This is a genomic window from Ruegeria sp. CDSC042, from assembly GCF_059610745.1.
Map to the genome: position 1 here is coordinate 956,872 of NZ_JBXWOF010000001.1, position 170,800 is coordinate 1,127,671.

Annotated in this window: 172 protein-coding genes, 3 tRNA genes and 1 riboswitch (1 of these 176 cut by a window edge); of the genes, 81 read left to right on the top strand and 94 right to left on the bottom strand. The window is 57.0% G+C overall.

Annotated features, from left to right (window positions below; translation table 11 throughout):
• From AC2FHX_RS04795 to AC2FHX_RS04830, 8 genes are all read left to right on the top strand, one after another.
• On the top strand, nucleotides 1–294 hold the end of the coding sequence (locus tag AC2FHX_RS04795; RefSeq protein ID WP_281972244.1) for a TorD/DmsD family molecular chaperone. Its footprint begins 318 nt before the window's first position; 294 of the gene's 612 nt are visible here — the last part of the coding sequence; its start codon lies off the left edge, out of view; it ends in the stop codon at nucleotides 292–294.
• Nucleotides 295–353: 59 nt separating this feature from the next.
• Entirely contained in the window at nucleotides 354–542 is a 189-nt protein-coding gene (locus AC2FHX_RS04800) for a ubiquinol-cytochrome c reductase iron-sulfur subunit N-terminal domain-containing protein (RefSeq protein WP_142634359.1), read from the top strand.
• 107 nt (nucleotides 543–649) lie between these two features.
• Entirely contained in the window at nucleotides 650–3,544 is a 2,895-nt protein-coding gene (locus AC2FHX_RS04805; protein WP_281972245.1) for a formate dehydrogenase subunit alpha, read from the top strand.
• Nucleotides 3,545–3,555: 11 nt separating this feature from the next.
• Nucleotides 3,556–4,149 carry a formate dehydrogenase FDH3 subunit beta gene (fdh3B, locus tag AC2FHX_RS04810; RefSeq protein ID WP_085821701.1) on the top strand — a complete coding sequence of 198 codons (594 nt, stop codon included), beginning with the start codon at nucleotides 3,556–3,558 and terminating at the stop codon, nucleotides 4,147–4,149.
• A gap of 121 nt (nucleotides 4,150–4,270) precedes the next feature.
• Complete coding sequence (locus AC2FHX_RS04815; RefSeq protein ID WP_496700130.1) at nucleotides 4,271–5,452, top strand: formate dehydrogenase subunit gamma; 1,182 nt, start codon at nucleotides 4,271–4,273, stop codon at nucleotides 5,450–5,452.
• A complete protein-coding gene (locus AC2FHX_RS04820; protein WP_496700128.1) occupies nucleotides 5,453–6,715 on the top strand; it encodes a c-type cytochrome in 1,263 nt (420 codons plus the stop codon).
• A 13-nt stretch (nucleotides 6,716–6,728) separates the two neighbouring features.
• On the top strand, nucleotides 6,729–6,854 hold the full coding sequence (locus AC2FHX_RS04825; protein WP_281972248.1) for a hypothetical protein: 126 nt from the start codon (nucleotides 6,729–6,731) through the stop codon (nucleotides 6,852–6,854).
• The gene (locus AC2FHX_RS04830; protein WP_281972249.1) at nucleotides 6,855–7,727 is read left to right on the top strand and encodes a substrate-binding domain-containing protein; all 873 of its coding nucleotides are present in this window, start codon (nucleotides 6,855–6,857) and stop codon (nucleotides 7,725–7,727) included.
• A gap of 2 nt (nucleotides 7,728–7,729) precedes the next feature.
• On the opposite strand, the gene AC2FHX_RS04835 is transcribed toward AC2FHX_RS04830, so the two are convergent.
• From AC2FHX_RS04835 to AC2FHX_RS04875, 9 genes are all read right to left on the bottom strand, one after another.
• Nucleotides 7,730–8,545, bottom strand: a complete 816-nt coding sequence (locus AC2FHX_RS04835; RefSeq protein ID WP_281972250.1) for an ABC transporter substrate-binding protein — start codon at nucleotides 8,543–8,545, stop codon at nucleotides 7,730–7,732.
• Nucleotides 8,546–8,563: 18 nt separating this feature from the next.
• A complete protein-coding gene (locus tag AC2FHX_RS04840; RefSeq protein WP_496700126.1) occupies nucleotides 8,564–9,298 on the bottom strand; it encodes an ATP-binding cassette domain-containing protein in 735 nt (244 codons plus the stop codon).
• Nucleotides 9,291–10,004 (bottom strand): ABC transporter permease, encoded by a 714-nt coding sequence (locus AC2FHX_RS04845; RefSeq protein WP_281994749.1) that lies wholly within the window; start codon nucleotides 10,002–10,004, stop codon nucleotides 9,291–9,293. The genes AC2FHX_RS04840 and AC2FHX_RS04845 overlap by 8 nt, the downstream gene beginning before the upstream one ends.
• A gap of 153 nt (nucleotides 10,005–10,157) precedes the next feature.
• A complete protein-coding gene (locus AC2FHX_RS04850; RefSeq protein WP_271946556.1) occupies nucleotides 10,158–11,147 on the bottom strand; it encodes an ABC transporter substrate-binding protein in 990 nt (329 codons plus the stop codon).
• A gap of 60 nt (nucleotides 11,148–11,207) precedes the next feature.
• Nucleotides 11,208–12,053 (bottom strand): ABC transporter permease, encoded by an 846-nt coding sequence (locus AC2FHX_RS04855; protein WP_496700125.1) that lies wholly within the window; start codon nucleotides 12,051–12,053, stop codon nucleotides 11,208–11,210.
• Complete coding sequence (locus AC2FHX_RS04860; RefSeq protein ID WP_496700123.1) at nucleotides 12,050–12,982, bottom strand: ABC transporter permease; 933 nt, start codon at nucleotides 12,980–12,982, stop codon at nucleotides 12,050–12,052. Before AC2FHX_RS04860 ends, AC2FHX_RS04855 begins: the two co-directional genes overlap by 4 nt.
• Nucleotides 12,975–13,769 carry an ABC transporter ATP-binding protein gene (locus tag AC2FHX_RS04865; RefSeq protein WP_271946553.1) on the bottom strand — a complete coding sequence of 265 codons (795 nt, stop codon included), beginning with the start codon at nucleotides 13,767–13,769 and terminating at the stop codon, nucleotides 12,975–12,977. The genes AC2FHX_RS04860 and AC2FHX_RS04865 overlap by 8 nt, the downstream gene beginning before the upstream one ends.
• A 54-nt stretch (nucleotides 13,770–13,823) precedes the next feature.
• Nucleotides 13,824–15,278 carry a dihydropyrimidinase gene (gene hydA, locus AC2FHX_RS04870; RefSeq protein WP_281972255.1) on the bottom strand — a complete coding sequence of 485 codons (1,455 nt, stop codon included), beginning with the start codon at nucleotides 15,276–15,278 and terminating at the stop codon, nucleotides 13,824–13,826.
• A gap of 92 nt (nucleotides 15,279–15,370) precedes the next feature.
• Complete coding sequence (locus AC2FHX_RS04875) at nucleotides 15,371–16,621, bottom strand: Zn-dependent hydrolase (RefSeq protein WP_496700120.1); 1,251 nt, start codon at nucleotides 16,619–16,621, stop codon at nucleotides 15,371–15,373.
• 169 nt (nucleotides 16,622–16,790) lie between these two features.
• Here AC2FHX_RS04875 and AC2FHX_RS04880 point away from each other — a divergent pair, with 169 nt between their 5' ends.
• Entirely contained in the window at nucleotides 16,791–17,399 is a 609-nt protein-coding gene (locus AC2FHX_RS04880; RefSeq protein WP_142634388.1) for a TetR family transcriptional regulator C-terminal domain-containing protein, read from the top strand.
• Between the two features lie 253 nt (nucleotides 17,400–17,652).
• Here the strand turns inward: AC2FHX_RS04880 and preA are convergent, their stop codons facing one another.
• The 3 genes from preA to AC2FHX_RS04895 all read right to left on the bottom strand — a co-directional run bounded on the left by preA (nucleotide 17,653) and on the right by AC2FHX_RS04895 (nucleotide 21,127).
• Nucleotides 17,653–18,957, bottom strand: a complete 1,305-nt coding sequence (preA, locus tag AC2FHX_RS04885) for an NAD-dependent dihydropyrimidine dehydrogenase subunit PreA (RefSeq protein ID WP_142634390.1) — start codon at nucleotides 18,955–18,957, stop codon at nucleotides 17,653–17,655.
• A gap of 45 nt (nucleotides 18,958–19,002) precedes the next feature.
• Nucleotides 19,003–20,337: an NAD(P)-dependent oxidoreductase gene (locus tag AC2FHX_RS04890; RefSeq protein WP_496677798.1), complete on the bottom strand. Its 1,335-nt coding sequence runs from the start codon at nucleotides 20,335–20,337 to the stop codon at nucleotides 19,003–19,005.
• Between the two features lie 157 nt (nucleotides 20,338–20,494).
• A complete protein-coding gene (locus AC2FHX_RS04895; protein WP_496700118.1) occupies nucleotides 20,495–21,127 on the bottom strand; it encodes a cupin domain-containing protein in 633 nt (210 codons plus the stop codon).
• Between the two features lie 171 nt (nucleotides 21,128–21,298).
• Here AC2FHX_RS04895 and AC2FHX_RS04900 point away from each other — a divergent pair, with 171 nt between their 5' ends.
• From AC2FHX_RS04900 to AC2FHX_RS04910, 3 genes are all read left to right on the top strand, one after another.
• Nucleotides 21,299–22,294, top strand: a complete 996-nt coding sequence (locus tag AC2FHX_RS04900; RefSeq protein WP_496700116.1) for a GT-B fold glycosyltransferase domain-containing protein — start codon at nucleotides 21,299–21,301, stop codon at nucleotides 22,292–22,294.
• Between the two features lie 72 nt (nucleotides 22,295–22,366).
• Nucleotides 22,367–23,659 (top strand): O-acetylhomoserine aminocarboxypropyltransferase/cysteine synthase family protein, encoded by a 1,293-nt coding sequence (locus AC2FHX_RS04905; RefSeq protein WP_496700115.1) that lies wholly within the window; start codon nucleotides 22,367–22,369, stop codon nucleotides 23,657–23,659.
• Nucleotides 23,660–23,662: 3 nt separating this feature from the next.
• Nucleotides 23,663–24,379 (top strand): GNAT family N-acetyltransferase, encoded by a 717-nt coding sequence (locus tag AC2FHX_RS04910; protein WP_496700113.1) that lies wholly within the window; start codon nucleotides 23,663–23,665, stop codon nucleotides 24,377–24,379.
• On the opposite strand, the gene AC2FHX_RS04915 is transcribed toward AC2FHX_RS04910, so the two are convergent.
• Nucleotides 24,376–25,071: an SIMPL domain-containing protein gene (locus AC2FHX_RS04915; protein WP_282021349.1), complete on the bottom strand. Its 696-nt coding sequence runs from the start codon at nucleotides 25,069–25,071 to the stop codon at nucleotides 24,376–24,378. The genes AC2FHX_RS04910 and AC2FHX_RS04915 overlap by 4 nt on opposite strands.
• A 164-nt stretch (nucleotides 25,072–25,235) precedes the next feature.
• Between AC2FHX_RS04915 and AC2FHX_RS04920 the strand changes: the two genes are divergently transcribed.
• A complete protein-coding gene (locus AC2FHX_RS04920) occupies nucleotides 25,236–27,113 on the top strand; it encodes a hypothetical protein (protein WP_496700111.1) in 1,878 nt (625 codons plus the stop codon).
• 43 nt (nucleotides 27,114–27,156) lie between these two features.
• Here the strand turns inward: AC2FHX_RS04920 and hppD are convergent, their stop codons facing one another.
• Nucleotides 27,157–28,254 (bottom strand): 4-hydroxyphenylpyruvate dioxygenase, encoded by a 1,098-nt coding sequence (hppD, locus tag AC2FHX_RS04925; protein ID WP_281994757.1) that lies wholly within the window; start codon nucleotides 28,252–28,254, stop codon nucleotides 27,157–27,159.
• Nucleotides 28,255–28,400: 146 nt separating this feature from the next.
• Here hppD and AC2FHX_RS04930 point away from each other — a divergent pair, with 146 nt between their 5' ends.
• Entirely contained in the window at nucleotides 28,401–28,856 is a 456-nt protein-coding gene (locus AC2FHX_RS04930; RefSeq protein ID WP_142634408.1) for an Lrp/AsnC family transcriptional regulator, read from the top strand.
• 19 nt (nucleotides 28,857–28,875) lie between these two features.
• The gene (locus AC2FHX_RS04935) at nucleotides 28,876–30,756 is read left to right on the top strand and encodes a monovalent cation:proton antiporter-2 (CPA2) family protein (RefSeq protein ID WP_142634410.1); all 1,881 of its coding nucleotides are present in this window, start codon (nucleotides 28,876–28,878) and stop codon (nucleotides 30,754–30,756) included.
• A 28-nt stretch (nucleotides 30,757–30,784) separates the two neighbouring features.
• On the opposite strand, the gene cobT is transcribed toward AC2FHX_RS04935, so the two are convergent.
• Nucleotides 30,785–31,798, bottom strand: a complete 1,014-nt coding sequence (gene cobT, locus AC2FHX_RS04940; protein WP_496700109.1) for a nicotinate-nucleotide--dimethylbenzimidazole phosphoribosyltransferase — start codon at nucleotides 31,796–31,798, stop codon at nucleotides 30,785–30,787.
• Nucleotides 31,799–31,829: 31 nt separating this feature from the next.
• On the opposite strand from cobT, the gene cobS reads away from it, so the two are divergent.
• The gene (gene cobS / locus AC2FHX_RS04945; RefSeq protein ID WP_496700107.1) at nucleotides 31,830–32,642 is read left to right on the top strand and encodes an adenosylcobinamide-GDP ribazoletransferase; all 813 of its coding nucleotides are present in this window, start codon (nucleotides 31,830–31,832) and stop codon (nucleotides 32,640–32,642) included.
• An 83-nt stretch (nucleotides 32,643–32,725) separates the two neighbouring features.
• Here the strand turns inward: cobS and AC2FHX_RS04950 are convergent, their stop codons facing one another.
• The 5 genes from AC2FHX_RS04950 to AC2FHX_RS04970 form a co-directional block, all read right to left on the bottom strand.
• On the bottom strand, nucleotides 32,726–33,244 hold the full coding sequence (locus tag AC2FHX_RS04950) for a CarD family transcriptional regulator (RefSeq protein WP_142634416.1): 519 nt from the start codon (nucleotides 33,242–33,244) through the stop codon (nucleotides 32,726–32,728).
• 282 nt (nucleotides 33,245–33,526) lie between these two features.
• The gene (fdxA, locus tag AC2FHX_RS04955) at nucleotides 33,527–33,865 is read right to left on the bottom strand and encodes a ferredoxin FdxA (RefSeq protein WP_085821728.1); all 339 of its coding nucleotides are present in this window, start codon (nucleotides 33,863–33,865) and stop codon (nucleotides 33,527–33,529) included.
• 66 nt (nucleotides 33,866–33,931) lie between these two features.
• A complete protein-coding gene (locus AC2FHX_RS04960; RefSeq protein WP_271946509.1) occupies nucleotides 33,932–34,297 on the bottom strand; it encodes an RNA-binding S4 domain-containing protein in 366 nt (121 codons plus the stop codon).
• 6 nt (nucleotides 34,298–34,303) lie between these two features.
• On the bottom strand, nucleotides 34,304–37,123 hold the full coding sequence (locus AC2FHX_RS04965) for a helicase-related protein (RefSeq protein ID WP_496700105.1): 2,820 nt from the start codon (nucleotides 37,121–37,123) through the stop codon (nucleotides 34,304–34,306).
• Between the two features lie 22 nt (nucleotides 37,124–37,145).
• A complete protein-coding gene (locus AC2FHX_RS04970; RefSeq protein WP_496700103.1) occupies nucleotides 37,146–37,754 on the bottom strand; it encodes a tetratricopeptide repeat protein in 609 nt (202 codons plus the stop codon).
• A gap of 30 nt (nucleotides 37,755–37,784) precedes the next feature.
• Between AC2FHX_RS04970 and AC2FHX_RS04975 the strand changes: the two genes are divergently transcribed.
• The 3 genes from AC2FHX_RS04975 (at nucleotide 37,785) to AC2FHX_RS04985 (ending at nucleotide 40,938) form a co-directional block, all read left to right on the top strand.
• Nucleotides 37,785–38,075, top strand: coding sequence for an SCP2 sterol-binding domain-containing protein (locus AC2FHX_RS04975; RefSeq protein ID WP_496700101.1), 291 nt, complete (start codon nucleotides 37,785–37,787; stop codon nucleotides 38,073–38,075).
• Complete coding sequence (locus tag AC2FHX_RS04980) at nucleotides 38,075–39,016, top strand: alpha/beta fold hydrolase (RefSeq protein WP_496700100.1); 942 nt, start codon at nucleotides 38,075–38,077, stop codon at nucleotides 39,014–39,016. The genes AC2FHX_RS04975 and AC2FHX_RS04980 overlap by 1 nt, the downstream gene beginning before the upstream one ends.
• 101 nt (nucleotides 39,017–39,117) lie before the next feature.
• A complete protein-coding gene (locus tag AC2FHX_RS04985) occupies nucleotides 39,118–40,938 on the top strand; it encodes a M3 family oligoendopeptidase (RefSeq protein WP_496700099.1) in 1,821 nt (606 codons plus the stop codon).
• A 936-nt stretch (nucleotides 40,939–41,874) separates the two neighbouring features.
• On the opposite strand, the gene AC2FHX_RS04990 is transcribed toward AC2FHX_RS04985, so the two are convergent.
• The 4 genes from AC2FHX_RS04990 to AC2FHX_RS05005 all read right to left on the bottom strand — a co-directional run bounded on the left by AC2FHX_RS04990 (nucleotide 41,875) and on the right by AC2FHX_RS05005 (nucleotide 45,388).
• A complete protein-coding gene (locus tag AC2FHX_RS04990; RefSeq protein WP_142634430.1) occupies nucleotides 41,875–42,144 on the bottom strand; it encodes a DksA/TraR family C4-type zinc finger protein in 270 nt (89 codons plus the stop codon).
• A 59-nt stretch (nucleotides 42,145–42,203) separates the two neighbouring features.
• Entirely contained in the window at nucleotides 42,204–43,181 is a 978-nt protein-coding gene (locus AC2FHX_RS04995; RefSeq protein ID WP_496700432.1) for a Gfo/Idh/MocA family protein, read from the bottom strand.
• A 130-nt stretch (nucleotides 43,182–43,311) separates the two neighbouring features.
• The gene (rpoH, locus tag AC2FHX_RS05000; RefSeq protein ID WP_142634432.1) at nucleotides 43,312–44,208 is read right to left on the bottom strand and encodes an RNA polymerase sigma factor RpoH; all 897 of its coding nucleotides are present in this window, start codon (nucleotides 44,206–44,208) and stop codon (nucleotides 43,312–43,314) included.
• Between the two features lie 145 nt (nucleotides 44,209–44,353).
• On the bottom strand, nucleotides 44,354–45,388 hold the full coding sequence (locus AC2FHX_RS05005; protein WP_496700098.1) for an RluA family pseudouridine synthase: 1,035 nt from the start codon (nucleotides 45,386–45,388) through the stop codon (nucleotides 44,354–44,356).
• On the opposite strand from AC2FHX_RS05005, the gene AC2FHX_RS05010 reads away from it, so the two are divergent.
• Nucleotides 45,387–45,689 carry a DUF6476 family protein gene (locus AC2FHX_RS05010; protein ID WP_496700097.1) on the top strand — a complete coding sequence of 101 codons (303 nt, stop codon included), beginning with the start codon at nucleotides 45,387–45,389 and terminating at the stop codon, nucleotides 45,687–45,689. The genes AC2FHX_RS05005 and AC2FHX_RS05010 overlap by 2 nt on opposite strands.
• A gap of 4 nt (nucleotides 45,690–45,693) precedes the next feature.
• Here AC2FHX_RS05010 and AC2FHX_RS05015 read toward each other — a convergent pair whose 3' ends face one another.
• The 9 genes from AC2FHX_RS05015 to AC2FHX_RS05055 all read right to left on the bottom strand — a co-directional run bounded on the left by AC2FHX_RS05015 (nucleotide 45,694) and on the right by AC2FHX_RS05055 (nucleotide 56,241).
• Complete coding sequence (locus AC2FHX_RS05015; RefSeq protein ID WP_496700095.1) at nucleotides 45,694–46,656, bottom strand: hypothetical protein; 963 nt, start codon at nucleotides 46,654–46,656, stop codon at nucleotides 45,694–45,696.
• 47 nt (nucleotides 46,657–46,703) lie between these two features.
• Nucleotides 46,704–47,702, bottom strand: a complete 999-nt coding sequence (locus tag AC2FHX_RS05020) for a glycosyltransferase family 2 protein (RefSeq protein WP_496690732.1) — start codon at nucleotides 47,700–47,702, stop codon at nucleotides 46,704–46,706.
• 106 nt (nucleotides 47,703–47,808) lie between these two features.
• Nucleotides 47,809–49,827, bottom strand: coding sequence for a hypothetical protein (locus AC2FHX_RS05025; protein ID WP_496700093.1), 2,019 nt, complete (start codon nucleotides 49,825–49,827; stop codon nucleotides 47,809–47,811).
• Nucleotides 49,824–50,759, bottom strand: coding sequence for a hypothetical protein (locus AC2FHX_RS05030; protein WP_496700091.1), 936 nt, complete (start codon nucleotides 50,757–50,759; stop codon nucleotides 49,824–49,826). The genes AC2FHX_RS05025 and AC2FHX_RS05030 overlap by 4 nt, the downstream gene beginning before the upstream one ends.
• A 5-nt stretch (nucleotides 50,760–50,764) precedes the next feature.
• On the bottom strand, nucleotides 50,765–51,748 hold the full coding sequence (locus tag AC2FHX_RS05035; protein WP_496690735.1) for a glycosyltransferase family 2 protein: 984 nt from the start codon (nucleotides 51,746–51,748) through the stop codon (nucleotides 50,765–50,767).
• 265 nt (nucleotides 51,749–52,013) lie between these two features.
• Nucleotides 52,014–52,796 (bottom strand): dimethylarginine dimethylaminohydrolase family protein, encoded by a 783-nt coding sequence (locus tag AC2FHX_RS05040; RefSeq protein WP_271946472.1) that lies wholly within the window; start codon nucleotides 52,794–52,796, stop codon nucleotides 52,014–52,016.
• A gap of 18 nt (nucleotides 52,797–52,814) precedes the next feature.
• Entirely contained in the window at nucleotides 52,815–54,410 is a 1,596-nt protein-coding gene (locus AC2FHX_RS05045; protein ID WP_496700089.1) for a 5-guanidino-2-oxopentanoate decarboxylase, read from the bottom strand.
• A complete protein-coding gene (locus AC2FHX_RS05050; protein ID WP_496700087.1) occupies nucleotides 54,407–55,594 on the bottom strand; it encodes a pyridoxal phosphate-dependent aminotransferase in 1,188 nt (395 codons plus the stop codon). The genes AC2FHX_RS05045 and AC2FHX_RS05050 overlap by 4 nt, the downstream gene beginning before the upstream one ends.
• Nucleotides 55,591–56,241: a TetR/AcrR family transcriptional regulator gene (locus tag AC2FHX_RS05055; protein WP_271946462.1), complete on the bottom strand. Its 651-nt coding sequence runs from the start codon at nucleotides 56,239–56,241 to the stop codon at nucleotides 55,591–55,593. Before AC2FHX_RS05055 ends, AC2FHX_RS05050 begins: the two co-directional genes overlap by 4 nt.
• A gap of 96 nt (nucleotides 56,242–56,337) precedes the next feature.
• On the opposite strand from AC2FHX_RS05055, the gene AC2FHX_RS05060 reads away from it, so the two are divergent.
• The 4 genes from AC2FHX_RS05060 to AC2FHX_RS05075 are packed head-to-tail and all read left to right on the top strand — an operon-like array spanning nucleotide 56,338 to nucleotide 59,450.
• Entirely contained in the window at nucleotides 56,338–57,114 is a 777-nt protein-coding gene (locus AC2FHX_RS05060; protein ID WP_142634458.1) for an ABC transporter ATP-binding protein, read from the top strand.
• Nucleotides 57,115–57,145: 31 nt separating this feature from the next.
• Nucleotides 57,146–57,919, top strand: coding sequence for a transporter substrate-binding domain-containing protein (locus AC2FHX_RS05065; RefSeq protein WP_496700084.1), 774 nt, complete (start codon nucleotides 57,146–57,148; stop codon nucleotides 57,917–57,919).
• 47 nt (nucleotides 57,920–57,966) lie between these two features.
• Nucleotides 57,967–58,680, top strand: a complete 714-nt coding sequence (locus tag AC2FHX_RS05070; RefSeq protein WP_496700431.1) for an ABC transporter permease — start codon at nucleotides 57,967–57,969, stop codon at nucleotides 58,678–58,680.
• Nucleotides 58,680–59,450: an ABC transporter permease gene (locus AC2FHX_RS05075; RefSeq protein WP_425471946.1), complete on the top strand. Its 771-nt coding sequence runs from the start codon at nucleotides 58,680–58,682 to the stop codon at nucleotides 59,448–59,450. Before AC2FHX_RS05070 ends, AC2FHX_RS05075 begins: the two co-directional genes overlap by 1 nt.
• A gap of 164 nt (nucleotides 59,451–59,614) precedes the next feature.
• Here the strand turns inward: AC2FHX_RS05075 and AC2FHX_RS05080 are convergent.
• Nucleotides 59,615–59,701 (bottom strand) — tRNA-Leu (locus tag AC2FHX_RS05080).
• 142 nt (nucleotides 59,702–59,843) lie between these two features.
• On the opposite strand from AC2FHX_RS05080, the gene AC2FHX_RS05085 reads away from it, so the two are divergent.
• Together AC2FHX_RS05085 and lipB are read left to right on the top strand one after the other, a co-directional pair.
• On the top strand, nucleotides 59,844–60,503 hold the full coding sequence (locus AC2FHX_RS05085; protein ID WP_496700082.1) for a DsbA family oxidoreductase: 660 nt from the start codon (nucleotides 59,844–59,846) through the stop codon (nucleotides 60,501–60,503).
• A 39-nt stretch (nucleotides 60,504–60,542) separates the two neighbouring features.
• Nucleotides 60,543–61,202 carry a lipoyl(octanoyl) transferase LipB gene (lipB, locus tag AC2FHX_RS05090; protein WP_496700080.1) on the top strand — a complete coding sequence of 220 codons (660 nt, stop codon included), beginning with the start codon at nucleotides 60,543–60,545 and terminating at the stop codon, nucleotides 61,200–61,202.
• A gap of 292 nt (nucleotides 61,203–61,494) precedes the next feature.
• On the opposite strand, the gene AC2FHX_RS05095 is transcribed toward lipB, so the two are convergent.
• Complete coding sequence (locus AC2FHX_RS05095; protein ID WP_142634468.1) at nucleotides 61,495–62,421, bottom strand: cation diffusion facilitator family transporter; 927 nt, start codon at nucleotides 62,419–62,421, stop codon at nucleotides 61,495–61,497.
• An 81-nt stretch (nucleotides 62,422–62,502) separates the two neighbouring features.
• On the opposite strand from AC2FHX_RS05095, the gene AC2FHX_RS05100 reads away from it, so the two are divergent.
• A complete protein-coding gene (locus AC2FHX_RS05100) occupies nucleotides 62,503–62,916 on the top strand; it encodes a MerR family transcriptional regulator (protein WP_281972282.1) in 414 nt (137 codons plus the stop codon).
• A gap of 15 nt (nucleotides 62,917–62,931) precedes the next feature.
• On the opposite strand, the gene AC2FHX_RS05105 is transcribed toward AC2FHX_RS05100, so the two are convergent.
• Together AC2FHX_RS05105 and AC2FHX_RS05110 are read right to left on the bottom strand one after the other, a co-directional pair.
• On the bottom strand, nucleotides 62,932–63,351 hold the full coding sequence (locus AC2FHX_RS05105; RefSeq protein WP_496678134.1) for an HIT family protein: 420 nt from the start codon (nucleotides 63,349–63,351) through the stop codon (nucleotides 62,932–62,934).
• Between the two features lie 81 nt (nucleotides 63,352–63,432).
• The gene (locus AC2FHX_RS05110; protein ID WP_496700077.1) at nucleotides 63,433–64,188 is read right to left on the bottom strand and encodes a glutathione S-transferase family protein; all 756 of its coding nucleotides are present in this window, start codon (nucleotides 64,186–64,188) and stop codon (nucleotides 63,433–63,435) included.
• Nucleotides 64,189–64,376: 188 nt separating this feature from the next.
• Between AC2FHX_RS05110 and ctaD the strand changes: the two genes are divergently transcribed.
• The 3 genes from ctaD (at nucleotide 64,377) to AC2FHX_RS05125 (ending at nucleotide 67,325) form a co-directional block, all read left to right on the top strand.
• Nucleotides 64,377–66,050, top strand: a complete 1,674-nt coding sequence (gene ctaD / locus AC2FHX_RS05115; protein ID WP_142634476.1) for a cytochrome c oxidase subunit I — start codon at nucleotides 64,377–64,379, stop codon at nucleotides 66,048–66,050.
• Nucleotides 66,051–66,189: 139 nt separating this feature from the next.
• Entirely contained in the window at nucleotides 66,190–66,789 is a 600-nt protein-coding gene (locus tag AC2FHX_RS05120; RefSeq protein ID WP_496700076.1) for a 2-hydroxychromene-2-carboxylate isomerase, read from the top strand.
• Nucleotides 66,790–66,833: 44 nt separating this feature from the next.
• On the top strand, nucleotides 66,834–67,325 hold the full coding sequence (locus tag AC2FHX_RS05125) for a DUF2244 domain-containing protein (protein ID WP_496695061.1): 492 nt from the start codon (nucleotides 66,834–66,836) through the stop codon (nucleotides 67,323–67,325).
• Nucleotides 67,326–67,346: 21 nt separating this feature from the next.
• Here AC2FHX_RS05125 and AC2FHX_RS05130 read toward each other — a convergent pair whose 3' ends face one another.
• Entirely contained in the window at nucleotides 67,347–67,826 is a 480-nt protein-coding gene (locus tag AC2FHX_RS05130) for a GatB/YqeY domain-containing protein (RefSeq protein WP_142634482.1), read from the bottom strand.
• Between the two features lie 184 nt (nucleotides 67,827–68,010).
• Between AC2FHX_RS05130 and carA the strand changes: the two genes are divergently transcribed.
• Entirely contained in the window at nucleotides 68,011–69,177 is a 1,167-nt protein-coding gene (gene carA / locus AC2FHX_RS05135; protein ID WP_496700075.1) for a glutamine-hydrolyzing carbamoyl-phosphate synthase small subunit, read from the top strand.
• Between the two features lie 73 nt (nucleotides 69,178–69,250).
• Nucleotides 69,251–71,122 (top strand): glycosyltransferase, encoded by a 1,872-nt coding sequence (locus AC2FHX_RS05140; RefSeq protein WP_496700073.1) that lies wholly within the window; start codon nucleotides 69,251–69,253, stop codon nucleotides 71,120–71,122.
• Nucleotides 71,123–71,125: 3 nt separating this feature from the next.
• Here AC2FHX_RS05140 and AC2FHX_RS05145 read toward each other — a convergent pair whose 3' ends face one another.
• A complete protein-coding gene (locus AC2FHX_RS05145) occupies nucleotides 71,126–71,773 on the bottom strand; it encodes a GntR family transcriptional regulator (RefSeq protein WP_142634488.1) in 648 nt (215 codons plus the stop codon).
• A 99-nt stretch (nucleotides 71,774–71,872) separates the two neighbouring features.
• Here AC2FHX_RS05145 and AC2FHX_RS05150 point away from each other — a divergent pair, with 99 nt between their 5' ends.
• The 3 genes from AC2FHX_RS05150 (at nucleotide 71,873) to AC2FHX_RS05160 (ending at nucleotide 74,122) form a co-directional block, all read left to right on the top strand.
• A complete protein-coding gene (locus tag AC2FHX_RS05150; RefSeq protein WP_281972287.1) occupies nucleotides 71,873–72,517 on the top strand; it encodes a pyrimidine 5'-nucleotidase in 645 nt (214 codons plus the stop codon).
• Nucleotides 72,518–72,602: 85 nt separating this feature from the next.
• Nucleotides 72,603–72,851 (top strand): hypothetical protein, encoded by a 249-nt coding sequence (locus AC2FHX_RS05155; RefSeq protein ID WP_271946430.1) that lies wholly within the window; start codon nucleotides 72,603–72,605, stop codon nucleotides 72,849–72,851.
• A 74-nt stretch (nucleotides 72,852–72,925) separates the two neighbouring features.
• A complete protein-coding gene (locus AC2FHX_RS05160; protein ID WP_496700070.1) occupies nucleotides 72,926–74,122 on the top strand; it encodes a UbiH/UbiF family hydroxylase in 1,197 nt (398 codons plus the stop codon).
• 10 nt (nucleotides 74,123–74,132) lie between these two features.
• Here the strand turns inward: AC2FHX_RS05160 and AC2FHX_RS05165 are convergent, their stop codons facing one another.
• Nucleotides 74,133–75,260: an aminotransferase class V-fold PLP-dependent enzyme gene (locus AC2FHX_RS05165; protein ID WP_496700069.1), complete on the bottom strand. Its 1,128-nt coding sequence runs from the start codon at nucleotides 75,258–75,260 to the stop codon at nucleotides 74,133–74,135.
• 229 nt (nucleotides 75,261–75,489) lie between these two features.
• Between AC2FHX_RS05165 and hutC the strand changes: the two genes are divergently transcribed.
• The gene (gene hutC, locus AC2FHX_RS05170; RefSeq protein ID WP_142634498.1) at nucleotides 75,490–76,191 is read left to right on the top strand and encodes a histidine utilization transcriptional repressor HutC; all 702 of its coding nucleotides are present in this window, start codon (nucleotides 75,490–75,492) and stop codon (nucleotides 76,189–76,191) included.
• Between the two features lie 7 nt (nucleotides 76,192–76,198).
• Here the strand turns inward: hutC and AC2FHX_RS05175 are convergent, their stop codons facing one another.
• Both AC2FHX_RS05175 and AC2FHX_RS05180 read right to left on the bottom strand, forming a co-directional pair.
• On the bottom strand, nucleotides 76,199–76,657 hold the full coding sequence (locus tag AC2FHX_RS05175; protein WP_496700067.1) for an Lrp/AsnC family transcriptional regulator: 459 nt from the start codon (nucleotides 76,655–76,657) through the stop codon (nucleotides 76,199–76,201).
• The gene (locus tag AC2FHX_RS05180; protein ID WP_271946422.1) at nucleotides 76,654–77,109 is read right to left on the bottom strand and encodes an Lrp/AsnC family transcriptional regulator; all 456 of its coding nucleotides are present in this window, start codon (nucleotides 77,107–77,109) and stop codon (nucleotides 76,654–76,656) included. The genes AC2FHX_RS05175 and AC2FHX_RS05180 overlap by 4 nt, the downstream gene beginning before the upstream one ends.
• Nucleotides 77,110–77,241: 132 nt before the next feature.
• Here AC2FHX_RS05180 and ilvC point away from each other — a divergent pair, with 132 nt between their 5' ends.
• A complete protein-coding gene (gene ilvC / locus AC2FHX_RS05185; protein WP_142634504.1) occupies nucleotides 77,242–78,264 on the top strand; it encodes a ketol-acid reductoisomerase in 1,023 nt (340 codons plus the stop codon).
• Nucleotides 78,265–78,303: 39 nt separating this feature from the next.
• Here the strand turns inward: ilvC and AC2FHX_RS05190 are convergent, their stop codons facing one another.
• Nucleotides 78,304–78,648 (bottom strand): hypothetical protein, encoded by a 345-nt coding sequence (locus tag AC2FHX_RS05190; protein WP_496700066.1) that lies wholly within the window; start codon nucleotides 78,646–78,648, stop codon nucleotides 78,304–78,306.
• Nucleotides 78,649–78,725: 77 nt separating this feature from the next.
• Between AC2FHX_RS05190 and AC2FHX_RS05195 the strand changes: the two genes are divergently transcribed.
• The gene (locus AC2FHX_RS05195) at nucleotides 78,726–79,634 is read left to right on the top strand and encodes a DMT family transporter (protein ID WP_496700065.1); all 909 of its coding nucleotides are present in this window, start codon (nucleotides 78,726–78,728) and stop codon (nucleotides 79,632–79,634) included.
• On the opposite strand, the gene glmM is transcribed toward AC2FHX_RS05195, so the two are convergent.
• The 9 genes from glmM to AC2FHX_RS05240 form a co-directional block, all read right to left on the bottom strand.
• The gene (glmM, locus tag AC2FHX_RS05200; RefSeq protein ID WP_496700064.1) at nucleotides 79,631–80,974 is read right to left on the bottom strand and encodes a phosphoglucosamine mutase; all 1,344 of its coding nucleotides are present in this window, start codon (nucleotides 80,972–80,974) and stop codon (nucleotides 79,631–79,633) included. The two genes, AC2FHX_RS05195 and glmM, sit on opposite strands and share 4 nt — an antisense overlap.
• A 35-nt stretch (nucleotides 80,975–81,009) precedes the next feature.
• Nucleotides 81,010–82,008, bottom strand: a complete 999-nt coding sequence (gene folP, locus AC2FHX_RS05205; RefSeq protein ID WP_496700062.1) for a dihydropteroate synthase — start codon at nucleotides 82,006–82,008, stop codon at nucleotides 81,010–81,012.
• Nucleotides 82,005–82,925: a dihydroneopterin aldolase gene (locus AC2FHX_RS05210; protein WP_496690753.1), complete on the bottom strand. Its 921-nt coding sequence runs from the start codon at nucleotides 82,923–82,925 to the stop codon at nucleotides 82,005–82,007. The genes folP and AC2FHX_RS05210 overlap by 4 nt, the downstream gene beginning before the upstream one ends.
• Before the next feature lie 100 nt (nucleotides 82,926–83,025).
• A complete protein-coding gene (locus tag AC2FHX_RS05215; RefSeq protein WP_496700060.1) occupies nucleotides 83,026–84,354 on the bottom strand; it encodes a multicopper oxidase family protein in 1,329 nt (442 codons plus the stop codon).
• A 116-nt stretch (nucleotides 84,355–84,470) separates the two neighbouring features.
• Nucleotides 84,471–85,145: a cell wall hydrolase gene (locus AC2FHX_RS05220; RefSeq protein ID WP_271946407.1), complete on the bottom strand. Its 675-nt coding sequence runs from the start codon at nucleotides 85,143–85,145 to the stop codon at nucleotides 84,471–84,473.
• A gap of 153 nt (nucleotides 85,146–85,298) precedes the next feature.
• Nucleotides 85,299–87,860 carry a putative PEP-binding protein gene (locus AC2FHX_RS05225; RefSeq protein ID WP_281972295.1) on the bottom strand — a complete coding sequence of 854 codons (2,562 nt, stop codon included), beginning with the start codon at nucleotides 87,858–87,860 and terminating at the stop codon, nucleotides 85,299–85,301.
• Nucleotides 87,861–87,896: 36 nt separating this feature from the next.
• Complete coding sequence (gene glyS / locus AC2FHX_RS05230) at nucleotides 87,897–90,191, bottom strand: glycine--tRNA ligase subunit beta (protein ID WP_496700058.1); 2,295 nt, start codon at nucleotides 90,189–90,191, stop codon at nucleotides 87,897–87,899.
• 9 nt (nucleotides 90,192–90,200) lie between these two features.
• Nucleotides 90,201–91,403 (bottom strand): sodium/glutamate symporter, encoded by a 1,203-nt coding sequence (gene gltS, locus AC2FHX_RS05235; RefSeq protein WP_496700057.1) that lies wholly within the window; start codon nucleotides 91,401–91,403, stop codon nucleotides 90,201–90,203.
• Nucleotides 91,400–91,927 (bottom strand): DUF6446 family protein, encoded by a 528-nt coding sequence (locus AC2FHX_RS05240; protein WP_496700055.1) that lies wholly within the window; start codon nucleotides 91,925–91,927, stop codon nucleotides 91,400–91,402. Before AC2FHX_RS05240 ends, gltS begins: the two co-directional genes overlap by 4 nt.
• A gap of 92 nt (nucleotides 91,928–92,019) precedes the next feature.
• On the opposite strand from AC2FHX_RS05240, the gene AC2FHX_RS05245 reads away from it, so the two are divergent.
• Nucleotides 92,020–92,652 (top strand): MarC family protein, encoded by a 633-nt coding sequence (locus AC2FHX_RS05245; protein ID WP_496690758.1) that lies wholly within the window; start codon nucleotides 92,020–92,022, stop codon nucleotides 92,650–92,652.
• A gap of 8 nt (nucleotides 92,653–92,660) precedes the next feature.
• Here the strand turns inward: AC2FHX_RS05245 and AC2FHX_RS05250 are convergent, their stop codons facing one another.
• Nucleotides 92,661–93,590, bottom strand: coding sequence for a glycine--tRNA ligase subunit alpha (locus tag AC2FHX_RS05250; RefSeq protein WP_496690759.1), 930 nt, complete (start codon nucleotides 93,588–93,590; stop codon nucleotides 92,661–92,663).
• A 204-nt stretch (nucleotides 93,591–93,794) separates the two neighbouring features.
• On the opposite strand from AC2FHX_RS05250, the gene AC2FHX_RS05255 reads away from it, so the two are divergent.
• Nucleotides 93,795–95,531, top strand: a complete 1,737-nt coding sequence (locus AC2FHX_RS05255; RefSeq protein ID WP_496700053.1) for a serine protease — start codon at nucleotides 93,795–93,797, stop codon at nucleotides 95,529–95,531.
• Between the two features lie 45 nt (nucleotides 95,532–95,576).
• Here the strand turns inward: AC2FHX_RS05255 and AC2FHX_RS05260 are convergent, their stop codons facing one another.
• The 5 genes from AC2FHX_RS05260 to metZ form a co-directional block, all read right to left on the bottom strand.
• Complete coding sequence (locus AC2FHX_RS05260; protein ID WP_496700051.1) at nucleotides 95,577–97,160, bottom strand: thiamine pyrophosphate-binding protein; 1,584 nt, start codon at nucleotides 97,158–97,160, stop codon at nucleotides 95,577–95,579.
• Nucleotides 97,160–98,608, bottom strand: a complete 1,449-nt coding sequence (locus tag AC2FHX_RS05265) for a TrkH family potassium uptake protein (RefSeq protein ID WP_496678166.1) — start codon at nucleotides 98,606–98,608, stop codon at nucleotides 97,160–97,162. The genes AC2FHX_RS05260 and AC2FHX_RS05265 overlap by 1 nt, the downstream gene beginning before the upstream one ends.
• A gap of 50 nt (nucleotides 98,609–98,658) precedes the next feature.
• Entirely contained in the window at nucleotides 98,659–99,420 is a 762-nt protein-coding gene (locus AC2FHX_RS05270; RefSeq protein WP_496700049.1) for a hypothetical protein, read from the bottom strand.
• Nucleotides 99,421–99,695: 275 nt separating this feature from the next.
• The gene (gene folE2, locus AC2FHX_RS05275; RefSeq protein WP_496678170.1) at nucleotides 99,696–100,799 is read right to left on the bottom strand and encodes a GTP cyclohydrolase FolE2; all 1,104 of its coding nucleotides are present in this window, start codon (nucleotides 100,797–100,799) and stop codon (nucleotides 99,696–99,698) included.
• Nucleotides 100,800–100,970: 171 nt separating this feature from the next.
• Complete coding sequence (metZ, locus tag AC2FHX_RS05280) at nucleotides 100,971–102,161, bottom strand: O-succinylhomoserine sulfhydrylase (protein WP_496700047.1); 1,191 nt, start codon at nucleotides 102,159–102,161, stop codon at nucleotides 100,971–100,973.
• 62 nt (nucleotides 102,162–102,223) lie between these two features.
• A riboswitch (SAM riboswitch) is annotated at nucleotides 102,224–102,301 on the bottom strand.
• Nucleotides 102,302–102,433: 132 nt separating this feature from the next.
• Here metZ and AC2FHX_RS05285 point away from each other — a divergent pair.
• The 3 genes from AC2FHX_RS05285 to AC2FHX_RS05295 all read left to right on the top strand — a co-directional run bounded on the left by AC2FHX_RS05285 (nucleotide 102,434) and on the right by AC2FHX_RS05295 (nucleotide 104,678).
• Nucleotides 102,434–103,369 carry an alpha/beta hydrolase gene (locus AC2FHX_RS05285; RefSeq protein ID WP_496700045.1) on the top strand — a complete coding sequence of 312 codons (936 nt, stop codon included), beginning with the start codon at nucleotides 102,434–102,436 and terminating at the stop codon, nucleotides 103,367–103,369.
• A 230-nt stretch (nucleotides 103,370–103,599) separates the two neighbouring features.
• Nucleotides 103,600–103,923: a 2Fe-2S iron-sulfur cluster-binding protein gene (locus AC2FHX_RS05290; RefSeq protein WP_142634548.1), complete on the top strand. Its 324-nt coding sequence runs from the start codon at nucleotides 103,600–103,602 to the stop codon at nucleotides 103,921–103,923.
• The gene (locus AC2FHX_RS05295; RefSeq protein WP_496690765.1) at nucleotides 103,923–104,678 is read left to right on the top strand and encodes an FG-GAP repeat domain-containing protein; all 756 of its coding nucleotides are present in this window, start codon (nucleotides 103,923–103,925) and stop codon (nucleotides 104,676–104,678) included. The genes AC2FHX_RS05290 and AC2FHX_RS05295 overlap by 1 nt, the downstream gene beginning before the upstream one ends.
• Nucleotides 104,679–104,764: 86 nt before the next feature.
• Here AC2FHX_RS05295 and purD read toward each other — a convergent pair whose 3' ends face one another.
• Nucleotides 104,765–106,027, bottom strand: a complete 1,263-nt coding sequence (purD, locus tag AC2FHX_RS05300; protein WP_496700043.1) for a phosphoribosylamine--glycine ligase — start codon at nucleotides 106,025–106,027, stop codon at nucleotides 104,765–104,767.
• Nucleotides 106,028–106,102: 75 nt separating this feature from the next.
• Here purD and xseA point away from each other — a divergent pair, with 75 nt between their 5' ends.
• Nucleotides 106,103–107,596: an exodeoxyribonuclease VII large subunit gene (xseA, locus tag AC2FHX_RS05305; protein ID WP_496700041.1), complete on the top strand. Its 1,494-nt coding sequence runs from the start codon at nucleotides 106,103–106,105 to the stop codon at nucleotides 107,594–107,596.
• Between the two features lie 12 nt (nucleotides 107,597–107,608).
• Here xseA and AC2FHX_RS05310 read toward each other — a convergent pair whose 3' ends face one another.
• Entirely contained in the window at nucleotides 107,609–108,004 is a 396-nt protein-coding gene (locus tag AC2FHX_RS05310; RefSeq protein WP_185956619.1) for a hypothetical protein, read from the bottom strand.
• Nucleotides 108,005–108,137: 133 nt separating this feature from the next.
• On the opposite strand from AC2FHX_RS05310, the gene AC2FHX_RS05315 reads away from it, so the two are divergent.
• The 5 genes from AC2FHX_RS05315 to AC2FHX_RS05335 all read left to right on the top strand — a co-directional run bounded on the left by AC2FHX_RS05315 (nucleotide 108,138) and on the right by AC2FHX_RS05335 (nucleotide 112,376).
• Nucleotides 108,138–108,776, top strand: a complete 639-nt coding sequence (locus AC2FHX_RS05315; protein ID WP_142634556.1) for a lysoplasmalogenase family protein — start codon at nucleotides 108,138–108,140, stop codon at nucleotides 108,774–108,776.
• Between the two features lie 58 nt (nucleotides 108,777–108,834).
• On the top strand, nucleotides 108,835–109,953 hold the full coding sequence (gene ftsY / locus AC2FHX_RS05320; RefSeq protein WP_142634558.1) for a signal recognition particle-docking protein FtsY: 1,119 nt from the start codon (nucleotides 108,835–108,837) through the stop codon (nucleotides 109,951–109,953).
• A gap of 86 nt (nucleotides 109,954–110,039) precedes the next feature.
• Nucleotides 110,040–110,942 (top strand): EamA family transporter, encoded by a 903-nt coding sequence (locus AC2FHX_RS05325; RefSeq protein WP_142634560.1) that lies wholly within the window; start codon nucleotides 110,040–110,042, stop codon nucleotides 110,940–110,942.
• A gap of 17 nt (nucleotides 110,943–110,959) precedes the next feature.
• Nucleotides 110,960–111,565 carry an inner membrane-spanning protein YciB gene (locus AC2FHX_RS05330; protein WP_142634562.1) on the top strand — a complete coding sequence of 202 codons (606 nt, stop codon included), beginning with the start codon at nucleotides 110,960–110,962 and terminating at the stop codon, nucleotides 111,563–111,565.
• Nucleotides 111,566–111,707: 142 nt separating this feature from the next.
• Nucleotides 111,708–112,376, top strand: coding sequence for a Crp/Fnr family transcriptional regulator (locus tag AC2FHX_RS05335; RefSeq protein WP_142634564.1), 669 nt, complete (start codon nucleotides 111,708–111,710; stop codon nucleotides 112,374–112,376).
• Nucleotides 112,377–112,591: 215 nt separating this feature from the next.
• Here the strand turns inward: AC2FHX_RS05335 and AC2FHX_RS05340 are convergent, their stop codons facing one another.
• The 7 genes from AC2FHX_RS05340 to rpiA form a co-directional block, all read right to left on the bottom strand.
• A complete protein-coding gene (locus AC2FHX_RS05340) occupies nucleotides 112,592–114,082 on the bottom strand; it encodes a Do family serine endopeptidase (RefSeq protein WP_496690773.1) in 1,491 nt (496 codons plus the stop codon).
• Nucleotides 114,083–114,212: 130 nt separating this feature from the next.
• Nucleotides 114,213–114,407: a DUF2065 domain-containing protein gene (locus AC2FHX_RS05345; protein WP_496695008.1), complete on the bottom strand. Its 195-nt coding sequence runs from the start codon at nucleotides 114,405–114,407 to the stop codon at nucleotides 114,213–114,215.
• A complete protein-coding gene (gene hflC, locus AC2FHX_RS05350; RefSeq protein WP_496700039.1) occupies nucleotides 114,407–115,303 on the bottom strand; it encodes a protease modulator HflC in 897 nt (298 codons plus the stop codon). Before hflC ends, AC2FHX_RS05345 begins: the two co-directional genes overlap by 1 nt.
• Entirely contained in the window at nucleotides 115,303–116,445 is a 1,143-nt protein-coding gene (gene hflK, locus AC2FHX_RS05355) for an FtsH protease activity modulator HflK (RefSeq protein WP_271946353.1), read from the bottom strand. Before hflK ends, hflC begins: the two co-directional genes overlap by 1 nt.
• Before the next feature lie 72 nt (nucleotides 116,446–116,517).
• On the bottom strand, nucleotides 116,518–117,876 hold the full coding sequence (gene gor / locus AC2FHX_RS05360; protein WP_496690776.1) for a glutathione-disulfide reductase: 1,359 nt from the start codon (nucleotides 117,874–117,876) through the stop codon (nucleotides 116,518–116,520).
• 61 nt (nucleotides 117,877–117,937) lie between these two features.
• Nucleotides 117,938–118,474: a hypothetical protein gene (locus tag AC2FHX_RS05365; RefSeq protein WP_496700037.1), complete on the bottom strand. Its 537-nt coding sequence runs from the start codon at nucleotides 118,472–118,474 to the stop codon at nucleotides 117,938–117,940.
• Between the two features lie 3 nt (nucleotides 118,475–118,477).
• Entirely contained in the window at nucleotides 118,478–119,266 is a 789-nt protein-coding gene (gene rpiA / locus AC2FHX_RS05370) for a ribose-5-phosphate isomerase RpiA (RefSeq protein WP_271946345.1), read from the bottom strand.
• Between the two features lie 167 nt (nucleotides 119,267–119,433).
• Between rpiA and AC2FHX_RS05375 the strand changes: the two genes are divergently transcribed.
• The 4 genes from AC2FHX_RS05375 to AC2FHX_RS05390 are packed head-to-tail and all read left to right on the top strand — an operon-like array spanning nucleotide 119,434 to nucleotide 122,903.
• Nucleotides 119,434–120,135, top strand: a complete 702-nt coding sequence (locus AC2FHX_RS05375; RefSeq protein WP_142634580.1) for a glutathione S-transferase family protein — start codon at nucleotides 119,434–119,436, stop codon at nucleotides 120,133–120,135.
• Between the two features lies 1 nt (nucleotide 120,136).
• Complete coding sequence (locus AC2FHX_RS05380; protein WP_496678195.1) at nucleotides 120,137–121,510, top strand: L-serine ammonia-lyase; 1,374 nt, start codon at nucleotides 120,137–120,139, stop codon at nucleotides 121,508–121,510.
• 19 nt (nucleotides 121,511–121,529) lie between these two features.
• Nucleotides 121,530–121,946 carry a GFA family protein gene (locus tag AC2FHX_RS05385; RefSeq protein ID WP_496693317.1) on the top strand — a complete coding sequence of 139 codons (417 nt, stop codon included), beginning with the start codon at nucleotides 121,530–121,532 and terminating at the stop codon, nucleotides 121,944–121,946.
• Nucleotides 121,947–121,988: 42 nt separating this feature from the next.
• Entirely contained in the window at nucleotides 121,989–122,903 is a 915-nt protein-coding gene (locus AC2FHX_RS05390; RefSeq protein ID WP_496690780.1) for a DMT family transporter, read from the top strand.
• Here the strand turns inward: AC2FHX_RS05390 and AC2FHX_RS05395 are convergent.
• Nucleotides 122,848–123,543, bottom strand: a complete 696-nt coding sequence (locus AC2FHX_RS05395) for a thiamine diphosphokinase (RefSeq protein ID WP_496690781.1) — start codon at nucleotides 123,541–123,543, stop codon at nucleotides 122,848–122,850. The two genes, AC2FHX_RS05390 and AC2FHX_RS05395, sit on opposite strands and share 56 nt — an antisense overlap.
• 134 nt (nucleotides 123,544–123,677) lie before the next feature.
• Here AC2FHX_RS05395 and AC2FHX_RS05400 point away from each other — a divergent pair, with 134 nt between their 5' ends.
• Nucleotides 123,678–125,273, top strand: a complete 1,596-nt coding sequence (locus tag AC2FHX_RS05400) for a hypothetical protein (protein ID WP_496700034.1) — start codon at nucleotides 123,678–123,680, stop codon at nucleotides 125,271–125,273.
• A 113-nt stretch (nucleotides 125,274–125,386) separates the two neighbouring features.
• On the opposite strand, the gene AC2FHX_RS05405 is transcribed toward AC2FHX_RS05400, so the two are convergent.
• The 5 genes from AC2FHX_RS05405 to nthA form a co-directional block, all read right to left on the bottom strand.
• Nucleotides 125,387–125,629 (bottom strand): DUF2842 domain-containing protein, encoded by a 243-nt coding sequence (locus AC2FHX_RS05405; protein WP_142634590.1) that lies wholly within the window; start codon nucleotides 125,627–125,629, stop codon nucleotides 125,387–125,389.
• Complete coding sequence (locus tag AC2FHX_RS05410) at nucleotides 125,629–126,924, bottom strand: adenylosuccinate synthase (protein ID WP_496700032.1); 1,296 nt, start codon at nucleotides 126,922–126,924, stop codon at nucleotides 125,629–125,631. The genes AC2FHX_RS05405 and AC2FHX_RS05410 overlap by 1 nt, the downstream gene beginning before the upstream one ends.
• A gap of 216 nt (nucleotides 126,925–127,140) precedes the next feature.
• Nucleotides 127,141–127,476, bottom strand: coding sequence for a nitrile hydratase accessory protein (locus AC2FHX_RS05415; protein ID WP_496700031.1), 336 nt, complete (start codon nucleotides 127,474–127,476; stop codon nucleotides 127,141–127,143).
• Nucleotides 127,469–128,149 carry a nitrile hydratase subunit beta gene (gene nthB, locus AC2FHX_RS05420; RefSeq protein ID WP_496700029.1) on the bottom strand — a complete coding sequence of 227 codons (681 nt, stop codon included), beginning with the start codon at nucleotides 128,147–128,149 and terminating at the stop codon, nucleotides 127,469–127,471. The genes AC2FHX_RS05415 and nthB overlap by 8 nt, the downstream gene beginning before the upstream one ends.
• The gene (gene nthA, locus AC2FHX_RS05425) at nucleotides 128,146–128,760 is read right to left on the bottom strand and encodes a nitrile hydratase subunit alpha (RefSeq protein ID WP_496700027.1); all 615 of its coding nucleotides are present in this window, start codon (nucleotides 128,758–128,760) and stop codon (nucleotides 128,146–128,148) included. Before nthA ends, nthB begins: the two co-directional genes overlap by 4 nt.
• A 151-nt stretch (nucleotides 128,761–128,911) precedes the next feature.
• On the opposite strand from nthA, the gene secG reads away from it, so the two are divergent.
• The 10 genes from secG (at nucleotide 128,912) to AC2FHX_RS05475 (ending at nucleotide 137,121) form a co-directional block, all read left to right on the top strand.
• Nucleotides 128,912–129,277 (top strand): preprotein translocase subunit SecG, encoded by a 366-nt coding sequence (secG, locus tag AC2FHX_RS05430; protein ID WP_142634600.1) that lies wholly within the window; start codon nucleotides 128,912–128,914, stop codon nucleotides 129,275–129,277.
• A gap of 161 nt (nucleotides 129,278–129,438) precedes the next feature.
• Entirely contained in the window at nucleotides 129,439–131,082 is a 1,644-nt protein-coding gene (pyrG, locus tag AC2FHX_RS05435; protein WP_496700025.1) for a CTP synthase, read from the top strand.
• Between the two features lie 102 nt (nucleotides 131,083–131,184).
• Nucleotides 131,185–131,949 carry an isocitrate lyase/PEP mutase family protein gene (locus tag AC2FHX_RS05440; RefSeq protein WP_496700023.1) on the top strand — a complete coding sequence of 255 codons (765 nt, stop codon included), beginning with the start codon at nucleotides 131,185–131,187 and terminating at the stop codon, nucleotides 131,947–131,949.
• A 103-nt stretch (nucleotides 131,950–132,052) separates the two neighbouring features.
• A complete protein-coding gene (locus tag AC2FHX_RS05445; RefSeq protein WP_142634606.1) occupies nucleotides 132,053–132,502 on the top strand; it encodes a tellurite resistance TerB family protein in 450 nt (149 codons plus the stop codon).
• A gap of 20 nt (nucleotides 132,503–132,522) precedes the next feature.
• Nucleotides 132,523–132,960 (top strand): tellurite resistance TerB family protein, encoded by a 438-nt coding sequence (locus AC2FHX_RS05450; RefSeq protein WP_142634608.1) that lies wholly within the window; start codon nucleotides 132,523–132,525, stop codon nucleotides 132,958–132,960.
• Between the two features lie 5 nt (nucleotides 132,961–132,965).
• Entirely contained in the window at nucleotides 132,966–133,688 is a 723-nt protein-coding gene (locus AC2FHX_RS05455) for a phosphate/phosphite/phosphonate ABC transporter substrate-binding protein (RefSeq protein WP_496700021.1), read from the top strand.
• A 146-nt stretch (nucleotides 133,689–133,834) separates the two neighbouring features.
• Nucleotides 133,835–134,611: an ABC transporter ATP-binding protein gene (locus tag AC2FHX_RS05460; RefSeq protein ID WP_496700019.1), complete on the top strand. Its 777-nt coding sequence runs from the start codon at nucleotides 133,835–133,837 to the stop codon at nucleotides 134,609–134,611.
• A 33-nt stretch (nucleotides 134,612–134,644) separates the two neighbouring features.
• Nucleotides 134,645–135,358 (top strand): transporter substrate-binding domain-containing protein, encoded by a 714-nt coding sequence (locus tag AC2FHX_RS05465; protein WP_271946303.1) that lies wholly within the window; start codon nucleotides 134,645–134,647, stop codon nucleotides 135,356–135,358.
• A gap of 72 nt (nucleotides 135,359–135,430) precedes the next feature.
• Nucleotides 135,431–136,318: an ABC transporter permease gene (locus AC2FHX_RS05470; protein ID WP_142635158.1), complete on the top strand. Its 888-nt coding sequence runs from the start codon at nucleotides 135,431–135,433 to the stop codon at nucleotides 136,316–136,318.
• Nucleotides 136,315–137,121: an ABC transporter permease gene (locus tag AC2FHX_RS05475; RefSeq protein WP_142634616.1), complete on the top strand. Its 807-nt coding sequence runs from the start codon at nucleotides 136,315–136,317 to the stop codon at nucleotides 137,119–137,121. Before AC2FHX_RS05470 ends, AC2FHX_RS05475 begins: the two co-directional genes overlap by 4 nt.
• A 149-nt stretch (nucleotides 137,122–137,270) precedes the next feature.
• Here the strand turns inward: AC2FHX_RS05475 and AC2FHX_RS05480 are convergent.
• Both AC2FHX_RS05480 and AC2FHX_RS05485 read right to left on the bottom strand, forming a co-directional pair.
• Nucleotides 137,271–137,347, bottom strand: a tRNA-His gene (locus tag AC2FHX_RS05480).
• 47 nt (nucleotides 137,348–137,394) lie between these two features.
• On the bottom strand, nucleotides 137,395–137,877 hold the full coding sequence (locus AC2FHX_RS05485) for a GNAT family N-acetyltransferase (protein WP_496700017.1): 483 nt from the start codon (nucleotides 137,875–137,877) through the stop codon (nucleotides 137,395–137,397).
• A gap of 77 nt (nucleotides 137,878–137,954) precedes the next feature.
• Between AC2FHX_RS05485 and AC2FHX_RS05490 the strand changes: the two genes are divergently transcribed.
• Nucleotides 137,955–138,143 carry a DUF6324 family protein gene (locus AC2FHX_RS05490; protein ID WP_142634620.1) on the top strand — a complete coding sequence of 63 codons (189 nt, stop codon included), beginning with the start codon at nucleotides 137,955–137,957 and terminating at the stop codon, nucleotides 138,141–138,143.
• 4 nt (nucleotides 138,144–138,147) lie between these two features.
• Here AC2FHX_RS05490 and AC2FHX_RS05495 read toward each other — a convergent pair whose 3' ends face one another.
• Nucleotides 138,148–138,579: an MmcB family DNA repair protein gene (locus tag AC2FHX_RS05495; protein ID WP_496690788.1), complete on the bottom strand. Its 432-nt coding sequence runs from the start codon at nucleotides 138,577–138,579 to the stop codon at nucleotides 138,148–138,150.
• Nucleotides 138,580–138,692: 113 nt separating this feature from the next.
• On the opposite strand from AC2FHX_RS05495, the gene AC2FHX_RS05500 reads away from it, so the two are divergent.
• Both AC2FHX_RS05500 and AC2FHX_RS05505 read left to right on the top strand, forming a co-directional pair.
• On the top strand, nucleotides 138,693–139,013 hold the full coding sequence (locus AC2FHX_RS05500; protein WP_496700015.1) for an ArsR/SmtB family transcription factor: 321 nt from the start codon (nucleotides 138,693–138,695) through the stop codon (nucleotides 139,011–139,013).
• Nucleotides 139,010–139,435, top strand: a complete 426-nt coding sequence (locus tag AC2FHX_RS05505) for an SRPBCC family protein (protein WP_496678221.1) — start codon at nucleotides 139,010–139,012, stop codon at nucleotides 139,433–139,435. The genes AC2FHX_RS05500 and AC2FHX_RS05505 overlap by 4 nt, the downstream gene beginning before the upstream one ends.
• Nucleotides 139,436–139,710: 275 nt before the next feature.
• Here AC2FHX_RS05505 and AC2FHX_RS05510 read toward each other — a convergent pair whose 3' ends face one another.
• Nucleotides 139,711–140,607 carry a LysR family transcriptional regulator gene (locus tag AC2FHX_RS05510; protein ID WP_496700013.1) on the bottom strand — a complete coding sequence of 299 codons (897 nt, stop codon included), beginning with the start codon at nucleotides 140,605–140,607 and terminating at the stop codon, nucleotides 139,711–139,713.
• Between the two features lie 90 nt (nucleotides 140,608–140,697).
• Between AC2FHX_RS05510 and AC2FHX_RS05515 the strand changes: the two genes are divergently transcribed.
• Entirely contained in the window at nucleotides 140,698–141,525 is an 828-nt protein-coding gene (locus tag AC2FHX_RS05515) for a TauD/TfdA dioxygenase family protein (RefSeq protein ID WP_142634630.1), read from the top strand.
• A 112-nt stretch (nucleotides 141,526–141,637) separates the two neighbouring features.
• On the opposite strand, the gene AC2FHX_RS05520 is transcribed toward AC2FHX_RS05515, so the two are convergent.
• From AC2FHX_RS05520 to AC2FHX_RS05540, 5 genes are all read right to left on the bottom strand, one after another.
• Nucleotides 141,638–141,943 (bottom strand): hypothetical protein, encoded by a 306-nt coding sequence (locus AC2FHX_RS05520; protein WP_142634632.1) that lies wholly within the window; start codon nucleotides 141,941–141,943, stop codon nucleotides 141,638–141,640.
• 59 nt (nucleotides 141,944–142,002) lie between these two features.
• Nucleotides 142,003–142,485: a transcription antitermination factor NusB gene (gene nusB / locus AC2FHX_RS05525; protein ID WP_142634634.1), complete on the bottom strand. Its 483-nt coding sequence runs from the start codon at nucleotides 142,483–142,485 to the stop codon at nucleotides 142,003–142,005.
• A complete protein-coding gene (locus tag AC2FHX_RS05530; protein WP_496700011.1) occupies nucleotides 142,482–143,033 on the bottom strand; it encodes a 6,7-dimethyl-8-ribityllumazine synthase in 552 nt (183 codons plus the stop codon). Before AC2FHX_RS05530 ends, nusB begins: the two co-directional genes overlap by 4 nt.
• A gap of 2 nt (nucleotides 143,034–143,035) precedes the next feature.
• On the bottom strand, nucleotides 143,036–144,157 hold the full coding sequence (ribB, locus tag AC2FHX_RS05535) for a 3,4-dihydroxy-2-butanone-4-phosphate synthase (protein ID WP_281972327.1): 1,122 nt from the start codon (nucleotides 144,155–144,157) through the stop codon (nucleotides 143,036–143,038).
• A gap of 109 nt (nucleotides 144,158–144,266) precedes the next feature.
• The gene (locus AC2FHX_RS05540) at nucleotides 144,267–144,854 is read right to left on the bottom strand and encodes a riboflavin synthase (protein WP_142634640.1); all 588 of its coding nucleotides are present in this window, start codon (nucleotides 144,852–144,854) and stop codon (nucleotides 144,267–144,269) included.
• 138 nt (nucleotides 144,855–144,992) lie between these two features.
• Between AC2FHX_RS05540 and AC2FHX_RS05545 the strand changes: the two genes are divergently transcribed.
• From AC2FHX_RS05545 to AC2FHX_RS05555, 3 genes are all read left to right on the top strand, one after another.
• Nucleotides 144,993–146,291 (top strand): capsule polysaccharide biogenesis protein, encoded by a 1,299-nt coding sequence (locus tag AC2FHX_RS05545; protein WP_496700010.1) that lies wholly within the window; start codon nucleotides 144,993–144,995, stop codon nucleotides 146,289–146,291.
• Between the two features lie 92 nt (nucleotides 146,292–146,383).
• Nucleotides 146,384–147,517 carry a polysaccharide biosynthesis/export family protein gene (locus AC2FHX_RS05550; RefSeq protein WP_142634645.1) on the top strand — a complete coding sequence of 378 codons (1,134 nt, stop codon included), beginning with the start codon at nucleotides 146,384–146,386 and terminating at the stop codon, nucleotides 147,515–147,517.
• Nucleotides 147,517–149,523 carry a capsule polysaccharide biogenesis protein gene (locus AC2FHX_RS05555; protein ID WP_496700008.1) on the top strand — a complete coding sequence of 669 codons (2,007 nt, stop codon included), beginning with the start codon at nucleotides 147,517–147,519 and terminating at the stop codon, nucleotides 149,521–149,523. The genes AC2FHX_RS05550 and AC2FHX_RS05555 overlap by 1 nt, the downstream gene beginning before the upstream one ends.
• Here AC2FHX_RS05555 and ribD read toward each other — a convergent pair.
• The 6 genes from ribD to AC2FHX_RS05585 all read right to left on the bottom strand — a co-directional run bounded on the left by ribD (nucleotide 149,520) and on the right by AC2FHX_RS05585 (nucleotide 153,128).
• Nucleotides 149,520–150,620, bottom strand: a complete 1,101-nt coding sequence (gene ribD, locus AC2FHX_RS05560; protein WP_496700006.1) for a bifunctional diaminohydroxyphosphoribosylaminopyrimidine deaminase/5-amino-6-(5-phosphoribosylamino)uracil reductase RibD — start codon at nucleotides 150,618–150,620, stop codon at nucleotides 149,520–149,522. The genes AC2FHX_RS05555 and ribD overlap by 4 nt on opposite strands.
• A complete protein-coding gene (gene nrdR, locus AC2FHX_RS05565) occupies nucleotides 150,617–151,087 on the bottom strand; it encodes a transcriptional regulator NrdR (protein ID WP_142634651.1) in 471 nt (156 codons plus the stop codon). The genes ribD and nrdR overlap by 4 nt, the downstream gene beginning before the upstream one ends.
• Before the next feature lie 121 nt (nucleotides 151,088–151,208).
• The gene (locus tag AC2FHX_RS05570; RefSeq protein ID WP_142635160.1) at nucleotides 151,209–151,622 is read right to left on the bottom strand and encodes a secondary thiamine-phosphate synthase enzyme YjbQ; all 414 of its coding nucleotides are present in this window, start codon (nucleotides 151,620–151,622) and stop codon (nucleotides 151,209–151,211) included.
• Between the two features lie 19 nt (nucleotides 151,623–151,641).
• Nucleotides 151,642–152,040 (bottom strand): hypothetical protein, encoded by a 399-nt coding sequence (locus AC2FHX_RS05575; RefSeq protein WP_496700004.1) that lies wholly within the window; start codon nucleotides 152,038–152,040, stop codon nucleotides 151,642–151,644.
• Nucleotides 152,041–152,118: 78 nt separating this feature from the next.
• Nucleotides 152,119–152,721, bottom strand: a complete 603-nt coding sequence (locus AC2FHX_RS05580; RefSeq protein ID WP_496730517.1) for a DUF4166 domain-containing protein — start codon at nucleotides 152,719–152,721, stop codon at nucleotides 152,119–152,121.
• Nucleotides 152,664–153,128, bottom strand: coding sequence for a thiol-disulfide oxidoreductase DCC family protein (locus tag AC2FHX_RS05585; protein ID WP_496700002.1), 465 nt, complete (start codon nucleotides 153,126–153,128; stop codon nucleotides 152,664–152,666). The genes AC2FHX_RS05580 and AC2FHX_RS05585 overlap by 58 nt, the downstream gene beginning before the upstream one ends.
• Nucleotides 153,129–153,403: 275 nt before the next feature.
• Between AC2FHX_RS05585 and AC2FHX_RS05590 the strand changes: the two genes are divergently transcribed.
• Nucleotides 153,404–154,411 carry a helix-turn-helix domain-containing protein gene (locus AC2FHX_RS05590; RefSeq protein ID WP_496700000.1) on the top strand — a complete coding sequence of 336 codons (1,008 nt, stop codon included), beginning with the start codon at nucleotides 153,404–153,406 and terminating at the stop codon, nucleotides 154,409–154,411.
• Between the two features lie 194 nt (nucleotides 154,412–154,605).
• Here AC2FHX_RS05590 and rpoD read toward each other — a convergent pair whose 3' ends face one another.
• The 4 genes from rpoD to AC2FHX_RS05610 form a co-directional block, all read right to left on the bottom strand.
• Entirely contained in the window at nucleotides 154,606–156,594 is a 1,989-nt protein-coding gene (gene rpoD / locus AC2FHX_RS05595; protein WP_142634659.1) for an RNA polymerase sigma factor RpoD, read from the bottom strand.
• A 114-nt stretch (nucleotides 156,595–156,708) separates the two neighbouring features.
• The gene (dnaG, locus tag AC2FHX_RS05600) at nucleotides 156,709–158,658 is read right to left on the bottom strand and encodes a DNA primase (RefSeq protein WP_496699998.1); all 1,950 of its coding nucleotides are present in this window, start codon (nucleotides 158,656–158,658) and stop codon (nucleotides 156,709–156,711) included.
• A gap of 80 nt (nucleotides 158,659–158,738) precedes the next feature.
• Entirely contained in the window at nucleotides 158,739–159,035 is a 297-nt protein-coding gene (locus tag AC2FHX_RS05605) for a hypothetical protein (RefSeq protein WP_142634663.1), read from the bottom strand.
• A 145-nt stretch (nucleotides 159,036–159,180) separates the two neighbouring features.
• Nucleotides 159,181–160,611 (bottom strand): Glu/Leu/Phe/Val family dehydrogenase, encoded by a 1,431-nt coding sequence (locus AC2FHX_RS05610; RefSeq protein ID WP_496699996.1) that lies wholly within the window; start codon nucleotides 160,609–160,611, stop codon nucleotides 159,181–159,183.
• Nucleotides 160,612–160,943: 332 nt separating this feature from the next.
• Here AC2FHX_RS05610 and AC2FHX_RS05615 point away from each other — a divergent pair, with 332 nt between their 5' ends.
• The 3 genes from AC2FHX_RS05615 (at nucleotide 160,944) to AC2FHX_RS05625 (ending at nucleotide 163,772) form a co-directional block, all read left to right on the top strand.
• Nucleotides 160,944–162,557, top strand: coding sequence for a TadE/TadG family type IV pilus assembly protein (locus AC2FHX_RS05615; RefSeq protein ID WP_496699994.1), 1,614 nt, complete (start codon nucleotides 160,944–160,946; stop codon nucleotides 162,555–162,557).
• The gene (locus AC2FHX_RS05620; protein WP_142634669.1) at nucleotides 162,554–163,087 is read left to right on the top strand and encodes a TadE/TadG family type IV pilus assembly protein; all 534 of its coding nucleotides are present in this window, start codon (nucleotides 162,554–162,556) and stop codon (nucleotides 163,085–163,087) included. The genes AC2FHX_RS05615 and AC2FHX_RS05620 overlap by 4 nt, the downstream gene beginning before the upstream one ends.
• Before the next feature lie 97 nt (nucleotides 163,088–163,184).
• The gene (locus AC2FHX_RS05625; protein ID WP_496699992.1) at nucleotides 163,185–163,772 is read left to right on the top strand and encodes a TadE/TadG family type IV pilus assembly protein; all 588 of its coding nucleotides are present in this window, start codon (nucleotides 163,185–163,187) and stop codon (nucleotides 163,770–163,772) included.
• 71 nt (nucleotides 163,773–163,843) lie between these two features.
• Here the strand turns inward: AC2FHX_RS05625 and AC2FHX_RS05630 are convergent, their stop codons facing one another.
• Complete coding sequence (locus AC2FHX_RS05630) at nucleotides 163,844–164,314, bottom strand: hypothetical protein (protein ID WP_281972336.1); 471 nt, start codon at nucleotides 164,312–164,314, stop codon at nucleotides 163,844–163,846.
• A gap of 159 nt (nucleotides 164,315–164,473) precedes the next feature.
• Between AC2FHX_RS05630 and AC2FHX_RS05635 the strand changes: the two genes are divergently transcribed.
• Entirely contained in the window at nucleotides 164,474–165,385 is a 912-nt protein-coding gene (locus AC2FHX_RS05635) for a pirin family protein (protein ID WP_281994818.1), read from the top strand.
• A gap of 7 nt (nucleotides 165,386–165,392) precedes the next feature.
• On the opposite strand, the gene AC2FHX_RS05640 is transcribed toward AC2FHX_RS05635, so the two are convergent.
• Entirely contained in the window at nucleotides 165,393–165,980 is a 588-nt protein-coding gene (locus AC2FHX_RS05640; protein ID WP_496699990.1) for a TetR/AcrR family transcriptional regulator, read from the bottom strand.
• 100 nt (nucleotides 165,981–166,080) lie between these two features.
• On the opposite strand from AC2FHX_RS05640, the gene AC2FHX_RS05645 reads away from it, so the two are divergent.
• The 5 genes from AC2FHX_RS05645 (at nucleotide 166,081) to AC2FHX_RS05665 (ending at nucleotide 170,800) form a co-directional block, all read left to right on the top strand.
• Nucleotides 166,081–166,329 carry a hypothetical protein gene (locus tag AC2FHX_RS05645; protein ID WP_142634680.1) on the top strand — a complete coding sequence of 83 codons (249 nt, stop codon included), beginning with the start codon at nucleotides 166,081–166,083 and terminating at the stop codon, nucleotides 166,327–166,329.
• Nucleotides 166,330–166,453: 124 nt separating this feature from the next.
• Nucleotides 166,454–167,740 (top strand): homoserine dehydrogenase, encoded by a 1,287-nt coding sequence (locus AC2FHX_RS05650; protein ID WP_282027476.1) that lies wholly within the window; start codon nucleotides 166,454–166,456, stop codon nucleotides 167,738–167,740.
• Between the two features lie 69 nt (nucleotides 167,741–167,809).
• Nucleotides 167,810–168,793: a class II fructose-bisphosphatase gene (gene glpX, locus AC2FHX_RS05655; protein ID WP_271946243.1), complete on the top strand. Its 984-nt coding sequence runs from the start codon at nucleotides 167,810–167,812 to the stop codon at nucleotides 168,791–168,793.
• 91 nt (nucleotides 168,794–168,884) lie between these two features.
• On the top strand, nucleotides 168,885–170,627 hold the full coding sequence (recJ, locus tag AC2FHX_RS05660; RefSeq protein ID WP_496699988.1) for a single-stranded-DNA-specific exonuclease RecJ: 1,743 nt from the start codon (nucleotides 168,885–168,887) through the stop codon (nucleotides 170,625–170,627).
• A 98-nt stretch (nucleotides 170,628–170,725) separates the two neighbouring features.
• Nucleotides 170,726–170,800: transfer RNA gene (locus tag AC2FHX_RS05665), tRNA-Glu, on the top strand.

The window sequence follows — 170,800 nt, forward strand, 5'->3', positions numbered from 1 at the left end:
CGCAACGACATGGCGGTTCGTCAGATCACACGGGCGCAGAACGTGTTTGAACCCGAAGACAATATCGCCTCGTTGATGGAGATGATGGCGGGCATGATCGTCGGACGCTTTGGTTCACCCGCCTCGCTGGAAGATCAAAAAGCGTTCTGGAACAAGCATATCGGTCCCTGGGCCGCACATTTCTATTCAGATTTGGAAGCCGCGGAAAACTCGGTTTTCTATGCCTCGGTCGGCACCGCCGGTCGGGTTTTCATGGAAATCGAGCGTGAAGCCTTTCGAATGACGGCGGGATGATCCCGCCATTCGCCAGCGCCCCAATAGGCGCTAGATCGCAATTGGGAAAGGAGGATCCCATGAGCAAAACCAAGGAAGAAGGCGCCACGCGCCGTGATTTCTTGAAACTGGCCGGAACCGCAGCGCCCGCTGCAGTCGCCGCCGCCAGCCTGAGCGGACAAGCCGAGGCAGCCGAGCTGCCAACGGATGAGACCCGCATGCAGGACACCGCGCATACGCGCGCATATCTGGACAGCGCCCGGTTCTGAACCCCGGACGATGTCACCACCCGACTGACGGTTGCGATTGGCCCTGACGTCGGCACCAACAGTACCAAGCCAGCCATAGCTAACATGGCCAGCAAGGGAGGAAAGAAATGCTTAGGAAAAAGACCAACGGGGTTGCGAGACGCTCCCAGCGGACAAGTATCCTGTCCCAGGTCGGCGAGAAAACCGTCGATCGCCGCGCGTTCCTGCGCGGATCGGGCCTGACGATCGGCGGGTTGGCCGCGATCAGCGCCACGGGTGGAACCGTGACGCCAGCCAGTGCCCAGTCAGCGGCCAATCAAGCCGTCGAAAACATCAAATCCATATGCACGCATTGCTCGGTCGGCTGTACCGTTGTGGCCGAGGTGCAGAACGGCGTCTGGATCGGGCAAGAACCCGGCTGGGACAGCCCTTTCAACCTGGGTGCGCACTGCGCCAAGGGGGCCTCGGTCCGTGAGCACGCCCATGGTGAACGCCGCCTGAAATATCCGATGAAAAAGGAAGGCGGCGAGTGGAAGCGCATCAGCTGGGAAGAGGCGATCAACGAGATCGGCGACGGCATGATGAACATCCGCGAAGAATCCGGACCGGACAGTGTGTACTGGCTTGGTTCCGCGAAACATAACAACGAACAGGCCTATCTTTTCCGCAAGTTCGCCGCCTATTGGGGCACGAACAACGTGGACCATCAGGCCCGTATCTGCCACTCGACCACTGTTGCTGGTGTTGCGAATACATGGGGTTACGGCGCCATGACCAACAGCTATAACGACATCCACAACTCCAAGGCTATCTTCATCATCGGTGGCAACCCGGCCGAGGCGCACCCCGTCTCACTGCTTCATGTTCTGCGCGCAAAAGAGCAGAACAACGCGCCCCTGATCGTCTGCGACCCGCGCTTTACGCGCACTGCGGCGCATGCGGATGAATATGTCCGCTTCCGCCCCGGCTCTGACGTGGCGCTGATCTGGGGTATTCTCTGGCACATCTTCGACAACGGCTGGGAGGACAAAGAGTTCATCCGCACCCGTGTCTGGGGCATGGATCAGATCCGTGAAGAGGTCGCCAACTGGAACCCGGAAGAAACCGAGCGTGTGACCGGCGTACCCGGATCACAGCTTAAGCGCGTGGCGCGCACCATGGCCAATAACCGTCCTGGCACTGTGATCTGGTGCATGGGCGGCACCCAGCACACCAATGGTAACAACAACACACGCGCCTATTGCGTGCTGCAGTTGGCATTGGGCAACATGGGGACGTCGGGCGGTGGCACCAACATCTTCCGTGGCCATGACAACGTACAGGGCGCGACGGACCTTGGTGTTCTGTCCCATACCCTGCCCGGCTATTATGGCCTGTCCGCAGGGGCATGGGGCCATTGGGCGCGCGTTTGGGGTGAAGACCCTGAATGGCTGTCCGGCCAGTTCGCCTCGATCAAGGACAAGGAGGGCAAGGATAAACCGCTGCAGAACGAGCGCGGCATCCCGGTCTCTCGTTGGATCGACGGTGTTCTGGAAGACCCCGCCAACATGGATCAGGACAACAATGTCCGCGCCATGGTTCTGTGGGGGCACGCTCCGAACTCGCAAACCCGCGGGCCGGAAATGAAGACGGCGATGGAAAAGCTGGACATGCTGGTCGTGATCGACCCGTATCCCACCGTTTCCGCCGTTCTGCATGATCGGACCGATGGCGTTTACCTGTTGCCCGCCTGTACGCAGTTCGAAACCCGTGGCTCGGTCACGGCCTCGAACCGCTCGTTGCAGTGGCGCGACAAGGTGGTCGAACCGCTGTTCGAAAGCCTGCCGGACGAGGTCATCATGGCCAAGTTCGCCAACAAATTCGGCTGGGCGGATCGGTTCTTCCGCAATATCGAGATGGAGGATGCCGAAACCCCGAATGTTGAAAGCATCACGCGTGAGTTCAACTCGGGCCTCTGGACCATCGGCTATACCGGCCAGTCGCCAGAGCGTTTGAAAAGCCACATGGCCAATCAGCACACGTTCGACAGAACCACGCTGCAAGCTATAGGTGGACCAAACGACGGCGAATACTACGGTCTGCCCTGGCCGTGCTGGGGAACGCCAGAGATGGGTCATACGGGGACACCAAACCTCTATGACATGTCCAAACCGGTGGCCGAAGGTGGCCTGACCTTCCGCGCGCGCTTTGGCGTGGAACGTGATGGCGACAACCTGCTGGCGGAAGGGGTCTATAGCGTTGGGTCGGAAATTCAGGACGGATATCCCGAATTCACGATGCAGATGCTAATGGATCTTGGTTGGGACGGCGATCTGACGGCCGAAGAACGTGCGGCCATCGACGCCGTTGCGGGGCCAAAGACCAACTGGAAAACCGACCTGTCAGGCGGCATCCAGAGGGTTGCGATTGCACATGGCTGTGCGCCCTTTGGCAACGCCAAGGCCCGCACCGTGGTCTGGACTTTCCCGGACCCGATCCCGTTGCATCGCGAGCCGCTTTATACCAACCGGCGTGATCTGGTAGAGGATTATCCGACCTATGAGGATCGTCAGTCCTATCGCCTGCCAACCCTGTATGCTTCAATCCAGAAGAACGACTTTTCAAAGGATTACCCGATAATCCTGACGTCTGGTCGTCTGGTCGAATATGAGGGCGGAGGTGAGGAATCCCGGTCGAACCCGTGGCTGGCCGAACTGCAACAGGACATGTTCGTCGAGATCAACCCACGCGATGCCAACAACCTGGGCATTCGCGACGGGGCTCAGGTCTGGGTCGAAGGGCCTGAGGGTGGTAAGGTCAAGGTGATGGCGATGCTGACCAACAGGGTTGGTGCCGGCGTGGCCTTTATGCCATTCCACTTTGGCGGCCATTTCCAGGGTCAGGATCTGCGGGACAAATACCCCTCAGGCGCTGATCCCTATGTGCTGGGAGAAAGTTCGAACACTGCCCAGACCTATGGCTATGATTCAGTAACCCAGATGCAGGAGACCAAAGCGACTCTCTGCAAGATCTCAGCAGCGTAAGGAGGACGACAATGGCTAGAGCAAAGTTTCTCTGCGACGCTGAACGCTGCATCGAATGCAACGCCTGCGTAACCGCGTGTAAGAACGAGCACGAGGTGCCTTGGGGCATCAACCGCCGCAGAGTGGTGACGATCAATGACGGCGACCCGGGCGAACGCTCGATCTCGGTTGCCTGTATGCATTGTTCGGATGCGCCCTGTATGGCGGTGTGCCCGGTTGACTGCTTCTATCAGAACGAAGAAGGGGTCGTCCTGCACTCCAAGGACCTGTGCATTGGCTGCGGCTATTGCTTCTATGCGTGCCCGTTCGGCGCGCCGCAATACCCACAGGCAGGCAACTTCGGATCACGCGGCAAGATGGACAAATGTACCTTCTGCGCCGGTGGCCCCGAGGAAACGCACTCGACCGCAGAGTTCGCCAAATACGGTCGCAACCGGATCGCAGAAGGCAAACTGCCCATCTGCGCCGAGATGTGTTCCACCAAGGCCCTGCTTGCCGGTGACGGCGACGTGGTATCGGCCATCTATCGCGAACGCGTCGTGGCGCGCGGTTTCGGGTCTGGCGCCTGGGGGTGGGGCACAGCCTACGACCAAAAAGACGGCTGATCCTTGGCCAAACCTTCCCCGGCGCGCAAACCGTGTGCCGGGGACCACTAAGATTTTTCGACGAAAAATCTCTGCCCGCCCGGAAAAGGGCCTACGCCAATGACCGCGTCACGAGGTTCATATGACTTTCCTGCGACTTCTGTTCTGTCTCATTGTTTTGACTGTTCCTGCCCTTGCTCAGGATGCTCCGGATCGCAATTCGACGGGTGGTGCGACCACGCTCGAGGATATCTTGGCCCGGCAGCGAGGTGAAGACGTGGACACCACATATCGCTCGGATAACACCGGCCAGGGCAATGCCGAAGGCCTGTTGGGCCAGTTGGGCACACGCGGCGTAGCATCTGACAGCGACGTCTATCGCGCTTTGCGCTATGGCTCGGCAGATGTGACCGTTTCGTCGAATGGCCCCGCCGCCAGCGTCTTGATACAGGACGGAGGCATGTGGTGGTTGAATTTCCGAACAGGCCCGTTGCGCGATTACGGCACGTATATTCTGGCCGGGATGCTTGGCATCCTGCTGCTGTTCTTCTTGGTCCGGGGTAAAATCCGCATTGATGGTGAAAAGACGGGACGCACGGTTACGCGTTTCTCAGGCTTTGAGCGGTTCGGACATTGGCTGTTCGCGGGCTCTTTCCTTATCCTTGGCCTGACCGGTTTGCTGACCCTTTATGGTCGAGACTTTCTGATCCCGATCTTCGGGAAAGAAGGTTTTGCAGCCATAGCGCAGGGCTGCAAATGGCTGCATAACAACCTCGCCTGGGCCTTCATGCTGGGTTTGATCATGGTCACTGTGAACTGGATCGCCCACAACATCCCCAACCGCACCGACCTGAAATGGCTGGCCGCCGGCGGCGGGTTGTTCACGAAAGGCAGCCATCCTCCGGCCAAAAAATTCAACGCGGGTCAAAAGATCATCTTCTGGGCCTGTATCCTGCTGGGCATATCGATCAGCCTGTCTGGCCTGTCTCTGCTGTTCCCGTTTGAGATGCCGCTGTTTGCTAAGACCTTCTCAATCGCAAATGCCACCGGCATCCCGCAGATGTTGGGTATGAACCTTCCGGTGCAGATGTCCCCCCAAGAAGAGATGCAATATGCTCAGGTTTGGCACGTGATGGTCGCCTATGTCTTCATCGCCATCATCATCGCGCATATCTACCTGGGCTCGGTTGGCATGGAGGGCGCTTTCGACGCGATGGGCACCGGCGAGGTCGAGGAACAATGGGCGCGTGAGCACCACTCGCTTTGGCTGGAGGAGGTCCAGGAAAAAGAGGCCAATAAGGCAGTGGCCTCGCCTGCGGAATAGATGCGCGGTCTAATCCTTGCACTGGTGTTGACCCCCCTGCCCGCTTTGGCCGAGTTCTTCACGCTGAAAGGTCATGGCGGTCCGATCATGGGGATTGCCTCCGCGCCGGACGGCCGGATTGCGACGGCCAGCTTCGACAACTCCGTCGGCCTGTGGTCAGACCGCACGCCGCAATGGCTTGAAGGGCACGAGGCTGCCGTGAATAGCGTCGCCTTTGGCGACACAGCGATCTATTCCGCTGGTGACGACTTTACCCTGCGCCGGTGGCCGGATGGCCAAATCCTCGGGCGGCACAAGGGCAAGATCGTCGATATTGCTGTTTCAAACTCTTACATCGCCACTGCCAGTTGGGACGGCACGATAGGGGTTTGGCCGCTTGACGGGTCAGAGCCAAGGATATTGGGGCCCACAGGCAGCGGTGTGAATGCTGTTGTGTTCACACCAAACGGAGATGCGCTGTATACCGGCGGGGTTGATGGGGCGGTTCGTCTTTGGGATGTCGCAACCGGTCAGGAAAAACTGCGATTGGTTGATAACGGGTTCGGCATCAACGAACTGGTCCTGAATCCCCATGAAAACTGGATTGCCTATGGGGCCGTCGATGGCGTCACGCGCATTCGTGATCTGACTACAGGCGACGAGCATGATTTCACCCTGGACCGCCGTCCAATCCTTGCGCTGGCTCTCAGCCCGGACCGCCGCCTGCTGGCGGTGGGGGATGGTGAGGGTCATATCATGTTGGTCGATACCATCGACTGGCGCATCGCGCAGGATTTCCGGGCCACACTCCGCGGCCCGGTCTGGGCGCTGGCCTTCTCAACCGATGGTAAAAACATCTATGCAGGTGGTATAGATGAGGCGATGTATAGCTGGCCGGTATCTGACCTAAATGATCAACAACGGATGGCCGCGACTGAACCAAGTTTTCTGAAGAACCCTGACCAGATGAATAATGGCGAACGCCAATTCGTGCGCAAATGCTCGATCTGTCACAGCCTGACGGCGGACGGGCACAGACGTGCTGGACCTACGCTCTCTGGTGTGTTTGGTCGCCGGGCGGGCAGCTTACCGGGATATTTCTACTCGGACACGCTGCAAGACTCTGATATCATTTGGAATGACGAGACGATAAATGCCCTTTTCGACCAAGGACCAGACCATTACATTCCGGGATCGAAGATGCCCATGCAACGGATTACACAAGCGGATGACCGCAAAGATTTGATCGCCTTTCTGCGCCGCGTCACGGCACCGGAAAACTGAACCGGAGGTAAATATGAAAGCCTTTATAGCCGCAGTTGCCACGATGGCTGTAATTGCCGTCGCTGCGCCATTTGCCTTAGGTCAATTCGGATTCAGCGCGGCGAATGCCAGCGCGGGTTCGGCCGTGCGCCTCGACTGAATGTCAGAATACCTGACCACCAAAGAACTGGCGGACCTGCTGCGCATTGGCGAGCGTAAAGCCTATGACCTTGCCTCATCCGGCGAGGTCCCCTGTGTCCGTGCCATGGGCAAACTCTTGTTTCCAAGGGCTGAAGTCATTGCCTGGCTGAACGCATCACGTAGCGGACCGCAGGTCGCAGAACCGTCGCTGCCGCCGATCGTGGCGGGCAGTCATGATCCGCTGTTGGATTGGGCTCTGCGGGAAAGCGGGTCGGGCCTGGCAACTTATTATGACGGCTCATTTGACGGCTTGAATCGTCTGAAAGAACGATCAGCGCAGGCTGCGGCGCTGCATATCCACGAGACAGACGGATTCAACACGCAATCTCTGCAGGACCATCTGGGAGAGGCACCCGTCATTCTGTTCGAACTAGCAAAACGCCAGCGTGGGCTACTGATGGCCCCCGGTGTGACTGGGATATCGGACTTTTCTGACCTCAGGGGCCGTCGCATTCTTCTTCGTCAGGACAGTGCCGCCAGTCAACGGTTGTTCGACACGCAACTGCAGGCGCACGGCCTGAACCGAGACGATCTGGATACCCTGCCGACCTGCGCACGTACCGAAGAAGAGCTGGCCATAGCCCTGCATGACAGCAAAGCCGATGCCGGATTCGGCCTGGGTGCGCTTGCGGGGCTGTACAATCTGGGCTTTGCCCCGACCCATACCGAACGCCTGGACCTTGCCATCTGGAGGCGCGCCTATTTCGATGGCCCGATGCTTCGGTTGCTCGGCTTTGTGCAATCCGACCGCTTTGCCACCCGGGCAGAAGAATTCGGCGGGTATGACTTGTCGGATCTGGGAACCATCCATCACAATGGAGCCAGCGGCTGACCCTATTGGGCGTTGGGAAAGAACAGCTGCTGGCCGTCCAGCGTGTAAGATGCGATGGCCGCCTGCCCTTCGGGCCCGGTCAACCAGTCAATAAAGCGCTGCCCCGAGGCCGCCCGCACTTTGGGATGCTTGTCAGGGTTCACAAGAATAATCCCATATTGATTGAACAGGAGTGGATCGCCCTCAACCATGACCTCTAGGTTTCCCTTGTTGCCAAAGCTCTGCCAGGTCGCCCGATCCGTCAGCGCATAGGCACCCATCCCACTAGCCACGTTCAGTGTCGCCCCCATCCCGGATCCAGTTTCCCGGTACCAAGTGCCCGAAGCGTCGGTCGGGTCGATACCGGACGAGGCCCAATGGCCCAGCTCCGCCTTATGCGTCCCGCTGTCATCCCCGCGTGAGGCGAAGGGCGCCTTGGCCTTAGCCACGGCGGTCAGCGCCGCGATAATGTCAGTTCCCCCTTTCACTTTGGCGGGATCGGATTTTGGCCCCACAAGGACGAAATCATTGTACATCACGTCCGACCGCTCAACGCCCCAACCGTCAGCCACAAATTTCTCCTCGGCAGGTTTGGCGTGAACCAGCAAGACGTCCCCGTCACCGTTGATCGCATTGCGGATCGCCTGCCCTGTACCAACAGCCACCACGCGGACATCAATCCCGCTTTCGGCTTCAAAGCCTGGCAGGATATGGTCGAACAAGCCCGAATTCTGAGTCGACGTGGTTGATTGGACTACAATAAATGGCGTTTCGGCCAATGCGGCTGTAGTGTTCAGGCCAAGCGCTATTACTGCAGCCCCGACGAATTTGCGGATCATTTGAACTCCATATTCTGATTAGGTTACCAGACCACCGGCAACAAACCGGCGCGCGGCGTCACTTGTCGGGGCATCCAGAACTTGTTTGGCAGCACCGTGTTCGACCACGTGTCCGGCCTGCATCATGACGATATCCGCTGCCAGACGGCGTGCCTGACCGATATCGTGGGATACCATGACAATGCGAACCCCTCGGTTCGAAGCGCGCAAGATCATCCGTTCGATCATCTGCGTAGCACCGGGATCAAGCGAACTGGTTGGTTCGTCCAGGAACAAAGTTTCCGGGTCCAGCGCCAGCGCGCGCAGGATGGCCAGCCGTTGCGCTTCGCCCCCGGACAGCGATCTGGCGGACTGGCGCGCCTTACCCTCTAGCCCACCTTCGGCCAGCAATTCGTCGATCCGGGATTTGCGAGTTGCACGGGACATGCCCTGACGCTTTAGCACAAAATCAAGATTGGCTGACACCGACCGGCGCAACAGAACCGGTCTTTGAAACACCATCGCCTGTCGTGATTTGTGATACGCATTCAGGGCAGTCCCGTCCTGCTGAACCCTGCCGCTATCCGGGACAATAAGCCCGTGCAAACAGCGCAAAAGCAGGCTCTTGCCCGCTCCGTTCGGCCCAAGGATCAAAGTTGGTCCCAGCCCCATCAGGGATAGCTCTGGCACTTGAAGCAGTGTCTTTCCCTTGCGGGAAATCTGTAAACTGTGAACAGAAAGACATTTCACCATCTCGGGCACCAGATCACGCATGGCGCAACCCTTCCTTCTCGGCCCGCAGGCTAAGCGTGCTGACCATGGCGTTTACTGCGATGGCTATGGCAATCAGGATGGCCCCAAGCGCAAGCGCCAACGCCAAATTTCCCTTGGACGTTTCAAGGGCGATCGTCGTCGTCATCACCCGCGTGACGTGGTTGATATTGCCGCCAACGATAATAACCGCTCCAACTTCGGCAATCGCACGGCCAAACCCCGCCAGCAATGCCGTAACAAGAGACAGCCGCGCATCCCACAATAGCACCGGAATCGATGCCATCCGCGACAGGCCGAGTGAGCGGAGTTGCTCGGAATATTCCTCGGCCAGCATTTCGACCACTTGACGTGTCAGTGCGGCAACGATCGGGGTCACCAGAACGACCTGAGCAATAATCATAGCCGTCGGTGTGTAGAGCAATTCAAGGACCCCCAACGGGCCGGAACGCGACAGCATCAGATAGACCAGCAAACCTACCACAACCGGGGGCAAGCCCATCAAGGCATTCATCAAGACGATCAGAATCCGCCGCCCTGGAAAACGCGCAACGGCCAAAGCCGCGCCCATGGGCATCCCGATAACGGCAGAAATCAGAACGGCAAAAACAGAGACTTTCAGGGACAACAGAACAATCGCCCACAGCTCCGGATCCCAATGAAGGATCAAAGCAAGCGCAGACCTGAATTCTGTTGTAAAATCCTGCATTATCTACCTAATATCACCCATGTTGAACAGTTTGCTATAATTTACAGGTAATTACTATGACAAACGCCATACAAGTGCAGTCACATTTTCGACGCTTCCAACAAAAAACGCGGCCCCGTTTGGGACCGCGCCATATTCCATCGTGAACCTGACTCAGTTCAGTGCTGCATCCGAAATCTGATGCGTCCAGGCACCTTCGGGTTGTTTGGTGATAACGGGATCAGAACCACCGGCAAGCAGCGTCCCTACAGTGCGCTCAAAATCCGCCGGATCAAGCGATCCGTTTGAGCCCGCAGTCAGCTTGGCAATCTCACCCATCATACGTTTCTGATGCGCTTCGGTCTGGGCGCCAGTCGCGTCATTTTCAAGCACGATATCGGCCGCTTCATCTGGGTTCTCTTCGGCATATTTCCACCCCTTCATCGACGCCCGCACGAAACGTTCCATCTTGTCGACAAATGCCGCGTCGCTCAGGTTCTCTTCAAGAACGTACAGGCCGTCTTCCAGCGTCGCGACGCCCTGATCTTCGTATTTGAATGTGACCAGTTCGTCGGGGCTAACGCCGGAATCTATGACCTGCCAGTATTCGTTATAGGTCATGGTGCTGATGCAATCAGCCTGACGCTGCAGCAGCGGGTCGACATTAAAGCCCTGCTTCAAAACCTCGACGCCATTTTCGCTCTTGCCACCGGTATCAATGCCCAGCTGGCTCATCCAGCTCATGAAGGGGAATTCGTTGCCAAAGAACCAGACGCCCAGTGTCCGGTTCTTAAGGTCTTCTGGTGCGGAAATACCGGCATCTTTCCAGCAGGTCAGCATCATACCCGAGCTTTTGAAAGGCTGGGCAATATTCACCAGCGGCAGGCCCTTTTCGCGCGCGGCCAACGCAGCTGGCATCCACTCGACCGTCACGTCAGCGCCGCCACCGGCAATGACCTGTGTCGGCGCTATGTCCGGGCCGCCTGGCAGAATGGTGACATCAAGACCTTCTTCTTCGTAGAACCCTTTGTCTTTGGCCACGTAATAACCTGCGAACTGAGCTTGCGTGACCCATTTCAACTGCAATGTCACCTCATCCGCTGACCAGGCTGCACTGGCGGCCAGGCTAAAGGCGGCAACCGCCCCGCTGAGTATCTTTTTCATCTTCACATCTCCTAGTTTCAGTTGGCGCCCCATTTTTCATTTTTGGGGTCTGTTGAATTCTTATCCGCGTTGCGACGGGTGCCAGAAGGTCACCGCCTTTTCGATCATGGCCACCAGACCATAAAATGATGTCCCGGCCAAAGCCGCCACTACGATCTCGGCCCAGACCATATCCAATGAGAGCTGCCCCACGCTGGTTGATATCCGAAACCCCATGCCAAGCGTCGGTGAGCCAAAGAACTCGGCCACGATAGCGCCGATCAATGCAAGGGTGGTGGATATCTTGAGACCATTGAAAACAAATGGCATCGCGGCAGGCAAGCGCAGCTTCAGAAAGCTCTGCCAATACGTGGCGGCATAAGTCTCCATCAGGTCGCGCTGCATTGCTGTCGCCTCGCGCAGCCCGGCGACGGTGTTCACCAGCATTGGGAAAAAGACCATCACGACAACCACCGCCGCTTTGGAGTGCCAGTCGAACCCGAACCACATGACCAGAATCGGCGCGGTGCCAACAATCGGCAGAGCGGCCACGAAGTTGCCCACGGGCAAAAGCCCAAGGCGCAGAAAATCCCACCGGTCCACTGCAATCGCCATCAGGAAGGCGGCTCCACAGCCGATGATGTAACCGCTCAGCGCGCCCTTGATGATGGTTTGCACGAAATCCATCCAAAGCGTGGGCAAACTGTCCCAGAACCGAATCCAGATAACCGATGGAGCGGGCAGAATGACCAAAGACACCTCAAGGCCGCGCACCAAAAGCTCCCAGATGATGATGATAGTCAGACCAAAGATCAGCGGAGCCAGAAACCGGACCATCCGCGTATCAGCATAGGGCCCGCTGGCCAAGCGGCTGTTCATCCACCATCCCAACAGCCACACACCGAGTGCGCCCAGAATTGGTATCATTGCGCAATCCCCATCCGTTTCAGGACCGACTTTTCAATCAGCCCCAGAAGCCCCACAAGACAGGCCGCCAGAATCGCCGCCGCAAACAGGGCCGACCAGATTTGCACGGTCTGACCATAATAGCTGCCTGCCAGCAGGCGCGCGCCCAGCCCCGCGACTGCCCCGGTGGGCAATTCCCCCACGATGGCCCCTACCAATGAAGCCGCAATGCCTATCTTCAGCGATGTGAACAGATACGGCATCGAGGCCGGCAAACGCAGTTTCCAGAACCCCTGCGCGTGGCTCGCGCTATAGGTACGCAGCAAATCCAGTTGCATCGCATCAGGGCTGCGCAAACCTTTGACCATGCCGACCACGACAGGAAAAAAGCTGAGATAGACCGATATGACCGCCTTGGGGATAATCCCCTGCACGCCAACGGAATATAGGACCACAATGATCATCGGGGCCAGAGCGATGATCGGGATGGTCTGGCTGACTATCGCCCAGGGCATGACCGACAGGTCCATGACCCGGCTATGTACGATCCCAACAGCCAGCAGAATTCCCAGACCGGTGCCAATGGCAAAACCCAGTATCGTCGCACTCAGCGTCACCCAGCCGTGATAAACCAGCGAGCGCTTTGAGGTGATTTTCTTCTGAACTGTTGTCTTCCATATCTCAACGGCCACCTGATGCGGAGCGGGCAACCGTGGACGATCCTGTTCCCACGTGGCTGGAATGGCAAAGCTATTGTCCAGAACCAGGCTGAATTCGGACAGATCGCGACGATCTTTTGCCGAGGGTGGCTGAACTGTGGCGCCGGCCCGTTCCTGTTCGGTCAGAACACCTTTGATATTCATCGGAATACAAGCGGCGTACCAAAAGGCTACTATGACGGCCAGTACCGTCAATACAGCCCAGAATGCCTTGAACCCGCTGCTATTCATCCGAATGCCCCGCGCGCAACCCTTCTCGCACCCTATGGGCAACTTCGATGAATTCCGGCGTGTCGCGAATATCGAGCGGCCGCTCTTTCGGCAACGGACTGTCGATCACGTCAGTGATCCGTCCGGGCCGAGGGCTCATTACAACGATCTTGGTGCTCAGATAGACGGCCTCAGGGATGGAATGGGTGACAAACCCAATGGTCTTTTCAGTCCGCGCCCAAAGTGCCAGAAGCTGCTCGTTCAGGTGATCGCGGACAATCTCATCCAACGCGCCAAAAGGTTCGTCCATAAGCAGGATATCCGCATCAAAGGCCAACGCCCGTGCGATGCTGGCCCGTTGCTGCATTCCACCCGACAACTGCCAGGGAAACTTTCCACCAAACCCCTCAAGATCAACAAGTTCCAAAACCTTGTTTACGCGTTCTTCCTGCTCGGCAGCTGTAAACCCCATGATTTCAAGCGGGAGCTTGATGTTCTTGGAAATGGTGCGCCAAGGGTACAGACCCGCGGCCTGAAATACATAGCCATAGGCCCGTTTCCGCCGCGCCTCATCCGGAGTCATACCGTTGACGGTCAATGTCCCGCCAGTCGGTGTTTCCAACGCAGCGATGCACCGCAAAAAGGTGGTCTTACCACAGCCGGAGGGCCCGATGAAGCTGACGAATTCTCCCTTTTCGATGGTCAGGTTCACATCCTTCAGAGCGTGGACCGGCCCGTCATTGGTCTGAAAGGTCAGATCCAGTTGCCGCGCCTCGATTACAGGCGGTGCAGCGGTTTCAATATTCATTCCATCCCCTTGAACTTAAACCGTAATAAGACGTGATATCTGCCACATATTCTGTCATACACCGGTTGCTGGAATACCCGTGCGTACCACCGGTCGCGGAGCTGTCAGCTCTTTCCAAGTACTCAGCGCCTTGTTGACGGTTGTATTGGCCTCGCGTTCAACAAATTGGCCATGGCCTTCCTGAGTCCTGATCTCTCCGTCATGCACTGCAACCTGCCCACGGGTCAGAGTAAAGCGCGGCAAGCCTTTGACCTCTTTGCCCTCAAACACGTTGTAGTCGATCGAAGATTGCTGCGATTTCGCGCTGATCGTCTTGCCTTTCTCAGGATCCCACACCACCAAATCGGCATCGGCACCTACAAGAACTGCGCCCTTTTTTGGATAACAATTCAATATCTTGGCGATGTTTGTTGAAGTGACTGCCACAAATTCATTTGGCGTCAGCCGACCAGTGTTCACCCCATGAGTCCACAGCATCGGCATCCGGTCTTCCAACCCTCCGGTACCGTTCGGGATCTTGGTGAAATCCCCCACGCCAAAGCGTTTCTGATCCGTCGTAAAGGCGCAATGGTCGGTGGCCACGACACTCAACGAACCAGATTGTAATCCGTTCCACAGGCTATCCTGATGCTGCTTGTTTCGGAACGGAGGGCTCATGACCCGCCGCGCCGCGTGGTCCCAATCCTGGTTGAAATACTCGCTCTCATCCAAGGTCAGATGCTGGATCAAAGGTTCCCCCCACACCCGCTTGCCCTGCATCTTGGCACGCCGAATGGCCTCATGCGCCTCTTCGCACGAAGTGTGCACCACATACAGCGGCACTCCGGCCATATCCGCGATCATAATCGCGCGGTTGGTCGCTTCGCCCTCGACCTGCGGCGGACGGGAATAGGCATGTGCCTCGGGACCTGTATTGCCTTCGGCCAACAGCTTGGCGCTGAGCTCGGCAACAACATCGCCATTCTCGGCATGCACCATGGCCGTTCCACCCAGCTCGGCAAGACGCTTGAACGAAGCATACATTTCATCGTCATTGACCATCAACGCGCCCTTATAGGCCATGAAATGCTTGAACGTGTTGATGCCGCGTGTCTCGATCACCGTCTTGAGGTCATCAAACACCTGCTCGCCCCACCAGGTCACCGCCATGTGGAAAGAATAGTCGCAATTTGCACGTGTCGACTTGTTATCCCAGCGCTTGAGCGCATCCAGCAGGCTTTCACCTGGGTTGGGCAGAGCGAAATCAACCACCATCGTGGTTCCTCCAGCCAATGCCGCCCGGGTTCCGCTTTCAAAATCATCGCTGGAATAGGTGCCCATGAACGGCATTTCCAAATGCGTATGCGGGTCGATCCCGCCAGGCATCACATAGCAGCCTGTCGCATCCAGTTCCGTATCACCTTTTAGGTCCGGCCCAATCTCAGTGATCACCCCATGCTCGACCCTCACATCCGCCTGGTAAGACAAATCCGCGGTTACGACGGTCCCGTTCTTGATAACAGTGCTCATATCAATCTCCCTGATGCGGTCTGCGCCGCTTGCTTCATCTGGCTACAAATACCTCGGGGGAGTCGCCCGACGGGCGACGGGGGCAGAGCCCCCTATTCCACAATCCCAGCCGTCTCTACGACCGCATGAAACAGAACATCCGCCCCGGCGGCAGCCCAATCCTTGCTGATTTCTTCGGCTTCGTTATGGCTTAGCCCATCCACACAAGGGCACATCACCATCGCTGTTGGTGCAACCCGGTTGATCCAGCAGGCATCATGACCGGCGCCCGAAATGATATCTGTATGAGAATAACCCAACCGTTCAGCCGCATCGCGCACGGCTGCCACGCAGCCTTCATCAAATTGCACCGGATCAAATCCGCCGACCTTCTCGAATTCGATCTGTAGGCCCATCTCATCCACGATATCTTCGGCCGCTACGCGCAGACGATTTTCCATATCGGTGATCACGTCCAGATCGGGCGAACGGAGATCGACAGTAAACACAACTTTCCCCGGGATCACGTTACGCGAATTCGGAAACACATCAATATGCCCCGCCGCACCCACCGCGTGGGGCGCATGGGACCAAGAAATTTCGTCAACCTTTTCAAGGATACGCGCCATCGCCAATCCGGCATTCTTGCGCATCGGCATCGGCGTAGACCCGGTATGGGCGTCCTTTCCGGTAACTGTAATCTGGGTCCAGCTGAGACCCTGACCATGGGTGACAACGCCGATATCCTTCCCTTCGGCCTCAAGAATGGGGCCCTGTTCGATATGCAGCTCAAAAAAGGCGTGCATCTTTCGGGCACCAACCTCTTCGTCACCGCGCCAGCCAATGCGGCTCAGCTCATCTCCGAACTTCTTACCATCGGCATCCTCACGGTCATAAGCCCAATCCTGCGTATGCATCCCGGCAAAAACCCCCGAGGACAGCATCGCAGGTGCATAGCGCGTGCCTTCTTCATTCGTCCAGTTGGTCGCAACGATTGGATGTTTGGTCTTGATTCCCAAATCATTGAGCGTGCGGATGATTTCCAGCCCGCCCAATACACCCAGAACACCGTCGTATTTGCCGCCTGTCGGCTGCGTATCCAGATGTGAACCCACATAGACCGGCAATGCCTCGGGGTCCGTGCCCTCTCGATGCGCAAACATATTGCCCATTTGGTCCAGCCCCATGGTGCACCCGGCCTCTTCGCACCATTTCTGAAACAGCGCGCGGCCTGCCGCATCTTCATCCGTCAGGGTCTGACGATTATTGCCCCCCGCAACACCCGGGCCAATCTTGGCCATCTCCATCAGGCTGTCCCACAACCTGTCGCCATTGATCCTGAGGTTCTGCGCCGGAGCTGCCATCCTAGTCTTCCCTGTTGCTTGCGATTTGCTCGCTTTTGGTGTCTTGATTTGACCATCTGGTCAAACTCACGCTATCACGGGTTCGACATCAGTCAAGAAATAGCAGAGCTCGGTGGGAATTTTTGGCATATTCCGCACTTGCGAGCCCAAAAATCAGACAGGCAAAGACATGTCCAAAGACCGCGCACCAACACGAATTCAGAAAAAAAACCGCGCTGCAATTCTAGAAGCCGCTTTGAACGTGTTTTCTGCCTACGGTTTCCGCGGTGCCACCGTCGACCAGATTGCTGCCGAGGCCGGGTTGAGCAAGCCGAATCTTCTGTATTATTTCCCCTCAAAAGAAGCGATTCACACGGCCCTTCTATCTGGCCTTCTCGAGATTTGGCTGGCCCCCCTCCATGATCTCGACGCCGACGGGGACCCTTTGGAAGAGATACGCGCTTATATCCATCGCAAACTGCAAATGAGCCGGGAACTTCCGCGCGAAAGCCGTCTGTTTGCCAATGAACTGGTCCAGGGTGCGCCACGCATACACGATGCATTGTCCAATGATCTCAAAACTTTGATGGATGAGAAGACCGCAATCCTTACGGCCTGGATGGAACAGGGTAAAATCGCGCGCCTCCATCCCTACCACCTTATTTTCTCCATCTGGGCTTTGACACAGCATTATGCGGATTTCGATGTCCAGGTTCGGGCCATTCTTGGCGACGAAGACCCATATGAAGGTGCTGAACCGTTCATCGACACGCTCTACCGCAAATTGCTGGCGCCTTAGGTTTTCGTTAGCCGGAACCCGCTCACCCTGAGCCTAGGATGACGCTACTCTTTTCTTCCCTGTCCACACACGGGTGCCGTGGTAAGGCTTTCGTTGGGTGGGTAGAGCGAGAAGTGGGGCATGAGGCGGTCCAAGACGAAGTAAGGAGGCGCGGATATCATCTGATCCGCACCGCCACCCAATATGTCGCAAACTGCCACAACGCCCCCTCATCGACATCCTACTCTAAGAAAATTCGACGAGTTTTCTTAGACTACTCGGCGGCTTTCGCCATTGGATTGTTGGGATGGGTTGTCCAGTTGCTATATTCGGGCTGCACTTCCTGTCCCGTGCGCGGGTCGATTTCGCCAGCGTCCATCGGCACCATGGAAATACATCCCTCGACCGGACACACATCCACGCACAGGTTACAGGCCACACATTCGTCATCCATAACCTCGAACACGCGCTCTTCGGACATTGAAATGGCCTGGTGGCTGGTGTCTTCGCAGGCGGCATAGCAACGACCACACTTGATGCACTGATCCTGATCAATCTTGGCCTTGGCGACATAATTCAGGTTCAGATATTGCCAGTCGGTCACGTTCGGAACCGCAAGACCGACAATTTCCGAGACGTCCTGATACCCTTTTTCATCCATCCATTTCGACAGGCCCGCCGTCAGTTCGTCAATGATCTTGAACCCATAGGTCATCGCCGCCGTGCAGACCTGAACATTGCCGCAACCCAATGCCATAAACTCTGCTGCATCGCGCCAGGTAGTCACACCGCCAATACCCGAGATCGGCATTCCGTTCGTTGCCTGTCCACGCGAAATCTCGGACACCATCGACAGGGCAATCGGTTTCACCGCAGGGCCACAATAGCCACCGTGGCTGCCTTTGCCGTCAATCGAGGGTTCAGGGCTGAAGCTATCCAGATTGACGCTGGTAATCGAGTTAATCGTGTTGATCAGTGATACCGCATCCGCACCACCATTCTTTGCGGCTTCTGCCGGCTTGCGGATATCAGTGATATTCGGCGTCAGTTTCACGATGACCGGTCGGTCATAGTATTTCTTGCACCAGCGCGTCACCATCTCGATATATTCCGGCACCTGCCCTACGGCCGCCCCCATCCCGCGCTCGCTCATCCCGTGTGGACAGCCAAAGTTCAGTTCGATCCCGTCGGCACCGGTTTCGGCAACACGCGGCAGAATGGCCTTCCAGGCTTCTTCCTCGCACGGCACCATGATCGAGGCGATCAGGGCGCGATCTGGATAATCAGCCTTAACCCGCGCCATTTCTTCAAGGTTTACCTCTAATGGGCGGTCTGTAATCAGCTCGATGTTGTTCAGACCCAACAACCGACGGTCTGCGCCGTAGATCGCCCCATACCGGGGGCCATTAACATTGACGACCGGTGGACCTTCGGACCCGAGTGTTTTCCACACGACCCCCCCCCATCCGGCCTCAAAGGCACGGCGGACGTTATATTCCTTGTCCGTCGGCGGCGCAGATGCCAGCCAATATGGGTTGGGGCTTTCAATTCCCAGAAAGTTCGATTTCAAATCAGCCATTTATCCGGCCTCCCTGATGCTTGCAGGCATCTTGATCATTGAGTTTCACGCAATCAGACTTGCGTGGATATCCATCGCGGCATCGCGCCCCTCGGCCACTGCGGTCACGGTCAGGTCATCCCCGCCTGCGGCGCAGTCGCCTCCGGCCCAGACCGCTTGTACCGACGTGCGCCCGGCCCCCGTGACGGCGATCTTGTTCCCGTCCAACGTCAGCCCTTCGGGCGCTCCTTCCAGCGTCTGACCTATCGCCTTCAGCACCTGATCGGCAGGCAGGCGGGTTTTCTCGCCGGTGCCCTTCAACTGACCGTCATGGCTGGCAGTATACTCCAATTCGATCTCGGCGGCTGCCCCGTTGCCGTGTACGGCTATGGGCTGAACATTGGTCATGATCCTGACGCCGTGCGATGCGGCCAGATCCTGCTCATAGCGGCTGGCACCCATCGCCTCGCGTCCGCGCCGGTAGGCGATGGTGACGTTTTCCGCGCCCAGCAATTTCGACTTTACAGCTGCGTCAACCGCGGTCATGCCGCCTCCGATGACGACGACATTCCGCCCAACGGGCAGCTCAGCCAGATCGGCCGCCTGACGCACATCCGAGATAAAGTCGACCGCGTCGCGCACGCCGGTCAGATCCTCGCCGCCCGCCCGCAATGCATTCACACCTGTCAGACCGATGGACAGGAAAACCGCATCGTAGTTGTCAACAAGGCCATCCAGCGACAGGCCCTCGCCCAGCACCGATCCGGTCTCGATGGTGATGCCGCCGATCCTCAGCAACCAGTCGATCTCAGCCTGAGCGAAATCATTGGTCGATTTATAGGCGGCAATTCCATATTCATTCAGACCGCCGGGTTTTGGGCGGCTTTCGTGAATGACCACATCATGCCCCAGCATCGCCAGCCGATGCGCACAGGCCAGCCCTGCGGGCCCTGCCCCGATCACGGCCACCGTTTTGCCGGTGAATGCGGCGCGCTGGAACGGATGGTCGCCCGATGCCATAACGCTGTCAGTAGCAAACCGCTGCAAACGCCCGATCTCGACTGGCGATCCTTCGGCGGTTTCGCGTACGCAGACTTCCTCGCACAGCGTTTCGGTCGGACAAACACGGGCGCACATGCCACCCAAGATATTCTGACCAAGGATGGTTTCACCCGCAGCTTCAGGCTGACCGGCCTGAATCTGGCGCATGAACAATGGAATATCAATGTCTGTCGGACAGGCCGTCACACACGGCGCGTCATAGCAGAAATAGCACCGATCCGCGGCCACTGCGGCCTCATGCGGGGCAAGTGGTGGATGCAGATCCGTGAAATTCGAGGTCAGCTCATCGCTGGAAAGCCTCCCGGAGACTATGCCGGGGACCATCTGGCCCTGTGCCATCGCTCTACTCCCTGTAGATATGTTGTTATGGCCTCAGCTTGGCACAATCTGATTTTTTATCAAATGGTAAATTTTGCCAAATGGTCAAAAAATGAATAACCAGGCCGAAACACCCGGTTTTTTACTGTACATTGCTGGTTTTTTGGGCCGGAACCGCTCAGATCATCTGTGACAGGTGCCCAGATTTGATCCAAATTCGCGCGCCCTCTGCTCCCGCCAAAGCAGTGGAACGCGCACCTGGCGGTAATCTCAACCAGTCCCAGACCGAAAATTCTTCGTCGGATTCCTGCACCGAACCTGCGATGACAAACAACTCCAGCCCATCGACTGCATCCAGATCCAGCTTTTCGCCAGGTGACAGATTCAATACGCGAACATCTTCGCGTGCGTCCTTGAAAAGCTGAAGATTCGAATCCCCGGTAATCGACCGACGAATTTCGGTCCTGTCCTCGGGGTCAAACTGGTGCAGTTTGACTAGTATCGTCGCGCCTTCTTTTGCCGAAGGCGTATGGGAAGATGTCGGAGGATTGCGCACATAACTACCTGCAGGAAAATCACCGGTCTCGTCCTGAAACACACCGTCCAGCACCAGATACTCCTCTCCTCCATCATGCCTATGGGCGGCAAAGGCGCTTCCTGGGGCAAAGCGGACAATCGTGGTGGCGCGGGCGACCTCTTCCCCGATCCGATCCAACATCTTGCGCTCGACACCTGCGGCAGGTGACGCAATCCAGTCATTCCGGTCGAAATGCACAGCAACACGTTTTGTGAAATCTGCGTTAACTCTCATGCGGCTTCTCCTGTTTGGTCTGGTCTCTAGATGGTTGCGCAAGTCCTGAATTCAAAATTCAGATGCATGATCTATGATCACATCTGGTTTTGTGCCACGTCTCTACCTAGTGTACGCCCAACCAAAATTCGAGCAGTGCTGGCCCAACGCCACGAACCCGAGAGACGCCCGATGCAGACCGCCAACAATAAATTCAATATCGTGGTCATCGGCCAAAACAATCGGCTGCAATACGAGGCACTGCTGTTTGCAGCCTCGTTACGACACAGCTGTCCCGATTTCGCAGGCCGCCTGTTCGTTGCCGTTCCTCAACCAGGGGCCCGCTGGTCACAGGATCCCAGCATTCAGGATGAGGATGTCCTGAAAGCGCTACATCAGCTTGGGGCCGAAATTCTACCGTTTGAAAACCGGGCTTTCGGTGGAAGCTATCCCTATGGAAACAAGATCGAGGCGCTCTTGGCCCTGCCCGAGGGGGAACCGTTTGTCTTTTTCGACAGCGATACGCTTGTCACCGGAGACCTGAATAGTGTGCCCTTCGATTTTGACCGCCCCGGTGCCTCGCTGAAAGTCGAGGGAACATGGCCGCGCCCGACCCTGTATGGTCCGGGGTATGACGGTATCTGGCGCGCCCTGTATGAGCGGTTCGAACTGGATTTCGACAGCTCATTGGACAAGGCCCAACCAGCCGAATACTGGCGGCGCTACCTGTATTTCAATGCGGGTTATTTCTTTTACAGATGCCCACGCCAGTTCGGCGAACGGTTCCTGGAATATGCCTGCACTATCCGGGATGAGGATATCCTGGAACTCGCGGGCCAAACACTGGACCCATGGCTGGATCAGGTCGCATTGCCGCTGGTTATCCATGCCCTTGGCGGCGGCCGCGACGCACTGCCCACTGGCCTGCTGGACGGGTCGGTCACGTGCCACTACCGTCTGTTTCCCCTGCTGTATGCCCGCGAAAGCGACCATGTGATCGAGGTTCTGGAAACTGTGGTTGCGCCCAACAAGTTCAAGAAAGTGCTCAAGGGCTATGACCCAATAAAGAAACTGGTGCTCCAGCGCAAAGGGCACAAAATACGCGAGATGTTCGATCGCGAAAACCTGCCTCAGCGCGAGCAGGTCATTCGCAACAAGATCAAAAGCAAAGGTCTATGGATGCGCTGACAGCAATGTTGTGCGCACGCGTCCAATCGCCTAGAGATTCTGCAACACATAGCCCAACAGGAGATTTTCACCATGTCTGACGGCCCCACCTACGGTTTCGACACGCTTCAAATTCACGCGGGCGCACGCCCTGACCCGGCAACAGGTGCGCGTCAGACGCCGATTTATCAAACAACGGCATATGTGTTTCGCGATGCAGACCACGCGGCGGCTCTGTTCAACCTGCAGGAAGTCGGCTTTATCTATTCCCGCCTGACCAATCCCACCGTGGCGGTTCTGCAAGAACGCGTGGCAACGCTTGAGGGTGGCGTTGGAGCAGTTTGCTGCTCGTCCGGTCATGCCGCCCAAATCATGGCACTGTTCCCGCTGATGGGACCTGGCTGCAACGTGGTGGCCTCGACCCGGCTGTATGGCGGCACGATCACTCAGTTTAGCCAGACGATCAAACGGTTCGGCTGGTCTGCCAAGTTTGTGGATACTGACGATCTGGATGCTGTGAAGGACGCGATCGACGAAAATACACGAGCGGTGTTCTGCGAATCCGTCGCCAACCCGGGCGGCTATGTCACCGATATCCGCGCACTGGCGGATGTGACGGATGGCGCCGGCATTCCGCTGATCGTCGACAACACCTCGGCCACACCCTATCTGTGCCGCCCGATTGAGCACGGCGCGACGCTGGTTGTGCATTCAACCACCAAATACCTGACCGGCAACGGCACTGTCACCGGCGGCTGTATCGTGGATTCGGGCAAGTTCGACTGGTCCGCGAATGACAAGTTCCCTTCCCTCAGCGAACCCGAGCCGGCCTATCACGGGCTTAAATTCCACGAGACATTTGGCCCGCTGGCCTTCACCTTCCACGGCATCGCCATCGGCCTGCGTGATCTGGGCATGACGATGAACCCACAGGCGGCGCATTACACGCTGATGGGGATCGAGACCCTGTCCCTGCGGATGGAACGTCATGTTGAGAACGCGCAAAAACTGGCCGCCTGGCTCGAAGCTGATGATCGCGTGGAGTATGTGACCTATGCGGGCTTGGCCTCTTCGCCCTATCATGACCGGGTCAAGGCGCATTATCCCAAAGGCGCCGGTGCGCTGTTCACCTTTGCGGTCAAGGGCGGCTATGACGCCTGTGTCAAACTGGTGAACGCGCTGGAAATCTTCAGCCATGTGGCCAACCTGGGCGATGCGCGGTCGCTGATCATTCATTCGGCCTCGACCACCCACCGTCAGCTGACCCCGGAACAGCAAGAAGCCGCAGGCGCCGGTCCCGGCGTTGTTCGGGTTTCCATTGGCATCGAAGACGCCAACGATCTGATTGCCGATCTGGATCAGGCGCTGGCCAAGGCGACGGCCTGACAAATGGCCGGGCACGATACCAACGATCTTGGCCAACCCGTCGGCCGGCCGGTTTCGGGCAGTTTTCCGCGCCCGACGCCGCCATATACGCCGATGGAAGGCCACTATTGCTCGGTCGTGCCCCTTGATGTGAACGGGCATGCGCCCGGTCTATACCGGGCGTTTGCCAATGACACTGATGGGCGGAACTGGACTTATCTGCCCTATGGCCCATTCGACAGCGAAGAAGATTTCGCCACCTGGACCCGCGCGTCCTGTATGGATGCCGATCCCATGTTCCACACAGTGCTAGACGGTGATGGCACCCCGATTGGTATGGCCTCGTTCCTGCGGATTGAACCTGCGGCCGGTGTGGTCGAGGTTGGGCACATCCATTTCTCACCGCTATTGCAACGCAGCCCGAAATCCACCGAGACGATGTACCTGATGATGCGCCGCGTGTTCGACGAGCTGGGGTATCGCCGTTACGAATGGAAATGCGACGCGCTGAATGCCCCGTCCTGCAGTGCGGCCCAAAGGCTGGGCTTTACCTTCGAGGGCATCTTTCGGCAGGCCACCCATTATAAGGGGCGCAACCGCGATACGGCCTGGTACTCGATCCTCGATACAGAATGGCCGCGCATCCGCTCTGCTTTCGAGGCCTGGCTTTCACCAGAAAATTTTGATCAGTCGGGCCAGCAGCGGCAATCCCTGATGGCCCGAACCAGCGACACATCCTAGTCGGAAATCAGAAATTCCATCGACACGTTGACCGAGACCGAAATCTCGCCCCCGGAAACCGGAACGCCGCCCTCAGCTGCCATGTTCATTGCACGCATTTGCGGCATGGGATTGAACCCTCCGGCCTGTTCGCGGATCATCTGAACCGGACCCAGCGTGACTTCGGCCGCCTGTGCCAGTTGGTTGGCCTTTGCCCGCGCCTCACCGACAGCTTTGGCCCGCGCCTGTGCCTCAAGCGGTGCAGGGTCCTGAATTCCGAAACTCAGCCCGCCGAAATTGTTGGCCCCGTCGTCAATGACCGCATCCATGATGGTACCCAGCTGCGACAGATCGCGAACACGCACCACGACGCTGTTGGATGCGACAAAGCCGGAAATCTCGGGCCGCTCTCCGCTAGAACTGTTCCGCCCAGACCATACCGGCGACAAAGACAGATCACGTGTTTGCACATCACGGGTTTCGATCCCCATCTCATCCAGTCGAGTCAGAATTTTGGCCACCGCGTCCGAAGTCGCTTGCATCGCATTTGATGCCTGTGCATCTTCGTTTGTTACACCCAGGGTAATGGTGGCCATATCCGGGGCCACATGCACCATGCCTACCGCATCAACAATGATGCGACGTTCTTCCGCAGTTGCCATCCCTACCGACGTCATGGCCAGCACAGCGGCCAGAAAAGCGATTTTCTTCAATATCTTCCCTCCAATTATCCTGATTTCAACATGGGGCTGCACCGGGTCACGAGGCAAGAGGAGACGCAGGCTTTTTCTTTCCCTCGGCGAGATCCTGCTTTAATGTCGGTCTGCGGACGAGGCATCGTTTGCATTGCAACTGACAATTATGGTTCCTCCGGATTATGAAACCCGCTTTTGCGCTGTCCATTTCTACAACCGGAATTTCTTTGCACCACAATTCCGATGGCGACTGGTTCGCCATAGGTGAGGTGTCGTTGGATGCCTCCAACTTGGAAGAGCAGTTGAAAGTGCTTCGGGACAAGGGATTTGCGCTTGAAAATGACCTGAGTTGCAAGGTCGTCATCCCAAGGGATCAGGTCAAATTCATCAAAGTCGATACCGCTGGATCATCCTTCGAAGACACCGAACAGGCTGTGCAAAACGCTGTATCCGATGCCACCCCTTATGACCTGACAGAGCTGGTATATGTCACGGCACATGACGGGGCGACCACATGCGTCGCCGTCGTTCCACGCGATACACTGGAGGAAGCTCGGGGGTTTGTGCTGGGATACGGATTCGTTCCGGTCGCGTTCAGCGCTGCATATGAAACAGATGACTTTCCGACCGAACCGTTTTTCCCGCTTGGGGACGCGCCTGCGACCACAAACGCGCCCAAAGCGATCGCCACAGACCCCGCGCAGGATAGTCCGGTTGTTCACGCGATCGCCGATTCTACCGCTCCGACCAGCTTTTGGCCTGTCCAAAAAGTGGCCGCACCTAACTGGGCCTCTCTGCCATCAGTGCGAATTGCAGCGGCGGTGGCTTTGATGTTGGTGGCCGGTGGCATATGGAGCCTTTTCGGAGAAGACAGCCCTGCCCCTGTCGATTCAGAACTGGCCCTGCTGGACGAAACAATATCCCAACCCGAACCGAGTTCTGGACCTGTCGAGCCTGCAGAGACACCCGCAGCACAGGCCGAAGTCACAGTGCCTGAGACCGCAGAGCCAGAAATGGCACCGACCTCTGAATCAGAGCCCGAGCTGTCTGCAACCGACCAGGCCATTCTTGAGGCGCTGAACGTTGCGCCCGCGTTGGTAGACGAAATCGAGCTTGAGCCTGAACCTCAGTTAGTTCCGACACAGCCGGAGATCGAAATCACGTCACCGGGCCTTTTGATAGCACCAGCGCAGGATCCGCAAATTGAGCTGTATCTGGCCTCCAAAGACGACTCGAATCTGTCGCGTGATGCAATCGCATTGCCGCCAGTACACACATACGACACCGACCTGCCATTTGATTTCGAACCACTTTCAACCGCTGCCGGGGCTAGGTTCAGCCTTGACGAGCGCGGGCTGGTAATACCAACCAAAGAAGGCGTCTTGAACCCGGACGGGGTGGTTGTCTATTTGGGAACACCTTCTAAAACTCCCCCTCCATCGGCTTTGGTCCGGCTGGAAAAGGCACCTGTTGAGGAAGTGGTCGACAACAGGCTGGCGACATTGCGACCAAAACCAAGGCCCGAGAACCTGGCCGAAAATTTTGAACGGCAACGGCTTCAAGGGCGTACATTGAAGGAATTGTCCGGAATTCGCCCGAAACCGCGCCCGGAATCCCTGTTGCGTGCCCCGCCGCCCCCGGAATCGACTGAGCCCCTTGCGGAAATGAGGGTGCCGCGCCCCAAACTCCGACCGGCCGGGCTGACTCGGCAGGCCAGTGCAGGTACTGCGACTTTGGGTTCGGCAGCTGGAATTGAACAGCTCAACAATGAGGTTGGAACGTTCCAGCCCAAAACCACAGCGCCCAAAATCCCATCCTCGGCTTCGGTTGCACGGCAGGCCACAATCGACAATGCAATCAACCTGCGGAAACTGAACCTGATCGGGGTTTACGGCAGCCCATCCAATCGCCGCGCATTGGTTCGGCTGCCCAGCGGCAGGTACAAAAAGCTTAAGATCGGGGACAGGCTTGACGGCGGCAATGTCATTGCTATCAGCGACAATGAATTGCGCTATCAGAAACGCGGGCGAAACGTGGTTCTCAAGATGCCACGTGGTTAGGAGGCGGCCTGCGCGGGTGACCACGCAGGATTACCTTCTTGCATCAAGCTGCTGAAATTTCTCCACTTTCAATCTGCTCTCGCTCGATGGATTCGAACAGCGCCTTAAAGTTACCCTCGCCAAACCCATCGTCGCCTTTGCGCTGAATGAACTCGAAGAAAATCGGTCCGATGACCGTTTTCGAGAAGATTTGCAGCAGAATCCGGGTCTCACCTCCGTCCAGAACCCCCTCTCCATCAATCAGGATGCCGTGCTTCATCATCCGGTCCAACGGCTCTTCATGATCGACCACGCGGGTTTTAGACAACTCATAATAGGCTTCGTTCGGGCCGGGCATGAACTTCAGCCCCTTTTCGGCAATCGCATCGGTCGAGGCATAGATATCCTCGCTGCCCACAGCGATATGCTGGATGCCCTCGCCCTTGTATTTCTTCAAGTAGGAAACGATCTGCCCGGTTTCGCCGCGATCTTCGTTGATCGGAATGCGGATACGCCCGCATGGAGACGTTAGCGCGCGGCTAAAAAGACCGGTGAATTTGCCCTGAATGTCAAAAAAACGGATTTCACGGAAGTTGAACAAATCACCATAGAACTTGAACCACTTGTCCATATTGCCCTTGTAAACATTGTGGGTCAGGTGATCGAGATAATAGAACCCATCCCCCCGGGGCTTGGACTGTTCGGTCCATGTGAATTCCTGATTATAGGGCGATGTTTCGTAATATTGATCAATGAAATAGATCAACGATCCGCCAATCCCCTTAATTGCAGGCACATTCAGTGTCTTGTCTGCCGCGTCATAAGGTTCAGCCCCTTTCGCTACAGCGTGCTCATAGGCTTTCTGCGCATCCACGACGCGCCATCCCATCGCCGGAGCACAAGGGCCATGCTCGCCCACGAACCGGGCAGAATAGCTGTCGGGATCTGCATTCAGGATGTAAGTCACATCACCCTGTTGCCACAACTCAATCGCAGGCTTGTCCTTGTGGTGACCGACCAGCGCGAATCCCATCTTTGCGAACAGATCGCGCAGCTCTTGCGGCTCGGGATGTGCGAACTCGACAAACTCGAACCCATCGGTTCCGGCGGGGTTTTCATCCGATATGATTGATTTCGGGGCGTTGTGAGGGAAAGGACCCATGGCGCGTCTCCGTTAATACAGGAATTTATTTGCTGATTTCAAAATACGTCTTAATCGGCACTTTTTTCGCGCATAGTTTTCCAATAACTTAAAGGAGCGCGCGTAAATTGCGCATAAGATTGGCCAATCACGGAGTTTTTCCGCACATGCTTGATTCCACTGATACGCGCCTGCTGTCAGCGCTGCAGAAAAACGCCCACCTAACAGCACATCAACTTGGAGAGATGTTGAACCTGTCGCCCAGTCAGGCTGGTCGCCGGCGCCAACGGCTGGAAGCTGAAGGGTATATCACCAGCTATGTCGCACGCCTCGATCCTCTAAAGTTAGGGTTGCAGGTGCAGGGTTTTGTTCAGGTTCATCTGAGTACGCACGGCCCCGAGCAATCTGAAGGCTTTGCCCGTATGGTCGAAACACGCGCCGAAATCACCAGCGCATGGACAATGACAGGTGAGGCCGATTATTTACTACATGTCTATTGCGACGATCTATCCGCGCTTAATCGCTTGCTTCATCAGGTAATCCTTCCACATCCTGCAGTGGCTCGGATACAAAGCCAAATCGTTATGGATCAGCTCAAACGCGACGCCCCCCTGCCCACCTGAGCGCATTGAAAGGACGATCATGGACAACTTCCTTTACCAGGCGACGATCTATCTGGCTGCGGCTGTGATCGCCGTGCCGCTTTCGGCGCGTCTGGGACTGGGCTCTGTACTGGGATATCTGGCCGCGGGCCTTGTCATAGGGCCGTTGTTCGGATTGGTGGGTGCGGAAACGGAAAACCTGCAGCATGTGGCTGAATTCGGCGTAGTCATGATGCTGTTCCTGATCGGACTTGAACTGGAACCGCGCGCTCTTTGGGATATGCGGGACAGGCTTTTGGGGCTTGGCGGCCTCCAGGTGCTTTTATCGACCGCAGTGATCGCCAGCGTCGCCATGTATGCAAATCATCCATGGTCCGTAGCCCTGGCAGTGGGGCTGACGCTTTCCCTGTCATCAACTGCGATTGTTTTGCAGACCCTGTCGGAAAAGGGCTTGATGAAAACGAACGGAGGACGGGCGACCTTTTCAGTACTGCTGACTCAAGACATCGCGGTCATACCAATCCTGGCACTGCTTCCACTGCTGGCTCTGCCTGCCATTCCCCAGATTGCAAATGACGGATCTATCAACCGCATATCCACGGGGCACCACGGCGCGGCGCATCATAGCTTGTCATTGGTCGAGGGGTTGCCAGGGTGGGCGGTAACGCTTGTCACCATTGCCGCGATCGGTTTCGTCATTCTCGCCGGAGTGTACCTGACCAGGCCCTTGTTCCGCTTTATTCATGCGACTCGCCTCCGCGAGATGTATACGGCGCTGGCGTTGATGATTGTGGTTGGCATTTCCTTCCTGATGACGCTGGTTGGCCTGTCACCCGCTCTGGGCGCGTTTCTTGCAGGTGTGGTGCTGGCCAGTTCCGAGTTCCGGCATGAAATGGAGAGCGACCTAGAGCCGTTCAAAGGCCTTTTCCTTGGTCTGTTTTTCATCACCGTTGGCGCAGGCATCGATGTCGCCTATTTCTTTGACGACCCCTTCGACCTGATCGGACTGGCCCTGTTGGTAATCTTGGTCAAAGGGATCATTCTGTTCTTGGTTGGCCGCGCCTTTAAACTGCGCGGACGCGATCACTGGCTGTTTACACTGGGGCTGGCGCAAGCGGGTGAGTTCGGCTTTGTCCTGCTGGCGTTTTCGACCCAGCAGAATGTGATTCCAGGGGATTTGTCACAAAAACTTTTGATGATCATTGCGCTGACCATGCTGATCACGCCGCTTTTGTTCATCATTTATGATCTTCTCTCGCGCCGGATGGGGGATGGCACTCCGGCACCCGAACCGGATGAGATCGACGAGAAAGGCCCGGTCATCATCGCCGGGATCGGGCGATTTGGTCAGATCGTCAATCGTCTGGTGCAGGCAAGCGGGTTCAAAACCATCGTTCTTGACCATAACATCGAAACCATCCAGCTGATGCGTCGCTTTGGCGTAAAAGGGTTCCTGGGGGATCCGACCCGTCCGGAACTGTTGCGCGCGGCCGGCCTTGAAAAAGCATCTGTTCTGGTGGCTGCGATGGATGATCGCAAGAAGGTGACGCGTCTTGTCGGCTATGCGCGCCGCCAGCGCCCAGACCTACACATCGTCGCGCGGGCACGGGATCGGACCCATGTGTACGAGCTGTATCAAGCCGGCGCGAACGACATAGTGCGCGAGACATTCGATGGCTCATTACGGGCCGGGCGATATGTGCTCGAGAATGTGGGTCTCAGCGAATACGAGGCAGCGCAGGCCGAACAGACTTTCTACCACCATGATCGCATGTCGGTTCGTGAACTGGCAGAGCTCTGGATTCCCGGGCTGCCCACCGCCGAGAACAAAAAATACATCGAGCGTGCGCAGCAGCTGGAAAAAGACCTTGAGACCGAACTGCTGGAATTGGCAGAAGAAAACGACAAAAAATCGGCCTGACCTTCAACTGACGGTCAGGCCGCGCGGATCAACCGTCCGAGACGCCAGCTTCGGCAAAGGTCGCCATGCCGGAATGACAGGCAACAGCGCTTTTGAGGATATTGATCGCCAGCGCCCCGCCAGAGCCCTCACCCAGTCGCAGCCCCAGCTTCAGCAAAGGCTCTTTACCGAGCTTGGCCAACACAGCGCCATGCGCACCTTCCGCGCTCTGGTGCCCGGCGATCGTGTGATCCAGCGCGCTCTCTGAAAGGTCAGACAGACACGCGGCGGCGGCTGAGCAGATAAAGCCATCCAGAATAACCGGAATGTGCAGCGCGCGTGCGGCGGCAATGGCTCCGGCCATAGCGGCGATCTCGCGTCCGCCCAGACGGCGCAGAATCTCTAGCCCATCGCCCGAACCGCCATGTAGCGTAACACCTTCGGCCACCACACGGGTTTTGTTTGCCAATCCCGCATCATCGACACCTGTTCCGCGACCAGTCCAATCGCCCGCCTGACCTCCGAACAAGGCGCAAGCAATCGCCGCTGCGGGGGTCGTGTTGCCGATACCCATTTCACCAACAACAAGAAGATCGGCGTCTGGTCTGACCGCAGCCCACCCGGTGCGCAGCGCCTGCAACAGGTCGTCCTCTGACATAGCTGGACCTGATGTGAAATCCGCGGTCGGTCGTTCAAGCTCCAGCGCGTGGACATCCATCGTTGCCCCAGCCGCCTTGGCCAGCTGGTTGATGGCCGCCCCGCCATGTTCAAAGTTCAACACCATCTGCACGGTCACTTCCGGCGGAAAGGCCGAAACACCCTGTGCTGTGACACCGTGGTTTCCGGCAAACACGATAACCTGCGGCGAGGTGATCTGCGGGCGGGCATCCCCGCGCCAGCCTGCATACCAGATTGCCAGGTCTTCCAACCGACCAAGCGCGCCCGGAGGTTTGGTCAGCTGCCCATTACGGTCAGTCGCCCCTTGCGCAGCGGCATCATCGGGCCCGGAGGCTTGCCGGACAGCTTCGCGGAAAGAATTCAGATTGTTAATTTCGGGCAGCATCCAAAGCCTCGTTGCATCAGAGTGGTCCTGCGTGTTTAACCGAAGCGATCAAACCGACAAGACCCTGAAAGGCGCAGGAGTGCTAAAAAACGACACCAAGCTCATTTCTGCCTGGGATATTCCGCTGGCTTTGGTCCTGTTGACGCGTTTGCCCGTGCCGCGGCTGCCTGACAGAGTGTTCTCGCGTCAGGCCAGCGCCGTTTGGGCCTTTCCATTGGCGGGGCTTGTTGTCGGCCTGTTGGCCTGTGCCGTGGGATGGATGGCGACGGCTATGGGGCTGCCGTCGATAGCGTGTGCCATACTTGTCGTTCTTGTCCTGACCATCACCACCGGCGCGATGCACGAGGATGGGCTTGCAGATACCGCCGACGGGCTGTGGGGCGGTTTCACGCCTGAACGGCGGCTAGAGATTATGAAGGACAGCCACATCGGCACCTATGGCGTCCTTGCCCTGATTTCTTCGCAACTGCTGCGCGTGTCGTTGATTGCTGCGATCCTTTCGAATGCGGGTTTTGCCACCATATTGGCCGCATGCATCGTTTCGCGGGCTATGATGCCTGTTGTTATGTCCGTCCTTCCAAATGCCCGCCAATCGGGCCTTAGCCATTCAGTGGGCGCACCCGGATCGACCGCGGTGATACTCGGCGGGGCCATGGCGCTGCTGCTCACTCTGCCAATGATCGGGTTGCAGGTGGTTTTCCCTGCGCTGACTGCCGCTTTCTCTGCGGTGGCAATGGCGATGCTAGCCAAGGCCAAAATCGAGGGTCAGACCGGTGACATACTGGGCGCCACTCAACAACTGGCCGAGATAGGGTTTCTTATGGCCGTAGCTACGCAGGTTTAGTGGCCCCGATTTCAATAGGTGACTGCAATATAAAAAGGCCACCTCCTTGCGGGGATGGCCCTAAAATTTTGATTTCAGCAGGTTCAGGCCGCCGCTGCCGCGCGCGAGGTCAGAACCTCATCCACCTGCCTGGCCGCGGACACTTCACCTGCGCCGGATACTGCCGCGACTTCGCGGGTCAGACGCTCAAGCGCGGCTTCATAAAGCTGACGTTCGGAATAGCTCTGTTCGCGCTGATCATCGGTGCGGTGCAGATCGCGGACAACTTCGGCAATCGAGATCAGATCACCCGAGTTGATCTTTTGTTCATATTCCTGTGCCCGGCGGGACCACATGGCACGCTTGACCTTGGCCTTGCCCTTCAGCGTTTTCATCGCCTGGCTGATGACATCCGGCGAGCTGAGCGACCGCAGACCAGACTCGGTCGCTTTGTTGGTCGGCACGCGCAGGGTCATTTTGTCTTTCTCAAAGGAAATGACGAACAGCTCGAGCGAGTATCCCGCAACTTCCTGTTCTTCGATCGAAATGATCTGACCGACACCATGGGCCGGGTAAACAACATAGTCGTTGGGGCGAAACTCAAGCTTCTTCGACTTAGACATACAGGTTCTTCCTTGGTTACGAGAGCGCGGGACAGACAACAAAACGACCCACCCCGTGCCAGTACGGCCCGGTCAGGTTGCTGTGTTTTCAACTAATCAGAACTCCAAAGCGAGCATACTTACGGAGTCATCCCCATCTCAATCAACGTTCAATTTCCGAGTATATCACAAAATTGAGACACTCGAAAGGCTGCCCCTTTCCACTTGAAAGAAAGGTGTTAAGAAACAGATAGATAAGGCGCCATCCCACTGCTGAACTGACAAGTTCAGAGCGCGAATCGCTTAGCCGCCTTCGCCGGGGGCCTCAGAGAAGTATTTCTCCATCTTACCCTCTTCGCCATCACGCTCTTCTGCATCAGGCAGCGGGTCTTTCTTGGTCACGATCACCGGCCACTGCTCGGAGAACTTGCGATTAAACTCGACCCATTGATCCATGCCCGGCTCAGTATCCGGACGGATCGCATCAGCGGGACATTCAGGTTCACATACTCCGCAATCGATGCATTCATCGGGATGGATGACCAGTGTATTCTCACCTTCATAGAAACAATCCACCGGACACACTTCGACACAGTCGGTGTATTTGCAGGCGATGCAGTTTTCAGTGACAACATAGGTCATGGTGAATTTCCCGTTTGCGGTTTGGGCGTCTAGCTAAATCAGTATGGCGTCAGCTTCAAGATATGTTCAGCTATCTTGATTGCGAGAAAGATCAAGTAGACGCCGATCCTTCTTGGTGGGACGACCTTTTCCCTCAAACCCTGGATTTCGCGGCTGCGTGTCCTGCTTTTCGGTCAAATCGGTATACAGTGTCTGCGCCTCGGTTGCCGGTCCGCGCCGATCACCCAGTTTTTCGATACGCACAACGCGCACAATCCGCCCCTGAGGGAAGGTCAGAACATCACCGGGGGCCACAGGCTGCGCCGGTTTCAGGATCCGGTTTCCGTTGACGCGGACATGGCCGCCACTGACCTGTTTGGCGGACAGGCTGCGGGTCTTGAAGAACCGAGCCTGCCACAGCCATTTATCGATCCGAAGCCGGGCCTCGGTCATAAGGCGTTAATTGCCTTCCTTCAAACCCATAAGCGCGGCCGCGAACGGGTTATCGGGATCAATGGGCTTTTCCTTTTTCGGCGGACGAGACGAGAAGGTCTTGGCACCCTGCGGCTTGCCACCTTTCTTGCCCTGCGGCTTGCCCCGGCCATCCTGAGGCTTACCGCGCGGCTTACCTTTGCCCTGCCCCTGCCGCTGTTCACGGCGTGGGCCTTGGTTGGCCTGACGCTGACGGCCCCAGGTGAAGGTATAGAAGACCTCAACCTCGGGTTCATCTGTTGCTGCTGTCGGCGCGGTGGCCTCGGCTGCTGCCTCGGTGCTTTCGGTGGCCTCGGCTGACGCCTCGGTTGGTGCGGCGACCTCTTCGGGGGTTCCCTCTGGTGCGGGTACTTCCTCGGAGGCAGCTACTTCCGTGGCCTCTGCGGCAGGTAGCTCTGCTGGTGCGGGCTTAACCTTTTCACGCTCGGCGCGTTCGGCCTTGTAGCCCAGCCCCTGCATCAGGTCGGCGAATTGTTCCAGCGTCATACCGGTGATCGACAGCATGTCAGGCTTGGCCTCGAACCCACCACGGCTGTCTTCAGCGCGCAGCATGTCGGCCAGACGTTCCAGCATATCGATCCGGATCGAGCGTTCGCCCGCATCGCGATAACCACACATAGTGTCATAACCGTCAGGTGCGCCCTTGGCGATGGGCACAGTAACAAGACCCGGAGGCGGCGCGTCGGGAAATTCCTGCAGGCCATTTGCCAATGCCCACAGAACAAGACGCAGACGCGTTGGGGCCGGTTTCAGCAGCAGCGGCATGAAAATGGTGAACTGACCAAAGCGGATACCGTGTTTGCGCAGCGCGCCACGGGCGTCCTGATCCAGATCCTTGACGTCTTGCGCGACACCTGCGCGCGGCAATACGCCCAGCGCCTCAACCATGCGGAAGGCAAAGCCCCTGGCCAGCCCATTGAGTTCTTCATCGCGCGACAGGTTCAGCAACGGCTCGAACAGTGCGGCCACTTTGCGGTCGATGAAATGTTGCAGGCGACGCTGAACTTTCTGTTCAACATCGGGGCCCGCGGCCTCGTCCACAAAAACCTCGACCAGCGGCTTGAGAGGCTCTGCCCCGGCAACCAGCTTGCCAACGGCATATTCACCCCACATCAGGCCACCCTGATCGGTAAAATCAATTTCGGTATCGGGTGCATTATAGAAGCGATCGGCACGCAGATGGAATTGCGGCGCGAGGGCTTGCAAGGACGCCGATTTCAAGGCTTTCGCCTCGGCTCCTTGCGCGCTTTTGTCCGGACTGAACCGGAACCCTTCCAGACGACCGACGAATTCACCTTCGACGGTCACTTCACCCTTGTCATTTACTTCGGCCAAAAGGGCCTCCTTCTGTTTGAGCCGGCGCAACAAAACGGATGTGCGCCGGTCCACAAATCTCTGAGTCAAACGGTCATGCAGAGCGTCTGACAGCCTGTCTTCTACAATGCGCGTCTCATCACGCCAATGGGATTCGTCACGTACCCAACCATTTCGTTGCGCAACGTAAGTCCAGGTGCGAATATATGCCAACCTTTTTGACAGTGCATCTATATCGCCATCCGTTCGGTCGATCCGGCGGATTTGCCGCGCCATAAAGTCATCCGGGATCGAACCACCTTCATGCAGGTGGCCAAAAATCACTTCGAGCAGGCTGGCATGTTCGGCATGGCTGATGCCGCGAAAATCGGGGATTCGGCACACATTCCATAACGAACGAACGGATTGCGGATCACTGGCACGGGCCGCAATTTCGGCAACTTGCGACAAGGATTTAAGCACATTCAGATCATCTGCCGGACGGGCTTTGATCAGGTGTTCGCTATCCGGGCTAATCTCGAGCGTGTGGATCAGAGCGTCAATCGAACCAAACTGCAAGGCGGCATTCCGCCAGTTCAGTTTTTTCATCGGCGCAAAGCGGCTGTCCATAATGGCCTGCGCGACACCGTCGTCCAGAGGCGGCGCCTCGCCGGTCACGCCGAAGGTTCCATCGGACATACCGCGCCCAGCGCGGCCAGCAATTTGGGCAAGCTCATTCGGGGCCAGGGGCCGCATGCGCCGGCCATCGAATTTGGTCAAGGACGAGAACGCAACATGGTTCACATCCAGGTTCAACCCCATCCCGATGGCATCGGTGGCAACCAAATAGTCGACCTCACCATTCTGATAGAGCTCAACCTGCGCATTCCGTGTACGTGGGCTGAGCGCCCCCATGACCACAGCCGCCCCACCCTTTTGACGGCGTAGCAGCTCGGCGATGGCATAGACGTTGTCGACCGAAAACCCGACGATGGCGCTGCGCGGTGGCATGCGGCTGATTTTCTTGGAGCCGGCATAGACCAGTTGCGACATCCGCTCTCGCCGGACGAATTGTGCTTCGGGCACAAGTGCCCCGATGGGACCGCGCATGGTATCGGATCCCAGAAACAGGGTTTCATTGGTGCCGCGCGCGCGCAGCAACCTGTCGGTGAAGACGTGGCCGCGTTCCGGGTCGGCGCAGAGTTGGATTTCGTCGATAGCCACAAAATCGGCACCCATGCCTTCGGGCATCGCCTCGACTGTACAGACCCAATATTTCGCACGCGGCGGTACGATACGTTCTTCCCCGGTGATCAGCGCCACCACCGACGGCCCGCGAATGGCGACGATTTTGTCGTATACCTCGCGCGCAAGCAGACGCAGCGGCAAGCCGATCACCCCCGTGCGGTACCCCAGCATACGTTCGATTGCGTAATGGGTTTTGCCTGTATTGGTTGGGCCAAGTACGGCCACGATTCGGGATGACCCGCTCACCTTTGCCCCCTGCCCCCGGTCCTCAGAGGGCCGAGCCCTCGACCTGGGCTTTCAGTCGATTCACTGCATTGGTTACTTCTTCGTAATGGGGATGTATAGCCAAGGCATGGGAATAGGCCGCAAATGCTTTTTCGGGCTGACCCAGAATCTCAAATATCAATCCAAGCCCGTAGATGGCCTCATAGTTGTTCGGGTTCAGCGTCAGGGCATGTTCCAGATCTGCGGCAGCCATCCCGAACCTTTCGATCCCAAAAAACGCAGAGGCCCGCGCGTGCCAGCCTTCGGCGAAATCAGGCGCGTGGTCTGTCAGGGCCGTCAAATGCTCGATCGCGGCATAGGTGTCACCATCATCCAGTGCTTCGCGCCCACGCTCCAGCAGCAGATCGGCGGAGGCCGAACCAGATTGCGACCAGAGCGCCCGTAACTGGCGGTCGATTCCAGTCGCCTGGTCCGGTGTGGCCTGCGCAAGGTTCTGCAACAACTCGGCCTCGTCGCGGGAATCCTCCTGCTGCGCAAGGCAAGTGGAGGAAAACATGACTAGGACAGAAAGTGCCGCAACGGTACCTTTGAGATTGTTGATTGCATTGCTCATAACAAGTGTCAGTGTAGCGTTGCGACCGAGGATGTCCATTCACGGCGTACTAACAAAATGAGGAAGATCATGAGCGATTCATTGGAAAAAGCCGCAGCAGTGCTGAATGAGAAACTGTCGGGCGGCGATTTCGACGCATCGGCTAAATTTGCCATCGCGGATTTGGGCGCGATCGTAGTTGATGCAAGCGGCGCGCGCATCGGCGATGAAGAAACGGACGTGACTTTGAACGCTGATGCGGACACGTTCGAGCAAATTCTCAATGGTGATCTGGACCCGACAAGCGCCTTCATGGCCGGAAAACTGAGCATTGACGGCGACATGGGCGCGGCAATGAAACTCGCCTCGGCCCTGGCCTGATGGAATACCCGTCGGCCCCTTTGTTCGAAGACGTGGCTGGCGGCCCCGCTGGCGGTGTTGCACATTGGTTGAACACCGCCGACGGTACCCGAATTCGCGTGGCGCATTGGCGCCCCGAAGGTACAGCGAACGGGACTGTCATGCTGTTTCCCGGTCGCACTGAATACATCGAAAAATACGGTGATGCAGCGAGTGAATTCGTCAAGCGTGGCTTTGCCGTGCTGGTGATCGACTGGCGGGGTCAGGGATTGGCAGACCGGTTGCTTGACGATCCGCGGGTTGGCCATGTCAATAAATTCACTGACTATCAGCAAGACGTAGATGTGTCGCTAGAGCTGGCCACAAAGCTTGATCTGCCCAGGCCCTGGCATGTTATCGGCCACTCTATGGGTGGTGCCATTGGATTGCGGGCAGTTTTGGAAAACGATTGTTTTGCTACCTGTGTTTTTACCGGTCCGATGTGGGGGATTTTCTTTACGCCCCTTATGAAACCCATCAGCCGGTTGACCGCAAATTGGGCCCCACGACTGGGGTTTGGCGAAAAGACGCCCCCGACCACATCACTGGACAGCTATGTTCTGACACAGCCTTTCGAAGGCAATAGCCTGACGCGCGATCCTGCCATGTACAAAATGATGCAGGATCATCTGGCCAAGTATCCCGAACTGTCCCTTGGTGCACCGTCGACGATCTGGCTGCGCGAGGCATTAGATGAATGCGACTGGTTGATGGTGCAAACTGCCCCAGCCATCCCATGCCTGACATATCTCGGCTCCCACGAGCAGATTGTGGACCGCAAGGCCATCCGCGCACGCATGGCAAACTGGCCGAACAGCACGTTGATCGAAATTCCAGACGGTGAACACGAAGTCCTGATGGAACCGCCAGAGGTGCGCGACCCTGCATTTGACCAAATCGCCGCGCATTTCAAAGCTGCATAGACGGATCACCCCAGGAACCGGCGCTTTCCCTTTGACTGTCCGCTTGTGATCCTCGTCGGTCGCGCCTAGATGTTTGCCAAAGCAGATTTTCGAGGTGATCCATGCGCGACCTTCCTTTTCCAGTACGTGACGCAAACGCGGTCGGCGGGGCCGATAATCTTGGCAACCTGCCGGAATGGGATCTGACGGATCTCTATGCTTCGGAAGACGCGGCCGAGCTTGCGCGTGACCTGGACTGGTTGGAAACCGAATGCGCCGCCTTTGCCGCAGATTACGAAGGCAATTTGGCGGATCTTGATGCCCTGGGCTTGCTGACCTGCGTGTTGCGGAACGAAAAGATCAACTCGATCGCCGGGCGCATCATGTCCTTTGCCGGACTGCGCTATTATCAGCTGACGACCGACGCCGAGCGCGCCAAGTTCCTCTCGGACATGCAGGAAAAGATCACTGTCTTTACCACGCCGCTGGTGTTCTTCACGCTGGAAATCAATCGCCTCGACGACGACGCGCTAAAAGCGCATTTCGACTCCAAAACCGATCTGGCCCGTTACGAGCCCGTATTCCGCCGCATCCGCGCAATGAAACCCTATCAGCTATCTGACGAGCTAGAAAAATTCCTGCATGATCTGGGCGTTGTCGGTGATGCCTGGGAACGTCTGTTCGACGAGACCATTGCCGGTCTGACCTTTGACGTGGACGGAGAAGAGCTGAACATCGAAGGCACGCTCAACCTGCTGACCGAGCAGGACCGCAGCAAACGCGAGGCGGCCTCACGCGAATTGGCCCGCGTATTTCAGGATAACGTCAAGACCTTTGCCCGCGTTCACAACACGCAGGCCAAGGAAAAGGAAATCGTCGACCGCTGGCGCAATATGCCAACCGCGCAGACCGGTCGCCACCTGTCGAATGACGTCGAACCCGAGGTCGTCGAGGCCCTGCGCGAGGCGGTCGTGGCCGCCTACCCCAAGCTGAGCCACCGCTATTACGAGCTGAAACGCAAATGGCTGGGTCTGGATGTGATGCAGGTCTGGGACCGCAACGCGCCCCTGCCAATGGAAGACACGCAGATTGTCGGCTGGGATGAAGCCGAGAAAACCGTGATGGACGCTTATGAGGCCTTTGATCCCCGTATGGGTGAGATCGCCGCGCCATTCTTCTCGAAAGGTTGGATTGATGCGGCTGTGAAGCCGGGCAAGGCGCCGGGCGCCTTTGCGCATCCCACTGTTACCGACGTCCATCCTTACGTGATGCTGAACTATCTGGGAAAACCGCGCGACGTGATGACACTGGCGCATGAGCTGGGCCACGGCGTCCATCAGGTGCTGGCCGCCGATCAGGGAGAGATGCTGTCATCCACCCCGCTGACGCTGGCCGAAACCGCCTCGGTCTTTGGCGAAATGCTGACCTTCCGCAAAATGCTGGACAAGGCCGAAACGCCGGAACAGCGCAAGATTCTGCTGGCTGGCAAGGTCGAGGACATGATCAACACGGTCGTGCGCCAAATCGCCTTCTATGACTTCGAATGCAAACTGCACGCCGCCCGGCGTGAAGGCGAATTGACCCCGGACGACATCAACGCCTTGTGGATGAGCGTTCAGGCCGAAAGCCTCGGCCCCGCATTTGAATTCATGGAAGGGTATGAGACGTTCTGGGCCTATATCCCACATTTCGTGCATTCGCCCTTCTACGTCTACGCCTATGCCTTTGGCGACGGCCTCGTGAACGCGCTCTATTCCGTCTACGAAAGCGGCGCCGACGGGTTCGAGGACAAGTATTTCGACATGCTGCGCGCCGGTGGGTCAAAACACCACAAAGAGCTACTGGCCCCGTTCGGTCTGGATGCCAGCGATCCCAAGTTCTGGGACAAAGGCCTGTCGATGATCTCGGGCTTTATTGATGAATTGGAAGCGATGGAGGGCTAATGCGGCCTGTCTTGGAGGCGGTGATGTCAGCTTTGGGGACATTGCCGACCTTGATTTTCCTTCAACCAACGTCTGCTTTGACATCTCTTAGTCTGAGGTTATTGCGTCTCAAGTTCGATTCGACGTAGCAACTGGTCAGCATAAGGCGTCCTGTCTCTATAGGCAATCTTCGTGGGGTCTCCACCCAGCCATTTTACCAAATGTTCGGGGTAGTACCGGCGACGATCAGGTATGACAAAAGGTACCGGGCCAGCCTTCAATTTGAACGGGTTACCTTCAAGAAAATCAGAATCTCTAAAACTGCGTTTAGAGCACTCCCATGAGCCACCAGACTTTTTTGTAACTGGGTTGAATGCGTTAGAGCCGTATCTGTAGCAGAGCTGAACGCCTGCAGAGTTGAAGTCTTGGGCTCGCCATTGGCCTACTACGATTGTGCGATTTCCCGGGTACCATAGATACGATTTACCGTTAGACGCATGATATTCTATCTGCGTCCCGTGTTGTTGAACTAAAGAATTGGGGTCTTGAGTTACTAGTGTTGCATCGCTTAGGGCACTCATCATTGCATTGACAGAGCTGCTATATCCATCTCTGCGATCAATCCATGCCCATACTTCGGCCCGGCTCTCGGGCGTGCCGCAAGCGGCCAGTAGTGTACACAACAGCAAAATGCCGGCCATGCCCTTTGTTTTCTCAAATCGACTTTTGAGCATTTAGGGTCTCCAAAATTCTAATGCCATACAGTACAATTGTTGGAACTACCGCAAGGGCAAAATCCATGCTAGCGCCGGTTTTCACCACAGATCACAAACGTCGGCCATTGTCTCCCAAGTATGGTCAGAAATCACGGCTTGCTTTGACCAATGCCGATGGAAAGCTGACTTTGATGCGCTGTGCGGCATCCTCTACTTTGGGCTCAAAGCAAACATAATAAACTCACCTCAACTGACTGTCCTTCGACCCGCGCCGGTTGATACCGCCGCGCATTTTATGCGCCCCGTCACGTTCTTGCTGGCACTCGAGGCACAGTTTCACGCCAGGCAGTGCTGTGCGGCGCTTTTCGGGGATTGGTTCTTCGCATTCGGCACAATGGGTCAGGCTTTCGCCTACGGGCCGTTTCTGGACCTGCATTCGGGCCAGCTCATCCGAAATGGATGCCTCGATCTGTTCGCTTACTGCGCCGTCGCGCGCCCAGCCACCTGCCATCGGGATGCCTCCTGTAAAGGTGTTAGCCGATTTTGCAGCGGTTCAAGAAGCGTGGCAAGTCATGGCAGCGCCACTGCATTCTCCAGCACACGGTCAATCACTTCCTGCGTGCCGCGTGAAAACTCAAGCGGGCACGGATATTCGGCACCCTCACGGACCGACCGACAAAAAGCTTCGACCTGCAGCTTATAGTGATCGTCCGCGGGGAAACGTGTGACCTGTATTTCCAGGCCGGGGCGGTGCAATTCGACACGCGCCTCTCCGAACACACGCGGATTGAACGGCGCAGTCAGCCGGATCATGCCGCGGTCGCCATGAAACACCATCTCTTGATGCGGATGCATTCGGATCGAGACATAGCTGGAATAGGTGAAATTCGGGAATTGAGCGCGAATCTCGGTAAAAGCGTCGACCCCATCCTCCCACCGGATGGCGGATTCGACCTGAACAGGCTCCTGCCCGGTGACAAAGCGCGCGCTGCCAATCACATAGACGCCAATATCACGCAGCCCACCTCCGCCGGTCTCAGCCCGGTTGCGAATGTTTGCCGTATCCGCCCGGCTGTCAAAGCTGAACGCACCCGTCACATGGGCCAAATTCCCGATCGCCTTGTCGGCGATCAGCTTGCGTACAAACTTCCATTGAGGGTGTCGGACGATCATATAAGCCTCGGCCGCCAACAATCCGGTCTCATCCCGTTTGTTGATCAATGGGGCAAATTCGGACACGGTCATAGCCATCGGCTTTTCACACAGCACATGTTTACCGGCGTCCAGTGCCTTAAGGCTCCATTCGACATGCAAATGGTTGGGCAGCGGGATGTAAACGGCCTCAATCTGTGGGTCGTTCAGCAACGCATCATAACTGTCATAAACCGTCAAATCCGGGCAAAAGGCCTGAAACGGTTCGGCTTTGGCGGGATCGGACGTCGCAAGGCCTGCCAGACGCGCGCCCTCAGCTGCGTGGATTGCAGGGGCCATATATTGCCGCGCGAATTTCGCAGCTCCCAATACGCCCCAATTCACCGGATTCTGCATCATGGACACCCCCTATGGCTTTGATCCGGTCTGTTGTAATCGCCCTCAGTCCGAGTGTCATTAGCGCTAACACAAATAGAAAACCCGGCACGACCAATGTCGCACCGGGTCCGTTCAATAAACGAAGAGGTCAGGCTGTGGCCAGCATCCCTTTTTCGCGGGCAAGCTCTCGCATCTTCTTCTGAAGTTTCTCAAAAGCGCGGACTTCAATCTGGCGAATGCGTTCGCGACTGACATTGTACTGCGTACTCAGCTCTTCCAGTGTGACGGCCTGATCCATCAGGCGGCGTTGGGTCAGAATGTCTTTTTCCCGGTCATTCAAAACTTCAAGAGCAGCCGCCAACAGCTCGCGGCGGGCGTCGAGCTCATCGCGGGCCTCATAGTCGCCCGCCTGATCGGCATCCTCGTCCTCAAGCCAGTCCTGCCATTGCATGGTGCCTTCGCCCTCGGACCCGACGGTCGCATTCAGAGAGGCGTCGCCACCGGACATCCGGCGGTTCATGCTGATCACTTCTGCTTCGGTCACACCAAGGTCATTTGCGATCCGGGCCACGTTTTCCGGACGCAGGTCGCCCTCTTCCAGCGCACCGATGCGTGCCTTAGCTTTGCGCAAGTTGAAAAACAGCTTTTTTTGCGCCGAGGTTGTACCCAGTTTGACCAAAGACCATGACCGCAGAATGTATTCCTGAATCGAGGCGCGAATCCACCACATGGCATAGGTCGCCAGCCGGAACCCTTTTTCCGGATCAAACCGTTTCACGGCCTGCATAAGACCGACATTGGCCTCGGAGATCACTTCGGCCTGTGGCAGCCCATAACCGCGATAACCCATAGCGATCTTGGCCGCCAACCGTAGGTGGGAGGTCACCATTTTATGTGCAGCTTCAGTATCTTGCTTCTCAACCCAGCTTTTGGCCAGCATGTATTCTTCTTCTGGCTCCAGCAGGGGAAACTTCCGAATTTCCTGCATATAGCGGTTCAGCCCGCCTTCCGGCGTCGGCGCGGGGAGATTTGCGTAATTGGCCATGTTTCTTGTCCCTCCGACAAATGTTTAAGTCGTTAACATGGATATGGGAGGTCGTCCCGATCCGTTCAAGAGGTACCGTTAACAGTTTGAAATTAACGTTTGATAAAGGAAACCTAAGAAAACGTTATTCACGTAACTTTGCTTATTATGTCAGCGGTGTGCGCAGCTGTTCAATCAGATTTTCCATATCATCCGGCAACACAGCCTCGAAGCGAAGGTTTTCACCCGATATCGGGTGCTCAAAACCCAAAACCGCAGCATGAAGCGCCTGACGAGGAAAGTCTCGTACGGCCTCTGCGGCAGCCGCGCTAAAGGCTTTGGCTGCGAGTTTCCGCTTGCCCCCATAAACCGGATCACCGACCAGACCATGACCGGCATGGGTCATGTGAACCCGAATCTGATGTGTGCGGCCCGTTTCCAGCCAGCATTCGATCAGAGCCAGCCCCTGCGGCGCCCCAAACGTTTCGACCAGGCGGGCGCGCGTGACAGCGTGGCGACCACCGTGAAACAGCACAGCCTGTCGTTGCCGGTCTGTCTTGTGACGGGCCAGCTGAGTGGTGATCCGCATGATGTTTCCGGGCTCAAAGCTGACACCTTTGACGCCGCGCAACCGGGGATCATTGGCATCCGGGACACCGTAACAGATGGCGCGATAATAGCGTTCGACACTATGCGCCTCGAACTGCGCGGCAAGCCCGTGATGGGCCGCGTCGGATTTGGCCACCACCAGCAACCCGCTGGTTTCCTTGTCGATACGATGCACGATGCCGGGGCGCTTTACGCCGCCTACGCCAGACAGGTCATCACCGCAGTGATGCAGCAACGCATTGACCAATGTCCCGTTCGGAGAGCCGGGCGCAGGATGCACGACCATACCCGCAGGTTTATTGACCACGATCAGGTCGGTATCCTCGAATACGACCTCCAGCGGGATGTCTTCCGGGCCGATATGGCTGTCTTCGGCCTCGGCCACAGTGATCGCCACCACTGCGCCTTCGGCCACCTGGGCCTTGGGGTCGCGGGCAGCGGTTCCGTTGATCATCACGGCCCCCCCTTCGATCAGCTTCCCCAATCGGGTCCGCGACAGGCTTTCCCCCGCTGGCACATCGCGGGAAAGCGCCTTATCAAGGCGGGGCGGCGGATCGGCCGCGATTTGAAACTCAATCTGGCGAGTGCCCATGACTGTCCCTTCCGAACCCCAAGAACCGCAGGAAACGCCGCAGCTTCGCCTGCTGCGGAGAATGGTCATGCTGCTGACCGCGGTGATGATTGGCGGGGTTCTAGTGACATTCGCACTGATTGTCATCCGGCTATCGGACCGGACCCCCACCCTGCCCGATCAGGTTGAGTTGCCCGATGGCGCAACAGCGCAGGCGGTCACCATTGGAAACAACTGGTTTGCGGTTGTGACTGATGACAATCGCATCCTGATCTTTGACAAAACCACTGGCCGGCAGCGCCAGGAAATTACCGTCGAATAAGGGCTTAACCCTCTAGCGCCATGCGAAACACGATCTCGGATGCCTGGCGCAGCGCCTGATATTCCGCAGCTGTGTCCCGGCGAAACGACTGATCATGCATGCTCAACCTGACAGGGGCAAAAAGCTGCGTCCGGTCGGGAAAAAACTCTTGATGAAAACTCACATCTTCATTTGCCATAAACGCGTCCAGCCAGGCGCGTTCATCCGGTTCAAGCACATCATTCTTACGCATCATCACGGGATCATCGACAGCCCGACGTCGCAACTGGCGACTTTTCTTGCGTCCCATAGCCCTAGTGACCACACCAAACGCCTCACACGCGGCTCTTGAATGCGAAGGATTGGACGATGTTTCGGTCTTGCTGTCCAAGGGCAGTTGGACGCCGATGCGATTCAGAAAATCATCGATAATGTTGCCATTAGCCATTTCAGAGCGCTCATACAGCATAGGCACCAACGAGACGCCCGGAAAAGCTGACCTTATCCGAGCCGCAGCACTGGCAAAGCTGAAACGCTCAGGATGCGCACGTATCTCGTCCAGCTGGGTACGAATATATTCAGAACCGCCCCCGGCAAGCCTGCCGTTCTTTGCCCTTTGTTTGTAGTCGGCTTCGAAAAAGTCAGAATATCTACGGCAGTAGAAAGCAATCCTCATCTCACGCGCGGGGATCTCAGCGAAAATCTCGGCCAGTTTGTGCAGATCGACTGAATACAACATCTCAGACGATACCAAGCATGCCTTATCCTCATGCTCAGCATATTCCCTTGCCATCGCTTCGCGCAGGGCGGTGACCGGCTGTTCGGTTTGGTTCATGTGGAAGGCAATCAGGTTATGACTGCTGGCCAGACGCCCCTGCCCCTCGGTTCGCCTGCGGCCCGTTTCCATATAGTGTAATCCGGCCCCAGCCATCACTTGACCGTTTTTGCGAACAAACCCCTGTAACGCAGTCGACCCAGTCTTGGGCATTCCTATGTGTAGCCAGAGCATGAAACGTTCCTATTCGCCAAGCGACCTCAGGTCTCGGCCTTGGCTGAGAACCCGGCGGTCATCTGACGCATGAGGTCTTGCATCTCGGGTTGTTCGCGCAACTGGGCAACCTGTTGGCGATGCAGATCGCAGGTCATATGGTGCAGGCGGGCCGTCTCAGCGTCTGACAGCATTTCGTAATACAAAGCCCGTTTCCGATCGAGGATTGTGTCGATCGAGGTCTCAGTTTCGGCGTTTTGGTTCATCATGTTCCAATATTCCATCCCAAGGCTTTCCCCCAGATGATGGGCCCGACCACGCATTTTCTTGACCAGATAACTTTCACAGGATTTCAGAGCATAGTGATTGATCTGAACATGCTCGTACCCGACGGAGTCCCGCGCCGATCGCCAACTGGCAGTAAAATACCTTTCGGGCATCGGTTGACCGGATCCGTTGTACCAATGGCATTCTTCCATCGTTTCAACGGTCGGCCTTTTCGGTCGATGGACACCGAGCGCATCCCATACGCCGCGTTGGAACATAGTCTTAAAGCCCCAAGCTTGCGGCGGTCGAAAAATACGCTCAGGTGCAGCTTGGCGAAACTGATCCGACAGGAAACGGTCCTCGTACCGAACAATGCCGGCGTTTCCGAATAGACGCCAAGTCATTGAAATCGTTTTTGCATCCGGCATGGCACCCGTCAGCGCACGCAATGTATGGTCGCCGGTTCTGACGTTAATATGTTCATCCGCGTCGATAACGATCACCCAATCCTGTGGACGGGCCACTTCCATTTTCAGAAAGGCGTTATAGGCGCGTTTTTGCGGGCTGGTCTGACGTCTCGAGTTGTTGTCGACATGCGTGACAATGCCAAGGTCATGCAATCGCTGCAGCAAGGCATCAGTACCATCGGTACAGTCATTGGTCATGACCACAATCTGGTCCACACCAATGGCACGATTATGGGCGATCCATTCAAGAACGAATGGTCCTTCGTTCTTCATAGGGGTAACGCTGATATATCGAGGATCCTGTTCGGCCATACCTGACTGCCCTGCTTGTTTTCATTGCCCCGGTGGTATCGGAGATTTGTTTAAGATTTTGACCGCAAACTACCGGTATTCAAGCCGGTCACCAAGAGAAATTCGTCTATTTTCCACCCGCACGTTTCAGCTGATTGGAATATCGTTTCAGGGTTGGGCACAGCGCGTGGGCCTTGGAAAGATGAACGCGCGCATTCTGCTTTTCACCTCGTTGCAGGTATATCCTGCCGGCCTCGCCTTGAATCGCCGCTGTATTGTCATCCAGTTCCGCAGCCTGAATAATTTGGTTTTGCCCCTGTTCTTCGGCCCCGTTCCTTTCAAGGTATTGCCCCATCGCAAAGACCAGAAATGGGTTTCCCGGATCACAGGCCAACGCATCTGCCATGGCCAGCCTTCCGTTTACAAAATCTCCATCTTTCTCATACAGTTCGGCCAGTCGCTTTAAGTATAACGGGTTATCCGGAAGGCGCTTGGCCACTTTCCGCGCAATATCCAAAGACTGCGCCAAAGATGTATCTCCCAAATGCAAACGCAGCAAAGATTGGACCCCTTCAAAGCGCGGGTCTTCGCGGGAAATGCGAACGTCCTCGGGTAACTGAGTTGAGCTTTCCAGCCCGTCAGCCAAAGTCTGCAAACGGGATCTGTTGGAGGTTAGACGGCGCGCCCTTTGATCTACGGACAGACTAGCCCAATCCAATAGGATCAGGTCAAAATTACAGGGCAAGCGCACCAGAACTTTTCTTTGGGCAACGTGGGAATTATAGTTGAACCAAGGCCTCCGAATAATCTTTTGCATTGCCCAATCTATCGGCGGCATAGCGCGATGGGCGATTTGATCGCGATACAAAAGCCGAGAGCCAAATATGATGACATCCGGGCGCATTGGCTTGGTCCAGAACGCCCGGCTAAGCACTTGCGCTGCCATCCAGCGCTTTTTCTGCCCCCCCAAGATTGCTGCCTTTAGTGCCGTAGCGACTGCAAAATCTTCCGGCCAGATATGTGGGTTCTTCAGGGCCTCTTCCGTCAATTCCAACGCTTCAGCCCATCGGTTCAGGTAAAAGTAATTCAATGCCTGAAGCAGCGGCACAAAGGCATTATCAGAACCTGCATCCATCAGCGGCTGAACGAGTTCCAATGCCTCTTCAGCCCGATCTCCAGCGCCCAAACCATGAAGATAAAAGGACGCTTTGGAATAGATATGAGCGGCTTCTGAGAGATTCAGAAATTCTTCCGGGCCAAGGCGCAACCGTTCAATCATCTGTTCGTTGGCCTGGTTGATGTCCTTTTCCGCTAAAACATCCCGAAAAACCTTCCTTTGTTGCCCGGAAATCCGCGCTGCTGCCATGGAAAACGCCGAGATAAACGGTGCTATCACCTGATCCGCGCGCGACATGGTATAGAGTTCCAAAAAGTCTCGTTGTGCGCGGGTCAGACTGGAAAGATCCGCGATATCTGACATTTGCATAAGGTGCGGAAACTGCACTTGGAATCGGGCCACAAGCTCGGGCTGATCTGAAAACATGATCGCGGCACACCCTGCGTTTTTTCCAAGATGCGCCGCATACAGTTCTTCCGGTTCGATCTTTGCCGGCCAGGTCGTATGCTTCCACGGCAGGCCATTCAGGATGTCGCCACGGCGAATGTGATAGGCCGACACCCCCTTGCCACTTAGTTTGGCATCTGCCTTTTCCATAATGTTCCGGATTTCATCCGTGAACCCGATCCTATGGATGAACTCTCTGTACCGGGGGCGGATCTGCTCGACATCTTCCCATTGAAAGGCCAGAACCTCAAAGCCTTCCTCGACGACAACAGAGCGGCCGGTATTCAGATGGGATATCAGCCGATCCGGTGTCGCATCGCCCTGAAACGACCATATCGGCAGGGAGTTCTCGCCTAGAGCATCAAAGGATTCGGTGCTCAGGAAATGCTCATCCATCCACTCTTGTGAGAACAATTCTTGCGGCTGGTCCAGCTCTGGCGCATCCGCACCTTTGGGAAACCAGTTGACCCGATAGCTGGTGTCAAAATCCTCGGCCAACCGGATGCAGGTCAGCATCATCAGCAACCGGGCACCCATCCGGTCTTTGCGCTGGCCGATAAAGACCCCCTTTTCGGGCTTCATGAGGCTGCTTCGGCCAAGGCTGCGCGCCGCAGCCGTCGGAACCTCTGCCTTGCTTGCGCAACAAGCTGTGGGTGACGTTCGCCGCCAATCGCCTCGATCCCACGCATATACAAAGGCAGTCGCCGCCGCGCCCGCATCATCCGGTAATAGGCCTGGGGTTCCAGTGTGCCGTCCATCGCCTCGAGCATAACCGGCTTCAGTATATCCAATTTGCGCAGCATCGGGGCCGCGAAATGGTTTGAAAACCATGTCTTCAGCAGCACGACATTATCGCCTTTCAATCGAGTCACCTGCTGGCGATCAAGATCAAAAAAGGGATCATAGAAAACGTAGGCTTTCCCCACATTTTCAACGGTTTGCGTGGCATCGCTAAAGGGAAGATCCCAGTCTTGCACCTGCCCGAACCGATACCGGGTCTCCCACGGGACCAGCCGTTCATCCAGCGTTGTCTGCGGATTGAAAGCGATGACATTGGCGCCGGGAACAAGGGCCGAGAATGTCAGCGCTCCAAATCCGCCCATCGAAGCGCCCGCAAACACAACCTGATCAAACTGTGCAAAAAAACCCTGATCCGCTTGGGTCTGAAAATACGAGATGATCTCGGGATCGCGGTACCAGGCTTTGGTCCGCGCAAATATCCCCATATGGGACCAGCCTTCGTCACGGAAGAACTTCCAGCCCCAAGGTTCGCGGGAAAAAGACAGGTCGTTGGCATTGGCAATGTTGTCAAAGCTGACCACAAGCCGGGACGCAGACCTTTGATGAAACAAAACCGAGTGTCTGTTCAGCTTTTGCAGAAACCCGGTCCCGTCCCCACCTGGATACAGCTCGACAAACCAAGGGGGCGCAGGGTCTGTCAGAATCCGTTCATACCCCGTCTTACGATCGGGGTGATCAGGCTTGAGCTGCTCTTTTGAAAGGTCTTCTGCCATAGTGATCAGACCAGATTTTCCGCAAGCCAGAGGCGGAAATCCACCCAGTCAGGCCGCAACTTGATCTCTGATATCTTGGTGCGATGCCAGTCACATGCCTTCGCGTGCAGGCAGCCGAGTTCTTCATCGGCTTTCAGTTCGGCCAGCAATGGGGCCGCGCGATGCGCTGCTGGCAGTATCGAGTGATCTGTTTCTTTGTTGGCATTCATGTCCTGCCAATAGGCTTGCCCTTGGTCTACGCGGATATGATTGGTCCGGCCCCGATCCCTTTTGACCAGAAACCCATCCAAAGACCGGACGGAATAGTGATGAATCCGCCCCAGCGAATGATCAAATTTCCTCCATGCGCGCCACCCGACCTTCTCGGACGGAAACAGCCTGCCACCGGCATCGGACCAAGCGATTTCGCTTTCTTTCCCTTCTTCGACCCCTTTCGGGCGATGCGGGCCGAACCGCGTAAATTTTCCGTTGTTACGAAACAGGGTTTTCAGACCATAGGCCCGGCCGGAATGATACGGGAATTCCTGATCCCCCATCGAAAAGGACTCGGTCACAGGTTTGTCTTCAAAGCTGATATTCCCCGAACTACCAAACAATTTCCACGCGAATGAGATCGCATCCACCGGCTTTCCGGCCCGCTGTTCGGTTTCTGCGATCAGCGCCGCAAAGCTGTTGTCACCGCAGCGGATGTTCCAGAATTCATCAACATCCAGACACATCAGCCAGTCGGCCTCTTTCACTTTGGGCTGACGCCGCGCGCGCCGTAGCATCTGATGCTGCGGGTTTCCCCCTTCTTTGACCTCGTTCGGGACATGTGTGGCAAGACCCAATTCCTGCAGCCTGCGGGCAATGGCATCCGTGCCGTCTTCACAGCTATTGGTGAAGATCACAAAGTGATCGACTCCCAGTGTTTTGTGGAATGCGACCCATTCCAGCATATAGGGGCCTTCGTTCTTCATCGTCGTGAATACGGTGAGCGCCTGGGACATGTATTTCCTGCCATAACTTCTTTGCCCAAGTCATACACAACCCGGCAAGCACGGGCGAGATGGGATTTGGGTGCAAAAGAAATACTGCGCGAAACTGGTGCAAAGCTACACCCACTGGGTAGGGATCATACTATTTCGAATGAATATCCATGTGGTTGAAGCGGCTAACCTTAATCACGCCAAAATGCGCCCACTCTTTTTTGGTTGCAGCAGGACGCATTTGGCTGGTTCAAGGTTAGTCGGTTCTGAATCGTCGTGAATCAGGTCAGAATCTCAGCGACAGACATGACATTCCGCCATCCAGTTTGGCGCATTCCACATTGTCGATTTCGACCACATCATAACCGTTCTGGCGCAACATCTCGGTGGTACGCGGGAAGCCGGCCGGAGCCAGGACAAATTGGTTGAACCGGATCGAGTTTGCAGCGGCTTCTTCGCCTTCTGCCACATGCAGAACCCGATACCCTTCGAAGCAGCCGGATGCGTCCAGCCGCTTCGTGGACAGGATGGTTTCCCCATCCAGCAACGAACAATCCGTTTTGAAGTGCAACACGCCCGGTGGTGTAAAAACCTCGCGTACGGTGTGGCCCCAGTCGGAAACGATTTCGGTCAGCTCTGTGACACCGGCCGCATCGGTCCGATCTGACCGGCCAACCAGAATTTCGCGACCCGTTACCAGAATGTCCCCGCCTTCAATATGGCCGGGCCCAGCGATCTGCCGAACCTCGTCATAAACGCCGCGGATTGTCGGCTCCATCTCGGCCACCTCACCCATGCGGCTGGGTGCACCGGGGCGCATCATCACCGCACCCTGAGGAAGACACAGTGTGGTATCTTCGACAAAGACGGCATCCGGATACGTCTCAAGGGGAGCCAGTTCGATAACCTCTGCTCCGGTTTTCTTGAGGGTTTCAACATAATGCGCATGAGATGCAAGCATTCGGTCTAGGTCCGGCGTACCGATATCTTCTGCACGCAGACCATCGGTGATGGACGCTGCTGGGCGACGAGTGATCGCGCGCGAGAATTCATAGGTCGGGTCAGTCATTTTCGGTCTCACTTTTCATCAAGAGTGTGATTGGTTTGGCGCGCGGATTTCAACAAGCCGCGGGCCATCTTGGGATTGTGCAGACGACAAAGCTTGGGCCACGTCCAACGGGTCGGGGCCAGTGCGCCAGAACGGCATGCCGCACGACCGGGCGACGCTTTCAAAATCCGGTGGGGTCGGATCGCATCCCAGCACAGTCACACCGACCGCCTGCATTGATGTGGCGATTTCCTGATAACCGTGGTTGTTCCAGATCACGAAGGTGATCGGCAGTTTTTCATCAACGGCGCACATCAGCTCAGGAAGGCTGAACTGCGCCCCGCCGTCGCCTGCGATACAAATGACCGGAGCGTCAGCGTCCGCCAATGCAGCGCCGATCGCGGCGGGTATGCCATATCCAAGCGCTCCGAACCCGGTCGCGGCGTTGAACCACCCGCCGGGCCGATCATGATCGTAGTAAAGGTTTCCTGCATAGATCGGATAAGCAGAATCGCCCACCATGATCGCGTTAGGGACTGCATCGCGCATGGCGTTCAGCACAGCCAGTAACGCCTGCATTTCCGGCCCGATTTCTTCGACCGCGTTCTGCCGCGAAGTAGCTGCGCGCGCGGCACCGTTTGCCGACTTGGGCGATGCGGCAAACCGATCCACAAGCTCGGCCGCTGCCATCGCCGCATCACCAACAATGGCAATGTCCGCCGCGTGGCGCTTCAGCTGATCGGGGCATAGGTCCACACGGATCAGGGATGGCATTTCAGCCATCGTGCCGGTGGCGTACATATCGTAGTCCGTCTGGCCCAGCTCAGTCCCCAAAGCCAGAACCACGTCGGACTGTTCGATCAAAGCACGCACTGAATTCAGGCTTGGGCTTGCAGGCACGCTCAACGAGTGATCATACATCAACCCGCGCGCATTCACGGTTTGAACAACCGGCGCATCCAGCGCTTCGGCCAGCTGCCGGATCGACCTGCCGGCGCTGCGCGCACCGCCGCCGACCAGAATGACCGGCGCTTTTGCCGACCCCAGTAGCTTGGCAGCACGGTCAAGAAGCGCCGGATCAAGAGACTTATCGACAGGACCTTTCGCAGCATCGGTCGGACCAGCAAACTCGTCCCCCGCAACGTCTAGCGGGATTTCGATATGTGTTGGCCCTGGGCGACCGGATTGAAACGGGGCGAAGGCGCGGTCCAACGCGGCTGCTAGTTCAACTGACTTTTCAACTCGGTCCGATGACAGAGCGACTGTTCGCGCCATCGCTCGTTGATCCGGTAACTCATGCAAGTGACCAAGCCCTTTGCCAAGACTGGACAACGTGTTGACCCCAGACACAACCAGCATCGGAACGCTGTCTGCCCGAGCCTGCCCCATCGCCGTGAGTGTATTGGTCAGACCGGGGCCGGTAATCACAAAGGCAACGCCGGGCTTGCCGGATACCCTGGCATAACCATCAGCCATGAACCCTGCCCCCTGCTCGTGTCGTGGGGTAACATGGCGAATGCCCGATGCGGCCAGCCCGCGGTACAGTTCGACCGTATGCACGCCGGGGATGCCAAACACGGTATCCACATCGCGCCTGACCAGTTGATCAACCAGCGCCTCACCAATGCTCGTCATGCGTTTTCCAGTTGCAGTTGGGTCGCGTGGGCAACGATCCGGTCACAGGCTTCGGTAAAGATCGCGTCGTCCACCGTCAGCGCGATACGGACCCAGTTATCAACCGTGTCACCGAAAGACGGCCCCGGCATCACCGCGACTTTGCCATGTTCGAGCAGATGAAAGGCGTACTCGTTTCCATTCATCCCGGTGGCCGAGACATCAATCATCGCAAACATACCTGCCTGTGGAAGATGCACACGCAGATGTGTCTCGTTCGGCAGCCTGTCGTTCAGCATCCGGGCGCGGCGGGCGTACCGTTGCGCCATGCCTTCGGCCACGGTTGATCCGTTGCGAATAGCCGTCTCGGTCATGTCGGCGATGAAGGGCTGATTTCCAAACAGCATGGTTTCCGACAGCGACAAAAGGCGCGCGGTAAACTCCTCGGGGCCAATGCACCAACCGCTGCGGAATCCGGGGGCGGCATGGGATTTTGATATCGACGAGACGACGATTACCCGATCCGCCAACTCGGACCGCGACAGGGGTGAGGTAAACACAGATCCGTCAAAGATCAGTTCTTCATAAACCTCATCAGAAATGATCCATAGATCATGCTCGATAGCCAGCTTGCCGATTGCGTCTATGTCTTCGCGTGTCAGGATCGACCCGGTAGGATTATGCGGTGTGGTTAACAAAAGCGCAGTGGTCTTCGCGGTAATCCTGTCCGCGATATCATCCGCAGAAATACGAAAACCGTTTTCCGGCCGCAATGTAACCGGCACAATATCCGCACCGCTTGCGCGTACCACACCTTGATAGGTTGCATACATCGGATCGCCCACCAGCACCTCGCAACCCGCCTCGGCCACGCCCATCAGGACGGTAAAAAGCGAGGTCTGGGTGCCTGGAAAACACAGCACTTGATTATCCGTGATCGTGCGCCCGGATCTGGCCGAATAACGATCGGCCAGTGCAGAGCGCAGTCCAGCCTCACCACGCCCATTGGAGTAGTTGGTACGCCCGGCGCGCAAAGCGTCCACAGCGCTTTCCACCAGTTCGGCGGGCGTTGGCACATCCGGCTCGCCAATGGTCAATTCGATGATATCCTGCCCCTGCTCGACAAGTTCCTTGGCCTTGAGATAAACTTCCCATTTGGCGCCACCCAGGCCGGCAAGGCGTTCGGTAATCGCTGTTTTCTTCATGTCTGCCTCTGCTCAAGATCCGTCAATTCAACACCGATAATTGCCCCAACCGATGCCAGCCCAATCTCGGGCAGCTCATCCGGCTCAAAGGCGTATGGCAGGGCGCCGCCTTCCATCCACAAGCCGTCGACCACGGCGTTGCATGCGATAGCCAACCTGCGCAGTTCCGCCGGGCTGGCTGGTATGCCTACCTCGTTCAGCGCATCAGCAATGAGTGATTCCAAGCGGTCACGAAAATCCCGATATGTCTGTTCATGGATCGCCTGCATTTTGTCGTCCGCCAGAACTTTGTTCAAAAAGCCCGCCCATAGGGACACTGACCCCGGATCGACCACCGGATGGGTCAACCCGGTCGTTACAAACGTCGCCAGCCGCAATCTAGCTGTGCTATAATCTCCGTCTGCAGGGGCCGACGTCATATCCGTCAGTCGCCGCATATGAAAGTCATAAGCTGCTGTAATTAAATCTTCTTTCGAAGAAAAATAGTGCCGGATCAGACCCTGAGTTACACTGGCCCGCTCGGCAATCGCCCGAACGGTCGCACCTTGCAAACCTTGCTCGGCGATCAAAGACAGCGTGGCCTGGATCAGCGCCTCTTTGCGCTGCTCCGCGGGTTCTCGCTTGAATTTTGTTGCGTGATCCGACATCTATCTTTCCAGAAATTATAATTATACAGTTGCATAATTGTAGGGATTTGCTAAAGCTGCAAGTAAAAAAACGGTTGAGAGGGATGAAACTGCAAAATGAACGCTGACCCAGAAACCACGCCGGATGAAGCCATTCGGGTCACTGACTTGCACAAGTCTTTTGGCTCGCTCGAAGTTCTCAAAGGCGTTTCACTTACTGCCCATCAGGGTGATGTCGTCGCCATCATCGGAGGCAGTGGTTCGGGGAAATCCACGTTCCTTCGCTGTATCAATTTCCTTGAAACGCCCAGTTCCGGAGAAATCGTCGTAAACGGCGAGCCGATTGAGATGCGCCCGGATGGCACGCCTAAGGACCGGCGTCAGCTGGAACGCATCCGCACCCGACTGGCAATGGTGTTTCAGGCCTTCAACCTTTGGACCCACCGCACGTTGCTGGAAAATGTCATCGAGGTGCCCGTTCACGTGCTGAAAGTGCCGCGGGACGAGGCGATCAAACGCGCGCACCAGCTGCTTGAGCGCGTTGGGCTTGGCGACAAGGCGGATACATTCCCTTCCTTTCTGTCAGGCGGTCAGCAACAGCGCGCTGCGATTGCGCGTGCTCTTGCCGTTGATCCCAGCGTAATGTTGTTTGACGAGCCAACCAGCGCGTTAGATCCAGAACTTGTTGGTGAAGTACTGACCGTAATTCGCGATCTGGCGGCCGAGGGCCGAACCATGTTGCTGGTCACGCATGAGATGAAGTTTGCGCGCGAGGTTGCGACCCATGTTGTGTATCTTTTCGAAGGAAAGATCGAGGAACAGGGGCCACCCGACGAACTTTTCGACAATCCAAAATCCGCAAGGCTGCAACAATTCCTAAAATCAGTCGGCTGAACAAACAAAATATCAAACAGGGAGAATATCAATGAAAAACAAAAAGCTAATCGTGGCCGCTTTGGCTGCTGCTGTGCTTTCGGCTGGAACGGCTGGCGCAGATGAAGTCAAGATCGGGATCGCAGCCGAGCCTTATCCGCCGTTCGCATCGCTGGATGCCTCTGGCAAATGGGTCGGTTGGGAGATCGAGGTTATTGATGCGGTCTGTGCCGCCGCCGAGCTTGAGTGTGTGATCACTCCGGTTGCGTGGGACGGTATCATCCCCTCGCTGACCGGTCAGCAGATTGATGCCCTGATGGCGTCGATGTCGATCACCGAAGAGCGCATGAAAACGATCGACTTCAGCGACCCTTACTACAACACTCCGGCCGTTATCGTCGCCGACAAGTCGATGGACATTGAACCGACACCAGAATCTCTGGCCGGTAAGATCATCGGTATTCAGGCGTCCACGATCCATCAGGCCTATGCCAACGAGCATTTCAAGGATGCGGGAGAAATCCGGGTGTATCAGACTCAGGACGAAGCCAACCAGGATCTGTTCGCCGGCCGTATCGACGCGACCCAAGCCGACAGCATCGCCATGGCGGATTTCGTCTCATCTGACACCGGTGCCTGCTGTGAAATCAAAGGCGCGGTCGAAAATGACGTCTCGATCCTAGGTCGCGGCGTCGGCGCGGGTGTCCGCAAGGGCGATGACGCGCTGCGTGAAAAGCTGAATGCGGGTATCGCGGCAATTCTTGCCGACGGCACGCATGACGAAATCACCTCGCGCTATTTCACAGCCAGCATCTATAGCGAGTAAGGTTCGCCGTGGAAGCTATCCTCGAAAGCCTGGGTTTGGCCCAAAGCATGGAGTTGCTTGCCCTTAGTCCTCCGGGATGGGGCGGCAACCTTCTGCGTGGCCTCTCTAACTCGTTGCAGATCGCTTTTGGAGCGTTCGGTTTCGGGTTGATCATCGGGCTTTTCGGGGCCTATGGAAAACTATATGGCGGGCCGGTCACACGTGACCTGCTCGGCATATATACGACTGTAATGCGCGCCGTGCCTGAACTGGTGCTGATCCTGATCCTGTATTACGTCGGGACCGACCTGATCAATCAGGCCGCGCAGGCAATGGGGTATGACCGCGTCGAAATCAGCGGCGTCGTTGCCGGCATCTGGGTTTTGGGCATCGTTCAGGGCGCCTATGCGACCGAGGTTCTCAGGGGCGCAATCAAAGCGGTTCCCACCGGACAGATCGAAGCCGCCCGCGCCTATGGCATGCCCTCGCTGCTGCTGATGCGGCGGGTGACAATTCCCGCGATGATGTCTTTTGCCACGCCTGGATTGGCCAATCTGTGGCTCATTGCAACTAAAGATACGGCCCTGCTGGCCATTGTCGGCTTTAGCGAATTGACGCTGGAGACCCGTCAGGCCGCGGCCAGCACCCGCGCCTATTTCACCTTCTTCCTTGCTGCAGGTGCCTTGTACTTGATCGTCACGCTTTGTTCCGGTGTCGTGTTCGCGCGTATCGAGAAATGGGCCCGTCGTGGGCAGCCTTCGTTGAAGGGAGGAAGCCGATAATGGACTGGCGAGCACTCATGCAGCCGCATCGGATCGTGCTGATGGCACTTTTTGCTGCTTTCGTTATCTGGTGCGCCGTCTCACTGCGCTGGGATTGGATTCCAACCTATGCGCCCCTGGCACTTGAAGGTCTGTGGAGAACCATCTGGCTGTTGGCCGTCACCTGTGTGCTTGGGTTCTTGCTGGCTGTTCCGCTGGGCCTCGCTCAGGCGATTGGGCCCTGGTATCTGTCGGCACCGGCGCGGGTGTTCTGCACGATCATTCGTGGCACGCCCATCCTTTTGCAGATCTGGCTGCTATACTATGGGCTTGGATCGCTTTTCCCTCAGATTCCATGGATACGCGGCAGCGAGCTGTGGCCCTATCTGCGACAGGCTTGGCCCTATGCGGTTCTGGCCCTGACCTTGTCGTACGCAGGCTACGAGGGCGAAATCATGCGCGGTGCCTTTGCCAGCGTTAAGAAGGGTCAACTCGAAGCGGCGCAATCCTTTGGCATGCCTCGGTTTACCATGTTCCGCAGGATCTGGCTGCCTCAGGCCATTCGCAGCGTGCTGCCGACACTAGGCGGTGAGACGATCCTACAGCTGAAAGCAACCCCGCTGGTGGCGACGATAACAGTGGTTGAGATCTACGCTGTGTCGTCAAGAATTCGGGCGGACACCTTTGTTGTCTATGAGCCGCTGCTGCTGTTGGCACTGATCTATCTGATCATTGCAGGCATTATCACACTGATCTTCCGCCGTATTGAGCTGCAGGTCCCTGCCCGGTAACGCAACGCCGGACACCTAAGAAACTTGACACCTGGTCAGAATCCTGGCTGCCAGCGCCTTTACCTTGCTTAACAGCGGGCGGCTGGCGACCGGCTTTGACACGTCGACTGAACGCACCGAAGGCGTCGCGAATTTCGGCCTAAAAAGAATGAAATCCAATGACTTGGTGCGGTCGAGAAGACTCGAACTTCCACGGGTGTTACCCCACAGCGACCTCAACGCTGCGCGTCTACCAATTCCGCCACGACCGCACTGTTAGTGACTTGGTAGTGGGGCGTATAGACCTTGATGATCAAGATGTGAAGAGGCAAAAATCACGTTGGTTTGAATTCCCATTCGGCGCTCTTATCTTTAACAGGTTGTCGTCCGAATGACCCCGTCAGGAGCCCCGCCATGACCTCGCCCGACCCTCGCCCCATCGTTCAGATCGACATAGTCTCGGATGTGGTTTGCCCCTGGTGCATTGTTGGATTCCGGCAGTTGGATCTGGCGCTCAAACAGCAAAATATCCTGGCAAAGTTGCGCTGGCATCCGTTCGAATTGAACCCAAACATGGCGCCCGAGGGTCAGAACCTGCGTGAGCACATTGCCGAGAAATACGGCTCCTCGACGGAACAAAGCCAAGCGATGCGAGATCGATTGACGCAAATCGGGACTGACCTGGGCTTTACCTTCGCCTTTGACGACGACAGCCGCATCGTAAACACCTTTGCCGCGCATCAGCTTCTTGACTGGGCCGAGGCTCAAGGGCGCCAGCATCCGCTGAAACTGGCCTTGTTCGAGGCCTATTTCACCAATCAAAAAGACGTCTCGAATATCGATATCCTACTTGAGGCCGCCGAAACCGCCGGTCTGGATCGGAACGCAGCGCGCGCGGCGCTGGAATCGGGCGCTCATGTCGGCCCGGTCCGAGAGAAGCAGCAATACTGGACCAGCCGTGGCATTTCCGGCGTGCCCTCAATGGTGTTTGGCGGAAAGTATCTGCTGACCGGAGCGCAGGGGGCGGACACCTATGCGCAGGTCCTGCAGCGCTGTTTGACCGAAGCGGCCTAGGCCCTTTCCATCCATGCAACCAGCCGCTAAGGAGCCGGCATGGAATGGAAGATTACTGACGGATTGACCGACTATGATGAGGCCATCGCCTTTATGGAGGCGCGCGTTGCCGATATCGCGGCGGGTGAGGCGGATGAGTGTATCTGGCTACTTGAGCACCCTGCCCTGTACACAGCGGGCACTTCAGCCAAGGTCGAAGACCTGAAAGACCCGGACAGATTTCCAGTCTATACGTCAAAACGCGGTGGTGAATACACCTATCATGGTCCGGGGCAGCGCATTGCTTATGTCATGCTGGACCTGAACAAACGCGGCAGGGATGTGCGCAAGTTTGTAAAGCAGCTTGAGAATTGGGTGATCGCAGCTTTGGCCGAGTTCAACGTGACCGGGCAAATCCGCGACGGCCGTGTTGGTGTCTGGGTGCTACGGGATGACAAGCCGCTGACGCCAGCAGGCGAAAAAGCCGAGGACAAAGTCGCGGCGATCGGCCTGCGATTGCGTAAATGGGTCAGCTTTCACGGCATCTCGATCAATGTCGAACCGGATTTGAGCCATTTCTCTGGGATCGTACCCTGCGGCATCTCGAACCATGGCGTGACTTCTCTGGTCGATCTGGGTCTTCCGGTCGCGATGGATGATGTGGACAACGCGCTTAGAAAAACCTTCGCTGAGGTTTTTGGACCCTCGGGGGCGGATTAACTCGGATCACGAATCGAAAAACAGCCCGGCACCGACTACAATCCTGCCGTCAGATCCGCTCTGTTTCAAAATTTGGAAACAATTCCCGATCGGTCCGTCTGGTTTCCGACGGAATCTAGTTAAATTTCACAAATATGAATACTTGGGTCCCATTAACGCCTAGTATGGATTTACCGTTCTAGAGTGAGTGGTGTGTTAAGCCGGTGATCGCAGGTATCCCCTGGGAAAACAGGTAAGTGTTTTGGTTACGAGTCTGCCGTTCCGACCCCAAATCGGAACGGCAATTTCTTTTTTAGTGCTCGTGTTTGTCATGTCCAAACCGGGCCAGATGGCCACAAACCTCTTCCCCACTTTCAATTTCAAGCGTTGCATGGCCGATCCCGAACTGATCCTGCAGCGCATTCTTGATGGTTGTGGAAAGCCACCTGGCATCTTCGTCTGCGTGGCTGGTCGCAACCACATGTGCAGTCAGGGCAGGTTCATGCTCCTGCATACTCCACAGATGAACGTGATGGACCGAAACAACGCCCTCGGTGGCCTCGATCATCGAAGCGACCTCTTCTGGGTCAAGGTCGGATGGTGCACCCAACATCAAGACGTGAATGGTTTCGCCAATTTCAGATTTCACATGCCAAAGGATGTAGACCGAGATCAGAATGGTTACGGCGGGATCCACCCATGTCCAGTTGAACACGATGACCATGGTCCCGGCGACGATCACTGCCAACGAGCCCAATGCATCTGCCACATTGTGCAGAAAGGCCGCCCTGATATTCATACTGTCCTTTGCCATCGAATAGGTCAGTGCAGCCGTGATCAGATCGACGATCAGGGCCAGCGCTGCGATCCAGACGACGATCCAGCCATTCACCGGTTCGGGCTCGATAAACCGCATGACACCTTCGTACATCAGATAAACGGCAAGAACGACAAGAGTGGTGTAGTTAACAAGAGCGGCCACAACCTCTGCCCGACCATAACCAAAGCTCATCCGTGGATCTGCCGGGCGTCGCGCAATCTTACGAGCGAAAAACGCGATGATCAGCGCGATGGCATCTGAAAAATTATGCAAGGCATCTGCGATCAAGGCCAGTGAGCCAGACAAAATGCCCCCCACTATTTGTGCAAGCGTCAATACCATATTGACGCCGATCGCTCCGACCACCCTCCGGTCACCGGCATTCGGATCAATGTGAGAGTGGGTGTGGTTATGTGACATGGCAGATCAGATCCTTGTTTTGAACTGCCATCTTATGTAATTCCTCTAGTCACTAGAGGTTCAAGAGGCAAAAAGCACAAAATGTACTCAATCGGAGATTTGTCGCGGCAAACCGGGGTCAAGGTGCCCACGATCCGTTTCTATGAGGAAAAAGGCTTGTTGGCCAAACCGTATCGGACGGCGGGCAATCAGCGCAGATATGACGAGACTGCTCTGAAACGCCTCCAATTTATCCGCCACTCGCGTGATCTGGGCCTGCCTTTGCCGGATGTCGAGGCGTTGCTTTCTTTGGAAGGGGCGCAGGGGGCGGATCTGGACCATGTTCATGAAATCGCGGATCGTCAGCTGACTGAACTGCGCAACCGGATAACATTGCTGCGCAGCCTTGAGGCCGAACTGGAACGCATCACAGCCGCCTGTGACGGCACCCACGACCATGTATGTGAAGTGCTGAACGCGTTTGGCGACCATAGCAAATGCCTTGGATCGCACTGATCCTGTAGCGGGTGATCAGGCCAGCGCGTCTTTGATTTTACCGGCGTTTTTAGCGATCAGGTCAAAATCACCCATATTGCCCGGCGGTCGCATCGAAACGCCTTCGTGCCGCGGCAAAACGTGGAAATGCAGATGAAACACTTCTTGCCCACCTGCAGCCTCGTTGAACTGTTGGATGGTGACACCATCCGCGCCAAACGCCGCTTTCACCGCCTGCGCCATCTTCTGAACCGTTGAGATCACAGAAGCAAGCTGTTCTGGGCTGGCATCCAGCACGTTGCGACAAGGCGTTTTCGGGATCACCAGCAGATGCCCGTCCGTGCGCGGCATGATGTCCATGAAGGCCAGTGTGTCGTCGTCTTCATAGACCCGGTTTGCAGGGATTTCACCACGCAGGATCTTGGCGAAAATGTTATCGGGATCATAGGCAGACATACTCGGCCTCCGTTTGGACGTTTTTCATGAGGTGTTTGTGCGGTGCCGCATCTTGGCGGTCAAGACGCAATGCACATGCGATCAGAGCGACAAAGGTGTTTCCAGAAAATCGCGGTATACCCTGTCCCGATGCAACAGCAAACCTGCCGAAAGAGTATCCCGTATAGGATCGGATATATGCTCGAAAACCCTTCGGGTACTCAGCCGCATAGCACACAACTCTTCCGGCAACGGTGCGAACAAAGCCATGAAGGCAGCGCAATAAATATCTGCTGCAGTGAGCGTGTTGCCAAACAGAAAATCACCACTTTCTGCGAGCTTGCTACTGACGCGTTTCAATATCCCATCAGCGCGATCGGCAGCCATTTCACCTGCTTCTGTATCATAGCCGTATTTCTTGCCAAGATAGTCGGCAATCTTGGGATGGAACCCACCTTCTTGGCCTCGCATACCAGCTTGGATTTGCTGAAGCCGCCTTTGCCAGCCCAATCCATTTGGGGCCGCAAGTAAGTCAATGAAGGCGAGAATGTCGGGCGCCATTGATGCTGGCAACAAATCTGGCTCAGGCGCGATTCGTTGTGCCAAGGCGACAATATCGGCCGTTTCGGAAAGCGGTGCCTCATCTTTCCAGAACACAACCGGTGCGCTGTCCGTTTGCGCCCAGATGGTCTGCGCCCGGTCCTGATGGTCCAGATAAACTGGCAGCCAAGGCAGACGCTTTACGTGAAAAATACCCTTTGCGGCTTCGCTCCAAGGGCTTGGCACACCTCCGACAACGATCATGCGTAGCCCGGTGGCCGCCTGAGCCTTTTCGGTCGTCACGTAGTTCAGAACCATCCGGTCTCCTCCATTTGCCGAAAGTTGTGCTCTTTTTCGAAGCCCTGCAACCGGCACCCGCGACAATTAATCTTGATCCAGATCAAACTCGACCATTGAAGGTCGCCCCCACGCAATCTAAAACCAGCAGGAATCCCGCGCGTTGGAGAGGTCCGACAGCGCGGTGTAGTTGCAACAGGAGGCACCTAATGGCAGACGCAGCCATTCATGGTCACGACCATGAAGACCAGCGCGGGTTCTTTACCCGCTGGTTCATGTCGACCAACCACAAGGACATCGGGATTCTGTACCTGATCGTCTCGGCCCTGGCCGGTCTAATCTCGGTTCTGATGACTGTTATCATGCGGATCGAATTGATGGAGCCCGGGGTACAGCACATGTGCATGGAAGGGTTCCGCTTGTTCGGCAGCGGTGCCGAGCTCTGCACTCCGAACGGGCATCTGTGGAACGTGATGATCACCTACCACGGTGTTCTGATGATGTTCTTCGTGGTCATCCCTGCCCTATTCGGCGGATTTGGCAACTATTTCATGCCGTTGCAGATTGGCGCGCCGGACATGGCGTTCCCGCGGATGAACAACTTGTCCTTCTGGCTCTATGTCGCCGGTACTTCGCTGGGCGTGGCCTCGCTGCTGAGCCCCGGTGGTAACGACCAGCTTGGTTCGGGCGTCGGCTGGGTTCTGTACCCGCCGCTGTCGACGAGCGAGGGCGGAATGTCCATGGACCTCGCGATCTTTGCCGTGCACGTATCGGGCGCCTCCTCGATCCTCGGCGCGATCAACATGATTACCACCTTCCTGAACATGCGTGCCCCGGGCATGACCCTGTTCAAGGTGCCGCTGTTCAGTTGGTCGATCTTCATCACCTCGTGGCTGATTCTTCTGTCGCTGCCGGTTTTGGCAGGTGCGATCACCATGTTGCTAATGGACCGCAACTTTGGTTTCACCTTCTTTGATCCGGCCGGTGGTGGTGATCCAATCCTGTATCAGCACATCCTGTGGTTCTTTGGCCACCCAGAAGTGTACATCGTGATCCTACCTGGATTTGGCCTTATCAGCCACATCATCGCGACCTTCTCGCGCAAGCCAGTCTTCGGTTACCTGCCGATGGTTTGGGCACTTATTGCGATCGGTGTACTGGGCTTTGTCGTGTGGGCACACCACATGTACACAGTTGGCATGTCGGTCCAGCAGCAAGCCTACTTCATGCTGGCAACGATGGTCATCGCGGTTCCTACCGGCGTTAAGGTCTTCTCGTGGATCGCAACCATGTGGGGCGGCTCGATCGAGTTCAAGACACCGATGCTGTTTGCTTTCGGTTTCCTGTTCCTGTTCACCGTTGGTGGTGTGACCGGTGTGGTTCTGTCGCAGGCCGGTATCGACCGCGCCTATCACGACACATATTATGTGGTTGCACACTTCCACTATGTGATGTCGCTGGGCGCAGTGTTTGCGATCTTTGCTGGGATCTATTTCTACTTCTCCAAGATGACAGGCCGTCAGTATTCAGAGTTCTGGGGCAAGGTTCACTTCTGGCTGTTCTTCATCGGCGCCAACCTGACCTTCTTCCCCCAGCACTTCCTGGGCCGTCAGGGCATGCCACGTCGCTACATCGATTATCCCGAAGCGTTCGCGCAGTGGAACTATGTCTCGTCGATTGGCGCCTTTGTATCCTTCGCCTCGTTCCTGCTGTTCTTTGGTATCGTGTTCTACGCCTTGTTCCGTGGCGCACGTGAGACCCGGAACAACCCGTGGAACGAATACGCGGATACGCTGGAATGGACCCTGCCCTCGCCGCCGCCCGAACACACGTTCGAGCAGCTGCCCAAGCAAGAAGACTGGGACAAGGGCCACGCGCACTGATCCCTCTGAACCAACAGAAAACCCCGCCAACTTGGCGGGGTTTTTCATTTCTAAGTGGCGTGCCACCGGAAATTCGCCAGATCGGTCAAAATAGGGTACTCTGGTAAAGGCAAAACAATCGGCAACCCCGAGGGTTCATATGCCCGATCTTGATTTCTGGTACTCTATCGGAAGCACTTACAGCTTTCTGACGATCATGCGCCTGGACGATTGGTGTTCTGAACACGATGCGTCCGTCACATGGCGGCCGTTCAATGTACGCACAGTGATGTCGCAGCAGAAGAACATCCCCTTTGCAGGGAAACCCGTCAAATCCGCCTATATGTGGCGCGACATTGAGCGTCGGGCGGCTAAGTACCATATACACGCCCAGCTTCCTGCGCCCTACCCCATTTCTGACCTTGCCTTGGCAAATCAAGTAGCGCTGTTAGGAATGGAAGAAGGCTGGGGCAAGAACTTTACGCAAATTCTATATCGGATCTGGTTCGAAGAAGGTGTAGAGGCCGGCAGCGAAACCGCCCTGTCCGAAGCGCTACATCGCAGTCAGCAGGATCCCCGACTGATCCTGTCCCGCGCGCGCAGCCCCGACATTGTCGCCGCACTTGAGGCGGAAACACTACGCGCAATCAAGCTGGGCATTTTTGGCGCCCCAAGCCTGGTTGTGGGGAACGAAGTCTTTTGGGGGGATGATCGGCTGGACGATGCCCTTTCGTGGGCCCGCGTCGGGCACGTCATCTGAATTTTCAGCGTCGACTCGGACACTCTTTGGGCTATCTTCCGACCATGCCCTACAGATGGAATCAAACCACCACATCAGAACTTGAGCTGCGCCTGTGGCCGCATAACTCACTGCCGCGTCCTTGGGCGGTGCGAGTTGTGTTTGGGGTCTTTCTATTCGGGCTGATCCCACTTTTGGCCGTTCTTGGCTCGGCCTTGCTTTGGGGGTTGCTGCCCTTCCTGCTGCTAACAGTAATTGGCCTTTGGCTGGCGCTCCGGTCAAACTATCGGGCCCGTAGCATATTCGAAGTCCTGACGCTGACCGGAACACAGGCGCATCTGATACATCATGACCCGCGACGGGGGCAGCAGGAATGGGCCTGTAATCGCTATTGGGCCCGCCCCGAGATCCATCAGAGCGGCGGCCCGGTTCCGAACTACGTCACCCTCAAGGGTGAAGGTCGCGAAGTCGAAATCGGCGCATTCCTGTCCGAGGAAGAGCGGATTGCGCTTTACGATGACCTCAAAGAAAAACTGCGCGAACCAGTCGCGCAGTAAACTTTCAGCATGTCACGGCAGTCAGCCGCTGGCAGCCGCACAAAGCTGATCTTTGACCATGGGCCCAACTTTCCCAAAGTCCATCTGGCCAGTATAGCGTGTCTTGAGCTCGCCCATGACCTTGCCCATATCCCGGATCGACCCGGCACCAGTGGCCGTAATCGCTGATTGGATGGCTTTCGTCACCTCATCGTCGTCCAGTTGCTCGGGCAGGAATTCTTCTATGACTTCTATCTCGCGCAGTTCACGCTCCGCCAGATCGAGGCGTCCACCCTCTTCGTAAGCACGCGCACTTTCCTTACGCTGCTTGGACATTTTCCCTAGAATTTCAAGAACTTCGGCATCACCGCAACCCTTGGCTTCCTCGTTGACCGCAGCACGAGACGCGATATCCCGGTCCTTGATTGCTGCATTGATCAGACGTAGGGTCGACAGACGCTCGGCGTTCTTGTCTTTCATTGCTTGCTTCAGGGCGGAATTCACCCGTGATCGCATATCCATTTAGTTTGTCCATCCCCATGACAAAAGGAACCCCGACCATATCGAAACAAAAAGCGTGATACAACCGGGGGCCTCAACATCTAAGTCATTGATATTGCTCAATAGCCCAAAAATTGAACACACTTGACCCAAGCGCATAACCCCCTTAGGTATGCGCCGATTTACCCTGCAGGAGAGTCGCGCTATGGCCCAGAACGCCCCGTCCAAGCCCACCGCATGTCTGGCTTTGGCCGATGGAACACTGTTCTACGGGGTCGGTTTCGGCGCCACAGGCCAGACCGTGGCCGAGCTGTGTTTCAACACCGCAATGACTGGCTATCAAGAGATCATGACCGATCCTTCTTATGCCGGGCAGATCGTGACCTTCACTTTCCCTCATATCGGAAATGTTGGCGTGAACCCCGAGGATGACGAAACCGGTGATCCTGTCGCGGCCGGAATGGTCGTCAAATGGGACCCAACCGAACCGTCCAGCTGGCGGTCTGCTGAAGAGCTGAAATCATGGCTTGCCCAGCGTGGGCGTATTGCCATTGGCGGTGTCGATACCCGCCGGTTAACCCGCGCAATTCGCCAGCAAGGCGCACCTCATGTGGCATTGGCCCATGATCCAGAGGGCAATTTCGACATCGAAGCTCTGGTATCGGCTGCGCGTGGCTTTGCCGGGCTTGAAGGTATGGATTTGGCCAAGGAAGTGACTTGTGCGCAAAGCTATCGCTGGGATGAGATGCGTTGGGCCTGGCCAGAGGGCTATAAACGGCAAGAGGCCCCAGTACATAAGGTTGTGGCACTGGATTTCGGGGCAAAGCGCAATATCCTGAGATGCCTTGCCTCGACCGGGTGCGATGTCATTGTGCTGCCCGCAACGGCAACCGCGGCTGAGGTTCTGGCCCATAGTCCCGACGGCGTATTCCTGTCCAATGGCCCCGGTGATCCAGCGGCTACGGGTGAATACGCAGTACCGATGATCAAAGAGGTATTGGACACCACCGACCTACCCGTATTCGGGATTTGCCTTGGTCATCAGATGCTTGCGCTGGCCCTTGGCGGTCAGACTGTCAAGATGAATCACGGCCACCACGGGGCGAACCACCCAGTAAAAGATCTCGAGACTGGGAAGGTGGAAATAACGTCTATGAACCATGGGTTTGCGGTAGACGCTCAAACCCTTCCCGACGGTGTCGTTGAGACTCATCGTTCGTTGTTTGATGGTTCAAACTGCGGAATTCGCATGACGGATCGACCGGTCTATTCGGTACAGTACCACCCAGAGGCATCTCCAGGTCCACAAGACAGCTTCTACCTGTTCGAGCGGTTCTCGCATGCGATGGCCGCCCGGAAGGCACAGGCATAATCATACAGTCTTAACGGCCTATTAACCTTAATCGCTCCACCCTGACGCAGATTACCACGTCTGGGTTGATTGAATGGTTGAACTGAACCTGCAGCATTTCGCATCGGCCGCGCCGATTTCTACAACGGTGCGCAAGCCTTTGGGGGCTTGCCTGATCGACCGCGGGCTACTTTCGAACCATCAGTTGCAAAAAGCCCTGCACCTGCAATCCAGACAAAATGTTGCACTGGGCGAAATCCTGGTCGGCGAAGGCTGGGTAGATCGGTCCGAGGTTCTGACGGCGCTGTCTGAACAAACAGGATTGCAGATCGCGGACCTGGATCTGCATCCACCAAATCCGGACCTTTGCAAAACCCGCCCCGCCAGCTTTTGGCTGGATCACAACATCATTCCCTGGATGCGCATCGGTCCCATTCTGCTGGTCGCTACCGCCAATCCCGATCAGTTCGACGCAGTTCGCAAGCAGTTGGCAAAGGAAAAGCAAACGATCATACCCGTGCTTGCCGATGCGGACCGGATCGACGACGCGATCGCCAGAATTTTCTCGGAAAGCCTTGCTGAAAAGGCTGAAACCCGTGTGGCAATAGCTCAGAGTTGCCGATCCTGGACTCGGCACTCGCGTATTGGGCCGATTGCCATAGTGCTTGGCCTCGCCACACTGTTCCTGGCGCAACCCATTCCGGGGCTGCTGGCTCTGGTCGTTTTGGCCGTTACGTCGCTTGTATTATTCCTGACATTGCGACTGGCGGGATTGCTCTCGTTTCTGTGTTACAAAGAAAAACGCCACAGTCAGACTGCCACCACGCTTCCTCTTCGACTGCCTCGCGTTTCCATCATGGTCCCTTTGTACAAAGAGCGAGAGATTGCTGGCGCTCTGATCCGCCGATTGCGGCGTCTGACATATCCCAAAGCTCTTTTGGACGTCATTCTGGTTTTGGAAGAAACGGATATGGTAACCCGCGCAACCCTGGCCAAAATCGAGCTGCCCTGTTGGATCCGCACGATCGAAGTACCGGCATTAAGCGGGCTGACGACAAAACCGCGCGCGATGAACTATGCGCTGGATTTCTGTCGTGGTGACATTCTGGGCGTTTGGGATGCCGAGGACGCCCCTCTTCCCGATCAAATCGAACGCATCGTCGGACATTTCACCCAAGCCAGTGAAGACGTCGTCTGCTTGCAAGGCGTTCTGGACTATTACAACCCGCGCACCAACTGGCGGTCTCGCTGCTTTACCATCGAGTATAACAGTTGGTTTCGGGTCATCCTGCCTGGCATTGCCCGGTTGGGGCTGGTGGTTCCACTTGGTGGTACAACCTTTTTCTTTCGTCGCGAAAAGCTGTTGGAACTGGGCGGTTGGGATGCCCATAATGTGACCGAAGACGCGGATCTGGGCGTCCGACTCAGCCGCGCGGGTTATCGGACCGAGATGGTTGATACCGCCACTTTCGAAGAAGCAAACTTTCGGGCCTGGCCTTGGGTCAAACAGCGCTCACGATGGCTCAAGGGCTTTATGGTCACATATCTTGTCCATATGCGCGCGCCGATCCATCTGCTGAAAGAGCTGGGTGTGCTGCGCTTCCTTGGGCTTCAGGCGTTTTTTCTGGGCACCGTCGGACAATTCCTGCTGGCCCCGGTTTTGTGGCTGTTCTGGCTTACCACATTCGGATTGGCCAGCCCGCTGGATCCGGTCATTCCGAGCAAGGTCATGACCATACTGATAGCTCTGTTCGTATTTGCAGAGATCACGAATGTGACCATCGGGATACTGGCTGTCGCCGCCCGTGAAAGACGGTTTCTGATGCCGTGGGTGCCGACAATGCCGTTGTATTTCCCCTTGGGTGTGCTGGCAGCTTACAAAGCCCTTTGGGAATTGGCTATCAACCCGTTCTTCTGGGACAAAACCCAACACGGTCAAGCCAGTGAAGAAGCCTTCGACATGTGACCGTCAGCTTTCGCGACGAACCGCATCCTGCTTGAGACGCGTCATGAAAGCGACCGAGATATGCTCTTTCAACGCACGTTCCGCGGCTTGCTCGTCACGGGCGGCAATAGCCTCGACGATGCCTTTGTGTTCACTTTGCGCGATCTCACCGCGCCCGGAAACCGCAAGCGATGTCGTTGCCATCAAGGCCATTGTACGGTGCACAAGGTTCAGCTGTTGCACCAAATAGCGGTTGTGCGAGGCCAGATGGATCTGTTCGTGAAACCGCCGGTTCGCCCGAGACAGGGCGTTTGGATTGTCCACCAGCGCATCATCTTCGGCAACCATTTCCTGCAGCACCTTGATCTCTTCCTCGGTCGCGTGCTTGGCGGCCAAACTTGCAGCGAGACCTTCAAGTTCACGGCGAACGACATATAGCTCTGCCATCTGATTGTGGTCCAATGAGGCCACAATCAGCGAACGCCCGTCGCGTTCAAGCAAGGATTGGGTCTCTAACCGCTGCAATGCCTCGCGGATTGGCGTGCGCGAAACACCGAACCTTTCGGCCAGCTCGCTTTCGACCAGCCTGTCACCGGGCTTGTAGATGCCCACATCAATCGCTTCGAGAATAAGGCTGTAGGCGTCGCTGTTGGACTGCTTGGATTGGGGCATCTTTAGTTTTTCTCCTCGTTCGGACATGTCTATCCGTCTGCAGTGCGCACAATCAAGTACTGCATTGAAAACCTGCGCTGCGCGGCTTAAACGGCAGGCATGGTCAAACCTGCCTTCAGCCATGTCTCCCAATGGGTGTTCGATCTGGACAACACCCTGTACCCGCCGCATATGCGCCTGTTCGATCAGATCGAGGTGCTGATGACGGATTATGTGGTCCAGGCCATCGGCGTCGACCGGGCCGAGGCCGACCGGCTGCGATCCCATTACTGGCGCGAATATGGCACCACGCTGGCCGGGCTGATGGCCGAACATGATCTGGATCCCGACCCTTACCTGCATGCCGTGCATCAGGTGGATATGAGCCATATGGACCCGGACGTGGATCTGGCGGCACATATTCGTGCTCTGCCCGGTCGCCGCATTGTCTATACCAATGGCAGCGCGCCCTATGCCGAACGCGTCCTTGCGGCGCGTGGCCTCAGCGGTTTGTTCGATGCCATCTATGGGGTCGAGCATGCGGGATACCGTCCTAAACCCGAGAAGGCCGCATTCCAGGCCATCTTTGCGCAAGACGGAATCAAGGCAGAAAAAGCGGCCATGTTCGAAGACGATCCGCGCAATCTGGCGGCCCCGCATGAGATGGGGATGCGCACAGTTCATGTCGCGCCCGAACCGCACATGGCCGATTACATCCACCATCATACAGACGACCTGACCGCCTTTCTGGCCCGCCTGCGATAGGCTGTCACACTGCGACGATCTGCACGTACTGCGACCCGGGCACCGCCCCTATATCCCAACTGCGACGAACAGAACGGAGACCCAGATGTCCGCAATCGAAATGCCCCCGCGCTCACCCATCTGGCAGCGCCTGCTATTTGCTGTTCCCCTGTTTGGTTGGATGGCGCGCGATGCGGCCGATGCAGATGGGGACGACTGGTATTACACCGCTGCCGCCATCTTCAGCATGTGGGGCTGTTCAGTGATGCTGTTTGGCTTGCCGGGCTTGTATATCCCCGCCGTCGTGATGGTGCCCGTGATATTCCTGATCCTCATCCTGATCTCGCGCGGCTGACCTGCGAGACAGGATGTCACTTGGCGCAGGCAGCGGAACCGCTCTAGGGTCGGCTCAGAACCAAAGAGGGCTCCATGAACGACCAGTGTGACATCCTGATTTCCGGCGGCGGAATTGCCGGTTTGACCGCAGCGGCGGCCCTTGGCGCGGCTGGATTCAATGTGGTCTGTGTTGATCCTACCCCACCTGTGACCCAGCGGGACGTGGACGGATCGGATTTACGGACCACCGCGTTTTTGCAACCAGCCCACGGTCTTTTGGAACAATGCGGGCTGTGGGAAAAACTCGACGCGCATGCCGCCCCTCTTCAGATCATGCGGATTGTGGATGCAGGCGGAGATGTGCCCGAGCCGCGCGTGGTGCGCGACTTCAATGCCGCAGATATCTCGGACCAGCCCTTTGGTTGGAACCTGCCAAACTGGCTCTTGCGGCGCGAAATGGTGGCCCGTCTCGCTGAACTGCCCAATGTCGAATTTCGCCCCGGAACGGGCACGGTCAGCTTGTTCACCCGTACAGCCGAAGCCCGCGTTGGCCTGAGCGACGGGACGCGCATCCGCTGTAAACTGGTGATCGCCGCAGATGGTCGCAACTCGCCCATGCGAGAGGCCGCCGGGATCAACGTGCACACCACGCGCTATGGGCAAAAGGCGTTGGCCTTCGCGGTTACACACTCGATCCCGCATCAGAACGTCTCGACCGAGATTCACAGGTCCGGCGGCCCGTTCACGCTAGTTCCACTGCCCGACTGGCAGAGTCAGCCCTCGTCCGCGATTGTATGGATGGAGCGTGGCCCGCGCGCGGTAGAGCTGTTGAACACCGATCCGGAAAGTTTTGAAGCGCTGATGACCGAACGGTCCTGCGGGTTGTTCGGTCCGTTGAAACTGGCTTCACGCCGAACAATCTGGCCGATCATCAGCCAATCGGCAGAGCGCCTTTCGGGCGAACGCGTGGCCCTGATGGCCGAAGCCGCCCATGTCGTGCCCCCCATCGGTGCGCAGGGGCTGAACATGTCCTTGGGTGATCTGCGATGCCTGCTGGATTTGGCACAGGCCCGTCCCGAGGGCCTGGGTGACGCGCAGATGTTGGATGCCTATCACAAAGCGCGTCATGCCGAGATCGAGGCCCGGGTCAAGGGTATCGACTTGCTGAACCGCGCCTCGATGATCGAAGCGCGGCCTTTACGGGACATACGTGCAATGGGGTTGAACGCGCTGTATTCGCTGCCGACCGTGCGCAAGACGCTGATGCAGATGGGTCTCGGCGTCCGCTAAAGCCCGATGGTCACAAAACCTGGTCCAGCACGCGCTTTAGACGCGCGATTGTGCCGTCAACATCGTACAGCTTGTCCAGACCGAACAGGCCCAGACGGAAGGTGCTGAACCCGTCTGGCTCATCACATTGCAAGGGTACACCAGCAGCGATCTGCATGCCCAGGGCGGCGAATTTGCTGCCGTTCTGGATATTGGGATCCGAGGTATAGCTGACCACCACACCCGGCGCACCAAACCCATCGGCGGCGACAGAAACAATGCCCTTCTCCTTCAGCATTGCCCGTACACCGTCCCCCAATGCCCACTGGGCGTCACGCAGTTTGTCAAAGCCATAGTCTCGAGTCTCAGCCATCGTGTCGCGGAAGGCTTTCAGCGCATCTGTTGGCATCGTGGCGTGATAGGCGTGACCGCCATTTTCATAGGCTTGCATGATCTGACGCCATTTCTTCAGGTCGACGGCAAAACTGTCCGAAGTCGTCTCCTCCAGCCTTGCCTCAGCCTGTTCGGACAGCATGACAAGACCCGCGCAAGGCGATGCGCTCCACCCTTTCTGAGGGGCCGAGATCAGGACATCCACACCCGTCGCCTTCATATCCACCCATGCGCAGCCCGAAGCGATGCAATCCAGAACCATCAGCGCCCCAACCTCGTGGGCTGCGGCTGCCATCGCCGAAATATAGTCGTCGGGCAGAATGACCCCGGCCGCCGTTTCGACATGCGGCGCAAAGACAACATCCGGGCGCCCATCGCGGATCGTTTCGATGACTTCCTCGATCGGAGCAGGCGCAAATGAGGACGTTGCCGAGTTGCCGGTCTGGCGCGCCTTCAGAACTGTTGCCGACGCCGTCAACCCACCGGACTCGATGATCTGGCTCCACCGATAAGAAAACCAGCCATTCCTGACCACCAGGACATTGGCATTGCGGGCAAACTGGCGCGCGACTGCTTCCATTGCATAGGTACCACCGCCCGGGATAACGGCCACACCGTCAGCGTTGTAAACGCCTTTCAGCATCTCAGAGATGTCGCGCATCACATGCTGAAACTGAACCGACATGTGATTAAGCGAGCGATCGGTGAAGACGACCGAAAACTCCTCTAACCCATTGGGGTCAATTTTGTCCAAAAGCGGGGGCATTGGTATTCCTTTCAAATTCCACGAAACGAGCGGGTGTTCGCAACTTCGCTCACTGCCTCTCAGTTATTACTGAAAATTGACCCAACGGAACCCGGTTTCCTAAGAAAATTTTAACGCCTCAAAGGCCCTATCGACAACTAATGACGCCAAACAGTGTCAGCAACCCTTTACACCCCTACGTGTTTCTGACCAGATACATACACTTTGGAGAAGAAAGGTATTTTCACTCGTGACTGCGCATAAGCGGATCAGTTTTCAGTTTGTACGTGACGAAGTAAAACGACGAATAGAAACCAGAGTTTGGCCACAGGGGTCGGTGCTGCCGACAGAAACCCAGTTGGCAGAAGAATTTAATTGTGCCCGTGCCACGGTAAATCGTGCTTTGCGGGAACTGGCAGATCAGGGCTTCGTTGAAAGAAAACGTAAAAGCGGAACGCGGGTCAAAAAAGAACCCAGCAAACACGCAAAACTGGAGTTTTCCCTGACCCGACTGGATGTCGAGGGGCAGAACTCCACCTATCGTTATGCGCTGGTCGAGCGTAATATCGTCTCCAGCCCCGGATGGCTTGCCTCTCAGTTAAGCGTCTCGCAAGAAGCGCGTGTTTTGCATATTGTCTGCATGCACTATGCAGACAACCGGCCGTTTCAACTGGAAGAGCGCTGGATCAATATCGATGCTGTTCCAGAAGTGGAACATGCTGACCTCGACACCAAAGGCCCGCATGAGTGGCTGTTGCACGCCGCCCCCTTCACCGATGCTGAAGTCGCCTTTTGCGCGATTTCGGCAGATGGACGGCTGGCTGAATTCATGGGGACAACCTCGGGGACGTCCATGATCCAATTAGAGCGCACGACATGGAAAGACGGACAGCCAATTACCTTTGCGCGCATGACACATCATCCCGGATATTACATCCGCACTAGGTACTGAAACGGACCTAGCCGATAGGCCCGGGTAACCTCTCTTCGCTCAGTAATACATTGGCTTCGACATCTCCGGCCCCGGGCAAAGTCATTATCCGGCGGCGCAGAACACGTTCAAAGTCCGAGAGATCCCGTGCCACGACGCGCAAACGGTAATCATATAGGCCCAACACATGTTCAACGGTTTGAACCTCGGGGATCGCACTGACGGCGCGTTCGAAATCTTCAAGGCTGACCTGACCTTTCCGCGCTAACTTGACCCCCAGAAAGACTGTCACCCCAAACCCCAACGCTTCTGCATTCAAACGCAGGTGGCGCCCCTTTATGATCCCCGTCGTTTCAAGCCTCCGGATACGGCGCCACATCGCGGGCTGAGACAGGCCGAATTTACGCCCCAAGGCACCCGCGCTTTGCGTTGCATCCTGGATCAGAGCGCGCAGAATTTTGCGGTCGAGCTCATCCAATTCGGTCATAGCGGCAGCACCTCATCGCTTTTGACCCGCGCGATATGCATCAATGCCTCGATATCTGCGATATGCGGTAAAGTCAGGATACGGTCACGATACAGCTGCTGGTAATGTGCCATATCCTTGGCAAGCACAGATAAGCGCACATCCACACGGCCCAAAAAGGTCTGAATCTCGATCACCTCGGGAACCTCACGCGCGACACCCATGAACTCGTCGAATGCACGCGGTTGGGTCTTATCCAGCGTCACCCGCAATGAAACCTCGACTGCATATCCCAATGCGGCCCAGTCAATGATCGCCTCTTGGGCTTGAATAATCCCGGCCTCTTGCATTTTTTCGATACGCCGCCAGCAGACACTTGTGCTGATGCGACAAAGCTCGGCCAGCTCAGCGGTTGTCAGCGTCGGGTCGGCCTGGAAATGACGCAGAAGCCTGCGGTCAACATCATCAAGCATGATTTTTTCTTTATTGCTATACTTCAAGAATAGATACTCGAGTTATCCTTGATAATTCAAGGATAACAGTATCGCTATCCTTGGAAAATCGCCTTAAAACCCACAGCAATCGAAACAGAAAGGACCAGCATCATGCGCGTCTATTACGATCGCGATTGCGACATCAACCTGATCAAAGACAAAAAAGTGGCCATCCTGGGTTATGGCAGCCAGGGTCATGCACACGCGCTGAACCTGCGCGACTCGGGCGCGAAGAATCTGGTCGTTGCCCTGCGCGAAGGCTCGCCTTCGGCTAGGAAAGCCGAAGCCGAAGGCCTGGCGGTCATGGGCATTGCAGAAGCGGCAGCCTGGTGTGATGTCATCATGTTCACCATGCCCGATGAATTGCAGGCCGAAACTTACAAGAAATACGTGCATGACAACATCAAGCCGGGTGCTGCGATTGCGTTCGCCCACGGCCTGAATGTTCACTTTGGCCTGATCGAACCGAAAGCAGGCGTAGACGTCATCATGATGGCCCCCAAAGGCCCCGGCCACACCGTCCGTGGTGAATACACCAAAGGTGGCGGCGTTCCCTGCCTTGTGGCTGTTGACACTGACGCAACCGGCAAAGCGCTGGAAATCGGTCTGTCCTATTGCTCGGCCATCGGTGGCGGCCGTTCGGGCATCATCGAGACCAACTTCCGCGAAGAATGCGAAACCGACCTATTCGGTGAACAGGCGGTTCTGTGTGGTGGTATCGTCGAGCTGATCCGCTGCGGCTTTGAAACTCTGGTCGAGGCTGGTTATGCACCCGAAATGGCCTATTTCGAGTGTCTGCACGAAACCAAGCTGATCGTGGACCTCATCTATGAAGGCGGAATCGCCAACATGGATTACTCGATCTCGAACACTGCTGAATACGGTCAGTACGTCACTGGGCCGCGCATCCTGCCTTATGAGCAGACCAAGAAGGCAATGAAAGAGACCCTGTCGGACATCCAGAGCGGCAAGTTCGTACGCGACTTCATGCTGGAAAATGCTGTGGGTCAACCCACCATCAAAGCCTCGCGCCGTTCCAATGACGAGCACCAGATCGAAGTGGTCGGCAAAAAGCTGCGGGACATGATGCCCTGGATTTCGGCCGGTAAACTGGTCGATCAGGAAAAGAACTGATCCTATCGTGACGCCGCCCCCCGGGGCGGCGTCATTCATTTAATGGGCGTCAAAAATTTCTATCGACGGCCCGCCAACAATATCCACATGGGTATACATCGGGTTCGAATGCTGCTCGAACCGCACCGGCTTGTCGACAACCACCGAGGGCCATTTCCCGGGCTTCTGACAGAGGAAGATGTTGAGCAGCAAATAGCTGGGATTGATCCCCTGCGGATTGGCGATAACCAACATGGGCTCGACCCCTGGATTACCAACCGTGACAATGCCCGTCACAATCAACCTAGCGGGCCCCGGAGGCATCTTGTTGTTCCAAGCATACCAATCTCGTGAAGCCACATCGTCTCCGGGCTGGCAAACAGCATTCACTTCTTTGTAGTCCATAATTTGTCTCCAAATTCTTTTTCCAATACCCCTACAATACCACACTCGCAGCTAATTGTGACGAAGCAGGCAATACCATGAGAGAACCCTCTGAAATCACCAACAAAAACTGGCTTATGGTCGCTGTACTTGGCTTCATCTGGGGCGGCACATTTATGGTCGTGGCCATCGCGCTCGAAGGGTACGGGCCCGTCACAGTAGCAACAGCACGCACGACTCTGGGCGCGCTCACCCTTATACTGCTGATGGGGACGACGGGTCGCAAATTGCCAACATCCACGCGGGGCCTTTGGCCCTCAATCATCGTGATCGGCATTCTGTCGACGGCCCTACCTTTTTTGCTTCTCAGCTGGGGCCAGCAATATGTTCCGTCCGCCTTTGCGGGCCTGTCGATGGCGGCCATCCCGTTGATGGTGTTGCCACTGGCACATTTCTTTTCGGATGAGCCCCTCAACGCGCGGCGTTTTGTTGGCGTATCACTTGGATTTGCAGGCGCGCTGGTGCTGATTGGCCCTGGCCTTGCACAGCTTGGTCAAGGTGCGGAACCACTGGCACAGCTGGCCTGTATTGGTGCTGCACTGTGCTATTCCTGCGCTTCTATATTCACGCGCAGATGCCCTCCGGTCGATCCGGTTGTTCTGGCTGCGCTCACTTTGCTGGTCGGCGCGGCGATCTTGTTGCCCATCATGCTGGTAACCGAAGGGGTGCCAAATTGGCATGGCGCACGGCCTAGCCTCGCCATAATCGCATTGGGCCTTGTTCCGACCGCCTTTGCCACGTTGTTGCGCGTCTCGATTATTCGCAGCGCCGGGTCTGTTTTTCTGACGCTGGTCAACTACCAAGTTCCGATATGGTCGATGGTGTTTGGCGCGTGGGTTCTGTCCGAGGCATTGCCGATACGGTTTTACGTTGCTCTGGCGATGATCCTGACCGGGCTAGCGATCAGCCAGTGGTTCAGCCTGCGCAGAATGCTGGCCGGTCGCTAGCCTGCAACCGCCGCGACCTCAGCAACGATACTGTCAACGACTTGGGCCAACAGCTGATCATCTTCACACTCCGCCATGACGCGGATCAGAGGTTCAGTGCCGGATTTGCGGATCAGCAACCGGCCTTTTCCTTTCAGGCGCTCTTCGGCATCCGCGATTGCTGCTTTTACGCCTGCCGCCTCAAGCGGGGTCTGGCCCTCGCCATAACGCACGTTCTTCAGCAGCTGCGGGACGGTTCCGAACTGGACCGACAGCTCGGATGCTTTGCGCCCGGAATGCACCATCTCGGCCAGGAAATGCAGACCCGCCATCAGGCCATCGCCGGTGGTGGCATAGTCGCTCATGACGATGTGACCAGATTGTTCGCCACCCAGGTTGAAACCCCCTTCGCGCATCCGCTCGACAACATAGCGGTCGCCAACGGCGGTTCGTTCCAGGCTAAGCCCCTGCGCAACCAGATGGCGTTCCAGACCAAGGTTGGACATAACCGTCGCAACCAATGCGCCGCCGCGCAGGCGGTCGGCCTTGGCCCAAGAGGTCGCCAACAACGCCATCAACTGATCGCCGTCGGCCACGTGTCCGTGCTCATCCACGATCACAACCCGATCGGCATCACCATCCAGGCAGATCCCGACATCAGCCCCGTGCGCCACCACTGTTTCAGCTGCAAGCTGAGGTTTGGTCGAACCGCAATTCAGGTTGATATTCTTACCGTTAGGAGATGTGCCTACAGGAATGACCTCGGCCCCAAGTTCCCACAAAACTTCGGGCGCAGTGCGGTGCGCGGCGCCATTGGCGCAATCCACCACCACTTTGAGACCGTCCAGTCTAAGATCGCGGGATAGCGAAGATTTCACCCGCTCGCCATAGCGAAACCGCGCATCGTCTACCCGGCGGGCCCGACCGATATTTTGCGCCTGCGCAGGCTTAACCCCTTCTTCGATCAGCCGTTCGATTTCAATTTCCGCCTGATCCGACAGCTTGAAGCCATCAGGCCCGAAAAACTTGATCCCGTTGTCTTCGGCGGGGTTGTGACTGGCCGAGATCATCACGCCCAGATCGGCGCGCATTGACCGCGTCATCAGGCCGACAGCCGGCGTTGGGACCGGTCCCAGCAGCAAAACATTCATCCCGGTCGAGGTCAGCCCCGCCGTCAGCGCGTTTTCCAGCATATACCCAGACAGGCGCGTATCCTTGCCAATAACAACACGGTGCACGCCGGATTGGTCACGTCGGAAGTACCGCCCAACCGCGGCCCCCATGCGCAGGGCCATCTCAGCCGTGATCGGATGCGTATTGGCGGTGCCACGCACCCCATCTGTTCCGAACAGCTTACGCATTGGTGTCCCTCCGTAAATTCTTGCTTGCGACCGGATTACCGGACGGCGGCCCATAGACGCAAGGCCTGAGCGGTTTCAGCGACGTCATGAACACGAAGGATCTGCACGCCCTGTGCCAATCCGGCCAGCCCCACGGCGATGGATCCCGGCGCACGCGCGTCTTTGCGGAGCTCTTTGCCAATCTGCCCGATAAACCCCTTTCGGGATACGCCCAGCAGGATCGGACACCCCAAACCGTGAAACAGGCTGAGATTCTGCAGAAGGATAAGATTGTGCTTTTCGGTTTTGCCAAATCCTATGCCCGGGTCGATAACGATCTGGTCCCGGCTCATGCCGAGGTCTTCAAGAAAACCAACCTGCCCATGTAGGAAGTCATAAACATCCAGCAAAACATTGTCGTAAGTCGGGTCATCCTGCATCGAACCGGGATCGCCCTGCATGTGCATCACGCAGACAGAGGCTCCGACCTGGGCACAGAACGGCGCAAGGTCCGGATCGAAGGTAAAGCCCGAGACGTCGTTGATCAGCCCTGCCCCGGCTTTCCAAGCGGCTTTGGCAACGGCGGCTTTGCGGGTATCTATGGAAATCAACGCATCGGTGGCCGACCTGATCGCCCTGATCAGCGGTTCGGTCCGGGCGATTTCCTCATCTTCAGGGACAAAGGTTGCACCCGGGCGTGTCGACTCGCCTCCGATATCGAGAATGCTGGCGTCCTGCAAGACCATGTCCCGAGCCGCAGCCTGTGCCGCCTCGACCGAGTTATGCACCCCGCCATCCGAGAAACTGTCCGGCGTGGCGTTGAGGATCCCCATGATCTGAGGGCAATCCATCGCAACTCCAGAAACAGCTGCCCGTGGACGTGTCAGTCGATCCAGCACATCCCCCGGAACCTGCGCAGCCGGGATGATGCACGCGGCTTCAGTCCGGTTCAGACGTTCGACATGGGTAAACCACAGCTTCTGACCGGCTAAGGTCACCGCCCCTTCAGGGCGCACCTCACCATGCTGAACCAGAGGTCGGTAGTATGCAGTCACAGATTCGCCTGACCCACCGGCACAGCGCGCAGCGGAATCTGTGGCGAGTCCGGCAGGGCGCCTCCGAAAACCAACAGCTCACTTGCTTCGAAAGTCGCGGCAAACCACGCCGCCAAAGCGACCGCGTCAGAGGGTGCGGCAGATGGCCCATCCACCGCATCAAGAACGATCTTGGACGGGGCCCAAACGCAAATCTGTCCGTTCTTCATGGCCCAATCCAATTCAGTCCGCGTGGATACGACGACACAGCGCAGGTCACGCGCGGCCAATACCCAGGCGTTTTGCTCGATGGCCAAAAGGTCGATCCGGCGTTGTGTCATGGCGTGCCCGGTTTGTGAAACGGCCATATCCGCCGCCCCAACGCATAGGATCAAGGGACGTTTCCGGTTCTCCAACTGGTCGATCCAACCGGTCAGATTGTCCGAAGCAATTGCTTCGTTTGACAGGAAGGCCAAACGCGGGTGCGGACGCTCTTCCTCGACCAGATCGTGGTGAGATGCATCTTTACCGCGCACGATCTCGACGCCCAAAGCGCCGGGTCCTCGATCCAGTTTTTCTATTCTGACAAAAGCCCTTACGGCCTGAGGCTCAAGCAAAATTCTTTCCGCAATCCGGTCTGCCAGAGTTTCCAGCAGGTTCAACCGCTCGGCTGACAGTTCAAAGGCGATAGCCTCGGTCACACGATCATATGACAAAATGCGATCAACATCATCGTCAATCGGATCGGTCAAAGGGCGCACTTCGACAACGATATTAAAGCAAATGCGTTGCGTCGTTCCGCGCTCGGCCTGAAAAGCGCCAATTTCGACCTCGACAATATGGTCCCGCAGAGAAATGCGATCCAGAGGTCCCCGCGTGGCTGTCGCTTCGGACCGCTCGGAGGGGTGCGCAAAGGCAAGACGGATTTCAGAACTCATGCGGTTGACCCTTTGGGCTTGGTGGACTTTTCGGACCTATTTACACATTGCAGGCCCTATAACACTGCAACAAGCGCCATTCCAGTCTTCGAATGCGGCGTCAGCTGACGCGAAACCAGCTCATCATTCCCGATGCTGAATGACCCAGCATATGGCAGTGTAACAACCAGTCGCCTGGATTGTCAGCAATCAGCGCGATTTTACGGGTCTGACCCCGCCCTATCAGTATCGTGTCGCGCCAGGGGCCCAGCGTGCCGTCATCCAGGATGATGCGGAAATGGTGCCCATGCAGGTGCATAGCGTGGGGAAACGCCGTTTCATTGACAAACTCAATCTGATGAGCGCTTCCCAATCGTGCATCCAGAAACGGCTCATCCGGTCGATCAGAATTGCCATTCAATGCCCAAAACCTCCCGAGTTGGGCCAATTCACGGCCTGATAGCTCGGTCTCGCCCATATTGGCGGAATCCAGCCAGCGCATGGCCCCGCCTTGCAGCGTCATGCGATGGATCGGTGCGTCGTCCAGCCGAACCTTAGGCATCTCATTTGCTGGCAAAGGGCGGATTCCAGTCCTGTTTGCCGCCACCTGACCGACCACAGCAAGCCGAACCAGACCGAAGCTGTCACCGCGTTCTTGACTTACAAGCCCGGCAATCTGACCCTCATCACTTTGCACATCCACGATCAGATCCATCCGCTGAGCAGGTGCAAGCGGGACGTTCCCGGAAAACGGCAAAGGGTCAACCAGAGGCATTCCATCCAAGGCGACAATCCAACCTGTAAGACCATCAAGCCCCAGATCGAATATCCTGGCATTTGCCGCATTGATCAGCCGCAGCCTCAGGCGCGCACCGCGCGCCACTGCATATTCTGGATCAAACTGGCCATTAACTGTGACGAGATTGCCCAAACGCCCGGCGTGGCTGAGGTCGTGCTGGTTATCAAAATCTTCTACGATCTGCCCGGTTTCCGGGGCCAACTTCCAGTCGTCCAGGACAAGGGTCAAATCCTGATCCACATCAGGCAGATTATCTTCTTCGACAATCAATGGGCCGTAGAGGCCACGCGCAACCTGCTCCATGGATCGGTTATGGGCATGATACCAATATGTTCCCGCATCCGGGACCACAAAGTCATAGGTAAAACTGTGGCCAGGCTGAACAGCGTCCTGCGTCAGACCCGGGACTCCGTCCATTGCATTGACAATCCGAATGCCATGCCAGTGGATCGTAGCGGGTTGGGGTAAATCGTTTACCAATCTGCGCCGGACGCTTTGTCCTTTGCGCAGGCGAATTTCTGAACCGGGCACATTTCCACCAAAGGACCAAACCGAGGTCTCGGGGTACCCGTCAGGGGCCAGCTGACGGGAGACGATCTGGGCAACCAAATCATCTATCGCGGCATGCACTGCCTTGGGCAACAGCAACATTGCTGTACCGGATTGCAATATCTGTCTGCGTGATAACAACAATACGGGCCTCCTTGGCCCGCAATCTAAACCGATTTTCGTCCCGCGCCAGTAGGGTTCCAGCGCGGGTGCGTCAATCAGTTGCTCGCCGTCTGATAGTTGTGACGGTAGAAAATATGAACACCGATACGCGCGGTTTCCTTGTAGACCTTGGCCCAAGACGGGCGCACTGCGGTCGTGTGATAATGCGTAGCCCCTTCGGTGAGCTTTTTGGCAGCCCCGTCGATGGCTGTACGCGCGACTTTCGCTACACGCTCATAGGCCTTCTTTTCACGGATCACTTCCTCTTGACCGTCACAGGTATAGGTGAACTGGCACTGGTATTTCTTACCTGTGCCCTGATTGATCACACCACACAGCGTGTCGGGAAAGCGGCTGCTGGCAACACGGTTGAGGATAACCTCCGCCACAGCAAACTGACCGCGCACGCCTTCGCCGCGCGCTTCAAAGTACAACGCCTCGGCCAGGCACTTGAACTGTTCGCCTCCGGTGGCGGTGGGTTGCTCGTCCAACCAGCTCTTGGAGTAGGACACTTCTTTCGGCTCAGGCTCCTGTCGGGGCTTGAACAAATTCAGATAATCGCGAAAATTCTGACCGGGCAGTTCGCTACGGGCGACCAGCTCACGTTTCGCAGTATCGGTTGCTTCCCTCTCAGCGAAGGACACACTAGGCAGCATGGTTGTCGCCATAACGGCAACAGCCAGAATATATCTTAGCATCAGATAACCTCGCACAGGCACATTCTGCGCCATACCCTCCCCCGGCGGGCGCGATGAGGCTCATACCGAATTGAATCGGAAACGTCCAGATCAGAAGAAGATGCAAGTGGAAAACCGCCGTAACGTCAAAATAAGTTGACGACGGCTACCTTCTTTTCCCACTAATCCTTGGGTCGGCAGTTACTGTCAACCCCCAAGTCTGGACGAAATCGCCAGTTGAGCGGCAGCCAGCCGAGCGACAGGTACCCGGAAGGGTGAACATGACACATAGTCGAACCCCAAATCCCGACAAATTGCGATTGATTCGGGGTTTCCGCCATGTTCGCCACAGACCGACAGGGTCACGTCCGGCTGAACCCGGCGTCCGCGTTCAGACCCCAGCTTCAGCAATTCCCCTACACCATCGGGATCTAGCACGTGGAACGGGTCCTCGGCGAAAACACCCTGACGCACATAAGCAGACATGAAACGACCAGCGTCATCACGAGACAATCCGTAGGTCATTTGGGTCAAATCATTGGTGCCGAAGCTAAGGAACGCAGTTTGTGGAGCGATTTCGTCCGCCCGCAGGCAGGCACGCGGCGTTTCCACCATGACCCCCAGCCGATATTCGAACTCTTGCCCTCGTTCAGCGGCTACCGATGCCGCAACCGTGTCTATCCGAGATTTGACAAGCTCAACCTCGCGCTTGGCCGAAACCAGCGGTATCATCACCTCGGGGACCACCAGAGCGCCCTCTTTGCTGGCCTCAAGCGTCGCCTCAAAGATTGCTCGGGCCTGCATATCATAGATTTCCGGCACCGTGATGCCCAGCCTGACGCCGCGCAATCCCAACATCGGATTATATTCGGTCATCTCGGCGACACGGCGTTCCACATCCGAAACCGGCAGATCAAGTGCCTCTGCTAATTCACGCTGGCCACTGCGAGTCGTGGGCAGGAACTCATGCAACGGCGGGTCGAACAGGCGGATACAGACCGGTTGACCTTCCATAATTCGAAAGAGTTGCACGAAATCTGCGCGTTGCATCGGAAGCAGACGTTCCAGAACCGCCGCACGACCGGAAGAGGTTTGGGCAAAGATCATTTCGCGCATCACGATCAGGCGGCCGGGATCAAAGAACATATGTTCCGTCCGGCATAGGCCGATCCCTTGTGCCGAAAAGTTCCGAGCGGTCTGCGCATCCGCAGGCGTATCGGCATTGGCGCGGATCTCAATATCACGTTCGGCGTCTGCCCAGCTCATAAGCGTCTGAAAACAATCGTCTAGCGCCGCCTCAAGCATCGCGGGCTGCCCCGCCAGAACCTGCCCCGAAGTTCCGTCGATCGTCAGCTTGTCGCCCGTTTTGAAAACGCGGCCATCCTGGGCTGTCAACATCTTCTCTTTGGTCTGAAACCGCATTTCAGAGGCGCCAACGATGCAAGGCAGGCCCAAGCCGCGACCGATCACGGCCGCATGGCTGGTCATCCCACCCTTTTCGGTCAGAACAGCCACTGCGGCGTGCATTCCCCGGACATCTTCCGGGGACGTCTCTCGGCGCACCAGAATACAGGGCTCGCCTCGCGCGGCACTGGCCTGCGCCTCGGCCGCAGTAAACACAAGCTTTCCGGTTGCCGCCCCTGGACTGGCTGCAATGCCTGTGGTCAGCACATCACGGCGCGCGTCGGGGTGAACCTGCCGGTGCAGCAACTCGTTCAGAGAATGCGGGTCGACCCGCATCACCGCCTCTTGCTGAGGAATGATGCCATCCTCGGCCAACCGAACGGCAATCCGCATGGCGGCACGGGCACTGCGCTGCACGCGCACACCGTCCAGAATGTGAACGTGCCCATTTTCGATGACGAATTCGACCTGCATTTCCTCACGCAGCTTTTCGCGCATGATTGCAGCATGTGCCTTGAGTTCCGCGAATGCCTTGGGCGCAACTTCCTCAAGCGACTTACCACGCGGATCCTTTTCAAGATACAGCGCCGCGACCCCCTCGCCCAACGCATCGCGACCCTGGCTTTGGCTGAGGTAACGACCGGTTATCTGCTGCAGCCCTGTTGTCGGATCAATCAGTTGCAGAACGCCGGACCCGCATTCGCCCTGCCCCACACCCGGGACCATCTCCTGAATGACCAGGCCCAGACCTGCATCCGCTGGCGCACCTTTTGCCTGGCGCAACAGCCGGGCTGAGGTTCCATCCCATGCCCGCGCCATCGAACGCAGAACCGCAACCAGCTGTTCACCACGATCCTGTGGGAAGGGCTCGTCGGTCTCATCCTCATAGGCCCGCAACGACTGGCGCAGACCTTCCAGCCCATCGGCCTCGATGTCGTCAAACACATCCGCATCCAGACGCGCCACATGAATGGCATAGCTTTGAACAAAGCGCAGCGACAGTGCAGCCGCGGCCTCGTTCCCCATCTCGTCTGACAGGTCCACATAGCGCGCATCATTCATACCGATGTTGAGGATTGCCCCAGGCCCACCCCAATCGGGGTCCTCGGAACTTGGACGAACACATAGCAGCGCCGCCTCGTCGAACTGTTCGAGAATGGCCGCAATGTCGGGCACCTGCCCGCCGGCGATCCGCTGCACTGCATCAAAGGACAATGCAACCGTTCGTGGTACGGGAAAATCCAGCCGAACCAAGCGCTGCAGGCATTTCGCGCGCCCGCCATGAGTATTCGCCGCTACGGGCGCTTCGGCTGTGATCAGAGTGGTATGCGGGTTATTCTGCACTGCGGCACCTTTTGGTTTCACCGCAGCATAGGCCCCTGCGCCCGTGGCGCAAGAGCGTTAACCTTCGATTCGGGCCAGATCGGCCACGCTGGAACAGACCTTCCTGATCTGGCTGAGCAGGTTCAGACGGTTGCGGCGCAGGATGTCATTGTCGGTATTGACCTGCACATCCTCAAAGAACGCATCCACCGGCCCGCGCAACGCGGCCATAGCCGTCATCGCGGCCGGGAAATCTTCGGACGCCAGCGCTGTGTCGATCTGTGCCTTAGCCTGATCCAATGCTGCAAACAGTGCTTTCTCGCTGTCTGTTTCGGCAAACTTCACATCCGCACCATAGGAGTATTCCACCCCATCCTTCTCTTCCGCCTGAGACAGGATGTTGTTGGCCCGCTTGAACCCCTGCACGAGGTTCTCGCCATCCTCGGTCGCAATCACCGCATTCAGCGCGCGGGCACGTTTAACCAGCAGATTGAGATCGTCATTGCCGTCCATCGCGATACAGGCGTCAATGATGTCGTGACGGATGCCCTCGTCGCGGAGGAAGACCTTGAGGCGGTCGTGGAAGAAGGATTGAAACGAATTGGAAGTTGCTTCGGCTTCATGAACGTAGAAATGTTCTTCCTCATCAAACATATCAACTTTCCGCATTTCGTCGAATTGCTCAATCAAATCCGCTGCTGTTAGTTTCAGAAGTGCTGAATTTACCCACCAGAACGGATATTCATCGGCAGGTTCCTTCATTGCCATTGTCATAGGTTCGGCCATCCGAAAGCTTCCGGCGCTAGACTTAAATCGAAGAGCATGGTGAGACTTGTAGGTCTCAAGGAGTTTTGTGTGTGCGGAGCTAATGCACTCACCAATCGCTAGCGATAGGTTATGCTCCAATACCAACCGAATAACCCCCAATGCCGCACGACGCAGGGCAAACGGGTCTTTCGATCCTGTGGGCTTCTCATCAATCGTCCAGAACCCAGTCAACATGTCCAGCTTGTCGGCCAGCGCCACGGTCACCGAAAGCGGTGCGGTTGGCACGTCGTCTGACGGGCCCAGCGGCGAGTAGTGCTCTTGCGCCACGGCGGCCACGGCGGCGTCTTCGCCTGCAGCCTCAATATAGTACCGCCCCATAAGCCCCTGAAGTTCGGGGAATTCATAGACCATTTCCGAGCTCAGATCGGCCTTGGCCAGACGCGCGGCTTTCTCGGCCTGATCCGCATCTGCTCCGACCACTGGGGCCAGTTCGCGGGCAAGTGCTGCGATGCGGTCGATCCGTTCCGCCTGTGTGCCCAGCTTGTTGTGAAAGGTCACATTCTCCAGCGCGCGGGTCCATTGGGTCATATCCGACTTGGCAACGCGCAGGTCGTTCTCCCAAAAGAACTTGGCATCCGCCAGACGGGCCGACAGCACCTTCTGGTTCCCCGCCAAAATGGTCGCGCCATTGTCGGCGGTCTCGCGGTTGGCAACGGTGATAAAGCGTTCAATCCGGCCGGTTTTGGGGTTCTTCACAGAAAAGAATTTCTGGTGTTCCTTCATCGAGGTCTGCAGCACCTCGGGCGGCAGTTCCAGGAATTCCTCGTCGATCTGCCCCATGAGCACCACGGGCCATTCGACCAGCCCGGCGACCTCGGCCAGCAGGCCCTTGTCATCGACCACTTCCAGACCGGCGGCAAACGCCATGTTCTGCGCGTCGTTCCAGATGTGTTCGGCGCGTTCCTCAGGCGATAGCACAACAAAGGCGCGTTTCAGCTTGGCGGCATAATCCTCGAACGACGTGACAGAAAACCGGTTCGGGGCCATAAAACGGTGGCCCTCGGTCGTGTCGCCGGATTTGATCCCTTCGACCTCAAGAGGCACGACCTGCGCGCCTGCCTCATCGCTGAGGAGGCACAGGATCGAATGCAGCGGACGTACCCAGCGCATCGGTCCACTGCCCCAGCGCATCGACTTGGGCCAGGGGAAGTTCCTAATGGTCGCCTCAAGCACGTCGGCCACGATATCAGCCGCCGGGCGACCAGGCTTTTCGATCATCGCGAAATAGACCGCACCTTTGGGCGTTTCACGCTCTTCCAACTGATCGCGGGTCAGGCCGGCGCCGCGCAGGAAGCCTTCGATGGCCTTATCGGGTGCGCCCACTTTCGGGCCTTTGCGTTCCTCGCGGATGGACGGGCTTTCGGCCAGCAAGCCTTCGACCGCCAAAGTCAGACGACGGGGCGTGGTCAGAGAGGCGGCCCCGGCATAGGTCAGACCGGCCTCGACCAGACCATCGGTGATCCGCTTTTTCAGGTCTTCACCGGCACGGGTTTGCATGCGTGCAGGGATTTCCTCGGAAAACAGTTCGATCAGCAGGTCGGGCATAGTCAGTCCTTAGAAATTGACGATCGTCTGGATGACGATGGCATTGGCGATATCCACAAAGAATGCGGATACAAGGGGCAGTACGATAAAGGCAATAGGTGAAGGGCCATATCGCTTGGTTACGGCGGTCATATTGGCGATGGCGGTGGGGGTCGCGCCCAGCGCAAACCCACCGAAGCCTGCGGCCAGAACCGCGGCGCGATATCCCGACCCCATCACCGGAAACAACACGTAGATAACGAAGATTACCGTAAAGGCGGTTTGTGCCGCCAGTACGACCAAAATGGTCACACCAAGTTCCGCAATCGTCCACAACTGCAGGCTCATCAGCGACATGGCCAGAAAGGTACCCAACGCAAGCTCTGAAACCAGCCCAAGCGCGGATGTGCGGCTGACGGGAACTGCATTTGGCCGCAACCAGCTGCGCAGGTTGCCGATCAAAATGGCAATGATCAGACAAGGTACAAACAGGGGAAGTTTCAGGCCGGCCTCTGCGATCAGGACATTCACACCATAGCCAATGATAATGGCAAGATGGAGGTACAGCATGACCCGCATCAGACCAAGCGGCGTAATATCGGGATAACGCTGTTCTTCGGTTGCGACACCAACTGTCAGTTCTTCGTTGGGGCGGTCGGGGGTCAGGTTATAGCGTTCGACAAGATACTTGGCCACAGGACCGCCAACCACCGCGGCCAACACCAGACCCAATGTCGCCACTGCGACCCCCAACTCGGTCGCGCCTTCCAACCCAGTTACGGCACCAACGTCCGGCGCCCATGCAATGGCGGTTCCATGCCCTCCGATCAGGGCAGCTGATCCGAATAACACTCCGGATTGGGCAGGAAAGCCAAATGCAACCGCCCCGACGGCACCAATGCCGTTTTGCATGATGATGGTGATCAGTGTCAGAACCAACAGCAAGAACAGAGGTTTGCCGCCGGTAAGCAGATCCAGGAACCGGGCATTCAGGCCGATTGCCGCAAAAAACAGCACCAGCATGTAATCCCGCGTGGCCATCTCAAAATCGAATGAGATGCCTGTGGCCATGTATAATCCCAACATCACCAGCGCTGCGACCAACCCGCCGCTGACCGGTTCGGGTATGTTGAAGCGCTGAAGCAGCTTCACCTGCGTGTTCAACTCCGCCCCCAAAAGATATACAGCCAGACCCAACGTGGCGGCGATCATATCCGGGATGAGATAAGTCATTGCCCCGTTTCCGGTTGCTGCGGGCATTCCTCTCCGACGACCGTGCCGTCATAGGCCTTTTCCCCGCAGTTGTTCAGCGCGTGCCAAACATAGCCTTTTCCATCCTGGGTTACAGCGACGATCCGGTCCACGCCAAAGTGTATATTCTTAGCCCCGATAAAGGCCTGCGCCTGACCGGTCTGCAACGCGTTGGCAATCTCAATGGCATCGTAGCACTCAAACCATCCGGGCGCCGTCAACGGTTCGGGGTCATTGGCGGTCTGATAACCAGCCAGATCTGCTGGCTTCAGGTCAGTTTCAAAGCAGGCGCGGTATCGAATCGGAGAGCTGTCCGCATCAATCGCCTGAAAGTCCGTATAGGCGATGGTCTCGGGCTCATCTGCGCCGATTGCTAGCAAACGGACATCCTGTCCCGGCTTTGAGACCACTTCATAATAAAAGCCGTAAACTTGCAGATAGTACATGGCCCCACCAGCCAGAACAGCCGACCCAAGAAGGAGAATAGCAAGTAGTTTTCCGGTCATCGTTCGAGCATCCTATTCACGTGGCCTCTTTCATTGAGGTCGAAAATGGGCCAGTTTCCAACCTGATACAGGCTGACATTAGGGTAATGAAAATGGACACGACTCTCGCCGCAGGTTTTTTCGGCGCGCTTTTTGCGATCATGAACCCGATCACCAACTTGCCCGTTTTTCTGAGCGTGACTGATGGTCTGACCCCCGCAGATCAACGCAAGGTTGCGGTGAAAACCGTCACCTACTGTCTGATCCTGGGCGGTGCTTTTGCAGCCATTGGCAGCAAGACATTGGGACTGTTCGGCATCAGCGTCAATGATCTGCGCGTTGCGGGCGGTCTTGTTGTCCTGATGATCGGCCTGAACATGCTGAGCGGCACCGAGAGCACGGCGCATCACGGAACCGAAGGCGAAAAGAAATCTTATCCCGAGCCCGACACCGTCGCCTTTTATCCGTTGGCCTTTCCCATCCTCGTTGGGCCTGGCACAATCACAACGTTGATCCTCTATGCACATCAAATGTCCAAACCTATGGACGTCATACTCTATGCGGGCGTTTTTCTGGCAGTGCTGTTTTTGCTGTTCGTCACATTCTGGAACGCCGCGGCGCTGTCCAAGCGGCTTTCGGACAACGCTCGGGTGATCATGAGCCGCTTTATGGGTATGATCCTGTCTGCCATCGCAATCAGCATGATCGCGGACGGACTTAAAGTTCTGCTTCCCGGTTTGGCGTAACTGCCGCATCAGACCTCGTACCCGGCGGCATCGGTCTGAACGAAGGCGTCGGCGCATTGCTTTGCCAAGGTCCGCACGCGCCCAATATAGGCCTGCCGTTCCGTCACCGAGATCACGCCACGCGCATCCAACAGGTTAAAGATATGTGATGCCTTGATGCACTGATCATAGGCCGGGTGCGCCATTACGATACGCTTACCGGTTTTTGGATCGTCATGCTCTTGCGCCAGAATATTGGCGCATTCGGACTCGGCCTCTTCGAAATGGCGCAGTAGGACTTCGGTGTTGGCCACGTCAAAGTTCCAGCGGGCATATTCTTCTTCGGTCTGCTTGAATATGTCACCATAGGTCAGCGGGCTGGGTGACTGCGGATCGTTGAAGGGCATGTCCATCACGTGATCAACACCCAGCACATACATCGCCAGCCGCTCCAACCCATAGGTCAATTCACCTGAAACCGGCGCGCAGTCATGGCCTCCGACCTGTTGGAAATAGGTGAACTGGCTGACTTCCATGCCGTCGCACCAGACCTCCCAGCCCAGGCCCCAGGCGCCCAGGGTTGGGCTTTCCCAGTCATCCTCGACAAACCGGATGTCATGCAGGTCCATGTCGATGCCGATTGCCTCAAGGCTGCCCAGATACAACGCCTGCAGGTCCGGCGGGCTAGGCTTGATCAACACCTGATACTGGTAATAGTGCTGCAAGCGATTGGGGTTCTCGCCATAACGCCCATCTGTTGGGCGGCGCGAGGGCTGCACATAAGCTGCGGCCCAGGACTTGGACCCCAAAGCGCGCAAAGTAGTCGCTGGATGGAATGTCCCTGCCCCGACCTCCATGTCATAGGGCTGCAGAATGGCGCAGCCTTTTGACGCCCAATAGGTCTGAAGGCGCAGGATGATCTCCTGAAAAGAGCGAGGTGCGTTGGACTTAACGGTCATCACATTCCCTTTGGACGCCATTGCGCCCTGTTCCGGTGGGTTTTGCCCTTCCTATGCAAGGGGCCAAGGGGCGTCAACGGGACAGTGTGCCCGGGAAGCCACTGAGCGGCCAAACTGGAAATTCCCCGTATTCCAGGCATGGTGTTTCAACCCGCATATCGCGTACTCTTCATCGCAGAAAAACACCGCGGACACAGGCACACAATGAGACGCATATTAACGGTAATTTCAGTTCTTTTCCTTTTCGGCGTGCGAGCATCATTTGCGCAGCAAGACGGAGGTGTTTGGGTCCAGGTCGAGGCGCAGCCTTCGCTGCGTGAAGCCCAGGAACGCGCACAAACCTATTCTGGCGCGTTGCCAGACGTAAATGGATTTCGCCTGAATTCGGGCTGGTATGCCATTGTGATCGGCCCGTATCTGCGCGGCGATGCCGAGCAAGTTCTGCGGGTGTACCGCGCAGAGGGGCAAATTCCAGCCGACAGCTTTATCGCCTTCTCGAACACACTGGGGCAGCAGTTCTGGCCGGTCAGTGCGAATACTCAGGACCAGGCCGCTGTGACAGCGCCGGTCGCATCTGAACCGGAACAACCAGTGGCCGAGGCAACCCCGCAAATTGCCGATGAAACCAGATCACAGGCGCTGCAAAGCGAACGATTGCTGAGCGCGCAGGAGCGTATGGGCCTTCAATCCGCACTTCAGGCAGCCGGTTTCTACAATTCGACGATTGACGGTGCCTTTGGTCAGGGGACACGCCGCTCGATGGGCGACTGGCAAAGTTTCAACGGATACGAGGCGACCGGGGTTTTGACCACGGCACAGCGCAAGGCCTTGATGGATGACTATAACGCGCCATTAATCAGCGCGGGAATGCAGCTCTACACAGACCCACAGGCAGGTATCGAGATGGCCATGCCGCTGGGTGTTGTTGCATTCGACCGTTACGAGGCCCCCTTCGTGCATTTCAACGGCTCGACCGACCTGAATGCTCAGGCCCTGCTGATCAGTCAGGATGGCACCAAAGCAACCCTGCGGGCCCTTTTTGAAGTCATGCAGTCGCTGGAAATCGTTCCGCTTGAAGGCCCTCGCCAGCTGCGCGGTGACAGCTTTACGCTGGAAGGTCGCGGCAATGACATTGTGTCCTATACCGAGGCCAAGCTGAAAGATGGTCAGATCAAAGGTTTTACCCTGGTCTGGCCCGAAGGGGACGAGGCGCGCCGTACCCGCGTTCTTGCCGCCATGAAAGCGGGCTTTAGCACCACTGATGCGGTTCTTGACGCCGCCGCCGGATCGGACGCTGCGCAAAGCATTGATCTTGTATCCGGCCTGCAGGTTCGCAAACCGCGCCTGTCACGCTCGGGGTTCTTTGCGGATGCCAAAGGCACCGTCCTGACCGTGACTGAGGCGGCAGATAGCTGCTCGCGGATCACGCTGGACGGCGCGCACGAGCTTGAGGTCGCCTCGACCGATCCCGATCTCGGCATCGCTGTTCTGCGGCCAAGCCGCGACCTTTCCCCGATCAGCGTGGCCGAGTTCAGCAGCACCAAGCCGCGGATTCAGTCCGAGGTTGCGGTCTCCGGATTCTCGTATCAGGGCGTTTTGGGCGGTCCGACACTGTCATATGGGCAGATCGCCGACCTGCGCGGCCTGAACGGTGAGGATGGCGTGAAACGCCTGGCGCTGGCCACCCAACCCGGTGATGCAGGAGGCCCCGTGTTTGACGGCAATGGTCAGGTGGTCGGGATGCTTTTGCCGACCCCGACGAATGGGCGGACCCTGCCCGCCTCGGTCAGCCTGTCTGCCAATACAGAGAGCCTGAACAAGGCGCTGAGCAAGGCTGGGCTGGCAGGTCAATCCAGCGCCACCGCCGCCACGCAGGTCTCACCCAATGAGCTTAGCCGCCGGGCAAATGGGATGACTGTTCTGGTACAATGCTGGGATTGAGTTCGTAAAATCTCGCATAAACGCCGCCCATCCGGGCGGCGTTTTTTATTCTGCGCGCCATATGTCCGGAGTGATCCGGATCAATGTCGGCCCCTTAGCGGTAAACGCTTTTCGCACCGCGGACTGCATGTCTTCCAGTGTTGAGGGCGCGGCAGACAAGGCGCCGAATGCCTCGGCCAGTTTGCAAAAGTCAGGGTTACGCGCAACGACAGCATTCGGGGCGATCTGACTGCCCACCATGCTGTCTTCGATCTCTTTCAGCTTGCCATTGTCCCAAAGAATGATCGGCAGGGGCAAACCCAGCTCTACCGCCACGCCCAATTCCATCATCGTGTAGTGAAAGCCATAATCCCCAGCAATCACAGCAGTCGGCCTGCCCGGCCGCGCGATAGCGCCACCTATTCCAGCCGGCAACGCATAGCCCAGCGTGCCAAAGCCGTTCGGGTGGTGCCAATGATAGGGGAAGGGCATTTCCCACACCCCCTTGGCAACATAGGCGAACTGGGTCATGTCCGAATACACCATCACATCCGCTGGCATTGCCTTACGCAAGGCATCCAACACCGGGACAATTCCGGGTCGATCTGCGTCAATCTCGGCGCGCCATTTACTGCGGGCTTCGGAAACCTCATCCGAAGACCAGCCATTTGCCGGTTTGACATGGTCAATAGACGCCCACATCGCGTGGGCAAAGCTTTCGCCATCCGCCTGCAACTTGACCGAGGCCCGATGATGGTCTGACAGGACCTGAGGGTCCAGATCAATGCGGATCATATTGGCCGTATGCCCCAGCGCATCGCGCCACAGATCGACCTCACCCAGCTCGGCTCCGACGACCACCACAAGATCGGCGGAGGCGATGATCCGGGCGCTTTCGGGACGAGACAAGGCAGCGCCAAAATCCAACGCATAATCCAACCCCACCATTCCACGCCCCGCATAGGTGGTGAAACAGGCCGCTCCGATCTGTGTCAGAATCTGCCGCCACAAGTTTGATCTTGCACCACCTCCCAGAACGAACAGCGGCCTGCGCGCAATGTTCAGCATCGACAAGACCGGCGCGACGTCCGGCGGCAGAGCCTTTGTCCGCAAACCCGGCTGGTTCGGGAATGGGGCTGGGTCAGCCTGTGCCTTAAGTTGCGAAATCGGCACCTGTATGTGCTTGGGTCTGGGGCGGCTCAACGCGAACTCTTCGAAAGCACGTTCAACCAGGCCATAGGCGGCCGAAGCTGTATTAGCCTGCAACGACCAATCCGCGACCGTTTCTCCGGCGGCACGTTGATCCTTCATCTGATGAAGCTGTCCCTGCAGCGCCTGATCATCATCAAGGCAGGAGGACAGCACCAGCATTGGCACCGAATCCGAATACCCCTGCCCCATGGGTGTCATGATGTTGCACAGCCCAGGCCCTGTGATCACATAGGCCACGCCAGGATTGCCACTTGCGCGCGCATATCCGTCCGCCATGAAACCGGCCCCCTGCTCGTGACGCGCAAGAACATGGGTGATGCCGGCTTCTTCGATCCCGCGATACATCTCTTGATTATGGACGCCGGGGATACCAAAAATCACATCAACACCCCGATCCCGGAGCATGTGCGAGATTTGAGCGCCAAGTGGTCTTTTCATCAACTTCTCCAGAAATGGACTGTGAACAGCGCATAGACCGCGAGCAGTTCAAGCCGACCGACCAGCATCCCCGCAGATAGTAACCATTTGGCTGTATCGCTGAGCCCGCTGAAATTACCCGCTGGTCCGATCTGATCCCCAAGGCCCGGACCAACATTGGCCAACGCTGTTGCTGCACCCGAGACAGAGGTAATGAAATCCAGCCCGGTCAGCGCCAGCGCCCATGCCAGAAAACCCAAAGACAATACGAAGAACATGAAAAAGCTCATGACCGAAGTCAGGACATCCGTTCCGATGGGACGCCCATCATAGAGAGGCATGAACACCCCATGCGGTGAACGGATACGCCGGATTTGAGTTTTGATGGATGCAAACAGCAGTTGATAGCGGAAAATCTTGATCGAACAGGCAGTTGATCCTGCACACCCTCCGATCAGGCCAATCAGGAAGAACACCATGATCGGAAAACTGCCCCAACCCATATAATCGACGCTGGCATAACCGGTACCTGAAATGATCGACGTGATGTTGAACAGCGATTCCCGCACCGCCTGTTCCCAGTGATGCGGAAAGACAGAGGTCAAAAACACCGCCATGACGGCTACAAGAACCACGATCGTGGCCAAAAACGCCCGAATCTGACTGTCGCGGAACAGGGAGCCGGTGCTGCCATTGGCAAACTGAACATAACGCACAAATGGCAGGGCAGCGAGGATCATGAAAATCGACGCCGCATATTCCGCCGGACCCGAGAAGGTACCGAACGATGCATCATAGTTTGAAAACCCACCGGTCGAGATTGTGGTCATAGAATGAACCACGGCGTCAAAAAAGCTCATGCCAAGACCGGTGTAAACAAGCGCGCAGACCACGGTCAGGAACACGTAGATCAGGGAAATCTGGCCTGCGATTTCTTGCGCCCGCGGCAGGATCTTACCCATGGTTTCGAAACCTTCCGAACGGAAGATCTGCATTCCTCCGACCCGAAGCTCGGGCAGAAAAACCATTGCAACAACGATGATCCCGATACCGCCCAGCCATTGCAGCACACCGCGCCACAAAAGCAAGCCCTGCGGCAGCCCATCGAGCCCCGAAATCACGGTCGAGCCCGTGGTCGTAAGGCCAGACATGGCCTCGAAATAGGCATCTACAAAGCGCAACTCGGTTTCCCCGAACAGGAAAGGAATTGCCCCAAATAAAGGCAAAGCCACCCAAACGCCGGTCGTGAGCAGAAAGGTCTGGCGGATCGTCAACCCTTCGCCAACGCCATTTGAGCAGCTCATAGAAAGGACAGCGCCGGTCAGAATGGTAATAACGCTGCTTTCAAGGAAAACATGCCATTCGCCGCGGCCCTCGATAAGGTCCGCAAGCATGGGCAACATCATGGTCGCCCCAAGAATGGCGACCAACAGGCCAATCACATATCCTACCGGGCGCATGTCCGTCATGAGGCGCAGCGTTGGCGCGCCTGCACGACTGTGTCAAGCGGATGTCCCGATTACTTTTCGGTTTTGCCGCTCGAGACGGGCATCACGGGCGGTTTCGAAGGCGCGCGTGACCGGCGTGCAGCTGCCGCCTGTCCCGCCTGTGTCTTCGACGCGGCCGGATTTGCGGGTGCAGGTTTGGCGGTTGCGACCCGATCTGCCTTCACCTTGGACGCTACGGGTTTAACAGCTGCGGTTTTTGCAACAGCAGCGTCGATCGCAGCGGCGGGAGCAGCAGATTTTACCACTGCAGGCCTAACTGCAGCAGGTTTAGCGGCTTCTACTTTGGGCGTTTCAGATTTGGCAGTTACGGTTTTGGTAACAGCAGGCTTTGCCGTAGCGGCTTTGGGGGCAGCGGGCCTAGCTGCGACTTTTGGGGCTGCGGCTTTTGCCACTGCAGGTTTTGCCGCGGATTTGGTCTGTGCCTTTTTCGCACCCCCCGACGCTCTGGCTTTTGTCACAGGTTTCGCCAGGGCGGGCTTGGGCGATTCGGCCTTTGCCTTGACTTCTGCCTTCTTCTGGACGGCCACTTTGACCTTTGCCGCAGGTTGCGGATCAGCATTGACCACAGGCATCGCCTGAGATTTGAACTCAGGTGCCTTCACGTCAGCAACAGTCTTTTCGGAGGCGACACGCAGGGCCTGAACCTGGGCGAAGGGCAGTTCAATCGCAGAGTTGGTCAGAATTTGCATGATTTTCAAATGGTTGGTCATTGCCTCACCGGCAAATCGAATTGCTGCTGCCTGAAATTCAAATGGCTGGGTAAACGGGTTCATGAGGTTGTTCTCCTGTGAAAGTGATGCAACCCGCGAATGAGTAAAGAACCCTGCCCGCCCTGACTAAACGGGCGGATTACGTTGCCTTGCAGTCCTTGGCGTCGCACGTGCCGGCTTCCTGATTGAGTGAAATGATCACCAGAACAGTGACCACGAGATGGCTGCATTCAAGGATAGTTTACAGCAAGAACTTCGCGCTTGCAGCATTTATCGCTGCAATGCGGCGAATTTTCACCGCACCGGCACTTAATCAAGGTTTTACAAAAGTTTAGCGCCTATCCGACGTGAAACAACGTCGTAAACAGCCTCGGATCCAGGCTGGAGGACACAAAGGTCGGGCCCTCAGTCAGAACAGAAACGGCATCATGGCTGTGCAGGCTTTCTTGATGGCTGGCGATCACGCGGAAATCGCCGATATGATGGTCGGCCAAAAGTTCGGCACAAAACAGGCGTGCCGCGTCTTCGACAAAAATCGGGTTTGCGGCGTTCAGCTCGGCAAATGCCTGCTCATCTTCACGTTTGACCATGACCTGCGTCTCGGTCGGCACCGCCCTGCGACACAGCGCAATCAGATCTTCGAACCAGAGGCAATCGGCATCGCAATCGACCGCAACCGATATCCGCGCAACCGAGCGCTGCGAATGCGGCGTCGCCAGTTGCCCTCGTGTAGACCGCGCATGCTCGCTGAGCTCCAGAGAACATGGGCACGTCGAGGAATACACATAATCCAGATGCATGATCTTTTGACGCACGCCATTCTGTTCAACCAGTTCCAGCGCGATATCGTAATATTGATAGCCTTCCAGACCCGAACGCAGGCTTTGGGTCCTGTCCGGGTAAGAGAACCGCATCTGGATACGTGCGTCAAAGCTGTCCAGATCGGTCATATAGTCGTTCAGCGCAGCCTCGATCACCTCAAAGCTGAACGTGCGCTCAGCATGTTTGTAGAACGAACGCATGATACGGGACATGTTGATGCCCTTCTTTTCCGCATCAAGGCTGACAGTGCCAGTCACTGAGGTCTCCAGCGTCAGGTCGTCGCCCTGCTTGCGGTGAAACCGGATCGGCAGGCGGAAATTCGATATGCCAACATGTTGAATCTGTTGCTTTGCCCCACGGATCAGGCTGGAAGGTCCATTCTGAAGGTCAGGCAACGAGGCGCGGTAGGCCTCATCCACAGCAAACCCCTCGGGGTAATGCCGCGACAGGGATGGGTAGTTGACCGGCAGGAGCCCCGGCACAAGCCGCGCGACAGCAGGATCAAGCTGACCGATATCTGCCTCGGTCGCGTTCTCGGCCCATTTCCGCAGGGTTTTCAACGCTGCCGCGGCCTCATCATTGTTGGGGGCGTCATCAATGTCACGGGGATACACGTTCATCGATCAGGGCTCCTCGGGTTGGTCGCCGGACTATATATATGTTCGACGCGATTTCCAGTCTAATGGTATACGCGCCGAAACACAGCCCGGATCGAAACTTCGTGATGGGCGCATCATGCGCACATGTCACAAACCGTTTTCGAACTATGCCTAACAGTCCAGCAGACACCCCTATTGCTGAGAAACGTCCAATGCGCGCTTGATATCGGCAAGAAGATCATCGGCGTCTTCCAAACCTACCGAGAACCGGATGAGGCCCGGAGCAATGCCCAGCTCAACTTTTTGGTCGTCACTCAATCTTTGATGTGTGGTGGTTGCCGGGTGGGTCGCAATCGACTTGGCATCGCCCAGATTGTTCGAAATCACCGGAATCGTCAGGGCGTTAAGGAAGAAAAATGCCGCCTCTTTTCCGCCCTTGATATCCAACGACAGCACTGTCCCGCCTTTGCCGCCAAGCTGCGTTTGTATCAGATCATTCTGCGCATGAGACTTCAGACCGGGGTAAAGCGTCCGCTCCAACGCCGGATGGCCCTCTAGCGCCTCGGCAATCCTCTGGGCGGTTTCGGCCTGTGCGTTGACCCGCAAGGCCATGGTCTCAAGCCCTTTCAACATGATCCACGCGTTGAAGGGGCTAAGCGCGCCTCCGGTGTGTTTCATATAGGGCTCGACCGTACCACGGATGAACTCTTTGGTGCCGATGATGACACCACCCAGGGCGCGGCCCTGCCCGTCAATATGCTTGGTCGCCGAGTAGACAACCACGTCAGCCCCCTGAGCGATCGCGCGCGAGAAAACTGGGGTCGAGAACACATTGTCCACGATGACCGTTGCACCAACCGCATGGGCCAGAAGGGAAACGGCTGAGATGTCGATGACCTCAAGCGTCGGGTTGGACATGGATTCGAAGAAAACCGCTTTGGTGCCCGGGCGGATCGCAGCCTCCCATGCGTCAAGATCGGTACCGTCCACAAAGGTCACTTCAACCCCGAACCGGGTCAGCACGTTTTCCAGAATATACAGGCACGACCCGAACAGAGCCTTGGCAGAAACAACGTGGTCACCGGCTTGCAACATCGAAGTCAGTGCCGCATTCACCGCAGCCATTCCAGAGGCGGTGGCAAAAGCGTCTTCGCCCCCTTCCAGGGCCGCGATACGCTGTTCAAACATCGAAACTGTCGGGTTGCCATAACGAGCGTAAATGAACTCATCAGGGCCGGTTTCGATGAACCGCGCCTCGGCCTGCTCGGCCGTATCATAGACAAATCCCTGGGTCAGAAAGATCGCCTCGCTCACTTCGTTGTATTGGCTGCGGCGGGTGCCGCCATGGACGGCTTGTGTGCGCTTGTTCCAGCTCTCGCTCATGTCATTCCTTTCAGCCCCTTGAGGGACGTAAACAAAAAACCCCAGACGCGGCCAAGCGAAAGGGGTCTTTCATCCTGACCTTTTAGCGGTGTTGTTTAGCGTGGCCCGCAATCCGGTAACAAATCGCCACGTGGTGATGCTGAATTACGCCGCGGCTGCAGTATCGTCAACCCCGCCCCCCGCAACGTCGCGCAGCTGTAACAATCCCTTTACCTAGGGGACATAGGCTATTGGGATATTGCCGCCACAACATCTTGTATGAGGCAGTGAGAATGCCAATAATCCGGATCAACGCGACCGGCGACACGCTTACGCTGCACAACAGCCCACAGTCCCCCTTCAGCCTGCTATGTCAGACCCGGCACATCCAAGGCCCGGTCATCCTCATGTTGCATGGGTACAGGTTCCGGCCAGGCCGGGCCAAGGCCTGCCCGCACCAACATTTCTTGTCCCTGCCCCGGACATCCTCGCCAACATCTTTCTGCAGCTGGCCGCGGCAACTTGGTTTTGGCACTGGTTTGCAAACCGAGGGGCTGGGCATTGCCTTTGGCTGGAATGCACGGGGCCCGTTTTGGGGTGCCCTCCGCCGGGCGCACGAGGCAGGACGTGTTCTGGCCGAATTGATCCGGGAACTGCGCCATCTGAACCCGCGACGTCCGATCCACTTTATTGGCCACTCGATGGGGACCGAATTGGCGTTTGAAGCCCTGCATCACATCCGACCCGGATCCCTGGGCCGCATCATCTCGTTGACCGGAGCCGCCTATCAGAGTCGCGCGTTAAGAGCGCTGGCCACTCCGGCGGGTAGACGGGCAGAATTCATCAATATTACGAGCCGCGAAAACGATCTGTTTGATTTTCTATACGAATGCCTGATCCCTCCGCCTGAACAAGGCGATCGCAGCATAGGCAGCGGCTTGACGGCCCCGAATGCAATAACGCTGCAACTGGATTGCCCGGACACGCTGAATCATCTGGCGCATCACGCTTTTGCGATCCATGCCTCCAGACGCAGGTTCAGCCATTGGTCCAGCTACACACGAACTGGTGCGTTGGAAGTTTATCAGGCATTGATACGTAACCCAAACGCCCTGAGCTTGGCCGTCCTGCGCAGTGGCATCCCACCCTTACCCCAGCGCCGATGGTCTCGGCTATTTGCATGGTCAGAACCCTTGGCTTTCAATTCGCTTTCCAGCAAAACCTCATGACCTCGGCAATCGGCGTATTTTTGACCCTCGACCTCACAACGGGCAGCCGCTGACTGGCTATGCCAAATCCAGTCGGTAGCTGCGGGTAAAAATACAGCGAGCAGAAGAACGGGAGGGGAACAAAGGCCAAGAATTCCCAGACGCGGCACATCGAGTCGCAAATGAGGCTGGAAACACCTAAATGCCTTGACTAAGGAAGGATCTAACATCGCAAGAGGAAGACGCACGCAATGGCAAAGATCACTTATGTCGAGCATGGCGGTACCGAGCATACTGTCGAGGTCGCCAACGGACTAACCGTCATGGAAGGAGCCCGTGACAACAACATTCCCGGCATCGAAGCGGATTGCGGCGGCGCCTGTGCCTGTTCGACCTGCCATGTCTATATCCACCCCGACTGGGTTGAGAAAATTCCCGGCAAGGATGACATGGAAGAAGACATGCTGGACTTTGCCTATGAGCCCGACCCTGCCCGTTCGCGCCTGACCTGCCAGATCAAAGTCACAGACGAGATGGATGGCCTGATCGTTCAGATGCCGGAAAAACAGATCTGATGCCCTGCAAAGCGCCGCGCCTACCCTACCGAACTTGGCAGGGTCAGGCCCGCGGCGCAGCGCTGACGTTGTGCTTCTGGCTGACGGGCCATGCCCCGTTGGCACTGGCGGAGACCGTCTCAGCCGCTCGTTTCACCGAGCCGACGACACGTTACGCCCACGGAGTTCTGGGTGATAACATCGAATATGGCGCGTTAGAGCTGACTACCCAAAGCGGAAACGTGACCATCCGTCTTCCATCTGATCGCGTATTTGAAGATCTCGCTCCACGGCTAGTGGACGTAGATCAGGACGGGACCCCCGAGGCCATTGTCGTTGAATCTCAGGATCAAGCGGGCGCTCAGTTGGCCATCTATGATGCCAGAGGGGACAAAATCGCCGCAACTCCGCATATCGGTACCCGCTTTCGATGGCTTGCTCCGGTCGGGGCGGCGGATCTGGATGGGGATGGCAATATCGAGATCGCCTATATCGACCGCCCTCATCTGGCCAAGACATTGCGCATTTGGCGCTTTGTCGACGGCGAATTAATCCAGATTGCCGCTCTACCAAGGCTGACAAATCATCGGATCGGCGAAGATTTCATCACAGGGGGTCTGCGCGACTGTGGCAATGGCCCGGAACTGGTTGTCGCGTCTGCGGACTGGCGCGAAATTGTCAGCATCCGCTTTGACAATGGCTGGGTGCAGCATCTGGTCGCCCCCTTTAGCCCGAAAGCAATGACCTCTGCGCTTAACTGCGTACCCTCGCCCTGACTTCAGCCCGCGTCAGAGGGCTGCCCGGCCCAAGTCCATTGACGCTGCATCTCTGATGCAGTGGCTGGGCGCGGGAGCCGTCGCGATTACAGCGCCCGCCATCCGATATCCCGGCGAAAGAACCCCTCTGGCCAGTTGATCCCGTCGATCAGCTCATAGGCGCGATCACGCGCTTCCTGCAGGTTCTGGCCGCGTGCGGTGACATTCAATACACGGCCACCACTAGAGACGATCTGACCGTCGGCTTCTTTGGTTCCTGCGTGAAACACCATATTGCCGCTATCTTCAGATACGTCATCCAGCCCTTTGATCACGCTGCCTTTTTGGTAAGAGCCCGGATAACCATTTGCGGCCATGACTACCGTCAAGGCGTGATCATCCGCCCAGTTTACACGCGCCTCGGCCAACCGGCCTTCTGCTGCGGCGTGCATCAGGTCCATCGCCTGCGCGCCCAGGCGCATCATCAGCACCTGACATTCCGGGTCGCCGAAACGCACGTTATATTCAACCAACCGTGGCTGGCCGTCCTTGATCATCAAACCAACATAAAGAACGCCCTGAAACGGCGTTCCGCGCCGCTTCATCTCTGCCATGGTGGGGCGCACAATCTCGTTCATCGCGCGCTCTTCGATTACAGCGCTTAACACGGGAGCCGGAGAATACGCGCCCATGCCGCCGGTGTTCAGACCGGTATCGCCCTCGCCTACCCGTTTATGGTCTTGCGCCGTGCCAATGGACAGGATGCTTTCCCCGTCGCACAGCACGAACAGAGATGCCTCTTCACCTTCCATGAACTCTTCGACCACAACTTCGGCACCGGCACCACCAAAGGCTCCGCCAAACATGTCATCGATCGCATCCAAGGCCGTCGCTTCGTCCATCGCAACGATCACACCCTTGCCCGCGGCCAAGCCATCAGCCTTGACGACGATAGGTGCGCCCTTCTTTTTGATATAGGCTTTGGCTGGCTCGGCCTCGGTAAACCGGGCGTATCCTGCGGTTGGAGCATTGGCGGCGTCGCAGATCTCTTTAGTAAAGCTCTTGGACGCCTCGAGACGTGCGGCCTCTGCCGAGGGGCCAAAAACCAGCACACCGGCCTCGCGCAAACGATCCGCAACCCCCGCAGCCAATGGCGCCTCGGGGCCGACGATCACAAAGTCGATCGCGTTCTCATCCGCAAACCTGACCACCTCACCGCCGTTTTCGATATCCAGCGCTGCACATTCGGCAATCTGGGCGATCCCGGCATTGCCCGGCGCCACAATCAGGCGGTCGCATTTCGGGTTTTGCATCACCGCCCAGGCCAGGCTGTGTTCGCGCCCACCACTGCCGAGAATGAGGATGTTCATGACTGCTCTCCGATCTGCTTGGCCTTGCCTTCCGCGCGTTCTAAGCTGGCCGGGCATTTGACACAAGGCGCTGAAATGTCCGACCTGCTTGACGACCCCATTCCCGGCCAAAATACCCCAGAATACACTGTTTCCGACATCTCGGGCGAGGTGAAGCGGACGCTGGAAGGCAGTTTCGGCCGAATCCGTGTTCGGGGTGAAGTCGGTCGCGTGTTCAAAGCCAGATCTGGTCATCTGTACTATGACATCAAGGACGACAAGAACGTACTGGCCTGCACCACTTGGAAAGGCCAGGTTGCTGCCCTGTCCGTGGTTCCCGAGGAAGGTCTGGAAGTGGTCGTCACAGGCCGCCTGACCGCTTTTGGAGCGCAGTCCAAATACAATCTGAACGTGGATGAGGTTTCGGTGGCCGGACAGGGTGCCCTGATGGCCCTGCTTGAAAAGCGAAAGAAACAGTTGGAATCCGAGGGCCTGTTCGCACCCGAGCGTAAAAAGCCTCTGCCCTATCTTCCTCAGATCATCGGCGTGGTGACTTCACCCTCGGGCGCGGTGATCCGCGATATCCTGCACCGGTTGCGTGACCGATTTCCGCGCAAAGTGTTGATCTGGCCTGTCGCCGTGCAAGGTTCGAATTGCGCGCCTGAGGTGGCGAACGCGATTACTGGTTTCAACCAACTGACTCCTGGCGGTGCGCTGCCGCGACCGGACCTGATCATCGTCGCCCGTGGTGGCGGGTCAATCGAGGACCTCTGGGGGTTCAACGAAGAGATCGTGGCCCGCGCTACGGCGGCATCAGAGATCCCGGTGATCTCGGCCGTTGGGCACGAGACCGACACGACCCTGATTGATTTTGTGTCGGACCGCAGGGCCCCAACCCCCACAGCCGCAGCCGAACTTGCGGTGCCTGTCCGCATGGAACTTCTGGCCTGGACCGGAGAGCAAGGCGCCCGCCTGTCCCGTGCAGCCACGGACGCTGTGCAAAGACGGTCGCAACGGTTGCGGGATTTATCCCGCGCATTACCACGCCCGGATAGCTTGTTGAACAACCCGCGACAACGCCTTGATTTAATTGCGGACCGACTGACACCAGCACTTGAGCGCGGCGTACAAAACCGCCGCCTTCAAGTTGTGAAACTGTCCGCCCATCTGCGCCCGTCCACATTACGCTCACTGGTCGGAACCCGACAGGAAACACTGCGCAGCCTTTCGTCGCGCCTGTCTGTCCGGCCGATCCAGCGCGAAATCGACAGCCAACGGCAAAACATCAACCGCCTAGCCGAACGCTTGAGTACAGCGCAAGCCGCGCATCTGGACCGGATGCGTCAATCCCTGGAAACCGCAGACCGGCTGCGGGAAACGCTAAGCTACAAGGCAACGCTGCAACGTGGATATGCGGTCGTACGCGCCGAAGGACAGGTACTGACAACCCGTAAACAGGCGGCAAAACACCAATCCTTTGACATTGAATTTGCAGATGGCGAATTGACGACCGGCCCGTCTACCGCGTCACCGTCAACTTCGAAAAAGCCGCCGAAAAAGGATGCGCCGGATCAGGGGTCGTTGTTCTGACCCCTGCACAGGCTAGACACCGACTTCGGGACCGTAACAGACCATCTCGGCGTCTGTGTCTTCGTTCTCATATAGTTCGGTCATCTCAGGATTTCCCTCGAACTGAGCGATCAGACCGCCGCCAGATTCGGTGAATACCCAGCATTGCGGGTCATGCCGGTCTTCATAGACGAAACAGATCTGTCCTTCCTGCTCGTACCAGAGCCCTTCTTTGCAGTTCCCATCCAGAAAAGACCAAATCACGCGGCGATCCGGCAGATAACGCTCGACCCCATAAATCCTGCCTTCAAAGCCATAGAACAGGGTTTTTCCCAGCGTATAGCGGTCAAATTCGGCGCCGGATAGAGATGTGTCGGCACAAACCGCCGGGGCAGCCATCGACAACAGAATCGCAATTCGTTTCAGCATGGGTTCATTCTGTCAGATGGCAGGCCGCTAGGCCAATTCCCTTTTCATTCCAACCGGGTGCCTTCACGTCACCGATTGAGTTTTGCGGTTATGCGCTGCGAAAGTGTTCAGTACATGCTGCGGAGATAACTCTATGACCAATGCCCTCTTTCTGATTGCGACAGCTTGCGCTCTGGCTTACCTGCCATTGACCTCGCGTGGCGCTGGCGCTGTTCGGTCAATCCTAAAGACCCTATCCGTCGCAGTTCTGGCGGTCATTGCCGCCCAAAGTGGCGCTCCATTTCTGTTGATCCTTGCGCTGGCATTCTGTGCGCTGGGGGACGCCCTTCTGTCCCGGGAAAGTGATGCCACCTTCATGGCCGGGATCGGTGCCTTTGCAACTGGTCATCTGGCCTATATCGGGCTGTTCTTGTCCCATCCGGCCAGCAACGCCGCGCTTATTCTGGAGAAGCCCGGATATTTCTGGTCTTTGATCCTCCTCGGTATTGTCGTAGTCACCCTATTACCGCCGCGTGCCGGAGACCTGAAATGGCCCGTTCTCGGGTATATTCCGATCATTCTGGGTATGGGTATCACGGTCCTGGCCCTGCCCGAAACAGGCGCGCTGCGTTGGGCTTTACCTGCGGCTTTGTCCTTTATCGCGTCCGACCTGATCCTGGCGACTGAGAAGTTTCTTCTGCCAGCGGACCATCCCAGCCGCCGTTTCACCTCCTATCTGGTTTGGGTATTGTATTGGGGGGCGCAAGCCGGTCTTCTGATCGCCTTCCTCTGACCCTTTGCAACTGCTGCAATTCCGCATTAGGTGAGAGGAACACCTGCGGAGACCAAAAATGGCGCTATTCTCAAAGCTCAAGGACAAGCTGTTCAAATCCTCATCCCGCCTTGAACAAGGGTTGGATGCCATCGTTGAAGATGGGGGCGAGGAAACAACTGCACCGGATCCAATCCCGCCAGCGCCAGCGCCGCATTCCGAACCGGCACCCGAAGTCGCGCAACCGGACATGGCACCGGAACAGGCAGTTGCCAAACCGGTGTCCACTACAGCCGAGTCTGCGCCGTCCAAATCCATGCTCGGGCGGCTTTTCGGGCGCGCCGAAACCGAGACAACAGTTCGCCGCACGCTGGATGACGACATGCTGGAACAGCTTGAAGAGCTGTTGATTGCATCCGACATGGGTGTGGACACAGCGCTGCGCGTCACCGCCAATATGGCCGAGGGCCGTTATGGCCGCAAACTTTCGACACAAGAGATCAAGCAGCTTCTGGCGCAGGAAGTCGCCCGGGTTATGGAACCCGTTGCAAAGCCCATGCCGCTCTATTCCAAACGCCCACAGGTGGTACTGGTCGTTGGCGTCAACGGATCGGGCAAGACCACCACGATCGGCAAACTAGCAAGCCAGTTCAGGGCGGCCGGCAAGAACGTAGTGATCGCAGCTGGAGACACCTTCCGCGCAGCCGCCGTAGAACAGCTGCAGGTCTGGGGCGACCGCGCAGGCGTTCCGGTCCTGACAGCCCCCGAAGGCTCAGACCCCGCCTCCCTGGCCTTCGATGCGTTGACCCGCGCACAAGAGGATGGCGCCGATCTGTTGATGATCGACACCGCCGGTCGTCTGCAAAATCGTGCCGACCTGATGGAGGAATTGGCCAAGATCGTCCGGGTGATCCGCAAAGTCGACGAAACCGCACCGCACAATACCCTTTTGGTTCTGGACGCCACCACCGGTCAGAATGCACTCAGTCAGGTCGATACCTTTCAGAAACTGGCCGATGTCTCCGGCCTGGTGATGACCAAGCTGGACGGCACCGCAAAAGGCGGCGTGCTGGTGGCTCTGGCTGACAAGTTCGGCCTGCCCATTCACGCAATCGGCGTCGGAGAGCAGATCGACGATCTTTCCCCCTTCGATCCCGAAGAATTCGCAGCCGCCCTAACAGGCCTGGAAAAAGGCTAATCCCTACTTCATCTGGCTAAAAATATCTTCGGGGGTGTGGGGGGCAGACAGCCCCCCACCCTCTCCACCCGCGAAAGGTCGATGTCTTGAGCGACTGGCTCATCTCTCTGGAAGGCACGCCCAAGGGCCATGACCTTGCCCTTGGGCTCGCGCTGATGGCCGCCTTCTTGCACGCGGTGTTCGGAGCATTACAAAAGGGCCGCCACGACCCGTGGCTGTCCCGCGGGGCTATAGACGCCAGCTACTGTCTTCTGGCTGCACCTTTCGCGTTTTTTGTAGTGCCCTGGCCCGAGCCCTATATGTGGCCAATCTTCGCCACCGTCTGGCTGATCCACATCGCTTACAAGATACTGCAGGCAATGGCCTATACCAAAGGCTCTTATACAGTGGTCTATCCTGTTGTGCGCGGCACCGGACCCCTGTTCACAGTATTCGGTGCCTACCTGTTGTTTGGCGAGACCTTCTCTGCCACGCAATGGTTTGGTGTCGCGGTCTTGCTGGCCGGGATATTCGGGCTTGCGGCCTATAATCTGCGGTTTCTCGAAACCAACCGCGAAACGCTTGGGATCGCCCTAGCCTTGGCCCTCGCAACCGGCCTGTTTGTGGCGTTATATACCACCTATGACGCCTATGGCATTCGTGCGACGGCCGATCCGTTCACCTTTCTGGCCTGGTTTTTCATGATCGACGGGGCCGCCATGCCGATCTATGCGTTTTTTCGCTGGCGCGCGATGGCCCATCGCCCGGCCTTGGGACCCTTGGCGCTGCGCGGCATCGCCGGCGGGATCATCGCCCCTCTATCTTTCGGAGCCATCATGCTGGCCACGCGGTTGGACAAGGTCGGCGAAGCCGCCGTTCTGCGGGAAACCTCCACCGTCTTTGCCGCCCTGATCGGCTGGCTGGTTCTGAAAGAAACCGTCGGCCCAAGGCGGATCGCGCTGATGGCATTGATTGCACTCGGCGCCGTAATAGTTGAAATGGGCGGGTAAGCAGCAGGACAAAAGACATGACAGGCAAGACCGACATAAATCCATTTCTGAAACAGGTGCTGGAACTGGGTCCTCCGCTGGCCTTTTTCTTCATCTACCTGCGCTTGCGCGATGACAGCTTTATGATCGGCGGCATCGAGTATTCCGGCTTTATCATTGCCACGATCATTTTTGTGCCGCTGATGCTGGGGGCAATGGGCATCTTGTGGTACCTGACCGGCAAGCTAAGCCGGATGCAGATATTTACAGCTTTCATGGTCATTTTCTTCGGCGGCCTGACCGCCTGGTTCAATGACGAGCGGTTCTTCAAGATGAAAACCACGCTTGTTTATGGCCTGTTTGCTCTGATCCTGGGGATCGGGCTGCTGCAAAAGAAATCCTATCTTGCCTATGTTCTGGACGAGATGCTGCCCATGAAACACGAAGGCTGGATGATCCTGACCCGTCGTCTGTGTGCGTGTTTTGCTGTTCTGGCCGTCGCAAATGAATTCGTGTGGCGCACGATGTCGACCGACCTGTGGGTCAAGATTGAGACCTTCGGATTCCCCATTGCCCTTATGGCGTTCCTCATGCTGCAGTTCAGCCTGTTGCAAAGCTATATGGATGATCCCGATCATCAATGACGGCTAAATCCTCAACCGCCCTTCGGATGACTTTTCCGTGAAGCGCGGGAGGCCATAAAACCTAACAAAATCCTTGGCTAAACGCTTGGGCTATGAAAAGTTGTGTCACCACTCACCTTTTCCCGCCGGAGCACCACACCAAATGACGGCTTTCCCAAATAGTGGCTTTCTATCCGAAGCTTCAGACCGGCTGAGATCAATGCTCTCGGCACAGGCGACAGAGATTTCTCTCGAACCTGGTGATATCCTTTTCGAACAAGGGGATGAAGGGGATGCCCTCTATGCCATTCTTGCCGGCACGCTAGAGGTGTCCTTCTTGGCGATGAGCGGTCGAAAACTCTCGTTGACATTGATGAAGCCTGGCGAGGTCTTTGGTGAAATCGGCTTGTTCGACAATGGCCCCCGCACCGCAACCGTGGCCGCGGCCGAGGCCTCTCGGGTGCTGCGTGTGCGTAGGTCCGATGTCATGAACCAGATCCGCCAACATCCTGACCTTGCAGTGGATATGATCCGACTGGCCGGTTTGCGCATGCGGTGGATGGGGTCGCAACTGAATGAACAGGTCTTTTTGCCGATGCCTATCCGGCTTGCGCGCAAACTGCTGCATCTGTCCAACCTTCAAGACGATCCAACCACTCGCATTACCCTGTCCCAAAGCGAGCTGGCCGAATTCGTTGGTGCCACGCGCGAAGCTGTCTCAAAGACAATTTCAACCTGGAAACGCGACAAGGTTGTCGAAGCTTCGCGGGGCGGCCTGATGATCCATGATTTTGAGGCACTGCGGGAACTGGCGGATTCCGACCTCATTTGACCTGTTGTGACCTGCTTCACATACGACGGATCGCATTAAGATTACGTTAGGAACTGTTACCGTAGGAGGTCAGAGAATCATCCCCGATATCTGTCCACTGACCTCTCCCTGTACCAGAGCCATACGCCTTCCCCGGCGTGTGGCTCATCTTTTTTCAGCACAGAAAAAAGGCCAGAGCAGGTGCCCTGGCCTTTCTGTTTGTTCAACCTAAGAGATCATTCTTCAAGGCTCAGCGCGACAAAGCGTGGATCTCCACCGCGCCGCACCAAAAGCAGCAGTGACTTCCGCCCGGCCGTCCGGGCTTCTTCCATCCGGTCCTCGAGATCAGAAATCGCAGTGACCTTCTGCTGGCCAGCCTCGGTGATCAGATCACCGGCGCGCAAACCCTTGGCATAGGCTTCTGACGCCTCGTCCACTTCGGTCACAACCAGCCCCTCGGTATCCGGCTCCAGCCCCAGATCAGCACGCAGGGCTTCAGTCACGGGCGATATCGTCAGCCCCAGAATATCGGCATTTTCCTCAACCGGGGCTTCTTCGGCCTCACCCTCTTCGCTTTCGGCCCGCTCGGCATCTTCGCGGCGGCCCAGAGTCACAAGCACTGTCTGCGTGCTGCCATCCCGATGCACCACCACACGGACCGACTTGCCAACCGTTGTCTCACCAACCTGACGTACCAATCCACGGGTGTCATCGACCTCGACACCATCAAAGCTGAGGATCACATCGCCCGCCAACAGGCCTGCCTCTTTGGCCGGGCCCTCGGGTACATCGCTGATCAGCGCACCACCCGGCTTGTCCAGGCCCATCGCCTCGGCCATATCCTCGGTCACGTCCTGAATGCGGACACCCAGCCAACCGCGGCGGGTCTCGCCGAACTCGCGCAGTTGGTCGACAACCTTGACCACCACATTCGAGGCCATCGAGAAGCCAATCCCGATCGAACCGCCATTCGGCGACAGGATCGCCGTATTCACGCCGATCACCTCGCCATCCATATTGAACAGCGGCCCGCCCGAGTTCCCCCGGTTAATCGCAGCATCGGTCTGGATATAGTCGTCATAAGATCCGCTGAGCGCGCGGTTCCGCGCCGAGACGATTCCCGCCGAAACCGAAAACCCTTGCCCCAGCGGGTTGCCCATCGCAATCACCCAGTCGCCAACGCGCGCAATGTCACTATCACCGAACTTGACATATTTCAGCGGCCCGGTGGCTTCGACCTTCAAAAGCGCGATATCGGTTTTTTCATCCGTACCGATCACTTTCGCAGGCAGTTCTTTCTTCGGTTGACCGTCGCCCGGGAAGAATTCGACCAGTATCTCATCAGCCTCGGCAATAACGTGGTTGTTGGTAACGATGAAACCATCCTCGGATATCACAAACCCCGAGCCCAGCGAATTGCTGCGGCGCGGGCGGTTGTCATCTTCCCCGTTACGGTCTTGAAACTCGCGAAAGAAATCTTCGAACGGAGAGCCCTCGGGAACGATCCCCTGCGGGCCGGTCTGTCCCTCGATCAGTGTCGAAGTGGTGATGTTGACCACCGCTGGGCTGATCTTATCGGCCAGCGGAGCCAGGCTTTCGCCCCGCGCCTGTGCGGCCACTGACTGCGCCAATACAAGCAGCATCCCGGCAAAGGCCAGCCACATCAACCGCATGAAACCAACAACGTCGTCCCGCCGGACGGATATACTGCGCGCTTGTGACTGCACGTGGGAACTCCTTGTCGTCAACACTATCTGGATCACCCGCAGGCGGCCCTTCTTGATATCCAATGTAGCTGGTTTGTCCTTGCCCGCAACTGAGGATCGCGGGGAAATCACCATGAAGTGTAGCCGTTGTTCAAAACCCGACCTGATATGCACCCCATAGCAACACGAGACCTCCCACCACACATAACAATCCTGCAAGCCGACGTGCCTGCTCTGGCATCGACCGCAACGCCTCTAGCATACGTTCAATAAGCGAAGGGGCCAGCGCATAGGCCAGCCCCTCGACAATCAACACCAGCCCAAAGGCCAGAAGGATCATACCCATTATTCAGACGCCTGCCCCGCCGATTGGCCCCGGCCGGTGGGTGATTTGAGATAGTTGAAGAACTCGGAATCCGGGCTCAATACCATCGAGCTGTTACCGCCCTGCAAAGCATTCTGATAGGCGGTCAGCGAACGATAGAATTCGAAGAATTCAGGGTCCGCACCGTAAGCCTCGGCAAAGATCGCATTGCGTTCGGCGTCAGCCTCACCGCGAATGATCTCAGCCTCACGCCGCGCATCCGACACCAGTTCGACAACGGTCCTGTCGGCCTGGGCACGTACGCGCTGTGCCGCCTCATTACCACGGGCACGTTCGTCTGTAGCTTCCCGCTCCCGCTCGGCCTTCATCCGGTCAAACGTCGCTTCGAGGTTGGCCTGCGGCAGATCGGTCGCTTTCAGACGCACGTCAATGACGGTCACACCCAGCGCAAGTGCCTCGGCAATCGCACTATTGCGGATACGCAGCATCAGTGCAGCCCGGTCCGAGCTCAAAATGTCACGGGACGAAACTGAACCCAGAACTTCGCGGGTTTCAGCGCGCAGGATGCGGTCCAGACGATCCTCGGCAACCGGGATACCACCGACACCAACCGCCTGGCGGAACTGGTTCAGATCGGAAATCCGGTACCGTGCGAAGGCATCGACTACCAGACGACGATCATCCAACGGCGTCACTTCTAGCGGTTGAACGTCGATGGACAGGATACGGTCGTCATAACGGACAACTTCCTGAATAAGTGGAATTTTGAACGCCAGACCAGGCTCTTCCTTAACCGCGACCACACGGCCGAATTGCAGAACCAATGCGCGCTGGCGTTCGTCCACGATAAAGATCGATGACAGCGCAACAACGCCGAGGATCACCACAAGGATGAGGATAATGGGTGACTTACGCATCAGTTGCTCTCCCCGGATTGATTGCGGCGCAGTTCGTTCAGCGGCAGATACGGCACAATGCCCTGTCCCTGACCGGCCGAGTTTTCGTCCAGTATGATCTTGTCGACATCACCCAGAATCTGCTCCATCCGCTCCAGATACAAACGTTTGCGCGTTACATCCGGCGCTTTGGAGTATTCTTCCAGAACCGCGCTAAAGCGGCTGGCTTCACCTTGAGCGCTGTTGATCTGCTGGGCGCGATATCCTTCGGCCTCTTCCACAACTTGCGCGGCTTCACCACGTGCTTCGGCCAGTACCTTATTAGCATAGGCGTCGGCGACGTTCTGCAGACGGTCACGTTCTTGTGCGGCGGCCTGAACGTCGCGGAAGGCCGCGATTACGTCCTGTGGCGGGTCGGCTTTGTCAAAGTTGACACGCACAATGTTCACGCCGGAATCATAGCTGTCCATCGTCGACTGAATCAATTCCTGCAAGCGATCAGCGATCACACCCCGATCTCGGTTCAGGATCGGTGCCAGCTCGCTTTGTGCAATGATCTCGCGCATGGCCGATTCCGACACGGCGCGGATCGTCTGGCGCGGGTCGCGCAAATTGAACAGATACTTGGCCGGGTCATTGATGTTCCAGACCACCTGATAGTCGATATCGACAACATTTTCGTCGCCTGTCAGCATCAAGCCATCATCGCTACCACGGGCTCCGCCCATGTCTTCGTTCTGCTCGCGGGTCACAGGAATGACCTCGGCAGTTACAAACGGCCAAGGCGCAAAGTTCAGACCGGGATTTCCAACGTTTGAAAATTCACCCAAAAACAGCTCTACCGACTGTTCTTCCGGCTTTACCGTATAAAAGCTGGCGGCACCCCAAAGGACTGCACCCACCACCAACCCAATGGCAATAGTCCCTTTGGTAAAGATGGGACCACCCCCGCCACCGCCCGAACCATTGCTGCCACGGCCGCCACCGCCGCCGCCCATCAGGACGCGCAGCTGTTCCTGGCCTTTTTTCATCAGCTCGTCGATCTCGGGAATCTGCGGGCCCTCGTTTTCAGGGGGCTTGCGCCCGTCCCCGTTATCACCCCGATTTCCTCCGCCGCCAGAAGAGCCTCCGCCCCCCCAGGGGCCGCCGCTGTTGCCCGCCATTTGTATCTATTCCCTTGTGTTGAACCGTGTGATCACGGGTTCCCTTGTAACTTGTGTGCGCGCGGTTGCAAATCAAGCCGTACGCACAGGATGACGCATTGTTACCAGTTCTTCCGCCATGACCGGATGAACTGCAACGGTGCGGTCGAAATCTTCCTTGGTTGCGCCCATTTTGACGGCAATGCCAGCCAGTTGAATCATCTCTCCGGCGCCCGGCGCCACGATGTGACAGCCCAACACCTTACGCGTGGCCTGAGAGACGATCAGTTTCATCAAAACCCGCTGCGTGCCACCTGCGAATGCCTTTTGCATCGGCTTGAACGAGGTTGCATAGATCTCGACCGGCTCTTGGGCTGCAGCGTCTTCTTCGCTCAACCCGACCGTGCCGAATTCCGGCTGCGTGAAAATCGCAGTTGGAATCAGGTCGTGATCCACAGGTGTCGGGTTGCCTTTGAACACGGTTTCGACAAAAGCCATCCCCTCGCGGATCGCAACCGGGGTTAGGTTAACCCGGTCCGTCACATCCCCAATGGCATAGATCGAGGGCACGCCTGTCTGGCTGTAATCATCCACGATGATCTCACCCTTGCGGCCGCGTTCAACGCCGATGGCCTCAAGCCCCAGATTGTCGGCATTGGGCGCGCGACCAGTGGCATACATGACCACGTCAAACAGCTGTTCCGTGCCATTGGTGGCCTTTACGCGAATCTTGTCACCGTCTTTGGCCATCTCAAGCACATTGGTGCCCAGATGCAGATCAATCCCGTTCTGGCACATCTCTTCGCTGATCAGACCGCGCGCTTCTTCGTCAAAACCCCGAAGGATTTGCGCACCGCGGTAGAACTGGGTGGTTTTCACGCCCATGCCGTTCATGATTCCTGCAAACTCGCTGGCGATATAACCGCCACCAACGATCAGGATGCTTTCGGGCAGTTTTTCCAGATGGAAAATCTCGTTCGAGGTGATCGCCAGGTCCGAGCCCGGAAACTCGGGTACAACAGGGCGTCCGCCTGTGGCGACCAGAATATGCTTGGCCGTCATGCGGGTGCCATCGGCCAGCTCGACGGTATGTGCGTCCACCACGTGTGCACGCTGATCAAAGCTTTCGACGCCGTTGTTTTTCAGGATGTTGCGATAGATGCCTTCCAGCCGGTCCAGCTCGGCATGGAGTTTGCCGCGAAAGAAATCCCAGTCAAATGCACCGGGTTTGACGTCCCAGCCATAGGCCTGCGCATCTTCGACCATGCCAGAGAATTCGCTGGCAAATACCATCAGCTTTTTGGGGACACATCCGCGGATCACACAGGTCCCGCCATAGCGATCCTCTTCCGCCAGTGCCACTTTGGCCCCGTTTTCGCCAGCTGCCACACGCGCCGCCCGGACCCCGCCCGAGCCGCCTCCGATGACGAAAAGATCATAGTCAAAGCTCATTTACAGTGCCTCTTTCAGTTTTCTGACAACGCTATCGAGCCATCATCAATGATGTACCCGGTCACTCATGACGGCCCAGACTGGACCACTGGGACAGTTGATCTTGCCAGGACGCATACAGATTTGGTCGATAATGCTCAATCGTCTCTACGAAACACTCAGATATGGGTTTCGGCATGGATTGCAACGGAAGGGGTAAACACTCATGCCCGCCATCTGACTTGTTGAAGCTAACAAAAAAAATAGGGCGTCGTTTTTGCTCGGTTTCGTCGAACGCATCAATGTAGCGTACATCAGGCCAAACAATGTCTTGGATCATTCCTCTACGCGTGCGGAGCTTCGATCCACCAGAGTCCACTAGGGCCACAAGCGACGGCACCTTGAGTGAACCTAGATAGTTCATGAACAACACGACGGAAGTAAGGACAACGAGCACCAATGTGAAAAGCGTGCCACCTGTCCACCCCGCGGAAACAAAACCCCACGCCGCCACCACAGCCGCAATCCCGATCTTGATCAGGTTGCGTCTAAGCGTCCTGGCTCGCGCAGCCAAATCTGCTTCGGTTTCGCGGTATTCAGCAACCGGAGAGGTGCTCATTCCTTAATCCGCCAAATCCGTGAACAGGTTGTCTTTGCCGCCATCGAACAACTCGTCCAGTTCCACCGTTCCCTCGTTGATGTCGCGCAGTTCGACCCGGCCATCTCCATAACCGATCACGACCTTGTCGCAAATGTCGATGAACAACCCGTTCTCGACCACGCCGGGTACCTGGTTCAGCACCAGCGCCATCTGCCTTGGGTTTCCGATCCGTTGCAAATGCAGGTCCAGCACGTGATTGCCTTCATCCGTGACAAACGGCGCTTCTCCGTTCATGCGAAGCGCCGAGCGGGTACCGAGAACATCCATGGTATCCAGCACCTCTTCGATCAGGGTGCGTGTGGTCTGCCAGCCAAAGGGGATCACCTCGACCGGCAATGGGAAGGCACCCAGAGTCTCGACCTCTTTGCCGGCATCGGCGATGACCACCATCTGGTCGCTGGCCGTGGCTACGATCTTTTCCTGCAGGTGCGCGCCGCCGCCGCCCTTGATCAGATTAAGCTCTCTGTCGAATTCGTCCGCACCGTCGATGGTGATGTCCAGCCATCCCGCCTGATCCAGGGAAACAACCTCAATGCCCAGTTCGCGGGCCAGTTGGGCCGTCCGGGTCGATGTCGGAACACCCTTGATCGCCAGACCTTCTTCTCTGACCCGTTCCCCCAGCCGACGCACCATCCATGCAGCGGTCGATCCGGTTCCCAGGCCGACTCGCATCCCATTCTGCACCATGTCAGCCGCACGGCGTGCTGCGACGTATTTTGCAGTGTCGATGGGCGACAGATCACCGGCCATTTCAGCATCCCCCTAATTTGCTGCGGAACTTATACGGAATGCCTACGACAACTGCGAGAGAGAATTGTCCGGATCGGTAGACCAACATGTCGCGAAACTACGCGTTTCCTATGGGAAACGTCGCAATCAGGTCTGTTGAAAACATACGTGAGGTATACATAGTTCGCATGAACACGCCTTACCGCCTGCACTATGCCCCGGACAATGCTTCGCTGGTCATCCGGCTGGCGCTGGAAGAGATGTGCCTGCCCTATGAAACGGTTCTGGTAGACCGCCGCCAAAGCGCACAGGACAGCCCGGAATATCGCGCGCTGAACCCCAATGGGCTGATCCCGGTATTGGAAACACCACAGGGGCCGATCTTCGAAACCGCTGCTATCTTGTTGTGGCTGGCGGATACGCATGGCCGGCTGGCCCCTACCCCCATGGACAGCAACCGCGCCGCGTTTCTGAAGTGGCTGTTCTTTGCCTCCAATACGCTGCACGCTGATCTGCGAATTCTGTTTTATGCCGAAAAATATATAGACGCAGCGCAGGTCAATCCTTTGCGCGCCGGTATCCGCCCTCGTTTGCGCCAGCACTTGCGCCTTCTTGACGATGTTGCGAAAAGCGCGCCTTCCTGGCTGAGCCCGGACATACCATCGGTCCTGAGTTATTATCTGGCCTGTCAGATGCGCTGGATGGCGCTCTATCCTGCGAAGGCTGATCGCAGCTGGTTTCAGATTGCTGACACGCCGCATCTGCAGCGAATGCTGATGCAGTTGGAGACGCGCCCCGCCACACGCGCCGCAATCGCGGCCGAGGGTTTAGGGGTTACACCCTTTACCTCACCAACCTATGCTAACCCACCGGAAGGCTTTGCTACCTGATATGTTTCTGTCTGTCTTCGATATGTTCAAAGTGGGCATTGGCCCGTCCTCGTCCCATACGATGGGACCAATGGTTGCTGCCGCGCGGTTTTTGGACATGATGCGCGCCTCTCCGTTCGAATTTTCAGGGCTGCGCGGGTCGTTGCACGGGTCGCTGGCCTTTACCGGTGTCGGCCACGCAACCGATCGCGCCACGATCCTGGGCCTGGCCGGATTTGTGCCCGACACATATGATCACGAACGGGCCGAGGCCGCACTGGCTGGCATAAGTGAGACCCACAGCGTGACCCCCGAAGGATTGCCCACGCTGCAGTTCGATCCCAAGGCCGATCTGGTTTTCGACTATGAAAACAATCTGCCGGGCCATGCTAACGGTATGGTCCTGATGGCCACGGACGCACAGGGCGACGTGATCCTGCGGCAGGTCTATTACTCGATCGGTGGCGGCTTTGTTCTGACCGAGGAAGAACTGGCCCAAGGCAAGGCAACAGATGAAGGCGCACCGGTGCCCTTTCCTTTCAAATCGGCGGTCGAGATGTTGGACATGGCCAAAACCAGCGGCAAAAGCATCGCCGAGATGAAGCGCGCCAACGAGATCGCGCGCGGCTGTGCAGACAGTTTTGCCAAAGGCACTGCGCGCCTCTGGCAGGTCATGAATGACTGTATCGAGCGCGGTCTGACCACTGACGGTATTCTGCCAGGCGGTTTGAACGTGCGCCGTCGCGCCAAAGGCATCCATGACGCGTTGATGGCCGAGCGTGGCATGAACCTGAACGCGCCCCACACGATCAACGACTGGATGAGCGTTTACGCCATGGCCGTAAACGAAGAAAACGCAGCTGGCGGTCAGGTGGTGACCGCCCCCACCAATGGTGCTGCCGGGGTTCTTCCAGCGGTAATGCGCTATTATCTGGACCATGTACCCGGTGCTTCAGAGAACCACATCGAAGATTTCATGCTAACTGCGGCCGCTATTGGCGGGCTGGTCAAATACAACGCCTCGATCTCGGGCGCCGAGGCCGGGTGTCAGGCTGAAGTCGGCAGCGCCGCAGCCATGGCTGCAGCCGGGCTGTGCGCGGTTATGGGCGGCACGCCGGAACAGGTGGAAAATGCCGCTGAGATCGCGCTCGAGCATCATCTGGGCATGACCTGTGATCCTGTCGCCGGGCTGGTTCAAGTACCCTGTATCGAACGCAACGGGCTGGGTGCGATCAAGGCGGTGTCGGCAGCCTCTTTGGCCCTGCGTGGAGATGGTCACCATTTCGTACCACTGGACGCCGTCATCGAAACCATGCGTCAGACAGGGCATGACATGCATGAAAAATACAAGGAAACGTCATTGGGCGGTTTGGCGGTGAACGTGCCGAATTGCTGAGGCAACGCGGGGAAGCGAAATGGAAGGCCATTGTCTTTGCGGTAAGGTTTCATTTCGGGTGGACTCGCCCGTTCTGTCCTGTGTGATCTGCCACTGCGACAGTTGCCGCAGACAATGCGCGGCCCCGATGACAGCTTATTTCGGGGTCCGCGACGGACAGTTGACCTGGACCGGCCAGGCACCAAAGACATTCGCATCCTCACCCGGCGTAGAACGCAGCTTTTGTCCTGATTGCGGCTCGCCGATCTCATTCCGGTCTGCGTCCATGTCCGGCATAATGCACCTCTACGTGGCCCTTCTGAAGGACCCCAACCAGTTGCAGCCAACACTGCATGTCGCGCATGAGGAAAAGCTGGACTGGTTGCAAATGGATGACGGGCTGCCGATCTGCATCGGCCCGGACTACACCAAGATGCAGCCTTTGCCTGAAACCTAGCTTTCGCTTTCCCCTGTTCAGCCAAAGCGCTAGCGTCGCTGCATGACACAGGATCGTCCCGTTTTTGGCATCGTGCTGATGCTTGGCTTTTGTGCGCTCGCACCGTTGGGGGACGCGGTCGCCAAATTACTGGGTGAAACCGTGCCGCTTGGAATGCTGGTCTTTGTCCGGTTTGCCATTCAAGCCATGTTGTTGGTTCCGCTGGTCGCCTGGACTGGCAGGCCCTGGCGCATGCAGGGGCGTATATTTCGCCTGGCTGTCATAAGAACCCTGCTGCACATCGTCGGCATCGCCGCGATGTTCTCTGCCCTGCAATACCTGCCGCTGGCCGACGCTGTGGCCATCGCCTTTGTTATGCCGTTTATCATGTTGCTTCTTGGCAAACTGGTACTAAAGGAAGAAGTCGGCAAACGACGCCTGATTGCGTGCCTTGTGGGCTTTGGTGGTACATTGCTTGTCATTCAACCCAGCTTTGCCGAGGTCGGATATGCGGCTTTGCTTCCACTTGTCGTCGCGGTGGTGTTTGCCCTGTTCATGCTCGTGACCCGGCAAATTGCAAAAGCTACAGATCCCATTGCGCTTCAGGCCGTGTCGGGCGTCATAGCTTCTGTCATCCTACTGCCTGCCCTGTTGGTGGGAACACCCGCCGGAATCTGGGAGCTGTCCCTGATTGCTCCGAATTTGGGCGATATCTGGCTTTTGCTTGCAATCGGGCTTCTCGGCACGGTCGCACATCTGTTCATGACCTGGTCGCTGCGATATGCACCCTCTGCAACATTGGCCCCGATGCAGTATCTCGAAATCCCGGTCGCCACGGTGTTTGGCTGGCTGATCTTTCGCGACCTGCCCGACGGTGTCGCCGCTTTGGGCATCTGCATCACCATCGCTGCCGGCCTCTATGTCATTCTGCGTGAGCGGGCCAGCGCCCGGACGGCACCGACAGAAGCGCCTGCATGACCTGATCCAGCATCGCCCTGGGAAACATTACCAAAAGGCCCGGCCCATCCATACGCAATTCAACCGAGCCCAATGCGCGGTTGGACGTTCCGACAGCGCCGTTCGGCTCCATCACCAACCCGTCGATTGGCCATTCAAGGCCGCGGCTTTGCCCTGATACACGCTGCAATGGAAACAATGAGACGACATCTCGAGGCGCCATAGAAACCGAGATTTTAGGGGGTGCGTGAAAGATAATCTCACTTTCGCCAATCAGAATACAGGGCTGATCTTGCCTGCGAACCAAGACGTTGAGTGCTGCTAACTGGTGATCCAGACGCCCCCCGAGAAAACCAACCCCAATCACCAGCGGCGCCTCGATACTGCGCAGGGCCTTGTCGAAATCCGTGCTATTTTGTTCGCCAATTGGAAACAGTCGATCCAGCGGAATCTGATCTTTGTGATCCGGATCGAGCGAATCAAAATCACCGATAACAGCGTCTGGAATGCGCCCAATTTCCAACAAACTTGCCGCCCCACCATCCGCGGCGACGGCCAACTTTGTGCGAATCAACGCCAAATCCAAATCTTCAGGGCCAATTTGACCGCTTCCAACCAGCGTGATTGACTCTTTCGAACGTACAATTCGCGTCTTTTTCATGAGATTGATCATTTTTTCCGGGTTTTGACACATTGAGACCACAAAATGATAGGTTCATGGACAAAGTTCTGAGCCAATAGCTCTGCCCACGACCGGGCTGATGGCTCGTGTAGTTTGTAGAGGACGTACGTCTGATGGTACAGAATAACAAGGTTTTGACAGTTTCCTACGGAACCTTCTCGTGCACTTTGGAAGGATTTGACGATTCTTTTGAAACGATGAAGTCGATTGCCGAATACTTCCGCGACCTTGCAGCGGATGACAGGTATTTTGGGTCCGAACCCCCGCAACCAGACGCCGAAATGCTGACCCGCATTGCTCAGCGAGATGCGACGCGTAAAGTCGAAGCCAGCCAGAGCGAAAACGGATTGCTTCTGCGGGCGCAAGACCGTGCCGCTTCACCGTCCCTTTCTACCGCGCCCATGACCCCGCCCAGTACCCCGAGTGCTCCGGCCTATACCGCTGCCTCCTCACAGTCCGCGCCCATCGCAGAGGCCGAGCCGGTTGAGGGTCGACCCGAACCCGCCGCCGATAGTATCGCCGCAAAGCTGCAACGGATCCGGGCGGTAGTCTCTCATAGCGAAGAAAACTCGGTGATCTACGCCGAGGATGAAGATTCGCCCCTGATGAAATCCGAAACCGGCCCAACTGATGCCGTATCGGCTGCCTTTCAGGCCGGAACTCTGACCCCCACAGATCTGGTCGAATCCCCCGCGGCCGATGCAGAGGTTGAAGAAGCTCAGGAATTTGAGCCCGAACCTCAGATTGACATGCCCCCACCCGCCGCGGAAGAGGCAGAGATCGAAGGCCCGGCCCAAGAGACCCCCGCCGTGCCAGAAATTGATGTCGCACCCATCGTCGACGATGTGACCACTGTCGAGGCAGAAGAGGTTTTGTTTTCGGATCTGAGTGCCGAGACGGACGAAGCCGAGAGCGACGAAATCGACAATATCCTGACAGAAGACATTTCGGCGGACGCAGACGAACCTGAAGAGGTTGCCGGCTATTTGACCGAAGAAGACGAGGAAACTCTGCTTGACGAAATTGCCAGCGTCGAAGCCGTGTTGTCCGCCCGTGCATCCGAGCCTCTGCCTGAGGAACCGAACCTGGACGAGGACGTTTCTCGCCTGATGGAAAAGGCGGTCGAACAGATGGATGATCCCGCGACTGCCACTCAGCGCGAGACATATTCCCGTCTGCGCAATGCAGTGGCCGCAACCAATGCTGATCGTGCAGATGCGCTGAACCGTAATCAGGCTCAGCAGATCAGCCCGCGCCGCCCCGAAAGCAATGTTACAACTGCCCGTCCCAAGGTAGAGCCTGCCGCTCCCCTCAAGCTGGTTGCTGAACAGCGCATCGACAATAAAGACGAGGATGAAATGGGGCCGATTTCTCCGCGCCGTGTAAAATCCAAACCGCTGGGTCTTCCGATCGAGGAAAGCGGCTTTGCGCACTATGCGCAGGAACAGGGCGCACAATCTCTGCCGGACCTGCTGGAAGCTGCGGCATCTTATCTGTCGTTCATCGAAGGACAGGAACAGTTCTCGCGCCCGCAACTGATGAACAAGATCCGTTCTCTCAAGCAGGACGATTTTAATCGCGAGGAAAGCTTGCGCTCATTCGGGCAACTGCTGCGCGATGGCAAGATTGAGAAAGCTGGCGGAGGTCGGTTTGCGGCTTCGGACGAGATAGGGTTCCGCCCTGACGGAGATGAACGCGCCGCAGGCTGAATTCAAACCGAAAAGAAAGAAGGGCCGGAGACCAACTCCGGCCCTTTTTCATTGGGCGATCTTTTGTGGGCAGGCGTATGAACCCGCCGCAGGATGAGCCCGGAATAGGCCGCTCAGTCAGAGGATCCGTTTGGATCTTCTTTTCCGACACCTTTGAAGATGAATTTGAAAGGCAGAGCCCACAAAATGCCGAGCGCTACGTATACCAGAAGTTCCAACCAAATTGGTGGCCGGTCCAACCAGTTTATCACCGTCACCACCGCAACGATATAAGCCGGCAGGCCAATCAGCAGCAGCACCATCGACCAACGACGACGCGCTTTATAGCTCAGGCCATTTTTCTGTTCGCCCGCCATCAGTCAGCAAACGGGTCTGTCACCAAAATGGTGTCATCCCGCTCTGGGCTAGTGGACAGCAATGCAACCGGACATTCGATCAACTCTTCGACCCGACGCACATATTTGATGGCATTTGCAGGCAAGTCCGCCCAACTGCGCGCGCTTTCCGTGGATTCGCTCCAACCAGGCACTTCTTCGTAGATCGGAGTACATCGTGCCTGCTGATCGGCTGCAGTGGGAAGATAATCCAGACGCTTACCGTCAAGGTCATAGGCAACACAGATTTTCAGCGTCTCGAATCCGTCCAGCACGTCCAGCTTGGTCAGCGAAATACCGTTTACGCCGCTAGTGGCACAGGTTTGGCGCACCAGACAGGCATCAAACCAGCCGCAACGCCGCTTGCGCCCGGTGGTGGTACCGAACTCGTGCCCACGCTCACCCAGACGCTGGCCATCCGCATCATCCAATTCGGTTGGAAACGGCCCCTCACCCACACGGGTCGTGTAAGCCTTTACGATGCCAAGGACAAAATCAATCGAGCCGGGCCCGATGCCAACACCGGTCGCCGCCTGACCGGCGATCACGTTGGACGAGGTCACAAACGGATAGGTTCCAAAGTCGATGTCCAGAAGGGCACCCTGCGCGCCTTCAAACAGAATACGTTTACCAGCCTTGCGCTTTTCGTTCAGCACTTTCCAAACGGGTGCTGCGAAAGGCAGAATCTCGGACGCAATTTCCCTCAGCTGAGCAATCAGTGCATCGCGGTCCACGGGTTCGATCCCCAATCCCTTGCGCAGCGGGTCATGGTGCTGCAGCGCGCGATCTACGCGTGCCTCAAGGGTCGCTTCGTCTGCCAGGTCAGCAACCCGCACAGAACGCCGCCCAACCTTATCTTCATATGCGGGGCCGATTCCACGACCGGTGGTGCCGATCTTGGTTCCTTTGCTTGCCGCCTCTTCGCGTGCGCGGTCCAGTTCACCGTGGATGGGCAGGATCAGCGGGGTGTTCTCTGCGATCATCAGCGTTTCGGGCGATATCTCGACTCCCTGCGCCTGGATCGTTGCGATCTCTTTCAGCAGGTGCCAGGGGTCCAGAACAACGCCATTGCCGATGACACTCAGCTTGCCGCCACGTACCACACCGGATGGCAGAGCGTGCAACTTATAGACGGCACCGTCGATTACCAACGTATGACCGGCATTATGCCCGCCTTGAAAACGCGCGATCACATCGGCCCGTTCACTTAGCCAATCGACGATCTTGCCTTTTCCTTCGTCACCCCACTGGGCGCCGACAACAACCACATTGGCCATATCTGGTCCTTTTGCGCTGAGATATCAAACCCGGCTCGTATAGCGATGTGTCAGCGACAGGGAAACCGATAATTCGCCGCAGATCATAACCACAGTGTGCGTGGTGCCTCCGGCGGAGGTATTTTTAGCCAGATGAAGAGAGGGTCCCTTGCTTCATCTGGCTCAAAATACCTCGGGGGAGTCGCGGCTTGCCGCGGCGGGAGCAGCGCCCCCTTTCTAGCCATTCGACAAATGAACGGGTTCACCATGTGGAGTCGTCAGATAGGCCTTCTCCCAATCCAACGAGACTGCAGCGACATCACTTGGGTTCGCGTCACCCATTTCGGCTAAAAAGGCCTCGAGTGTTTCCAGCCAGGCATGGAAATAGTCGTTGCCACCATTCAGCTCTTTGCTCAGACCATGGCGTTTTAGCATCTTCGAAAACCGATCGGCCCATTCCGACCATTCGAATCGTCCCGCTTCATTCAGCGCGACCGTGACCGCAAAGACCTGTGCATGCCAGGGCTCTGCGAATGCCAGCTCGGGTAATGGCTGTGCGTTACACTCACTCATCGGGCACCAGATAGCTTTGCCACAGATCTAATATGACCTCGTCATTTCGGTTCTCGGGATCGGCCCAAAGCTCCGAGGCTGGGAATGCAACCGCATATAATGGTTCAGGTGCCTCTCCCAGACCATGAGCGTTGGAATCCGGCAAAACATGCGCCCCATGCAGGCGTAATATCCGACCGCAAGCGCCAGAAGCGTAAGATGGCAACCTGGTATGACCACCGTTTTTCAGGCGGTTGGCAGCCGGTCGTACTGTACGCACCTTTTGGCCGGGATCAAACTGCACCGCGATATTCGAGGGTCGATCAGCCGGACCGCCTTTGGACAGTGCTCCCTCTACCGCCCCGGCTGTCAGCGCGCGGGAAGCCAAAGGATGTGAAGCATCCGTTCCTTGGCCCAGAAGGTCTTCCAAAGTCAGGACCCCCTGCTCTACCAACAGATCTGCAAGTGCTGACACCCATTTTTCGTAGTAAGAGAATCGTGCATAGTCTTTGGGCGACAGTCGTTCGCGTGCATGGCGCGAGATGTCGATATTCCATTGTCCCAGAAACCCGGCAGCCAATGTCAGTGCCAATGCGCGCCCGTGCCATTCTTCTGGGAAAATCGCTGCATCTTGGGATTCGGGGATCACCGGACCGTTGCCGAACCGTCCTCCCATATCGTGAACGCGGGTCATGACGGCACCCTTGGCAGGCCGGTTCCGATCATACTGTCACGGGTCACAAGCGCGGTCAGGTCGTCTTCGGTCATCCCATCGGTGCCATCGGGGCGCATGGGTAGAACAAGATAGCGTATCTCGGCCGTTGAATCCCAAACCCGCACGGCTGTCTCATCCGCCAGAGAAACTCCGAACTCTGACAAAATTTTACGCGGCTCACGCACGGCCCGCGCACGATAGGCATCCGATTTATACCACCCCGGTGGAATCCCCAACAAAGGCCATGGGTAGCAACTGCAAAGCGTGCAAACGACCATGTTGTGGAGATCAGGGGTATTTTCGACAACAACTATGTGCTCGCCTTGCCGACCGTAAAAGCCAAGCTTTGCCACCTCGGGCGTTGCATCCTTAAGCAGTGCTGCCTTAAAGGCCGGATCAGTCCAGGCTTTGGCAACAACCCGGGCACCGTTCTGCGGGCCAATCTTGTTTTGGTAAGTGTCGATGATCTCATCCAAAGCGGCCGGGTCGATCAAACCCTTGCGGGTCAGAATCGTTTCCAGCGCCTTGACGCGAAGGGCGGGTTCAGGCGGCAATAAGGCGTGCGGATGGTCGGGATCGTCATGTGGCATGGGTCGCAGCCTGCTTTACCATCCCCTTGCCTGTCCAGTCTCTTTGCTGTGATCCCGAAGATCACTTGGCGTGATGGTAACTCGTGACTTGCCCCCGGAACCAAACTTGCATAAGTACCTCGCGATACACGCCACGCTGTACAGGACCACCATGGAAAACGTCGTTCTCATTATCCATCTTCTTCTGGCTTTGGGCCTGATCGCCGTCGTCCTGATGCAGCGGTCCGAAGGCGGCGGCCTTGGCATGGGTGGCGGCGGAGGCGGTGCCATGGCTGGCCGGTCGGCTGCAACAGCATTGGGCAAGGTGACCTGGATTTTAGCCGCGTGCTTTATCGTCACTTCGATCACGCTGACCATTCTGGCGGCACAAAAATCCTCGGGCAGCTCTGTGCTCGACCGGATTGGGACACAGGCACCGGCCGCGACCGAAGAAAGCACACCGGCAATTCCGTCGGCGGATGACCTGTTGCCTCCGGCACAGGGTGACAACGCGCCTTTGATCCCGCAGGCCAACTGACACACAAAACCTAGAAACCGAAAAGAGAACTGCAACAGCATCTTGCGGTTCTCTTGCGCTATTGGCGCGAATCCTTTATACGTGAAGTCCCGTGATGCAGCGGTTTTTCTTGAACCGCCGGGCAGCTGATATTGACGTCTCACGGGGAGCAGCCGAAAAACATGGCGCGTTTTATTTTCATCACTGGTGGTGTGGTTTCATCCTTGGGCAAAGGATTGGCTTCGGCGGCTTTGGGCGCGCTGTTGCAGGCCCGCGGATATTCGGTGCGTCTGCGCAAGCTGGACCCCTATCTGAATGTCGATCCGGGCACCATGTCGCCTTTTGAGCATGGCGAAGTGTTCGTTACAGATGACGGGGCAGAAACCGATCTGGACCTTGGCCATTACGAACGTTTTACCGGCGTCGCCGCGCGCAAAACCGACTCGGTCAGTTCCGGGCGGATTTATTCCAACGTGTTGGAAAAAGAACGCCGCGGCGATTACCTGGGCAAAACCATTCAGGTGATCCCGCACGTCACCAATGAGATCAAGGATTTCATCGCCATAGGCGAGGATGAAGTCGATTTCATGCTGTGCGAGATCGGCGGCACCGTGGGCGATATCGAAGGCCTGCCCTTCTTTGAGGCCATCCGCCAATTCAGCCAGGACAAACCACGCGGCCAATGCCTGTTCATGCACTTGACCCTGCTGCCCTACATCAAAGCCTCGGGCGAATTGAAAACCAAACCAACCCAGCACTCGGTGAAAGAGCTGCGTTCGATCGGTCTCGCCCCCGACATTCTGGTCTGCCGGTCCGAAGGCCCGATCCCGACCAAGGAACGTGAAAAGCTGGCTTTGTTCTGTAACGTCCGCCCCGATAGCGTGATTGCTGCGCAGGACCTCAGCACCATCTACGATGCTCCGCTCGCCTATCACCGCGAGGGACTGGATCAGGCAGTTCTGGACGCGTTCCAGATCAGCCCCGCCCCCAAGCCCGATCTGACCAAATGGGAAGACGTCAGTGATCGCATCCACAACGCCGAGGGCGAAGTGAAGGTCGCCATCGTCGGTAAGTACACCCAGTTGGAAGACGCCTATAAGTCGATTGCCGAGGCGCTGACCCATGGCGGCATGGCCAACCGGGTGCGCGTCAAGGTCGAATGGGTCGATGCCGAGGTGTTCGATACCGAAGACGCCGCCCCGCATCTGGAAGGCTTCCACGCGATCCTCGTGCCCGGCGGATTCGGTGAGCGCGGTACCGAAGGCAAAATCAAGGCTGCGCAATATGCCCGCGAACATAAGGTGCCCTACCTGGGCATCTGCCTGGGCATGCAGATGGCCGTAATTGAGGCCGCGCGAAATGCCGCTGGCATCAAAGAGGCCGGGTCCGAGGAATTCGACCATGAATCCGGTAAAAAGCGGTTCGAACCGGTGGTCTATCACCTGAAAGAATGGGTGCAGGGCAATCACAAGGTCGAACGCAAAATCGGTGATGACAAGGGCGGCACCATGCGCCTGGGCGCCTATGACGCGGTTCTGGCCGAAGGGTCAAAAGTGGCCGAAGTCTATGGCGGTACCGCCATCGAGGAGCGCCACCGCCACCGCTATGAAGTGGACATCAAATACCGCGACAAGCTGGAAAAAGCTGGTCTCAATTTCTCAGGCATGTCCCCCGACGGCCGGTTGCCAGAAATCGTCGAGTGGTCGGATCATCCGTGGTTCATTGGGGTCCAGTACCACCCCGAGCTGAAATCAAAGCCGTTCGACCCGCATCCTTTGTTCCGCGACTTTGTGCGCGCTGCCAAGGACACCTCGCGTCTGGTCTGACACCAGGCACGAAAGCAGATTGTATCGGTCAGCGCGAAAAGACTGTACGCGCTGACCCTTTGCACGGTTAACTGTCCGCAACTCAGAGATAGGAGACCGTCCATGACCGATCAGATCACCAATGCACTGACATTCGCGGCCCTGCACAAAAAGGGCGAACCGGTTATCCTGTACAATATCTGGGATGCTGGCAGTGCCGGTGCCGTGCGCGACGCTGGCGCCCAAGCCATTGCCACTGGAAGCGCTCCTGTTGCGATGGCACAAGGGTTCAGCGACGGCCAAAACATCCCGATGCAGGCCGCGCTGGACAATGCTCGCCGGATTGTCGAATCCGTTGATCTTCCGGTTACTCTGGATTTCGAAGGTGCGTATGCGGCTGATGCTCAGGGTATCTCTGCCAATGTCAGGCTGGCCCTTGAATCCGGCGTTGTCGGCTTCAACTTCGAAGACCAGATCATCGGATCAAATGAGTTGTACGATATTGAAACTCAGGCCGCCCGTGTCAGCGCGATGCGTGAAGGTTGCGATGCGGCTGGCGTTCCTGCGTTTATCAACGCGCGGACCGACATTTTCCTGAAGGCGCAGCCCGAAACCCATGATGATGCGATGCTGGAAGAGGCAATGGTCCGAGCACAAGCCTATTCAGATGCAGGGGCCAGCGGATTCTTTGCCCCCGGCCTACGGGATCAGGCCATGATTGCCCGGTTGGTAAAGTCAATCGACCTGCCGCTAAATATCATAGCATTACCCGGCACACCGGACACCGCCACTTTGGCTGGGCTGGGAGTCGCGCGTATAAGCTATGGCCCTGTACCCTATCGGAAAATGCTGGCCTGGCTGCAAGACGAAGCGCGAAAGGTACTCTGACCCAGCGCGCTATCCGGCTGTAGCAGGCGGTCTTTTGATCATTCTGAGCCTTGCGCGATAGTCCGTGCTTGGCGGGTTATCAAATATGGAATAATCTCTGACCATGTTGAAAAAACTCTTTCAGGCTTTCCGCCCGCCACAACACGACAATCTGCCCGATCCAGACGCTGAACTTGCACTCGGGGCGCTTATGGTGCGCGTTGCACAAGCGGACAGGGATTATAAGCTGGAAGAGATCAGCCTGATCGACCGTATCCTCGCCCGACTTTATCAACATAATGCGATCGAAGCCGCAAAGGTCCGCGCCACCTGCGAGAAACTGCACGCAGCCGCACCGGAAACGGACACGTTCGGTAAGCTGATCCGGGAAACCACGGACCTGCACGAGCGCTTGGCCGCTTTGGATGCCCTCTGGGAGGTGGTTCTTGCCGACGGGAATACAGATGAGGGCGAGATGAAAATCGTCGAAGAAGCCCGCATCGCCATGGGTCTGAGCTTTAACGACAGCAAGACCGCCAGAAAGCGTGTGCAAAGACGCTTGGAAGAGGCGTAAGGCCTCTCTATACCTGTCTCATGTTTAGTGATTTTCTGTCTCGACTGACCCAGCCTCAGCCCGCCCCTTTCACCGATGACGATGCTCGACTGGCCTTGACGGCCCTGCTGGTGCGCGTTGCCCGATCTGACAACGACTATGCCGACAGTGAAATGGCGCGAATCGACCGGATTTCGGTTGAACGCTATGACCTATCCCCGTTCGAAGCCGCCGGCCTGCGCGCCCGCGCCGAAGATCTCGAGGCCGAAGCACCGGACACCGTACGGTTCACTCGCGCAATCAAAGAGGCCGTTGCCTATGACGACCGCCTGGCAGTCGTTCAGGCCTTGTGGTCGGTCGCTCTGGCGGATGGGCACCGCACGGGTGAAGAGGATTCCTTACTGCGACTGGTCGTCAGCCTGCTGGGCATCAGTGATGTCGACTCTGCAATGGCCCGTCAAAAGGCTGCCAAATCTTGATAGCCATGCTGGGCATGTACGACATGCCTGCGCTGCGCCCTGCGAATGATCGGTTTTGGGCATCGATTCGGGATTACCTTGGCTATGGCCCCGCAAACCTAAACCGAGACCGGGATGTCTGGGATGTCTGGTTGGACCCGGATCTGGTTTTTGCCCAGACCTGCGGCATGCCCTATCGCACCCGGCTGCATGGCAAGGTGCAGTTGGTTGGAACGCCGGATTACGCGTTGCCTGGCTGCCCACCTGGCCATTACCGGTCGGTTTTTGTAGCCCGCCGCCACGACCCCCGCGATCTTGATGAATTGGCCGATGGTGTTTTTGCCTATAATGAACCGCTGTCGCAATCCGGATGGGCCGCCCCAATGGTTCACCTTGAACGATACCACCGAACACCATCGTCGGTTCTGCAATCCGATGGTCATGCGCTGTCTGCTCAAGCCATTTCCGAGGGCCGTGCCGATTATGCCGCGCTGGATGCGCTGACATGGGAGATGCTGAAAGTCCATTCCGACCTTCCAGAAGCTCTGCGTGAGGTCGCCGAAACAACCCCAACCCCCGCGCTACCTTATATCACAGCGAAGGATCAGGACGCCGCTCAGATCGCACGCGCTGTTCGCAACGCGATTCTAACCATGTCACCGCAAGATCGGAACCTTCTGCACCTGCATGACCTGATCTCTATTCCTGCCAAAGATTATCTGCGCGTCCCAAATCCGTCGAAATTGTAAACTGCGATGGATAATTCATGATCAAATTGACCAGAACGCTTCGTCAAATTGACGGAATCACCCGCTTACTCTGTCATTTGCGCATTGCATTGATCTGATTTTTAAGCCCTAGTACCGCACCAACACCAATAACACCTGGACCAACCGTGACAGATTCAACTCCCGTCATTGAGATCAAGAACCTACACAAGAGTTTCGGCAATCTGGAAGTGCTGAAGGGTGTGGATATCACTGCCAGACGGGGCGATGTTGTATCTTTGATCGGGTCCTCGGGGTCTGGGAAATCCACTCTATTGCGGTGCTGCAACCTGTTGGAAGACAGCCAGCAGGGCGAAATCCTTTTCAAGGGTGAACCTGTTCGTTGGTCCGGTAACAGCCATACGCGCCGGCCTGCAGATGCGAAACAGGTTCTGCGCATTCGCACAAACCTGTCGATGGTTTTCCAACAGTTCAACCTGTGGGCTCATTTGACCATCCTGCAGAACGTGATGGAAGCACCTGTAACGGTATTGGGCCGTGACAAAAAAGAAGTTGAAGACAGCGCACGCAAATACCTTGAAAAAGTTGGTATTGGCGACAAATGCGACGTCTACCCCGCCCAGTTGTCTGGTGGCCAGCAACAGCGTGCCGCGATCGCGCGGGGGCTGTGCATGGAGCCCGAGGCGCTTTTGTTTGACGAGCCCACGTCGGCGCTGGACCCCGAATTGGAACAAGAAGTGATCAAGGTGATCAAAGACCTGGCTGCAGAAGGCCGCACCATGATCATTGTGACCCACGACATGAAAATGGCCGCTGATATCTCTAGCCATGTCGTTTTCCTTCACCAGGGCCTCATCGAAGAAGAAGGCCTGCCTGAAGATCTCTTTACTACCCCTGAATCTCCACGGCTTCAGGGCTTTCTTTCCGCCACTCAGGCGGCATAACTTCAGATCAGAACCAAAACTGGGGAGTATCCAATGAAAAAACTGATCCTGACCACTGCGGCCCTTGCGCTGAGCGCAGGCATGGCTATGGCAGACACCATCCGGATGGGGACCGAGGGCGCCTATGCACCTTGGAACTTCGTCAATGACGCAGGTGAGATCGACGGCTTTGAGCGCGAGCTGGGCGACGAGCTGTGCAAACGCGCAGACCTGACCTGCGAGTGGGTCAAGAACGACTGGGATTCGATCATTCCGAACCTGGTCTCGGGCAACTACGACGTGATCATCGCTGGTATGTCGATCACCGACGAGCGTGACGAGGTCATCGACTTTACCCAGAACTACACACCGCCGGATCCCTCCGCCTATGTAGCAATGTCGGATGACGCCGATGTTGCAGGTGGTGTGGTCGCCGCACAGACCGGCACCATTCAGGCTGGCTATATCGCCGAATCCGGCGCGACCCTGGTCGAGTTCGCCAGCCCCGAGGAAACCATCGCTGCCGTACGCAACGGTGAGGCCGATGCGGTTCTGGCCGACAAATCCTTCCTTGCCCCGATCGTCGATGAAGACGCAGATCTGCGCTTTGTGGCCGATGAGGTTCCGCTGGGTGGTGGCGTCGGCATTGGCGTCCGTGAATCCGACGGTGAGCTGAAAGAAAAGCTCAACGCAGCCATCCAATCCATGAAGGATGACGGTAGCCTGAACGAGCTGATCACCAAATGGGAAGTGTCTTCGACCTTCTAATTCTGATCCGGCGGCGTGCCCCAGTCTACGGGCGCGCCGCCCCAGCGCCTTTACCACCTGAAGAGGCCCGCCATTTTTTCGTTCTGCACTGATCCCGACACGCTGGGAACCTTCCGTTGGTTCTCGTGCTATCTGACCAATGGTGTGCATTGGTCCTTTTACCTGTCCTTCCTCAAGGTACTGGCCCTGCTTGCCGTGACGGCGCCCGTAGCGCTGGGTTTCGGGTTCGTCGGGGCCATGGCTGCCCGTTCGCACGTTCTGCCGGTCAGTTGGCTGGGTAAGGGTTATATCGCCATCGTGCGCGGCGTGCCGGATATCGCCTTTTTCATGTTCTTCGTGATTGCTTTGGATCAGGCATTCGAATGGACGCGGCATCAAATTCTCTGCCCGGACTGGACGGATTCGATCCGACAGGGCAACGACTTTATCGTCTGCCAATCTGCCAAACTGCCACTGGGCACCTCGCCGGAATGGGTGCACGAAACCTATGGGTTCTTTCTGGCTGTCATCACTTTCTCTATTGTTTTCGGTGCTTTCGCCGCCAATGTTCTGTTCGGCGGCATGCGGGCCGTACCCTATACACAGCTGGAAACCGCCGAAGCCTATGGAATGTCCCGCCGCCAGACATTCTGGAAAATCCTTGTGCCTCAGATGTGGGTTTATGCCCTGCCCGGTCTCAGCAATCTCTGGATGGTTCTGATCAAGGCCACACCGTTGCTGTTCCTTCTGGGCATCGAAGATATCGTGTACTGGGCCCGCGAACTGGGCAGCACCAAGACTCCGAAGTTTACGCAATACCCACACGGTGACTGGCGCATGTGGTATTTCCTGTTCCTGCTGGTTTTCTACCTTGGCTTCACCCGTATGTCCGAGATCGGGCTTGAACGCCTGATGCGCCGGCTGTCCCACGGACAGGCCACCGCCGCCGGAGAATTGCTGCGCAAGGAGACCACCGCATGAGCTGCTTGCAGACCATTCAGGACTACGGCCTGCGATCTCTTGGATATGGCGAGCGCCTGCTGCCAAAATCCGACTTTACCTTATGTGAGCACTTTACCCTGATCGGGTCTGGTATGATCTGGAATATCTATTTCGGAGTCATGGCGCTTGCGACCGGATTTTTCCTGGCCACAGCACTGGCGCTTGGCAAAGCTTCACCCAGTTTCTGGCTGCGCAAACCTTCGGAATGGTTCATTTTCATCTTTCGAGGTTCGCCGCTGTTCATTCAGTTTTTCTTTGCCTATTTCTTCTTCCTGTCGCTGAAGAAATCCTATCCGATGTTCGATTCTCTGACGTCGGCCTGGATAGGGGCTCTGATCGTTCTGTTTCTGAACACAGCCGCCTATTCAGCCGAAATTTTCTTTGGCGCGCTCCGATCCATTCCCAAGGGCGATACCGAGGCTGCAGATGCTTATGGCATGTCCGGCTGGTCTCGCTTCCGGCGGATCGTCTGGCCCACCATGCTGCGGCTTGCCTGGCCCGCCTACACGAATGAGGCGATCTTTCTGTTCCATGCCACCACGCTGGTGTTCTTCTCGGCCTTCCCCGCCTGGCAGCAACGAGGCGATGCGCTGTATTACGCAAGCTATTTCGCGGACAAGACGTTCAACCCCTTTGTCGCCTATCCAATCCTTGCCTTCTATTTCATCTTACTGACGCTTGTGATCGTTGGGGGGTTCGGCCTGGTGAACAAGCATCTGAACCGTCATTTACCTGCGGAACGAAAAACAAAAATGCGCTTTCGCCTGAATCTGGCACGCTAAGAACCTACCGGGGATGCAGCCGCTGCAATCCCCGGAAAAGACAATTTCTCAAATAATAATCGGTACCGTTTTGAGTGAAGGCAGCCCTTCGATTTGCGCGGTGGCTTAGGGGCCGAACTAGCTTGGGAATTTTCTGACAATCGGGGAGATGGTACCGCCTCCCTGGCTTGAACAGGGGACCTCTGGATCCACAATCCAGCGCTCTAACCAACTGAGCTAAGGCGGCACTTGTGAAGGGCGATGTACCGAACGCGTTCACGGAATGCAAGAGGATTAAAGCTGAATTTTCCAGCTTTGTTCGACCAGATCAACCCCGAAGGAATGGACCGGTTTGCTATCCATCAACTGCCACCCAGTGGACCCATAAAGCGCACAGGCAGCCTTGTGGCTTTCATGCGTCCACAGCCTCATTTCAGTGTAACCGGCGCCGCGAGCAAAGCCCATGCAGCTCTCCAGCATCCGCTTTCCCAGGCCCATCCCACGCGCTTCGGGCAACAGCAAGAACAAGCGCAGTTTTGCGGTCGTTTCACTCAGGGCAACGCAGAAAATACTGCCCAAAGGTTTACCGTCACATTCGGCTATCCAGCCACGCTCGCGCTTGGCATCATGGTCCGAGATGAAATCGTCGAGGATTTCTTTCACCAACACGGCAAAAGAGTCTTCAAAACCCTCGTCTCGTGAATACAAAAGATCATGCACAGCCACCAACCACGGCGCGTCCAAAGCTTCAAAGGGTCTGATCTGAATAGAGTGCATCCCCTATTTGAACGCAAAGGTAACTTGATTCTCAAGCCTTTGCGCGCTAGCACGAACTCTCATCCCCGGAGGCACACATGAGCATCAATACCGAAAGTGACATTCAGGCGAATTTGCAGATCGGACCAACAGATCAGGGGATGGTGCGCCTGTTCATCGAAGCAGAAAACCTAGAGATTCCAATGGATTTCGATCCGGAAGAAGCCGAAGAGATTGCCGATGAACTCCGTGCTGCCGCGCATGCCGCACGGGCGGTCAAAAGCTGAGCTATCAGATTCTGGGATCTCTCAGGGACTGCAAGCGCCGGGCTGCATCTGTGGCAAATTTCTGGATCATCTTCTTCCGCCGGGCCGGAGCTATCTTGTCCTCTGGCGCCATACGCACGATCTCGGCGTCATAAGCATCGGCAATGATCAACCCGGTCTCGGCAGGCAACAGCTCGGTCGGAAACTCCGTATCCACTGCCCAGAAGAATCGATCACACCACTCCAAATAACCATGCCATTTGGAATCCGACTGGAAATCAGCGCGGCTTGATTTACATTCGATCACCCAAAGCTCACCCTTAGGACCCAGCCCCATCACATCAACCCGCAGTCCGCGTATAGGCACGAATTCCTCAACGGATACAAAGCCATGCGCCGTCAGGTGACGGGCGACGCCACGTGCAAGTCTTTGTCCGGGTTGCAGGTCCAATGTCATATCCCAAATGTGAACAATTAGTGAACAAATGTAAAGTGAGCCCATACGACTTGACATAATACCATTTGGTATCGCATTAATGTGAAACCAAATGGTATCTCTTTAGGTTGCATATGGAAAACCAAACTCAAAACGCGTTCCGCGCTCTGGCTGACCCTACCCGCAGGGACATTGTGCAGATTCTGGCACTGCAGGACATGACGATTGCACAGTTGACTGATCGCTTCGACATGACCCGCGCGGCAGTCAAGAAACACCTGACCGTGCTCTCGGATGGCGGCCTGATTGCCGTCGAAGCCCGTGGCCGGGAACGCATAAACCGACTTGAACCAAAAGGTATGGCCCCTGTTCTGGATTGGCTCAGCTACTTTGATCAATTCTGGGATGAACGCCTTAACTCTCTTAAAGAAGCTGTTGAAAGGAAATCAAAATGACTGATGCCGTTCTAAGGAAGTCCATCTTCCTGAGGGCCGAGCCCGAGACTGTCTGGGCCTATCTGACCGAACCCGACCGGTTGGCGGAATGGTTTCACAAACCCGAACGCCCCCTGGCGCAGGGCCAAAAGCTTGAGATGTTCGGAACAACCAGTGGCGACCTGCTGATCTGGGGAGAGGTCCGCGAGGCGCGCCCGCCGTCATATCTGGAGTATTCGTTTACGGTTAAGCCAATGGGCGACGCGGTAAGCATCGTGAAATGGACGCTGGAACCGGTTGCGGGCGGTACACGCCTGGACCTGCTGCACGAAGGTCTGCCGCAAGGTGCCGATGCCTTTGGCCTGATCCTGGCGCTGGACAATGGCTGGGACGAGCATTTTGGCAAGATGCGCGTGGCCTTGCACGAAACTGTTGACGCCTGACCCCTTGTGCGAACCCGCCGGACGCCCTACTTAGGCCCGTGGCGGGTTCTGCCCTTCTTGTGACAGGTAGCATTCTGGTGGCCTTAAGCAATTCCGAGGGGGCTGGCTCTGTTCAGGTCCTGGCCTGATTACCTGGCGCCCACCTGTACATACAGGTCCTCGGGAATCAAACCGCACGGTTGACTGGTGGTCCCGCCACACTCGATCCAAACTCCGGCAGGAAATAGCCGGATTTACGAGCTCTGGGTTCTGACCTGCGGGCCAGATCGCGCTAATCATACCTGGAGCAGACAGGCATCAAGAAATGCTTTTACGGGTTCGGGTTGCCGAATGGCGCGGGGCTGCACAATCACAACATTAAAATACCCGATATCCTGTGCCAACGGACGCGCGACGACCGCATCGCCTTCTATCGTGCGGCTCGCCTCTGGCGGAAAACCAACCAGCGTGAACCCAAGCCCTTTGCCAACATAGGCATGCACCAACTCTCGTGATTGCGAGGTCAGCGGCACTTCTGGATCAAGCCCGGCGGCCTGCAACAGGTCAAGATAGCTTGGACCCGGACCGGAACGCGACACTGCAATGTAGGGCAAGCCTGTCAGCTGCTCAAGCTGTACGCTGTCGGCATGCGCCATAGGGTGGGAGGCCGGAAGTAAAACCAGAGGCGCCAGTTCTTTAAGTACTTCAACGTGATGACGTTGGGGATCAAACCCTTGATCAAACACCACAAGCGCGTCCAACTCGCCCGCATCCAGCGCAGCAACGAGGTTCGGGAAATCATCCTCAACAACCTCGATGCGGATACCGGGATGGCTTTGGCGAAAAGCCAGAACAGCTGGTAGAATGATCTTCTGCGCAATTGCATAGTGTGTCCCGATCACAATAGACCCTGTTTTACCCTCAGCCATCACAGCGGCCCGATTGCCGAGCGCGCCTGCTTGCATCAGCAACGCTTCGGAATCCGTCAAAAAGGCTGCGCCAACGCGGGTCAACCTCATCCCGCGTGCGGGAAAGCGATCAAACAACGTCAAACCAGTGACATCTTCGAGTTTGTCGATTGCCGATGAAATAGCGGCGGCCGAAACATTCAGGTTCCTGGCTGCCTGCGCGATACCGCCACATCGCGCCGTCTCGGCGAAGAACGACAACTGGCGCAAAGTGAAACGTATCATCAATAAAATCTTCTCTTTACAAATTTTAAATCAGTTTTTTCGACCTTTAGCAATGCGCTACCCTGCGTTTGAAACTCAGGGAGAAAGCAGATGGACATCAGACCACTTACCGGCGGTGTGGGCGCAGAGATCATCGGCGCCGATATCCGAGACGGCAGCCTGTTCGACGCCATTCATACGGCCTTTGCTCAGCACTCTGTCATCGTACTCAGAGCGCAGGATGTCGGCCCGGATGAGCATCTGGCGTTTGCCCAACGCTTTGGCGCGATCAACATCAACCGCTTCTTCAGGCCGGTCGATGGGCATCCAGAAATCGCTATGGTGCTGAAGGAAAAGGATCAGAAAGAGGCCATCGGAGAGGGCTGGCATACCGATCATTCCTACGACCAAATCCCGGCGATGGGGTCTATCCTGCATGCTTTGGAAACCCCGCCCTTTGGAGGCGACACGCTGTTCGTCTCGATGGGTGCGGCTTATGAGGCGCTGTCACCTACCATGCGGAGCTTTCTGGATGGGCTCTGGGCGGTTCATTCCTCTCGGCACGTTTTTGGAACAAGCACACAGGACAGTGAAGCGGCGCAAAGTGGTCGGCTAAGCAATGCACAGGCAGCCACCCAAGACGCGCGACATCCTGTGATCATAAAACACCCCCTCAGCGGGCGGCGCGGTATTTATGTGAATCCAGTGTTCACAACCCATATCGAAGGCCTGAGCGCTGATGAATCAGCAGCCATCCTTGCAATGCTATATGACCATTGCCAGCAACCCGAGTTCCAATGCCGCATTCGTTGGCAAACAGGCGACATGACCATCTGGGACAACCGGGCCACATGGCACAAAGCGGTCAATGACTATCATGGATTTCGACGATTGATGCACAGGGTTACCGTGGAGGGTGTCGCCTTGTCTGCCGAATGACCCGAACCCTGTCAGACAAAAGTCACAACGCAGTCAGACTAAAACTGACGCCCTGACCTACCAATTACGGCGGGCAAGCTCTGCGTCCACCTCAGCCGGCGTGTCACCTGTCTTAACGCCCAGTACGTGCCTCTTGTTTGATCAAGGCAGGCTTTAGCCTGACAGAAACCGGCGTTCCACCGCGCGGACCGCCGGGTTTTTCGGCCATGCTCATAATGGCATAGGCAAACTGTACACCGGCAAAGACGATCCCGTTCATGAACCAGATCATCGCCAGAGCAACCAGGCCGATATCAGAACCAGTAATCAGATGACGCAGGTTGGCGACATTCAGGGCCAGAAGCACCCCGACAAAAATTGCCGAGATGGCAAAGCCCCAGGCCACTTGCGTGATATACAAACGGATCAGTTTGGGCATGGCGGACCTCATTGCGCTGTAATATTCAGTTTAACGCATACTTGATCCGTGTAAACGCGTCAGAACGCCTCGGGCTTGGCCTCGTGCGCCATGTGATCCAGCACTGCGTTGACAAATTTGGTCTCTTTACCTTCGGGGAAGAAGGCCCGCGCCACATCGACGAATTCAGTGATGACCACCTTGGGCGGTGTGTCGTTCTGTGTCAGCTCTGCTCCGGCGGCCCGGAAGGCCGCGCGCAGGGTCGGGTCGATCCGGGCAATCGGCCATTTGGCAACCAAAGCGCGATCGGTCATCTGATCGATCGGCGCCTGATAATTGACCGCATCTTCAACCAGCTTGCGGAACAGGCGAATATCGCCGTCCAGCATTTCCTCGCCCTCATAGACGGCGCCAAAGCGGTGATCCAGAAACTCGGTCACAACCTGATCGGTTGTCTGACCCGATTGCTCCATCTGGAACAGCGCCTGCACGGCATAGAGCCGAGCGGCGGATTTCATCAGGCGTTTCTGGTTGGCCGGTTTTGGCGCGTCTGTCTTGGTCATGCTGTTGTGGGTCCGTTGCTGTCGCCCGCCACAAGGATGGACTCGGACGGCGGCTTGAACCCGACGCCCTTTTTGGAAGAGCCCCACTTACGGCTGAGCGCGATCAGATGCAAGGCCGCAGCGGCAGCCCCACCCCCTTTATTCATTTTTTCCGGATTGGCGCGCACTTCGGCCTGATTGTCATTCTCGACTGTCAGTATACCGTTGCCGATGCACAGCCCCTGCAGACCCATCAGTTGGATGGCACGGCTGGAGTCGTTGCAGACGGTTTCGTAATGCGTGGTCTCTCCGCGAATGACACAGCCCAGCGCGACATAGCCGTCAAAATTGCACTGACGGTCCGCCATGGCGATAGCCGTCGGGATTTCCAAGGCGCCGGGCACTTCGACCACATCACAGGTGCCGCCTGCCCCTTCGATCTCGGCCTTTGCGCCAGCCACCAAATTGTCAGCGATGGCGCGATAGAACGGGGCCACAACGATCAACAGCTTGACGGGTTTGTCGAAACTCGGTGTCGGCAACACGCCGTGTTTGTCTTGTTCAGCCACAATCAGTCCTCCCTGAGGATTGAACGGGTCCCGACAATGGACAGGCCAAAAGCGTCGAGCCCGAGATAAACGGTTTCCGGCGAGTCGGTCAGCAGCACAAGTTCCTGGATCCCCATCTTGGACAGGATCTGCGCCCCCAGACCGGTTTGTTTGATGGTGCGTGGGCCCTCATCTTCAGCCGCATAGAGCGAGTTGCGCGGTTGGCGGAACAGACAGACCACACCGCGCCCTTCATCCGCAATCTTTTCCATCGCGCGCGGCAGCTCACGTGAGGATTTCGGGCCAAGACCCAGAATGTCGGGCGCCTCGTGCAGCGCATGGGTCCGGGTCAAAACCGGCTCGGGTGTGGTGATGTCACCCTTGACCATCACGACATGTTCGATGCCATGAGTCTGATCGGTGAAAATCCGCATTTCCCAATCGCCGCCATATTCGGATGTGACGGTTTCACGAGATGTCTCAACCACCAGATTGTCATTGCGCGACCGATAGGCGATCAAGTCGCTAATCGTGCCGATCTTCAACCCGTGTTCCTTGGCGAATTCGACCAGGTCAGGCAGCCGCGCCATGGTTCCGTCAGGGTTCATGATCTCGCAGATCACGCCCGAAGGGTTCAGCCCGGCCAGGCGTGAGATATCAACGGCGGCCTCGGTATGGCCCGCGCGCACCAGCACCCCGCCCCGCTTGGCCCGCAAGGGGAAGACGTGACCCGGCGTGGCGATATGGACCATCGTGTTTTGCTCGTTGATCGCAGTCGCCACGGTCAGCGCCCGGTCACCAGCGGAAATGCCAGTCGACACTCCCTCGCGCGCTTCAATCGACACGGTGAACGCGGTCTCATGACGTGACGAGTTGTTCACCGCCATCATCGGCAGACCCAACGTGTCAATCCGTTCCGCCGTCATCGGCAGGCAGATCAGGCCACGACCATGGGTGGCCATGAAATTAATTGCCTCAGCATCAGCGAACTCGGCGGCAATCACCAGATCGCCCTCATTCTCGCGATCTTCGTGATCAACCAGGATATACATCCGGCCTCTGCGCGCCTCGTCGATGATCTCTTTGATCGGGCTGATTGCCGCGCGCAGCTGGGCCTCGACCGGTCCGGGAGTTTCAAAGCTCATGGGGCAGCCTTTCACATGCCAAGTTTGACCGGGTGGATAGACCACCGCGCGGTCAAAGACCAGACCGCATGCGGCACCGTTCCGGTCAGACGCGACGTTGAGTTGTGGACTATGACATTTCAGCGAGGCGCGCGACATAGCGAGCCAGCGTGTCGATCTCAAGATTGACCCGGTCGCCGATGCCGACATCCCCCCAGGTCGTCACCTCTTTGGTGTGCGGAATGAAGTTGATACCAAAATCGCACCCGTCCACATCGTTTACGGTCAAAGAAGTACCGTTCAGCGCAACTGATCCCTTGGGCGCAATGAAGCGAGCCAGATCTTTGGGTGCGCGCAAGGTTACCCGCGTGCTGTCGCCCTCGTCCAGAACGGCGACCACTTCTGCGACGCCATCAACATGACCAGACACGATATGACCGCCCAACTCATCTCCGACCTTCAGCGCGCGTTCCAGATTGACACGTTTGCCGACGGTCCAGCGATCCAGATTGGTTTTCGAAACGGTTTCCGCGCTGATTTGCACATCATACCAGTCTTCGCCCAATGCGATGACTGTCAGGCAAACGCCGTCGCTGGCAATGGATGCACCAATATCAATCCCCGGGGTATTGTAGGCGGTTTTGATCCGCGCCCGCAGATCGCCTTGCTGCTCCAGTTCGGTGATGGTGCCGATATCTGTGACGATCCCCGTAAACATTGCGTTAACCCTCTGTTTCTAACCTGATGCCAGCGCTCACCGTCGAGGTAAGCGTAAGCGCGCCTACGGGCAAGCCCCAGGTTGCCGCAAATACGACAAACAGGCATAATTTCTCATCTAACGACAAGAGCAGCAGAAATGTCACCACTCAACGGCGCTGCGCAAAAACGCGTATTTCTTTTCCTGCAAGGACCGCACGGGCCGTTTTTTGGCGCGCTTGGTAAGATCCTGCGCGCAGCGGGTTCCGAGGTGTGGCGCGTGGGTTTTAACGCCGGGGATCAGGCCTTCTGGTCTGATAAGGCCAGCTTTATTCCCTATGCTGGCAAACCCGAGAACTGGCCGGTAAAATTTGTTGACCTGGTTGTCGGCCGCGAGGTGACAGACATAGTCCTGTATGGCGATACGCGTCCAATCCACGCCCAAGCCATCCGCATCGCCCGCGCCCACGGGATCACTGTTCATGTTTTCGAAGAAGGGTATCTGAGGCCCTGGTGGGTCACCTACGAACGCACAGGTACGAATGGCAATTCGCATCTGATGAATCTGGAAGTTACCCAGATGCAGCGAGCGCTGGAGCGTACTGATGCGCCGATGCCGCCCCCTCCGACGCATTGGGGTGATATGCGACAGCATATTTTCTATGGCGCGCTGTATCATTGGTTTGTTCTGTTCCTGAACGGCAAGTATCGCAATTTTCGAACCCACCGTGACCTACCGGTTTCGAAAGAGTTCAGGCTGTATTTCAAACGGCTGGCAATGATGCCGTTCCACAGAATCCGGCGGCGTATGGCGACGGAGCGAGTCCGGCGGGGCGGGTTTCCCTATCACTTGGCATTGCTGCAACTGGGACATGACAGTTCGGTTCAGTCACACTCGGACTTTGACTGCATGTCCGAGTTTCTTGAGCAGGTACTGCACGGTTTTGCAAATGGCGCACCAACGCACCATCATCTGGTCATCAAAGAACACCCGCTGGAAAATCATCGGGAACCATTGCGCCAGGTGGCACGAAAACTGGCCAAAACACTGGGTATCGCTGATCGGGTCCATTATGTACCCGGGGGCAAACTGGCCACATTGCTCACCGAAGCGAGCTCGGCCGTGACGATCAATTCAACTGCGGGTCAGCAGGTATTGTGGCGCGGCATTCCTCTGCGCGCCTTTGGCAAATCGGTCTATGACAAGCCCGAATTTGTTTCCAGCCAACCGATCACTGATTTCTTTTCCAATCCAGATATCCCCGATACCGAAGCCTATCAAAGCTATAGGCGTTTTCTGCTTGAAACCAGTCAGGTCCCCGGCGGGTTTTATTCACGCCGTGGGCGGCGACAGTTGCTTAGGCGCGCCGTGGATATGATGCTAAGGGCGAAAGATCCCTACCAATCCGTGCTGACCGACAAAGAGGCGCGGACGCCACAGTTGAGGATCGTTGAGTAAATCACCCCTCTTGATGCTGGCGATTGCAGTTGGAAACAAGTACGCTGCTGGAAACAAAAGACCAAAACCAAGACGTTCGAGGATATTCGGCAGTGCAGCGCTTTCCAATCCGATGGGGACGGGGTGTAACCCTTGTGGCCGCTCTTGGCCTGCTGGCCGCGTGCCAACTACCTAAAACTGGCCCAAACAAATCCGAAATCCTTGCCGGTTCGACCACGAAAGGTGGAAACGCCTATGTTGTTGAGGTTGACGACCGGGTGGCGCAGGTCACGTCCGCAGTGCCTCAATACGGGTTCTCGCAAACCTTCCGTAGCGCTCAGAACCTGACCGCCGACACGGTTCGTCCGGGTGATGTACTGGGCCTGACAATCTGGGAAAACGTGGATGACGGGCTGTTATCCGGAGAGACCGGTGCCTCAACATCCCTGGAAGAGGTACAGGTCGACAGCGAGGGCTTCATCTTTGTTCCCTATGCCGGGCGCCTGCGCGCAGCCGGAAACACGCCGGAACAGCTTCGCATGTTGATCACGGAAAAGCTCCAGGACCAGACCCCTGATCCTCAGGTTGAAGTGCGCCGTATCGCCGGGGACGGATCAACCGTCTCACTATCGGGCACCCTGTCCGCACCCGGGATCTATCCGATCGAACGACCAACCCGCACACTGGCCGGAATGCTGACACGGGCTGGCGGTGTGATCGAAGGGTCCGATATCGCCCTGGTGACACTGATCCGAGGCAATCAAAAAGGGACGGTCTGGTACAATGACTTGTTCCGCAACCCGGAATTTGACGTTGCCCTGCGGGGTGGCGACCGCATTCTAGTCGAAGCCGACAACCGGTCCTATGTCGCCTTGGGGGCGACGGGCGGTCAGTCGCGCGTGGCATTCGACAGTCAGGATCTGTCCGCGCTGGAAGCGCTGGCACAGGTTGGTGGCTTACAGCCCCTGTCTTCGGACCCGACCGGTATTTTCGTTCTACGAAAGGAACGGCAGGACATTGTCCGGTCAGTCATGGGAAAACCGGACCTGCAGGGAGAGCAGCGCATGATCTACGTGCTGAACCTAACAGCTCCCAATGGCCTTTTCATCGCCCGTGACTTTGTCATCCGCGATGATGACACAATTTACGTCACCGAAGCACCTTACGCGCAATGGAGCAAATCCATCTCGTTGATCGCCGGTGGCCTGACCCCGCTTGCCAATGTCACGACCCTGACAGGCGGATGATGCCCTCCGTTCCACAAGGAACGCATGCCAAGGCCGAACGCAGTCGTCTTTTGGTCTATAATGGCGGATTTCTGACAGCCGCGCGCGTGCGGAGAATTCTGTCACTGACCGGGTATGATATCGGCATCGGCACGCCCAAAGGGTCGGATCTGGTGGGTATCTGGGGCAATAGCCCGACGGCACATCGTGGACTGCGTATAGCGACCAAATACAATGCTCCGATCTTGCGCGTAGAGGATGCATTCCTGCGATCTCTGCACTCAGGACGCAGTGGCGAGGCTCCGCTGGGTCTGCTGCTTGATCGCAGCGGTGTGCATTTTGATCCAACACAGCCTTCGGATCTGGAAACACTTCTTGCGACCGACCCGTTGGATAATACGGCCCTGCTGAACCGGGCACGTGGCGGGATGGCGCGGCTGCGCGAACTACATCTGAGTAAGTATTCCGCCTATGATCCCGCGACCCCTGCGCCGGACCCAGGGTATGTCCTGGTTGTCGATCAAGCACGCGACGATGCTTCTGTAAGGGCAAGCGGTGGCGATGAGGCCCGGTTCCGCGAGATGCTGGTTATGGCGCAAGAGGAGAACCCCGGCGCGACCGTTCTGATCAAATCCCACCCCGACACGATCGCAGGGCACCGGCCCGGATATTACTCTGCCGATGATCTGACCGACCGCGTATCCTTTCAGCACAGCGCCATCAGCCCCTGGACCTTGTTAGAGGGCGCTGTGGGCGTCTACACCCTGTCCTCGCAACTTGGGTTCGAGGCCATATTGGCCGGTCACAAACCCCGCGTCTTCGGCCAACCGTTTTACGCCGGATGGGGTCTTACCCAAGACGAAGCCCATTTCCCAAGACGCCAACGAAACCTGACGCGCGCGCAACTCTTCGCCGCCACCATGGTTCTTTATCCCAAGTGGTACGATCCCTATCGGGATCAGCTGTGCGAATTCGAATCCGTGCTGGACACGCTTGAAGGTCTGACCCGCGCCTGGCGACAAGATCACAAGGGCTGGACGGCATCCGGGATGCGGCTTTGGAAACGCAGGCACCTGCAGCACATGTTTGGGCGCGAGAAAAAGGTAAAATTCACACCTGACGTTCCCGAAAACCCAGATCGTCCCCACATGGTTTGGGCGCGGCACGGCCGTGATATGGAAAACGTCACACGGGTCGAGGATGGCTTCGTTCGGTCCCGTGGGTTGGGGGCCAGCCTTGTGCCGCCTCTGTCGCTGTCGCTGGATGACCTTGGGATCTATTACGACCCGACCAAACCCAGCAGGTTGGAAGAGATGATCGCCAAGCGGGAGACCCTGCGGCCGGATCAGGAATTGCGGGCCGAGCGGTTGGTGACACAGATTATCGCCGGAGCGGTCAGCAAATATAACACCGGCGGCCCGGTTCCGGACTTGCCAAAAGGTCACCGCATTCTGGTGCCCGGACAGGTCGAGGACGATGCCTCGATCCTGTTTGGAACCAGCACCGTTCGCACCAATACTGAACTTCTGCGCACGGCCCGAGAGATGAACCCGACCGCCGTTCTGATCTATAAACCGCATCCAGATGTCGAAGCTGGCCTGCGTGAAGGTGAGGCCGAAGCTGAGGGGCTAGCAGACCTGATCGTCAAGAACACCGACCCCGCCGCATTGTTGGGTGAGGTTCAGGAGGTCTGGACCATGACCTCTCTGCTAGGGTTCGAGGCGCTGATGCGCGGATTGCCGGTCACAACGCTCGGCGCACCCTTTTATGCTGGTTGGGGTTTGACGCAGGATTTGGGGTCCGTCCCCGCCCGTCGTGGTGCACGGCCCTCCCTGCTGGGATTGATTCATGCCGCACTGATCGATTACCCGAGGTATCTGGACCCTGTCACCGGCATGCCCTGCCCTCCGGAAGTGGTATTGGAAAGGCTGACAGACGGCTACCAGAGCCGATCGGGTCATGGCCTTAGACTGCTCTCGAAACTACAGGGCGTTTTCGCAACACAGGCGCATCTCTGGCGCCTTTAGCGCAATGCCCGCGCCCAGCGATGCATCACGTCCTGACCGATGATGCGGGTCTCCAGCAGTTCAAACCGTGGGGCCTCATCCAGACGATCCATACCAAGCGCCCCGATGGCAGGCAATCCTTCGGCACCAATCGCAAGCCCGGCACTGAAGCCGATCAACTCATCAACCAGTTCATCCACCAAAAGCGACGCAGCCAGGGATGATCCGCCCTCGCAAAAGACGCGGGTCAAACCCTCCTGCCCCAACTGCAGCAACAGGTCAGCGGCGTCAATGTGATGATCGCGTAACGCGCAGGGGATAAGCCTTGCGCCCAGTCCTTCCCACGCTTTTGCACGTTCGGCATCCGGTGACGGACCATGGCACAACCACACCGGAATTTTCGAGGCGGTGCGTGCCAGTTGACCCATCAACGGGATATCCAGATGGCGCGAAACGACGACGCGCACAGGCTGACGTTCAATCCCAAGATCCCGAACTGTCAGAGAGGGGTCGTCTACACGCGCTGTACCCGCCCCAACCATAACGGCATCATGCGTTGCCCGCATGGCATGAACAGCCCGCCGCGAGGTCTGACCCGTAATCCACTGACTATGGCCGCTTTCGGTCGCAATGCGCCCGTCAAAACTGCTGGCCAGTTTAAGCGTGACAAATGGCCGGCCCTGTTCGGTCTTTAGAAAGAAACCGGCGTGGTCGCGGGCCGCCTGATCCGCAAGAACACCGGTTGTCACGTCAATCCCAGCCTCGCGCAGCATGGCAAAGCCCTGCCCGGCAACACGCGGATCACTGTCTTCGATGGCTGAAACAACACGCGCCACACCGGCCTCAATCAAGGCCTGAGCGCAAGGCGGGGTCTGTCCGTGATGGGCGCAGGGTTCAAGCGAGACATAAGCAGTCGCGCCACGCGCCTGCGATCCCGCCTGTCTTAACGCTTCGGTTTCCGCATGTGGCCGACCACCAGGTTGCGTCCAACCACGCCCAACAATCCGCCCGTCCTGTACGAGTACGCAGCCAACGGATGGGTTGGGCCAGCACGTCCCCTGTCCGCGCCGCCCCAAGGCAAGGGCCAGCGCCATATATCGCTTATCTGTTTCGCTCACTCGTCCGTCGAAGGCTGCGGCGGGCGCAGTTCGTGGACAAACTCCTCGAAATCATCGGCCGCCTGGAAATTCTTATACACGCTTGCAAACCGAACATAGGCAACGGTGTCGATCCGCGCCAGAGCTTCCATAACAATTTCACCGATCTTGCTGGACGGAATGTCGGTATCGCCCATGCTTTCCAGCCGTCGCACAATACCCGAGATCATCTGATCAATGCGTTCCGGATCAATCGGGCGTTTCTGCATCGAGATACGGATCGACCGTTCCAGCTTGTCTCGATCGAAATCCTCGCGTTTTCCATTGGTTTTGATCACAACCAGATCGCGTAACTGAACGCGTTCATAGGTGGTGAACCGTCCGCCGCAAGCCGGGCAGAAACGGCGCCTGCGGATCGCGACATGATCCTCTGCCGGGCGTGAATCTTTGACCTGAGTGTCGATATTTCCGCAAAACGGGCAGCGCATCCGCCGTCTCCTCGTCTCTTGTTCCGCCTCTTTTAGTAAGCGCTGTGGCCCACTTATCCACAACTATAGGGCAGCCTCTAGGATTTGGGTAGTCGGAAATTTTTACCGCTAAATAAAGGGGTCACGCGAAATGCGCAGCGACGCGTCGGTTGTGTGATTGGGTCCGGTGTTCAAACAGATAAACGCCCTGCCATGTCCCCAGCATGGGCACCCCTGCGGCGACAGGAATGCCCAAGGACACAGGCAGCAACGCAGCTTTGATATGTGCTGGCATATCGTCTGGCCCCTCATAGGTGTGCCTTAAATACGCCATCGACGGATCATCCGCCGGTGGCACTAGACGTTCGAAAAAGGCCTGCAAATCCGTCCGCACCTCGGGGTCCGCATTTTCCTGAATGGCCAGAGAACACGAGGTATGGCGCACAAACAGGGTCAACAATCCGTCGCGACCGCTTGGGGCAAGCCAGTCTCGTATACCCGAGGTGAACTCATACAGCCCCGGCCCCTGCGTTGAAATTATAAACTCGGTCTGCAAAACGCGGGTCTTACCTTCTTTAATCAAAAATTGGCTGCCGGAAACACAGGCCATTCGCGTTCTGGACGGACCTGCTCTGCCCCGGCTGGAAACCAATGGAAACAAAGCTTGTGCTCTGCTCGACATTTGCTGGAGGGGTCAACGAGAATTGGACCGCCGTGCGGCGACCGGTGGCTTCGCTTGGGCCATATCCACGCACAACATAGATATTCTGCTGCCACCCTGCCCCCAAGCTGCGACGAGCAAAATCTGCAGCAGCGCACCAATAGCCATCCACATCCCTACGCGCGCGCGGGATCACCTCAAACACTTTGTCGTTTACTGCAACAGTCTGAAAACCGTTTGGTGCTGCTGTCACCGCCCCCGGTTCAAACAACGAGGCGGCGGCCAGAACCGCAGATGTGATCACTTTTTTCATAATGCTACTCTCTCATGTTTCTTGATAAATATTAAAGTAGATTGCAGGAGGCCATGGCAAAGCCACCTCACGTTCAATTCAGGCATTGTTCCTATTTACGTGAACCGGCATCAGCCAGCCCCGATATCTGATCAGTTGACCCAACATCGGCATTTCTGCCGAAACATCGAACCGAAACCGGCCTTGATCATCCTGCCATTCTACCGTCGCCGAACGCGGTAAAAGAAAGTTCGGGCATGGCACCCGCAATAGAGTGAGGCGCAGGATGTTCAAATGCAGCTTTTGACCTCGAACCTGTGGGCGCATCCAGATGGTCAGCCCTCCGATCCTCTCTTTCACGCACCGCCTGTCTGCGTCGTAGACCAGATGAGACAGCGTCTCATGCCCGCCAAAATCTCTGAACCATTCCCATTCCTGGCCATTGAGTTTGGTTCGAATGCGGACCGTCTGAGTATCTGCATCGGGAGGAAACCCACCCAACCACAATGACAAAGAGGTCAACCACCCGGTTCCTCTTTGGATGCTGCATAATCCTGTAAACTCTGCCGTTTCACTGTGGAATTTTCGAACCGCATCCGGCACCTCAGAATTGGCAGGAAGGGCCTGCAGAAATGGGTCCGGCCTCACGCATACCCTCCGGGGAAGAACCGCGCTTTCAGGGATGAATCCGGAACCAAGCACGTTTCGAACCGTCCAAAGAATGCAAATCGGTGGCGCGCGATGAAATGATAAAGCGGATCCTTCAAAAACCGCGGAAGAAATCGACAGGCCGACAGAACAGGCCACAAAGCGGGTAAGCTGCGCATTGCAGCAGCAAAAGCATCCAAGCGCTGATGCACAACACCGTCAACGATCACAAGATTGGTTTCAAACTCGTCGGTGGGCAGGCCGAGTTGCCGGTAAAGGCTTTGTCCTATGGGGGACTGGGCAATTACAAACTTGAACCGCTTCTTTGTGTCAGCCCACAGCATGAACCTGAAAAACCGAGAACACAGCACGCATTCTCCATCAAAAACGATGAGGTTCTGCTCGGTTCCCACATCTGAGATCGCCCGGTCTTGCATTGGATACCAGATCAATTTCGCCACAACCGGACCGTGCCATTGAAGGGTAAAATCCGCAATGCGACACGTAGGTTTTCAGATGAAACGTGCCGGGGAGCCACCGATCGCTAGTCTGAGACGACCGGAGCTCTACCCTCATCCCCACAAGGTGCTGACCCGACAACACGAGGTAACTATGCCTTTGCGTTGCTATATCCTTGCTGAAAAGTGCCAGAAACTTGTGAAAACCTGCCAGATGGGTTTGCCTGCACCCGTGCAAACTGGGTTCAAATTTTTCGCGAAAGCATTAAGAATTGGATATGGAGCTTGATATTGCCAGAATTCAACACCTGACCCGAACGGTAGATGAGCGTTCGGGCGGCCCAGAGTTAGCAGACCAGCTTTTGGAAGGCAGCGGTCTAAGCCGAGCGGCAATCGCTCCCCCCACTACAGTCTACAGTGCGCAAACTGAGGCGATGTTCATCAGATATGCCTGCGACGCTATGCGCGACATAACTTTTGCCGCCTATGCGGGTTCGAAAGTCAGTTCGGCCTCTAGTATTACGGCCTATATCAGCAAGTACTCTCGTGACCTCCGACAGGTGTTTGAAAACACAACCCGCTTCTCGCGCATCATAGATCCCACAATCACCTTCAGTCTGCGCCATGCCGGGAACTTTGTGTCCTTCGAGGCGGATTGGGAAGACGCAAGTTTTGCCCGGTATCACAGACGCACAGAGTTTTTGATGTTTGGGACACTGGCGCGAATGCGGAACCTGACGCAGTCAGACTTCCACCCCATAGCAATTCGCTTTCAACACGAGGTTGGAGAGAAAAGAAATCTATTTCAAAAGCTTGCAGGATTTTCGGTAGAGTTTGGAGCAGAAAACCTAGAGATTGTTCTGTCGCCTTCATCTCTGGATCTTCCCGTGCCCACATATGACCCGATGCTTCGAGAGCATCTGATTGAGTACGGGGAACGCGTCTTGGCAGAGCGGGCCTCGCCTAAGCAAAAATTGCGGGCGCAGGTCGAGGGTCTGATTACACGTTCGATGCCGGGGAATTTTCCGCAAGCCGATGACATAGCCGCCAATCTCGGCATGAGCCCGCGAACATTTGCACGCCGGCTAAAGGATGAAGGGTCAAGCTATCGAGAGATCGCAGACGATCTGCGCTGTGATCTGGCCCAAACTTTCATCACCAACGGTATGCAGCTATCTGAAATTGCATTCTCACTTGGCTACGCAGACCAACCCGCCTTTTCCACCGCTTTCAAACGGTGGACGGGTCGCGCGCCCAGCGCTTTTCGCAGCCGCCTGGATCCTTGATCGTAACTTTGAGGTAGCCGGGGGTCGTCAGCCTTGCAGCCTCGCCCCGGCCCGTCCCATGAGTGGACATTGCGGATATAGGAAGACGCGCAGCGGGCTTCTTGTGAGTTCTCGCCAAATTGATGTTTCTACAAGCCACCGTGAACAGTGGTTTCAAACGAAAAAGGCGCCTCGGTCGAGGCGCCTTTTCTAGGTTACTGATCCAGGAACGACCGCAACTTTCGCGACCTGCTGGGGTGTTTCAGTTTTCGCAGCGCCTTCGCCTCGATCTGACGGATACGTTCGCGAGTCACGCTGAACTGTTGGCCGACCTCTTCCAGGGTGTGGTCCGTGTTCATACCGATGCCAAACCGCATCCGCAGAACCCGTTCTTCCCGCGGGGTAAGTGAGGCCAGAACACGCGTGGTCGTTTCCTTGAGGTTTTCCTGAATAGCACTGTCCAGCGGCAGCACAGCATTCTTGTCCTCGATGAAATCGCCAAGCTGGCTGTCTTCTTCGTCGCCAATCGGCGTTTCCAGGCTGATCGGTTCCTTGGCGATCTTCATCACCTTGCGGACCTTCTCCAGCGGCATCTGCAGCTTTTCGGCCAGTTCTTCCGGCGTCGGCTCGCGGCCGATTTCATGCAGCATCTGACGTCCGGTCCGAACCAACTTGTTGATCGTCTCGATCATATGGACTGGGATACGGATCGTGCGTGCCTGATCCGCGATGGACCGGGTGATCGCCTGACGGATCCACCAGGTGGCGTAGGTCGAGAACTTATACCCGCGGCGGTATTCGAACTTGTCTACGGCCTTCATCAGGCCAATGTTACCTTCCTGAATAAGATCAAGGAATTGCAGACCACGGTTCGTGTATTTTTTGGCGATCGAGATCACCAGACGCAGGTTGGCTTCGACCATTTCTTTCTTGGCCTGGCGCGCCTCTTTCTCGCCTTTCTGGACCTGCTGTACGATGCGGCGGAATTCGCTGATGTCCAGGCCAACATATTGCCCGACCTGAGCCATATCGTTGCGCAGTTCCTCGACCTTGGAGGTCGAGCGTTCGATGAACATCTGCCAGCCCCGGCCCGGCTTTTCAGCCATCTCTGCCAGCCAGTTCGGGTCCAGTTCACGCCCACGATAGGCGTCAACAAATTCGCGACGGTTGATGCGGGCCTGATCCGCCAGCTTCACCATCGAGCTGTCCAGCGACATGATCCGACGATTGATGCCATAGAGCTGGTCGATCAAAGCATCGATCCGGTTGTTGTGCAGATGAAGGCCGTTCACCAGCTCGACAATCTCGGCGCGCAGCTTCTGATAGGTCGCTTCGTCCGTGTCGCTGAATGTGCCGTCTTCGTTCAGGGTTGCCGAAATCCGGCTGTCCTGCATTTCGCTCAGCATCGCAAAATCAGTCGAAATACGCTCGAGCGTAGTCAGAACCTGATCTTTCAGAGCAGCTTCCATAGCAGCCAGCGACATGTTCGCCTGCTCGTCTTCGTCATCGTCATCATCGGTCGCAATCGGGTTGCCATCGGCATCCAGCTCGGGGCCTTCTTCTTTGGCGGGCTTTGCGGCCTGCACGGTCGAAGTGTCGACGACCGGCTCTTCGACATCGCCGTCTTCGTCCATCTGATTGCCGAAAGTGGCCTCCAGATCAATGACGTCGCGCAGCAGAATGTCTTCGGACAGCAATTCATCATGCCAGATCGTAATCGCCTGGAAGGTCAGTGGGCTTTCACAAAGCCCCAGGATCATCGTATTACGACCAGCCTCGATCCGCTTGGCGATAGCAATCTCGCCCTCACGGCTGAGCAGTTCGACCGAACCCATTTCGCGCAGATACATGCGCACCGGGTCATCGGTACGATCAAGCTTTTCTGCGGCGGCACCGGCCAGCGTGACCTCACGGTTGCTTTCCGTTGTGATCAGGTCGGTCGAGCCTTTATTCTCTTCCTCTTCCGCCTCTTCATCTTCGATGATGTTGATCCCCATCTCGGACAGCATCGACATAACGTCTTCGATCTGTTCCGAGCTGACCTGATCAGGCGGCAGGACCTGATTGAGCTGGTCGTAGGTGATGTAGCCTTTCTCACGAGCCTCGGCGATCATCTTCTTGACCTGAGTCTGGCTCATGTCCAGCGAGATTTCCTGTTCCTGCTCGTCGGATTTGCTGTCTTCGTTTGTATCCTTGGCGGCCATTCAATGCTCCTGCAGGGATGGGTGATTCGATTGAACCGAATCATTAGCGCGTTGAAGTGATTCGGCCACCCGTTTACCTGTTTTTCTTTTCCAGTGCCTTACGAAAACACCACATTACCGGCGTTTTCGCTCGAAATTGATACCTGACATGATTGCCTTAAACGCATCCTTCTCGTCGCGGTTGATTCGCGCACCATTGTCAGCGATGTCGAAAACGGCCCTGTCTTCATTCTGGCTTCGGCTTGTTCTGTTGCGCTCTTCGGCGGCTTGCGCCAAGCGATAGGTCAACGCTTCATCGTCCAGATCAGACAGATCCTCTGCGGCTTCGGCAATCTCTGCGTCCAGACCCCTGAGAGCTTTGATTTTGGCGAGTTCCTCAGCCAATGTCATTTCGGCCTTTTCAACGTCGCCCGGTTTATTCACGCAGGGGATCACTGCGACATGGCGAAGGGCCAGCAGGTTTTCAAGGGCGTGATGTCCCAAAGTTTCCGCAATATGTTGTTTGAGGTTCTCAGGATCATCTATCGCGTGCCGCAGAATGGCATCGCGCAGGCCAGCGTGATCTTGGTCACGGCACTCCATTTCTTCCAGTTGGTGTTCAAACTGCACCACGACTTGGGGGTTCAATGCGGCGATGGCCAGAATGGCGGCTTCGCGCATCTGGATATCGGCATTGTCGGATGATGCCAGGAATGACGCCCGCGCGCCCGGTGTGGCCGGTTGCGGCTGGGGCTTCCATTTCCCGCGTGTTTGCCAGGTACGGTTTTGTGGCTGCCTTTGAGGGCGAAACAGCTGCCAGCGCAGGTCTTTGATCTCTTGCCCGTAATGCGACCGGATCGACGGGTCACGGATCAGCTTGATCTTGTCGCGCAAGACCTTGTCCAAAGCTGCTTTGCGTTCGGGGCTGTCGAACACCTTGCCTTCGGTTTCGCGCTGCCAGAGCACCCTGACCATCGGCATTGCCCCTTCCAACACCGCCTGCACGGCTGCCGGTCCTTCCGCCCGCAATAGGTCGTCAGGGTCTTTGCCCTCGGGCATCAGCGCAAAGCGCAAGGACTTTCCTGCCTCAAGCAGCGGCAGGGCCAGATCGACCGCCCGCATCGCAGCACGCAAACCCGCCGTGTCGCCATCCAGCGCAATTATCGGCTCGTCCGAGATACGCCACAGCAGTTGCAACTGATGCTCGGTGATTGCGGTGCCCAATGGGGCCACCGATGCGCCAAAACCGGCCTCGGCAAGCGCGATCACATCCATATATCCTTCGGCCACGATCAATGGCTGCCCTTTGCCGGCAGCCTGCCGCGCGGGGCCTTGGTTATAGAGGCTGCGCCCCTTGTCGAACAGTTCAGTTTCGGGCGAGTTCAGATATTTCGCATTGTCATTGGGGTCCATCGCTCGGCCACCGAACGCAATGCAACGCCCGCGCGGATCCCGGATCGGATACATGATCCGGTTCCGAAACGTGTCATAGGGCTTTTTACCTTTGTTCGAGGGTTTGGCCAGACCCGCACCAAGGATCAGATCTTCGGCCACGTTCTTGCCGCGTAGGTGATCCCAAAGCGCCTGCCAACCGTCGGGAGCAAAGCCGATTTCCCACCGATCCAGCGCCTGCTCTTTCAAGCCGCGCCGCGCCAGATAATCGCGCGCCTCCCCACCTGCCCCTGTTTTCAGCTGCAACCGAAAGAACTGCACCGCCTGTTCCATCACCTCGGCCAGTTGCGTGCGACGATCCTGTTTCTCTTGCGCCTTGGGGTCACGTTCTGGCATCGGCATTCCGGCTTCACGCGCGAGAATTTCGACCGCTTCGATGAACGAGACATTCTCGGTCTCTTTCACGAAGCTGATCGCATCCCCTTTGGCATGGCAGCCAAAGCAGTAATAGAATCCCTTTTGGTCATCGACGTGGAACGATGCTGTCTTCTCGTGATGGAACGGGCACGGAGCCCACATGTCGCCCTTGCCCTGATTGGACTTGCGCGCGTCCCACATGACTTTGCGCCCGACGACCTGAGACAAGCTCAGCCGGGTGCGCAACTCATCCAGAAAACCGGGTGGTAATGACATGGGTTAAACCTGACAGAAACGGCAACGCGCGCCAAGGGGAAGGCGCGCGTTTGTCCGCAAAGAAATCGCAAGGTTTTGGATTACTGCTGCAGGCACAGCTCCATCCACGTGGCGCCGAGATCCTTTTTGCGCACATCGCGCATCTTCTGCTCATAGACCCAAGGGGTGATCAGCGGGATCGCGGCATTATAGTTCGCGGGCCAGGTCGGACCTGTATCGGCCACGGCTTGCGGCACGTCGCGCTCTTTCACGCGGTCAAGTCGCGCCTGCTGGATCGCCGCCACGACATCCGCCTGATGTTGACAGCTTTGTTCTTTTGTTTCCTGAGCAGCCAGAGGTGTGGCCAGTAAAATAGCCGCGACGGCAATACGCAACATGGTGGTCTCCGGGATTCGTTCTCGTCGCTGAAGTCTACTGCCGGGCGCGGATGCGCGCCATCGTCGAATTGCATCTTGCGCAGCCCTGTTGCGCCTTGGTCCTGCGGGCGAGGGATCAGATGCCAACCGCCCGCAGAGAGTATTGTCAAAGCCCCTTAGCGCGGTAGCTTTTCGAGACACGGTCAATGGCCACGATGTAGGCCGCGGTCCTCAGATCCTCGACATCGTCGCGACTGTGCCAGACTTCACGCATCGACTGGTAAGCAATCCGCATGGTGTCATCGAGCCCCGAACGAACCAGCTCAAGCTCATCCGCACCTTTCAGGTATTTCGCCTTGAAGTTCGGAGACATGGACCAGGCATCGCCCAGATAGCGGTCCAGCCGTTCCAGCTCACTGACGATCAGCTCGTGCCGCGACTCTTCCTGGCGACGCTGCATGCGGCCAAACCGGATATGGCTTAGGTTCTTAACCCATTCGAAATACGAAACGGTCACACCGCCAGCATTTGCGTACATATCAGGAATGATCACGACGCCCCTATCTCGCAGAACTTCGTCTGCACCAGCTGTCACTGGGCCGTTTGCAGCTTCGATGATCAACGGGGCCTTGATGCGATCGGCATTATCAAGGTTGATCACACCTTCCAGCGCCGCCGGGATCAGGATGTCGCACTCTTCTTCTAGCACGGCCCCGCCCTCGGCGGAATGGGTGGCGTCGGGATAATCGCTGACGCCGCCATGCTTGACAATCCATTGGCGAACCGACTCGACGTCAATCCCGTCCGGATTATACAGCGCTCCGTCCCATTCAATGATGCCCACGATACGAGAGCCATCTTCCTCGCTCAGGAACTTGGCAGCGTGGTAGCCCACATTTCCCAGACCCTGAACAATAATGCGCTTGCCGTCCAACTTGCCCGACAGCCCTGCCTTTTGAATGTCCTCAGGATGGCGGAAAAACTCGCGCAGCGCATATTGAATGCCGCGGCCCGTGGCCTCGACCCGTCCGGCAATACCGCCAGCATTCAGCGGCTTGCCTGTCACACAGGCGCGCGCGTTGATGTCAGTTGTATTCATCCGGGCGTATTGGTCCGCCATCCACGCCATTTCACGCTCACCCGTCCCCATATCCGGGGCTGGCACGTTCTGTGACGGGTTGATCAGGTCGCGCTTGGCCAACTCATAGGCGAACCGGCGGGTGATCTGTTCAAGCTCATGCTCTTCGTATTGGCGTGGGTCGATACACAACCCACCCTTTGATCCGCCAAACGGCGTTTCGACCAGAGCGCATTTATAGGTCATCAGCGCCGCAAGCGCTTCGACTTCGTCCTGGTTGACCGCCAACGCAAAGCGGATACCGCCTTTCACCGGCTCCATATGCTCGGAATGCACCGATCGATATCCGGTGAATGTGTGTATGTCACCGCGCAGCCGGACGCCGAAGCGTACAGTGTAGGTGGCGTTGCAGACCCTTATCTTTTCTTCAAGGCCCGGAGGCAGATCCATCAGGGACGCTGCCCTGTTAAACATTAGATCTACACTCTCTCGAAAGCTGGGTTCTTTTTTGGCCGTCATTTAAACCTCCGTGCCGGCGAACGACTTGCGTTCTGACGTTTTGTCGCACCCCTTTGCTAAACGATCAATGTTTAAGCAGAAATAAAATCTCAAGTTACGGGGAAATATTCGAACTCTGGCTGAGTCGCCAAACCCAGACATTATCCGCCGAATTGTTCACGCATCGAATACAGCCCCGCGCGACAGTCCGGAATTATCCCTCAATTTCCCTCAAACCAGCCAAAACTGGGCCCTTTTCGCCCAATTCCCGCCACGTTTCGCAGTTAATTTCCATACGTTAACTTTTCCTTAGCAGCTTTGGATGTCTGCTCAGCGAGGTCTGCAAGATGAAAATGCCCAAGTTTCTACGCGAAAGCAAAAGCGGCGCTAAATCCGCGCTAAGCGCGCGCCGGTTCGCAAAAAGCGAAGACGGTACATTCACAATCTTTGTATTGTTGGGTTTCCTGGTGATCTTCGCTTCGACCGGAGCTGGCGTTGACCTAATGAATTTTGAACGCGACCGCGCCAATCTGCAATCAACATTGGACCGCGCCGTTCTTGCGGCCGCTGACCTTGATCAGAAAAAGCCCGCACGCGAAATTGTCGATGCCTATTTCGAGAAGGCCGGGCTGGGCGGCAAAATCACTTCTGTCGTGGTGGAAGAAGGCTTTGGATCACGTAAAGTATCAGCCACCGCCGAGGCGACCATCAAAACCCACTTTATGCATTTCTCTGGCGTCAACAGCTTGACCGCTAACGCGGCCAGCACGGCCGTCGAAAGCATTGGTGCTGTTGAAATCTCGCTGGTTCTCGACATCTCAGGCTCAATGAACAACTATTCGCGTTCTGGCGGGAAGAGCAAAATTGCGCTTCTGCAGGATGCGGCCACAGAATTTGTCACGCTGATGCTGGATTCAGATGATCCGAACCGCACGGGCATTTCGATCTCGATCGTGCCTTACGCAACTCAGGTCAACGCGGGTGAACCCATCCTGAGCAAATTCACCAACGTTACAGCAGAGCACAACTACTCCCATTGTGTGAACTTTATCCCTGAACAGTATAGCGACGCGGACCTAGAGCGTGATGACAGGCTGGAACGCACTGCACATTTTGACCCCTTCACCTATTCCGAAGGCTCGATCAGAACACCGGTTTGCCCGGTCCGCGATGGCAGTGCGATTACGCCTGTTACCGATAATCTGGAGGCATTGACCAAACAGATCAAGGCGTTGACTGCAACCGGGAACACCTCGATAGATGTCGGCATGAAATGGGGCGTGGCCTTCCTGGACCCAAGCGTTCGTGGCATTGTGAGCGACCTGGCTGACGACAACATCGTTCCAAATCACTTCCGGACCCGCCCGTCAGACTATAACTCGGACATCTTGAAAATTGTAATCGTCATGACCGACGGTCAGAACACGGACCAGTATATGCTGAACCCGTCCCTTCGGGAGGGCTTGTCGGATGTCTGGTACAATGCTGAGGCCTCCGAATACACAGTCTACCATTCGCAGGGTCGGCCTAACTTTTTCTGGCCACAGCAGAACACATGGGCGGACCATCCGTTCGGCAATCCTGATCCAGAGACACCAGCCAACGAAGAATTGGGTACGGCTGTTCGCCTGACCTATCCAGAACTTTTCAACCGTGTGTCACTGGCCTGGAATGCAAGATATAACTATTACTGGCAGTCAAGTGCATGGGCCGAGTGGTACTCGAAAGCGTATGCCAAAGTTGAGACTTCGGCCAAGAACCAGCGCACCAAGCATATCTGTGACGCAGCCAAGGATGAGGGCGTCATTGTCTATGGCATCGCCTTCGAAGCACCCAGAGCCGGGTACAAAACCATCAAGGACTGTGCCAGCTCGGACAGCCATGTATACAATGTGAACGGTCTGGACCTGGAAGACGCATTTGCTTCTATCGCGTCGTCGATCAGAAAACTGCGGTTGACCCAATGATCGGAGCCCTTGTTTCAAAGCTGCGAAGCCTGAGACGCAGGGAAGATGGGGCGGTCACCGTCGAGTTTGTGATCATCTTCCCGGCATTCATGTTCTTCATCCTGAGTGCGATGGAGTATTCGGTGGTCACCTTGCAGCAGGCGATGTTAGAGCGGGCTGTGGACCAGACAGTTCGCGACATTCGCCTCGGCACGGGCACCAACCCAACGCATGATCAGATAAAAAGCACGATCTGTGATCGCGTTGTAGTGATCAAACGCTGTACCACCAACTTGCAGCTGGAGATGCTGCAACAAAGCGCGTTTGTCGGGTTGAACCTACCGCCTGTCCCGGATTGCACTGACAATTCTGAAGAAGTGAACCCAGTTCGCGCTTTCGAAAATGGCCTTTCGAACGAGTTGATGATCCTTCGGGCCTGCGCAAAGGTCGATCCGATTTTCCCTACATCGGCGATGGGGCGTATTTTGTCGGATGAATCAGGCCAGATCGAACTTACCGCGACGACTGCCTTCGTACAGGAGCCTCTGTAAGCCTATGTTTTTCATTTCAAAGCTCCGGAATCTTCTGAAATCCAAGACGAAAGACGAGAGTGGGGTACTCACGGTTGAGGCTTTGCTTGTCTTTCCGATGCTGGTGTGGACGATCACAGGCGCTTTCACGTATTTCGACGGCTTCCGCCAAAGCGCATCTAACCTGAAAGCGGCGTATACCGTTGGCGATTTGATCTCTCGCGAGACCGGCACGATCACGGACACTTATATTACCTCATTGCATTCGCTGCTGGTGGCGATGGTCAACAACCGATCACAGATGAATCTGCGCGTGTCGCTGGTTGTGTTCGACGAACAGGATGATCGTCATTACGTCAGATGGTCAACCGCGCGCGGTTACGACAGCATCTGGACCGACGACAATATCGACCGCATGCGTGATAATCTGCCGCCTATGCCGAACCAGGACACACTGATCATTGTTGAAACGGCGAATGCTTACATTCCAGTCTTTGACTCGATCTATGGGGTGGATTTCCTCAAAGGCGAACATGTCTTTGAAAATTTCGTCTTTACACGCCCACGCTTTACCAATGAGGTTGCGGCAAATGTGTCGGGCGTTGTTGAAATTGAGGAAAATCCCGACGGGTCTGGCGAGATCGGTGAAATCGAGGACCCTGGCACAGGGGATTCCGGTGCGAGTGCGGAAAGCGCAACGAACTAGGACAGGGTGGGTTGGCATCTTAGTGCCTTCCACCCCGCCTTCGAATAACGAGGTGGCGCTGAAGGTCTGACCTAGCCGCGTTCTGCCACCATCACAGACAAAATCTCGGACATGAATTTGGTTTCGGCGGCGGATGTCATGCCGCCTATGCCAACGCGGCGTCCCAGGCGCCACCACAGCCCCGGCGCCCATCTATTTGCACCTGATTGCCGGGTTGTTACCAGAAAGCCATTCGACGGCTTGAAGGCAAACGCACCTCTTTCGACGGTTTCAATGTCTTCTATTGCGGCGATCGGCTGCCCTGCCCCGGTTCTGAGTTCGGTCTCAGTCAGCTCGATCCAATCCGAGGTTGCCTGCCACATGCGATAGGCCAGCCAAAAGGACGCCGCGCCTACCACAAACAGGAATGCCTGCCAGGATGGCTCCGGCGGCGCGGCAAGCGCGACGAAAACAACCAGAAAGCCCACGGTCGACAACATTCCGACACCCATCCACCGCCTGGGTGATGAGGCTTTGACCACGGCCAGAACTTCTTGTTGCATTTGTTGCTCTCCCACTTTGCAGTTGGGTTTAGCCACTTTCCCAGCCAAACAACAGAGGCGAACGCACCTGCTGAATTTCGCACAGGTTGCGTGTTTCAGCGCAAATTGACCCGCCATGGCGGTGCGGTACATCTTCCCCATAGAAACAGGAGCGCAGCAATGTCCCTCAGACCGACTTTGGAAACCCGAAAGGCCATACCGACAATGGAGGGTGCAGGCGTTAAACTGCACCGCGCTTTCGGCTTTCAGGACCCGTCAGAACTGGATCCTTTTTTGCTGTTCGACGACTTTCGCAATGAACGCCCGCAGGACTATCAGGCTGGATTTCCATGGCATCCGCATCGCGGGATCGAGACGATCACCTATGTCCTGTCCGGCTCGGTTGAGCATTCGGATTCACTTGGCAATAACGGAACACTTGGCGCGGGTGATGTGCAGTGGATGACGGCAGGATCCGGAATCCTGCATCAGGAAATGCCCAAGGGGAGCCAAACCGGCCAAATGCACGGGTTTCAGCTGTGGGGCAATCTACCAGCGGCCCAAAAGATGACAACACCGCGATATCAGGACGTGCCGCGCAAAGAGATCCCTGAAATCACAGACGATGACGGAACCGTTGTCCGCGTGATCGTGGGGACGTTTTGGGGCAAGACAGGCCCAGTCGACGGCATCGCCGCCGACCCTCAGTATCTGGACATCCAAATTCCGGCAGGTGTGAAAAAGACCTTCCCCATAGACACCTACCGTCGCGCATTTGCATATGTATTCGAAGGCGCGGGCGCCTTTGCTGATGCCTCGCGGCCTGCAGGGGTCCTTTTGGAAAAAGAAGTTGGCGGCCAAGAGGTGAACATTCGTGACATGTCGGGGGACCGAACTCTGGTTCGGTTTGGGAGTGGTGACGAAGTGACCGTTCAGGCAGGTCCGGAGGGTGTCCGGTTCCTGCTGATTTCCGGCGCACCGATCAATGAGCCGGTCGCGTGGCACGGCCCCATCGTCATGAACACCCGGACCGAGCTGGAACAGGCTTTTCGCGAATTGCGCAACGGGACGTTTATTCGGCCGGCACATTGACTGCCCCTTAAGCAGTCACCGCCTTTCGGACCATGTCCCAATAGACGGCTTCAACCTCGTCCAACGAAAGCCGCCCACCGGCGCGATACCACGTCATGACGCCGTTCAGCATGGCGATGACCGCCAATGTCGCAATCTTCGTATCCGCGACCGCAAAGATACCCGCCCGCTGACCTTCGCGCAAAATGGCTTCAAGCCCGTCTTCATACTTGCGGCGCAGATCCTCTATTTCGGCGAAGTTTTCGGGCGTGAGGTTCCGAAGTTCCATATAGGCGATGAATACCTCGTCAGGGCGCTGCAGGTGGAACCGGATGTGAAATCCGACAAACCGACGCAAAGCATCCTGCGGATCGCCAGTTTGCTTTTGCTCGCCATAGGCGGACAACAAATCCTGCATATGGTCGCGCATCAAACGGAACAGAAGGCTCTGCTTATCCGGGGTGTAATTGTACAATGCCCCGGCCTGCACCCCAACCTCGCCCGCAATTTTCCGCATGGAAACAGCAGCATACCCATGGCGCGCGAAAAGCCGAAGCGCTGCCTGCCGGATACGCGGGCCGGTAATGTCCGAGTGTGAGCCTTGTGTACGTGCCATGTATCCACCATATCTGAACGGATGTTCAGATAGAAGCCCGCTTGAAACGACCGGACAAAAAGTGCATCACGGATGCCAGTTGCCACAATAAGGTTTCATCATGAAGCCCCTTCTTCTTCTGCCCCTAGTTTTGCTCTGCCTAGGATGCACCAATTTTCCCGAGCTGAAAGACCGCGAAGGGCCAAATGTGCAATCGGCCCCCTACCCCAAATTAACCCCACTGGCAGATGTTTTCGCTGTGCCTGTTGACCCGCTGTACGAAGCGGCAGAGGTCGAAAGTGAACTGACCGACCGCAGCAAGGCGTTGAAGAAAAAGGCAACGGCATTGCAAAACGCTCAGACCAATTAATCCTCAGGTTTTCTGCCGCCCGGCCTGGGTGTCGCGGATTGCGCCTCGGCGCCGAACCCGCTAAGGCAGCGGGAACGGGGAAACACCCCAGTTTAGGATATTCGAGCGGAAAGGAACCCACAGGATGACACAGGCGCTGCGGCTTGGAATTGCGGGCTTGGGAACTGTTGGTGTGGGTGTCGTCAGGATCGTGCGCCGCCATGCCGACCTGCTGCAGGCACGAACGGGTCGTCCCATCCAGATCACAGCGGTTTCCGCGCGTGATGCTGGCAAGGATCGCGGTGTGAACCTGTCGGATTATGCTTGGGAAACTGACCCTGTCGCATTGGCGCAGCGCGACGATATTGATGTTTTTGTTGAACTGATGGGCGGGGAAAACGGACCTGCCAAAGCCTCGGTCGAAGCGGCGCTAGCCAGTGGTAAGGATGTCGTCACCGCCAACAAGGCCCTGTTGGCCATTCACGGTCAGGAACTGGCCGAAATGGCCGAAGCCGCGGGCCGTGTGATCCGTTTCGAAGCGGCCGTGGCTGGCGGCATTCCAGTGATCAAATCCCTGACCGAAGGACTTGCGGGTAACGAAATCACCCGCGTCATGGGGGTGATGAATGGCACATGCAACTATATCCTGACCCGGATGCAATCGCAGCGGCAGGGATATAACGCCCTGTTCGACGAATGCGCGCAGCTGGGTTACCTTGAAGCCGATCCAAATCTGGATGTGGGCGGGATAGACGCCGCCCATAAACTGGCGCTGCTTGCCTCAATCGCATTCGGCACCAAACCAAATTTCGACGGGATCGAGATCGAAGGCATTCAGCAGATCAGTCTGGATGACATCGACCAGGCCCATGACATGGGATACCGGATCAAACTGTTGGGCGTGGCTCAGCGCACGGCACGGGGGCTTGAACAGCGGATGCAGCCGTGTCTGGTACCCAGTGACTCGCCCCTGGGCCAGCTTGAAGGCGGCACCAATATGGTGGTGATCGAAGGCGACGCGGTCGAGCAGGTTGTTCTGCGTGGCCCCGGAGCTGGCGAAGGGCCAACGGCCAGCGCGGTGATGGGCGATGTCTGCGATCTGGCACGTGGGCTTCAGATTCCGACTTTCGGCCGCCCTGCCAGTTCGTTGCAGGATGCAGTGCCAGCGCTGACTGGCCGCCCTGCCCCCTATTATCTGCGTCTGGGTCTGCTGGACAAACCCGGCGCCTTGGCCAAAATTGCGGCCATCCTGGGCGATGCCGGGGTCTCGATTGATCGCATGCGCCAATACGCCCATGCGGAAAGCACCGCGCCGGTTCTGATAGTTACCCACAAAACCACCCGTGCCACGCTGGATGTCGCCTTGCTGGGCCTGCACGAGACCGATGTTGTTTCGGGCACACCGGTTGCTTTGCGGATTGAAGAGGTTTGACCCTTGCGGCCTGCACGATACGCAGGCTATGCCGGACAAGACGCCGATACTGACCTGAGGATAGTGAAAATGAGTGCTGCCAAGATCGATTTCAATGACCGCCTGTTGTCTCTGGGCCTGGCGCGGGTTGCGGAACAGGCTGCGCTTGCTTCGGCTTCGCTGGTTGGACGAGGTGATGAAAAGGCCGCTGACCAGGCCGCTGTGAATGCCATGCGCGAACAGCTGAACCTACTGGATATCGCCGGTGTCGTTGTCATCGGTGAAGGCGAGCGCGACGAGGCACCGATGCTGTATATTGGTGAGGAGGTCGGGTCCGGCAATGGTCCCGGCGTCGACATCGCGTTGGACCCGCTGGAAGGCACCACGCTGACCGCCAAGGACATGCCCAACGCGTTAACTGTGATAGCAATGGGCCCGCGCGGATCAATGCTGCATGCACCGGACGTTTATATGGACAAACTGGCCGTTGGCCCGGGTTTCCCTGAAGGCGTTGTCAGCCTGGACATGAGCCCGCGCGAACGTGTGGAAGCACTGGCCAAGGCCAAGGATTGCGAGCCTGCCGACATTACCGTCTGCATTCTGGAACGCCCTCGGCATGAGGCTATGATTGCCGAAGTTCGCGAAACCGGTGCATCTATCCGCCTGATCACCGATGGTGATGTTGCTGGCGTCATGCACTGCGCCGAAAGCGAAGTCACCGGGATCGACATGTATATGGGCCAAGGCGGCGCCCCCGAAGGTGTTCTGGCCGCTGCAGCGCTGAAATGCATGGGCGGGCAGATCTTTGGCCGCCTGCTGTTCCGCAATGATGACGAACGCGGCCGCGCCGCCAAAGCGGGCATCACCGATCTGGACCGCATCTATTCGCGCGATGAGATGGTAACCGCCGATGTGATCTTTGCCGCAACCGGCGTCACCGGCGGCTCTTTGCTGCCGCGTATCAAGCGCGAGCCGGGCTGGGTTGAAACCACCACCCTGTTGATGCGGTCGAAAACCGGGTCGGTTCGGCGCATGTCCTACCGCACGCCGACGTGGTCGCATAGCGACGGCTAAGTTCTTGCGCCTGACCATCGTGCAGGGCTATCCATAGAAATGATAAGGCCGGGTCCGCGAGGGTCCGGCCTTGGCACATCAGGGGCAGGACATGAGCTTTCTTGGGGTTGAACATTCACTGTCTGCACGTCGCTGGGTCGGCCCCTCGGCGGATGTAGAGCGCGCGACCGAGATGCTGGTACAACAAGCCGGATTGCCTCGGGCCGTCTGTCAGGTTCTGGCCCGGCGCGGTGTTCCAGCAATGGAAGCTCCGGGATTTCTAGAACCCAAGCTGAAAGAGCTGTTGCCCGATCCGCGCGCGATGAAAGACATGGAAACCGCTGCAACCCGTTTTCTGACTGCGGTCCGTCTAAAGCAGCGTATTGCGATCTTTGCCGATTATGACGTGGATGGCGGCAGCTCGGCTGCTCTGCTACTCACGTGGTTGCGTCAGATGGGCCTGCAGGCGACTCTCTATGTGCCTGACCGGATTGATGAGGGCTATGGCCCCAATGTCCCGGCGATGCAGGAACTGGCTGCCGCGCATGATCTGATTATCTGCGTCGATTGCGGAACCCTCAGCCATGAACCCATCGCCGCCGCAAAGGGGGCCGATGTCATCGTCCTGGACCATCACCTTGGTGGTGAAACTTTGCCCGATTGCGTGGCCGTGGTGAACCCGAACAGACAGGACGAAAGCGGCGATCTCGGCTATTTTTGTGCCGCCGCTGTCGTGTTCCTGATGCTGGTCGAGGCTGGACGGCAGTTGCGCGAAGCGGGTGCAAAAGGGCCTGACCTGATTGCCATGCTGGATCTTGTGGCGCTGGCCACAGTGGCGGATGTGGCCCCGTTGATCGGTGCAAACCGTGCGCTCGTGCGTCAGGGGCTGAAGGTCATGGCGCAACGACAGCGACCGGGTCTGGTGGCGCTGTCGGATGTGGCGCGGATGGATTCCGCGCCCAACAGCTATCATCTGGGGTTCATGCTGGGCCCGCGCGTCAACGCAGGGGGCCGGATCGGCCAGGCCGATCTGGGTGCCCGGCTGCTCAGCACCGATTCAACCCATGAAGCAGAGGCTCTGTCCCAACGGCTGGACGAGTTGAACACCGAGCGGCGCGATATTGAAAATGCGGTTCGGGCAGCCGCCATGGAACAGGCCGAAGAACGGGGCCTTGATGCACCCTTGGTCTGGGCGGCCGGGGAAGGCTGGCATCCGGGCGTTGTCGGCATCGTCGCGTCGCGCCTCAAAGAAACCGCCAACCGCCCCTCCATCGTCATCGGACTGGACGGGGATGAAGGCAAAGGATCGGGCCGATCAGTGACCGGTGTCGATCTGGGTGCCTCGATTCAGCGGCTGGCGGCGGAAGGTCTGCTGGTCAAGGGCGGCGGCCACAAGATGGCGGCTGGCCTGACGGTCATGCGTGATCAGCTGGAACCGGCGATGGAACGGCTCAGCGAATTGCTGGCAAAACAAGGGGCAGGTCAAACCGGCCCTGCAGACCTGAAACTGGAAGGCACACTTATGCCCGGCGCGGCCACTGTCGATCTGATTGAACAGATTGAAAAAGCAGGGCCTTTCGGCGCCAGTGCTCCGGCTCCGCGGTATGCCTTTCCGGACTTACAGGTGCGCTTTGCCAAGCGGGTCGGCGACTCCCATCTGAAGCTGTCGCTATCGGACGGGGTGGGTGCCGGGTTGGATGCCATTGCGTTTGGCGCCTTTGACGGACCAATGGGGGAACGGCTGACCAATCACGGCGGCGCGCGCTTTCATTTCGCCGGACGACTTGAGGTAAACACATGGGGTGGACGGCAAACCGTACAACTCAGATTGGAAGATGCCGCCGAGGCGATCTAAGGCCGCATTCGCCACCGCCAAAAAACTTTCACAACCCTGCGTTTTTCGGCTTGCGGGGGTCAGAGTGAAACCGTAAAAGGCCCCCCACAAGCTAGCGTGGCCCGTTCGTCTATCGGTTAGGACGCCAGGTTTTCAACCTGGAAAGAGGGGTTCGATTCCCCTACGGGCTACCA

What these genes read in the sequence shown, in the direction of transcription:
- AC2FHX_RS04800 (WP_142634359.1), top strand. Translation starts at nt 354, where the DNA reads ATGAGCAAAACCAAGGAAGAAGGCGCCACGCGCCGTGATTTCTTGAAA.
- AC2FHX_RS04805 (WP_281972245.1), top strand. Translation starts at nt 650, where the DNA reads ATGCTTAGGAAAAAGACCAACGGGGTTGCGAGACGCTCCCAGCGGACA.
- fdh3B (WP_085821701.1), top strand. Translation starts at nt 3,556, where the DNA reads ATGGCTAGAGCAAAGTTTCTCTGCGACGCTGAACGCTGCATCGAATGC.
- AC2FHX_RS04815 (WP_496700130.1), top strand. Translation starts at nt 4,271, where the DNA reads ATGACTTTCCTGCGACTTCTGTTCTGTCTCATTGTTTTGACTGTTCCT.
- AC2FHX_RS04820 (WP_496700128.1), top strand. Translation starts at nt 5,453, where the DNA reads ATGCGCGGTCTAATCCTTGCACTGGTGTTGACCCCCCTGCCCGCTTTG.
- AC2FHX_RS04825 (WP_281972248.1), top strand. Translation starts at nt 6,729, where the DNA reads ATGAAAGCCTTTATAGCCGCAGTTGCCACGATGGCTGTAATTGCCGTC.
- AC2FHX_RS04830 (WP_281972249.1), top strand. Translation starts at nt 6,855, where the DNA reads ATGTCAGAATACCTGACCACCAAAGAACTGGCGGACCTGCTGCGCATT.
- AC2FHX_RS04835 (WP_281972250.1), bottom strand. Translation starts at nt 8,545, where the DNA reads ATGATCCGCAAATTCGTCGGGGCTGCAGTAATAGCGCTTGGCCTGAAC.
- AC2FHX_RS04840 (WP_496700126.1), bottom strand. Translation starts at nt 9,298, where the DNA reads ATGCGTGATCTGGTGCCCGAGATGGTGAAATGTCTTTCTGTTCACAGT.
- AC2FHX_RS04845 (WP_281994749.1), bottom strand. Translation starts at nt 10,004, where the DNA reads ATGCAGGATTTTACAACAGAATTCAGGTCTGCGCTTGCTTTGATCCTT.
- AC2FHX_RS04850 (WP_271946556.1), bottom strand. Translation starts at nt 11,147, where the DNA reads ATGAAAAAGATACTCAGCGGGGCGGTTGCCGCCTTTAGCCTGGCCGCC.
- AC2FHX_RS04855 (WP_496700125.1), bottom strand. Translation starts at nt 12,053, where the DNA reads ATGATACCAATTCTGGGCGCACTCGGTGTGTGGCTGTTGGGATGGTGG.
- AC2FHX_RS04860 (WP_496700123.1), bottom strand. Translation starts at nt 12,982, where the DNA reads ATGAATAGCAGCGGGTTCAAGGCATTCTGGGCTGTATTGACGGTACTG.
- AC2FHX_RS04865 (WP_271946553.1), bottom strand. Translation starts at nt 13,769, where the DNA reads ATGAATATTGAAACCGCTGCACCGCCTGTAATCGAGGCGCGGCAACTG.
- hydA (WP_281972255.1), bottom strand. Translation starts at nt 15,278, where the DNA reads ATGAGCACTGTTATCAAGAACGGGACCGTCGTAACCGCGGATTTGTCT.
- AC2FHX_RS04875 (WP_496700120.1), bottom strand. Translation starts at nt 16,621, where the DNA reads ATGGCAGCTCCGGCGCAGAACCTCAGGATCAATGGCGACAGGTTGTGG.
- AC2FHX_RS04880 (WP_142634388.1), top strand. Translation starts at nt 16,791, where the DNA reads ATGTCCAAAGACCGCGCACCAACACGAATTCAGAAAAAAAACCGCGCT.
- preA (WP_142634390.1), bottom strand. Translation starts at nt 18,957, where the DNA reads ATGGCTGATTTGAAATCGAACTTTCTGGGAATTGAAAGCCCCAACCCA.
- AC2FHX_RS04890 (WP_496677798.1), bottom strand. Translation starts at nt 20,337, where the DNA reads ATGGCACAGGGCCAGATGGTCCCCGGCATAGTCTCCGGGAGGCTTTCC.
- AC2FHX_RS04895 (WP_496700118.1), bottom strand. Translation starts at nt 21,127, where the DNA reads ATGAGAGTTAACGCAGATTTCACAAAACGTGTTGCTGTGCATTTCGAC.
- AC2FHX_RS04900 (WP_496700116.1), top strand. Translation starts at nt 21,299, where the DNA reads ATGCAGACCGCCAACAATAAATTCAATATCGTGGTCATCGGCCAAAAC.
- AC2FHX_RS04905 (WP_496700115.1), top strand. Translation starts at nt 22,367, where the DNA reads ATGTCTGACGGCCCCACCTACGGTTTCGACACGCTTCAAATTCACGCG.
- AC2FHX_RS04910 (WP_496700113.1), top strand. Translation starts at nt 23,663, where the DNA reads ATGGCCGGGCACGATACCAACGATCTTGGCCAACCCGTCGGCCGGCCG.
- AC2FHX_RS04920 (WP_496700111.1), top strand. Translation starts at nt 25,236, where the DNA reads ATGAAACCCGCTTTTGCGCTGTCCATTTCTACAACCGGAATTTCTTTG.
- hppD (WP_281994757.1), bottom strand. Translation starts at nt 28,254, where the DNA reads ATGGGTCCTTTCCCTCACAACGCCCCGAAATCAATCATATCGGATGAA.
- AC2FHX_RS04930 (WP_142634408.1), top strand. Translation starts at nt 28,401, where the DNA reads ATGCTTGATTCCACTGATACGCGCCTGCTGTCAGCGCTGCAGAAAAAC.
- AC2FHX_RS04935 (WP_142634410.1), top strand. Translation starts at nt 28,876, where the DNA reads ATGGACAACTTCCTTTACCAGGCGACGATCTATCTGGCTGCGGCTGTG.
- cobT (WP_496700109.1), bottom strand. Translation starts at nt 31,798, where the DNA reads ATGCTGCCCGAAATTAACAATCTGAATTCTTTCCGCGAAGCTGTCCGG.
- AC2FHX_RS04950 (WP_142634416.1), bottom strand. Translation starts at nt 33,244, where the DNA reads ATGTCTAAGTCGAAGAAGCTTGAGTTTCGCCCCAACGACTATGTTGTT.
- fdxA (WP_085821728.1), bottom strand. Translation starts at nt 33,865, where the DNA reads ATGACCTATGTTGTCACTGAAAACTGCATCGCCTGCAAATACACCGAC.
- AC2FHX_RS04960 (WP_271946509.1), bottom strand. Translation starts at nt 34,297, where the DNA reads ATGACCGAGGCCCGGCTTCGGATCGATAAATGGCTGTGGCAGGCTCGG.
- AC2FHX_RS04970 (WP_496700103.1), bottom strand. Translation starts at nt 37,754, where the DNA reads ATGGACATCCTCGGTCGCAACGCTACACTGACACTTGTTATGAGCAAT.
- AC2FHX_RS04975 (WP_496700101.1), top strand. Translation starts at nt 37,785, where the DNA reads ATGAGCGATTCATTGGAAAAAGCCGCAGCAGTGCTGAATGAGAAACTG.
- AC2FHX_RS04980 (WP_496700100.1), top strand. Translation starts at nt 38,075, where the DNA reads ATGGAATACCCGTCGGCCCCTTTGTTCGAAGACGTGGCTGGCGGCCCC.
- AC2FHX_RS04985 (WP_496700099.1), top strand. Translation starts at nt 39,118, where the DNA reads ATGCGCGACCTTCCTTTTCCAGTACGTGACGCAAACGCGGTCGGCGGG.
- AC2FHX_RS04990 (WP_142634430.1), bottom strand. Translation starts at nt 42,144, where the DNA reads ATGGCAGGTGGCTGGGCGCGCGACGGCGCAGTAAGCGAACAGATCGAG.
- AC2FHX_RS04995 (WP_496700432.1), bottom strand. Translation starts at nt 43,181, where the DNA reads ATGCAGAATCCGGTGAATTGGGGCGTATTGGGAGCTGCGAAATTCGCG.
- rpoH (WP_142634432.1), bottom strand. Translation starts at nt 44,208, where the DNA reads ATGGCCAATTACGCAAATCTCCCCGCGCCGACGCCGGAAGGCGGGCTG.
- AC2FHX_RS05010 (WP_496700097.1), top strand. Translation starts at nt 45,387, where the DNA reads ATGACTGTCCCTTCCGAACCCCAAGAACCGCAGGAAACGCCGCAGCTT.
- AC2FHX_RS05005 (WP_496700098.1), bottom strand. Translation starts at nt 45,388, where the DNA reads ATGGGCACTCGCCAGATTGAGTTTCAAATCGCGGCCGATCCGCCGCCC.
- AC2FHX_RS05015 (WP_496700095.1), bottom strand. Translation starts at nt 46,656, where the DNA reads ATGCCCAAGACTGGGTCGACTGCGTTACAGGGGTTTGTTCGCAAAAAC.
- AC2FHX_RS05020 (WP_496690732.1), bottom strand. Translation starts at nt 47,702, where the DNA reads ATGGCCGAACAGGATCCTCGATATATCAGCGTTACCCCTATGAAGAAC.
- AC2FHX_RS05025 (WP_496700093.1), bottom strand. Translation starts at nt 49,827, where the DNA reads ATGAAGCCCGAAAAGGGGGTCTTTATCGGCCAGCGCAAAGACCGGATG.
- AC2FHX_RS05030 (WP_496700091.1), bottom strand. Translation starts at nt 50,759, where the DNA reads ATGGCAGAAGACCTTTCAAAAGAGCAGCTCAAGCCTGATCACCCCGAT.
- AC2FHX_RS05035 (WP_496690735.1), bottom strand. Translation starts at nt 51,748, where the DNA reads ATGTCCCAGGCGCTCACCGTATTCACGACGATGAAGAACGAAGGCCCC.
- AC2FHX_RS05040 (WP_271946472.1), bottom strand. Translation starts at nt 52,796, where the DNA reads ATGACTGACCCGACCTATGAATTCTCGCGCGCGATCACTCGTCGCCCA.
- AC2FHX_RS05045 (WP_496700089.1), bottom strand. Translation starts at nt 54,410, where the DNA reads ATGACGAGCATTGGTGAGGCGCTGGTTGATCAACTGGTCAGGCGCGAT.
- AC2FHX_RS05050 (WP_496700087.1), bottom strand. Translation starts at nt 55,594, where the DNA reads ATGAAGAAAACAGCGATTACCGAACGCCTTGCCGGCCTGGGTGGCGCC.
- AC2FHX_RS05055 (WP_271946462.1), bottom strand. Translation starts at nt 56,241, where the DNA reads ATGTCGGATCACGCAACAAAATTCAAGCGAGAACCCGCGGAGCAGCGC.
- AC2FHX_RS05060 (WP_142634458.1), top strand. Translation starts at nt 56,338, where the DNA reads ATGAACGCTGACCCAGAAACCACGCCGGATGAAGCCATTCGGGTCACT.
- AC2FHX_RS05065 (WP_496700084.1), top strand. Translation starts at nt 57,146, where the DNA reads ATGAAAAACAAAAAGCTAATCGTGGCCGCTTTGGCTGCTGCTGTGCTT.
- AC2FHX_RS05070 (WP_496700431.1), top strand. Translation starts at nt 57,967, where the DNA reads ATGGAGTTGCTTGCCCTTAGTCCTCCGGGATGGGGCGGCAACCTTCTG.
- AC2FHX_RS05075 (WP_425471946.1), top strand. Translation starts at nt 58,680, where the DNA reads ATGGACTGGCGAGCACTCATGCAGCCGCATCGGATCGTGCTGATGGCA.
- AC2FHX_RS05085 (WP_496700082.1), top strand. Translation starts at nt 59,844, where the DNA reads ATGACCTCGCCCGACCCTCGCCCCATCGTTCAGATCGACATAGTCTCG.
- lipB (WP_496700080.1), top strand. Translation starts at nt 60,543, where the DNA reads ATGGAATGGAAGATTACTGACGGATTGACCGACTATGATGAGGCCATC.
- AC2FHX_RS05095 (WP_142634468.1), bottom strand. Translation starts at nt 62,421, where the DNA reads ATGTCACATAACCACACCCACTCTCACATTGATCCGAATGCCGGTGAC.
- AC2FHX_RS05100 (WP_281972282.1), top strand. Translation starts at nt 62,503, where the DNA reads ATGTACTCAATCGGAGATTTGTCGCGGCAAACCGGGGTCAAGGTGCCC.
- AC2FHX_RS05105 (WP_496678134.1), bottom strand. Translation starts at nt 63,351, where the DNA reads ATGTCTGCCTATGATCCCGATAACATTTTCGCCAAGATCCTGCGTGGT.
- AC2FHX_RS05110 (WP_496700077.1), bottom strand. Translation starts at nt 64,188, where the DNA reads ATGGTTCTGAACTACGTGACGACCGAAAAGGCTCAGGCGGCCACCGGG.
- ctaD (WP_142634476.1), top strand. Translation starts at nt 64,377, where the DNA reads ATGGCAGACGCAGCCATTCATGGTCACGACCATGAAGACCAGCGCGGG.
- AC2FHX_RS05120 (WP_496700076.1), top strand. Translation starts at nt 66,190, where the DNA reads ATGCCCGATCTTGATTTCTGGTACTCTATCGGAAGCACTTACAGCTTT.
- AC2FHX_RS05125 (WP_496695061.1), top strand. Translation starts at nt 66,834, where the DNA reads ATGCCCTACAGATGGAATCAAACCACCACATCAGAACTTGAGCTGCGC.
- AC2FHX_RS05130 (WP_142634482.1), bottom strand. Translation starts at nt 67,826, where the DNA reads ATGGATATGCGATCACGGGTGAATTCCGCCCTGAAGCAAGCAATGAAA.
- carA (WP_496700075.1), top strand. Translation starts at nt 68,011, where the DNA reads ATGGCCCAGAACGCCCCGTCCAAGCCCACCGCATGTCTGGCTTTGGCC.
- AC2FHX_RS05140 (WP_496700073.1), top strand. Translation starts at nt 69,251, where the DNA reads ATGGTTGAACTGAACCTGCAGCATTTCGCATCGGCCGCGCCGATTTCT.
- AC2FHX_RS05145 (WP_142634488.1), bottom strand. Translation starts at nt 71,773, where the DNA reads ATGCCCCAATCCAAGCAGTCCAACAGCGACGCCTACAGCCTTATTCTC.
- AC2FHX_RS05150 (WP_281972287.1), top strand. Translation starts at nt 71,873, where the DNA reads ATGGTCAAACCTGCCTTCAGCCATGTCTCCCAATGGGTGTTCGATCTG.
- AC2FHX_RS05155 (WP_271946430.1), top strand. Translation starts at nt 72,603, where the DNA reads ATGTCCGCAATCGAAATGCCCCCGCGCTCACCCATCTGGCAGCGCCTG.
- AC2FHX_RS05160 (WP_496700070.1), top strand. Translation starts at nt 72,926, where the DNA reads ATGAACGACCAGTGTGACATCCTGATTTCCGGCGGCGGAATTGCCGGT.
- AC2FHX_RS05165 (WP_496700069.1), bottom strand. Translation starts at nt 75,260, where the DNA reads ATGCCCCCGCTTTTGGACAAAATTGACCCCAATGGGTTAGAGGAGTTT.
- AC2FHX_RS05175 (WP_496700067.1), bottom strand. Translation starts at nt 76,657, where the DNA reads ATGACCGAATTGGATGAGCTCGACCGCAAAATTCTGCGCGCTCTGATC.
- AC2FHX_RS05180 (WP_271946422.1), bottom strand. Translation starts at nt 77,109, where the DNA reads ATGCTTGATGATGTTGACCGCAGGCTTCTGCGTCATTTCCAGGCCGAC.
- ilvC (WP_142634504.1), top strand. Translation starts at nt 77,242, where the DNA reads ATGCGCGTCTATTACGATCGCGATTGCGACATCAACCTGATCAAAGAC.
- AC2FHX_RS05190 (WP_496700066.1), bottom strand. Translation starts at nt 78,648, where the DNA reads ATGGACTACAAAGAAGTGAATGCTGTTTGCCAGCCCGGAGACGATGTG.
- AC2FHX_RS05195 (WP_496700065.1), top strand. Translation starts at nt 78,726, where the DNA reads ATGAGAGAACCCTCTGAAATCACCAACAAAAACTGGCTTATGGTCGCT.
- glmM (WP_496700064.1), bottom strand. Translation starts at nt 80,974, where the DNA reads ATGCGTAAGCTGTTCGGAACAGATGGGGTGCGTGGCACCGCCAATACG.
- AC2FHX_RS05210 (WP_496690753.1), bottom strand. Translation starts at nt 82,925, where the DNA reads ATGAGTTCTGAAATCCGTCTTGCCTTTGCGCACCCCTCCGAGCGGTCC.
- AC2FHX_RS05215 (WP_496700060.1), bottom strand. Translation starts at nt 84,354, where the DNA reads ATGTTGCTGTTGCCCAAGGCAGTGCATGCCGCGATAGATGATTTGGTT.
- AC2FHX_RS05220 (WP_271946407.1), bottom strand. Translation starts at nt 85,145, where the DNA reads ATGGCGCAGAATGTGCCTGTGCGAGGTTATCTGATGCTAAGATATATT.
- glyS (WP_496700058.1), bottom strand. Translation starts at nt 90,191, where the DNA reads ATGCCCGACCTGCTGATCGAACTGTTTTCCGAGGAAATCCCTGCACGC.
- gltS (WP_496700057.1), bottom strand. Translation starts at nt 91,403, where the DNA reads ATGACTTATCTCATCCCGGATATGATCGCCGCCACGTTGGGTCTGGCT.
- AC2FHX_RS05240 (WP_496700055.1), bottom strand. Translation starts at nt 91,927, where the DNA reads ATGACCGGAAAACTACTTGCTATTCTCCTTCTTGGGTCGGCTGTTCTG.
- AC2FHX_RS05245 (WP_496690758.1), top strand. Translation starts at nt 92,020, where the DNA reads ATGGACACGACTCTCGCCGCAGGTTTTTTCGGCGCGCTTTTTGCGATC.
- AC2FHX_RS05250 (WP_496690759.1), bottom strand. Translation starts at nt 93,590, where the DNA reads ATGACCGTTAAGTCCAACGCACCTCGCTCTTTTCAGGAGATCATCCTG.
- AC2FHX_RS05255 (WP_496700053.1), top strand. Translation starts at nt 93,795, where the DNA reads ATGAGACGCATATTAACGGTAATTTCAGTTCTTTTCCTTTTCGGCGTG.
- AC2FHX_RS05260 (WP_496700051.1), bottom strand. Translation starts at nt 97,160, where the DNA reads ATGAAAAGACCACTTGGCGCTCAAATCTCGCACATGCTCCGGGATCGG.
- AC2FHX_RS05265 (WP_496678166.1), bottom strand. Translation starts at nt 98,608, where the DNA reads ATGACGGACATGCGCCCGGTAGGATATGTGATTGGCCTGTTGGTCGCC.
- AC2FHX_RS05270 (WP_496700049.1), bottom strand. Translation starts at nt 99,420, where the DNA reads ATGAACCCGTTTACCCAGCCATTTGAATTTCAGGCAGCAGCAATTCGA.
- folE2 (WP_496678170.1), bottom strand. Translation starts at nt 100,799, where the DNA reads ATGAACGTGTATCCCCGTGACATTGATGACGCCCCCAACAATGATGAG.
- metZ (WP_496700047.1), bottom strand. Translation starts at nt 102,161, where the DNA reads ATGAGCGAGAGCTGGAACAAGCGCACACAAGCCGTCCATGGCGGCACC.
- AC2FHX_RS05285 (WP_496700045.1), top strand. Translation starts at nt 102,434, where the DNA reads ATGCCAATAATCCGGATCAACGCGACCGGCGACACGCTTACGCTGCAC.
- AC2FHX_RS05290 (WP_142634548.1), top strand. Translation starts at nt 103,600, where the DNA reads ATGGCAAAGATCACTTATGTCGAGCATGGCGGTACCGAGCATACTGTC.
- AC2FHX_RS05295 (WP_496690765.1), top strand. Translation starts at nt 103,923, where the DNA reads ATGCCCTGCAAAGCGCCGCGCCTACCCTACCGAACTTGGCAGGGTCAG.
- purD (WP_496700043.1), bottom strand. Translation starts at nt 106,027, where the DNA reads ATGAACATCCTCATTCTCGGCAGTGGTGGGCGCGAACACAGCCTGGCC.
- xseA (WP_496700041.1), top strand. Translation starts at nt 106,103, where the DNA reads ATGTCCGACCTGCTTGACGACCCCATTCCCGGCCAAAATACCCCAGAA.
- AC2FHX_RS05310 (WP_185956619.1), bottom strand. Translation starts at nt 108,004, where the DNA reads ATGCTGAAACGAATTGCGATTCTGTTGTCGATGGCTGCCCCGGCGGTT.
- AC2FHX_RS05315 (WP_142634556.1), top strand. Translation starts at nt 108,138, where the DNA reads ATGACCAATGCCCTCTTTCTGATTGCGACAGCTTGCGCTCTGGCTTAC.
- ftsY (WP_142634558.1), top strand. Translation starts at nt 108,835, where the DNA reads ATGGCGCTATTCTCAAAGCTCAAGGACAAGCTGTTCAAATCCTCATCC.
- AC2FHX_RS05330 (WP_142634562.1), top strand. Translation starts at nt 110,960, where the DNA reads ATGACAGGCAAGACCGACATAAATCCATTTCTGAAACAGGTGCTGGAA.
- AC2FHX_RS05335 (WP_142634564.1), top strand. Translation starts at nt 111,708, where the DNA reads ATGACGGCTTTCCCAAATAGTGGCTTTCTATCCGAAGCTTCAGACCGG.
- AC2FHX_RS05345 (WP_496695008.1), bottom strand. Translation starts at nt 114,407, where the DNA reads ATGGGTATGATCCTTCTGGCCTTTGGGCTGGTGTTGATTGTCGAGGGG.
- hflC (WP_496700039.1), bottom strand. Translation starts at nt 115,303, where the DNA reads ATGCGTAAGTCACCCATTATCCTCATCCTTGTGGTGATCCTCGGCGTT.
- hflK (WP_271946353.1), bottom strand. Translation starts at nt 116,445, where the DNA reads ATGGCGGGCAACAGCGGCGGCCCCTGGGGGGGCGGAGGCTCTTCTGGC.
- gor (WP_496690776.1), bottom strand. Translation starts at nt 117,876, where the DNA reads ATGAGCTTTGACTATGATCTTTTCGTCATCGGAGGCGGCTCGGGCGGG.
- AC2FHX_RS05365 (WP_496700037.1), bottom strand. Translation starts at nt 118,474, where the DNA reads ATGAGCACCTCTCCGGTTGCTGAATACCGCGAAACCGAAGCAGATTTG.
- rpiA (WP_271946345.1), bottom strand. Translation starts at nt 119,266, where the DNA reads ATGGCCGGTGATCTGTCGCCCATCGACACTGCAAAATACGTCGCAGCA.
- AC2FHX_RS05375 (WP_142634580.1), top strand. Translation starts at nt 119,434, where the DNA reads ATGAACACGCCTTACCGCCTGCACTATGCCCCGGACAATGCTTCGCTG.
- AC2FHX_RS05380 (WP_496678195.1), top strand. Translation starts at nt 120,137, where the DNA reads ATGTTTCTGTCTGTCTTCGATATGTTCAAAGTGGGCATTGGCCCGTCC.
- AC2FHX_RS05385 (WP_496693317.1), top strand. Translation starts at nt 121,530, where the DNA reads ATGGAAGGCCATTGTCTTTGCGGTAAGGTTTCATTTCGGGTGGACTCG.
- AC2FHX_RS05390 (WP_496690780.1), top strand. Translation starts at nt 121,989, where the DNA reads ATGACACAGGATCGTCCCGTTTTTGGCATCGTGCTGATGCTTGGCTTT.
- AC2FHX_RS05395 (WP_496690781.1), bottom strand. Translation starts at nt 123,543, where the DNA reads ATGAAAAAGACGCGAATTGTACGTTCGAAAGAGTCAATCACGCTGGTT.
- AC2FHX_RS05400 (WP_496700034.1), top strand. Translation starts at nt 123,678, where the DNA reads ATGGTACAGAATAACAAGGTTTTGACAGTTTCCTACGGAACCTTCTCG.
- AC2FHX_RS05405 (WP_142634590.1), bottom strand. Translation starts at nt 125,629, where the DNA reads ATGGCGGGCGAACAGAAAAATGGCCTGAGCTATAAAGCGCGTCGTCGT.
- AC2FHX_RS05410 (WP_496700032.1), bottom strand. Translation starts at nt 126,924, where the DNA reads ATGGCCAATGTGGTTGTTGTCGGCGCCCAGTGGGGTGACGAAGGAAAA.
- AC2FHX_RS05415 (WP_496700031.1), bottom strand. Translation starts at nt 127,476, where the DNA reads ATGAGTGAGTGTAACGCACAGCCATTACCCGAGCTGGCATTCGCAGAG.
- nthB (WP_496700029.1), bottom strand. Translation starts at nt 128,149, where the DNA reads ATGACCCGCGTTCACGATATGGGAGGACGGTTCGGCAACGGTCCGGTG.
- nthA (WP_496700027.1), bottom strand. Translation starts at nt 128,760, where the DNA reads ATGCCACATGACGATCCCGACCATCCGCACGCCTTATTGCCGCCTGAA.
- secG (WP_142634600.1), top strand. Translation starts at nt 128,912, where the DNA reads ATGGAAAACGTCGTTCTCATTATCCATCTTCTTCTGGCTTTGGGCCTG.
- pyrG (WP_496700025.1), top strand. Translation starts at nt 129,439, where the DNA reads ATGGCGCGTTTTATTTTCATCACTGGTGGTGTGGTTTCATCCTTGGGC.
- AC2FHX_RS05440 (WP_496700023.1), top strand. Translation starts at nt 131,185, where the DNA reads ATGACCGATCAGATCACCAATGCACTGACATTCGCGGCCCTGCACAAA.
- AC2FHX_RS05445 (WP_142634606.1), top strand. Translation starts at nt 132,053, where the DNA reads ATGTTGAAAAAACTCTTTCAGGCTTTCCGCCCGCCACAACACGACAAT.
- AC2FHX_RS05450 (WP_142634608.1), top strand. Translation starts at nt 132,523, where the DNA reads ATGTTTAGTGATTTTCTGTCTCGACTGACCCAGCCTCAGCCCGCCCCT.
- AC2FHX_RS05455 (WP_496700021.1), top strand. Translation starts at nt 132,966, where the DNA reads ATGCTGGGCATGTACGACATGCCTGCGCTGCGCCCTGCGAATGATCGG.
- AC2FHX_RS05465 (WP_271946303.1), top strand. Translation starts at nt 134,645, where the DNA reads ATGAAAAAACTGATCCTGACCACTGCGGCCCTTGCGCTGAGCGCAGGC.
- AC2FHX_RS05475 (WP_142634616.1), top strand. Translation starts at nt 136,315, where the DNA reads ATGAGCTGCTTGCAGACCATTCAGGACTACGGCCTGCGATCTCTTGGA.
- AC2FHX_RS05485 (WP_496700017.1), bottom strand. Translation starts at nt 137,877, where the DNA reads ATGCACTCTATTCAGATCAGACCCTTTGAAGCTTTGGACGCGCCGTGG.
- AC2FHX_RS05490 (WP_142634620.1), top strand. Translation starts at nt 137,955, where the DNA reads ATGAGCATCAATACCGAAAGTGACATTCAGGCGAATTTGCAGATCGGA.
- AC2FHX_RS05495 (WP_496690788.1), bottom strand. Translation starts at nt 138,579, where the DNA reads ATGACATTGGACCTGCAACCCGGACAAAGACTTGCACGTGGCGTCGCC.
- AC2FHX_RS05500 (WP_496700015.1), top strand. Translation starts at nt 138,693, where the DNA reads ATGGAAAACCAAACTCAAAACGCGTTCCGCGCTCTGGCTGACCCTACC.
- AC2FHX_RS05505 (WP_496678221.1), top strand. Translation starts at nt 139,010, where the DNA reads ATGACTGATGCCGTTCTAAGGAAGTCCATCTTCCTGAGGGCCGAGCCC.
- AC2FHX_RS05510 (WP_496700013.1), bottom strand. Translation starts at nt 140,607, where the DNA reads ATGATACGTTTCACTTTGCGCCAGTTGTCGTTCTTCGCCGAGACGGCG.
- AC2FHX_RS05515 (WP_142634630.1), top strand. Translation starts at nt 140,698, where the DNA reads ATGGACATCAGACCACTTACCGGCGGTGTGGGCGCAGAGATCATCGGC.
- AC2FHX_RS05520 (WP_142634632.1), bottom strand. Translation starts at nt 141,943, where the DNA reads ATGCCCAAACTGATCCGTTTGTATATCACGCAAGTGGCCTGGGGCTTT.
- nusB (WP_142634634.1), bottom strand. Translation starts at nt 142,485, where the DNA reads ATGACCAAGACAGACGCGCCAAAACCGGCCAACCAGAAACGCCTGATG.
- ribB (WP_281972327.1), bottom strand. Translation starts at nt 144,157, where the DNA reads ATGAGCTTTGAAACTCCCGGACCGGTCGAGGCCCAGCTGCGCGCGGCA.
- AC2FHX_RS05540 (WP_142634640.1), bottom strand. Translation starts at nt 144,854, where the DNA reads ATGTTTACGGGGATCGTCACAGATATCGGCACCATCACCGAACTGGAG.
- AC2FHX_RS05545 (WP_496700010.1), top strand. Translation starts at nt 144,993, where the DNA reads ATGTCACCACTCAACGGCGCTGCGCAAAAACGCGTATTTCTTTTCCTG.
- AC2FHX_RS05555 (WP_496700008.1), top strand. Translation starts at nt 147,517, where the DNA reads ATGCCCTCCGTTCCACAAGGAACGCATGCCAAGGCCGAACGCAGTCGT.
- nrdR (WP_142634651.1), bottom strand. Translation starts at nt 151,087, where the DNA reads ATGCGCTGCCCGTTTTGCGGAAATATCGACACTCAGGTCAAAGATTCA.
- AC2FHX_RS05575 (WP_496700004.1), bottom strand. Translation starts at nt 152,040, where the DNA reads ATGAAAAAAGTGATCACATCTGCGGTTCTGGCCGCCGCCTCGTTGTTT.
- AC2FHX_RS05590 (WP_496700000.1), top strand. Translation starts at nt 153,404, where the DNA reads ATGGAGCTTGATATTGCCAGAATTCAACACCTGACCCGAACGGTAGAT.
- rpoD (WP_142634659.1), bottom strand. Translation starts at nt 156,594, where the DNA reads ATGGCCGCCAAGGATACAAACGAAGACAGCAAATCCGACGAGCAGGAA.
- dnaG (WP_496699998.1), bottom strand. Translation starts at nt 158,658, where the DNA reads ATGTCATTACCACCCGGTTTTCTGGATGAGTTGCGCACCCGGCTGAGC.
- AC2FHX_RS05605 (WP_142634663.1), bottom strand. Translation starts at nt 159,035, where the DNA reads ATGTTGCGTATTGCCGTCGCGGCTATTTTACTGGCCACACCTCTGGCT.
- AC2FHX_RS05610 (WP_496699996.1), bottom strand. Translation starts at nt 160,611, where the DNA reads ATGACGGCCAAAAAAGAACCCAGCTTTCGAGAGAGTGTAGATCTAATG.
- AC2FHX_RS05615 (WP_496699994.1), top strand. Translation starts at nt 160,944, where the DNA reads ATGCCCAAGTTTCTACGCGAAAGCAAAAGCGGCGCTAAATCCGCGCTA.
- AC2FHX_RS05620 (WP_142634669.1), top strand. Translation starts at nt 162,554, where the DNA reads ATGATCGGAGCCCTTGTTTCAAAGCTGCGAAGCCTGAGACGCAGGGAA.
- AC2FHX_RS05625 (WP_496699992.1), top strand. Translation starts at nt 163,185, where the DNA reads ATGCTGGTGTGGACGATCACAGGCGCTTTCACGTATTTCGACGGCTTC.
- AC2FHX_RS05630 (WP_281972336.1), bottom strand. Translation starts at nt 164,314, where the DNA reads ATGCAACAAGAAGTTCTGGCCGTGGTCAAAGCCTCATCACCCAGGCGG.
- AC2FHX_RS05635 (WP_281994818.1), top strand. Translation starts at nt 164,474, where the DNA reads ATGTCCCTCAGACCGACTTTGGAAACCCGAAAGGCCATACCGACAATG.
- AC2FHX_RS05640 (WP_496699990.1), bottom strand. Translation starts at nt 165,980, where the DNA reads ATGGCACGTACACAAGGCTCACACTCGGACATTACCGGCCCGCGTATC.
- AC2FHX_RS05645 (WP_142634680.1), top strand. Translation starts at nt 166,081, where the DNA reads ATGAAGCCCCTTCTTCTTCTGCCCCTAGTTTTGCTCTGCCTAGGATGC.
- AC2FHX_RS05650 (WP_282027476.1), top strand. Translation starts at nt 166,454, where the DNA reads ATGACACAGGCGCTGCGGCTTGGAATTGCGGGCTTGGGAACTGTTGGT.
- glpX (WP_271946243.1), top strand. Translation starts at nt 167,810, where the DNA reads ATGAGTGCTGCCAAGATCGATTTCAATGACCGCCTGTTGTCTCTGGGC.
- recJ (WP_496699988.1), top strand. Translation starts at nt 168,885, where the DNA reads ATGAGCTTTCTTGGGGTTGAACATTCACTGTCTGCACGTCGCTGGGTC.